The following is a 225,730-nucleotide window of genomic DNA, read 5'->3' as shown; positions in this document are numbered from 1 at the left end:
AGCCGAGCCGCGTATTGTTGTCATTGATGAGCCCACCCGCGGCATCGACGTGGGCACCAAACAGCAAATCTACCATTTCATCGCAGCACTCGCCGCAGAGGGGATTTCCGTTGTGGTGATCTCCTCCGAGATGCCGGAGATCATCGGGATCTGTCACCGTGTTCTGGTCATGCGCTCTGGCCGGATCACCGGTGAACTGACCGGCGAGGCAATCAATGAAAACGAAATCGTGCGCTATGCCGCAGGCTTGAAAGAGGAGACCTTCCGTGGCTGATACAATTGCGCCCCAACCCGCGGCACGCAGGGCGACATCGCTGGATATCAAGACGCTGGGTCCGGCAATCGCCCTGATCCTGTTATGTGTGATCGGCTTTCTCCTGAACCCCGCCTTCCTGAGCGAAGGCAACATCACCAACCTTCTCACGCGATCCGCATTCATCGGCATCATCGCCGTCGGGGCAACATTCGTGATTACAGCCGGCGGCATCGATCTGTCGGTCGGGTCGATGGCTGCGGTAATCGCCGGGGTGATGATCATCGTGATGAACAACACGATCGACACCTTTGGCACCGGGATTGCCACAGTGCTGATCGGTTGCTTCTGCAGCATCATCCTCGGGCTCGGGGCGGGGTGGGCCAACGGAATGCTGACCACCAAGGGGAAGATTGAAGCCTTTATCGTCACGCTCGGAACGATGGGGATCTTCCGCTCGCTGGTCACCTATTTCGCGGACGGCGGCACCCTGTCACTTGATTATGGTATCCGCGACACATACCGGCCGGTCTACTATGACAGTTTCATGGGATTGCCGATCCCGGTCTGGGTTTTCATCATGGTCGCCATTGCCGGCTGGGTCCTGCTCAACTGGACCGCGTTCGGCCGCTACTGCACCGCGATCGGATCGAACGAAGCGGTCGCGAGATACTCCGCCATCAAGGTCGACCGGATCAAGACGTGGACCTATGTGCTGCAGGGCCTTTGCGTGTCGCTGGCAACGATCATCTATGTGCCACGCCTTGGATCGGCCTCCTCGTCAACGGGCGTATTGTGGGAACTGGAAGCGATTGCGGCGGTGATCATCGGAGGAACCGTGCTCAAGGGCGGTTACGGCCGCATCGGCGGCACCATTTTGGGCGCTCTCATCCTGACGACGATCGGAAACATCCTCAATTTCACGGATGTGATCTCAAACTATCTCAATGGCACCATGCAGGGTCTGATCATCATTGTCGCCGTCTGGCTTCAGCGTGGCGATTGGGGCCGGAAGGGCCGGACAAAACTCTGATTTGAGAATTCGCACGTCACAGGCCAGCAGGCCGGCGTTGTGGAGAACCGGGTTTCCCGGAACGGGAAATCTCGCCCTAAAATTAAACAATGGAGGAAGAAATGAGAGGAAGAATAGCATTGATGGCCTTGGCACTTGGCGGTGCCCTGGGCCTGGCCGGCGCGGCCGTCGCCCAGGAAAAGATAAAGATCGGCGTGTCCTATCCGACACCAACCCACGCATGGGCAGCGGGCATGAACTGGCACGCCGAAAATGCCGAGAAGAGACTCGAAGCGCTCTATCCCGACATCGATCTCATTCTCGTCAATTCGCCGGACCCGGGTGCCCAGGCAAGTGCGCTGGAGGATCTTGTTTCGGTTCACCAGATCGATGCACTCGTCGTGCTTCCCTTTGAATCCGAGCCGCTGACCGATCCGGTTCTCAACGTCAAGAAATCCGGAGCGCTCATTACCGTTGTTGACCGCGGATTGAGCCAGCCCGGCATCGAAGACATCTACGTGGCAGGCAACAACCCGGAACTGGGTCGCGTGTCGGCGGTTTACATGAAGTCCCGGTTGAAGGAGGGCGACAACATTGTCGTGCTTCGCGGTATCCCGACACTGATCGACAATGAACGTTTTGATGCGTTCATGGCCGAGATCGAAGGTTCCGGCATCAACGTGCTGGATCACAAGCACGCCAACTGGAACCGTGACGACGGCTTCGATGTCATGCAGGACTTCCTGAGCCGGTTCCCGGACATCGACGCCGTCTGGGCGCAGGACGACGACATCGCCATTGGCGTGGTTGCCGCCCTCAAGCAGGCCGGCCGTGATGGCGACGGCATGTTTGTCGTCGGCGGCGCCGGAATGAAGGAGACGATCAAGGGCATCATGGATGGCAACGAACTGGTGCCGGTCGATGTTCTCTATCCGCCGGCAATGATCGCCACCGCGATGGATGTGACGGTTGCCGCCTTCAAGTCCAACGGTCCGGTCGCCGGCCGCTACATCCTGGGTGCGACCCTGATCACCCCGGAGAATGCCGAGCAGTTCTATTTCCCGGACTCGCCGTTCTGATCAGCCACCAAGCAATACGGGCGGGGGAAGTCCTTCACTTCTCCCGCCTCATATCCCGAGGAGGAAAGCTATGAGAACGATCAAGGGGCCGGCGTTGTTCCTGGCGCAGTTTGCCGGCGATGAAGCGCCGTTCAATTCGTGGGAGTCGATCACCAAGTGGGCGGCGGATTGCGGCTACAAGGGGGTCCAGGTGCCGAGCTGGGACGGGCGCCTGATCGATCTTCAGAAAGCCGCCGCGTCGAAAGACTACTGCGACGAATTCAAAGGTATTGCGCGCGACAACGGCATCGAGGTGACCGAGCTGTCGACCCATCTGCAGGGCCAGCTCGTCGCCGTGCATCCGGCCTATGACGAGGCCTTTGACGGCTTTGCGGCGCCTCAAGTGCGCGGCAATCCGAAGGCGCGGCAGCAATGGGCGGTCGAGCAGGTGAAGATGGCGCTCAAGGCCTCAAAACACCTGGGCATCAATGCGATGGCAAGCTTCTCGGGTGCGCTGGCCTGGCCCTATCTCTACCCCTGGCCGCAGCGGCCGGCAGGCCTGGTCGAGACCGCCTTTGACGAACTGGCCAGACGCTGGCGGCCGATCCTCGATCATGCCGAGGACTGCGGCGTCGACATCTGCTACGAGATCCATCCGGGCGAAGACCTGCATGACGGCGTCACCTTCGAGATGTTCCTCGAGCGCGTCGGCAACCATGCGCGCTGCAACATGCTCTACGATCCGTCGCACTACCTGCTGCAGTGCCTCGACTATCTCGACAATATCGACATCTACAAGGACCGGATCCGGATGTTCCACGTCAAGGACGCGGAGTTCAACCCGACCGGACGCCAGGGCGTCTATTCGGGCTACCAGTCCTGGGCCGACCGGGCCGGCCGGTTCCGCTCGCTCGGCGACGGACAGGTCGATTTCGGGGCGATCTTCTCGAAGATGGCGGCCAATGATTTCGATGGCTGGGCCGTGGTCGAATGGGAATGCTGCCTCAAGCATCCCGAAGACGGCGCGCGCGAGGGGGCGCAATTTGTGAGGGACCACATCATCCGGGTCACCGAGCGCGCCTTCGACGACTTTGCCGATGGCGGCACCGACGAGGCCGCCAACCGCCGCATGCTCGGCATTTCGTAAGCGGGAGATCAAACATGGCTATCGAAGGCTCCAGCACAACCGCATCGAGGCGGATCCGTCTCGGCATGGTCGGCGGCGGGCGTGACGCGTTCATCGGCGGCGTCCACCGCATCGCCTCGCGCATCGACGACCGCTACGAGCTGGTCGCGGGGGCATTCTCCTCGACGCCGGAGAAATCGAAGGCCTCGGCCGCCGATCTCGGCGTCGCGGAGGATCGCGCCTATGGCGATTACATCGAGATGGCAAAACGCGAGGCGCGGCTGAAATCAGGCATCGAGGCGGTGGCGATCGTCACGCCCAACCACATGCACTATCCGGTGGCGCGCGAATTCCTGAAACGCGGCATCCACGTGATCTGCGACAAGCCGCTGACCTCGACGCTGGCCGACGCGAAGAAGCTCGCCAAGGCGGCCGAGGCGTCCGGCGCGCTGTTCGTGCTGACCCACAACTACACCGGCTACCCGATGATCCGGCAGGCGCGCGAGATGATCGAAAGCGGCGAACTGGGCCGGATCCGGCTGGTGCAGGTCGAATATGCCCAGGACTGGCTGTCGGAGAACCTTGAGGAGACCGGGCAGAAACAGGCCGGCTGGCGCACCGATCCGGCGCGTTCCGGCCTTGGCGGCTCGACCGGCGACATCGGCACCCATGCCTTCAACCTGGCAAGCTTCGTCTCGGGGCTCGAGCTCGCCGAGCTCTGTGCCGATCTCGACAGTTTCGTCAAGGGCCGCAAGCTCGATGACAATGGCCACGTGCTGATGCGGTTTGCGGGCGGCGCCAAGGGCATGCTGTGGTGCTCCCAGGTGGCGCCGGGCAACGAAAACGCGCTGAAACTCAGGATCTACGGCGAAAAGGGCGGGCTCGAATGGGCGCAGGAAGACCCGAACTATTTGTGGCATTCACCGCTAGGTCAGCCGAAACGATTGCTCACCCGCAACGGCGCGGGCGCAACCGCTGCCGGCCAGCGCGTCAGCCGCATTCCGGGCGGTCACCCCGAAGGCTACCTCGAAGGCTTCGCCACCATCTACAACGAGGCGGCCGAAGCCATCATCGCGCACCGCAACGGCAAGCCTGCCCCCGAAGGCGTCATCTATCCCGGAATCGAAGAGGGCCTGGCAGGCGTCGCATTCGTCACCGCCTGCGTCGAATCTTCCAAACGCGGCGGCGCATGGGTCAAGTTCGGCAGCTATGTGAAGCGGTAGCAACACGCACGCAACAGCGAAGCGGGCGGCGATTCCATTCTTCCCGGGACCGGTCTTTGTCGGGATGTGCCGCGGCAAGCTCTAAACCGGATGCCACCGCAAGGATCATGTAAGACGGGTTTGAAGCCAATTGCCGCCCCGCTCGCTCGGGGCGGGATTCAGTCTGACGGCTTGCATGGCCCGGATGCGTAGGAGCGGATGGCCCGATTGAACTCCTATGTCGAGGCAATTCGAAGGGCTCCCACCGCCAGTCTTGCTCTCTGGCTTTATCCCCGCGGGTTCAAGGTGCCTGTTCCTTCATGAAACCGTCGAAGAAAGCCGCCATCTGGTCATGGGCATCGAGCGGCAGGACATGGGCGACATACTGGTCGGGGCGCACGATCACCAGGCATCCCTCGCTTCTGTCGATGCCGCGCAGATCGAAGATGTCCGGCCCGCGCTTGAGATCGGGGCAGAACATCTTCTCGTAATCGACAAGGTCGAGGTTGCCCTTTTGCGGCTTGAGAAAGGCCGGCAGGGCTTCAAGCGCAAGCTCGTGCGTGCCCTGCTGGAAGATCGCGCGGACGTCGAACACCGCATCGATATCCTGGTCCGGGCGGGTGAAGCGGCGCACCGGCGATGCGGGATCTTCAGACAGGAAACGGCACAGCCGGGCAATCGCCGAGCCTGCCGATGACGGATCCTCACTGGGGCAGAAGGCAAAAAGCCGCCAGCGGGCGTCGGCCTTGACCACGTGACCGAGCTCCAGCGGCTTTGCGTCGGCGAGGCGGACGACGGGGGCGGAATGGAACCGCGTGCCGATCTCGAAGCCCCGGGCAAGCGATTGCCACTGATCGCCGCCGGTCAGCCGCGATTCCCCGTACCTGACCGACATGCCGGCGGTGTAGCGGCCATGCTGGATAAAGTAGCGCTGGAACCGCGGCGCCTCGCCGTTATCGCCGTCGCCGGCTTCTGGTGGCTCGCTCATGATGCGCGACCACTCCCGGTCGAAGTCGATCAGGTCCTGCGCCACCGCCTGCCGCTCGGCGGAATAGCTGTGCAGGATGTCCGCGGGACAGAGACCCCGCAACACCGAGGCCAGTTTCCAGCCGAGATTGAACCCGTCGCCCATCGACACATTCATGCCCTGACCCGCCTTCGGGCTGTGGGTGTGGCAGGCGTCACCGCAGATGAAGACACGCGGCAGGCGGGAGCCAGCTTCGCTTTCGGGAACATCGTCAAACTTGTCGGTCAGGCGCTGGCCGATCTCGTAGACCGACCACCAGACCACTTGCTTCACGTCGATCGAATAGGGCCGGAAGATGCGTTGCGCCGCGGCGACCAGATGGTCGACGGTGAGGTTGCGGCTTGCCACGCGTTCATCGGATTTAAGCTTGTCGAGCTCGATGTAGAGCCGGATCAGATATCCACCCTCGCGGGGGATGATGATGATGTTGCCCTCGCTGGCTGACTGGATCAGCGTCTTGCAGCGGATATCGGGGAAGTCCGTGACGGCGAGCACATCCATGACCCCCCAGGCCTGGTTGGCCGAATCGCCTTCAAGTTTGCGGCCGATCGCCTTGCGCACGGCGCTGCGTGCGCCGTCGCAGCCCACGACGTAGCGCGCCTTGACATCAACCGTCTCGCCTTCACGGCCGGCATTGACCCTTTCGAGCGTCGCCGTCACCGGATAGTCCGTGGCTGCCGGGTCGACGGTCAGTCCGGCCAATTGGAGGGAATAATCGGGCTCGAGCCGGGAGGGGGAATTGCGCATCACTTCGAGATACATGTCGTGCACACGAGCCTGGTTGAGAATCATGTGCGGCATTTCCGACAGACCGTCCTCGACGTCCTGGATGCGGCCATTGCGGACGATCTGTTCCGGCGCCCGGGGATCGGGTTTCCAGAACGTCGTCTCGTTGACCCAGTAGCCCTGCTTGAGGATCTTTTCAGCAAAGCCGAAGGCATTGAACATTTCCATCGAGCGGCAGGAAATCCCGTCAGCCTGCCCTTTGTCCATTGGACCGGACCTGCGCTCGACGATGCGCGTCGTGATCTCCGGGAAGGCGGAAAGCTGGGCGGCAAGCGTCAGTCCTGCGGGTCCGGAGCCGACGATCAGGACATCGACAGGCGCGTCAAAATCCGGATCAGAAACCGGCCGGCCGGCGGCGGCTTCGGACACTTCGGGATCGCCGGGGCGAAATCCGTCGAGATGGTACTGCATGATCGCTCCTCCAAATTAATATGTTGACTTATTATTATCCTGAAATTGCCCGCAAGGCAAATAGTATGTGTAATTATCAATTTGGGGTAAGCTGGTGCCGGGCGCGCCTGTGCCGAAGCTGCGTCCCGATGACTGAGAAGAAACGGAGAGACCATGACACATGTATCGAGAATGCCCGGGCATCTGATCCGGCGGCTGCATCAGATCTCGACCCATGTCTTCATGACCCGCACCCGGGAGGCCGGGTTCGATCTTACGCCGGTGCAGTTTGCCGCCCTCGACGCGATACGCGAGAGCCCCGGGATCGACCAAGCCGGGCTGGCCGATGCGGTGGCCAAGGACCGGGCAACAATCGGCGCCGTGGCCGACCGTCTGGAACAGAAGGGACTGCTCAGCCGAAAGATCAATGCGCAGGACAAGCGCGCGCGTATACTGGCGTTGACGGACGAGGGAGAAGCCCTGGTCGCGGCGCTCAAGCCTTTGGTGGAGGAACTCCAGACCGACATACTTCCTGGCCTCGACGAGACCGAATACCAGCTGTTCGTCGAGCTTGCCGCCAAGGCGGCCAGAACCGCCGGCAGTGTCGGGTAGGGTGTTTCGCCAGCCTACCGGAACATCGCCGAGGGGATCGTCAGCGCGATCTGCGGAAAGACGATGACCGCCAGCAGGCAGACGGCCATTGCGATCCAGAACGGTATCACGCCGCGGAAGATCGTGGCCATCGGCACGTCCTGGGCGACGCTCTTGACCACGAAGACATTCAGCCCGACCGGGGGCGTGATCATGCCCATCTCGATAACGATGACCGCCACCACGCCGAACCAGATCGGATCGAAACCGAGGCCGGTGATGATCGGAAAGAAGATCGGGATCGTGACGACCAGCATGGCGAGGCCGTCCATGAACATGCCGAGCACCAGATAGGCGATGATGATCAGCAACAGAACACCGTAAGGGCCGAGACCCGCCGATGTCATGGCTTCACCCAGCATGGCCGGCACGTGGGTCAGTGCCAGGAACGGGTTGAGCACACTCGCGCCGATGACGATCAGATAGAGCATGGCCGTGGTGCCAACGGTGTCACTGACGGCCTGCTGGAGCATGCGCCAATCGAGCTTGCGCATGCCGATTGCCATCAGGATGACCAGCCCGGCACCGACGCCCGCAGCTTCGACGGGTGTGAAGACACCGAGATAGATGCCACCGATGGAAACGATGATCACCGTGACCAGCGGCAGGGCGCGCATCAGGGCACGCATCCGCTTTGATATCGACACCCATTCCCCGCGTGGACCGGCTTCAGGGTCTTTCAGCGTGACCAGCGCCACGGCTGCCATGAACAGCGCGGTCAGCAAGAGCCCGGGCAATATACCTGCCATGAAGAGCTGGCCGATGCTTTCCTCGGTCAGGATCGCGTAGAGCACGAAACCGGTGGATGGCGGGATGAGAAAGCCGAGAGTGCCGCCCGCGGCAATGGCGCCCGTCGCCAGCGCGTCGGAGTATCTGAAGCGCTTCATTTCGGGCAACGCAACCTTGCCGATGGTCACGGCTGTCGCCACGGACGAGCCGCTGACCGCCGCGAAAGCGGCACATCCGATGATCGATGCCGAGGCCAGTCCGCCGCGCAGAAAACCGACCCAGGCAAAGGCTGCCTCATACAGACGGCTGCTGAATCCGGCGACGGAGGCGATGTTTCCCATCAGGATGAACAGCGGAATCACCGTCAGACTGTAGTTTGAAGCGGCCGAGAAGGTTTCCGTAACGAGCAGCGCGTTGGCCGACCGGGCGCCGCTGATCAGGACGGTTCCGAAATAGCCGGCGGCCAGCATGGCCATTCCCACCGGCATGCGGAACACCATGAGGGCGAACATCATCGCAAGGCCACCGAGCCCGATCACCAAATCACTCACTGCGGGCCACTCCTGACCGGATGATGTCCACGAGCTGGATTGCCAGCACGAGGGCGTAGAGGGCCGCTCCGAGGACCAGCAGTCCGTAGAAGGGCCAAAGCGGGATGCTGAGCATGTTGGTGGCGTCGCCATATTCGGCGGCGTCGGCAAGCTTTCCCCAGGAGCGCCAGCCCAGCAGCGCCAGCAGGTAGATCGAGATGCCGCGCGCCAGGATGTCGCCGGCAAACCGGCCGAAGGCGCCGATCATGCCGTCAAACACATCGACGCGGATATGCAATTCCTTCTGTGCCGCGCTCGGCATCGCCAGCATCACCAGCACGACCGAAGCCATCTCGATGATTTCGTTGTTGCCGAGGATGGGAGCATTGAAGGCATAGCGCATGACGACACCGGCAAACGTCACCACCAGAAGCACGGCCAGCGCCAGCGACGATGCAAGGGTGAGCACGCGGACAGTCCATTCGACGGATGTCGAATGGACCAGGTCGGTTCGCGCGTTTTTCACGACTTGCTCACATGCTCTTCAGGGCGTCGACAAATGCCTTGGCCTTGATGCCCGCGGCCTCGGCCTCGCCGATCACCGTGTCGACAACCGGCGCCGATGCGGCGTTGAACTTCGCCGCCTCGTCGGCGGAAAGCGTGATCACTTCCTTGCCGTCTGCAGACGCGAAGCCGGCAAGCGCCTTGTCGGCGATGCCGAGCCAGGCCTGGTTGCCGTTTACGGAGGCTTCACGGCCGGCTTCCAGCACGACTTTCTGCTGGTCTTCGCTCAGATCGCCGAAGCTGTCGCGGTTCATGATCAGGAAGAAGCTCGAGATCGTGGTTTCCATGCCGGTGGTGATGAACTGCGTCACTTCGGCGAGCTTGAACGCGCCGAGCGTGGTGGCGTCGGTCATGGCGCCGTCGATGACGCCGGTCTGCATCGCGTTGTAGATGTCGGGAGCCGGCATCGATACCGGGGTTGCGCCCCAGCCTTCAACCACGAGGCCGGCATTGCGCGACGGGACCCTGATCTTGAGACCCTTGAGGTCTTCAAGCGTGCGGACCGGCTTTGATGCCGTGAAGATGACATTCGGCGCATTGTTCCAGATGCCCACCAGCGCCACGCGCTTGTACTCATCCGACAGCATGTCGATGTTCTTGAGGATCTGCGCCGTGCCCGTGTCTGCGGAAATCACGCCGGGAAGCTCCGTCAGCAGCGTCTGGGGGAAGTTCGATGCGGTGTAGCCGGGCAGGCCGAAGGCGATGTCGGTGACGCCGTCGACGGCACGATTGTACTGCTCTCTCGGGCCCGGGCCGAGTTCGCCGCCCATGAAGACGCTGACCGTCACTTCGCCATTGGTTTCCTTTGCGATCTTTTCCGCAAACGGCTTGTAGACCTTGTCGACGACGAAGTGGGTGGGCGGCTGAAAATCAGCCAGTTTCAACTCGGCCGCCGAGACGGCTCCGGTGATGATGCCCAGTACAGCGACGGCACCGGTGATGGTTCTGGAAACAGACATTGCATTCCTCCCTGAGAGACATCCAGCCATTGACCCGGCTGCTCGAAATGTCTCCGATTTCTACAAGTCCGCCGGGAGTGAAACCATTTCAAAGACGTGCGGAGGCCATAATTAATGGCTATAGCGAAGGTCTGTAGTTACTGACCAGATCGATCAGCGTGGCTTGCGAAGCCGTTGGTTTCCAGCCGCGGCGGGTGGTTATTCCGATCGCCCGCGCGGTGTCCGGCAATTCAAAATCGATCCGTGCAATTCTGCCGGCTTCTATCTCGGCCTCTGCCTGGAGGGCGGAAACGCAGCCGAGGTGGTCGCTGTTTAACAGCAATTCGCGAATGAGAATGTGCGACGCGGTTTCGACAATCCGATCGGGCACCGTGTGGCCGGTACCGGTGAACATGTCCTCAAAATGCTTGCGCGTCGGTGTGCCCGCGGCGGCCACAGCCCATGGATAGTCGAGCAGGTCGCCGACACCGATGGATGATCGCCCCACAAGCGGATGGGCGGGACCGGCAACGATTGCGAGCGTGTCGTCAAACAGTGGGGTCTGCTCGATGTCGCCAATCGGGGCCGGATCGCGCAAGGCGCCGATCAGGAAATCGACTTCGCCGTTGCGCAAGCCGGAAATCATTTCGTCGTAGGGCCCGTCAAGTATGCGCAGCGGCAGTCTCGGCCATGCCTGCCTGAACCGGGCGATGACCTTTGGCAGGAGATAGGCCCTGGACAGAGGCATGGCGCCGACCACGATGCGGCCGGTTTCACGGCCGAGCGCTTCGGCGATTTCCATGTCCGCCTGCATGAGTTCCGCATCCATCAACCGCGCTGCACTGGCAAGCAATTGCCCGGCCCGCGTAGCGACAATGCCTGTGGACGTTCGCTCGAAAAGCGGCCGCACCGCTTCTTTTTCGAGCTGGCTGACGGCCCGGTGAACGGTTGGCTGGGCGATCCCAAGCCGCCTGGCAGCAAGAGTGAAGTTGCCGGTTTCGCGAACCGCAATCAGCGCTTCGAGCTGCGACGCCGTCGCGGTGACCCGCAAGCGCGGCGCAACCGATGCGAACGCCTCGTCGATGATGGACAAGGCCCGGCCGATGCGTTCCGCGTGGAGCCTGCCCAAGGCGGTCGCGAAGACGCCCTGGGGCGTGCGGTCGAACAGCGCCGCATCGAGTTCCGCCTCGATCTTGTTGATCGCCTGGGTAACCGCCGGCTGGGACAGGCCGCAGTCCCGGGCGGCCTTGCTGATCGACGCGAGCTTCGAGACCGCCAGGAAAATCCGCAGGTGGCGAATATTGTGCTTCATGGCACAGGCTTGTCAGCGAGAATGGCACTCAGGATACGGTCAGCGCGCTCACCGACATCGGCGCTGCCACCGGCCAGCCCGAGTCCGGCTATCTGGGCCTGCCAATCGGTGATCGCGTCGGACATGCGCGACGGCAGACCCTGCTCGGTGACGGTGCGGGCAACTTCCCGCATCTCCGCGGCCCGGCGTTCGCCGTGAACCATCATGCGCTCGAGATTGTAGGCTGACCGTTTTGCCCAGTCGATGCCCGGATCGGACGCCTGCAGGGAGTGTAGCACTTCGGCTTCGACACCGGCCCGCCGCGCCGCAAGCAGGCATTCTGCTGTCAGGGCCTCAAACCCCTTGATCATGACGGAGCGAAACATCTTGATTGATGAGGCCTGTCCCACCGTGCCGCCGGCATATTGCGGCTGCATGTCCAGGGCCTCGAGCAACGGCATCGCCTCAAGCGTTCGGGGGCCGGAGACCAGCAGCGGCGTCCGGTGCCGTTTGGGATGAACCGGCGCCATCACTGCGACATCGATATAGATGCCCCCCGCTGCCTCGATCACCTCTGCTGCCTGCCGTTTGGTTCCCGGTGAGCAGGAATTGCAATCAAACCACAGGGTGCCGGCGGCGATGTGGGCCACGCAGTCTTGCGCCGCCACCAGGGCCTGGTCGGCGGTGACCAGGCTGAAAACCGCCCGCGCACCTGCGAGCGCTTCGGCTTGCGAGCCGCAGATCCTGACGCCCAGCCGGTCTCCCCGCAGCTGCAGGTCTTCCCGCTCTCCCGGCTTGCCGACTTTCAGGTCGTAGCAGGAGATCGCGCCATCATGGGTCTCGCGCCAGCCCGAGACAAAGGCTTCCCCAGCCTCTCCGAATCCGATGATCGCCAGTCCGTTGCCGAGATCCGCCATGCTCATTCTCTCTTGCCGTTCAGTCTCTTCAAGTCTGGCAGAACGCCGGCGGCCAATCCACCCACTATAGCAATTTCTTATACGATGCGCGCCGCATTGAAATTGCCCCGGACGCCATGAATGCGCAAAATTCGCGCAACCGGATTGGAGAAAACCCTATGTCAGAAAAGAAAACCGCGCTGGTCATCAGCGCTCATGCGGCTGATTTCGTCTGGCGCTGCGGCGGCGCCATCGCCGCGCATGCCGAGCTTGGATACGACGTCACCGTGCTCTGCCTGTCGTTTGGCGAACGCGGCGAGAGCGCCAAACTCTGGAAACAGCCGGGCATGACCCTGCAGGCGGTGAAGGACGCCCGCCGCAGGGAAGCCGAAGAAGCTGCGAAAGCGCTTGGCGTGCATGACCTGGTGTGCCTCGATCTCGGCGATTATCCGCTGGAGCTCTCCCGCGACGACAAGAACCGGGTGGTTGATGTCATCCGCAAGGTCCAGCCGGCCTTCATGTTGTCGCACTCGAAATACGACCCGTACAACACCGATCACAGCTACACGACACAGGTGGCGCTCGAGTGCCGGATGATCGCCCAGGCCTGGGGACACAATCCGGGCGAGAAGGTGCTTGGCGCGCCCCAGCTCTACCTGTTCGAGCCGCACCAGACCGAGCAGATGGGTTGGAAGCCGGACACGTTTCTGGACATCACGCCGGTGTGGGAGAAGAAGCGCGCGGCCATCGAGTGCATGCAGGGCCAGGAGCACCTCTGGGAGTACTACACCCGCGTGGCGCAGCAGCGCGCCAATCATTTCAAGCGCAATTCCGGCGGCCAGTCCGGTGGCCGCGACTGCAAATATGCCGAAGGGTTTGAATCGATCTTCCCGCGCACGGTGGACGAGCTTTGATGCCAGGATTTCGCGGCGGACCTGAAATCACTGGAGTATCCCATGTCTGAACCCTGCTTCGACATCGCACACCTGGCCCATGTCGAGATGTACACGGACAAGTTCGAGGAAAGCCTCGACTTCTTCACACGGGTCTACGGCCTGACCGTTTCGGGCCAGGACGAGACCTCGGCCTATCTGAGGGCCTGGGACGATTACGAATTCCACAGCCTGAAGCTGACACGGCATCACACCACCGGTGTCGGCCATATCGCCTACCGCGCCTCTTCGCCCGAAGCCCTGGAGCGGAGGGTCAAAGCCATAGAGGCGAGCCGCTTCAAGAGCCTCGGATGGGTGGATGGCGATCCCGGTCACGGCCGCGCCTACCGCTTCGAGGATCCGTTCGGCCATGTCTTCGAGATCTACTGGGACACCGTCAAATACCGGCCGGATGCCGCGCACACGCCGGCGCTGAAGAACATGGCGAGCCGGTTTCACGCCACCGGCGCCTGTCCGCGCCGGATCGACCATCTCAACCTGCTGGCGACCGATGTGACCGAATTCCGGGATTTCATGGAAACCTGCCTGGGTTCGCGTGTGACCGAGATCATCCAGCTCGACAATGGCCGCCTTGGCGGTTGCTGGTTCACGGTCAACAACAAGACCTATGACCTGGCCTGCACCGAGGAGCATGGCGGGGGCGACGGGCGCCTTCACCACGTCACCTACGCCACCGATACCCGCGAGGACATATTGCGCGCCGCCGACATCTTTCTCGAAAACGGCGTCCACATCGAAACGGGACCGCACAAGCATGCCATCCAGGGCACGTTCTTTCTCTATGTCTGGGAGCCGGCGGGCAACCGTGTCGAACTGGCCAACTCCGGCGCCCGGCTGATCCTGCAGCCGGATTGGGAACCGGTGGTCTGGACCGAGGCCGACCGCAAGAAGGGCCAGGCCTGGGGCCTGAAGACAATCGAGAGTTTCCACACCCACGGAACCCCTCCGGTCAAGAAGGATCATTGAAGTGCCAGTTGTCAGACAGACTATCGACCGCGCCGACGCGGTGATCATCAGGCGGCTGGGCGAAGCCGGCGTCGCCACCGTGCACGAGGCCCAGGGCCGGACCGGGCTGATGAAGCCGAACATGCGCCCGATCCAGCAGGATCTCGCCATCGCCGGATCGGCGGTGACAATCTCCGCGGCGCCGGGCGACAACTGGATGATCCACGTGGCCATCGAGCAGTTGCGGGAGGGCGACATCATGGTGCTGGCGCCGACCGCCCCCTGCGACATGGGCTATTTCGGCGACCTGCTGGCAACCTCCGCCACGGCCCGCGGCTGCAAGGCGCTCATCATCGATGCAGGCGTGCGCGACACGCGGGATCTTCGCAGGATGGGGTTTGGCGTCTGGTCGACTGCGGTCTCGGCGCAGGGCACGGTCAAGGAAACATTGGGCAGCGTGAATGTGCCGATCGTGTGCGCCGGAGCCCTGGTCAATCCGGGCGACATCATCATCGCGGACGATGACGGGGTCTGCGTTGTTCCGCGTGCCGATGCCGAATCCGTGATGGCCGCCACCGCGAAGCGGCTCGATGCCGAGGAGGCAAAACGGGCGCGGCTGGCCGCTGGCGAACTCGGGCTGGACATCTACGACATGCGTCCGCGTCTTGCCGAAAAGGGCCTGAAATATGTCTGACGGCATTGCCTGCCTGTGGATGCGCGGCGGCACCTCGAAAGGCGCCTATTTTCTCAAGCGCGACCTTCCCGACACTCCGGCCGAGCGGGACGCACTGCTGCTCAGGATCATGGGCTCGCCGGATCCGCGCCAGATCGACGGTATCGGCGGGGCTGATCCGCTGACCTCGAAGGTCGCCATTCTGTCGCCCTCCACGCGCGCGGATGCTGATGTCGACTACCTGTTTCTCCAGGTCTTTGTCGATCAGGCGCTGGTTTCCGATGCCCAGGGCTGCGGCAATATCCTCGCCGCCGTAGGGCCGGCGGCGATCGAGCGGGGGCTCGTCGCGGCTTCCGGCGAGACCACGCCGGTGCGCATCCACATGCTCAACACGGGTGAAGTCGCCACCGCCCAGATTTCGACGCCCGGCGGCAAGGTCAGCTACGAAGGGACTGCTGCCATCGACGGGGTTCCGGGCAGCCATGCGCCGGTTCCGCTGATGTTTGACAACATTGCCGGGTCGATGTGCGGGGCCCTGCTGCCGACCGGCAACAATGTCGATGTCATCGACGGCATCGAGTGCACGCTGATCGACAACGGCATGCCCTGCGTGATCATGCGGGCCTCCGATCTGGGTGTCACGGGCGGCGAGACCAGAGAGGAACTCGACGGCAATGCAACTCTGAAGGCCCGACTTGAGGCGATCCGGCTTGTCGCCGGCCCGTTGATGAACCTGGGGGACGTCAAGGACAAGTCCGTGCCGAAGATGACCCTGGTCTCTGAAGCCCGCTCCGGCGGTGCGATCAGCACCCGTAGTTTCATTCCGCATAGGTGCCATGCCACGATCGGCGTCTTCGCCGCCGTCAGCGTCGCAACCGCGTGCCTGCTCCACGGATCTCCGGCTCACGCGTGCGCGTCCATTCCGTCCGACGGGCGATACGCAATCGAACATCCGACAGGCGCGACAGAAGTCCTGATAGAGCAGGACGCAACGGGCGGCGTATCCGGTGCAGGCATATTGCGGACCGCGCGCAAGCTCATGGATGGTCGGGTCTACCAGACATGAGCATTTAACAGCTTGTGCTCATTCTGGCGGAGGCGCCTGATGCATTGCGCGGATGCGGACGCAAGGCTACGCGTCAACCGGGAATTTCTGGGGCAGGGGCGGGGACGGCTGTCTGCCAGGCACTGTCATCCTTGCGCCGAACAGGCCTTCTGGATGTAGCCGCGCAACCAGCGATGAGCCGGATCATGGGTGAAGCGTCGATGCCAGACGATCTCATGCGAGATCGGCGCGATTTCAAGCGGTATGGGGATCACTGCCAGATCGTAGTTCTCGGCAAAGTAATCCGCGGTTCGCTTGGTGAAGACACCCACTTGATTGCTGTCGCGCAGAAGATGCGGCACCAGTGTGAAATTGGTCAGTGCCGTTTGCACGTGCCGCGCATGGCCGAAACGGGACAGAATCGCATCAAAGGCCGCGTGACGTCCGCCGCCCGAGCGGACCACCAGATGCGGATAGGACAGAAGCGACTGGAAATCTGCGGCCCCTTCTGCGCGCAGGATCGGGTGTCCCTTTCGGCACAGGCAGACCAGGTCCTCGGAAAACGCAACCGAGCGCAACATGCTCGTCGGCAGATCATCGAACCAGCCCAGGGCAAGATCGATCTCGCCACTGGCCAGCAGGCGGATCGAAACATCCCGGTCGGACGTTCGCAGATCAAGCCGCATGTTCGGGGCGATTGCGTGCATCGTGCGCATGACCGGCAGGAAGATTGGCAGGCTCAGCCGATCAGGAGCGCCGATCACGAAATGCGAACTGTCGGTTGCCAGATCGATTTCTGTTTCCTGCCGGAGGCAAAGCTCGACCCGCCTGACGATCTGCTCGACTTCGGGTGCCATGGCTTCCGCCCGCGGGGTCGGTACAAGACCGGCGCCTTCACGCACAAACAGCGGATCGTCCAGCGCATCCCGCAGACGCTTGAGGGAATTCGAGATCGCCGACTGTGTGCGGCCAAGCCGCTCTCCGGTCCTTGTCACACTGCGCTCTTCCATCAGCGTGTTGAAGACCAGCAGCAGGTTCATGTCGAAGGTTCTCAGCATGGCATGCCACGTCCACTATCATTTGAAATGATGATAATAACATACAACAAAAATTTGCCAAATGTACACTTGAAACCTACGGTTCCATGATCCTTGCTGAGGAGGCAAGGCGTCGCCCACGGGTGACATTGAGGAGGAGTATAGATGATGCATTACCTGCACGGCCGGTTTGCATGAGTGTTTCTGATTTGGGGGCTGCAGGTTATCTGTCCTATTGCGCCACTCCAAAGCGTCCCGATTTCCGGGTGCCCGAGGGCGCGGTCGATGCGCATTGCCACGTCTTCGGACCGGCATCGCGCTTTCCCTTCGCGCCCGAGCGCAAGTATACACCGGTCGACGCTCCCAAGGAGCAACTGTTCCGGCTGCGCGATCATCTCGGTTTTTCACGCAACGTGATTGTTCAGGCCACATGCCACGGCCGCAACAATGATGCTCTCGTCGACGCGCTTGACGCCTCCGATGGACGGGCCCGCGGTGTCGCCGTTGTCGGCGCCGGCGTCACCGATCCGGAACTCGATGCCCTTGACCGGGCCGGCGTACGCGGCGTGCGGTTCAACTTCCTCAAGCGGCTGGTCGATGATACGCCGCACGCGGTGTTTGAACGGATCGCGCAAAGAGTTCAGCCGCTCGGCTGGCACATCGTCGTCTATTTCGAGGCGCAAGACCTGACAACCATCGCGCCGCTTCTGGGCCGGTTGCCGGGCAGGATTGTCGTCGACCACATGGGACGCCCCGATGTCACCAAGGGTGTCGACGGGCCTGAATTTGCCCGTTTCATTGAACTCATGGAGCGCAATCAGCAGATCTGGGTCAAGGTTTCCTGTCCAGAACGGCTTACCGTATCCGGTCCACCCTATGACGATGTCGTTCCCTTCGCCCATCGCCTGGTGACAACGTTCCCCGACCGCGTCCTCTGGGGCACCGACTGGCCTCATCCGAACATGGAAACGCACATGCCGGACGACGGGGTCCTGACCGATCTCATTCCGCGCATCGCTCCCACGGAGTCACTGCAACAGGCCCTGCTTGTCACCAACCCGATGCGGCTCTACTGGCCCGAGGAGATGCAGCCTTGACCCCCGGTGCACAGGCCTCTTCGTTGAACCGGGTTCTCGTCGCTGGCCTGGCGAGCACAATGATCGTCGCCTGCATCCTTTGGAACATCAAGGCGCCGACACGTCTGGGTCTGGCGATCCTGCCGCAGCAGTACATGGCCTTCCAGCTCGGCATTGCGCTGGCGGTCGCCTATCTGCGTTTCGGGTTCAATGGACAGGACAAGGCGCGGGTTGGCTGGGTCGACGGCACCATTGCCGCGATCGCCTTTGTCACGCTGATGTATGCCGCCTGGGACTTTGCCTGGCTGCTGCAGGAGCAGGCCTACCGGCCCTGGCAGATCACCGTGATCGGCACCGTCGTTACCCTTGCCGTTCTCGAAGGCGTACGCCGCCGTGCGGGACTGATGCTGTTTTCGATTGTCAGCCTTTTTCTTGTCTATGCGCTCGTTGCCGACAAGGTGCCGGGACGGCTGATCGGCAAGGAACTGAGCCCGGAGCGGCTTGTCCAGTATGCGGGCTTCGATCCCAACGCGGTTTTCTCCACACCGCTGGCGGTTGGCACGATCGTGGTGATGCTCTTTGTCTTCTTCGGCCAGTTGCTCTTCGCGGCGGGCGGCGGAAATTTTTTTACCGACCTGGCGATGGCTGCTACCGGGCGGACGCGCGGCGGAAGCGCCAAGATCTCGGTCGTCGGCTCGGCGCTGTTCGGCTCGATCTCAGGCTCGGCGGTCGCAAATGTCGTCACCACCGGCGTCGTCACCATCCCGCTGATGAACCGGGGCGGCTATTCCAAGCGCGATGCCGGTGCGATCGAGGCGGTCGCCTCCACCGGCGGTCAGCTGACCCCGCCGATCATGGGGGCGGCCGCGTTCCTGATGGCCGAGTTTCTCGACATCCCCTATCTGGCCGTGGCCGGCGCAGCCCTGCTGCCGGCCGCACTCTACTATCTCGCTGTTTTCACCCAGGTGGATCTGATAGCCGCGCGTGACAACATTGCCTCCGCGGATACTGATGGGCTCACACCCCGGCAGGTGCTGCGCGAGGGCTGGCATTTCATCCTGCCCTTCGCGGTCCTGTTGCTGGCATTGTTCGTCTGGCGAATGGATCCCCAGGAGTCCGCGCTGCTCTCCTCCGTCGCGATTGTCGGCGTGGGTTTCCTGCGGGGTTATCGCGGCGAACGGCTCACATTGCGCACGCTGGGTCAGGTATTTGTTGACACCGGTATCGCGATGATCAATCTGATCCTCGTTGTTGCCGCCGCGGGCTTCGTCATCGGGGTGCTCAACATCACCGGCCTCGGCTTTGCGCTGACCCTCGTCCTTGTGGATGCTGTGGGGTCGAATGTGAGCCTGCTTCTGCTTGTCTCGGCCGGTATCTGCATCATTCTTGGCATGGGCATGCCGACTTCGGGTGTCTACGTGCTTTTGGCCGCGCTGGTCGCACCTTCGCTGGTCCAGGCCGGAATCACGCCGATGGCCGCGCATCTGTTCATTCTGTATTTCGGGATGCTGTCGATGATCACGCCGCCGGTGGCGCTGGCTGCATTCGCGGCGGCGACGATTACCAGGGACGACCCGCTTCTGACCGGCGTTGCCTCGATGCGCATCGGTTGGGCGGCTTTCATCATCCCTTTCCTGTTCGTGGCCACGCCGGAACTGCTGATGGAGGGGGAGACGGCACGGATGGGGCTGATGATGGCGCTCTCCGTCATCGGCATCATCGCCGTCACCAGCGGGATCGTCGGCTACTGGAGCGGGCCATTGAACCTGCCGTTGCGCGGGCTTGTTGTGGTGCTCGGTCTCTGCACCCTGCCACTCGGCTTCCTGCCTGCCGGCGACATCTTTCACGAAATAGCAGCCGGGCTCTGTCTCGTCCTTGCCCTGCTGCTCGCCTTACGGGGCAGGTTCCATCATGAAAACACCAAGGGAGGAATTCAATCATGACCAAGTTCGTTAGCCTGATTGCCGCAGGCGCCATCAGCATCGGCCTCGCCAGTGCTGCCAGCGCACAGGTGGTGACCATCGCCTCGGGCGCACAGGGCACACTGGCCTACAACACCGGGCAGGCGGTCGCCAAGGTCGCCAACGATGCTGGAATTACCGGTCGTACCCAGCCTCTTGTCGGCTATCTGCCGCTGATCAGCAATGGCGAGGTCGACTTCGGCTTCTCAAACCTTATCGAAACGGAATACGCGGTGACCGGCACCGGGAACTACGACCGGGCCAGCCCCGACATTCAACTTGTCGGAACCATGTTCAACCTGGTGACCGGCATGATGGCGCCATGTGATCTTGGGCTCGCCACCATCGCCGATGTCAAGGCACGGGCCGCAGATCTGCGGATTGCGTCGGAATACACGTCCTCGACGATCATCAAGTTCTACATCGCCGGCGGGCTGGCCAATGGCGGGATGACCTATGACGACTTCCAGCAGGTTCCCGTGGCAAGTTTCGTCGCCGGCATCGACGCGCTGGGCGACGGGCTCGTCGACATCGCCCTTGTGTCGCTCAATGCGGGCGCGGGTCAGCAGGCTTCGGTCAAGCTGCAGGACCGGGGCGGGCTGTGCTACATCTCGCTTGATGCATCCGAAGCGGGTGCTGCGGCATTCAAGGAGTATCTCCCTGCCGGCAAGCTCGTGTCCCGCGAGCAGAACGAAAAGGTCAACGGTTTGCAGAACCACCCGGCCAACCTGATGAGCATTCCCTGGGTGCTGATGACAAACAACAAGGTGGACGAGGATCTCGTCTACCGTCTGACCAAGGCGATCGCCGAGAACAAGGAAGCCTTGAAGGCATCGTTCGGCGCCTTCGGGGGCTTTGACCCCAAGACGATGGCGCCGGCGTCTTCCGTGCCCTATCACGCAGGCGCCCTGCGCTATTTTGCGGAAGCCGGGATTTCTGTCGGCAAATGACACCGTGGTATGCGCCCTCTCTTGCGAGGGGGCGCAAATTCTTGAGAAGGACCGACTGATGATGACGCAAACAAAGGCTGCAGACGGCCATCTTTTCGATTGCTGGATCGAACCCGCAAAAGGCGAACGCAAGGGAGGAATCGTCATCCTCCAGGAGATCTTCGGCGTGACCGACCAGCTCAAGGGTGTGGCCGCCACTTATGCCGCGCTCGGCTATGAAGTGGCGATCCCGGCATTGTTCGACCGCCAGGAACGGAATGTCGTCGTGCCTTTTGACAAGGGCCCGAAGGGGCGCGACCTGATGCTGGCGGCCAAGCTCGACGAGACCATGGTGGACGTCGCCGCCGCCGTCGCCGCGCTGGCGGAAAACGGCGGCAAGGTCGGCGTGATCGGCTTTTGCTGGGGCGGCGGCCTGGCAATCCGAGCGGCCCAGACGCTGGATATCGCCGCTGCGGTCGCCTTCTATGGCACCCGGCTGCCGCAATACCTGGATCGTCCGCTCAAGGCGCCGATGCAGGGCCATTGGGGTACTCAAGACGATCATGTCCCCGCCGATATGCTGGCAGAGGCCCAGGCCTATCTGCCCCAGATGGAGGTCCATACCTACACCGCAGGGCATGCCTTCGCCAATGATGCGCGCCCATCCTACGTTCCTGACGTGGCGGCGAAAGCCCACGCCCGAACCCAGGCCTTCCTGCAGAAGCACCTCGGTTGAGCATGGTTTGAGGCATGTCTTCGCCAACCCGTTTGTTGAACGGTTGTCGAAGACTTAAACAAGATCCGCTGTGCCGGGTATTTAGACACCGGCACAGCGTACGCACCATTGACGTCTGTGTTTCCTCGCCACGAACCCGCGTGCCACACTTTTCATGACCGGCCTTGGGCCAGGAACACTCGAATCCGGCACCCTCCGTGCTGTATGGCTTGTCCTCGGTCACACAAAACCCAAAGCACTTTGCGCTGTCTTGGTCTGAATCATGAGAACACCCGCGTGATGACGGGAAGCCAACGCGGCTTGTCTCAAGATCCAGCCGACGCGAAAATGCTTTGTTTGCTATCCGGTGCGCATGCTGAGGATCCATAGATCTGGAATACAAGGAGGAGATCTCTGCAAGTGGGTGGCTGCGTGGAGGCGTTGCGACTTTCAAGCCGTAAGACATCAAGCTCACATTTCGTCGCTTTGGCCCAACAGGCATCTGCACCGCGAAAAGGTGGGCACAACGGATGCGGGTTATCTTTCTGAAAAGGAGCGTTTGGCCGAGGGACTGTGCGTTTTAAGCGTAGGCACTTGATGTGCCGTGATCTTTTCCCTGATTGTACCCACGCATAGGTAGCCCGACGCGGTCTGGCTCTTGTTCGGTCTGCCGCATCCAGCGGAGCACATCGGTGCGTGTTTGAAAGTGTTTGCAGCGGGGATCATGGCCAGTGCGTCGAACATGTGCCTGCCACTTGTCATTGCGTTTTCGTAGGAATGCCACGTCGGCAATTCCTGTCAGTGTGATCAGATTGTGACCGGTGACAAAACAGGACTGTTCCAGGGCTTGCTCGTCCGTGCAGAACCCATTGTGTTCGTTAGGTTATGAAATGGCGCACCCGACAGGATTCGAACCTGTGACCTCTGCCTTCGGAGGGCAGCACTCTATCCAGCTGAGCTACGGGTGCATCCGTGGCGCCTGGCGGGCCGGTTCAGCCCCGAGGGGCCCGAACATTGCGTCGCGAGGCAGCTGATATCCGGTCTTCTAGCCGATCACGCTCGGCGCATCAACGTCGAAAATGCGTTCCCGTCAGGGAAACGACGGTGGCGGGAAGAGGGCTGGCAAGCCGCTCGGCACGATATGGTCCGTGCTGCGGCTTTGCGCCGCCCACTGGGGCTGAAATCCTTTGCGCAATCCCGCGCCATGGCGCATCAGGCGACCTTGCGCCAGGGTTCCTCGCGCACGAATGCCATCAGCTGTTCCGAGGTCATGGGACGCGCCAGCGCATAGCCCTGCAGCGTGTCGCAGCCGATATCGCGCAGGATGCCGGCATGCTCCATGGTCTCCACACCTTCGGCCACCACCTTGATGCCGAGCGACTGGCCGATATCGATGATCGACGCCACCAGGTTGCGCTGGCTGGGCGATGAAACCAGCGGCGAGATCAGCTGCCGGTCAATCTTCAGCCGTGTCGGCTTGACCTGCACGAGGCTGACGATCGAAGCAAAGCCGGTGCCGAAATCATCGATCTCGATATCGATGCCCAGGGATTTGAGGTGGGCGATGTTGGCGACGATCGTTTCGTTCTTGTCATCGAGAAAGATCGATTCGAGCAGCTCGAACGACAGCGTGCCGCGCTCGAAGCTGAGCCCGTTGAGGCTTTCGATGAGATCGTCGTCATAAAGCCGGCCGGCGGAAACATTGACTGACATCTTGGGAATCGAGATGCCGGCGGCCTTCCAGCGCGTTGACTGCCACAAGGTTTGTTCCAGGATGGCGCGGTCGATCAGCGGCACCACGTTGAGTTCCCCCGCGGTCTTCAGGAATGCATCCGGCGAAAGCACGCCTTCGCTCGGATGGATCCAGCGGGCGAGCGCTTCCACGCCAATGATATCGAGTGTCCTGGCGTCGAATTGCGGCTGGAAAAAGGGCACGAACTCGCTGCGGTCCAGGCCGTTGAGAATGTCGTCGGCGACCCGCTTGTTGCGGATGATCTCGGCCTTGAGCGAACTGTTGAAGAACTCGCACCTGTTCCGGCCGTTGCTCTTGGCACGGTAGAGAGCGATGTCCGCGTCAATCAGCAATCTCTTGCCGCAATGCTTGTTGCCTGGTTCCGCCATGGCAACGCCGATGCTGACCCCGAAGCGGCATTCATGGCCCTCATAGGGAACCGGTTCGCGCATCTTGGTGATGATCCGGTTGGCGAGCGATTCGAGTTCCGCCTCGCCGGCCTCGGAAGTCGTGGCGATGATGAATTCGTCGCCGCCGATGCGGGCAACGAAATCGTCGGCGCGTGTGCTCGCCGACAGCACCGATGCGGCATGCACCAGCATCGCGTCACCGGCTGCATGTCCCAGCGTGTCGTTGATCTGCTTGAACCGGTCGAGATCGATATGCAGCAACGCGGTGACCCTGTTTCCGGCTGCGCCATCGTTCAGCATTTCATCGAGAAAGCGCCGGTTGGGCAGACCGGTCAGGCTGTCGTGAAGGGAGTTGCGCTCCATCTGGGCGCGTGCCTCTTCCAGTTCCTGGTTGCGCGCCTCGGCGCTTTGCTTGGCCGCCAGCAGGCTGGCGTTGAGTTCGACATCCGCGGACACGTCCCAGACCACACCGATCAGGAATCGTGATCCGTTTCCATCAGCGTGTACCGCTCCGATGGAGCGTACCCATCGGGTTGTGCCGTCAAGCGAACGGATCCGGAAATTCGAGTTGTAGTCGCCGCCTGTTGATACCGCGTCTTCAAACTCTTCAGTGGCCTTTGCAAGGTCATCGGGATGGACCGCATTGGCCCAGGTTTCCTTTGTAATCCGCTTGATGTCATCGGTGAGACCGAAAAGCTCCCGGATCCGTGTGTCCCAGTTGATTTCCCAGGTGTCGAGGTTGACTTCCAGAACGCCTATTTTCGATGTTTCCAGCGCAAGCTTGTGCCTCTGCGACAATCGCTGGAGCTGACCTTGCCGGCGGTTGATCTCCTGAATGTGCGTCTGGCGAATAGTATTGAGATAGCCCGCGATCAGGATGGGCAGTATGACCAGCAAGCCGGCAAGCAGGATCACCGACCGGATCTGCCAGGCATTGTCAGGGGTTGTCGACCATCCGCCAGCGGGGACGGCCGCGATCTGCCAGCTGCCGCTCGGCAGGGAGACCTGCGAAGTGACCGGCTCGTCGCCGAAAATGCCTGGGTCGCCGAAGAACACGGCTCCGGTCTCGCCCGTGGCGTCCTGACCGCGAATGGCTATCTTCAGAGGCAGGTTGAGGTCCGACAGGCCACTGGCCGCATAGAGCCGTTCAGTGTCAACCACCGCTGCAACCAGGCCCCAGAGATGCCGGTCACCGGATTGGTTCTCGACAAACACCGGAAAACGCCCGACAAATCCTTGGCCGCCCTGCAGCAGGTTGACCGGTCCGGCCAGCACCATCTGCTTGGATGCGACCGCGCGCAGCGCTGCTTCCCGTTGCATTTCGTTCCTGCGATAGTCGAGGCCGATGGCCTTCTCGTTGCCTTCGACCGGGTACATCAGGCTGATGACCATTCCCGGAGCACCGGCGATGTTGCGCAGTTGCGAATGTTCGCCCACAAGTCCGGCTGCGATCTTGCTGAACTGGACCTGGTCCATGGCCGGTTGCGTGGCGATAACCGAGACAAGCCCCCGGACCAGCTGGATATTGCTGGTGATGTTGCCTTCCAGCTTCGCCCGCACAAGGCCGAGTTGCTCGCTGACCTTTACCCTGGCACCTTGATGATGGACGATGCGGTTCTGGTACTCGGCGAACACGCCGGTTGCCACCGTGACCGCAAGCGCAATCCCGGCAGCAAGAACAGTTGGCCGTGACAGCAGGTGCGGGCGCCTGGGTTTGGGGGTTGAATTGCCTGGCATTGCTGTCTACTTGTCGCTGTTCTCGAGGTCTGTAAGTTCTGCGACGGCATGAGGCCGCCGCCGTGCTTCAAAAAGAATGCTAATTCAGAAGTGTGTAATAAATGCCTAAGGCCGTATTGCTTCCGATATCGGTTTGAAGTTTTGTTCTTGTTAAGCTTTCGTGGGAGCAACACTGGTTCTTGTCGACTGCGATGTCGGGCAAACAGGGCCGTAGAAGGTCATGTCCTGCGACAAACTTGCAGAGCTTGTTAATGGGTAACACCGCTGCTTGAGCTGACTGCGCCGGTTTTTCCCGAACGCGCATGACAAACCATTTCCCAGATGATTTAATGAGTTCGCCGGCGTGCAACCGATCAGGGAGAAGGATCGGAAGTGGAGGTCGTCGGCACCACGGGGCGCGCCGATGAAAGCGCTTCCATTTTGGAATTTTCGGGAGGAAAGAATGCTTAGATTGAAATCCGTAAAGACGTTGGTGATTGCTTCCGCGGTCTCGCTTGCCGCGGCGACTGGCGCTCTGGCGTTTCCGGACAAGGCGATCGAATACATCATCCCGTTCGGCCCGGGCGGTGAATCCGATATTTCCGCCCGCTTTCAGCAGCCCTTCTTCAAGGACAAGTTCGGCCAGGATCTGGTGGTTTCCTACAAGCCGGGCGGCGGCGGTGCCGTCGGCTGGGCACAGCTCAACTCGATGGCCGGCGATGGCTATACCATCATGGGCATCAACCTGCCGCATATTGTCATCCAGCCCGCCCAGAAGGATGTCGGCTACACGACGGAAGACATCAACGCCTTCTACATGTTTCACTACACACCCGATGCGATCGTCGTGACTGCTGACAGTCCTTACCAGACGCTTGAGGACCTGATCGCCGACGCCAAGGCCAATCCTGGCGCGCTGACCATGTCCGGCTCGGGCAAGGCCACCGCCAATCACCTGGCGCAAATCCGCTTTGACAAGATGGCCGGCATCAAGACCACCTATGTGCCTTTCAAGGGCACCGGCGCGTCGACCACCGCCAACCTCGGCAAGCAGGTCAAGGCGCAGTGGGGTTACACCACCGTTGGTGCGGCCCAGGGCGACGCGGTCCGGATGTTGGCGGTGGCCATGGAAGAACGCCATCCGCTGTTCCCCGATGTGCCGACCTTCAAGGAACTTGGCTTCGAGATGGTTGGCGGTGCCTATCGCGGCATGGCCGTCCCCAAGGACACGCCGGCTGATACTGTCAAGGCATTGTCCGACATGTTCGGCGAAATCAACGCCGACGAGGCATTCCGCAAGCAGATGCTCGACGGCGGGTTTGCCCTGCTCGATGTCGGTGCCGACCGCATGGCGGAGTTCATGAAGGCCCGCAAGGACGAATATGTCGAGGCGGCAACGGAAGCGGGCCTGCTCAACTGATCCATCGCCTTGCGCCCGGGCCGGGATGGCCCGGGTGTTTCTTGCGGGCAGTGTGACACGAGCCAAAGAGGCGACCGCTCGCCATAGGGCAGTATCCTTGGGCGCTCGCACTCGAGCTGAATGGACAATCCGACATGGATTTTGAACATCTGGCCAATGCGCTGACATTGACCAATCTGGCGCTTGCGCTGTTCGGCGTTGTCGCAGGCACGGTCATCGGATCGATCCCGGGCCTTTCTGCCACCATGGCGGTCGCGGTGCTGGTGCCGATCACCTTTGCCATGACACCGGCTTCGGCGCTGATCCTTCTCGGCGCGATCTACACCGGCGCAATCTATGGCGGCGCCTATTCCGCCATCCTGCTCAATACGCCCGGCACGCCATCGGCCATCGGCACCACCTTTGACGGCTATCCCATGGCCAAGCGCGGTGATGGTGACCTGGCCGTCGCCATCGCCTGCTATGCCAGTGTTTTCGGCGGCATGATCGGGGCACTGGCGCTGCTGCTGCTGGCGCCGCCGCTGTCCTCGGTCGCGCTTGCGTTCGGGCCGGTCGAGTATCTCTGGCTCTCGATCTTCGGCCTGTCGCTGATCGCTTCGCTGTCGACCGGCAATGTGCTCAAGGGGCTGGCGGGCGGCGCTTTCGGCCTGCTGCTGTCCTGCGTCGGGGTTGCCGAGATTTCCGCCGACATCCGGCTGACCTTTGGCAGTCCCACCATGATCGGCGGCATCGAAGTTGTCGGCGCGCTGATCGGACTTTACTGCATACCGGTGCTGATTGATCTTGTCGCAACGCCGGAGCGCCATCTCAAGGTCGACAAGGGCGGCCGGGCGGTCCGGTTCCGCGAAGGCGCGATCATAGCCTGGCGCTCGAGGTTCAACCTGTTGCGGTCCTCGATCATCGGAACGCTGATCGGGATTCTTCCGGGAGCGGGCGGTTCCGTCGCAGGCCTCGTTGCCTATTCCGAAGCCAAGCGTACCGCCAGACCCGACCAGAAATTTGGCGAGGGCGAACCTGATGGCATCATGGCGACGGAAGCCGCCAATAACGCCACCGTCGGCGGCGGTTTCATCCCCACGCTGGTGCTCGGCATTCCAGGCACGCCGCCGGATGCGGTCATCCTGGGCGCGCTTCTGGTGCAGGGGGTTCGGACCGGGCCGACACTGTTCGAGGGCGGCGGATCGATCGTCTACACCTTCATTTTCGGCCTGTTCATCGCCACCATCCTGATGCTGCCCACAGGTCTGCTGATCGGCCGCTATGCCTACAAGACGATCGTGACCATCCCCAAGACCATCCTGGTTCCGTCGGTTGGCTTCATGACCATCATCGGCACCTTCGCCATCCGCAATTCGATTTCCGATGTTATCATCATGATCGTGCTGGGGACGGTCGGCTGGGTTCTGTCGCGTTTTGGCTTTGCCGCGTCCCCGATCGTACTGGGGCTGATCCTTGGTCCGATCGCAGAGCAGGGCTTCGTCCAGGCCTGGATCATCGGCGAAGCCACCGGCAATCTCGCGGGCATGTTCTTTGGCCGGCCGATCTCGCTGGCGATCATCGCCTTCACCATCCTGTCGCTGCTCTACCCGGTCATTCAGGGCAGGCGGGCCAGGAAACTTATCGATATGCAGGCGGGTTCTAATGCCAAGACAGATGATTGAGTTATCATCCAGAACCGGCAGGAAAGACATCGGGACACTGATCGTCGCGAGTGTGTTCATCTGCCTGGGTCTGATAACGCTCTACGACGTGACGACCTATTCGGACACCGATTCCGTGGTATTCCCGACCTTTGTCGCCTATGCCCTGATCTTCTGTTCGGTGCTGGTGATCATCGCGTCCTGGCTCAGGCCGAGCCAAAGCAACGGGTTCGGAAGCGGCGACTGGTGGCGCAGGCTGCTGCTGGTGGCAACCATGCTGATTGCCTGCCTCATCATGCCGGTCAGCGGATTTCTGCCGGCAACGGCAATCGCTTTCGCCGGTGGGCTGTTCGCCGCGCGCCACGAGGGTTGGGATACCCGGAGCGCGGTGGTTTTCGCGGCCTCGGGCATCGCGATCATGGCTGGTTTCTATGCCCTCTTCCGCTTTGCACTGGGCGTGCCGCTGCCGTGATCCGGCGCGCGTGGCTTCTCGGCCTCACTTCACGTATCTGCGCCAGTCGTGCTTTTCCTTGAAGCCCAGCATCTCGCGGATCTTGCGGTTTGAATAAAGCGCTTCATGCTCGCCCATCTCGCGGGTCAGCGGCACGCCAGGGAAGAACCGCTCGGCGATCTCGGCGGTCGGCATGTCGACCGAATTGGTGTCGTTGCCGGCGTTGAACACCTGGTAGCCGAGGCCGTCGGTCTTCAGGCAGCGGTCGACGATCTGGCCGAGATCACGCGCGTCGATATAGCAGAAGATGTTGCGGCGGCGGACGCCCGGATCGGCGAAGAAACCGGGGAACCGGTCATACTCATGCGGCTCCATCACATTGCCGATCCTCAACGCATAGATATCGAAGCCTGAGCGGCGCTGGAAGCTGCGTGCCGTTTGTTCATTGACGACCTTGGACAGTCCATACGAGTCCATCGGGTTGACGTCCATGTCCTCTTCGACCGGCAACGACGCCGGGCTGACTTCGCCATCGGCGAAGCAGACGCCGTAAGTGGTTTCAGAGGAGGCGATGATGATCTTGCGGATGCCGAGCTTCACCGCAGCCTCGATGACGTTGTAGGTGCCGACCGTGTTGACGCGGAAGGTCTCATTGTCTGGACGGATGAGAATTCGCGGCACGGCGGCGAAGTGGACGACGGCGTCGAACTTCGGAACGCCTGTTCCGGGCTCCAGCTCATCGAAATTGGCGTAGCTGGTCAGGACGTTGAACATCTGCCCGGAATCGGTGATGTCGGCGGTGAGATTGTCGACGCCGGGATGGTTGAGAGGCGTCAGGTCGACATTGACCACCCGGTGCCCCTGGTCGAGAAGATAGGGAACCACGTGTTTGCCGGCCTTGCCGGATCCTCCGGTGAACAATATGCGCATCGCTGTCTCCTCCATCTTTCATGTTCTCGATGCAGCGCGTCAGACACTGCGTCCGGCCGCGGCCCCGGAAGACCACGCCCATTGAAAGTTGTGCCCGCCAAGATGGCCGGTCACATCCACCACTTCGCCGATGAAGTGCAGACCGGGAACCAGCCGGCTTTCCATGGTCTTCTGGTTTAGCTGGTTTGTATCGACCCCGCCAAGGGTGACCTCGGCTGTCCTGTAGCCCTCGGTGCCGCCGGGCACGATGCCGAAATTCCGGATGCCGGCGACGATCTCTTCTATCGCGCTGTTGCTCAGGTCCGCCAGCCGCGGCGGTGTTGTGTCGGCCTCGCTGCCCAGTTGCTGCGCCAGCCGCTTGGTCAGAACGTCGCCGAGAACCGTCCAGACCGATGCCTTGGGTCGCGTCGTCCGTTCGGCCTTGATATGGGACGCCAGGTCCAGACCGGGCGCAAGATCGATCGTGACCGTGTCACCCTCGCGCCAGTAGGAGGATACCTGCAGCATCGCAGGGCCCGAGAGCCCCCGATGGGTGAACAACATGGCTTCGTCAAACGCGGTGCCATTGCACGATGCATGGACATCAAGCGCGACGCCCGAAAGGCTGCCCCAGCTCTCATGCATGTTGGAGGCCCAGGTGAACGGCACCAGCCCGGCCCTGGTCTCCGTCACATCATGACCGAATTGCCGGGCAAATTCGTAGCCGATCCCGGTGGCGCCCATCTTGGGGATGGACTTGCCGCCAGTAGCGACCACCAGCGAACGCGAGTGCCATGTGCCGGCGCTGGTACATGTCTCAAAGCCGCCGTCCACCTGCGTGACCTTGGTGATGTCCGTCGCCAGTTCCAGCCGGGCCCCGGCCTCGCGCATGTCATTGGTCAGCATGGCGATGATCTCGCGCGCCGACCCGTCGCAGAACAATTGCCCCAGTGTCTTTTCGTGAAACGCGATGCCGCGAGTTTTCACCCGGTCGATGAAATCATGCTGGGTGAAGGATTTGAGCGCAGAGATGGCGAAATGCGGGTTGTTGGAAATGAAATTCTTCGGCGTGCAGTGCAGATTGGTGAAGTTGCAGCGTCCGCCGCCGGATATGCGGATCTTCTCGCCCGGCGCCTTGGCATGGTCGATCACCACGACCGAGCGGCCGCGTTGCCCGGCTTCGATGGCGCACATCATGCCCGCGGCACCCGCGCCCAGAACGACGACATCCGTTTTGGTGATGGCTGACATTGAGGCTCCGGATTGTGGCTGCCCGGCAAGACCGGCAGTCTGGGCATGAGATCGATCCCAATACCAGACCGTTCGGCCGCGACAAACCCCGCAGATCCGAGAATTCCGCCCCAGTCTCGGCAGTTGCCAGCAGCGCATCGCTGCCTGTAGGTAGAATCAGGACTTCAGCGGGATTGACCATGGCCACTTACTCCTTCGACCTCGATCCCGTTTCCGTGAGCATCGACCTGAGCGTCGGTCATATAGCCGAACTGAAGATCCGCGACGGAAACCGCATATTGTCCCCGCTTCACCGGGCCCCGTGGGTCGATGACCCGGAAGCGGACTTTCCGCCCGACACGCCGGCCAATGTCCGGCGCCTGTCGGGCGATTTCTTCTGCGCCCCCTTTGGCCGCAACGACATAGAGGAAGGGCCTTCGCACGGCTGGAGCGCCAACAGCGCCTGGGATCACATCGAAACCACCCGGCAGGAGAACCGGCTGACGGCTGTCTTCCGGCTGCAGCGGAAGGTCATGGGAGCGATCGTCGAAAAGCGGATTTCGCTGATCGCCGGGCATCCGTTCATCTATCAGGAGCACAGTCTCACTGGCGGAGAGGGTTCAGTCTCGGTTGCCCATCATGTGATGGTTCACATGGCAGGTGGAGGAGATCTGGCGATCTCGCCGAAACGGCTGGCGCAAACGCTGCCGGAACCTCTGGAGACAGATCCCGCACGCGGCCGCTCTCTCCTGGCAGCCGGGACCGAGACGGCCGACCTCGCATGTTTTCCGCTCGCCAATGGGGGGGTGGCGGACCTGACCGCGTACCCGTTGGGCGATGCGCATGAGGATTTTGCCGCGCTGGTTGAACGACCAGGTCATTCGCTGGGCTGGAGCGTTGTAAGCCGCAAGCTTGAGTGCGACCGGGTCATTGTGCTCAAGCGTCCCGACACGCTGCCGCTTACCATGCTCTGGATGAGCAATGGCGGACGCCACTATGCGCCGTGGTCCAGCCGTCATACCGGTGTCCTGGGCATCGAGGACGCCCGGGCGTCACCACTTGGTCACGCCGATTCGTGCCGGGAGAACAGCTTGAACCAGAGAGGCATTGCAACGGCATTTCAACTTGAAGAGGGAATGACGACAACAGTTCGCCAGATCATCGGAGCCTGCGCGTCCGGGAAGGATGGCGATTGGATTCGCGATGTAACGGTGGAGACAGACCGATTGTTTTTGAGGTCACAGGATGGTCGGGTCGGCACCCTGGCCTATGATCCGGCTTTCCTGTCTGCGTGAAAATGATCGGGATGAAGTTGATCCGGCATCTGTTCATCTGCGGTCGGGAATAATGGGCCGAACCAGTTTCCGGTGATTCGATCATGGCACCGGAGAGAAAACGCAGCCTCCCTCATCATAAAGGAGGCTGCGCGAGGTGTTACAAGCTTTGGCCTGATCAGCAGGGCGCTTCGTAGACGCGGCCATAGGCGTCGCGATAGCGGCACATGCCGGGAGTGGTTGCTGCACCGATGAGAGCCCCGGCGGCACCGCCAATCAGGGCGCCGCCTGCGACATTGTTGCCCGTCGCTGCGGCGATCAGGGCGCCGGTGCCGGCTCCGACAGCCGCGCCGCCTGCGGCACGCTTTTCGGTGGTGGTGCAGCCGGCGGCGGCCAGAAGGGATACCGCGGCGAGGGTGGAAAGAACGAGTCTGGTCATCAAAGGCTCCATCTTGATGCATGAACTACAAACGGACGCAAACTCACTCGAACGAGGATTGATGCTTCCGGGCCACGGTCTCATTGTACAGGATAACGATGGCTGACACCATCATGGCGATGCTCATCGCAAGTGCAAGCGTTGAAATCAACATGGTCAGTCCTTTCGGGTCATCTTTCATTCGTTTCGTCTAGTAAACGCTGATGAACCGGATTTGGTTGCATTGCTCCTCAAGATATTTTGCGCCGGGTCCTTTCTGGCGGAATCCGCGAGGGCAGGGGTCTGGTGGACCAGATCCCGGCAACACGCCCATCCATGATTTTGAGAGCCCACCACGCGTGATCCTTCGGGCTGCAGCCTGAAACGGATGATTGCCTTGGTGTATCGAGGCGGGCCTACTGGCGGTTCATGCCCGAGCGATGTGCCCATCCGGTCATGCGCATCTCCAGCCATGCCATAAGCGCGTACATGACGATGCCTTCGATGGCGAGCATCACCAGTCCGGCAAACACCAGCGGCACGTTGAACTGGCTCTGGGCTGCCAGCATCATGTGCCCGAGGCCGGAATTTGCCGCCACGGTCTCGGAAATCACCGAACCGACGAATGCGAGCGTGATGGCGATCTTCAGGGAGCCGAAGAAATAGGGCATCGACCGCGGGATGCCGACCTTGAGCATGATGTCGAGCTTCTTGGCGCCCAGCGCCCGCAGCACGTCTTCCATTTCCGGCTCGATGGTGGCAAGGCCGGTTGCGACATTGACCACGATCGGGAAGAAGGCGATCAGAAACGCGGTCAGGATGGCCGGCACCGTGCCGATGCCGAACCAGATCACCAGGATCGGCACGACCGCGACCTTGGGAACGGCGTTGAAGCCGATCATCAGCGGATAAAGCCCCTTGTAGATGAACCGCGACCAGCCGACGAGCAGCCCGAGCGCCAGCCCGCCGGCGACCGCCAGGGCAAACCCCACAAGTGTGGTGTAGAGCGTTTGCAGCGAATTCTTCCAGATTGCCGGCCAGTAGTCGACGATCGACTGGGCGACAACCGACGGCGCCGGGAGGATGTAGACCGGCAGGTTGAGCCCGCGCGATGCAGCTTCCCAGAGTGCAAACAGCGTGATGGTATAGATCCACGGCGCAAGGTCGGTGAAATCACGTTTGGGTCGGGCCTCGGCCATCAGACTGCCTCCGCCTGTTGCGCCCGTGCCGTGGCGATATGGCCGCGCAGATCGTGGACGACATCGGTAAACTCGGCTTCGAACATGATTTCCAGATCCCGGGGTCGCGGGAAATGCACCTCCCGCTCAGTGATGATCTTGCCCGGACGGGCGCTCATCACGAAGATCCGGTCCGCCAGGAACACCGCTTCGCGCAGATCGTGGGTGACAAGCACCACGGTGACATCGGTTGAAAAATGCAGGTCCCGGATCACGCACCAGAGTTCTTCGCGGGTAAAGGCGTCGAGCGCCCCGAACGGCTCGTCCAGCATCAAGAGGTCCGGCTCGTGGATCAGCGCCCGGCATAGGCTGGCGCGCTGCTGCATGCCGCCCGAAAGCTGCCAGGGATACTTCGAGCCGAAGCCCTTCAGCCCCACGGTCTCAAGCAGGTGCTCGGCCTTTTCGGCATATTCCTTGCGGTGGGTGCGGATCCGGCCGCGATGCTTTTCCACGATCTCGAGCGGCAGCAGTATGTTGTCGAGTGTCGTCCGCCACGGCAGCATTGTCGGGTTCTGAAACGCCATGCCGACGATCGAGACCGGCTCGGTGACCCGCTCTCCAGCCACGCTGACGGTGCCTGTCTGGGGAATGTAGAGACCGGTGACCAGTTTCATGAGAGTAGACTTGCCGCACCCTGACGGTCCGACGACGGCTGCGAATTCACCCTTTTTCACGGCCATTGTCAGGCCTGAAACCGCCAGCGTTCCCTCAGCGCCGCCGTAACGCATGTCGACATTTTCAATGCCGACCATCGGCACGGCAGAAGGATTGGTCATGGTCTGGTCCCGCCTGGCCCGCTGCTGTCAACGCGCCATTGTCCTGTGCAGCGGGTCCCGGTCACGGGACCCGCGGTTGAAAGCCCCGTGTCAGGGAAGCATACGCTCTTCTTTCGGCGCAAGGTAGGAGCTGTCGAACACCTTGTCCGCAGCCGGCGGGTTGGCAACGCCCATTGATGTCTTGAGGAACTCCATCGACTGCGTCAGCTTGGCAGGATCGATGCCGCCAAAGCCGTTGGCAACCACCGCGGGCGTCTTGATCGACTGGGCGATCGCCATGTTGAGGCGGTCAAGCTCGACGTCCTTGTTGAGCACTTCATTGCGGGGGATCACGAACCCGACGGCTGCTTCCGGGTCTGCGACCGTGTCCTGGAAGCCTTTGGTCAGCGCCTTGATGAAGCCCTTGACCGCATCGGGATTGGCTTCGGCGAAATCGGAATTGACCATCACCACGTTGCCGTAGAGATCAAGCCCGTTCTCGGCCATCATGATCAGCGCGATGTCGTCCGGATCGACCCCCTGGGCCTTCAGGTTGATCACCGAGGAGAAGGAGAAGCCGAAGATCGCGTCGACCTGGCCCTGCGCCAGCATCGGCTCGCGGACGGGGAAGCCAACGTTTTCGATGGTGATCGTGCCCGTGTCGATGCCTGCAACGGAAGCAAAGGCCGGCCACTGGCCGAACGCCGCGTCCGGTGGAGGCGCGCCGAGTTTCTTGCCTTCGAGCGATTTCGGATCCTCGCTCACACCGAGGCTCTTGCGTCCGATGACGGCAAACGGCGGGCGCTCATAGGCCATCATTACCGCCTTCACCTTGCCGTCCGGGTTTTCCTCGAGGAACTTGATCAGAGCATTAACGTCGCCAAAGCCCATGTCATAGGCGCCGGTCGCCACCCGCGGGATCGATTCGCGGCTGCCGGCGCCGCTGTCGATGGTGACGTCCAGGCCTTCATCCTTGAAGTAGCCCTTGTCGAGCGCGATGAAGAATGGCGCGGACGGCGCCTCGAATTTCCAGTCGAGTGTGAATTTGACGGCTGTTTCTGCCTGGGCCGCGCTGGCCGAGATTGCGAGCGCAGCGCAAACGCCGAGTATATGACGCATGATTTTCCCCTGTGGAGGTTTTTCGGTTCTTGTTGGTTGCATCCTGAAAAGCAAATGATGAAAAATCAAGCGGAAAAATCGAATGGCAAAAAAATAAGCAGTATGCCAAAATATTGATCATGAAATCGCGATATCTGATTGTTTAACAGACCGAATTTTGCAGATGCGGCCTTGCGTTACCTGTGGTCTTTTCAGATGATCGTGCTCGACACGATCAAAGGGCGCCGATGACTTCCCTGTACCCTCTTCCCACGGCCGAAGGCGGCATGGCCATGCAGCGGACCCGCGGCGCAGGGCGCCTGTCGGCCAAGCTGTCCGCCGGTCAAAGTCGCATCGACCGGCTTTTTCAGGAAGGTTCCGCCCGTATCCGTCTCCCGCGCGTAGCCCGAGGGGCCCCGCTTGAGGCCGTGCTGATCAACACCGCGGGCGGCCTGACCGGTGGCGATCGCATGGACTGGCATTTCGAGGCAGGCGAGGGGGCCTCGCTGCTGCTTGCCACCCAGGCCTGCGAAAAGACCTACAAGGCGCAGGGCGACAGTGAAGCCCGGGTCTCTGTGCAATTGAAGCTGAATGCCGGAAGTTCCCTGGTCTGGTTGCCGCAGGAAACCATCCTGTTTGACCGGGCGCGGCTGGCGCGAAGCATAGACGTGGATATGGCTCCCGGAGCCCGGCTGCTGATGGTGGAGCCGGTGGTCTACGGCCGCCTCGCCATGCGGGAGGCCGTTACCGAGGGCCAGTTCCATGACCGCTGGCGCATCCGCGAGGCAGGGCACCTGGTTCACGCCGAGGACATGAGGCTTGGGCCGATGATTGCCAAAGCCTTGAGCCGTCCTGCGGTGGCAAATGGCGGGCTGGCGATGGCGACCGTGCTGATGATCGCGCCGGATGCGGAGGCCAGGCTGGCCGACGCACGCCGGCTGATTGGCGGATCCGGCGGCGCCAGCCACATGATGATGCCTCCGGGTGCCGGCCAAGGCGCCGGAACTGGCAAGCTTCTTGCTCGCATTGTTGCAGGCGACAGCTATGAACTGCGCAAAGTGCTGGTACCATTGATCCGCCTGCTCAATCCTGCGGGCGGCATGCCGAAAGTCTGGTCGATATGAGAGAAACGCCATGAACCTGACACCGAGGGAAAAAGACAAGCTGCTCATCGCCATGGCCGCCATCGTGGCGCGCAAGCGGCTGGAGCGGGGCGTCAAGCTCAACCATCCCGAAGCCATCGCGCTGATCACCGATTTTGTCGTCGAAGGCGCACGCGACGGCCGCCCGGTGGCCGAGTTGATGGAGGCCGGCGCCCATGTGGTCACCCGCGACCAGGTGATGGATGGCATCGCCGAAATGATCCACGACATCCAGGTCGAGGCAACGTTCCCCGACGGCACCAAACTGGTGACCGTGCACGAACCGATCCGCTAGGAAAAGTCCAGTGAATCCGAAATCTCCCCTCGACGCCGCCCTTCTGCGGGAGCAGTATTTGCAATGCACGAAAGTGCTTCATCCTGACGGCGTGACCAATTGAGGGCGCCGCGTTGACCACAAGAGGAACTTCACGATGATCAAACGCTTTTTCATGACGACCGCGGCCCTTGTTGCCGCTACGGCTCCGGCCTTTGCGCACCTCGATCCTGCCGAGCATGGCTCGTTCGCGGCAGGTATTTCGCATCCGCTCTTCGGTCTCGACCATGTCTTGGTGATGCTGGCTGTTGGCCTCTGGGCGGCTTCGCTCGGTGGACGCGCCATGCTGGTCGTCCCCGCAAGCTTCGTTGGCGCGATGGGGCTCGGGTTTGCCGCCGCGATCTCTGGCGTGCCGCTTCCCTTCGTCGAACCGGTGATCTTGGCCTCGATCATTTTCATCGGCATCATGGTGGCCTTGGCGCTGCCTTTCTCGGTTGCCGGAATGGCGGTGTCGGTCGGCTTCTTTGCGGTATTTCATGGCCATGCGCACGGCGGTGAACTCGGCCAGGCCGGGGCGGCAAGCTTTGCCATCGGCTTCATGCTTGCAACCGCGGCGCTGCATGCCACCGGCATTGCGCTCGGCTTAGGTTTCTCGCGGCTTCAGGCATCTGCCGGGAAGGCCTATATGACCCGCTCGGCAGGTCTTGCAACAGCCGCTGCCGGGTTGGCGCTGGCATTCGCCGGCTGAACGGAACGGGCTACGGAGAAATGACAATGGTCCCAGGTGAAATCATCACGAAAGAAGGCGATATCGAACTCAACACGGGCGCGGCCACGGTCACGCTCAAGGTCGCCAACACCGGTGACCGGCCGGTGCAGGTGGGCAGCCATTATCATTTCTTCGAAACCAACGAGGCCCTGAGCTTCGACCGTGAAAGGGCGCGTGGCCAGAGGCTCGATATAGCCGCTGGCACCGCTGTCCGGTTTGAACCGGGTCAGGAACGCGATGTGACGCTTGTGCCGCTCTCGGGCGGCCGTGAGGTCTATGGATTTCAGCAGAAGGTGATGGGGAAGCTCTGAAGGTTTCGCTGCGCCTGAACAGGGGGAAGGAGAACCCGTATGTGCCATGTATGCGTGATCAACAACGTCAAATCCTCAATGCTGTCGCGCCGTGATTTCTTCCGCAAATCCGCGGCCGCCGGGCTCGCTGCCACGGCGGCGGGCGCTTTCTCCGCCCGCCCGGCCCTGGCCCAGGCAGCCGGCAAGGTGGTCGATCTCACCCACACGCTTGACGGCGATTTCCCGACATTCGATGGCAAGCCTGGAATTCTCTACACCGAGAACGTCAATTTCGATGCTTCCGGCTACCAGCTCTGGGAACTGACCATTTTCGAGCACTCCGGCACCCATATCGATGCGCCGCTGCACTTCTCTAAGGACGGCACATCGGTGGCCGAACTCGATCCGCAAAACCTGATCTGTCCACTCTGCATCATCGATATCAAGGCCAAGGCTGCCGACGAACCCAATTCGATGGTCGAGCCCGAAGACATCGAAGCCTTTGTCAGCGCTCACGGCGACATCCCCGAAGGCGCCTGCGTGGCCATGAATTCAGGCTGGCAGGACAAGGTCGGCGATGCCAGCTACCGCAACAACGCGGAAGGCAATTTCGCCTTTCCGGGCTTTTCCAAGGCTGCGACTGACATGCTGGCCGAGATGGGCGCGGCCTCGATCGCGGTTGACACGCTTTCGCTCGATCCGGGCAATTCGGCGGATTTCGCGGTGCATTACTCATGGCTCCCGGGTGGACGTTTTGGCATCGAGAACATCGCCAATCTCGATGCTCTGCCCGCGAGCGGAGCCACCCTGTTTGTCGGTGCTCCAAAGCACCGCAACGGCACCGGCGGTCCCGCCCGCATCATGGCCATGGTCTGATGCGCCGCAAACCCGCAAATTCCATCGAGATATGGCGAGCCTATGCCGGTCTCGGCATGCTCGCCCTGGAGGCGCAGGCCGTGGTGGGCATGCGGATGCTTGGGATGAGTGGCGCCTGGCCGGTCGGCAAGAACGAGAACCGGAAAATGCTGTCGGAAAAGCCGCCGGCGTTTTCCAAGGCGGCCACCGCGGCAGCCAGAAAGGCGGCGTCAGGCGCAAGGCCGGATCAGGTCCTCTCGGCTGCCGTCAAGCCGCTGGCGCAAACCGCACGGGCAAACCGCAAGCGTCTCGCCGCCAAGGCGGGGTTTCGCAGGACGAAAGCATGAGCCGATTGAAGAAGATCGTTCGAAAAGGGTTGGGATTTTGTCTGGCCGGCCTGCTGGCGACCTCCACGCTGGCCGATGACAAGCCCGATTGCATCGATCCGCAGACCCAGATGGAAATGACCTATTGCGCCGGTGTCGACTATGAGGATGCCGACGCCGATCTCAATGCGCTCTGGCCCGATGTAATCGCCGCTGCAAAACTCAACGACGAATATGTGGCCGACATGGCGCGTGAACGCGGCGTGCCGACAACGGTGGAAGCCCTGCGCGATGCCCAGCGCGCCTGGATCAGGTTCCGCGACGCTCAATGCGAATTCGAAGCCTATGAAGTCTTCGGCGGCACCATGCAGCCGATGGTCGGAAGCCTCTGTCTGACGCGGCTGACCCGAGAACGCATCACGTTGCTGTCCCAGGCACTTGAGAGCCGCTGATGGCCCGCTTTTTGCATGCTCGACTGACTGAGTGCTAAACCAACCGAGGATCACCGATGCCCGCCAAGATCTCCCGCTCATCCTACGCCGCGATGTATGGTCCGACCGTCGGTGACAAGGTCCGGCTTGCCGACACCGAGCTCTTCATCGAGGTCGAAAAGGACTTCACCACCTATGGCGAAGAGGTCAAGTTCGGCGGCGGCAAGGTGATCCGCGACGGCATGGGGCAGTCCCAGGTCACCCGTGCCGATGGCGCGGTGGATACTGTCATCACCAATGCGCTGGTGGTCGATCACACCGGCATCTTCAAGGCCGATATCGGCCTGAAGGATGGCCGCATCGCCTCCATAGGCAAGGCTGGCAATCCCGACACTCAGCCCGGCGTCGACATTATTGTCGGCCCCGGCACGGAGGTGATTGCAGGTGAAGGCAAGATCCTCACCGCTGGCGGTTTCGACAGCCATATCCACTTCATCTGCCCGCAGCAGATCGAGGAAGCCCTGATGAGCGGGCTGACAACCATGCTCGGCGGCGGCACCGGCCCCGCACACGGCACGCTGGCCACCACCTGCACGCCCGGCCCCTGGCACATCGGCCGCATGATCCAGGCCATGGACGCGTTCCCGATGAACATTGGCCTGTCGGGCAAGGGCAACGCCTCGAAACCGAGAGCGCTCGAGGAAATGATCCTCGGCGGCGCCTGCGCGCTCAAGCTGCACGAGGACTGGGGCACCACGCCGGCGGCCATCGACAATTGCCTCGCCGTGGCCGACCAGTATGACGTCCAGGTGATGATCCACACCGACACGCTCAATGAAAGCGGCTTTGTCGAGACCACTGTCGATGCCATCAAGGGCCGCACCATTCACGCCTTTCACACCGAAGGCGCCGGTGGCGGCCATGCACCCGATATCATCAAGGTCTGCGGACTGCCGAATGTCCTGCCGTCCTCGACCAACCCGACCAGGCCCTACACGGTCAACACCATCGCCGAGCATCTCGACATGCTGATGGTCTGCCATCATCTGGACAGCTCTATTCCCGAGGACATTGCCTTCGCCGAAAGCCGCATCCGCAAGGAGACGATTGCCGCCGAAGACATCCTTCATGACATCGGCGCCTTCTCGATCATTGCGTCGGACAGCCAGGCGATGGGCCGCGTCGGCGAGGTGATCATCCGCACCTGGCAGACTGCCGACAAGATGAAGCGCCAGCGCGGCGCCTTGCCCGAGGAAACCGGCGACAATGACAATTTCCGCGTCCGCCGCTACATCGCCAAATACACCATCAACCCGGCAATCGCCCAGGGGGTGTCGAAACACATAGGCTCGATCGAGGTCGGCAAACGCGCCGATCTGGTGCTGTGGAATCCGGCATTCTTTGGCGTCAAGCCCGACATGGTCTTGCTCGGTGGCATGATTGCCGCCGCCCCGATGGGCGATCCCAATGCCTCGATCCCGACCCCGCAGCCGGTGCACTACCGCCCCATGTTCGGCGCCTATGGCAAGGCGCGGACGGAATCCTCCGTCACCTTCGTCAGCCAGGCCGCGATCGAGGACGGGCTTGCCCACAAGCTCGGTACCGCCAAGCAGCTCTGCGCGGTTGAAAACACCCGCGGCGGGATTTCCAAGTCATCCATGCTGCTCAACGACGCGCTGCCCCATATCGAGGTCGACCCGGAAACCTACGAAGTCCGCGCCGATGGCCAACTGCTGACCTGCGAACCCGCGACCGTCGTGCCGATGGCGCAGCGCTATTTCATGTTTTAGATATGCCGCATGGCTGCGGACAAATACCTGCGGTCTCTTCAGTCCCGTTGATGCTCGTCAAGCCATGCAGCTTCATTTTTGGCTTATACTTGCCTTCTGAACGTCAGAAGGGAGAAGCCAATGTCCGGTATCAGGTTGAAGCACAAGGGTTGGGTTTTGATTGTAGACGGCGAGAAGGCATTGTTTCTGGAAAACACCGGCACTCCGGATCACCCGGAACTGCATGTGGTCACTGCGTTCGGGCAATCCAACCCCAGAACATCGGCACAGGGTGAGGATCGTCCCGGACGCCTGTCCGACGGGATGGGCAGCGCGCACCGAAGTGCGGTGCAGGAAACCGATTGGCACCGCTTGGCCAAACACGAATTCGCCCATAAGATCGCATCGCTGCTCGAGCAGGAAGCTCAGGTGGACCGCTTCGACCAACTCGTCATCGTGGCGCCGTCGGTGATCATGGGTGAATTGCGCAAGTCGTTGTCCGGCCATGTTTCAAAACGGATTGTTGCGGAAGTGGCAAAGGATCTGACCGGTCACCCGGTGCCTGAAATTGAAAAGCTGCTTTTCGGATAGGGATACGCATGAATCTGCTGACGGTCACATCAGTCACAAGGACGTTTGAGAATCCCGTCGCAACCATTACCCTGGATGAAACCGCACGGCATCGACGCCGCATGCGGATGGTCTCTGACCGCATGGATAACGGCGCCACCATCACCTTCCTGCTCGATCTGCCGCAGGCGCGGCTGTTGCGCCATGGTGACGGTCTGGTGCTCGACGATGGCCGGGTCATCGAGATTCGCGCGGAACCCGAAAGGCTGATGGAGGTGAGGGGCAGGGATGCCCGGCATCTGCTGTCGCTGGCTTGGCAGATCGGCAACCGGCACCTGGCCGCTGAAATCACTGAAACGGCGATCCGGCTGAGAACCGATCACGTGATCCGCGACATGCTGATCGGGCTTGGAGCTTCGGTTGAGGACATCGAAGCGCCGTTCGATCCCGAGGGCGGCGCCTATGGCGGGGCGCATGCCAGTCATCATCACGATCACGACCACGGCCATGAACATGCGCATGGTCATGAACACGGGCACACCCATGACTAGAAACCACGATTGGCATGGCGATCAGATCACCAGGGATACGGTCATTGATGCAGCCTACCGGAATACCCAGAATGTACGCCGGTTCTTCCTGTCCGAGATTGGTGAAAGGTTCAAGTTCGATCGCCCCTTCATGGAGTGGATGAGAACTCACCGGGGAGCCAGGATGTCAGACGCTGTTGCCGAATGGCTGCGCCGCGAGGCGGCGAAATGAGCGATGCAACAGCCCTTTTGCGGCTGATGAGCTGGCTCTCGCCGGTGTTTCCCATCGGTGGATTTGCCTATTCCGCCGGGCTGGAGCAGGCGGTGCACGCGGGCCATGTCGGCGACCGCGAGTCGCTCGCCGCCTGGGTCGAGGTTCAACTCACCCAGGGCGCACAATGGAATGACGCCGTCATGCTGGTGGAAGCCCATCGCGGCGCCGGTGACAGGGATGGACTTGCTGAACTGTCCGATCTTTGCCGGGCGCTCTGTGTCGGCCAGGAGCGTCTCAACGAAACGGTGGGGCAGGGGACGTCGTTTCTTCAGGCCGTGTCCCATTGGGTCAGTCGCGATCACTTCCCCGGACGGGAGACGCCCTTGCCGGTGGCTGTCGGAATCGCGGCAGGTGTCGACGGCATAGATCCCCGCCTGGCTGTCGGCGCCTATCTGCACGCCTTCGCGTCCAACCAGCTGCAATGCGCCATCAGGCTCTCCGTCCTGGGCCAGGATGGTGCCGCCGGAGCGCTGGCCGGCCTCGAGACGATCATCGGCGAAACAGCCGGGCGCGCCGCGAATTCGACACTGGAAGATCTTGGCGGCGCTGCCTTTGTTGCCGATATTGCCTCGATGAACCACGAGACCCTCGAACCGAGACTGTTCCTGTCATGATCATTGTATCGGCCCTGTTCATAGCGCTTGTGCTAGGACTGACCTCAGCCCTGCATTTTTACTGGGCCGCGGGCGGCATGTGGCCGGCCAGAGACGAGCAGAGCCTCGCTCGAACCGTCATCGGTGGCAACGGCATCGCCGGAATGCCCGACCGGCGGCTGACCATTGCGGTGGCAAGTTGCATAGCGCTTGCCGCGGTCTGGCCGATGCTGTGGCTCGGCTGGATCGTCACACCGGCACCGGATTGGCTGTTGACGGCCGGCATGGCAGTTCTGTCTATCGTGTTCATTGCCCGCGGCATCGCCGGATTTGTTCCTGCCGTAAAGAAAAGGAACAGTGAAGAGCCCTTCGCGACGCTGAACGCGCGCTATTTTTCGCCATTGATCGTGCTGCTTGGCTTGATTTTGACAGTACTCCTTCTGACAGATCCGAGGGTAACCCCATGACATCATCGAACGGCCCCCTGCGCATCGGCATCGGCGGCCCGGTTGGCTCCGGCAAGACTGCCCTGACCGACAAGCTCTGCAAGGCGATGCGCGACACCTACTCGGTCGCGGTGATCACCAATGACATCTACACCCGCGAGGACGCCGAGGCGTTGGTGCGGATGCAGGCACTGCCGTCCGACCGGGTGGTTGGCGTCGAGACCGGCGGCTGTCCGCACACGGCAATCCGCGAGGATGCCTCGCTCAACCTGCGTGCCATCGATGCGCTGAACGAGCGCCATCCCGGTCTCGACATCATCTTCATCGAGTCCGGCGGCGACAATCTCGCCGCCACCTTCTCGCCGGATCTCGCCGATCTGACGATCTATGTCATCTCAGTGTGCCAGGGCGAGGAGATCCCCCGCAAGGGAGGGCCGGCGATCACCAGGTCGGACCTGCTGGTGATCAACAAGATGGATCTCGCTCCCCATGTCGGTGCCGATCTTTCGGTCATGGAACGCGATGCATCGGCTGGCCGCAAGGGGCGGCCGCATTTGTTTACCGATATGCGCCGCGGCGCAGGGATCGAGGATGTGGTGGCATTCATCGAGGAGACCGGCGGGCTGCGCGCCGCCACGGCGGCGCAATAACCGGCCGGTAAGCGCCCCGGTTCAGTCCCGCTCGAAATCCGGCAGGCTGTTGAAGGCCGAGCGCAACGCATCGGACCACCCGTCGGAGATTTTCCGGTAGTAGGGATCGGTGGACTGGATGCGCTTCTCGTAGCCCTTGGTCAGGCTGTCGCGCTCATAATATTGAAGATCGAGCGGCAGACCCACCGACAGGTTCGATTTCAGCGTCGAATCGAACGAGACATAAAGCAGTTTGGTCGCCATCTCGAAGCTCATTTCCGGATCATACGCCCGCACCAGGATCGGCTTTCCGTACTTGTGCTCGCCGATCTGGAAAAACGGATTGTCGTCCGTCGCCTCGATGAAATTGCCTTCGGGGTAGATCAGGAACATCCGCATCGCGCCGCCGGCGACCTGGCCGCCGAGAATGAAGGTGGCGCTGAAGGTGGATTCACTCTGGTAGCCGCCGTCCGACGCTGTCTTGATCACGTCGCGTACGGTCTCGCCCACCAGGCGCGCAACGCCGAACATCGAGGGCACTTCCATGATGTCCGGGTGCCGGTCTTCGGCCGCCTTGGTATGTTCTTCCAGCATGCTGACAACCGTCTGTGTGGTTGCCAGATTGCCCGCCGACAAAAGCGTGATCAGACGCTCCCCGGGCTTGGACCAGGTGTACATCTTGCGGAAGGTGGAAATGTTGTCGACGCCTGCATTCGTCCGGGTGTCGGACATGAACACGAGGCCCCTGTTGAGGCGTAGCCCGACACAATAAGTCATGATTCGCGAATCAGCCCCGAAAATTAAGCAGGATTCTTATTGCTCCACTGTGATCCGGACTGCAAGCTGTTCTTCGCCGGTGCCGGTGCGCACACCTGATATCGGCGCGGCATCCTTGTAGTCGAGGCCATAGGCGATGTGGACATAGCGGTCATCGGGCGAGATATCGTTTGCCGGATCGAAGCCGACCCAACCGAGCCCGTCGACATGGGCTTCCGCCCATGCGTGGCTTGCGGCCTGGTCGGGCGTATCCTCCATCATCAGATAGCCCGACACGTATCGTGCCGGGAACCCCATCACGCGGGCGGCTGCGACAAAGGCCTGGGCGTGATCCTGGCAGACCCCTTTTCCGGAGGCCAGCGCATCTTCCGCCAGCGTCTGGGTCTGCGTCGCCCCCGGGACATAGGCCATGGCCTGATGCAGCTCGGTCTTGAGGCTGTGCAACTGGTCGAGCGGCTTGCCCTTCTCGATGCCGCGTGCCAGCTCGCGGATCAGTTTGCCCGGTTTCGTCAGCGCCGAATCCCGTTGGTAGAGCCACAATGGCATGTAGGCCTTGTGCGGGCCCGATACGCCAATCTTGTCGTAGGTCTCGACAATGCCGGAAGCCACGACCTTGATGGCTTCGGTGTCACGGCTCGCACTCACCAGTTCCACCATGTTTCCGAAATGGTCGACATAGCGTGCTTCCACCGTGCCGCCTTCAACCTCGGTGTTCCAGGAATGCACTGTCTGCAGTGGGCTGTTCTGCGGGGTCAGTCTGAGACGCTGCAGCGCATACCGGACCGGCTGCGCATAGGCATATTCTGTCACATGGGAAATCTTGAGCTGCATCAGGTCAGTCCTGGTAGAACCGGTAGGCTTCGGAGATTTCGGCAGCAACCCGGCTGTTCTGGCTGATGAAACCCTGAAGAAATTCGTGAAGACCGGTATCCATGATCGACTGGATTTCCCGCTCGCGCAGCATCCCCAATGTGGCTGCCGCGGTCTCATGGCAGCTTTCCCGTGCGCCATATTCCCGCTCGAGGTAGGAGAGGTTGGCGTTGATCTTGTCGTAGCAATAGGCAAGCGATCGCGGCATGCGGCCATTCAGGATCAGAAAATCCGCAATGTTGGACGGCTTGTAGTCGTCGTCATAGACCCATCCGTACGAGCGGTGTGCCGACACCGACCTCAGGATCGATTCCCACTGCACATTGTCGAGCGATGAGCCGACATAGGAAACCGCAGGCAACAGCACATAGTACTTCACATCAAGAATGCGCGAGGTGTTGTCGGCGCGCTCGATGAAGGTGCCAATGCGCGAGAAATTGTAAAGCTCGTTGCGCAGCATGGTGCCGTGAAAGGCGCCGCGTATCAGTCCCGTGCGCTGCTTGATGTTGTCGATGATCCCCGGCATGTCCGCACTTGAAGGCTTGCGCGCCAGCTGTGCCTTGATGTCGAGATAGCATTCGTTGGTTGCTTCCCAGGCCTCGCGGGTGAGCGCCGTTCTCACCATCCGCCCGTTGTTCCTTGCAGCTTCGATGGCGCAAAGAATGCTCGACGGGTTGGACTTGTCGCGCAGCAGGTAGGTCACGGCATCGGCGCTGGTGACTTCGGGATTGGTCTCGCAATAGGCGCTGTAGACCCCCGAACTGCGCAGCACCGATTCCCACTCCTCCTCGTGCCCATGCATGCGGGTGAGCGACATGCGCAAACCGGCATCGATCAGTCGTGCCGTGTTCTCCGCGCGCTCGATATAGCGGAACATCCAGAACAGGCCGTTTGCGGTTCTTCCCAGCATGTTCAGTCCTCCAGCACCCAGGTGTCCTTGGTGCCGCCTCCCTGACTGGAATTGACCACCAGCGAACCTTCCTTCAGCGCCACCCGCGTCAGTCCGCCCGGAATGATCTGGATCTTGTTGGAAACCAGCACGAATGGCCGCAGGTCGACATGCCGCGGCGCAAGCCCCTTCTTGACCAGGATCGGCACGGTGGACAGCGACAGCGTCGGCTGGGCGATGTAATTGCCGGGCTTGGCCTTCAGCTTGGCAGCGAACTCCGTCCGCTCGCGCTTGCTCGCGGCCGGACCCACCAGCATGCCGTAGCCGCCCGAGCCATGGACTTCCTTGACCACCAGCTCGGCGAGATTGTCGAGCACGTATTGAAGCGTGTCGGCTTCCGAGCAGCGATAGGTCGGAACGTTCTCGAGGATCGGCTTCTGGCCGGTGTAGAATTCAACGATCTCGGGCATGTAGGAATAGATCGCCTTGTCGTCTGCGATGCCGGTGCCCGGTGCATTGGCAATCGTGATGTTGCCCGCGCGGTAGACATCCATGATGCCGGGCACCCCGAGGGTTGAATCCGGACGGAAAGACAGCGGATCGAGATAGTCGTCGTCGACACGGCGGTAAAGCACGTCGATCGCCTGGTAACCGCGGGTGGTGCGCATGGCCACCTTGCCGTCGATCACCCGCAGGTCGGAGCCTTCGACCAGTTCCACGCCCATCTGGTCGGCGAGATAGGCGTGCTCATAGAATGCCGAATTGAAGATGCCGGGGGTGAGCACCGCAATCCGCGGCTTGCCCTTGCATCCGGGTGGCGCCACCGCCGCAAGGCTCTGACGCAGCAGTTTCGGGTAGTTCTCGACCGGGCGAACCTTGTTGAGATGAAACAGTTCGGGAAACATCTGCATCATGGTTTCGCGGTTTTCCAGCATGTAGGACACGCCCGATGGCGTCCGCGCATTGTCCTCCAGAACGTAAAACTGCCCCTCGCCGGTGCGGACGATGTCTGTGCCGATAATGTGCGTATAGACCCCGCCCGGCGGACGCATGCCGATCATTTCAGGCAGGAATGCGTCGTTCTTCTCGATCAGCGCCCGCGGCACGCGGCCCGCCTTGATGATTTCCTGCTTGTGGTAGATGTCGTCAAGAAAGGCGTTGAGCGCCATCACCCGCTGTTCGATGCCTTGCGCCAGCTTGCGCCATTCCGATCCGGAGATGATCCGCGGCACAATGTCGAAGGGGATCAGCCGTTCCGAAGAGTCTTCCTTGCCGTATACGGCAAAGGTAATGCCGGTCTTTCGAAAGATGGTTTCGGCATCGCGGGACTTCTTGATGAGATCGGAAGTCTTCTGTTCCGAATGCCAGTTGAAGTATCCCTTGTAGGGTGTTCGCGGAAGGCTGTCCGCAGTCAGCATTTCATCGAAAGGCACGTGTTTGGTGCTCCCCTTTTGAGATCATAAGATCGCATCACGGCTTAGAAAGCAAGAACCGTGCAGAATTTCTATTGTTCCGTAAGGACTGCGTTTTTTTTGCCTTGTGTTGCAATCCTGTCTCAATCCGGTTGGGCCTACCGCAGCGTGAGGACCGTTGATCTTGCTTCTCGCAAAGGCCGGGTTTAACGCTCCCCTGTCTCCTCAGTGCCGGTATCCTCATCATCGGTGCTAAACAGGTTTGGATCCGCTTCATGACCCTCGATCGCATCGCTCCGGCCCTGTTCGTCCTGCTCTGGTCAACCGGTTGGATCGTGGCCAAATACGCCAGTCCGCACGCCGATCCGCTTACTTTCCTGAGCCTGCGTTTCACGCTTGCCGCCGTGCTGTTCGCCGTCATCGCCTTCGTAAGCCGTGCCGCCTGGCCATCGTCCCGATCCGGCTACCGCCACGCCGTTGTTTCCGGGGTGTTTCTGCATGGCATCTATCTGGGTGGAGTCTGGTGGGCGATTTCCCAGGGTGTGCCTTCCTCGGTGTCGGGCCTGATTGCGGCCCTGCAGCCGCTGTTGACGGCACTTGCCGCTCCGCTGATCGTCGGTGAACGGCTCAGCGGCGCGCAAAAGCTCGGTGTTGTGCTTGGATTTGCCGGGCTGACGGTCGCCATCCTGCCACGCCTGATGGCGCTCGAATCCTCCATGCTGCAGATCGCCCTGCTGCCCTTGCTGGTCAATGTTTTTGCCATGGCATCAGTGACTGCGGGCACGCTCTACCAGAAGCGCTATCTGCAGGAGGGCGACCTGCGCTCCATCGCGTCGCTGCAGTATGTTGGCGGGTTTCTGGTGGTCATGCCGATGGCATTGCTGATCGAGCCTCTGCGGGTCGACTGGAACCTGGAATTCGCGCTCGCCATGGGCTGGTCCGTCCTTGGCCTTTCGCTGGTCTCGATCATGTTGCTGCTCTATCTCATCCGGCGTGGCCAGGTTTCGCGTGCCGCGTCGCTGACCTACCTGGTGCCGCCTGCCGTCGCGATCGAAAGCTGGATCCTCTTCGGTGAGGTGCTGACTGTCCCGATGATCATCGGGACACTGATCGTCGTCATTGGCGTCTGGCTGACCAATCGCAAGACACGGGTCATCGTCTAGGCGGACTCGCAAGCAAATTGGAGAGTGTCATGGTGCTCGAAAATCTGACGATCCGGCCAGCGACCATCGCCGACGAAGCCATGGTTTCGGGAGTTCTTGCTGAGAGCTATGCCAGTCTCTGGCAAGACCATTACTCCCGCTCAGATCTTGATGTGCTGTTGCCGTTGATAACCCGGGCCCAGCCGCAGCTGCTGGAGTCTGGCCGGTTTTTTGTCGCCATCAGCAACAGACAATGCGCCGGTTGCGGTGGCTGGAGTCTGGCCGTTCCCGGCAGGACGGATGAAATCGTTCCCGGCACCGGACATGTCCGCCATTTCGCGGTCCATCCGGATCATCTGCGCAAGGGTGTCGCCAGAGCGCTTTACAGCGTCTGCCTGGCGCAGGCCAGGAACCTCGGCCTGGTTCGCATGGAAGCCTGGTCTTCCCTGCAGGCTGTACCGTTCTATGCCGGTCTGGGCTTCCGCGAGATCGAGCCGTTGACGATCGATTTTCCCGACGGCATTGCCCTCCAGTCGGTCCGGATGATTGCCGATCCCGCGTGATCAGAAATCGGTCGGCACGCCGCCTTCCTGCTTGCGCCTGGCGACAAAGGCATCAAGCTCTTCCGCGATGGCTTCATCGAGTGCCGGGGCCTCGTAACCCGCGAGTGTTTCCTTCCACACCCGATTGGCATGGTCGTAGGTGGTGGGCTGGCCGGCAAGGCTCCAGCTTTCGAAATTGCGCCAGTCCGAAAGCATCGGCGAGTAAAACGCGGACTCGTAGCGCGACAAGGTGTGCGCGGTGCCAAAATAGTGACCGCCCGGGCCGACATCCGCAATCGCATCCATGGCCAGCGCTTCCGGGCTGGTGTCGAGCGGTGCCAGGAATTCGGCGACCATTTGCAGCATGTCGACATCCATCACGAATTTCTCGAAAGAGGCCGTCAGACCGCCCTCCATCCAGCCTGCGGCATGCATGATGAAGTTGCCGCCGCCCTGAACCAGTGCCCAAAGCGACATCATCGATTCGTAAGCTGACTGGGCGTCGAGCGTGTTGGCCGCGCAGGTGTTGGACGTCCGGTATGGCAGTCCATAGCGGCGGGCCAGCTGTCCCCCCGCCATGACCGCTTTCATGTATTCCGGGGTTCCGAAGGCCGGTGCCCCCGATTTCATATCGACATTCGAGGTAAAGCCTCCATAGATCACCGGCGCGCCCGGCCGGACCAGCTGGGTAAAAGCGATCCCGGCGAGAGCTTCGGCGTTCTGCTGCACCAGCGCCCCGGCTATGGTGACCGGCGCCATCGCGCCCGCCAGCGTGAACGGCGTGATCACCACGACCTGATTGCGCGATGACATCTCTATGATGCCCTGCAGCATCGGGGCGTCGTACCGCAGCGGCGAGGAGGCATTGATAATCGTGAACAGGGAAGGTTCCGCTTCGAGCTGTTCGGCTGACACACCGCGGCCGATGCGTACGATCTCCAGTGCATCAAGATTGCGCTCTTTGCCCAGGGAATAGGCATGGAATGGCTTGTCTGTGAGCTTGACCAGATCCGACAGGCAATCGAGGTGCCGCACCGAGGCGTGCAGGTCGGTCGGTTCCACCGGGTAGCCGCCGGTCATGTGGATGACGTCGAAGGATTGCGCCAGTCTTATGAGGTTACGGTAATCTTCCTGTGTTCCGGTCCTGCGGCCATTGTCCTTGTCGGAGCAATAGGGAGCCGATGCAACCTGAGCGAAGGCGAGATTGCGTCCGCCGATGTTGACATTCCGCTCGGGATTGCGCGCATGCAGGGTGAACGGGCCGGGGGCCTGCCTCACCAGGTCCAGCACCAGCCCGCGATCGAGCCGCACCCGCTCGGTGCCTGCAACGACATCAGCGCCCGCTGCGGCAAGCCGGTCCCGCGCCTCCTTGAGCATGAAATCCATCCCGATTTGCTCAAGCACGGCAAGCGATGCCTCGTGGATGGCTTCCAGTCCCTCCTCGGACAGAAGAAGCGATGGCTCCTGTGTATTGAGTATCGAGCGATAGCGCAGAGTGGCCGGGCCTTTCCTGCCCTTGCCCCGGTCTCCGCCGCGTCCCCCGCCTGCGCGCCTGCGCCTTTCCGGTGCTCCGGCGGTGTTTTCGATCGCCGTAGCGACAATGTCCTCAAGCTTGCTCATGGGAGTGCGCCTTGTGCGGTTTCATCCGACGCTCTGCCTGGCAGCGATGGATCGGCCGCAGGCTGGTCGGCAAAGACGCTATGCCGGACTTTGCCTTTCGGCAAGCGGCTTTGAGGTCGTTAAGTGGCTGCGTCCTGGCAGCAACCCCGGCGCGAAATACAGCTTCGCGAAAGCCGCCGGGTCTAAAGCGTAATTGATGGTTAACGCTTTATTCAAAGCCAGTGTGCAGACTGGGCATGCAGAATCGGGCGATTGCTTGCATCTATGGGGACTGCCGGGTGGATGAAGTGGAAAGTAACGAGGGCGACGACTCGCTCGCCAAAGCCTGTGCACAGGTCTCCCGCGATTCCAATCCGGCTTTCGTCAAGGATTCGGAGCTCCGCTATCTTGCGGTCAACACAGCCTATGCCGAATTGTGGGACTGCCAGCCCGCGGCCCTGATTGGCCAGCAAAGCCATCAGCATTTTGAATCCGCCGAACAGAACGACCGCGACGAGAAGGAGCGCCGTACCCTCGTGTTCGGCAAGGATCAGGTGGCCCTGTTCACCCATCCTCTCAAGGGTGGGCGCTACCGGATCCGAATCCAGCGCGAGCGGCGCGCCTCGGGCAAGACGTTTATCGTCGGGCATTTCGAGCCGATCGCGGGCGTGCGCTTTGAAACCGTTGAGGCGGAAAGAACCACGCCCTCAGCTTTGCATGGGTCGGCTCCGGGGCAGCCAGTATACGGCAATGGTGCGGAGGCTGCGTCCCCCAAGGACATGACGGTACCGGATCTGCGGATCTCTGTCAGCGACGAGAACGCCGACCAATCGCTTCTCGACCGCTTCAACGAGATATTCGACTGCATGGATGTTGGTATCGTGCTTTACGATCCCAATGACGTGCTGATCTACGTCAATCCGGCAATGGATGCCATGACATCGCCGGACTACACGCTCGATGTCGGAAAATCGCTTCGCGAGGTCCTCGAAGTCACCTGCAGTTTCAGCGAGGCCGAAGAGCCCGAAGCCCGCAAGGACTGGATCGAAAACCGCATTGCGGTGCATCGCGACTATGGAAAGGCAACGGTCGAGCGGCTCAAGAATGGCCGCTGGATCAGGATCATCAACCGTGGCCTCAAGGATGGCTACACCCTGGGTTTGCGCGTCGATGTGACCGCATTGAAGGAACGCGAGACCGCGCTGGAAACCAAGGTGGCGGAAAACCAGTTGTTCCGCGCGATCCTCGACGAGATGCCGATTTCGAGCTTCGTCAAGGACGAGGATTACCGCTACATCTATGTCAATCGCGCCCACGGCGAACTGACCGGCCTGTCCGGAAAGGATATGCTCGGCAAGGATGACTTCCAGGTCTTTGGCGAACAGGGCGGCCCGCTGCGGGAAGCAGATACGGAAGCGATGAACGGTCTCGGCCTGATGGAACGGGAAATCGAGCTGGACAGCGCAAGAGGCGAAACCCTCAAGCTGATCGATCGGAAAGTCGGCTTTACCGGCCCGGCCGGACGGCGCTACCTGCTCGGCACGACCATCAACGTTAGCGATATGAAACGCCGCGAGCGCGAGGTGTATGAGGCCCAGCGCCGTGCCGAACTCCACAAGGCCGACCTCGAAAGCGTGATCGAGGCCATGTACATGGGCATGGTTGTCGTTGACCGCGACACCAATGTCGAACTGATCAACGGAGCGTTCTTCCGCATCTGGAAAATCGCGTCCCGTGACGACTACATCGGCGCCCCCTTCCGTGCGCTCATCGATGTCAATCGCGAGAACGGTATCTATCAGGTCGCGGAGGAAGACTTCGAAGATTACGTCGAGGCGCGTCTGCAGGAAATCCGGGCGGGCTACGTTGAGCCGCGGGAATTCTCCCGCGCCGATGGGCGCACCATGATCTACTCTGTCCGCTCGCTCTCCGAAGGCAAGCGGATGATATCCTATTTCGATGTCTCCGAACTCAAGCAGCGTGAACAGGAACTCGATCTCGCCAGAGCCGAGATCGAGCGCGCCAGCGAGCTTCTGCGCGGAGCGGCCGGAGCCATGGCGCAGGGCTTGATGGTGACCCAGAATGCGGTCATCCAGTTCGCAAACGATGCCTTCTATGAAATGCTCGAGGTGCCGCGTGAGGTTGCCGCGGTCGGCAAGGACCTCAATAACTTCTTCGATTTCTGTCAGCAGCGCGGTGATTACGGCAGCGATGAAAAGGCCGAGGCCACCCGGACAAGTGTCAATGACTACCACAGGAAAATGGTGCCGCACACAATCGAGCGGCAGACCAGATCCGGTCGCTGGCTCCGGATAGACGGCAAGCCGACTGACAGTGCATCGATGATCATCACCTACACCGATGTCACCGACGCGAAACATCGCGAGGAAGAGCTGCAGCATCTGGTGGTCAAGGCAGAAATGGCCGATCGTGCGAAATCGGAGTTTCTGGCCAATATGAGCCACGAGATCCGCACCCCGATGAACGGTGTGCTGGGCATGGCCGAATTGCTCGCCCGGACCGAACTGGACACCCGCCAGCGCACCTTTACCGACATCATCGTCAAATCCGGCAATGCGCTCCTGACCATCATCAACGACATTCTCGATTTTTCAAAGATCGATGCCGGCCAGCTCGTTCTTGATCAGGCCCCGTTCGATCTCTCTGAGACCGTCGAGGACGTGGCGTCGCTGATTTCAAGCCGTGCGGTCGACAAGGACATCGAACTGATCGTCCGCATCGATCCTTCCCTGCCGTCGCGGGTGGTGGGCGATGTGGGCCGCCTCCGGCAGATCATCACCAATCTGGCCGGCAACGCCATCAAGTTTACCGAATCCGGGCACGTTCTCATCGAAGTCACTGGTGCGGTCAGCAGTTCGGACAAGCTCGATCTCGCAATTCATGTGCACGACACCGGAATGGGCATTCCGGCAGACAAGCTGGAAGCGGTCTTCGAGAAGTTCTCGCAGGTCGATACATCCTCGACCCGCCGGCACGAGGGGACCGGCCTCGGGCTGGCCATCACTTCCCGGCTGGTCGATCTGATGGAAGGCCGGATCCACGCTGAAAGCGAGGTCGGCAAAGGTTCGGTGTTCACGATCGAAGTGAGCCTGCCTGTCGATCACAGCACGGTCGAGCGCGTTCGCATTGCGCCGATCGATGTCTCCGGAGCAAGGGTCCTGGCGATCGACGACAACCCCGTCAACCGGTCCATCCTGATTGAGCAGTTGACCGCCTGGGGGTTTGATTCCTGTGCCGCTGTTTCCGGTCAGGAGGGGCTCGAGGTGCTTGCTGCAGCAAACAAGTTCGCAGTCCCGGTCGATGTCGTCATCCTCGATTATCACATGCCCGAGATGGATGGCGTGATGACGGCGCGGAAGATCCGCAACAGTTTCGGTCCGGACAAGCCTGCAATCATCATGCTGACCTCGATGGACCTCAGCGCATCCGATGCCGATATCCGCAAGGGTGCGGTGCAGGCTGCCTTGATGAAGCCGGCGCGCTCTTCGCTGCTGCTTGAGACCATCGTCGACGTGTTGCAGGCCGCAGCACATAACCAAAGGGCCAGCCATGTGGAAGCCTCGGCTGGGGCTGATACCGAGCCGGCGGGGCAGGTTCCGCTCGCTTCGCCGCGCACGCCCGTGATGTCCGCGCCGCCGCCGCATCGCTCCGCTCAAACGCCCTCGGCGGAAAAAGCACGGGGCGGCCAGCGTCTCGAACTGCTTGTCGCTGAGGACAACGAAGTCAACCAGATCGTCTTCACCCAGATCCTTGACGAGATGGGACTGAACTACCGGATCGTCGACAATGGTGGCAGCGCCTACGACACTTGGAAGAGCCATCGCCCGGCGATGATCCTGATGGATGTCTCCATGCCGGTCATGAACGGCCATCAGGCGACCCAGGCCATCCGCAAGGCGGAGGCGGAAGATGCGGACCTTGGCCATACCCCGATTGTCGGCGTAACCGCGCATGCCTTGACCGGTGACATGGAACGCTGTCTCGATGCGGGCATGGATGACTATCTCTCCAAGCCGATCAGCCCGGAAAAGCTGGAAGCCAAGATCAGGGAATGGTTGCCCGAGGAGATTGCGGCTCGCATCAAACACGGGTGACCGGTCTCCCATCGTCCGGACTTTGAAGCTTCACAAGAAAGCCTCAGTCCGCAAGCGGTCCTTCTGGGCTGCGGGGTTGGCCGGTTTCCAGAATGCCGATGCTCATGTCGCGCTTGCCGGCATGGCCCGGGCGTTTCTCCACGGTAAATCCTGCGGCCTGCAGGTTCCGCCGGACCCATCCGGCGGCCGAATAGGTGGCAAACGTCCCGCCTTCGCATGTACGGCTGGCGACAGCCTGCATGAGTTCCTCGGACCACATCTCCGGATTGCGGGCCGGTGAGAACCCGTCGAGATACCATGCGTCCGCATCAAACTTTGCCTCCCGCACCTCCGTCAGGGCGAGCCCCGCATGGATATGAAGGCTGATGGAGCTTTTCCCGTTTTCGATATCGAGCCTGATGTCTCCCTCGGGCTTATCTGGCCATCCGGCGGTGAGTCGCTCCGCTCTCGGGCCGAGATCCGGCCATGCGGCCAGCGCGCGGATCATGTCTTGTCTATCAAGCAGGCGCAGTTCGAAGGAGTGAAACTCAAGCCGCGCCCCAGGAGCGGCGGCACGCTCCCATGCAGACCATGTCTCGATGAAGTTCAGGCCCGTGCCAAAGCCCAGCTCAGCGATCACGAAGTGCTGCCTTCCGGCAAAGCGTTCGGGAAGCCCGTTGCCGCTCAAGAACACGTGGCGGCATTCCGCCCGGCCATCCGCGCGCGAATAATAGAAGTCGCCAAACTCCTCTGAATAAGGCATATCGCCCGCATGCCACGACAGCGGCGCGCGCTGGCGCGGAGTATCGTCATCTGGTTCAGGGGGATCGATCATGGCTGTTGCCGATAAAGCCGCATCGCCTGCCGGTCAAGCAACGCCTGATCTGCTGATCGCCGGGGCAGGGGTTTCGGGATTGTGGCTTGCGCTCAAGGCGACGCGCGCCGGCCTCTCCGTCACGCTGGTCGAGCGGGGAAACCCCGGCGGTGGTGCCAGCGGCGGCTTCCTCGGCGCACTGATGCCGCACAGTCCCGAACGCTGGAACGGCAAGAAGGAATTCCAGTTCCGCGCCCTCGTTGACCTCGAAGACGAGATTGCAAGGCTTGAGTCCGAAACAGGTGTCCCTTGTGGCTACCGAAGGGTCGGCCGGATCCTGCCATTGACCTCGGAACGCGGTCGCATCACTGCCATAGAACGGATCCCCGAAGCCCAGGCCAATTGGGGCGAAGTGTTCGGTTATACAGTGCACCATACCCCTGACAGGGGAGACTGGCCCAATATCCTGCGGGCTCCCCATGGTGTCGTGCACGAAACACTGTCGGCGCGGATATCCCCGCCCGGGTTGCTCGAGGCGCTCCTGACCGGTCTCGCCGTGATGCCGAACTTCGATTTCCGGCTCGGTGTCGAGCTGGTCGAGTTGTCCGCAACCGGCAAGTTGGCAAGACTGTCGGACGGATCGACCGTCGGCTTCGGCCATGCGGCGCTGGCAAACGGTATCGATGCATTCCCGATGATCGCCCGGCTGGCCGGGCTTCCGGCTCATTCGGTCGGGGGCGGCGTCAAGGGGCAGGCTGCGCTTATGGATGCCGGCGCGCCGCCGGATCTGCCTTTGGTCTATGATGACGGTGTCTACGTGATCGCCCATGAGAATGGCCGCGTCGCCGTGGGCTCGACCAGCGAAAACCGGTTCGATGATCCGCAGGCAACCGATGAGCGGCTCGATGAAATCATCAAGCGGGCCCGCAAGCTTTGCCCCTTGATCAAGGATGCGCCGGTGATCCGCCGTTGGGCCGGGGTGCGGCCCCGGGCTGTCGGTCGTGATCCCATGCTTGGACCTGTTCCTGGCGCGCCGGGCGTCCTGGCCATGGCGGGCGGGTTCAAGATCAGCTTCGGCATTGCCCACCGCATGGCCTACTGCCTGGTGGCTGAAATCACCGGGGAAGCCGGGCCGGAGACGCCGCAAAGCTTTGCGGTCACCAGCCATCTGGCCAAGGCGGCCGAACAACCGGCCAAGTCATAGATCACCAAACATCGCTAAAGGTCGTCAACCGGTTGGAATCGCCGCAACAGTTTGCGGTTTTTCTTCAAAGTCCGGGTATCGACATTTGCCGTCGTGCTGCTACCGTTCGGCCTCTATCAGGATGGACTGGACAATGAACACAATACCTTATCCCCGCGATCTTGTGGGCTACGGCCGTACCTCGCCTGACCCGAAATGGCCCGGGGGCGCCCACTGCGCCGTTCAGTTCGTGGTCAACTACGAGGAGGGGGGTGAAAGTTCGATCCTCGATGGTGATCCGGCGTCCGAAAGCCTGCTGTCGGAAATCGTCGGTGCGCAACCCTGGCCCGGCCAGCGCAACATGAACATGGAATCGCTTTACGAATACGGCTCTCGCGCCGGGTTCTGGCGGCTGTGGCGGATGTTCACCGAGCGCAACATGCCGGTAACGGTCTATGGAGTGGCCCTTGCTATGCAGCGCAACCCCGAAGCGGTGGCGGCGATGAAGGAAGCGGACTGGGAGATTGCCAGTCACGGTCTGCGCTGGCTTGAATACAAGGACTTCCCCGAGGAGGAGGAGCGACGCCACATCACTGAGTGCGTCCGCATCCATACCGAGGTGACCGGCTCGCGGCCGCTCGGCATCTACCAGGGCAAGCCGTCGGTCAACACCTTGCGCCTGGTGATGGAGGAGGGCGGTTTTGTCTACTCGGCCGATTCCTATGCCGATGAGCTTCCCTTCTGGGTGGATGGTCCGAACGGCCCCCACCTGATCGTGCCCTACACACTCGATGCCAACGACATGCGCTTCGCCACGCCGCAGGGTTTCAATTCGGGCGATCAGTTCTTCAGCTACCTCAAGGACACATTCGATGTGCTGATGGCAGAGGGTGCTGCCGGCAGCCCCAAGATGATGTCGATCGGCCTGCATTGCCGCCTGGTCGGCCGCCCCGGTCGGGCTGCGGCCCTTGCAAGGTTCCTCGATTACGTCGCGTCCCATGACAAGGCCTGGGTCACCCGCCGAATCGACATTGCCAACCACTGGCATCAGCACCACCATCCGGAGAAGGCGAAATGAGTGACCGCGACGAGTTTGTCGGCCGGTTCGGCGGTGTGTTCGAGCATTCGCCGTGGATCGCCGAGCGCGCCTGGGACCACGGCTGTATCGCGGCACCCTTGCGCGCTGGGCCGGTGCACGAGGCCTTGTGCGCAGAGTTCCGAACGGCCAGCCATGCCGAGCGGATGGGCGTGCTGCGCGCCCACCCGGATCTGGCAGGCAAACTGGCGATCGCCGGAGAGCTGACCGAGGAATCGAAATCAGAGCAGGCCGGCGCCGGTCTCGACCGGTTGAGCGCTGAGGAGCACGCAACGTTTACCGAGCTCAACTGCCGCTACATGGCCGATTTCGGCTTTCCGTTCATCATTGCGGTCAAGGGTCACGACAAGGACAGCATTCTTGCTGCATTCCAGTCCCGTGTCGCAAATGACCCCGAGACCGAGTTCGAGACCGCCTGTGCCCAGGTGGAAAGGATCGCCGGCTTCCGGATTGCCGCGATCCTTCCGGAAACGTGAGCAGATGACGCGCGAACTCAAACTCGAAACTCTGACGGCCGACGCCTTTGCGCCCTTCGGCACGATGATGGATATCGCGGCATCCGAATTGCGCCTGATCAATGGCGGCACCACCGAGCGCTTTCATGGGCTCGCCATGGCCGACACCGAGACCGGCGGCGGCCGCACGATCCTCTCGCTGTTTCGCGGTCAGCCGCGTGTGTTTCCTTACGCGGTCGACATGATGGAGCGGCATCCGCTCGGCAGCCAGACTTTCTTCCCGGTCACCGAAGCCGACTGGATTGCAGTTGTCGCTCCCGACGTCGATGGTCGCCCGGGCCAGCCAAGGGCGTTCCTTGTTCCCGGCCATATCGGTCTCCAGTACGACCGCAATGTCTGGCATCACCCGTTGATTGCCGTGGGCCGTGTCAGCGATTTTCTGGTGATGGATCGCGAGGGCGATGGCGTCAATCTCGAGGAAGCCAGCTATGATGAGCCCTATCTGATCGCCCGACCGGCCAACTGATCCAAGGAGACGCCAATGTCCGCCCAACCACTGCCCACCGGAACCGGTCGCTTGACCACGCACGTGCTCGACACCGCGCGCGGCAAGCCAGCTGCCGGAATGGTCATCGAGCTTGTCCGGATCGAGGGGATCGACCATCACCTCATCAAGACCGTCAGCACCAACAGTGATGGCCGGGTCGATGCCCCGCTGCTGTCAGGTGCCGACCTCACCCGGGGGGTCTACGAGCTTCGGTTCCATGCCGGGGATTACCTCCGCTCGACCGGAGACGATCTGCCAGATCCGGCATTCCTCGACGTGATCCCGATCCGCTTCGGGATCGCCGACACGTCCGCGCATTATCACGTGCCGCTGCTGATCTCGGCCTATGGCTATTCAACCTACCGCGGCAGCTGATTCCAGCCGCGTTTCAGCATTGCGTTCTTGCGCGCGCGTGTTGGCCGCGTACCGGCAACGCGCGCGGCATGGGGATGGACCCGAAAACCGGGACAGGAGCGGGGAGTTGTCCGGAAAAAGCAAAAGCCGCGTGGCAGTACATCCGTGCTCACGCGACTTTTTAAAGCGATCCTCTAAAGGACCACTGCTGATCCACAGCTTGCATTAAGGTCATTAATGAAGAGTTAAGACGGAAATATGACATCGGTGGAAAAAGTGGCGCCATGGCACGTACAACTACAGATGAACCGCCTCGCCAGCAACATAGACATGGCGGACTGACCGATCATCGCCCATTGTTTGCATCAGGAACAGTTCTTCTTCCAGGGTGGTGACCGTTTCCATCCGGATGGCCATCGCCGGGGTCGCGCAGGCGTCCAGCACGATGATGTCGGCATCGCTCCCTGGCTCTAGCGTGCCGATCCGGTCCACCAGACCCAACGCCTCTGCATTGCCGCGGGTGGCCTGCCAGTAGCTCTCGATCGGGGGCAGGCGGTGGCCACGCAATTGCTGGATCTTGTAGGCCTCGTCGAGTGTTCTGAGCAGTGAGTAACTCGACCCGCCGCCGATATCGGTGGCAATCGCGGTCCGGACGCCGTGCTGCTTCAGGCGCTTCAGATCAAACAGTCCCGAGCCGAGAAACAGGTTCGAGGTCGGGCAATGCACCGCCACGGATCCGGCTTCCGAGATGGCGTGCATTTCCCGGTCCGACAGATGAATGGCATGGCCGAGCAGCATCTTGTCGGTCAACAGCCCGCACCGGGCATAGACGTCGGTGTAGTCCTTGGCCTCCGGATAGAGCTCGAGCGTATAGGCAATTTCGGCATCGTTCTCGGACAAATGCGTCTGGATCAGAAGGCCGGGATGCTCGCGCGCGAGCGTACCGGCTGCTTCCAGCTGGGCCGGGGTCGAGGTGATGGCAAAGCGCGGCGTGATCGCCACGTGATTGCGCCCCTTGCCATGCCAGTCGGCAATCACGGCCTTGGTATCGTCATAGCTCGATTGCGCGGTGTCGGTCAGTGCTTCGGGCGCGTTGCGGTCCATCATCACCTTGCCGCCGACCATCAGCAGGTTACGGCGCTGCGCTTCAGTGAAATAGGCGTCGGCCGAGCCCTTGTGCACCGAGCAATAGGCTGCAGCGGTGGTGGTGCCGTGGCGCAGCAATTCATCGAAGAACAGTGTTGCGAAACGGGCGGAATGCGCCGCGTCGGCGAAGCGTTGTTCCTCGACGAAGGTGTAGGTGTTGAGCCATTCGAGAAGATTGGCGGCGTAGCTGGCAGTCACCTGCATCTGCGGGAAGTGAATATGCGGATCGATCAAGCCGGCCATCAAGAGAAGTGGCCGATGATCGATGACCTCAATACCTGCGGGCGCCTTCGATGCCACCTCCGCATAGGAGCCGGCCGCCGTGATCATCCCGTTTTCGACAAGCAACGCGCCGTCAGTCTCATAGATGTAGCTTGCCTCATCGTCGCGCGCCTGCGGCCGCGACTTGAAGCTCAGCGTCCTTCCCCGCAGCAGCCTGGCTGTCATTGCCCTGTCTCGCCCGCTGTGGGCGTGCCGGCGACAGCCGATTCATACCAGGCAACGATCAGCGCCCGCTCTTCCGGCTCCACATAGGTGATGTTGCCCGGCGGCATGGCATGGCTGCGGCCGGCCTGGATATAGATTTCGCGCGCATGACGGGCGATTTCTTCGGTGGTCTCGAGCTTCACGTTCTTGGGGGCGTGTGCCATGCCTTCCCACAATGGCTCAGCGGCGTGACACATCGAGCAGCGCACCATCACGGTCTCGCTGACCGCCTCGAAATGGGCGTTGGTGACAAAACGCTCGTGCACGGGTGCCAGCGACGCCTCTTCGATCACCTCGTCCGCCCGCGGAATGCTCGACAGCCACACGATGGCCAGGAACAGGGCCACAGTCGCAGCCCAGGTCCAGTGCGGCTTGCCCTTGCGGGCGTGTACCGTGTTGAACCAGTGCCGGATCGTCACGCCCATCAGGAACACCAAGGCTGCAATCAGCCAGTTCCACTGCGTGGCGAACGCCAGCGGGTAGTGGTTCGACAGCATCAGGAAGATCACCGGCAGGGTGAGATAGTTGTTGTGCAGCGAACGCTGCTTGGCGATGCGGCCATATTTTGGATCCGGCGTCCGCCCGGCCTTCAGGTCGGCAACGACGATCTTCTGGTTCGGAATGATGATCATCGCCACATTGGCGCTCATGATTGTCGCGGTGAATGCGCCCAGGTGCAAAAGCGCCGCCCGGCCGGAAAACACCTGTGTGTAGCCCCAGGCCATGGCCACCAGCACCGCGAACAGCACCAGCATCAGTCCCGTCGTGTTCTGCCCGATCGGCGACTTGCACAACAGGTCATAGATGATCCAGCCGAACACGATCGAAGCCAGCGAAATCGAGATCGCGATGACAGCCGAGACATCGAGCACCGTGGTGTCGATCAGGTAAAGTTCCGCGCCGGCGTAGTAGACCACGCACAGCATGGCGAAGCCTGACAGCCAGGTGACATAGCTCTCCCACTTGAACCAGGTCAGATGCTCGGGCAGCCGTTCGGGCGCTACCAGGTATTTCTGGACATGATAGAAGCCGCCGCCGTGAACCTGCCACTCTTCGCCATAGGCGCCCTCGGGCAAGCCCGGCCGCTGCACCAGGCCCAGATCGAGCGCGATGAAGTAGAACGACGAACCGATCCAGGCGATGGCCGTGATCACATGCAGCCAGCGCACGGCAAAGCTGAGCCACTCCCACAGGACTGGGTACTCGTAGAGAAAATCGGTCATCCGTGCCCCTCGCACTTCGGTTTGTTTTTGCAGTGCACATGATGCGCAATGCAGCACGGATTGGAAAGCCCGCTTTCATTTGCCGCGATACGAATCAGCTGCTGGTTTTTCCTGATAATGAAGGTCTGTTTCCAGAAAGCTCCACATAATGACATCTGGCCAATGTCCCGGCGGCAATTGCCGTGGTCCCGTGGGTCCGCCATGGCGCTGTGGATTGTCATCAAACTGAATCAAAATCGTCACGGGACTGAATCATGCTCGCTCTATCCCCGCCTCTCTAGGGACACATGAAATCCCGGAACGAACAATGGAGCAAACCAATGCTTAAAAAGAATCTACTTGCAGCCGCATCGATGGCGCTGGGCATGACCCTCAGCTCCGCGGCTTTCGCGGAAACCCAGATCACCTGGTGGCACGCAATGGGCGGCGCTCTGGGTGAAGCGGTCAACGAGATCGCCACGGACTTCAATGCAAGCCAAAACGAATTCAAGATCACGCCTGTGTTCAAGGGCACCTACGAAGAAACCCTGACCGCCGGCATCGCCGCATTCCGCGCAGGCGAGCAGCCCAATGTCATGCAGGTGTTCGACGCCGGCGCCGCAACCGTGATCGGCGCCAAGGGCGCAACCGTTCCGGTGCAGGATCTGCTGGCCTCCAACGGCATCGATTTCAACATCGAAGATTACATTCCAGGCGTGCGTTACTTCTATGCCGACGCAGACGGCAAGATGATCGGAATGCCCTTCAATTCCTCGACCCCGATCATGTATTACAATGTTGAGGCTTTTGAAAAGGCCGGCGTAACTCCGCCGAAGACTTGGGAAGAGTTTGCAAGCGTAACCGCGCCTGCCCTCAAGGAAGCCGGTTACATCCCGATGGCGCAGTCGCACCTGCCGTGGATCTTCACCGAGAACTTCTTCTCGCGCCACAACCTGCCTTTCGCCACCAATGAGAATGGCTACGGTGACGGCGAAACCAAGATCCTGGTCAACACGCCGGAAATCAAGGCCATGTTCACCGCGCTCAAGGACTGGAAAGACCAGGGTTTCTTTGAGTGGTACGGCACCGGCTGGAATGACAACCAGAAGCCTTTCGAAGAAGGCAAGATCGGCATGTGGTTCGGTTCGTCGGGCTCGTTCGGCGGCCTGCAGCAGACCGCGACCATGCCATTCTCTGCGACCCTGCTGCCCTATTGGGAAGCTGTGACCACCGAGCCGACACAGACCTTCATCGGCGGCGCCGCGCTGTTTGCAATGTCCGGCAAATCGGATGAGGAAAACAAGGCCACCGCCGAGTTCTTCCGCTTCCTCGCTTCCCCTGAGGTGCAGGTCAAGTGGCACAAGGACACCGGGTATGTTCCGATCACCAATGCTGCCTACGAGCTTGCAACGGCTCAGGGCTACTACCAGGAAAAGCCTGCCGCTGAAGTCGGCGTGCTCCAGCTGCTGCTGCCTGCCGGTGACAACACCAAGGGTTACCGCATGGGCTTCTACGTCCAGATCCGCGATGTGATGAACCGCGAATATGGCCGCATCCTGACCGGTGAAACCACCGTCGACGAAGCCTTCGCAACCATCGAGAAGGAAGCCAACGAGCTTCTCGAGCGCTTCAACAAGACCCAGGGCTAAGCCTAGCTATTCTTGTTGAACACGGGCAATTCAGCGGCCGTCATTTCTGGCGGCCGCTGGTTCGATCTTTAGGGGATGCCGCCATGAAGCGCGCCGGTTTCAATCAGCTTGGGTTGCCAGTAATGCTGCTGCTTCCACAGCTCATCATCATTGCCGTCTTTTTCTACTGGCCTGCCGTTTTTGCAATTTACTCGTCTTTTTATCTGCAGGATCCGTTCGGCTTTGGCTCGACCTTTGTTGCCCTCGAAAACTACACCGGGCTTCTGTCATCCGCCGAATACCGGAAGGTTGCCGTTTTCACTGTGGTTTTCTCGCTGCTCGTGACGTTCCTTTCACTGTCGATCGCGCTGCTGCTTGCCGTCAAGGCAGACAAGGTGATCCGCGGCGCCCGTACCTATCGCACGCTGCTGATGTGGGTCTACGCGGTTGCGCCGCCGGTGGCGGGATTCATGGGCGTGATGATGTTCAACCAGGGCACCGGGCCGATCACGGAGTTTCTTGCCCTGTTCGGCTGGGAGTTCAAGCTTGGCGTGAATTTCAACGACACTGCCCTGGCCATGGTCGTGGTCGCGGCTTGGAACCAGATCCCGGTCAATTTCATCTTTTTCCTCTCGGGGCTTCAATCCATCCCGCAGTCGGTCAAGGAGGCGGCGATGATCGACAACAGGTCTGGCGTTCGCCGGTTCTGGGACGTGACCTTTCCGCTGTTGGCGCCGACGGCATTCTTCCTTCTGGTCATCAACATCACCTATTCGTTGTTCGACACATTCGGCACCGTAGACACCCTGGTCAAAGGCGAGCCCGGCAACAATCCGATGACGCTGGTCTACAAGGTTTATGTCGATGGATTCCGAGGCAATGATCTCGGTGGCTCCTCGGCTCAATCGGTTATCCTGATGGTCCTTGTGCTTTTGCTGACCGTATTCCAGTTCCGGCTTATCGATCGCCGGATTCACTACACGTAGGATATCAACAATGGCTGTTATGACTGATACGGACAGAACAGTCGCTCGCACCGGAAGACCGGTGCGGTGGTCTGTGGTGATCGATCATGCGATCCTGATTGCCGGATCGCTGATGATGATACTTCCTGTCTTTGCTGTTTTCATCTCGACAAGCATCAGTGACGTGGAGATCTACCGGGAGGGACTTAACCTTTCGCTTGGCCCGCATATGGCCGAAAATTTTGACAAGGCCCTTTTCCTCAAGGGCGGGTTCACCGGAGAAATCACCGGTTCGAGCATGCTGATCAATTCGTTCATCCTCGGCATAGGGTTCGCTTTGGGCAAGATCCTGATCGGAATGACGGCGGCCTATGCGATCGTTTATTTCCGGCTCCGGTTTGCCACCTTCGCCTTCTGGATTATTTTTACCACGCTGCTGCTGCCGCTCGAGGTGCGGATCCTTCCCACTTACGAAGTGGTCCAGGGTCTGGGGCTCGCCAACACCTACACGGGCCTGATCCTGCCTCTGGTCGCCTCAGCCACGGCGACCTTCTTCTTCCGGCAGTTTTTTCTGTCGGTTCCCGAAGAGCTCGTCGAAGCCGCTCGGATAGATGGTGCAGGACCGGTGAAGTTCTTCATCGACATCCTGGTTCCGCTGTCGCGGACAATGGTTGCGGCGATCTTCATCATCATGTTCGTCTATGGCTGGAACCAGTATCTCTGGCCCACCTTGATCACCACCGATGAATCGCTTTTCACCCTCGTCCGCGGGATTAAGCAGATCATCCAGAATCTGGATGGCGCCAACGTTCCTGAATATGGGCGCGCCCTGGCTCTGGCCATCATCGCCATCCTGCCACCGGTCCTGGTGGTCGTCATTTTCCAGTCCTGGTTTGTCAAGGGACTGGTTGAATCAGACAAATAGAGGTTTCCCATGGTCCACGTTTCGCTCGAGAGCATTTCGAAAGTCTATCCGAACGGCGTCCGTGCGGTTCAGCCGACAAGCTTCAACATTGAAAAGGGCGAGTTCATTGTTCTCGTCGGTCCCTCGGGCTGTGGCAAGTCCACATTGCTGCGCATGATGGCAGGGCTGGAGGAGATCACCGAGGGCGACCTCTCGATCGCCGGGCGGGTGGTCAATGACATCGATCCCGCCGAACGCGACATCGCCATGGTGTTCCAGAACTATGCGCTCTACCCGCACATGACCGTCTACAACAACATGGCCTACGGCCTGCGCAATCGCGGCATGGGCAAGACCGAGATCGACAAGGCGGTGAAGGAGGCGGCAACCATGCTCAATCTCACCGAATATCTCGAGCGGCGTCCCAGCCAGCTCTCAGGCGGGCAACGCCAGCGCGTTGCCATGGGCCGTGCCATCGTGCGTAGCCCTTCGCTGTTCCTGTTCGATGAACCGCTATCGAACCTTGATGCCAAGCTTCGCGGACAGATGCGCATCGAGATCAAGGCTCTGCAGCGCCGGCTCGGGGTCACTTCGGTCTACGTGACCCATGACCAGGTCGAGGCCATGACAATGGCCGATCGCATCATCGTTCTCAATGGTGGTCGGATCGAGCAGATCGGCACCCCGGCGGAAGTCTATCACCAGCCCGCCAGCACCTTCGTCGCCAGCTTCATGGGCGCACCGCCGATGAACCTGTTGCCGGCCCGCTACAACGGCAATGGCCGGGTGCATCTTTCCGAAACCGTGCACATCGAGGCCCCAGGCCAGGCGAACTATTCGGGTGACATCAGGCTTGGCGTAAGGCCCGAGAATGTCGGCATCGTCGGCGCCTCCCACCCCGACGCCCTGCGGTTCGATCTCGAGTTCGTCGAGGAACTTGGCGCCGGGCGGCTGCTTCACGGCAAGGTCGGGGAAAGCGGACTGATCGTCCATATCCCCCATACCGACCCGATCCCTTCCGATGAGGTCTATGTCGATCTGCCGAAGTCGGCGCTTTTGATGTTTGATCCGGCAACCGGAGCCCGGTTGTGAACGCGCTCGGTGATCGGGCGGGCTTTCACACCAGCACGGTCGATGTGTTGCCCCGTGTCACGCCCGAGCAGCGCGAGGCGATCCTGACCGCGCCGCGCACCACCGACATGCATCGCGCCTTCATGGCCGACATTCCGGCGATGAGCATGGTCGAAACCGGCGGCGCCGCGACTGACGCCACCGTCCCGCAGGTCTTCACCGTTGCCGCCTGGAACCTGGAGCGGTGCCTGTTCCCAGAAAAGAGCGCCGCGCTGCTGGCCGGTCAGACTCCGGATGTCGTGCTGCTTACGGAAATGGATTGCGGCATGGCGCGCACCGGGCAGCGCCATCCCACCGCCGAACTGGCCGCTGCCCTGGGCATGCATTACTCCTATGGTGTGGAGTTCTTCGAGATCGGCCTCGGCGGTGAAACCGAACGCCCTTACTGCGTAGATTCAGGCAACCGGATCGGCTGGCACGGCAACGCTGTCCTGAGCCGGGCGGCGCCGGTCTCCTCGGTCCTGATCCGTCTGGATGACCACGGACATTGGTACATCGACGGCCCCTTCGCCTGGGACCGGAACCAGCCACGCATCGGCGGAAGAATGGCCATCGCCACCATTCTCCCGGCCGGCACCGGCAATCTTTGCGTCGTCTCCGTTCATCTGGAAAGCAATGCGGATTCCGCCCACCGCGGCGCGCAGATGGAACGGTTGATCGATGCCGTTGAAAAGTTTGCGCCCGACCACCCTGTGATCATTGGAGGCGACCTCAACACCGGCAACAGCAAGGACAGCCCTCACTGGCAAGATGAAAGCCTGTTCGATGTTGCCCGTGTGCATGGATTTTCCTGGGACAACAATGCCGAGGGCATGACCACCCGGCGCAGCTATCTGACGCCTCATCCGACGCGGTCGATGAAGCTTGACTGGTTCGCGTCACGCGGTTTGTCGATGGATGGCGCCCGGATTGTGCCGGCGCTTGATCCCAATGGTGAACCGCTGTCGGATCACGAACTGATCGTCGGCCATTTTGCCATCCCCTGATCGGTCGCCGCGGCGACAATCCTCAATCCATATGGGCGGCGGTCGGCGTCGTTCCTGCTTGGACGGCTCTGGGTTTGCGCAGGAGCAGTGCCAGCGGAATGGCAAACAATGTCACCATCATCATCAGCTTGAAATCATTGTTGTAGGAAATCATCAGGGCCTGCTGGTTGACCAGCCCATCAAGCGTTTGCAGCATCGCCGGATCGGTGACCGGCCCCGCGAGCAGGTCGCGCAGAACCGGATTGAACGGATTGATAAAGGCGCCGAGTTCCTGGTGATTGATCTGGACATTGCGCGTCAGGTACAGCGTCACCACCGAGATGCCGATCGAGGATCCCAGATTGCGCACCAGGCTGAACAGGCTGGCAGCATCGGTGCGGTAGTGAACCTCAAGCGTAGCGAAGGCCACGGTCGACAGCGGCACGAACACCAGGCCCAGCCCCAGCCCCTGAATGACCCCGGTGGAGATCACCGGCCAGCTGTCCATTTGCGGCGAAAAGCCGGTCATCAGGTAGAGTGAGCTCGAGGTCAGCAGCAGCCCGGCAATCACAAGGTAGCGCGCATCGACGACACGCAGCAGGCGCCCGACCAGGATCATCGAGATCATGGTGCCCACCCCACGCGGCGCCATCACCAGTCCGGTGGTGATCGTCGAGTAGCCGAAGACGTGCGACAGCATCGGTGGCAGCAGCGCCAGGCTCGCCAGCAGCACGATGCCGACGATGAAGATCAGCACCAGCCCGGTCACGAAGTTGCGGTCGGCGAAGATCTTCGGGTCAACGAAGGGATCGTGGGCCGTGGCCAGGTGCACCGTGAAGATCCAGATGCCGGTGATCGCCAACCCCAGCTCGATCCAGATTTCCCAGGCCGAGAACCAGTCCACTTCACCGCCGCGGTCGAGCATCAGCTGCAACGCACCGACGCCGAGCGACAGCATGGCGAAGCCGAAGAAATCGAACCGGCGCAGCCGCCGGGCGACTTCCGGCAGATGGGCGGCGCAGCCCATGAAGGCGATGATGCCGACCGGCAGGTTGATGAAGAACACCCAGCGCCAGTTCAACGCTTCGGTCAGCCAGCCGCCGAGCGTCGGGCCGATGATCGGGCCGACCATGATGCCCGCACCCCAGATCGCCATGGCCTGGCCGTGGCGCTCCTTCGGATTGATGTCGAGCAGGAATGTCTGAGACAGCGGTACGATGGCCGCGCCGAACAGCCCCTGGAGAATGCGGAACAACACCATCGTTTCGAGGCTCGGCGCCAGCCCGCAGGCCATCGAGGTGGCCGTGAAGCCGACAATCGTGGTCAGGAACAATTGTCGCCGGCCGAACCGGTCAGCCAGCCATCCGGTCACCGGAGTCATGATCGCAGCGGCCACGATATAGGACGTCAGCACCCAGGTGATGGTATCCTGCGACGCGTCGAGATCGCCGGTCATCGCCGGCAACGCCACATTGGCAATCGTCGTGTCGAGCACCTGCATGATTGTCGCGAGCATGATCGAAACCGTGATCAGGCCCCGATGCGGCACTCTGTGCCCGGGTTCGTCGGTCATGCTCATTGTCTCGGTTTCCCGGTGCCGGCCTACTCGGAAGCCCTTGCGCTGCTGAACAGGTCACCGAAACTGCGGCTTGCCCCGGTGTCCACGGTCACGGTGGCGCTCAAACCGGAACGCGCAAGGATCCTCGCTTCGGAATTGTCGAGCTTGATCCTGACAGGAATGCGTTGCGTGACCTTGACCCAGTTGCCGGTGGCGTTCTGTGCCGGCAACAGCGAGAATTCCGCTCCAGTGCCCGCGCCGATCGAATCCACCTTCGCCTTGAATGTCCGATTCGGGTAAAGGTCGAACACCACTTTCGCCGGCTGATCGGGCTTCATGTGCGCCAGCTGCGGTTCCTTGAAGTTTGCATCGATCCAGGGATCTGTCGTCTCGACAATGGTAAACAGCGATGCGCCGGGGGTGACATACTCGCCGGCCCTGAAGGACGAGGCCTGGTAAACCAGCCCGTCCGCCGGCGCCCGCACCGTGGCAACCGAAAGATTGTAGGCGGCCTTGTTGCGCGCGGCCTTTGCCGCCACCACCAACGGGTGATCATCGATTGCGCCATCCAGGCTGTCGGCCAGTGCGGCTTGTGCGGTCGCAACCGCCTGCTTTGCGGCAACGAGGCCCTGTGCGGCTTTCTGGGCGGTGTGGCGGGCGTCGTCCAGCGAAGAGTTCGTCGCCACGCCCTTGGCGGTCAGCGCCTTTTGCCGGTCGAATGTATCCTGATAGAAGGCGGCATCGTCGGCGGCGATCTGTTCCTGGGTCAGCGCCTGGCTGTAGCCGGCCTTGAGTTCGATGACTTGCAGCCGGGCGCTTTCAACCGCGGCATCGGCCTGGTCGAGTGCGATCTGCAATGGTTGGGGATCGACCTGGAAAAGCACGTCACCCTTTTGGACAGAGACATTTTCCGCGACGTTGACACTGACCACGCGCCCCGCGATCTCGCTGGCAATCGTGATCCGTGCCAGCCGCATGTTGGCGTTTTCGGTTTCCTCATAGCGTCCGCCGGTGATCCAGGCATACAGGCCGCCGGCGATGAGCAGGCAGGGCACCAGCAGCATCAGCACGTTGCGGCGAAGCCTGGAAGGTTTGTTTGCCTTTGCCAGTTGCGCAGGTGTTTCGGTCGGATTTGCCTGAGTGCTCATGATTCCGCCTGCTTCTCGACGTTGGAAGATGTCGTTGCTGTCTCGTCCGAGGAAAGATTGTTGACCATCACGACCAGTGCCGACATCAGCGCCTGGCGCTGGTCCTCGCCCACGCCGGTCAGGGCTTCTTCAAACACATCCGCCGCAACCGCCTTGATGGTCGAATAGGCGGCGAGGCTCTTGTCGGTGGGAACCACCCGGTTGATCCGTCGGTCGGTTTCATGCGCGCAGCGCTTCACCCATCCGCCCTGTTCCATCCGGTCGACCAGCCGCGAAACGCTGATCGGCTCGATTTCCATCAGTTCCGCCAGCCGGGCCTGGGTGGGGTTCTGTTCGCGCACCACCCGCACCAGCAGCCGCCACTGCGCCGAGGATAGGCCATGTTCCTGGCCGCGCTTCTCGAAATTTCTGCGCAAGAGCCGACCCACGTCGTGGATCAGGAATCCCAATTGATCGATTGCCGTTTTTTTCATAAGCTCAATATATTATAAGCATGCTTATTAAACAAGCGCATCGTCGCGGCAACTGTGTGAACACTGCGTCCATGGCTTGATCGAATGTCGCACCTCAGCCAGCCGGTGGCGTTGTAAATCCATTGAACGTCGCAGGCAAATGTGACAACGCTTGCGCATCAACCGGCCACCCCCGAAGCAATCCAAGAGCATCCCGAGAGCAATCCATGGACAACCCGGATTTTATCATCATCGGCGCCGGTTCATCCGGTTGTGTCATGGCCGAGCGTCTTTCCGCGTCGGGCCGTCACAAGGTCCTGGTTCTTGAGGCCGGAGGCGACGACCGCCGCTTTTTCGTGCAGATGCCGCTTGGCTATGGCAAGACCTTCTTCGATCCGAAGGTCAACTGGATGTACCGTGCCGAGCCCGATAAGGGGCTCGCCGGCAATGTTGATCACTGGCCGCGCGGCCGGGTGCTGGGCGGCTCCTCCTCCATCAACGCCATGGTCTGGGTGCGCGGGCACCGTGCTGATTTCGACGACTGGCGCGACGCCGGCAATCCCGGCTGGGGTGCTGACGAGATGTGTTCAGCCTTCCGCGATGTCGAATGCGCGATCGTCGGCGATGACAGCCTGCGCGGTCGCAAGGGCCCGCTCAATCTCTTCGTTCCCGGCAAGACGACCCATCACCTGACCCGCAAGTGGTTTGAATCGGCGCAGGCCCTCGGCCTGCCGCTCAATCCCGATTTCAACGGCGAAAGCCAGGAGGGTGTGGGCCTGTTCGAATTCACCATTCATGGCGGCCGCCGCCTGTCGGCGGCACGGGCCTTCCTGCGGCCGGCGATGAAGCGGCCCAATCTCAGGGTGATCACCGGCGCGCAGGTGACGGGCCTGACGTTTGACGGTGGCCGCGTGACCGGTGTCACCTACACTCGCAAGGGCAGGAAGCAGACGGTCAGCGCCGGTCGCGAGGTGATCCTCAGCGGCGGATCGGTCAACTCGCCGCAGCTCCTGCAGCTCGCAGGCATCGGGCCCGCCCGGCACTTGAAGGATCTCGGCATCAATGTCCGCATCGACAACCCGAATGTGGGGCGCAATCTTGAGGACCATATCGGTATCAACTACACCTATCGCGCCAACTGTCCGACCATCAACCAGCAGCTCGGTCCCTGGTGGGGCAAACTCTCGGCAGGCCTGCACTATTTGTTGCTCCGCGACGGCCCGCTGTCAGTCAGCCTCAACCAGGCCGGCGGCTTCATCCGCACATCGCCTGATCGCGTGCGGCCCAACATGCAACTCTATTTCCAGGCCTTCTCGACGGTCATTCCGCGACCGGGCGAGCGCCCGATCCTCAGCCCCGACCCGTGGCCGGGTTTCTCAATCGGCTGGTCCAACTGCCGGCCGAAGAGCAGGGGCGAGATCATGATCCGATCATCCGATCCGTCTGAGGCGCCGCGCATTACCCCCAACGCGCTTTCTCACGAAGAGGATGTCGCCGAGATGCTGGCGACCAGCAAGATCGTGCGCGCCATGGCAGCCGCCAGACCACTCGCCGATTGCATAGAGGCGGAATTGCTGCCGGGGCCGGACATCGCCTCCGACGAAGCGCTCATTGACGATATCCGCCACCGCTCCGGCACGGTCTATCATCCGGTCGCCACCTGCCGCATGGGCCCGGACCCGACGACATCGGTTGTCGACGCGAGACTGCGCGTCCACGGGCTTGAGGGCCTGCGCGTGGTCGATTGCTCGATCTTTCCCAACATCGTCACCGGCAACACAAATGCCGCCGCCATCGCCACGGGATGGCGGGCGTCGGAGATTGTGCTTCAGGACAATGCCTGAGACGTGTTCGCGCGCCAGTCCGCGAGCGCCATAATGATCTCCGCCGCAACCGTGGCGGCGATCACCTCGGGCCGCTTGTCGGCGATCTTGTAGCCGATCGGGCAGACCAGCTTCGAAAGCTGCGCGGTGTCGCCGCCCTCGCGGACATACTGATGCTCGAATGTCGCCCGCTTGGTGTCCGAGCCGATCATGCCGACCTGGGCCAGGTCATCCCGCTTGAGCGCCGCCGAGACGATCAGGAAATCCAGTGCGTGGTCATGGGTCAGCACGATCACCGCGCTTCCGGGCGCGATGCTCTTGACCAGGCTTTCGGGCAGGGCGGTGAGATGCCGTTCCGCGCCCTCTGGCGTGAGATCCAGCTCCTCCGTCCGTGTCTCCGCCACATGCACCTTGACCGGCAACAGCAGCAGCGCATTGGCCAGCGCCCGGCCGACATGGCCGCCGCCGAACAGCCAGACCTCGGGATCGCTTGCGTCCTCGGCCCTGGCCATGGCCTCGATCTCGCCGAACCGGGCAGGGGGGATCACTTCGAACGACAGCGTCACATGCCCGCCGCAGCATTGCCCGATCGCCGGTCCCAGCGGCAGCGCCATCGGCTGGGCCGCGGCGCCCGCCAGTACTTCGCGCGCCCGGTCGATGGCCTCGAGTTCGAGCCGGCCGCCGCCGATGGTGCCGAAACAGCTGCCGTGGGAAACCAGCATCCAGGCATCGGTATTGCGCGGTGTCGATCCCTTGGCTTCGACCACCCGGACCAGCACGAACCCGGCCTGCGTCAGTGTTGCGGCAAAATCCCGATAGGCCTCAAGCCGCGCCATCAGGCGTCCGCCCCGTCCTCTCCCGGCATCCCGGCATCCGCCACAAGCGCCTTCAGCCGCTCCACGGCCATCAGCACCCGCTCCGGCGTTGCCGGTGCATCGAGTTTTGGCGAAACCTGGTAGTCGGCGATAGAGGCAACCGCCATGCCGAGCGCTTCCAGCACCGAGATCGGCAGCATGAACGGCGGCTCGCCGACGGCCTTCGAACGCCTTATCGTCGGTTCGCGGTTCTCGGCCCAGTCGGCGAGCCTCACATTGAAGATCTTCGGCCGGTCGGAAGCGAGCGGGATCTTGTAGGTCGACGGCGCATGGGTGCGAAGCCGGCCCTTGTCGTCCCACCACAATTCTTCCGTCGTCAGCCAGCCCATGCCCTGCACGAAGGCGCCTTCGATCTGGCCGATATCCAGCGCCGGGTTGAGCGAGCGCCCGGTATCGTGCAGCACGTCGACCCGGTCGACCTGGTATTCGCCTGTCAGCGTGTCGACCGAGACTTCCGACACCGCAGCACCATAGGCGAAATAGTAGAACGGCCGGCCCTTGCCGCTGGCGCGGTCCCAGTGAATGTCTGGCGTCTTGTAAAAGCCCGCCGCCGAAAGCTGAATTCTTGCCTGGTAGGCGAGCTTGATGAAGTCGCCGAAGGCCATCAGCTCGTTGCCGATGCGCACATGGTTGGGGATGAACTCCACCTGCTCGGCCGAAATGCTGAATTTCTCCGATGCGAAGGCCACCAGCCGGGTCTTGATCTGCTGCGCCGCATTGGCCGCCGCCATGCCGTTGAGATCGGTGCCGGACGATGCCGCTGTCGCCGAGGTGTTGGGCACCTTGCCGGTGGTGGTGGCGGTGATCCGGATCGTGTCGAGATCGACCTGGAATTCCTCCGCCAGCACCTGCGCCACCTTGGTGTTGAGCCCCTGGCCCATCTCGGTGCCGCCGTGATTGAGATGGATCGATCCGTCCTGGTAGACATGCACCAGGGCGCCGGCCTGATTGTACCAGGTGGCGGTGAACGAGATCCCGAACTTCACCGGCGTCAGCGCGATGCCGCGGCGGATCACCGGGCTGTTCTCGTTGAAATCGATGATCTCGGCCCGCCGCGCCTGGTAGTCCGAGGAGGTTTCCAGCTCCTCGACGATCCGGCCGATGATGTTGTCTTCGACCGTCTGGTGGTAGGGCGTGACGTTGCGGCCTTCGCCGCCATAGAAATTGGCCTTGCGGATTTCGAGCGGGTCGCGGCCCAGCGCATAGGCGACGTCCTCGATCATCCGCTCGCCGCCGAGCATGCCCTGCGGTCCGCCGAAGCCGCGGAACGCGGTGTTGGAGACCGTGTTGGTCATCATCGGTTTCGAGACAAGCCGCACATCCTGGTAGAAATAGCAGTTGTCGGCATGAAACAGCGCCCGGTCGGTGACCGGCCCCGACAGGTCGGAGGAAAAGCCGCAACGCGCAGCAAATGTCGCGTCGACCGCATGGATGACGCCGGCCTCGTCATAGCCGACATCGTAGTCGACGACGAAATCGTGCCGCTTGCCGGTGATGATCATGTCGTCGTCGCGGTCCGGCCGGATCTTTACCGGACGGTTCTGTTTCTTGGCCGCGATCGCGGCGATGGCTGCGAACTGATTGGACTGGGTTTCCTTGCCGCCGAAGCCGCCGCCCATGCGCCGCACCTGCACGGTGACCGCGTTCGACACCGTGCCGAGCGCATGTGCCACCATGTGCTGCACCTCGCTCGGATGCTGCGTCGAAGACCAGACGGTGACCTCGTCATCCTCGCCGGGAATGGCGAAGGCTATGTGGCCTTCGAGATAGAAATGGTCCTGCCCGCCGATCCGCATCTCGCCCTTGAGCCGCTTGGGTGCTGCGGCAAGCCCCGCCTCGATATCGCCGCGCTCGAGCTTCAGCGGGTCGGTGACCAGCGGGTAGTCTGCTTCCATGGCCGCGCGCACGTCGGTGACATGTGGTAGGTCCCCGTAACCGATCACGGCCTTCTTGGCAGCACGGCGCGCCAGTTCCCGACTTTCGGCGATGACGGCAAACACGGGTTGACCGTGAAACAGCACCTTTCCTTCGGCAAGCACCGGCTCGTCGTTGCGGCCGCTGGGCGAAATGTCGTTGACGCCCGGCACATCGGCGCTGGTCAGAACGGCCACCACGCCTTCCGAGGCGCGGACCGCATCGAGATCGAGCGAGGTGATGGTTGCATGCGCCCGGTCGGTCAGGCCGAGATAGCCGTGTAGCGTGCCCGTGGGTTCGGCCATGTCGTCGATGTAATCGGCGCTGCCGGTGACATGCTTGTGGGCGGAATCATGTTTGCGCGACACATGCGCGCCGCCTGAAATTTCGGTCCGGCTGCGGGGAGTGGAAGTGTCCATTTTCATGCCTCCGCTAGTGCCGGATGGCGTTCGATGCGCGCCGGAGCGCCGCAGGTCTCGAGGAAAAACCGGATCATCAGGTTCTGCGCCGTCAGCATGCGGTAGTCCGCACTTGCCCGCCAGTCCGACAGCGGCTGGTAGTCATCGGCAAGCGCCAGCCGCGCCGCCTGGATCGTGTCCCAGCTCCATGGCTGGCCGGTCAGCGCCGCCTCTATCGCCGCCGCCCGCTTGGGCGTGCCTGCCATGCCGCCAAAGGCAATCCGTGCCGAGCCGACCACGCCCTCGGCGTCGGTGACGACGTGGAAAGCGCCGCACAGCGCCGAAATGTCCTCGTCGCGGCGCTTGGAGATCTTGTAGACCGCGAAAAAGGCGTCTTCCGCAAGCGCCGGCACGAAGATGCTCTCGACAAACTCGCCCGGCTGGCGGTCCTGCTTGCCATATTCGATGAAGAAATCGGCAAGCGGAAGCGTGCGGCGGCTTGAGCCCTTGCGCAGCGTCACCGAAGCACCAAGCGCGATCAAGGGCGGCGGCGTGTCGCCGATCGGCGAGCCGTTGGCGATGTTGCCGCCGACCGTGCCCATGTTGCGCACCTGCTCGCCGCCGATCCGGTCCCACAATTCGGCCATCTGCGGGAACAGCGACACAAGGGCGCCGCGCGCTGAAGTATAGGAGACCCCGGCACCCAGCGTGATGCCCGCGTCATTGATCGAGATCTGCTTGAGTTCCTCAAGGTGACCGATGTGGATCACCGGAGAAATGTCACGCATGTGCTTGGTCACCCATAGCCCGACATCGGTCGAACCCGCCACGATGGTTGCCTTTGGATGCGCTGCGTAAAGGGCAGCCAGATCGTCAAGATCGCCAGGCACGAAGCTCGTGCCCCGCTCGTGTTCGATGGTCACGCTCGCGCCATCGGCAAAGCCTGCAAGCGCTTCGGTGGTCGCGTCATAGGCCGCCACAAGCCGGTCATTGTCGGCATCGGGAATCGTGGCAGCGGCAGCGATCGCCGCCTTGACGATCGGCTCGTAGCCGGTGCACCGGCACAGGTTTCCCTGAAGCTGACGCTCGATGTCGGCCTCCGACGGATTGGGCTCGGCAAGCCACAGCGCATGCAGCGAGGCAACGATGCCCGGCGTGCAGAAGCCGCATTGCGAACCGTGATTGTCCACCATCGCCTGCTGCACGGCGCTCAACTCGCCATCGGGGCGGTTGAGATACTCCACCGTGACCACATGCGTGGCGTCGAGCGAACCGACCAGCCGGATGCAGGCATTCACCGTTTCATAGCTCAGCAGCCCGTTGTCGATCCGGCCGACGAGCACGGTGCAGGCACCGCAATCACCCTCGGCGCAGCCTTCCTTGGTGCCGGTCAGCCGCCGGTCGAGCCTGAGCCAGTCGAGCAGCGTCAGGTCGGGCGCAAACCCGGCAAGCTCGACCGTCTGGTCATTGAGCCGGAAGCGGATCGATGTGCGGTCGGTGTGAGCCATGTCACCTCTGTGATTTTGAACCAATTGGACAAAAACTAACCCAGTCCGGTGCTCTGCGAAAGAGCGATAAGCGCATGCAACAGTTTCAGGCAAAGCCGGTCAATCGCTGCCACTTTCAGCCAAGGCGGGGGCATCCCGCGTCTGACTGCCATCCTTCCTGCGCGGGCCGGGCAGCCCCAGATACTGGCTTTCGAGGTCGACGGTCGACTTCTTGCCAAGCGCGTCCCGGTTGGCTTCGAGCCATCTGTCCGCCTCGAGCCGCCCGCGATCGCGCAGATCGGTGAGGAACGACCAGCGGACGTCGAACTTCGAGGACACCGGAAGATCGAGCAGGGCCTCGTCGGCTCGCACCGAATGCACCAGGATGTGGCGCAGGCGGTTCTTGTACTCGTCCTTGAGCCAGTCCTGTTCGATCAGGCGGGTGACGAAGTTGATCGCGCGCATCTCGTCAAGCAGCGACGAATTGAACGAGATCTCGTTGATCCTGTTGAGAATGTCCGGTGCCGTCTTCGGCACCTCGTCGCGCTCCATCGGATTGATGTGAACAATCATCACATCCCGGCTTTCGCAATTGTAGAAGAACGGAAACAGCGCCGGATTGCCGACGTAACCGCCATCCCAGTAATGATCGCCGTCGATCTCGACTGCCTTGAACAGGAATGGCAGGCAGGCTGACGCCATCACAACGTCCGCGCTGACCTCCGGGGTTTCGAAGACCCGCACCCTACCGCTGCGCACATTGGTGGCGCTGATGAACAGCTTGGTATCACAGTGTTGGTGCATTGCATCGAAATCGACGCTCTCCGACAGAAGGTCATGCAGCGGGTTGACGTCGAAAGGGTTGAATTCATAGGGCGAGAAGGTGCGTGTCATGGTGTCGAACGCAGCGTAGGTCGCGGCCGAGAGAAACTCCATGCCGGGAATCACCCCTTGCGGCAGGGCGTTGACCGGCGACCAGACCGAGCCTCCGCGGCTGGACCGGCGCCAGAAATCCTCAAGCGCCGCCTGGCCGCCGATGCGTCCGCCTTCCATCAGCCCGTGCGCCAGCACAACTGCGTTCACAGCACCGGCGCTGGTGCCCGACAGCCCTTCGAACTCGATGTCGGGCTCATCCAGCAGCCGGTCGATCACGCCCCAGGTGAAGGCGCCATGCGCGCCCCCGCCCTGCAGCGCCAGATTGATCCGGCGAATGCCATTTGTCTTGGCTCCAGCTGCGTGAGCGGATTTCGCCCTCACGGCCGGTTTCCGGACGCTCATTGCGCTGTCCATCCGCCGTCCATCGGCAGTGCGGCGCCGGTGATCTGGGCGGCCTGGTCCGAAACGAGGTAATTGGCGAGCGCCGCAATCTGGCCCACCTGCACGAATTGCTTGGTTGGTTGCGCCTTCAGGATCACCTCGTTGATGACCTCCTCTTCGCTCATGTTGCGCGCCTTGGCGGTGTCGGCGATCTGGCCCGAAACAAGCGGTGTCTCGACATAGCCCGGGCAGATGGCGTTGGCGGTGATGCCGAACTCGGCGCCCTCGAGTGCCACGGTCTTGATCAGCCCCAGAACGCCGTGCTTGGCCGCCACATAGGCGCTCTTGTAGGGCGAGGCGACCAGCCCGTGCGCGGATGCGATGGCGATGATCCGGCCAAAGCCGTTCTTCTTCATGCCCGGCATCGCCGCACGGATCAGGTGGAAGGCGGAGCTCAGATTGATGCCGATGATCGCGTCCCATTTGGCGACCGGAAAGTCCTCTATCTTCTCGACATGCTGGATGCCCGCGTTCGGCACGATCACGTCGACAGACCCGAACGCCTTCTCCGTCGAGGCCACCAGGTCGGCGATTTCCTCGGGTTCGAGCATGTTGGCGCCGTGGAAAATGACCTCGCCTGCGCCAAGGGCAGCTAACCGCGCCCGGGTTGCCTCGATTTCCTCGGACTTGCCAAGCCCGTTGAGAATCACATTGTGTCCCGCCAGCGCAAAGCTTTCGGCGATTCCCAGGCCGATGCCGCTGGTGGAGCCGCTGATGATCACGGTTTTCATGGATCCGTCCTTTCAGATTGTTGCAATGCACAAATAAGCATGAAAGCCGGAAGTTCCAATCAAGTTTCGCTTACCGGAGCGGATAATCCGTTGATGGCATGGCCTGCGGGTTGTCTCTCGCGCCGTTCGGGTTCATGGAGAAGCCGTAACGCTTCAAACCTCACTTGCAGTCGCTGGCCCATGTCTCACTCAGCTCAGTCTTCCGCCACCGGATCGGGTCCGGATCGCCAGATCCTGACCACGGCCCTGGCCGGTGCGGTTGCCATGTCCGTGGCGATGGGACTGGGGCGATTCTTCTACACTCCGGTGCTGCCGGCCATGATGGCGGGGCTGGGGCTCGGGCCGACCGAGGCCGGGTGGATCGCCTCAGCCAATTATGCCGGCTATCTGCTCGGCGCCGTTCTGGCCGCCTATGGCTGGGCCGAAGGCATCGAGCGCAAGGTGGCCCTGGCCGGGCTGGTGTCCACGGCTCTGCTCCTGCTGGCGATGGGCATGTCGAGCGATTTCATCGTTCTCGCCGTCATCCGCTTTCTTGCCGGGCTCGCCAGCGCCTTCGTCATGGTGTTCACCTCCGCGATCGTCCTGTCCCACGGACTTGCCTCCGGCAGGCCCTGGGTCCAGTCGACGCATTTTGGCGGCGTCGGTTTCGGCATCTCCGTCTCCGCCGTCATGTTCGGCCTGATCATTCTTGCCGACAGCGGCTGGCGCATGGCATGGATCATGGCGGCACTGCTGGCTTTCGCGGGTCTGGCAGTGGTGAGCCGCTTCCTGCCGCGAGATGTCGTGCGCATCGGTGCGGCGAAGAAGGAGCCCCCCCTGGTCTGGACCCGGGAACTGCTTGCGCTGACCCTGGCCTACGGAATTTTCGGGTTCGGCTACATCGTCACGGCAACCTTCCTCGTTGCCATTGTCCGCGACGGCGGCGGTTCATCGCTGTTTGAAGCCGGTGTCTGGCTGGTCACCGGTCTGGCGGCCGCACCTTCGGTGGCCTACTGGATGCCTGCCGTCAGGCGCGTCGGCCTTGTCAATGTCTTCGCGCTTGGCTGCCTCGTCGAGGCGCTCGGCGTTGCGGCAAGTGTTCTTCTGCCGCTGCCTGCCGGTCCGGTGATCGGCGGCGTACTTCTTGGCGCTACCTTCATCATGGTCACCGCGTTCGGCCTGCAGGCCGGCCGGCAACTGGCCGCGCAAAGCCCGCGCCGGGCGCTGGCGCTGATGACCGCGGCCTTTGGAACCGGTCAGATCCTCGGCCCGGTTGTTGCCGGTTACCTGGCAGACTGGTCGGGCAGTTACACCTGGGCGAGCCTGGCCGCAGCCGCCGGATTGCTCGCCTCGGGTGCCATCGTGCTCGTCTTCTGCCGGCCGCGGACAGCTTGACGCCGGTCACGGACCCCGTTCGGCCGGTGAAAGCAAAAGCCATGGTTTCAGCACAATGGCGTGATCGCTAATGGGTCCGGATTGCCGTATTTCTCCCGGTGTCCTAGGTATCGCAACGACCCAAGACGAATCACGTCCCGCACCGCAGGACACAGTTCAGGATCCCGCCCGTGTTTGAATCCTTTTTCCCGAAACCGAAAGTCTTCTTCCCCTCGGTCCTGCTCTGGGCCGGTCTGGGAATTCTTCTCTGGTACGGGGCAGGTGATACGCTGGGCGCGGCGGTGGGCTTTGCCCTGCCCGAACCCGAAGGCGAGCCGATCGTCGGTCTGAGTTATTTCTACACCCAGTCCTTTCTCTGGTTTTATGTCTACTACACGGTCTGGTCGCTGGCCTTTGCAGCCTTCTGGTTTTTCTATTCGCCCCACAAATGGCAGCTCTGGTCGATCCTCGGCTCGGTCTTCATCCTGTTCACAACCTATTTCGGCGTGCAGGTCTCGGTCGCTCTCAACAACTGGCGCCGCCCGTTTTTCGACCAGTTCCAGCAGGCGCTGACCGGGGACGGATCGGTGTCGCAGGCAGATCTCTACGGCCTGATCCTGATTTTCGTCCAGATCGCCTTTATTTCGACCGCTGTCTTTGTCGTCACCCGTTTTTTCGTCAGCCACTACGTCTTTCGCTGGCGCACGGCGATGAACAATTTCTACATGGAGCGCTGGCCCCGGGTCCGCAACATCGAAGGCGCCTCGCAGCGTGTGCAGGAAGACACCATGCGCTTCGCCTCGATCATGGAGGGCCTCGGTGTGGCCTTTGTCGACGCGGTCATGACCCTGGTGGCGTTCCTGCCGATCCTCTGGGCGCTGTCGCAGTACGTGACCGAACTGCCGGTGGTCGGGGAGATCCCGCATGCGCTGTTCATCGCTCTGCTGTTCTGGGCGGCCTTCGGCACCGGCCTTTTGGCGCTGGTCGGCATCAAGCTGCCGGGGCTTGAATTCCGCAACCAGCGCGTCGAGGCCGCCTACCGCAAGGAACTGGTCTATGGCGAGGATGATGCGTCGCGCGCGCAGCCGCCGACAACGCGCGAGCTTTTCGAGAATGTCCGGAAAAACTATTTCCGGCTCTATTTCCACTACATGTACTTCAACATCGCCCGCGGCTTCTATCTCCAGGCCGACAACATCTACGTGCACATCCTCCTGGTGCCGACCATTGTGACCGGCAAGATCACGCTCGGCATCTGGCAGCAGATTCTGACCGCTTTCGGCCAGGTGTCGAACTCGTTCCAGTTCCTGATCAATTCCTGGACCACGATCGTCGAGCTGATTTCGATCTACAAGCGCCTGCACGCTTTCGAAGCCGTTTTCCGCGGTCAGGAACTCGATGAGATCGAACGCAACTATCTCGCCCGGCAGGGCGGTGGGTTTGCCCAGCCGATACCCAATCCGTCCCCTGGAGAAGGCGGCCCTGATGCGGTGCAGACGCTGGAAGATCCCAAGCGGCCCTAGAGCCGACCGCCTTCAGCTGGAAGCGGACTGATGGACGGGATTTTTCCTATCAGCGAGGAAAGATCGCAAGCGCGATGCAGCGCATCGTGCGAGGATTTTGACGACGCCGGTGCGGAAAAGGCATCCAGGCCTGGCGAAGACGAGCAGTTCGACCAGAACCAGTCCACCAAATCTGAAGATGATCGGCTCTAGCAGCTCAGCTTGCCGAGCCATCCGCAGGCTTCAGCCGCCTCATGGCTTCCTGATAGGTCACACAGGCGACCTCCGGCTGTCCGCAGACCTCATTGGCGAACCGTTCGAGAGCGTTCCAGTAGGCCCCGCCATTCATTTCGACGAAGTGAAAGCCCAGCTGCAGCGGCCGGCGTTCTCCGGTGTACTGCGCATTGAAGGCCGAGCGGAACGCATCGAGCGCCCGCGCCTCGAACTCTTCGGACTTCGACGGGGTTTCAATACCGGCGGAATGCCGAACGAAAAGGTTGTAATCCATTCCGATGATCGGCCGTTGCCGCGGCCCTTCCGGGATCAGGGGCAGCGCGAAGCGCGCCACCGGCCCCTCGAGCTCGGGCGGTACCGGCCCGTTCGAGACCGCGCTGGCATCATAGCTCAAGCCGTGAGCACGCATCGCCGCGTAAAGCCCTTCGCCAGTCGAAAGATAAGGTGCGCGAAACCCCTTGATGCCGGTGCGGGCAAACCGGGTCCAGCCGGCGGGTGGTTCAGCGCCGTTACCGGCCCAGGCGTTCTCCAGCGCGGCGTCGAACTGGTTGAACTCACTCATCCAGTCCGCCTTGCTCCAGGATTTCCCATCAAAATGCCCGCATCCATGATTGCCGATCTCATGGCCTGACTGGTAGGCGGACCAGATATGGCCAAGCCGGGTGAGCACATCTGCGGTGTCTTGGGCAAAACCGACATTCGAACGTCCGGCCGAATGACCGGGCGCCTTATAGGCCTTCCGTTCGTCCTTGCTCATCAGGAAGGTGCAGGACAGGAAATAGGTAAAGCGTGCGCCGCTGCGGTCGGCCATCTCCAGGCTTCGCCGCCACAGCCGGTTGTCGTGTGCGCCGTCAAACGAAATCAGCACCAGCTGTTCGGGCCGCTCGGACGCCTGGCCAACTGTGCCTGCCAGGACGCTCAGCCCCGCAGCCAAAGCGGCTGTCACGGCAACAGTCACCGACACGGCTCTTGTTGCTTGTGAAAGGGCAGGGCGGGAAACGGCTGATTTCATGATGCTTGCGATCCGGTGTTACGCATGACAGGCGACTTCGCGATCTGTGTCGCTCAAATGAGGCACTGGTATGAATGAGACCTAACCGGAGGCGCAGCGAACGCATTTCTCCGCCATCGGATCGATCTCCAGCCGCTTGTCGGGAATGGCTTCGCCGCAATCGCTGCACCAGCCATAGTCACCTTCTGCCAACCGCCGTTCCGCCATCTCGATGCGCACCAGATCGAGTTTGCGCGCCCGCTCCTGCGCCTCGGCCATGGCTTGCTGCTGCATGGCGTCCATGCGCGACAGCCTGCCGACCGACTGTTGATCCAGCGTGACCGGGGCACGCGCCGCCTGGCTCATCGCCGACATGCGCTCGAGATCGCGCCTCTTTTCATCAAGCCGCCTTCGCGCGGCATCAAGATCCGGTTCCATCTCGCCACCTTGGACCAGCCTGTGCCGCAAGACAAATACCCGCGACACAAATTCGCTTGTTCGCTGCTTCTCATGAAATGCCGTCCGGGCTATGGTCGCGGCCGCAGGGCTGATGAGAGCCTCAATGTGAAATTGGAGAAGAAGAATGATCTGGCTCATTGTCGGACTGGTCGTGTTTTTGGGTGTTCATTCGGTCCGGATCGTTGCTCCGGAGTTCCGCCAGTCGCAAATCGATCGGCGGGGTCTGAATGCCTGGAAAGCCATCTACGCGGTTGTCTCGATCCTGGGTTTCATTATCCTCGTATGGGGCTATGGCATCGCAAGGCAGGATCCGGTGGTGTTCTGGGTGGCGCCGGCCTGGATGAGCCACGTCGTCGCGCTTCTGATGCTGCCAGTCATGATTTTCCTTGTCGCCTCGCAAGTGCCGGCCGGACGGATCAAGGCCGCCGTCAAGCATCCGATGCTGCTCGCCGTCAAGATCTGGGCCGTGGCGCATCTTCTGGTCAATGGCGATCTGGCGTCGGTACTGTTGTTTGGAGGATTTCTCGCATGGGCCGTCGTCGACCGGATTTCGGAGAAGAAACGCCTGCGTGCGGGCCTGACCAGCAATCCCGTGGCCGGACCGGTGAAATGGGATATCATCTCCGTGGTCGGCGGCCTTGTGGTCTATGTGCTTTTCGTCGCGGTGCTGCACAAACTGCTGATCGGGGTGCCGCCGATCATCGGAATGTGACCTGACAGGACGGGTGGCGTGAAGCTTTCGGTGGCCTACCCCCTTACACAGGCCATAAAATCGGCTAGAAGGCCCCACATAACGCCGCACGCGGCAAGATTTTGAGAGGACCGGTTCCCACCGGTGACGCGATGACCGACGACAATTCAACATTCATCCGCGAGGTCAATGAGGATCTGCGTTCGGATTACATGAAAGCGCTGTGGAAGCGGTTCCGTTTCGTCGTGCTGGCCGTTGCGATCGGCATCGTCGCCGTGACGGCAGGTCTGCGTGGCTGGCAGTACTGGAAAGAGACCACGGCGGCCAGGTCCGGCGATGTTTTCCTGGCGGCGCTGGAGAAGGCCCGCAGCGGCGACACCGCCGCGGCTCTTGCCGAGTTCCAGGCGCTCGAGCAGACCGGTTACGGCTCCTATCCGGTGCTGGCGCAGATGCGCGCGGCAACGGTGCTTGCCGACAATGGCGACACCGCTGCGGCGATTGCGGCATTTTCAGCCATCGGCAAGAACGTCTCGCAGCCGGTAGCCATCAGAGATGCGGCGCGTTTGCGCGCAGCCTACCTTCTGATCGACAACGGCAGCTATTCGGACGTTTCGGCCGAGGTTGAGGTGCTTGCGGTTCCCGGAAACCCGGCCCGGCACTCTGCCCGTGAAGCGCTCGGCATCTCTGCCTACAAGGCCGGTGACATGAGCCAGGCCGCGCAGTGGTTTGGCGACATTGCCGCAGACAGTGAGACACCCAGGGGTGTGAGTAGCCGTGCGGCCCTCATGCTGGACATGATCGCCGCCCGGGGCGGCACGTCCTGACCGCGCGACCACCCCGGACCGAGACGATGCCTTCGGGCAAGGATCCATCATGACCATTACCCTTGCCATTGTCGGACGTCCCAATGTCGGCAAGTCGACATTGTTCAACCGGCTTGCCGGCCGCAAGCTGGCGCTTGTCGACGACACGCCCGGTGTGACCCGCGACCGCCGTCCAGGCGATGCCCGTCTGGTCGATCTCAGGTTCCGCATGATCGACACCGCCGGTCTCGAAGTCGCGGGGCCCGATACGCTGGAAGGCCGCATGCGCGCCCAGAGCGAGGCGGCCATGGACGAGGCCGACGGCGCACTGTTCCTGATCGACGCCAAAGCCGGGCTTACCCCGGCCGACGAATTGCTGGCCGATATCTTGAGAAAGCGCGGCAAACCGGTTGTTCTGGTTGCCAACAAGGCCGAATCCAAGGGCTCTGAATCGGGCATGTATGATGCCTTCCGGCTGGGCCTGGGCGAACCCTGTCCGATTTCGGCCGAGCATGGCGGCGGTATGCTTGACCTGCGCGATGCGATTGTCGAGGCCTTTGGCGAGGAACGCTGTTTCCCCCCCAAGCACGATCCGCTGGCTGAAGCCGTCACCGATGTCGACATCCCCATGCCCCTGGGCGCCGACGATGAGGACGAAGGTCCGGAATATGACGAGACCAAACCGCTCCGGGTTGCCATTGTCGGACGTCCCAATGCCGGCAAGTCGACCCTGATCAACCGGTTTTTGGGCGAGGAGCGGCTTTTGACCGGCCCCGAGGCCGGCATTACCCGCGATTCCATCGCCGTTGATTTCGAGTGGCAGGGCCGCAAGATCAAGCTGTTCGATACCGCCGGTCTGCGCCGCAAGGCCCGCGTTCAGGAAAAGCTCGAGAAACTCTCCGTCGCCGACGCGCTGCGCGCCATCCGTTTCGCCGAAGTGGTAGTAATCGTGTTTGATTCCACCATTCCCTTTGAAAAGCAGGATCTGCAGATCGCCGATCTGGTGGTCCGCGAGGGCAGGGCGCCCGTGATCGCCTTCAACAAGTGGGACCTGATCGACAACCGCCAGGAAAAGCTCGCCGAATTGCGGGAGATGACCGACCGGCTGCTGCCGCAGATCCGCGGCATTCGTGCCGTCACCGTGGCCGGGCAGACCGGCGACGGTCTTGACCGGCTGATGGAAAACATCGCCTTCGTCCACAAGGTCTGGAACAAGCGCATCTCGACCGCCAAGCTCAACCGCTGGCTCGATCACACCCAGGGGCACCATCCGCCGCCGGCTGTGTCGGGACGGCGGCTCAAGCTCAAATACATGACCCAGATAAAATCGCGCCCGCCGGGCTTCATGATTTCCTGCACCAGGCCCGAGGCCGTGCCCGAATCCTACACCCGGTATCTGGTCAACTCGCTCCGCGCCGATTTCGACATGCCGGGAATTCCGCTGAGGGTGGTCTATCGCAGCGGCGACAATCCCTACGCGCCCAAGGACGGCAAGCCCAAGCGGGCCTCGGTGATGCCGAAGAAATCGACCAGGCGCACCGTATCGGGCAAACTGGCGCCCAAGAAGCGCAGTGGATAGCTGTTTGCGCCGGCGGGCGTTGACAGGTGTCTGAACAGGCCTGTGCTGACCGGTTTTCAGAACCGTTGTAGGTCTCGCTCTTTTTCAGGGTCGCTCATTAACGCTCCATCAAGGTTAATGCTCCATTCTCGGGAACAGTTTCGTGTAAGTGTATCCTGAGTTCCGGAGTTGTGGTTTTGCGTCAGAAGCGTCGTTCGTCCGGCACCGGCCATTCGTGGTTTGCCAGCCTGTCCGCGCCCATGGTTTTTGGCCTTGCGGCATTCCTGTCAACACCGACGGTCACCTCTCATGCCGACATGGCGACCATGCTCGCCGGCAGTGATAGCGGCGATGCCCGCTGGAAGACATTCCTGACTGCTTCGCCGGCCGGGTCGATCCAGGCCGCGGAACTGGAATTTGCCGATCCCATCCTGACCGCCTCGATCGCTTCGGGCGCCGGTGTGACCCTTCCCAATGGTGACAAGATTGCCTTCCAGGGCAAGATCGGTGCACCCGATCCGCGCCCGGATGCCGAGCGAGTCACCCGCCATCTCAAGCAGGGGCGTGTCATCGCTGTTGCACCCGTCCAGCCACCCAAGGATTTCTCCGCCGGCACCGTGCTGGAACGCCAGTCGAGCCTGTTGCGTCCGGCTGCCGATCTCGAAAGCGCCATGGCGTTCCTGAAGCCTTCGATCAAGGGCAAGGAAATCGAGATTGCCAAGGCCTTTTACGCCTCCGGCAAGCGCGAGAGCGAACCCCAAGTCCCTGCGATTCTGGCAAGCCTGGTGACCAACGACAACCCCGACATTCTGGCCACCGCCTATGCGCCCCCGGCGCCCGATTATGCGAAGCAGTCGCCGTTCAGCTCTGTGCTGCGCGAAGTGCCGCAGCGTGGCCGCTTCATCCCGCCGGTCACCAAGGATGATCACGACTGGGCCGCGACCGCCCTTCCGGCAAAGACCTTCTCTGAGGCCGAACAGCGCTGCCTGGCGGCGGGCATCTATTTCGAAGCGCGCGGTGAGAGCGTCAAGGGGCAGGCTGCTGTCGCCCAGGTGATTCTCAACCGCGTGCGCAATCCCACCTATCCGAACACCGTCTGTGGCGTCGTCTACCAGAATGACAATTGGCGCAACCGGTGCCAGTTCTCCTTCGCCTGCGATGGTATCAAGGACCGGGTGCGTTCGCCCAAGCACTGGGACGTGGCCGAGGAAATCGCGCTGGCGACGACCGCCGGCAAGATCTGGCTCAAGGAAGTCGGGTCCTCCACCCATTATCACGCCACCTATGTGCGGCCGCCCTGGGCAAAGAGAATGCGCAAGGTCGGCAAGATCGGCCTGCATATCTTCTATGTCACCTACGGCGGCGGCTGGTCCTGATCTCTTGGCGAACGGCAGGTGATGCCAGACCGGCTCGCCGTCGGCAATTTCAGCCGCCCGGTGCGCCGCCGTCTGCGTGAGTCTGACGCAGATGGCCAAGTTTTTCTGATACTTCTGTAGCGGGTCCCGGCGACGTCGATCCAAGTGATTGAATTATTTGAAATAATCGGCGCCCCACGATGGGCTTTCCGCGCCTTGACTATGGTCAGCCCTAAAACTATGTTGCGCCCGACTTCGATACGGACTTTTTCCGGTCGTCGCTGGCGGGTCAGGGGAGCGCATCCATGGATGAAAAGCGCGGATCTGGCGCCCCGGGTTCACCCGGGAACAGCGAAGAGACGGACGGGGCCGGTTCGGAAAGCCTGGACGCCCGTCGAAAGCGCCTGGACACCGAACTTTCTGCCCGCCGCAAGGTGGCGCCTGAAGGTGGGTCCAGCAGGGAAGCTTCGAAGGGCTACGCGCTTGCGGTCAAGCTGTCGAGCGAGTTCATCGCCGGCGTGATCGTGGGAGTGCTGCTGGGCTACCTGTTTGATCGGTTTCTGGGCACATCGCCCTGGGGATTGATCGTGTTTCTGCTGCTTGGCTTTTGTGCCGGCGTGCTAAACGTGCTGCGCTCCACCGGGGCGGTCGCCCAGCCGAAACCGGCAACGGGCAGCCAGACGGGCCCGCGCGGCGAAGACGACGGAAAATAATGTCCGGCATGGCCGGGTAGCGAAAAAGAGGTTCTAGGTGGCAAACGATCCGATTAGTCAGTTTCAGATCAAGAATATCGTGCCGATCGAGATCGGCGGGCTGGACCTGTCGTTCACCAACTCTTCCCTGTTCATGGTGGCAACGGTTGCTGTTGCCGCGGGCTTCCTGTTTCTGACCACTGCCAATCGTGGGCTGGTGCCGTCGCGTTTGCAGTCGATATCGGAAATGTCTTATGAATTCGTGGCGTCTATGCTGCGGGATGGCGCCGGATCGCAGGGCATGCGCTTCTTCCCGATGGTGTTTTCGCTGTTCATGTTCGTTCTCGTGGCGAACCTTCTGGGCATGTTCCCCTACTTCTTCACCGTCACCAGTCATCTGATCGTCACCTTTGCGCTGGCCATGCTCGTCATCGGCACCGTGGTTGTGTACGGTTTCTGGAAGCACGGTCTGCATTTCCTCCAGCTCTTCGTGCCCTCGGGCGTTCCCGGCGTGCTGATGCCGCTTGTGGTCATGATCGAGGTGATCTCGTTCCTGTCGCGTCCGATCAGCCTGTCCGTACGTCTTTTCGCCAACATGCTGGCGGGTCACATCACGCTGAAAGTGTTCGCTGGCTTCGTCGTGTCGCTCGGCAGCCTGGGCGCGCTTGGCATCGGTACGGCAATTCTGCCGCTTATCATGACCGTGGCGCTGACCGGTCTCGAATTCCTCGTTGCCTTCCTTCAGGCCTACGTCTTTGCGGTGCTGACATGCATGTACCTCAACGACGCCCTGCATCCCGGCCACTAGGATCCACTCACCGGCGGTCCGCCGCCAACAAGTTCGCATCCATCCCATTCCAAAGGAGTTTTATCATGGAAGCAGAAGCAGCAAAGTACATCGGTGCCGGCATCGCTTGCCTCGGCATGGGCGGCGCAGGCATTGGCCTGGGCAACATCTTCGGCAGCTACCTTTCGGGCGCTCTGCGCAACCCGTCGGCAGCTGACGGCCAGTTCGGTCGTCTGATCTTCGGCTTTGCCGTGACCGAAGCTCTGGGCATCTTCTCGCTGCTCGTCGCTCTCCTTCTCCTCTTCGCCGTCTAATCGACGTCAAGAGAGTCAGGCTTGCCACGCCGGATGTCCGGCGTGGCATTTCATCTGGAGGTGACCATGTTTGTTGTGACCCCGGCCTATGCCGAGTCCAACCCCACCGAAGGGACCCATTCGGAAACCGGCGCACACGGTGGCGATGCCGCAGGTGGCGGCGTCTTCCCGCCCTTTGATTCATCGACCTTCGCATCGCAGCTGTTGTGGCTGGCGATCACCTTCGGCTTGTTCTATCTGCTCATGTCCAAGGTCATCGTTCCGCGCATCGGCGGTATCTTGGAGCACCGGCGTGACCGCATTGCCCAGGATCTCGATGAAGCCAATCGCCTCAAGGAAGAGGCCGACAACGCCATTGCTGCCTACGAGCAGGAACTGGCGGATGCACGCAAAAAGGCTTCGGCAATCGCCGAGACCGCGCGTGAGAAGGCCAAGGCCGCGGCGGAAGCCGAACGGGGTTCGACAGAGGCTGAACTCAACACCAAGATGGCCGATGCCGAAAAAAGCATCGCAGCCATCAAGACCAAGGCGTTGGCTGACGTTGACACCATTGCCGAAGACGCGGCGACCGATCTGGTCAAGCATCTTCTTGGCGGCGCCGTGACCAAGACCGAAGTTGCTGCGGCAATCCGGTCGGCGTCGGGCAAGTAAGCAGGGAAGACGATCATGGACGCTACATTCTGGGCATTAGTCGGTCTCCTCATTTTTATCGGTATCATTGCCTATGCAAAGGTACCGGGGATGATCAGCGGCGCGCTGGACAAGCGCGCCGACCAGATCCGCAATGAACTCGAGGAAGCCAAGAAACTGCGCGAAGAAGCTCAGCAGCTGCTTGCCGAGTATCAGCGCAAGCGCAAGGAAGCCGAATCCGAAGCCGAGAGCATTCTCAGCGCCGCCGAGCGGGAAGCCGCCGCTTTGCGTGAGGACGCCAAGGCCAAGACCGAGGAATATGTCAGCCGCCGCACCGCGATGGCCGAGCAGAAGATCCGGCAGGCCGAAGCCGATGCGATCAATGAGGTTCGCGCCTCTGCGGTCGACCTGGCGATTGTTGCAGCCGAAAAGCTGATCGCCTCCAAGGTTGACAGCAAGGCCTCGGGTGAGCTGTTCAAGGCTTCGCTCGGAGAACTCAAGGCACGTCTCAACTGAGACCCTGCTTCAGAGTATGAAATCAAGGGCCGGGAGCATCTCCCGGCCTTTTTCGTTGGCGGCAATAAAGTAAACCTGCGGGCTTGAACTGCCGCCTGAGTCCGGTTTCTTGAATCCGCAGAAAATTGTGGCCCCGAGCGTCAGGCCTTGCGCATCGGGCGGAATGTCATCCGGTGCAGCGGGCAGGGGCCGTGCTCGGCGATCGCCTGGAGATGGCGCTTTGCCCCGTAGCCCATATGCGTTTCAAATCCATACTGGGGATAGACCACCACGGCGCGGGTCATCATGCGATCGCGTGTCACCTTGGCGATGATCGAGGCCGCGGCAATGGAAAGCGAGCGTGCATCGCCCTTGACCAGCGCTCTCGCCGCGCAGCCGAGCCCGGGTGGAATGTCCCGGCCGTCAATAAGCGCATAGTGCGGTTTGACCGGCAGCGCACACAGCGCCCGCCGCATCGCTGTCAGGCTCGCAACCCTGATGTCCGTGGCTTCTATTTCGCGCGCCGAGGCACTTGCGACAGCCACCAGCGATGTAGCCAGAATGGTGTCGAACAGGAAATCACGTCGTGCCTTGCTCAGCGCCTTGGAATCGTCGAGGCCTTCGGGGATGCAATCAGGATCGAGAATGACTGCCGCGGCCACCACCGGCCCCGCGAGCGGGCCGCGTCCGGCTTCATCGACACCGGCGACAACGGGTAAACCGTTCTGCATGGCATGCTGCTCGAAGCGATAATCGGGTATCGCGGGATAGTCTGGAAACAGCGAATCGGGCGGGGTGCGAGCCATATTGCGGCGAAGCTCGCACACCCGCCCGATCCTCTGCAAGGCCCGGCGGCTGGGGACGGGATGCCGCACGAGCGCCGGACCGCGATATGGGGCGGGTCACGGTCCGGATTTCCGGCTGCGCCAAAGGCATGATCTGCCGGTGGCGCAGCGATACTTGCCAAGACACCCACTACTTGAGGTGCTTGAAGCCGTGGTTGCTTCCGCCCTACAGCAGGCTCAGCTGCACGCCCTCTCCATGAGGCGGCACGAAGTGATCGGTCCGCAACGGCGTTTTTCTCGCATTGAGCCCAAGCCGTTTGGCGGTCAGGTCGAAGCGGCGGGCGATCTGCCACGCATAGGGTCCGGTCCCGCGCATCCGCTTGCCGAACTCGGCGTCATAATCCTTGCCGCCGCGCATCGAGCGAACCAGCGACATCACATGCCGGTAGCGATCGGGGTAGTGCCTGAGCAGCCAGTCCCTGAACAAGGGACTCACCTCGATCGGCAGACGCAGCATGACGTAACCCGCAGCATCCGCGCCTGCAGCCTTTACCGAATCGAGTATCCGCTCGATCTCGTGATCATTGAGACCGGGAATGACCGGCGCCACCATCACCGAAACCGGGATGCCGGCACCCGAAAGGGCCCTGATGGCTTCAAGTCGCCGTTCCGGTGTGGCTGCCCGCGGTTCCATGGTGCGCGCCAGCTTGCGATCGAGCGTGGTGACCGAGAGCGCCACCCGGGCCAGTCCCTTCGAGGCCATGCGTGACAACACGTCAATATCGCGCATCACCAGCGCCGACTTGGTGACGATGCCGACCGGGTGCCCGGCTGCCTCCAGCACCTCGAGCAATTGCCGCATGATGCGCCATTTCTTTTCGACAGGCTGGTAGGGGTCGGTATTGGTGCCGATGGCGATCGGCTGGACCTTGTAGCCCGGGCGGGACAACTCGCGTTCAAGCAGCCGCGGCGCATCAGGCTTGGCAAACAGCCGGGCCTCGAAATCCACACCCGCCGACAGCCCCATATAGGCATGGGTCGGTCGGGCGAAGCAGTAGACACAGCCGTGTTCGCAGCCGCGATAGGGATTGATCGAGCGGTCGAATGACAGGTCGGGTGACTGGTTGCGGGTAATGATAGTGCGCGGTTTCTCGATCTGTACCTCGGTCTTGAACGGGGCCAGCTCCTCGATGCTGCTCCAGCCGTCGTCAAAGACTTCCCGTGTATTGATCTCGAAGCGGCCTGACATGTTCAGCCCGGCACCGCGGCCACGCACGCGGTCGTCGGCGACCCGAATGCCACTCGCAGCCATCAGCGCATCGGCCTCGGCCGATCCCAGGCCGGGTGCAAGGGCAGTCTGTTTCAGTGTTGCAAGGTTCGGCATGAAACCTCCATCAGCGCCGGGTTCGAGTTGGTCATCGGCCGCTGTTCATGATTATATTCCTAACGCATGGAGGGGAACGAAGCAAGAACAAAAAGGAGAAACACCTACGAATGTCCGGGAAAACCCGGGAGAGCCTCATCTGGCATATCCACCGCGCATGCAGTAAAAGGCGTCATGATCAGTGTTTTGATTGAATGCAAAGACCAGGAACAAGCACTTGCCGTGACCCTGGCGTCTCTGGTTCAAGGCGCGGTTGAGGGCATTGTTGCCGAGGTCGTGATTCTCGATCGCGGCTCCCGGGACGGCACAGCCTTGCTGGCCGATGCCGCCGGCTGCCGGTTTCTGGAAGATCCGGATCTGCGTGATGTCGTGCGATCCGCGCGCGGGGACTGGTTGTTGCTGATTGAGCCCGGCGCCAGGCCGCTTCTTGGCTGGGTCGATCATCTTGGCCAGCACATGGTTGCGGGCACCATGTCCGCCCGGATGCGGCCCTCGCGGGAATACCGGCTGCCGTTCTTTCAGCGGTTCCGCCGCCGCGTTTCGGCTCTCGAGCACGGCGTGCTGATCCCGAAGCGGCAGGCGATCGCCAATGCGAAATCAGGCCATTCGCTGGAAAGCCTTGGGCGCGGGCTGGCGATGACCCGTCTGAAATGCGAGATCGTTCCAGCCTCTGTCCTCGCCCTGCGCTGACCCGCGATATGGACTTATCGGGTCGCCGTGAGCGTCCTTGTGGCGGCGATGAACCAGTCCGGCTGGTCCTGCTTCAGTTTCTGCGCAGCCGCCAGTGCTTCCGCGGCATCGGCAAAGAGCCCGAAACAGCTCGCTCCCGAGCCTGACATGCGCGCCATCCGCGCACCTGCGGTCCCGAGCGCCGAAAGGCATTGGGAAATTTCCGGCACCATCCGTTGCGCTGCCGGCTGGAGGTCGTTTCTCGCCTGCCGCAACCAGGCGATGAACTGTTCCCTGTCGCCAAGCCCTTGCGGCTGCGGCAGCGGCGGGTTCTCCCGGCATTCAAGCGCCTGGAACACCTTGGGTGTCGACACACCGACGCGCGGATTGACGATCACCATGTCGAGCGGGAAGCCAAGCTCAACCGGCGTCAGTGCTTCACCGATGCCGCGGGCAATCAGCGGACGTCCGTCAAGGCACATGGGGACATCCGCACCCAGATCGAGCGCGATCCGCGAAAGGGTCTCAGCGCCGGGATGATAGTCCCAGTGCTGGCAGAGAAGCTTCAGGGCCGCGGCCGCATCGGCCGAGCCGCCTCCAATTCCGGAGGCGACCGGAAGCCGCTTGTCGAGACAGATTTGGACAGGAGAGAGGTCCCGCGCCGATCGCATCGCGTCAGCCCGCAACATGTCGCGGGCCCGTACAACCAGGTTGTTGCCGGCATCCTCGCCTGCAAGAACCTGTGACTCCTGGCCTTCGAGCCTGAAAACATCGCTGCTGGACGTTTCAATCGAAACTCGGTCGCCCAGTTCGGTAAACACCACAAGGCTTTCGATCAGATGGAAGCCGTCGGCGCGCCGTCCCGTGACATGAAGCGCCAGGTTGATCTTCGCCGGCGCGTCAATGCCGGTCATTGATCCTCTGGACCAAACCGTCTGCGCTGGCGGATTGATGGAATGACCTGTCGAGCAGGGCATGCTCGGAGCCTGGTGTGACGAGACGAAGACCGCTCTTCTTGTCGTCACCGGCGCCGCTTTCCGTTGCTGCCGGTGCCTTGCCCTTGTCCGCACCATTGGCTGTTGCCGGCACAACGCTTTCCGCCTCGGGCAAGCCTTCGCTCAGCTTCCGTTCGATTTCCGGCTTGAGGTCTTCCGGCGGATCATTACTGAGCGCCCGCTTCCACTGGAAGGTGGCTTCCAGTTCACGGCCCACCTGCCAGTAGGCGTCGCCGAGATGATCATTGATGGTCGGATCGGCGGGCCTGAGTTCAACTGCCCGCTCGAGTTCGCGGACCGCATCCTCATATTCGCCCAGCCGGTAATGCGCCCACCCCAGCGAATCGACGATGTAGCCGTCATTGGGCCTGAGATCGACCGCGGCACGAATCAGATCCATGCCCTCTTCGAGATTGATGTTCATGTCGATCCAGGAGTATCCCAGATAGTTCATCACCTGCGGCTGGTCGGGGAACAGCTCGAGCGCGCGCTTGAAAAACGCCTCCGCCTTCGGCCATTGCTTCAGCCGCTCGTTGGCAATGCCTGCCTGGAAGAACAGGTTCCAGTCGTTTCGTGTCGGCGCTGGTCCGATAACCGAGATGGCGGTCTCGTAGGTGAGCGCCATTTCGACATAGTCCTTGTCCTGCGACAGCACGCTGCCATAGGCGAGGTAACTGCGGATGTCCCTCGGATCCGACGCGATCAGCGCCTTGAGATGATCCTTGGCCTCGCCATTGCGGCCAAGATCGGCCAGAGCAAGCCCTAGCTGCAATTCCGACACCCGGCGCATCGGCGAATTCTCGGGCACGGCCTCGTAGATCTCGATGGCTTCCTCGGCGTTGCCAAGTCGTTCCGTCAGGCTGCCGAGGATCACCAGTGTTGCGGCGTCGTTGGGATCCAGCGTGCGTGCAAACTGGAGGTAAACCGCCACCGTTTCTTCCGCGCCCTCGCGGTTGAGCGCGCTGCCCAGCGTGAACAGCACCGCTGCCGATCCCTGTTGCGCGGTCATCACACCGGGATTGGGCTTGCCGTCTTCTTCGATGACCTGCCTGAGCGCGGCCAGGGGTGCGTAGCTCGGAGAAAAGTCCTCGCCAGCCGACAAGGCATCCAGTGCGGCGCGCCGGTTTCCCTCGCGCGCTTCCAGCCCCGCCAGCGCCATCACGGCGCGGATATAGGTGTCCGGCGCCGCGGACCCCGACTGGGGATCGGCAATCAGGTCGGTGAAATGTTTGCGGGCTTCGGCTTTCTTGCCCATGGCCTGCGCCATCGCACCGGCATGATAGCGGGTGAAAACCGGGTACCAGGGCGGCCCTTCGAGCGCTAGGATGTTGTTCAGCGCCGTTTCGCCCTTGCCATCGCCGAATTCCGCCCAGGCATTCATGAGCGTGTTGAGCAGGCGGTCGATCGGATTGCTTTCCTCGACGGAAAGCAGCTTGGCGGCCTTGCGGTACTCACGCTTGCTGGTCGCCTCCACCATCAGCGCCAGTCGTGAGATCTGCGCGACGGCGGGATCTTCCTTCAATTCGCGTGCCAGCACCACGCCTTCCGAAAACCGGCCGCCACTGAACAGGGCCACCATCAGGCGCTGTTTGACTTCGGTGTTGCCCGGATCGAACTCCAGCGCCTTGCTGTAGAATTCAATTGCCCGTTGGGTGTCGTTGTCGATATCGGCGGTGCGTCCGGCGAGATAGGCGCCCGCGAAGCCCATGAAATTCGGCTGGGCTGCCTGCTCCTGAGTGGTTGTTGCCTGAGCATTGCCGCTTGCGGGGCTGATCAGGGCGGTGCCCAACGAAAGGAACACACCCAGCGTTACGCTGGCCGCAAACCGGGCTTTCATATTTCGCCGCATCAAGTCTTGCCTCATGTTCGAACTGGCCATGCGCCGGCCACCTGCCGAAGCATATTTAACCCACACAATGGCTTTTTTGGCGCAGGGCGGCAAGGCTTCAGCATGCCGCAGCGATCGGGCGGGTTGCGCCGGTGATCAGCTTGCCCGGTTGACGCAAAATGCGATCACTTCCAGAAGGGCGGCCTTCTCGGGCGAATCGGGCAGCGGCGCCAGCGCGTCACGGGCAATCGAGGCATAGTGCTCGGCCCGCGCGGTGGTGTCCTTCAGGCTGCCATACTTGGTGATCAGTCCCATCGCCTTCTCGAGCGCCTGATCGTCGCTCTTGCCGCCCTCGATGGCCTCGCGCCAGAAAGCCCGCTCCGATTCGGACCCGCGCCGGTAGGCGAGCACCACCGGCAGGGTGATCTTGCCTTCCCGGAAATCGTCGCCGACATTCTTGCCGAGATCACGCGCCGATCCACCATAGTCGAGCACGTCGTCGATCAGCTGGAACGCCAGGCCGAGATTCATCCCGTAGGACCTCAGCGCATTGCGCTCTGCCTTGCTGACGCCGGCCACGATCGGACCGACTTCGCAGGCGGCGGAAAACAGTGCCGCTGTCTTGGCCCGGATCACCGAAAGATAGTCGTCTTCCGTGGTCTCCATGTTCTTGGCCACAGACAACTGCAGCACTTCACCTTCCGCGATCACCGAAGCCGCGGTGGACAGCACGTCCAGCGCATCCAGGGACCCAACCTCGACCATCATCTTGAAGGCCTGCCCGAGCAGGAAGTCACCGACCAGGACGCTGGCCTGGTTGCCCCAGATCATCCGTGCGGTGGAGCGCCCGCGTCTAAGATCACTCTCGTCCACCACATCGTCATGCAGCAGTGTCGCCGTGTGCATGAATTCCACCGCTGTGGCCAGCCTGATGTGGGATTCGCCCGCGTAGCCGAACATTGTGGCAGACGCCAGCGTCAGCATCGGCCTGAGCCGTTTGCCGCCCGACGAAATGAGATGGTTCGCCACTTCGGGAATCATCGCCACGTCGGAGCCCGCCTTGGACAGGATCAACTGGTTGACGCGTTCCATGTCTGCCTTGGTGTTTTCCACCAGCGGCTTGACCGACGCGTCTTTGTGTTTTCCATCGTCCAGTGAAATGACTACGCCCACGTGTACGGACTCCTGTTTGATCTTTGCTGGCACATTATTCAGCACGCCCTGCCACGGCAAGCTGCGATTTGACGCGGGTAAGGCTTGATAACTGATACATTCGCATCAAACTAAGGGCTTCAAGGAGAACTCATGCACGATCTTATCCGCACCAATGACCCGGTCCTCATATCCTTCGTGGAAAGCCTCATGCGTGACGCCGGAATCGGCTGCATGGTGGCTGACAGCGGCATGAGCATTCTGGAAGGGTCGGTGGGAGTGATCCCGCGCAGGATCCTTGTCGATCCGGCAATGGCCGCCCAGGCACGCCGTATCCTGATCGATGCCGGACTGGAAGAGGAACTCAGGCCCTGGAATGACCGTGACACGAGCGCCTGAAAACAGCAGACCGGACCCCGGGCGCGGTCGATCTGCGGCTGAACCTCCGGCGGCTTCGCAACCAGGCGCTCCATCGGGATACACTGTTGATGCGTTTCACAATGGCGCCTTCCATCTGGTCCAGCCCGTGGGAACAGGCCACCGGGTCGGCATGGATGCGATGCTGCTGGCTGCCACCGTGCCCGGCAGTGCTTCCGGCGTGCTCGCCGACCTTGGCGCCGGTGCAGGGGGCGCCGGTCTTGCGGCCATCAGCCGGCTGCCGCAGCTCAATGTGGTTCTCATCGAACGCTCGCCCATCATGGCGGATTGCGCCCGCCGCTCGCTGGCGCTTGACGAAAACGCCCGGCTTGCCCCCCGCGTCCGGGTGATCGAGGCGGACGTCACCCTTCAGGGCAGCCAGCGCCGTGCCGCGGGTCTTGCCGACCACGCCTTCGATTACGTCATCCTCAATCCGCCCTTCAATGCCGCGGCCGACCGCCAGGCACCCGACGCACTCAGGGCGCAGGCGCATGCCATGGACAGCGATGATTTGTTCGAGCGCTGGCTGCGTACGGCCGCAGCGATCCTCAAGCCCGGTGGTCAGGTGTCGATCATTGCCCGGCCGCACTCGACCGGCGAAATCCTTGCGGCATTGGGCAAGCGCTTTGGTGGCGCCGAAATCACCCCGGTGATCCCGCGTCCGGGCGATGACGCGATCCGCATTCTTCTCACCGCGATCAAGGGCAGCCGCGCGCGCCTGAGCATGCGCGACCGTATTCTCATTCACCAGGGGGCGGAACGGGCCTTTTCAGAACAGATGGATGATCTGGCAAATGGCCGGGCGGGCTGGCCCAGGCGAACGGCAATACAGCCTGCAAATTAGAGTAACCGGCGGTGTGCGCCATTGTACTGAAACAGAAAAGACATACATGGCTTGGAGCATCAGATGCCTTGGTTTGTCATGCCGCCGCCAGCCCGGCCGGCAACCGGGCCGACAACAGGAATGATCCGCCATGGTTTCTTTGAGCTCTTTCTACCCCGCCCGGTTCCGCAAGGATCTGACAGTCATTCCAGTGGTCAGGCTGCACGGCACGATCCAGGCCGGTGGAAACCAGTTTCGCCAGAACCTCAACATTGCAACCGCAGCACCGCTTCTCGCCAGGGCGTTTGCCGACAAGAAGGCACCGGCGGTGGCGATCATGGTCAACTCACCGGGGGGCTCTCCGGTGCAGTCTCGGCTGATCTACAAGCGCATCCGTGATCTGGCTGCCGAGAAGAACAAGAAGGTGCTGATCTTCGTCGAGGACGTGGCCGCATCCGGCGGCTACATGATTGCATGCGCGGGCGACGAGATCATTGCCGATCCTTCGTCGGTCGTTGGCTCTATCGGCGTCATTTCCGCGGGCTTCGGCTTTACCGGCCTGATCGACAAGATGGGCGTCGAACGCCGGGTCTACACCGCCGGTGAAAACAAGTCGGTGCTTGATCCGTTTCAGCCGGAAAATCCGGAAGACATCGCCCGTCTGAAGGACCTGCAGCTCGATATCCACAAGGTCTTCATCGATCTCGTCAAGGACAGCCGAGGCGCGCGGCTGAAAGACGATCCGGACCTGTTTACCGGTCGCTTCTGGACCGGCATTCGCGGCAAGGACCTCGGACTGGTCGATGAACTTGGCGATCTCCGTTCGGCCTTGCGCGCCCGTTTCGGCGACAAGGTGAAGATGCGTCTGATCACCGCGCAACGCGGTCTGTTCGGTCGTCGCGCGCCGGGCGTGAGCACGTCGCTGGCCTTGGAGGCGCTTGCCGGAATTGGCGAAGCAGGGTTGAATGCGCTTGATGAACGGGCGCTATGGGCGCGTTACGGCCTCTGATCCGGCGTGGACGGATCAGCTGGCTTTCGCCGCGACGGCCCGCGCAACAAGCGAGCGCAGGTGAGTGGCGGGAGTGCTCCCGCCTGGAGCATCCTGCGTTCAGGCGGAATCGCCTGACGCAGACAAGATGCTCCAGATTTAGGATGTTAGAGCGTCCTTTGCGCGTCCAAATGGACGCGCGGCGCTCTTGAGATGGGACGCCCGGTTCCGGGCTGAGGAAAGGACCGCTAGAATGCCGCAACTTCTTCTGCTCGTCGCCGTCGGCGCCGTAGCCTGGCTCGGCTACAAGCGCTTTCTGGCCGAGGCCGAACGCGTCAGCGCCAAGGTGAGGGACGCCGAAAAAGAATCGCGCACAGGTGCGCAGGGGACCCTGATCGAGGATCCCGAAACCGGCGAATACCGTCTGCGCAAGCCTGACGAGTAGAAGGGGGTGGCGGGCCGAAGCCCCGCGCGCTGCAGTCCCGCACTTGACCGTAAACATGAGAAGTGGCACCTGTCGCCGCACATTCAGGACCGTTGTGGAAACGGCCCGCGAACCAATGATGCGCCATCCGGATCCCAAGCCATGACCGAAGTTCTTCCCGATCACATGCAGCCCACCCGCTCGTTTCAGGGGCTCATCCTCGCCCTGCATCGCTACTGGGCCGATTACGGCTGCGTCGTGCTGCAGCCCTACGACATGGAAGTCGGCGCCGGCACCTTCCACCCGGCCACCACGCTGCGCGCGCTCGGGCCGAAGCCGTGGAACGCGGCCTATGTACAGCCATCGCGCCGCCCCAAGGATGGCCGCTATGGCGAAAACCCCAACCGGCTGCAGCACTATTACCAGTACCAGGTGATCCTCAAGCCCAACCCGTCCAACCTGCAGGAGCTCTATCTCGGCTCGCTCGCCGCCATCGGCGTCGATCCGCTGCTGCATGACATCCGCTTTGTCGAGGACGACTGGGAAAGCCCGACGCTGGGCGCCTGGGGGCTCGGCTGGGAATGCTGGTGCGACGGTATGGAAGTCAGCCAGTTCACCTATTTCCAGCAGGTCTGCGGCATCGAATGTGCCCCGGTGGCCGGTGAATTGACTTACGGGGTCGAGCGTCTGGCCATGTATGTCCAGGGCGTCGACAGTATCTATGATCTCAACTTCAATGGCCGCGAAGGCGCCGAGAAGGTGACCTATGGCGATGTCTTCCTGCAGTCCGAGCAGGAATACTCCCGTTACAATTTCGAGATCGCCGACACCGCGATGCTGCTCAAGCATTTCGAGGATGCCGAGAAGGAATGCGAAGCCATCCTCAAGGCTGGCGCCCCGCAGGAACCCGGTTCACTGCACAGATGCGTCCTGCCGGCTTATGATCAGTGCATCAAGGCAAGCCACGTCTTCAACCTGCTTGATGCGCGCGGCGTGATCTCGGTCACCGAGCGCCAGGGTTACATCCTCAGGGTGCGCAATCTCTCGCGCCAGTGCGGCGAGGCTTTCCTGCTCACCGATGCGGGCGGCTCGAATTACCGGCCGGCTGCGGAAGCGGCGGAATAAGGAGCACGCCGCTCAGGCAACCTTCAAAAGGGCCAGCGCCATTGCCTCGTCTGACCACGGCGGCTCGGGTGAGCCGTTGTCTGGTTGAATTTCCAGCGTGATGCACGTGCGGAGAGCCCTGCTGTCTGTTATCCTTCCGTGCGGGAGGATCACACAGGAGAAGCGAGATGACCGCATTCAGACTGCCTCTTTCCGGCAATGTATCGCAACTGATCAGCCCCTGGGCCGGATGGTTCGGCAACAGCCAGCTGGGCCTGATCAACATCAATCTCGGCCAGTCGAGCGCTCCCGAGGTGGAGCAGGAAATCCTCGAAGATGTCGGCAGCTACGGCCGGCAGTTGGGTCGCATCGGCGATGCTTTGGCAGTCTTGATCACCCACTTCCATCCTGAACGGCCGCTTGACCCAAAGGAAGAAAAAGCCATCCGCGCGCTGCGCGCGATGCTTGACCAGATCGGTGACATCAAGCAACGGCACGACCGGGTGGCAATTCGTCCCGGCACGGGCCGAGACCATTCCGAATAGGCCGCGCCAAGCCTGGTTCAGCCGGTTGAAGCGACCGTTACCGCAGCGGGTTTTTTGTTGCCGGGAGCGTTGGTGAACGAATGGCCTGAATAATAGGCCCGCTTGTCGTCATACATCGCCCGGTCTGCCCGCTTGACCATGTCTTCCATGGTTTCGCCATCCTGGCTGGAGGCGCAACCGATCGAAACGCTGATCGGCGCATTCGAATAGAACTGGTTGTTGATGTGCAATAGCTCGGTGATCGTCTCGACCATGGCATTGACCGCCTTCCTGTCGGCGCCCGGCATCAGGATGGCGAATTCGTCGCCGCCGATGCGCGCTGCATGGTTCGGGCGCGAGACCACGCTGTTCAGAACCTCGCCGAAACGGCGCAAAAGGGCGTCGCCGGCATCATGCCCAAGCTGGTCATTGGCCTCCTTGAGCCCGTTGAGGTCCATGATGATCGCCGAAACCGGCCTCAGCGGCTTGCGCTCGAGCCGGTTGAGCTCGTCCATGTAGAAGGCGCGGTTGTGCAGCTTGGTCAGCACATCGTGCTTGCCGAGATATTCGAGATAGGCTTCGGCCTTCTTGCGCGCGGTGATGTCGGTCAGCGCCACCTGCACCTGTGACCAGTCCTCTTCGTGGCCCGGCAGCACGGCGAAATGCAGGAGGATGTGCCGGATCGACCCGTCGAGCGCGTAGTTCACCACCTCGCGCTGATGAAACAGCTTGCCTTCCCACAGATCCATCAGCTGTTCCCGGAACGGCTTTTCCATCTCGTCGCGGAAAATCTCGACCTGACGCTGCAGCAATGTCTGCACATCGGACGCGCAGAACAGGTCGAGCGTTGCCTGGTTGACGTCGATGACCCGGATCTCGCTCATGCACTGGCGCACGAATTCGGGATGCACGTCCATGAACACTCGGAAGTCGACAATGCCGCGCTCACGCACGGTTTCGATCAGGTTCCTGATTTCGCTGAAATCCTCGACCCAGAGAGACACCGGCGAATACTCGAACAGCCCCTCGGCATGCCGGCGGCTTTGCGCCTCGTTGCGCCGTGCATCTTCCCGCTCGGTCACGTCTTCTGTCGTCAACAGGACCTGTCCGAGCGTCTCCTCGTGGCCCGGCAGCACCGATCCCTTGAGCTGGATGTCCATCCGCCGGCCCGAAAGCGAGTAATTGACCGCATTGCTCGAGAACTCGGTCTTGCCGTCCCACAATTCGGCCAGTTCGTTGACATGGCTTTCGAGCATGTCGTCGCGAAACACCACCGAGAGATTGCTGACCAGATGCTCAAGATCCGTGGCTTCGAACAGTTCGAGCGTCTTGCGGTTGACGTCGAGCACCCGGATCTTGCGCGAGCAGTCTGCGACACGCCTCGCGTCTTCCCTCAGGAAGGCTCGGATGTCCTCCACACCTTCCGCACGCCACTGGTCGAACTGCCGTTTCACCCCGGAAAAATCCTCGATCCACATGGCAACCGGCGCGAGATCGAAAATGGCGGCGTCAAAGGTCTTCATGTCGCAACGGTTCCTGTATCGGCAAAGCCCGCCTGGTACTCAAAAGAAAACATCGGGGGAAGGCGGCTCGGAGAAGTATGGGACGGGAATGGTAAACCATTGCTTGACAACTGCGGGATGAAGCATGATTTCGCGGCTTCGCCGATGCCTCGACGCAGCACGCTCTCGTTCAGATGCCACAACGGCCGGCAACGGGCCGGCATGGTCTGCTCCATGGATTTTTGTGGTGAGTATGCGTAAGGTCGCTCAGCCGCCCGGTCGGGCCTGTGCGCGGCAATGGACAACGGTTTTTGGTCGGGAGTGAACCCATGGGGACTTGGATTATTCTGGCGGTGCTGGCTGGCATCGTGATTTACGCGATTTCGCTTTACAACACGCTGGTCAAGAACCGCCAGATGGCCGGTGAGGGCTGGAGCGGAATTGACGTTCAGCTCAAGCGCCGCGCCGACCTGATTCCGAACCTGCTCGAATCGGTCAAGGGTTACATGACCCACGAACGCGAGCTCCTCGAAGAGGTCACCCGTCTGCGCGGCCAGGCCGTGGCCGGCGCGAGCGGTTCGCCGGAGCAGCGGGCCTCGCTCGAAGGTGCGCTCAGCGGCGCGCTCGGACGGCTGATGGCGGTGGCGGAAAGCTATCCCGACCTCAAGGCCAATGAGAACTTCAAGGAATTCCAGGACGCGCTGGAGGAAACCGAAAACGAGATCTCGATGTCGCGCCGCTATTACAATGGTGCGGTCCGCAATCTCAATGTATCGGTTGAGAGCTTCCCCTCGATGCTGGTCGCCAGACAGTTCGGTTTCGTCAAGGCGGAATACTTCGAGATCGAGGACGAGGCCGACCGCGCCGTTCCAAAAGTCAAATTCTGACCGCCGCAGGGCTGGTCTGTCGAGAATGAAGCATGACACTTGAAAAGCTTACAATCGTGCCTCCGGGGCAGGCCCTCTCGGGCGTCGTCGCACCTCCGGGATCCAAGTCGATCACCAACCGGGCGCTTCTGCTTGCTGGCCTCGCAAGGGGTACCAGCCGGCTGACCGGCGCGCTGAAGAGCGATGATACCCGCTACATGGCTGATGCCCTGCGCGCCATGGGCGTGGACATCGAAGAGCCCGATGCCACCAGTTTCGTGGTCACCGGCACCGGTACGCTCGAACCACCCGCCGGGCCACTGTTCCTCGGCAATGCAGGCACCGCCACGCGGTTTCTGACCGCCGCGGTGGCTCTCGGCAATGGCCGCTTTGTCGTCGACGGCGATGAACACATGCGCAAGCGGCCGATCACACCGCTGGTCGACGCGCTCAGGGCATTGGGTGTCGATGTGTCTGCCCCGACGGGATGTCCCCCGGTCACTGTGAAGGGTACGGGTGGCTTTACCTCCCACCACGTGATCATCGATGCCGGCCTGTCGAGCCAGTATGTCTCCGCGCTGCTGATGGCCGCGCCCTGCTCGGGCAAACCGTTCACTGTCGAGCTCGCCGGCGATGACATCGGCGCGCGCGGCTACATCGACCTGACGCTGGCGGCGATGCGCGCCTTTGGAGCCGAAGTCGAGCAGGTTACGCCATCGGTCTGGCGCGTTGAACCGACCGGATATCGCGCCGCCGATTTCCACGTCGAGCCCGATGCGTCCGCCGCAACCTATCTCTGGGGCGCACAAGCGCTCACCGGCGGCAGCATCGAAATCGGCACGGCCGCGTCCGATTTCACCCAGCCCGACGCCAGGGCCTTCGAGGTGATCTCGGCCTTTCCCCACATGCCCGCCGTCATCGACGGCTCGCAGATGCAGGACGCCATACCCACCATCGCCGTGCTGGCCGCCTACAACACCACGCCGGTGCGCTTTACCGGCATTTCAAACCTGCGCGTCAAGGAGTGCGACCGGGTGCGCGCGCTATCGCTCGGCCTGAACGCCATCCGCGAAGGCCTTGCGCGGGAGGAGGGCGATGACCTGATCGTCAACTCCGACCCCATGCTCGCCGGCCAGACCGTGACGGCTGAGATCGACACTTTCGCCGATCACCGCATCGCCATGAGTTTCGCGCTGGCCGGCCTGAAGACCTCGGGCATCACCATTCTCGATCCCAAATGTGTCGGCAAGACCTATCCCGGCTACTGGGACGCGCTGGCGTCGCTTGGTGTGACCTATAAGCAGGAGATCCCAAAATGAAATGGCTCCTTTCCTTCGTCTCCGCGGTGCTGTTCTCACTGATGCTGACCGGCGGTTCCTGGGCGAGGGAAGAGATCCGCAGCTACGTGGTCGACATCGAGGTGCGCACCGACGCGTCCATCGAAGTCACCGAGACCATCACCGTCAACGCCGAAGGCAACGACATCCGCCGCGGCATCTACCGCGACATCCCGCTGCGCGCGCTTGATGACTGGGGTCTGTGGTCGAGCAATGGCTTCGACCTCGTCGAGGTGCTGCACAATGGCCGGCCGTCACCCTACCATACCGAGTGGCAGGGGCGTTTCTTCCGCATCCTGATCGGCGACGCCGATGTGTTCATCCCGCGCGGCGAGCACACTTACACGATCCGCTATGTCACCACCCGGCAGTTGCGCTTCTTCGACGGATATGACGAACTCTACTGGAACGTCACGGGCAATTTCTGGAGCTTCCCGATCCTCAAGGCGGAAGCCCGCGTTTCCCTGCCCGACGGCGCCCGTGCGATCAGGGATCAGGTGACCGCCTACACCGGCCCGTTTGGCGCGACCGGCGGCAACTACACCGGCTCGGTTCTTGGTGACGGATCCGAAGTCCGCTTCGCCCTGACCCGGCCGCTTGGCCCCGAGGAAGGCATGACCATCGCAGTCGGGTTCACAAAAGGTGTGGTGACGCCTGACGCGGGCGGAGGCTTCTCTGGCCTTGCCGACAACATCGGGATCTTCCTCTTGATCCTGGGCTGGCTCGGTGTCCCCGCCTATTTCCTCTACGCCTGGAACAGGGTCGGCCGCGATCCGCCGTCGCCGCCGGTCATCCCGCTGTTCCATCCGCCGGAGAAGCTCTCGCCGGCAGCGCTTTCCTACGCCCATTTCAACGGCTTCCGTTCCGGCAAGAAAGGCATCGACCTGCCTTTCATCGCAGCGCTGCTGTCGCTCGGGGTAAAGCGTTTCCTGCAGATCGACGAGGATTCGCGCGGAACAGTGACGCTGCAGCGTGGCGACGCGGCCGGTTTGCCTGGTTCGCCGGTGCTGCCGAGAGGGGAAGAGGCACTCTATTCGACACTTCTCGCCAATCGCGAGGAGATCATCCTCGACAAGCACAACGGTCCGGTCCTGAAGAGTGCCGTGACGAAGCTGCGGATGGCCATATCCCGCGAATATGCGGGACGGTATTACAACGCCAATATCGGCTGGTTCATCCCCGGTGTCCTTCTCGCTATCGCCTCGTTCATCATCGGCCTGATCCTGCAGGATCCGCCGGAAGAAGGCATTCTCTACCTGATCCCCGTGCTGATGACCTCGCTGTTTGGCGGCGCCCTTTGGATTGCCGGTCGAAGCCTGTTCGCTCAAGGCGGCGCCGGCAACCGGATCTTCGGCGCCACCCTCTTTCTCGTGGGCGCGGCTGTTTTCATGATCGGCGTGCTTGTTGTCCTGGTGCCCGGTGACATGCCCGTCTACCAGCTGGCCGGAGTTCTTCTGATCGTCGGCAGCGTGACGATGATCTTGATGGTCTGGTTGCTTGGAGCACCGACCGCGGTTGGCGCCAAGGTGCTGACCGACATCAAGGGCTTCAAGCTCTATCTCGAGACCGCCGAAACCAACCGGCTCAACATGCGCGACGCGCCGGTCATGTCGGAAGAGCTGTTCGAGCGCTTCCTGCCCTATGCGGCGGGACTTGGTGTGGAAAAGCCCTGGTCGGAAGCCTGGGCCGCGCATCTGGCCCGCATCGCGCCGGAGCGCGAGCGTGAGTACCGGCCGGGCTGGTACCACGGCAGTTCCTGGTCGCCCGGCAACATCGGTGCCGCCGCTGCATCCTCCGTGGCCGCCGTTTCCGCGGCCATGGCCGCCTCCATGCCGCAACCCAAGAGCTCATCGGGGTCCTCCGGCGGCGGCTCGTCGGGCGGCGGCGGCGGTGGTGGCGGCGGCGGCGGCTGGTAAGCCGGCCAGCAGCAGCGTGCCGTACTCAGGCACCGAAGAACTGTTGAGTGAGGGTTGTCTTCCGGTGCAGCCGTTCTCGCTCGTGGCTGCGATCTGCCGCGTGGCTGGCGCGCCATTGGAATTGGATCACTTCCCGGGCCTGACAATTATGTGAAGACATCTCTCCGATCCGTATGGGTGGAGCTGCGTAAACCGTCTTGTCGTCAGATGAGGCGCCACGAACAGAGACCACATCCAAACCCGGAGATCCGTTATGAAGAAGACCATTCTTGCCGCCGCCATGGCGCTTACCCTTTCCGCACCTGCAGCCAACGCCGCCAACATCGTTGAAACCGCACAGGGCGCCGGCGTATTTGGCACGCTTCTGGCCGCCGCACAGGCCGCAGGCCTTGCCGACGCCCTTGCCACCGGTGACAACCTGACCGTCTTCGCCCCCACCGACGAGGCTTTTGCCAAGCTTCCGGCCGGCACGGTCGAAAACCTGCTCAAGCCTGAAAACAAGGATCAGCTCGTCGCCGTGTTGAGCTACCACGTGCTGCCGCGCGAACTTGTTTCCAACCAGCTTCCCGCTGGCCCGATCCACGTCCGCACCATAAAGTCGGGCGGAGATCGCACTCTGGCGGTTGCCAAGTCCGGCGCCACCGTGACCGTGGACAACGCGACCGTCGTTCAGGCCGACATCAAGGCCGACAATGGCGTCATCCACGTCATCGACACGGTGATGCTGCCGTCGAGCTGATCCGCGGCCGCAGGCCACGCAAATAGCAATCGATGGATGACATTTCGGGCGGGGCTTGCTAAGTCCCGCCCGAAATCTGTTTTCAGGACATCCCATGCCCGATCTGCTTATTGAACTCCGCTCCGAGGAAATTCCCGCTCGCATGCAGCGCAAGGCTGCGGGCGATCTGCGCAAATCTGTGACTGACGCGCTGGTCGATGCGGGCCTGACCTATGAGGCGGCGCGCGAATACTGGACGCCACGGCGGCTGACACTCGACATTCGCGGCCTGACGCCACGCTCGAAGGACGTGCACGAGGAGATCAAGGGACCCTCGACCAAGGCGCCGGAGCAGGCACTCGCCGGCTTCATGCGCAAGGCGGGTCTTTCCGACATTTCCGAAGCCCATGTGCACACCGATCCGAAGAAGGGCGATTTCTACGTCGCCCATATTTCAAATCCGGGACGTGATGCCGAGGAGATCATCGCCGATGTGATGCCCGGCATCATCCGCGGTTTCTCCTGGCCGAAATCGATGCGCTGGGGCCCCGCCTCGGCAAAGCCTGGCTCGCTCAGATGGGTGCGACCGCTGCAGTCGATCATCTGCACCTTTGGTCCGGAGACGGAAGAGCCGACGGTCATTTCCTTCGAAATCGACGGGCTGGTCGCCGGCAACACCACCTCGGGCCACCGCTTCCACGCGCCCGACAGCTTCACCGTGCGCCGCTTCGATGATTATTCCGAAAAGCTCGAGCGCGCCAGGGTCGTGCTCGATGCCGAGCGCCGCAAGGAGATCATTGCGTCGGACGCCCGCAATCTCGCCTTCGCCTCCGGACTGGAGTTGGTCGAGGATGAAGGCCTGCTTGATGAAGTCTCCGGTCTGGTCGAATGGCCGGTCGTGCTGATGGGCGAATTCGAGGAGGATTTCCTGCAAATCCCCGACGACATCATCCGGCTGACCATCAAGACCAACCAGAAATGCTTCGTGCTGCGCAAGCCCGGCAACGGGCTGTCGAACCGGTTCATCCTGGTTTCCAACATCGAAGCCAGTGACGGCGGCAGGGAAATCGCGCTCGGCAACGCCAAGGTGGTGCGCGCCCGTCTTTCCGACGCGCTCTATTTCTGGACCACCGACCAGGCAGCTCTGCCTGACCTTGCGGCATTGCAGCCGTCGGCGGAAAAATTCGGGCTCGATCTGGCCAAGCCGCTCGACCAGCGCATGGCCAAGCTCGATCATCTGGGCGTCACCTTCCACGCCAAGCTGGGCACGCAGGGCGAGCGCGTGCAACGCATCGCCAGGCTGGCCGCCGAACTCGCCCCTGTGGTCGGCGCCGACCCGAAACTCGCCACCCGCGCGGCGCTGCTCGCCAAGGCCGATCTGACCACTGAAGTGGTCGGCGAGTTCCCTGAACTGCAGGGCGTCATGGGCCGCATCTATTCAGGCCTTCAGGGCGAGGACGCGAGCGTCGCGCTGGCCGCCGAGGACCACTACAAGCCGCAAGGCCCGTCCGATCAGGTGCCGACCGATCCGGTGTCGATTTCGGTGGCGCTTGCCGACAAGCTCGACACCCTGCTCGGCTTCTGGACCATCAATGAGAAGCCCACCGGCTCCAAGGATCCCTATGCGCTGCGCCGCGCTGCGCTGGGCGTGATCCGGATCCTCATTGAGAATGAGGTGAGGCTTGGTTTGACCAAGCAGTTTGTTGATTGGTCGATGAACAATAGGGCCCTAGCTCTGAAGTCTGAAGACTTGGAGACGGTTGGTGAGCAACTCTATCAGTCCGACCTCCTCTCCTTCTTCCACGACCGCCTGAAAGTCTATCTCCGCGACCAGGGCGCGCGCCACGATCTGATCGACGCGGTGATCACACCGGCCTCCGACGACCTGCTCGACATCACCCGCCGGGTCTCGGCGCTTGGCGCCTTCCTCGACACCGAGGACGGCAGGAACCTGCTCGCCGGAACCAAGCGCGCCGCCAACATTCTGGCTGCCGAGGAGAGGAAGGGGACCGCAATCGCCGAGAGTGTCGAGCCTTCGCTGTTCGAGCTCGATGAGGAGAAAAACCTCTTCACGGCGGTGACTCAATCTGTCAGTCTCGCGACCGAAGCCATTGGGAATGAAGATTATTCCGCAGCCATGAGCGCACTTGCCACGTTGCGTGAACCTGTTGATTCATTTTTTGAAGCAGTGCTGGTAAACGCGGAAGTTGAAAATGTCCGGGCCAATCGCCTTGCGCTACTCGCCATGATCCGTCACGCCACCGGCGCGGTCGCCGATTTCTCCAAGATCGCTGGCTGATATCTGGTGCCTCGGAGTACAATACCCAAAGCCGGCAACCCCTGGAGGCGGGCGCCGGCTGGGTGCCCGTCGCGAGGGCCTCGGTAAGGCTTGCGGGGCAGGGACGGGGTTTGTGAGCCCGTCCTTTCAGGTCGGTCTCAGTTGAGACGCAGCTCGTATTTCGACGGATCGAAGCTGGCCTGAGCGTTATCTGTCAGAGCCGATGTCATCGTCTCTTCGTCAACGCCGGGAGCTGTGTTGGCAATCACCGGTTCGAACAGCTTCGGCGCGCCTGCGGCATCCGCGGTCAGCGGAGCCTCCCCGGTGTCAGCCGCATCGTCTTCCACAGCAGCCGTCTGGTTGCTTTCGTGCTCGACAACACCCAGCGCAATCAGGTCGGCCTGGCTCGCCTTGCGCACCATCGTCACCGGCGACCCGCCGAGCAGGTTCTCCGTCCGGTAGATCATCATCTCGCCGTCGACTTCGTGCACTTCGACGATCTGCTCGCCCGGCGCCAGCTTGATCTGGGCCTCCTGTTCGGCTTTCGCGGCCGCTTCACGGGCGCAGGACGGGCATCCGACCTCGACAATGCTGCTCTTCTTGCTGGCGGTCGGGGTGTAGGGCTCGATCGAGGAAGCGTTGGCCGTGCCTGCGCCAATGCACACCGCTGCGGCAATGATCAGTCTCTGCATCGTGTCTACTCCCGTCCTGGAGCGCCGCACATTCATCTTGAATGCGCGAAGGTCGCTCCAACATCTAGAATGCCCGGATTATCCGGTTCTGGAGAGTGCAATCTAGCAAGGGGCCGTTACGATCCGGTTTTTGGAAGCGGTAAACGGAACGTTAATTTTTTGCCTCGCGACCGACCGCCCGCCAGCCGATATCTCGGCGGCAAAAACCGCCCGGCCAGTTGATCGCGTCCACCGCTTCATAGGCCTTTGCCTGCGCCGCCGTGACATCCACGCCCTGCGCGGTGACATTGAGCACCCGGCCGCCATTGGCCACCAGCTGCTCGCCCTCAAGCTTCGTGCCGGCATGAAACACTTTCGCGCCGTTTGCTTCAGCGGCCGCCAGACCGGAAATGGCCGTGCCTTTCTTGGGTGTGCCGGGATAGCCTTCAGCCGCCATCACCACGGTCAGCGTCGCATCTTCCTTCCAGCGCGCCGAGACATGCGCCAGCTCGCCTTCCGCCGCGGCCTTGAGCAGCACCAGGATATCGTCCTTGAGCCGCATCATCAGCACCTGGCATTCCGGATCGCCGAAGCGCACATTGTACTCGATCAGTTTCGGTCCACTCTCGTCGATCATCAGCCCGGCATAGAGAACGCCGGTGAACGGTGCGCCGATCGCCGCCATGCCGCGCATGGTCGGCTCGATGATCTCGCGCATGGTCTGATCGATCAGTGCCTGTGTCATCACCGGCGCCGGCGAATAGGCGCCCATGCCGCCCGTGTTGGGGCCGGTGTCGCCGTCGCCCACCCGCTTGTGATCCTGCGCCGTGCCGAAGGGCAGGGCGGTCTTGCCGTCGCACAGGCAGAAGAAGCTCGCCTCCTCGCCATGCAGGAATTCCTCGACCACCACCTCGGCGCCGGCCTCGCCGAAGGCGCCTTCGAAACAATCCTCGATCGCCGCCAGCGCTTCATCCAGCGCCATGGCCACCGTCACGCCCTTGCCCGCCGCCAACCCATCGGCCTTGATGACGATCGGGGCTCCTTTTGCCCGCGCATAGGCCTTGGCCTTGGGCGCGTTGTTGAAGCGCTGGTAGGCTCCGGTCGGGATGTTTTCCCGCGCGCACAGATCCTTGGTAAAGCCTTTCGAGCCTTCCAGCTGTGCGGCCTCGGCCGACGGTCCGAACACCGAGATGTCCGCCGCGTTCAGCGCATCCGCCAGTCCCGCCACCAGCGGCGCCTCCGGGCCGACAACCACCAGGTCGATGGCCTTCTCCCTGCAAAAGCTGACGACGGCGTCGTGATCGGTAACATCGAGATCGCTGAGCGTTGCGTGCTCGGCAATGCCCGGATTGCCGGGCGCTACGTAAAGCGTCGAAAGCATCGGAGACTGGGCGATCTTCCAGGCCAGCGCATGTTCGCGACCACCCGAACCGATCAGCAGCACATTCATCATCTGAAACTCCATCGGCCGGCTCTGTCCAGACCGCCATGTTTGAATTCGCCTTGGGTTAGGAAATCGACGGCATCTGGTCAAGCGAACATGCTCTCTTGGAGCTGTCCCTTGTCATTTGCTGGTATATCTGGGGGTGCCGGATTCAGGTTTCCGCAATGGTTGGCGATCTATGCTGCTTCATGTATCGGGCCCGTTGGCTTTCGTCAGTCGGGATCAAATGACGGAGCGAATTCCATGTTGCAGATGCTGTATGTCAGCGGTGCGTCACGACCATTGTCCACAGACGAGATCGAGAAGATTCTTGCGGTCTCGCGGCGCAACAATTTGCGCGACGGCGTTACGGGAATGCTGCTGTGGGCGGATGGCGTTTTCATCCAGATCCTGGAAGGCGAGGCCAAGACAGTTCGCTCTGTCTTCCAGCGGATTGAGGCGGATGACCGGCATAAGAATGTCATGGTTGTGCTTGAGCAGGCCGCCGGGAAGAGATTGTTCACCCAGTGGAGCATGGGCTTCAAGCGGCTTGATGAAGAGATGGCCGCCGACCGCAAGATCTTCCAGATATCCAGGGCAGCACTCAAGGACCGGATCGGCAACGACGATGGCGGGCTGTTCCTCGAAACCGTACTTGCCTTCAGCCGGGATTTCGTGAGTGAACTCGATCAATCGCTGAAAACCGGACTGAACTGACACCTCCCGACTTTCCGGCCATCGTGTTGTCTTGACCTGCCATCTGAGCGGTGGCAACAGTCGAGGCATGTCCAACCGACCACACACGCCCTCAGACATGAATTCCCGCGTTGCCGACGCGCCGTCGGGCAACTGGGTGTACCGGGTCCTGCCGCGCGCCTTGTGGCCGCATGCCCAGCTTGCCCGCTGGGACAGGCCGATCGGCTGGCAATTGCTGATGTGGCCCTGTTTCTGGTCCGCAGCCCTTGCCGCCAATGTTGCGAGTTCCGCGACCAACATCGATACGGTCTGGTCGCCGCAACTTCTGCTCTGGCACCTTTTCCTGTTCATGGCCGGGGCGATTGCCATGCGCGGCGCCGGCTGCACCTGGAATGATCTCGTCGATTACAAGATCGACGCAAAGGTGGCACGCACCCGGTCGAGGCCGCTTCCGTCGGGCCGGATCACGCGGTTCGCAGCCACGGTGTTTCTCGTCGTCCAGGCGCTTGTCGGGCTTCTGGTGCTGGTCCAGTTCAACGGGTTCTCGATCCTGCTGGGCATTGCCTCGCTTGGCGTGGTCGCCATCTATCCCTTTGCCAAGCGGTTCACCGATTGGCCGCAGTTCTTTCTCGGTCTTGCCTTTTCCTGGGGCGCGCTGATGGGATGGGCCGCGGTGTTTGCCGAACTGGCGCTGCCGCCGCTGCTGCTCTACATCGGAGCGATTGCCTGGACCATCGGCTACGACACCATCTACGCCCACCAGGACAAGGAGGATGACGCCCTTGTCGGCGTGCGCTCCACCGCGCGATTGTTCGCGGAAAACACCAAGATCTGGCTTGTGCTGTTCTACGGCCTGTTTGCCGGCATGGCGCTGGCGGCTTTCTGGCTCACCGGCGTGGCGTGGCCTGCCTATGCCGGGCTCGCCATTGCCGTTGTGCTGCTTGGCTGGCAGATCAGAGTGATCGATATCGACGACGCCGATCAGTGCCTCGCGCTGTTCAAGGCCAACAGCCGGGTCGGCCTGATCGTTTTTGCCGGACTGATTGCAGCCTTGTTCGCATGAGAGAAAGCCCGGCCGCCCGTGTGGGGCAGGCGACCGGGCTGGTATCAGCTCTGTGGGGGGCTGATGGGTAGTGTTAACGGCGCGCGATGATCTCGCGGCCTTCGATCCTCATCCGGATCCCCAGCTTGCCGGTCGACCGGCGGACCAGGAACCGCGGACGGCGCTCGGCAATCTGGCTGTGGCGGCGGCGGCGCGTCGGTGTGCCTGCGGCCGGCTGTGCCGAGCCGTCATCCAGCGGACGGGCGACGCCGTCGGCTTCCACCATCAGCATCGGCAGGCCGTAAAGCTCCGACCAGGCGCGCCAGTCGGCGGCGATGTCATCGAGATTGTGAGCCACCAGCAGCGGCACGCACAGGGCCGTGTCGGTATGGTGCAGCTCCAGCGTAACCGTCACGGTGCCGTCGCCATGGTCGATCGCGCGTGCCGCCACACCCTTGAAGGCGCGCGCTGGCAGGGCGATGGACAAGGGCAGGCCTGATTTCGACAGCCGTTTCCTGACGACAGCGCCACGGCTGTCGAGCGTCACGGTGACTTCGTCCCGCTCGTCGCGTGCGGCATAGGAAACCCGCTGTGGGAAGTCGCCTGGATTGAGCCGCAATTCGAACCCGGCCCATACGGGCTTCAATACGGTATTGGTCATGTCAGTCGCCTCTGTAACTCTTGAGAGCCGGTTATCCGGTCTTCTCATCCGGGGCTTTTCGCCCTCTCACACGAAGCAAAATGACCCACAGGCCGTTCCAGTCGGCTTAAGGTTTTGGGTTAAGAAAACCTATGTTCTGGAAATGGTTAGCGAAAGACCACCGTCCCATTTCCGATTTGGAAAGGTTACCGGGAGGCAAGCACCTTGCCCGGATTCATGATCCCGTTTGGATCGAAAGCGTGCTTGATGCGGTGCATCAGCGCCATTTCCACCGGCGAACGGATCGCCGCGAGTTCATCCCGTTTGAGCTGGCCGATTCCATGTTCGGCGGAGATCGATCCGTTCAATTTTAGAACAATCGCATGAACGATCTCGTTCATTTCTTTCCAGCGGGCAAGAAAGGCGTGGGTATCCGCACCCAGCGGCTGCGATATGTTGTAGTGGATGTTGCCGTCGCCCATATGGCCGAACGCAACGATCCGCGCGTCGGGCATGGCCTTCATCACCGCTGCATCCGCCAGGGCGAGGAACTCCGGCACCTGCGCCACCGGTACCGACACGTCATGCTTGATGGATCCGCCTTCGGGCTTCTGCGCCCAGGACATGGATTCCCTGAGCTTCCAGAAGTCCTTGCGCTGGCCTTCGGTCTCCGCCGCCGCGGCATCACGGATGTATCCTTTTTCGTCAGCGGCAATGAACAGCCCCTCGAGCATCTCGCGGGCAGCCTCCTGGGACTGGCCCGAACTGATGTCGATGAGCACGTACCACGGATGCGGCTCGGCCAACGGATCACGCACACCTTCTATATGCCGCGTAGTGAATTCGACGCCGATGCGCGGCATCAATTCGAAGCCGGTCAGCGACGGACCGCAATAATCCTGTGCCATCCGGAACAGCTTCAGGGCCGTCTCCGGGCTGTCGACGCCGGCATAGATCGTCTCGTGTCCGGCCGGCGCCGGAAACAGTTTCAGGACAGCCGCGGTAATGATCCCGAGCGTGCCCTCCGCTCCGATGAAGAGATCGCGCAGATCGTAACCGGTGTTGTCCTTCTTGAGTGCGCGCAAGCCATGCCAGATCTCGCCGTCCGGCAGCACGGCTTCGATGCCGAGACAAAGCTGGCGCATGTTGCCATAGGCCAGCACTGCCGTGCCTCCGGCGTTGGAGGAAAGATTGCCGCCGATCTGGCAGGAACCCTCCGATCCAAGCGAGAGCGGAAACAAGAGCCCTGCCTCGCTGGCCGCCTGCTGCGCACGTTCGAGCACCACCCCGGCCTCGGCGATCATGGTTTGGCCGACGGTATCAATTGAACGGATCTTGTTGAGGCGCGTGAGCGACAGGACGATCTCGCCCTTGCCCGGCAATGGCGATTGCCCGCCCACCAGCCCGGTGTTGCCGCCCTGTGGCACCACGGCCGTGTTTGTCTCGTTGGCAAGCCGCAGGATCGCCGCGACTTCTTCGGTGTTCGCCGGGCGCAGCACCAGCGGGCTTTCGCCCTTGTAGAGGCCGCGCTGCTCGATCAGATGCGGAGCAATGTCGGATTGTGCGGTGAGGGCGTTCTGAACGCCGGTAATGGCGGCAAAACGATCAATAAGTGCGGGATCGGTCAAAGGTACAGGCATGACCAAGCATTTATCTTTGCACGTCCGGCAAGTCGAGAGCCGCTGTGTCGTTTTGCCCGGTTTCAGAACCCCGTTCTGCCGCGCGGGAACCTTCGTGCATAAAGGCCCCGCCCAAGCCTTCTTGTGTGAGATCGTTCAAAAGCAAAATATCTGATTCAAGCATCCTTAGCGTCTTTGCATCATAGTCGCGCGAAACAACGGATTTTCAGTATGCGCTCCTTTTTCAAGAACACTTCCGGCAACTTCGGAATACTCGCAGCCCTCATGATGGTGCCGGTTATCGGTGCAGCGGGGCTGGCGCTGGACTATTCCAACGCTCTGACCGTCAAGACCCGGATCCAGGGTGCGGCAGATGCCGCTGCCTTGGCGGCGGTCGCGGAAAGCTCGATTGGTGTCAAGCAGGCCATGGCCATGTCCGGTGACGGCGAAGTCCCCTTCGCCGCTGATGAAGCGATCAAATTCTTCAAGGCGCAGAACGAGGGCGACACCGATTTCAAGCTCGATGAGGTATCCGCGAAGATCATCAAGAAGAACGGCCGGCTCTACTCGATCGTTGACTACAAGGTCACCGTGCCGACAACCTTGTCGAAGGTGATGGGCCAGAACCTGATCCAGGTCGCAGGCCAGGCCGTTGTCGAATACCAGACCGAGATCTATCGCGACTTTTTCCTGCTGCTCGACAATACCCCGTCCATGGGTGTGGGGGCAACGCCTTCCGATGTCGATACGATGGTGGCAAACACCTCGGACAAGTGCGCATTTGCCTGCCACATCGTCAAGAATGGCAAGGAAGACAAGAAAAGCTATTACAATCTCGCAAAGACGTTGGGCGTCACAACCCGCATCAATGTGGTGGCGCAGGCAACGGCTGCGCTGATGGATACGGCCACCGAGTCGCGCAAGAGCGCCAATCAGTACCGCATGGCGGTCTACACATTTGGCGAGAAGGCCGAAGACACCAAGCTTCTGGAAGTGGTCCAGTCGACCACCGATCTGAAAAACGCCAAGAAAGAGGCTGGCAAGATCGAACTCATGTCCATCCCCTATCAGGGCTATGACAACGATCAGCAGACGGATTTCGACCGTGCCTTCACGCAGATTGCCGACAAGATGGGAACGGCGGGGTCCGGTCTGACGGCCAATTCTCCCGAGAAGATCCTGTTCTTTGTCTCCGATGGCGTGGGCGACAGCTACAAGCCCACCGACTGCACGAAGAAGCTGACGGGAGGCCGTTGTCAGGAGCCGATTGATGTCAAGTATTGCAAGGGTTTGAAGGACAAGGGCTACAAGATTGCCGTCCTGTACACGACCTATCTGCCGCTGCCGACCAATGGCTGGTACAACAGCTGGATCAAGCCGTTCCAGAGCCAGATTCCGCAGAAAATGAAAGACTGTGCCTCTCCAGGCCTGTTCTTCGAGGTGAGCCCGTCGGAAGGCATCAGTGACGCGATGACAACCCTGTTCAAGAAGATCGTCAACACGCCCTTGCTGACCGGCTGATCGGGATCGCGGCTTGGTGGACCAGGACTAGTCCCTGGGAGCCGCAGCCCGGCGCAGTCGATCATTGATGGCCTCGCCAAGTCCATGTCCGGGGACCGGCGCCACGGCGATGCCGCGTGCACCTGCGGCATCGGCCTTCTTGAGCAGGTCGAACAGGTTCGCCGCAGCCTCCCGCAGATCTCCGGATGGCGAAAGGTCCAGCACCACCTTTGCCTCGACCTCGCCGTTCAGGGCAACCCCGCCAAACCGGATGATCGCCTCGCCGGGCCAGACCTCGGTGGCATTGAGCCTCAGCTGTGTATCGGGGGCATAATGCGAGGCCAGCATGCCCGGTGCCACGACAGGACCGTCTTCCGGCTGGAGTCCGGGCCGTTCGACCACTGAGCCCGCAGCCTCTTCAATCAGGTCCACCGGAATGCCGCCGGGCCGGAGCAGCCGGAGCCTCGTTCCGTCGATCGACAGGATTGTCGATTCCAGACCTACCGGGCAACGACCGCCGTCAAGGATCAGGTCGATCCTGTCGCCCAGATCTTCAGCCACGTGCTGTGCCGTTGTTGGACTGATCCGTCCTGAGCGGTTGGCGCTTGGTGCCGCGAGAGGACGGCCGAACCGTGCAATCAGCTCGCGGGCCGGCCCCTGGGGCATGCGCACGGCTGCTGTGGCCAGACCGGCAGTGGCGAGCGGGTGGATGCGGCTTTCAGCACTCAGCGGCAGCACGAGCGTCAGCGGCCCTGGCCAGAAGGCCGCAGCAAGCCGCTCGGCGACCGGTGAGAAGACGACATGCGCCCTGGCCATCTCGAGATCTGCCACATGGGAAATCAGCGGGTTGAAGCGCGGGCGCCCCTTGGCCTCGTAGATCGCTGTGATTGCTTCAGGGTTGGTTGCGTCAGCGGCCAAGCCGTAGACGGTTTCGGTAGGGATCGCCACGGGTTCGCCGCGCCGCAACACCTCAATGGCCGCATCAAGCGTGCCGGGATCTGAAATCGGGAGAACGCGCACCATGACCAATCCAATTAACCAGCGCCCCTCTATCAGGCAGTCCGTTGGTGCGCAATCAAGCGGCTTTACATATCGGTTTTCTAATAAACTGCAGGAAAGATCAAATTGCAGGGATCTGTTTAGTCCGGAGATAAGCTTTTTACTGCACAAGGGATCATATGCATTTTTTGCGATGAGTGAGCGTTATGGACAAACAGATTTCAGCCGCATCTTCCATTGGACTTCGCGTTGCCACCGCGATGTACCAGATGGGTATCGATGGATTGCCGCGCAATTATGAGCTTGTCTATGAAGCCTATTCCGGCGCGAACCCGGAACTGACGAAGGAATTCGTCGGCATTGGCAAGAACAAGACCCAGCGCGCGCTCGATGAACTGGGCCGTAAGTATCTGCCGCATCACCATGAAGAAACCCAGGTCGCCAAGACCAATGACCGGATGCGCTCGCAGATGACCACGTTCAGGTCGCTCCTGGAAGAAGAGAAATCCTCGCTCAGCGATTATGGCAAGATCATCAGTGAAGCCTCGCGGACCTTCGCGAAAGAGGGAGATCTCGACAAGGAAACCCTCAATCGGTCGATCCAGCAGCTCAGCGAGGCGACCGAACGCCAGGCCTCCAGGAGTGAGGCGATGGTGGCGGAGGCTTCGGAGCAGGCTGCCCAGCTCGACGGTGTAAAGGCTGATATCGAGAATTTCGAGCGTATGAAGTTCATCGATTCCTTGACTGGCCTTGCCAATCGCCGCTCCTTCAACAAGGCGGCGGCGCGGATCTTTGCAAACCCGGAACTGCCCATGATGTGCGGTCTCGCCTATGTCGAAATCGACGATTTCAAGCGGATCTGCGAAGCGGACAGCAAGGGCACCGGAGATTTCGCCGTCCGGCAGGTGGGACAGCTTTTCCAGAAGGCCATGCAGTCGGGTGACCTGGTCGCCCGCCTTGACGGCAACCGCTTTGCCTTTCTCATCAATTCCTCCGACGAGCAGGAAATCATGCGGGCGGTCGAGCGGCTTCGCGGGGCGGCCACGTCCAAGCCGCTGGTGCACCCCAAGACCGGCCGCGCCATCGGAAACCCCACTTTGTCGATCGGCATCGTCATGTCGATACTTGCAGAGGGCGCCGGTGAACTCATGGCGGATGCTGAAAAGGCGATGGCCGCGTCCTCCAGGGAGGGCGGCGACCGGGTCACGTTTTACTCGGACACCGAGCATGCGGCCACGACATCCGGCTGGATGATCTACAGGCCCTGATAAAAGCCGCTTTGCCGCCTCTCAATGCCGCCAGGCCTGATCGGGAGATCACGACCGGCGGCAATGCTGCGTCCGCACCTGTGTCATTTCACGTGTTTGAAACTCCTCGAATCCACGCTAAGTTCCACGTCTCAAATTGACGTTTACGTAAAAACAACTTAGCCATGAGCGTGGGCAGGATCCCGCCCTGACGGTCTGGCGGGGAGTAACGAGGAGATCACATGTATCGTGCGCCGGTAGACGAAATCGCTCACACCCTCAAATCGGTCGCGGGGTTGCGCAAGGCTTTGGAAACGGAGCGGTTCGGAGATCTGGGCGAAGACCTGGTGGATGCGATTCTTGCCGAGGCCGGGCGTTTCTCCTCCGACGAGATCGCCCCTCTCAACGAGATCGGCGACAAGCATGGCGCCGTGCTCAAGGACGGCGCGGTCACCACGCCTCCCGGCTGGAAGGATCTCTACAAGAACTGGATCGACGGCGGCTGGAACGGTCTGACCGGGCCTGAGGAATTCGGCGGGCAGGGGCTTCCTATGCTCCTGTCGGTGGCGGCGCTGGAGATGTGGAATTCCGGCTCGCTTGCCTTCGGCATAGGCCCGACACTGACCATGGGTGCGGTCGAGGCGCTGGAAAAGCATGCCTCCGATGAACTCAAGGCCAGGTATCTCGAAAAGCTCGTCACCGGCGAGTGGATGGGGACGATGAACCTGACCGAACCGCAGGCGGGCTCCGACCTCAACGCGCTGAAAGCCCGCGCCGAGCCCAATGGCGACGGAACCTACCGGATCTACGGACAGAAAATCTACATCACCTATGGCGAGCACGATTTCACCGACAACATCGTCCACTTGGTGCTGGCGCGCCTGCCGGATGCGCCGGCTGGAACCCGCGGAATCTCGCTGTTCCTGGTGCCAAAATTCTTTGTCGGCGATGACGGATCGCTCGGCGAGCGCAATGACGTGTTCTGCTCGGGCCTGGAGCACAAGCTCGGCATTCACGCCTCTCCCACCTGCACTATGATCTACGGCGACGGCAAGTTCGGCGACAGCCCGGGCGCCATCGGCTGGCTGATCGGCGAGGAGAACAAGGGCCTGGCCTGCATGTTCACCATGATGAACAATGCCCGCCTGGCCGTCGGCATGCAGGGCGTGGCGATTGCCGAGACCGCCTATCAGAAGGCGCTCGCCTATGCCCGGGAGCGCACCCAGGGCCGCGCACCGGGTCACAAGGGCGAGGGCATGAGCCCGATCATCGAACACCCCGATGTCGCCCGCATGCTGATGACCATGAAGGCGTTGACGCAAGGTGCGCGCGCCATCTGCTATTCCTGCGCCGAGGCGCTGGATATGGCCCGCGTCAGTGAAGGTGAGGAGGCAAAGGCCTGGTCCGAACGCGCCAGCCTGATCACCCCCATCGCCAAGGCCTTCTCGACCGACATCGGCCTTGAGGTCGCCTCGCTTGGCGTCCAAGTCCATGGCGGCATGGGCTTCATCGAGGAGACGGGTGCCGCCCGGCTGCTGCGCGATGCACGGATTGCCCCGATCTACGAAGGCACCAACGGCATCCAGGCAATCGATCTGGTCATGCGCAAGCTGCCCTTGTCCGGCGGTGCGACCGTTGCCGCGTTCATCGCCGATTTCAAGGCTGATGCGGAGGCCGCGCGCGCTTCCAACGCACCGGCGCTTGAAGGTGTGGCAGAAAAGCTCGACCAGGCCATCGCCAATCTCGAATCGGTCACCGCCTACATGCAGTCGGCTCTTTCGGAAGGCCGGCAGACCGACGCGCTGACCGGGGCAACGCCCTATCTCAGGCTGTTCGGTCTGACCGCGACGACCGCCATGCTGGTGCGTGGCGCGCTTGCTGATACCGACGCTCCGGAAGCGCAGGGCCGGGCGGCGCTCGCCCGGTTTGCCGCCGCCAGCCTGGCGCCCGAGACCAACGGCCTTGCAGTCAGCGCCACGGCGGGGGCCACAGCCCTTGAGGACGCTGCCGCAGCACTCGCCTGACCTGACCGTGCGGGCAGGTCAGGCGCCATTTCCAGAGGGACATTCATGACTGATCACATCCTCATCGAGCGCGCCGGCGACACCGGCGCCATCAATCTCATCCGCTTCAACCGGCCTGAGAAGAAGAACGCCATCACCCGCGACATGTACTCGGCCATGGCAAGAGCCCTGATCGAGGGCGAGCGCGATGATGCCGTGCGCGTGCACGTGATGCTCGGCACGCCAGGCGTCTTTACTTCCGGCAATGACATGCAGGATTTCATGGCAGTTGCCATGGGCGGCGCCGGCGGTACCGAAGTGTTTGATTTCCTCGGCAGCCTGGCCAACACCGCCAAGCCGGTGATCTCTGGCGTCGACGGGCTGGCGATCGGCATCGGCACCACGGTCCACATGCACTGCGACATGACCTTCGCCACGCCGGAGTCCCGCTTTCACACGCCGTTCACCGATCTGGCGCTGGTTCCCGAAGCGGCTTCGAGCCTTCTCGCGCCTGCCGCGATGGGACACCAGAAGGCCTTTGCCCTGCTCGCTGCCGGGATCCCGTTCTCCGGCGAGGAGGCCGAGCGCGCCGGCCTCATCTACAAGACCGTGAGTGCCGAAGAGCTCGAACCGGCGGTGTTTGCCGCAGCCAGCCATCTGGCGCAGAAACCGCCGCAGGCGCTCGCCATTTCCCGCCGCCTGGTCAGGCAGGACTCCGCTCCTGTGATCGCCCGGATGCGCGAGGAAGCCGAGCATTTCTCCAATCAGCTCAAGAGCGCGGAAGCGCTGGCCGCCTTCCAGGCCTTCATGGCACGGAAAAAGTAACCCACTTTCGCCGGATCTCTATCTGGTGCCGTTCGACGCCCTGCGTTAGCGTCGCACAATCGTTAGGAGGGCCTGCTAGTGAAGCAATTGCAGCAGGTTCGGGAACGTAAACATGAAAGGTATACCATGCTCCGATTTTCACCACTTATTGCGGCTTCGGCCATGACCATTGCAGCCTTTACAGGCTCCGCACTCGCGGCCAGCCATGAGGGCGCTCCCGCGCCGGCCACCAACCGCATCGACACCCAGCGCCACGATGCGCCGGAACTGTCGGCCTATGGCGATTACAAGATCGGCGTGCGCACGCTGGAAATGGTCAATCCCGGCCAGATCGATATTCTGGCCATCGACCCGGCCGCGGAAAAGCCGGCCGAATGGCCCCGCTACGACCGGCCGCTGACCGTTGAGGTCTGGTATCCGGCGGACAATGGTGCCGAGGGCTCGAACGAGCTCAAGGCCTATCTGCGCGACGGCAAGACCGAAGTCACGCTCGTCGGCCAGGCCATGCGCGACGCGGCCCCCGTGGCGGGCGCCGAAGCCTTCCCGCTGGTCATCATCTCGCACGGTTATCCGGGCAACCGCTTCCTGCTGTCGCACCTGGCCGAAAACCTCGCCTCCAAGGGCTATGTTGTGGCCTCGATCGACCACACCGATTCGACCTATCGGACCCGCGCCGCCTTCGGCTCGACCCTGGTCAATCGCTCGATCGACCAGAAATTCGTGCTCGACGAACTGGCCCGTCTTTCGGGCGAGGATGGCAATTTCCTCAATGGTCTCGCCAACACCGACAACGCCGCCATCATCGGCTATTCGATGGGCGGCTACGGTGCGATCATCAGCGCCGGCGGCGGCGTCACCCAGACCGCCGTTGACTATGGCTGGGGCGGTCCGCACGGCACGCTCGGCGTTCACCTGAGCGGCAGCGAAACCCACAACGCACTGCCCGATGAGCGCGTCAAGACCATCATCGCCATCGGCCCCTGGGGCAAGGTGCTGAACTTCTGGGACGAGGAAACCCTCAAGGGCATTTCCAAGCCGTCGCTGTTCATCGCCGGCTCCGTCGATGATGTCTCGGGCTACGAGAAGGGCGTCCGCGCCATCTGGCAGGCAGCCACCGGCGTTGACCGCGCGCTGCTGACCTTCGACAACGCCAACCACAATGCCGCAGCGCCGATGCCCGCACCTGCCGAGGCCGACAAGGTTGACGAGGACCTCGGCTTCAACATCGCCGAGCACTACAATGATGCGGTCTGGAACACGGTGCGGATGAACAACATCGCGCAGCATTTCAGCACCGCCTGGCTCGACCAGCACCTCAAGGGCGACGAGGCCAAGGCCGCCTATCTCGACCTGGTCCCCAACTCCAATGACGGCGTCTGGGCCAAGGAAGACGACGGCACCAACAAGCCCGAACACACCCACTGGCACGGTTTCCAGAACCGCACCGCCAAGGGCCTGCGCTACGAAGTGCTGAAAGCCGGCGAATAAGGTTTACGCCTGACGACAATTGAAAGGCGGCGCACCCGGTGCGCCGCCTTTTTTATGGCCGCAGGACAGCGGTCGTTCGAACAACGCGCACCCATTCGTTTCGTCATCCTTGGCCTCCGAGCCGAGGATGACGATGGAGAAGTGTGAGAATGACAAGTCCAGCGAATGCAATCCAGATGAACGCTCGTCTCTCTACCGCTTCGGCCGCTCCAAGAGCGCCACCACCTCGACATGGGCAGACCATAGGAACTGGTCGATCGGCGTCACCGAGATAAGCCGGTAGCCGCCCTTGATCAGGATCTCGAGGTCGCGCGCCAGTGTCACCGGATTGCAGGAGATGGCGGCGATGCGAGGGATGGCCGAGCGGGCGATGTCGGCCACCTGCACTTCCGCGCCTGCGCGCGGCGGGTCGAACACCAGCCCCTGGTAGCTCTTCAGCTCCGATACCATCAGCGGCCGGCGGAACAGGTCGCGCTTTTCCACCGTGACAGGCTTCAGCCCCTGCGTCCGCCGTGCGGCCTTGTCGAGTGCTGCGAGCGACGGCCCGTCGGCTTCCAAAGCATGCACATGGCTGGTCTCGGCCAGCCTCAGCGCGAAGGTGCCGGAGCCGGAGAACAGGTCCGCCACGCGCTTGGACTTCTTCAGGTGGCCGGTGACGAGATCGCCCATCACTTGCTCCGCGTCCTTGCTTGCCTGCACGAAGCCGCCCGGCGGCGGATTGACGATCACCCGGCCGAATTCGAGCTCCGGCGGCTGTTTCTCGATCAGGATCTCGCCGTTGAAGGTGAGACGGGCAACATCAGGCTCGGCCCGCACTGCGGAAATGATCCGCAGCCGGTCCGGCTCGGCAAGCTTGAACGGCGCCTCGGCGGCCAGGTCGAGGCCGGGGGCGGCGTCGAGCACCGAGAGCCGGAACGCCTCCTTGCCGACCGCCACCGCCGTGGCCAGCCGCCTCAGCGCCGGCAGCGCCTGGTTGATCCGCTCAGAGGCGACCACGCAGGTCTCGACGTGAACAATGTGATGGCTCTGCGCCCGGTTGAAGCCGAGGATCGCGCCCTTGTCGGTGCGACGTGCGGCAAACACCACCCGCCGCCGCGTGTGCGGTTCACAGGACACCAGCGGCGCAACCTCGGCCGCAATGTTGCGGCTTTCCAGCGCCGCCACCACCAGCCCGCGCTTCCAGTCCTGATAAACGGTATCAGCCACATGCTGCAGCGCGCAGCCGCCGCAGCCGGCGTTTTCTTCGTCGGGGCCGAAATGTGGGCACGGTGGCGTCACCCGGTCGGGCGAGGGGGTGAGCACCGCGATCAGCGAGGCGCGGCTCTTCTCGACTCCGGCATTGATCACGTCGCCCGGCACCGTGAAGGGGACGAAGATCTGGCCCTCGGGCGTTTCGGCAATGCCGTCGCCCTGTCCGCCAAGCCTTGTGATGTCGAGTTTGCGAGCGCTCATGTCTTGACGCCTCCGATGAGAAATTCGTGGTTGCCGTCTTGGCCCTCGATCGGCGAGGCGATGGGGCCGACGGCGCTCCAGCCGGGCTGCCCGCCCAGCCATCGGGCGAGATCCTCGGCGATGACCGGCCCCTGTGAAGGGTCCTTGAGCAAACCGCCCTTGCCGATGCCCGCGCGTCCCGCCTCGAACTGCGGCTTGACCAGCAGCACCGCAAAGGCCCCGGGCGCGGCAAGCGCGAGTGCGGGCGGCAGCGCCAGCTTCAGCGAGATGAAACTCACATCCGACACCACCGCGCCGACCGTGTGGCCGCCCAGATGCTCGCGGGCAAGATCGCGCGCGTTGAGACCTTCGAGATTGGTCAAGCGCGCATCGTCCGCAAGGCCCGCATGCAGCTGGTCATGGCCGACATCGACCGCAAGCACATGCTCAGCACCGCGCTCGAGGAGCACCTGCGTGAAGCCGCCGGTCGAGGCACCGATATCGAGCGCCACCCGGCCTGACGGATCGAAGCCGAAACGGTCGAGCCCGGCGATCAGTTTCAGCGCCGCCCGCGAGACATAGGCCCGCGCCGGATCGGTCAGCGTGATTTCCGCAGTCGCACTCACGGGCGCGCCGGGCTTGGTGATGACCTTGCCCTCGACCAGCACCGCGCCGCGCGCAATTGCGTCGCGCGCGCGTGACCGGCTGTCGTAAAGGCCGCGCCGGACCAGGATCTGGTCGAGCCGGTCCCTGCTGGGCGGAGTGGTGAGAGATGGGTCTGCCATGAAAGCCGTCTTGGCCCGGAAGGGCGGCGAGGGCAAGGGCTTTGTGCGGCCCGGATCCCTCGCGGCAACGTTTCAGAAGAACAGGAAGCTGCCTTTGCGTCGCCGCTCATCCGACGGCGCAGCCTGCTCCGGCGGTTTGTCTTCAGACGCTTGCGGTGCCTGTGTGACGTACAGCTCGTTGTCCGCCGTCGGCGCTCTTTGCGCAGCCTGCGGGCCCTGCATCGCTTTCGGGCTTTCCGGGAAGGGCGGGTTCTCGAACGGCTGTGGGGGCGAGACTGCCGGTCGCCTGTCGACAACCTGCTCGTTGATCATCGGCGCCAGGTAGTCGTCGGCTCCTATGCCCAGCGATCCGCGTATCTCGCCAAGCTTGGGAACAAGCATGCGGATCGCGGCTTCCTCGATGCGTTTGTCGTAGGTGGGCTTGGTGTCGGCATTCGCCGGCAAGGCCAGTCCCGCAACGGCAAGCATGGCTGTTGCGATCCGGCGCGCATGGCATTTTCCCGCCTGTTTCATCGACATTCTCAAAACGTCCCGAAGTCCCGTGCTGTTTCAAACAGACTAGCAGCGGGATGTTTCAGAACGCCCAAGGGACGTGGTTAGGATCGGGCAAACATCTATGGTTTCAGAACTGTAACCTGGGCGCCACCGCGGTTTTCGGCGTTGAGCGCGCGAAACACCGTGTCGACGATGCCCTTCCGGTCGAGCCCGGCGCGCGCATACATCGCGTCCGGCGAGGCATGGTCCATGAACATGTCGGGCATCACCAGCGAGCGCACCCTGAGACCGCCGTCGAGCAGGCCCTCGGTGGACAGGAACTGCAGCACGTGGCTGCCGAAACCGCCGACCGAGCCTTCCTCGATCGTAACCAGCACCTCGTGGTGCCGCGCCAGCTGGCGGATCAGGTCATGGTCGAGCGGCTTGGCGAAACGGGCGTCGGCAACGGTGGTCGACAGCCCGGCGGCATTGAGATCCTCGGCCGCGACCAGACATTCAGCCAGCCGTGTGCCGAACGACAACAGTGCCACCTTGGAGCCTTCACGCACGACACGGCCCTTGCCGATTTCTAGGATCTGGCCGCGTTCTGGCATCTCGACGCCGACGCCTTCGCCGCGCGGGTAGCGGAATGAGATCGGGCCTTCGTCGTATGCGGCCGCGGTGCGCACCATGTGCTTGAGCTCGGCTTCGTCGGAAGCCGCCATCACCACGAAGCCGGGCAGGCAGGCCAGGTAGGTCGTATCAAACGTCCCGGCATGGGTGGCGCCGTCGGCGCCGACGAAACCCGCCCGGTCGATCGGGAACCTGACGGGCAGCTTCTGGATCGCCACGTCGTGGACGACCTGGTCGTAGCCCCGCTGCAGGAAGGTGGAATAGATCGCGCAGAACGGCTTCATGCCCTCTGTCGCCATGCCGGCGGCAAAGGTCACCGCATGCTGTTCGGCGATGCCGACATCGAAGGTGCGGGTCGGGTGCACCTTGGCGAACTTGTCAACGCCGGTGCCGCCGGGCATCGCAGCGGTGATCGCCACGATCCTGTCGTCATGCGTCGCTTCCTGCGCCAGCGCTTCGCCGAACACGGTGGTGTAGCTCGGCGCATTCGGCTTGGCCTTGGCCTGGGTGCCGGTGACCACGTCGAACTTGGAAACGCCGTGATACTTGTCCGACGCGGCTTCCGCGGGCGCGTAGCCCTTGCCCTTCTGCGTGACCACGTGGATCAGCACCGGACCGTCGCCATTGTCGCGCACATTGCGCAACACCGGCAGCAAATGGTCGAGATTGTGCCCGTCGATCGGCCCGATGTGGTAGAAGCCGAGCTCCTCGAACATGGTGCCGCCGGTGACGTAGCCGCGGGCGTGCTCAACCGCGCGGGTGATCGCCCGGTCGATGTTCTTGCCCAGATAGGCGGTCAGTTTCTTGCCGGCTTCGCGGATGCCCATATAGGTGCGGCCCGAGGCCATCCGCGCCAGGTAGGCGCTCATCGCGCCGGTCGGCGGCGCGATCGACATGTCGTTGTCGTTGAGGATCACGATCAGCCGCGCATCCAGCGCTCCGGCATTGTTGAGTGCCTCGAACGCCATGCCCGCAGACATCGCGCCATCGCCGATCACCGAGATCACATTGCGCTTCATGCCCTGCAGTTCGCTCGCAACCGCCATGCCGAGCCCGGCGGAAATCGAGGTCGAGGAATGGCCCGCGCCGAAATCGTCATACTCGCTTTCCGCGCGCTTGGTAAAACCGGAAAGCCCGCCTTCCTGCCTCAGCGTCCGGATACGGTCGCGGCGGCCGGTCAGGATCTTGTGCGGATAGCACTGGTGGCCAACGTCGAAGATTACCCGGTCATGCGGGGTTTCGAACACCTTGTGAATGGCGATCGTCAGTTCGACCACGCCGAGACCGGCGCCCAGGTGTCCGCCGGTGCGCGACACCGCGTCGATCATCTCGGCACGCAGTTCCTCGGCCAGCTGCGGCAACAGCTTGTCGTCGATGGCTTTAAGGTCGGATGGGAACCGGACGGTGTCCAGGAGCGGTGTTACGGGCGGGTTTGTCACGTCATGCCTCACAGTCTCTCAGGGCCTAGCCCGGAAACGCTGATGTGTAAACCCGGATTAACGTCTGAAATAAGGTCTGGGCGGACTTGCCACAGTTTGTTCTGCAGCGAATTCCGGCCGGCTTGGGCTCATTGTTCCGGTAGCGGGATGAACTCCTCAGCGTCGCCTGGTACGATGTCGAACCGTCCTGAGCGCCATTCCGCCTTGGCCTGTTCGATCCGTTCCTTCGACGAAGAGACGAAGTTCCACCAGATGTGCCGCTTGGTTGGAATGCTGTCGCCGCCAAACAGCATCATCCGCGCACCCGCCGCTCCGGCGGTCAGGGTGATCGCATCGCCGGGGCGGAACACCAGAAGCTGGTTCGGGCCGAAGCGGTCACCAGCGATCTCGATCTCGCCCTCAAGCAGGTAGAGCGCCCGCTCTTCCCACTCGGCGTCAAACGGCGCCGAGGTCGACGGCGATAGCGCCAGGTCGACATAGAGCGTACCGGTGTGCTGCGGCACCGGCGACGTGAGCCCGCCAAAACCGCCCATCACCACCCGCGCGCGGATACCTGCATCACGGATCTCCGGCAATTCGCTGGTGGCGATATGGGAAAAGGCCGGATCGATCTCTTCGAGATGGTCGGGCAGGGCAAGCCAGGTCTGCAGCCCGGACATCGGCATCTCGCCGCCGCGCATTTCTTCGGGCGAACGCTCGGAATGCACGATGCCGCGACCGGCGGTCATCAGGTTCACGTCACCGGGCTTGATTACCATTTCGGTGCCCAGGCTGTCGCGGTGGCGGATGGCGCCGTCAAAAAGGTAGGTCACTGTCGAAAGACCGATATGCGGGTGAGGGCGCACGTCCATGGCCTCGCCGCCCTTGAGGATCGCGGGCCCCATCCGGTCGAAGAAGATGAACGGGCCGACCATGCGCCGTCGCGCGGTCGGCAAGGCCCGTTTGACCGAAAACCCGCCGATGTCGCGCGAGGACGGAATGATCATCTGTTCGATTGCATCGCAGGCCGGGGCATCGCCGGGGTTCGGGTCATCCAGTCCGCCGAAATAGCTCATGCCGTGCTCCTGCGATGTTTCCGATCTACTCGGCGTCGAGCGGTTCGGTCCCTGCCGGCTGGCCCTGCCGGTCAAGCCGGATCTTCTCGATCCGCTTTTCAGCCGCTGAAAGTAGCTTTTCGCAATGGGCTTTCAAGGCTTCGCCGCGCTCGTAGATCTCGATCGACTTGTCCAGCGCCACGTCACCGCGTTCGAGCTGTTCGACGATGTTTTCGAGTTGCGCCACGGCATCTTCGAAGCTCATTGCGGAAATGTCATTGGCTTCGCTCATGGCTCACCCCTCCTGCAGCCGGATCACGTGGGCCGCGGCCGATTCGGCCAGACCCACCAGGTCATAGCCGCCTTCCAGCAGGCTGACGACCCGGTTGCCCGAATAGCGTCCGGCAATGTCCATCAGCTTGCCCGTCGCCCAGTCGAAATCGTCGGCCACCAGGTTGATCTCGGCCAGCGGATCGCGGTGGTGGGCGTCAAATCCTGCGGAGATGATGATCAGATCGGGCCGAGTTTCCTCCAGCGCCGGCAGGATCCGTGTCTTGAAGGCTTCGCGGAAATGGTCGCTGCCGTCATTGGCCGACAGCGGCGCATTGAAGATGTTGCCCTTGCCGGTTTCGCGCAGCGCGCCGGTTCCCGGATAGAGCGGCATCTGGTGCGTCGAACAGTAGATCACGCTCGGATCGTCGTAGAAGATGTCCTGCGTGCCGTTGCCGTGGTGCACGTCCCAGTCGATGATCGCCACCCGTTCCGCGCCATAGGCTTTCTGCGCGTGGCGCGCCGCAATCGCCGCCTGGTTGAACAGGCAGAACCCCATGGAGGTGTTTTTCTCAGCATGGTGACCGGGTGGCCGGGTTGCAACGAAAGCGTTGTCGGCTTCCTTCCGGAACACCGCATCCACCGCGGCCATCGCGCCGCCCACCGAAATCAGCGCCGCTTCCATCGAGCGCGGGCTTGCCGTGGTGTCAGAATCGATCCGCGAGAACCCGGTCTCGGGAATAGCCGCGCGGATCTTGGCGAGGTAGCTTTCCGGATGTGCCAGAAGCACCGACTCGGCCGCAGCCTCGGGCGCAAGGTGGCGCACCAGCGTGTTGAAATGCTCGTGTTCAAAGACAGCCTCGAGTGCTTTCATCCGGTCGGGCCGCTCGGGATGGCCGGCCGGTACCAGATGTTCGAGGCAGATGGGATTGGAATAGTAAAACGTGGTCATCCGTTACATCTAGCGATGAACCGCGCTCGATGCCAGAGGGCAGCGCCACAGGAATTCACGGTGACACGACAATCAGCGTCCCATCCGCCGTCGCCGTGACCAGCCGTCCATCGACCGCGATGATCGGCTTGTCGATGGAACCGGGCAGGACGATATCGGCGCGGCCGGTCAGCGGAAATCTCAAGCGCCTGCGATCCTGCGAGGGCAGCACAAGCTCGATCCTGCCATCGAACTCGCCCACGGCCGACATGCCAAGTTCGCGTGAGCCGATGATGTGGTTGGACAGGTCGATGGCGATGTCATTGCGTTCGGAGAGCGCGCCATTCCGCAGGTCCAGCGAGAACAACCGACCGCCGATATGCGGCGTGCGAACGCCGTAGAGCGTCAGACCGCCATCGTCCCGTGGAAGGAAACCCGCGATGTTGAGCCAGCGGTTGGTCTGGCCGTTCTCGGATCCTGCACTGCGCAAGGCAAGTTTGCCGTCTGCCAGTCCGAAAATCGCAACCGCCGCGCCGCCGGTTTTCGAAGCGCGGATGGTAATGACCTCGTTTGTTCCGTCCCCGTCCAGATCTGCAATGCGGGGAGTGATGTCCTCGAACACCTGCTCCGCCGGCAGCACGATTTCAAGTTGTTCGCCCGATGCGGTAACGGCAACCAGCGAGCCTGCTTCGATGGCGTCGCCAAGCACGCCATGGGCGTAGCGGGTGGTTGGCCGCCCATACCAGGCCTGCCGTATGTCGCCCGTCGTGGCCGGCGCAATGCGCCCGTCGGGAAGTGCGCCCTCAGGTGCGGCTTGCGCTTCGGCAGGTCTGGCAGAGGGTGTCAGGCACAATCTCGAGCCTGTATCGCATGCCGCCAGCGCAAACAGGTCCCCGCCGGCCTCGACAAGGGCGCCATCCGCTGTCGCTATGATCCGTTCGACTGGCGCGCCGGTTTCAACTGTATTGACGGACTGGCCAAACGCACCTGTCGCAAGACCGCAAACAAGAACAGGCAGAACTGGAAGGATACCGCGAAGCCGCATGATGTCACTCACCTTATTGCTGTCATTTCGGGTGGCCGGCAGGCCGCCGCTGGTTCAAAAGCCTTTCAGGAGCAATCGAAGCAGGCGAGACAATTGTCCAGACACAAAAGCCCTACGAGCCCATCACGGTCGCGTGAACCTTGCAGCCGCGATCTGCGACTGTGGTCGTGTCACTGTGCTTGGCGCTTTGAACAAAACACGAACGCATGTAGGCTCAACCCATGGTGATTCCCGTCTCGAACAAGGCTGCGCGCCGCATCTTCCTGGCCAGGCAAGGGCTGTCGGCTCCGCCGGGAAGGGCCTTGTCCAATGCCGGCCTGCTGCAGCTCATCCACGATCTTGGCTTTGTCCAGGTCGACAGCATTTCCACCGTCGAGCGCGCTCACAACCAGATCCTGTTTTCCCGCAACCAGACTTTCAGGCCCGATCAGCTCAGGCAGTTGCTCGAGGATGAAAGGGCCCTGTTCGAGCACTGGACCCATGATGCGGCGATCGTGCCGTGCGATTTCTATCCTTACTGGAAGCACAAGTTCCGCCGCAGCGAGGCGCCGATGCGAAAACGCTGGGCCAAGTGGCACGGTAAGGATTTCGATCACGCCTTCGGAGAGACCTATGACCGGATTGCCGAGGGCGGCGCGGTGCTCGCCCGGGAGGTCAAGCAGGCCGATCACAAGTCCGGCGGCTGGTGGCAGTGGCACCCGTCCAAGAAGGCGCTCGAGTTTTACTGGCACACCGGCAAGCTGGCGATCAGCCGCCGGCAGAATTTTCAGAAGGTCTATGATCTCACCGAACGCGTCATACCCGGCCATCATCTGGCCAGGGAGGTTACTCATGCGGAATTCATCGACTGGGCCTGCTTGAGCGCGCTCGAACGGCTCGGCTTCGCCACCCATGGCGAGATTTCGGCGTTCTGGGATCTGGTCTCGCCGGAGGAAGCGAAAGACTGGGTCGGCGCCAATCGCGACCTGTTGCACGAAGTCGAGATCGAATGCGAAGGCGGCGGCAAGCCGCGTGCGTCATTTGCCCTTCAAGGCTTCTCCGCGGACCCGGAGGACTGGCCCGAGCCACCGGGCCGGATCCGGGTCTTGAGCCCGTTTGATCCGCTGTTGCGCGACCGCAACCGCGCCGAACGCCTGTTCGGATTCCGGTATCGCATCGAGGTCTTTGTGCCGGAGCCGAAGCGGGAGTACGGATACTATGTCTTCCCGCTGCTCGAAGGCGACCGTCTGATCGGCCGCATCGACATGAAGGCTGATCGCAAGTCAGGCACTCTGAATGTTGCCCGGCTGTGGCTCGAGCCGAAGGTTCGCGCGTCGGCAGGTCGCATGGCAAGGCTCGACGCGGAACTCGCCCGCGTCGCCCGCTTCGCCGGGGTCGGCGAAGTCATCCGCGCCGAGGGCTGGGACAGGGGGCTGTAGCTTCGGCGGTACCTGCTTCCATGGCAGTGTATCCCGTGGGATTTACCGGTTTTTTGCGTGTCCGGAGTTGTTGATGGCCCCGGCATGTGAAAAATACATTCGCAACGGGTCCGGGATCGGGCCTCAGGAAATCGAGTGCGAGACCAATTCATGGCCAAGCCTGTCATCGGCGTTATCGGCAACTACCACAACCTGGAAAGCAGGTTTGCTGTTCAACTGGCAGGGCAAAACAACCTTCAGGCTGTTGCCGACGTGGCGGGTGCCTTGCCGCTGATCTTCGCCGGCAATCCCGATATCACCGACATCGCGGACCTGCTGGAGGCAGTGGACGGCATTCTGCTGACCGGGGCCAGGGCCAATGTTCATCCCCGCCGGTTCGGTTTTGACCCCGATCCGAAACATGAACCCTATGACGAGGGGCGGGACGCGCTGGCCTTGCCGCTGATCGAGGCTTGCCTTGAGAGAGCCGTTCCTCTGTTCGGCATTTGCCGCGGCTTTCAGGAAATGAACGTTGCCGGCGGTGGCTCGCTGCATCCGGAAATCCGGGAATTGCCGGGACGCATGAACCACCGCATGCCACGGCTTGAGACCGGCGAGATCCATCCCGACCCCACCGTCGTCTTTGCCGACCGGCACGAGGTTCGGCTGACCCCGGACGGCGTGTTTGCCCGCATCCTGGGACGCGACCTGATCCGGGTGAACTCGCTTCACGGGCAGGGGATTCTCGACGTGGGCGACCGGATTGTGGCGGAAGGCACTGCCGAAGACGGAACCATCGAGGCCATCCGCGTCAGGGATGCGAAAGGCTTCGCGCTCGGCGTTCAGTGGCACGCCGAATACGATCCGCAAACCAATCCGGTCAACAGGTCGATGTTTGAAGCCTTCGGCGAGGCGGTAAGGACCTACAAGCGTTCTAAATGATCTCGGTCGACGAGATCTGGATGCCAAAACCTTCGAGCCCGACATAGTGGCGTTCGCGCGACGCGTAGAGCTTGATCGAGCTGATGCCGAGATCCTTGAGGATCTGTGCGCCCAGACCGATTTCCAGCCACTCATCCTCGCGCGCCTGCGCTTCGGCATGTTCCTCGCGCTCATCCGCAACAACCCGCCTGGCCGCCCGCTGGCCGACACCGACCGAGCCCTCGCGCAGATAGACCACGACACCGCGGCCTTCCGATGCCATCCGGTTGATGATCGCGGTCATCGGGTCGTGCTTGGAAAACACGTCGTCGACCACTGATTCCAGGTGCAGCCGCACGGGAACGTCGACGCCGTCGCGGATGTCGCCGAACACAACGGCCAGATGATGCATCGGATCCCAGGGCAGCTTGTAGGTGAAGGCTTTCGCCTTGCCGGCCACGGTCTCGACGTCGAAGCTGTCGATGTGCTCGATCAGCGTTTCCTTGCGCTGCCGGTAGGCGATGAGATCTGCCACCGAAACCTGCTTCAGCCCGTGCTTGACCGAAAACGTGTCGACCTGCTCGCCGCGGGTCACCGTGCCGTCATCATTGACCAGTTCGCAGATCACCGCGATCGGCGGCAGGCTGGCGAGCTTGCACAGGTCAACCGCGGCTTCGGTATGGCCGGACCGCATCAGCACGCCGCCTTCGCGCGCGATCAGCGGAAAGATGTGGCCAGGACGCGTGAAGTCGCTGGCGCCGGCATTCGGATTGGCCAGGTTGCGCGCGGTCAGCGTCCGGTCATCGGCGGAAATTCCGGTGGTGGTGCCGTGCTTGTAGTCGACCGACACGGTGAATGCCGTGGTATGGGCCGAATCGTTCTCGGCCACCATGGCGTTCAGGTTCAGCCGCTTGGCTTCCTCGCGCGGCATCGGCGTGCAGACGATGCCCGATGTGTGGCGCACGATGAAGGCCATCTTCTCTGGCGTGCAGTGGACCGCGGCGACGATCAGGTCGCCTTCGTTCTCGCGTCCGCCGTCATCGGTAACAACAACGATTTCACCGGCCTCAAAGGCGCGGATGGCTTCAACGACGCGGGCTTGATCATAGCTCATAGGGCAGTCTCTCAATCGAGGCGGCCGGTCTGGCCGCGGTCTCTCAGGTAATGGTCGGCCAGTGCGCAGGCAACCATGGCTTCACCGATGGGAACGGCACGAATGCCGACGCAGGGGTCGTGCCGGCCCTTGGTCCTCACATCCACTTCATTGCCGTCGGAGTCAATCGAACGCCGGTCGTTCAGGATCGACGAGGTTGGTTTCACCGCAAACCGTGCCACCACCGGCTGCCCGGTCGAAATCCCGCCCAGGATGCCGCCGGCATTGTTGGACAGGAATACTGGCTTGCCGTCGGCGCCGATGCGCATTTCGTCGGCGTTCTGTTCTCCGCTGATACGCGCCGCTTCGAAACCGTTGCCAATCTCGACACCCTTGACCGCGTTGATCGACATCAGGTTGGAGCAGATGTCCTGGTCCAGCTTGGCATAGATCGGTGCACCCAACCCGGCGGGCACATTCTCGGCCACCACCTCTATGACGGCGCCAACCGAAGAGCCCGCCTTGCGGATCGCGTCGAGATATTCTTCCCAGACCGGAACCGTTTCGGGATCGGGGCAGAAGAACGGATTGCTGTCGACTTCGGCCCAGTCCCAGTTGTCGCGGTTGATTCGGTGTTCGCCGATCTGCACCAGTGCCGCGCGCACCGTCACGTCCGGAACCACCAGCCGCGCCAGCCCGCCGGCGGCAACGCGCGCGGCTGTTTCTCGAGCCGACGAGCGGCCGCCGCCGCGATAGTCGCGCACGCCATACTTGACGTCATACGTGTAGTCGGCATGGCCTGGCCGGTAGCGCTTGGCGATCTCTGAATAGTCCTTTGAGCGCTGGTCGGTGTTCTCGATCAGCATCGAGACCGGAGTGCCGGTTGTAACCAGTCCGCCATCATCCTCTCGCATGACGCCGGAGAGAACCTTGACCAGGTCGTCCTCGCGCCGCTGTGTGACAAAGCGCGACTGACCCGGCTTGCGCTTGTCCATCCAGTGCTGCAGCCCGGCCTCGGTGAACCGGATGCCGGGAGGGCAGCCGTCAACGATGCAGCCCAGCGCCGGCCCGTGGCTCTCGCCCCAGGTGGTCACGCGGAACAGGTGGCCGAAAGTGTTGTGCGACATGCGTTGCAACCATAAAACAGCGCGGACCGGGTCCGCATTTGAGGGTTCAGGGTGACTTCTAGATGATCGAGGCCCTCGGGGGGAAGCCTTTTTGTTGCCCGCGTTTTTGTTGGCATCCATTTCATTGACAAGGCAATTGTTTGCGGCTCAATTGGCGGCGTCAATTTTGCCACATTCTGCCTCTTGATAGGGGCAACTCAAAACCATTCTCAAGGACTGCCCGATGCGTATTGCAATCTCCGCCCTTTTGGCTGTTTCCGCCCTGCTAGCACCGATCGTTGCGATGGCGCAAAGCGCCGACGCCACCGGCAAGATCGCCGATGTTTCCACGGCAGATCAGACCATCAAGCTCAATGATGGCAAGGTTTATGTCACCCCCGCGGAGTTCAATTTCGAAGGTCTGGAAAAGAACGTTGAAGTCGTCATTTTCTACACGGTCGTCGATGGCAAGCGGATGATCAACGATCTCGAAGTGGTGCAGTAGTCACCGCGATTTCTCTATACCCAGCCGATTGATTCGCCGTCTGTCCTGAGGACCCGGTCCTGGGGAATGTCGATCACGGCGGCATCATCGCCGGCTATCTTGCCGATGCGGTTGAACAGAGTGCGGATTACGCCGCCATGGGCAACACAGATGGTCGGCCGGGCAAGTTTGGACAGAAACCTGTCCGTGCGCTCCGCCAGCATGGCGTAGCTTTCCGCCCGGTCACCCGGCGGCCGAAATTGCCATTTTCCCTTGTTGCGCTGCTCTATCAGTTGCGGCGAATGCGCCTCGACTTCGACCAGCGTCTGGCCTTCCCAGTCGCCGAAGGACAGCTCCACCAGAAGCGGATCGGTGCGATAGGCGAGGGGGTCGAGGCCTGCGGCGGTGCGGACCAGTTCCATGGTCTCGCGCGTCCGCCCCAACGGGCTTGCCACCCAGTCAAACTCATCAAGTGGAAGCTCGAGCGACGTCAGCTTTGCAAGGGCGAGGCCGTTGCCTGTCGCCTGGCCACGTCCGGTGTCGTTGAGCGGGATGTCCCGCGCCCCCTGCAGCCGCTCCTCCCTGTTGTAGTCCGTCTGCCCGTGGCGGATTACGTAGAGAAGCATGCATCATTCCTCATTGGAGAGAGTGGATTCCAACCGCGGCGCCCATTCGGACGCGCGCGAGTCGCTCATCACTGTGAATAGATGCAAAGCCGGTCCAAGTGAAGTGACCTGGACAGCAAAGGCCAAAGGCGTCAGACGACGCTGATGTCGGGCGCGTCTACGGCCTTCATGCCGACCGTGTGATAGCCCGAATCCACATGCAGGATCTCGCCGGTCACGCCGCGAGACAGATCGGACACCAGGTAAAGCGCGGAATCGCCGACCTCGTCGATGGTGACCGTGCGCTTGAGCGGCGAGTTGTACTCGTTCCACTTCAGGATATAGCGGAAATCGCCGATCCCCGAGGCGGCCAGCGTCTTGATCGGGCCTGCCGAGATTGCGTTAACGCGGATGTTGGAGGCACCCAGGTCAACCGCGAGGTAGCGTACACTGGCCTCCAGCGCTGCCTTGGCGACGCCCATCACGTTGTAGTGCGGCATCACCTTTTCGGCGCCGTAATAGGTCAGGGTAATGATCGAGCCGCCATCGGTCATCAGTGGCTCGGCCCGCTTGGCCACAGCCGTCAGCGAATAGACCGAGATGTCCATGGTACGGTTGAAATTCTCGCGGGTCGTCTCGACGTAGCGGCCGGTCAGCTCATCCTTGTCGGAGAATGCGATCGCGTGAACCACGAAATCCAGCTTGCCCCAGCGCGCTTCGAGGTCCGCGAAGACCGCGTCGATCGTGTCCAGGTCGGTGACATCGCAATGACCGGCCACGATGGCCCCCAGTTCCGTGGCCAGCGGCTCGACGCGCTTCTTGAGCGCCTCGCCCTGATAGGTCAGCGCGAGTTCGGCGCCAGCATCCGCGCAAGCCTTGGCAATGCCCCAGGCAATCGACCGATTGTTCGCCACGCCCATGATCAGGCCGCGCTTGCCCTTCATCAGGCCGGAAGTGTCAGCCATTGCATTCTCCCTCGAATTTGTCGCGATGGCTATGGCACACGGGGCGTGCCGCCGCAAGTCAGGCCAATCGATTGGGTTAACCGCCGGGCGCTCAGCTTCAGCAGCCCGCGCCGCCTACAGATACCAGGCTTTCTTGCTCGATCGCATCAGGTCCTTGAGGTTTGGATCTGGTTTTTCAGGCAGCATCACACGCAGATGCACGTGCATGGATCCCCGTTTGCCCTTGGGCTTGGGGAGCCCCTTCTCCTTGATCTCCAGCACCGTGTCAGAGCCCGACCATTCGGGCACGTCGATACGAAGTGGCCCGTCCAGCCCCTCGTAGACGAATGAACCGCCAAGCACCGCTTCCGCCAGTTCGATCGGGTGATCCCCGTGAAGATCGCTGCCCGAAGAGCGGAACCGGTCGTGGGGCTGATGGCGCACCGTCACCACGGCATCGCCGTAAAGCTGCGGGTTTGGCGAGGAAACAACGATTTCACCGCCATCGACGGTCCCGGCCGGCACCTCGTAGGTGATCGTTTCCGCATCGCCGAACATCAGTTCCTCTTCACAGCCGGAAAAGGCCGTTTCCAGGGTGATGTCGATCTGGTGGTAGGTCGATGGCAGGACGGTCTTGGGCTTGTGTCGCGATTTCCATTTCTTGAACAGGTTATCGAGCGTGGTAAGCGGATCCTCATCCATTCCCGGTGCATCGGTCTTGGTCCGTTGCCCTGTCTTGTCCTGAGCCTGTTCCCTGGTCTTCTTGGCGGCGGCGTCGCCGAAGATATGGACCACCATGTCCTCGAACTTCGCTTCGTCCAGCGCATCCGAGGATTGATTGGCAGCCGCTGGCTGCGGGCGCGGCCTGGGCGGTGAATCCTTGAAATTCTTGAAAGGATTGGCCGTGAAACCCCGCGAGGGTCGTGCCTGCCGGCGTCCGCGGGCGTCGATATGCCCATTGTCGAACTTCAGACGCAATTCGGGATCGATCAGCATCTTGTAGGCATGGGCTATCTCCGCAAACCGGCTTCCGGCCTGCGGATCATCCGGATTCTGGTCCGGATGCCAAATCTTTGCGAGCTGCCGGTAGGCGCTCTTAATATCGGCGGCTTTCGCCGTCGTATTGACGCCGAGCACCGTGTACGGACTACGCATGTTACATCCCCGTATGGGCTAATAGAGGAAGCCTAACGAAGATTTGCTAACCATCGGTGTATGAAAAAGACGATTGCGTCGCCAAAATCGGAAAATTTTTCTCAGCCTTCCGGACGGTCCAGGCTGACGAGATCCCATCCGCCGTCGGGCCGCTGGCAGACCCGTCCTTCAAGAAGCGACACGCCGTCGAAACTGTGGCGGGTGGTCTTGAACATCCGGCATGGCCTTGCGCCGTCATTCAGCGTTGCAAGGTTGGAAACAACGCCGGCCGATCCCGTGAGCGAATTCGACCAGGGTTGCGTGGTTGCGAAATCGGTCTGGCTCAGGCCGCCCACCAGATCGCGGATGACGATCTCGTCGGACATGATTTCGCTTTCGGCGGACAGCGGAGCGATGGCTGCGGTCGTTACGGGATCGACCGAGAGTACGGAGACGGCGGAGGAGCCGCCTCCCATGCAGGCCGACAGGGTCAGGCATGCCGGCAGTACCAGCGCCAAAACCGCGCGGTAAACCGTCACGCTCTTTTCCCTGTTGATTGCTTCTGTTAGGTCGGGTTCCAACGTACTGCCACTCCAGCTTGGAGGCATGAGGGAAGACTATGACAGAAACAGGGTTAACGACTGGTGACTTTACCGAGGAAGCCGAACCGTACCGTCTTTTTGCCAAATGGCTTGAAGATGCGACTGCCTCCGAACCCAACGATCCCAACGCCCTGGCGCTTGCGACGGTTGACAATGACGGATTGCCCGATGTCCGGATGGTCCTGCTCAAGGGTTTTGATGAGCGCGGCTTCGTTTTCTACACCAATTTCGAAAGTGCCAAGGGCCGGGAAATCCTCTCGTCGATGAAAGCCGCAATGTGCTTTCACTGGAAATCCCTGCGCCGCCAGGTCCGGATCCGCGGCCCTGTGGAACAGGTCAGCGATGCGGAAGCCGATGAGTATTATGCTTCCCGGCCGCGCGGCAGTCGCATCGGGGCCTGGGCCTCGAAACAGTCTCGTCCGCTCGAAAGCCGTTTCGCGCTGGAAAAGGCCGTCGCCGAATACACCGCCAAGCACGCCATCGGGGAGATCCCGCGTCCGCCGCACTGGTCCGGTTTTAGGATCATGCCGCAATCCATCGAGTTCTGGCATGACCGGCCGTTCCGGCTGCATGACCGTGTTGTCTTCACGCGGTCGCAGGATGCGTGGGACAAGACCCGGCTTTATCCCTGAGCGGAACGCGAAACCATGAAGGGAATGCCTGAGGCCAGCGCGCCGACATAGCGGCATTTCTGGTAGTAGCCGTTGAGCGAGATCCGGCGCAGCGAAAACAGGTTGTCGAGGCTGCCGGACCGCAGGGTACCCGGATTGGTGGTGACCGCGAGCCGGAAACCGGTCTCCTGCGCGGCCCGGTATTCGCGTGGACCGGATGCGCACAGGTCCCCATAGGGATAGGCGAAGGTGCCCGGCGCCTGTCCGGTGATAGCGGCCAACCGTTCGGCAGAGCCGCTGATCTCGGTGCGCATCCGCGCTTCGTCGAGATGCGCCAGGTTCGGGTGCGAGAGGGTGTGAGCGCCAAGGCTTGCCAGCGGGGTTTCGGCGAGCCGGCGGAGTTCGGTCTCGTCCATCACCTCCCGGTCGACGATTCCGGTCGGACAAATGCCGGCCGATCGCGCCTGTGCATCGAGCCGCTCGACGATCGGTTGTTGCTCGTTGCAGGCAAGGGCTTTGTGCAGCCGGTCGAATGCCGCGTATTTTTCGATGGTGCTGCGGGTCGGAAGTTTTTCCTCGCCATTGCCGAAGTCGAAGACGAATTCGTCAGCCTGACTGAGCAACTGCTCTCCGGTCTCCCACCAGATCGACTGGGTTCGATCAACGAAGCCGCCCGTGATGAAGATGGTGTAGGGAACACCGTGCTTCTCAAAAACCGGACGCGCAAACTGGTCATTGTCCCGGTATCCGTCGTCGAGCGTGAACACCATGGCAGGTCCCGGCCGGTCTGGATTGGCAAGAAACTCCGGCAGCTCTTCGAGGGCTACGGCAACATGCCCGTCGGCCTTCAGACGGGCAATGCTTGCGTCGAGAAATTCCGGAGTGACCGAGAGATGAGCTGCCGGATCGAAGCTCTTGTTCATTGCCGGCCGCACATGATGCAGCGTGAAGATCGCACCCAGGCCGCGGGCGCTCGCCATCAGCCCTGTTTTTGAGAACAGCGACACCGCCTCGAGCCCGCTCTGGATGGCAGCGCGCTTGAGTGTTCGACGGGCGGCGACTGTGTTTGGTCCGAACATGTTCCCGATCCGAAAGACGCTTGCGGCGCCAGGGTGAAGACCTGTCATAGCAGGTCCGGCTTAACCGATCTTGAACGGGTCCTGGAGCCGCGCATAAGTCAATTTATTCATAAGCTTAACAAGGTTTGAAATTGCTTTTCGTTTCAAGCCACCAGCATCGTTTGGATGAATCCCGTTGGCAATGCATCCAATAGTCGCAGGCTGAAACCGGTTCTGCGGTCAATGCGAAACCGGGCCGGAACACAACGCCGGGCCGTTTCACAGGATATGTGCGTTGACCACCCAAAGCACGGCGCTGAGCGTGAAGAAGGAAAGCACGGTCGCCATCAGCATGGCGACGACACTCGACCGCTCGCGCCCGAACCGCTGGGCAAGGATCGGGTAGATTCCCATCATAGGGACCGCTGCCAGGATCACCGCCGCTGCCTGCATTTCCGCCGAAAGCGGCGCCAGTCCGGCAAGCGGCAATGCCGCTGTTGCTGCAAACACGGCCAGCGGATGGAAGACCAGCTTGCCGGCGACGGTCGGAGCGATCTCGCCGCTGAGGCCGCGAACCGAGACACTTGCCAATGTGCCGCCGATGACCAGCAGCGATACCGCCGCACTTGAGGCGGCCAGCATGTCTATCGGCTTCATCAACGGCGCCGGGATGTTCAACCCGGAAAAAGAGGCGGCAAGTCCGGCCATCAGACCGATGATGATAGGATTGCGGGCAAGTCCCCTGAACGTTCTCGCCAGCATCTTGCCCACGGGGGAGGGACCTCCGTGACCGGCCTCTGCGATAGCCAGCAGCAGCGGAATGAGCACGATGTTTTCCACCATCATGTTCAGCGCCAGGCCCACGCCGGCAATGGACGGCAGCGTCAGGAGCAGGATCGGATAGCCGATGAACCCGGTGTTCGAGCAGACCATGCCCATGGCGCTGAAGGCCGCCGCCGTCGTCTCGGCCTTCTGGATGCGCCGCGCGTAGAAGTAACCGGCGGTCAGAACCAAGAGCGACCCGCAGAGATAGGCCGCCATGTAGCTCCAGTTGACCACTTCGGAAATCGGCCTCTCGGAAATCGCCTTGAACAGCAGTGCGGGCAGGGCAAGCACCACGACATAGTTTCCGAGAATTCGCATCGCTTCGGGCGCGAACACACGCCAGTGGACCGCCGCATATCCGATTGCGATCATGATGAAAATCGGGACTGTGATGGAAAGAATGTCGAACATGGCTGAAGATCGGTTGCACCTTCAGCCGCTTAGACACCGGCCCGGCCGGTTTGGCAACCAGCCGGTGGTTTCCAAGCCGGCGAGCGGTTAAGGCCGCCGTCATTCTGTTTGCCTAGATCTGTCGCTCTCGTCTGGTCTGCGGCCGCGGCGTCAGGCTCAGGCCTGGGTGCCGCCAACTGTCATGGCGTTCATCAGCAGGTGGGGCTGGCCGACGCCGACCGGAACGCTCTGTCCGGCCTTGCCGCACATGCCGATGCCGGTATCGAGCGCTGAATCGTTTCCGACCATCGAGATCCGTTGCATGGCTTCCGGGCCGTTGCCGATCAGCATTGCGCCGGTGACCGGCGCGCCGATCTTGCCGTCCTCGATCATGTAGGCCTCGGTGCAGCCGAAGACGAACTTGCCCGAGGTGATATCGACCTGGCCGCCGCCGAAGGAAACCGCGTAAAGCCCTTTCTTGACCGATGAGATCATCTCCTCCGGGCTCCGGTCACCCGACAGCATATAGGTGTTGGTCATCCGCGGCATCGGCTGGTGGGCATAGGACTGCCGGCGTCCGTTGCCTGTGGCCTTCATGCCCATCAGCCGGGCATTCTGCCTGTCCTGCATGTAGCCCACCAGGATGCCGTCCTCGATCAGCACGTTGTAGCCCGACGGCGTGCCCTCATCGTCCACCGACAACGAGCCACGCCGTCCCTCGATGGTGCCGTCATCGACCACCGTGACGCCCTTGGACGCCACACGCTCGCCCAGCAGCCCGGCAAAGGCGGAGGTCTTCTTGCGGTTGAAATCGCCTTCAAGCCCATGTCCGACAGCTTCGTGCAGCATGACCCCGGGCCAGCCGGCGCCGAGTACCACGTCCATCGTGCCTGCAGGCGCGGGTACGGCATCAAGGTTGACAAGCGCCTGCCGCAGAGCCTCGTCGGCACCGTGCCGCCAGCTTTCATCGGTCAGGAAGTCGCCGAACAGCTTGCGTCCGCCCATGCCGTAGGATCCGGTTTCCTGCCGGTCGCCGACACCTGCGACCACAGAAATATTGAGCCGGGCGAGGGGACGCACGTCGCGCACCCGGTGACCGTCGGCACGCATGATTTCCACGACTTGCCAGTTTGCGGCGATTGAAACCGAAACCTGGCGGACCCGTTCATCCTTGTTGCGCAGGTAGTGGTCGATGCTTTGCAGCAGCTTGACCTTGTCTTCGAAGCCCGGCGCCGCAAGCGGATTTTCGGCAGTGTAGAGCAGCTTGTTGGTGCGTTGCGGTGCCGCCGAATAGCTGCCGCTGGCGCCACGCGTGACCGCTGAAACCGCGTCTGCGGCCCTCATCAGCGCGGCTTCGGACAATTCACCCGCATGGGCATAGCCGGAAGTCTCGCCCAGCACCGAGCGCAGCCCGAATCCGCGATCCGTCGCATAGGCGCCGGATTTCAGTTTGCCGTTGTCAAAGACCAGGGATTCCGTTTCCTCGTACTCGAGATAGAGTTCGCCGTCGTCGGCATCCTTGAGCGCATCGGCGACGATCCTCTCGACCTTGGCTTCCGAGATGTCGAATTGGCTTGCGAGCGGGTCCTGCATGGTCTTGTCCATTCTGAAAAGCAGCGTTTCCGGTGTATATAGGTAGTCTGGCCTGGATTGAAACACGGAGGCAGGGCAGTGGACAAAATCACAGTCGAGAATGTCAATCACCCGGGCAAATCCGAGCGGGTGAACAGAGAGAAATATGTTGCCATGCGCGATGCCATGGTGGCGGTTTTGAGCCGCCAGGCGGAGGCTGTAGATTATACGACTATCAAGCAAGGCGTAAAACCGCTCCTGCCGCAGACCCTTTTCCCCGGCGGAGCCACCTCCGGCTGGTGGATCAAATGTGTGCAGCTCGATCTTGAGGCAAAGGGCAGTCTTGCGCGCACGAAGGACAAGCCGCTGCGGTTTTATCTGACGCAGGACCACGACAATGGCTGAGAACAAGACCCAGCCCACGTCGCTCGACCCCAACCGGGTCATGGCGGAGATCACGGACGGCAATCGCCGGTTTGATGTGGAAACACTCGACGCGCTGTTGCGCCGCCTTTCCGGTTCGCCCCCGGTCATGTGGGGACCGGCCATGTTCGGCTATGGCACGTATCGGTACAGCTATGCGTCAGGCCGCCAGGGCGAGTTCTTTCGCTGCGGATTTGCGTCGAGAAGCCGGGACCTGGTGGTCTATGTGATGTCCGGCTTCGGTGGCCTTGAGCAGGAACTCGACCGCCTCGGCCCGCACAGGACCGGCAAGTCCTGTCTTTATCTTAAGAAGCTCGACGCCATCGACATGGCCGTGCTCGAGCGTATCCTGGCCCGGTCGCTCGCGGTCATGGCTGAACGCTATCCGGTTTAAGGCAACGCTTTCCCGGGGGGCTGTCTTACGGCAGCGCGGCGTATCCGTCGGTGAAACCTGCCAGGTCGACCGGAATGCCGATGCCCTCTTCCGGCGTCTGGAAGACGATGAAGGTGGCCGTGGTGCCGCCGCGCAAGGTGGTCAGCAGCGTTTCGTCGAGAATGACCTCGGCGTAGCAGCCATCGGAAAAGCAGCGGACGAAATAGGCCCTGCCGATATCCTTGCCATCAACATTGAGGCCCAGTCCGGACGGCAACAGCACGCCAAGCGGCGCCAGAACGCGCAGGATGCGGGCCTGCTGGTCGGCGGTCTTCAGCACCACCACAGACAGGCCGACCTCCGGCCTGTCGTCGGCGATGACGTTCTGCATCAGAGCGCATTGCTCGCCGGGCGCGCCGGCAGGAGTGTCGCAGACAACCGACCATGCCCCGTGGGAGGATTTGACCTTGCCGGCCTGCTGGGCGTCCGCCTGTGTGGCAAGACCCAGGCCTCCGGCAAGTATCAGGCCGGTGAATGCAGCCCTGAAAACACGGTTCGATTTTGGTGCAAATGCCATTTCAACTCCATGGAACGGCCGAATCATCGCTCATTTTGTAAATGGGCGAGGCCAAATTGAAACCCTTCGTCGTCACTCTCAGTCGTTTTGTACGGCAAAAATGCGGCTTTGCGGCAACTTGGGTGCGTCAAAATCAGACACTGGCCGGTCTGGTGTTTCCCGATGCCATGCCGCTGCAGCACCAATTGTTGCAAAAAATGTGGCCTGAATAGTATTTGTGGGCCCATTCCGATGGTTTCGCGCGGCGCCGCGCAAAAATGCCGCATGATCAGCAGGTGACGACAGTTGCGGGCGATGTCATTCTGTGGTTTGAAGCGCCAATCTAATTGAGGGATTCCGTCTGGTCACGCAGGCGGCACGATACTCGAGGGAGACATAACGTGACCAACAAGCTTTCTGCAGGGCTTGCCGCGCTGGTTTCATTGGGCGCGAGCCCCGCTTTGGCAGCGCAGCCAGTTGACTGGCAGTTGGGCTTCCAGCCCGCCGCCACTGAAATCATGGCCCAGATCCGCGGCTTCGAGACCTACACACTCTGGTTCATCGTGCCGATCACACTCTTTGTGCTGGCCCTTCTGGTCTATGCAATGGTGAAGTTCCGCGCCGGAGCCAACCCGACTCCTTCCAAGACCAGCCACAATTCGCTGATCGAGGTGATCTGGACGCTGGGTCCGGTGGTCATCCTTCTGGCGATCGCCATTCCCTCCTTTAACCTGCTGACCGCGCAGTATTCTCCGCCGGAAGCCGATTACACGGTCAAGGCCACCGGATATCAGTGGTATTGGGGTTACGAGTATCAGACCGAAGGCGAAGTTTCCTTCGACTCGCTGATGCTGCAGGAAAGTGACCGCGCCGATTATGGCAAGGAAGACGTTGCTGCCTATCCCCGTCTCCTGGCTGTGGACAACGAGTTCGTGGTTCCCGTCGGCAAGACGGTCCGTCTCTTGGTGACCGCCGCGGACGTTCTTCACGCCTTCGCCATGCCGGCATTTGGCGTCAAGATGGATGCCGTTCCGGGCCGTCTGAACGAGACCTGGTTCAAGGCCGAGGCAGAAGGTCTCTATTACGGCCAGTGTTCCGAGCTTTGCGGCAAGGACCACGCCTACATGCCGATCGCGATCCGCGTCGTTTCCCAGGATCAGTTCGATGCATGGCTGACCGCTGCCGCCGACGATGTCGAAGCCGCCAATCGCAACCTTGTTGCAGCCATCGAAGCCGACGCGAAGTCGGTCGATGTTGCCGCCAATGATCAGAATTAAGAGAGGGGACTGAGACCAATGGCCGGTTCAACTGTCGCTCACGACGATCACGATCACAAGCCGCAAGGTTTTGTGCGTCGCTGGATGTACTCCACCAACCACAAGGATATCGGGACGCTCTACCTGATCTTCGCGATCATCGCGGGCATCATCGGTGGCGCGCTTTCCATTGCCATGCGCATGGAACTGCAAGAGCCCGGTATTCAGATCTTCCACGGCCTGGCCGCCATGGTCTATGGCTTCGAGGGTGACTCCGCCATTGACGGTGGCAAGCACATGTACAACGTGTTCACCACCGCCCATGGCCTGATCATGATCTTCTTCATGGTCATGCCGGCCCTGATCGGCGGTTTTGCCAACTGGATGGTTCCGATCATGATCGGCGCGCCGGACATGGCGTTCCCGCGGATGAACAACATCTCGTTCTGGCTTCTTCCGCCGGCCTTTATCCTGCTGCTCCTTTCGATGTTCGTCGAAGGTCCCGCGGGCGCCTACGGCACCGGTGGTGGCTGGACAATTTACCCGCCGCTTTCCACCAGCGGACAGCCTGGTCCAGCCATGGACTTCGCCATCTTGTCGCTGCACGTGGCTGGCGCCTCCTCGATCCTGGGTGCGATCAACTTCATCACCACCATCTTCAACATGCGCGCGCCGGGCATGACCCTGCACAAGATGCCGCTGTTTGCCTGGTCGGTGCTGATCACCGCATTCCTGCTGCTCCTGTCGCTTCCGGTTCTGGCTGGTGGCATCACCATGCTTCTGACCGACCGTAACTTCGGCACCGCGTTCTTTGCGCCCGAAGGCGGCGGCGACCCGATCCTGTTCCAGCACCTGTTCTGGTTCTTCGGTCACCCGGAAGTCTACATCCTGATCCTGCCGGCCTTCGGCATCATCAGCCACATCATCTCGACCTTCTCGCGCAAGCCGGTGTTCGGTTATCTCGGGATGGCCTATGCCATGGTCGCGATCGGTGCCGTCGGCTTCATCGTCTGGGCTCACCACATGTACACGGTTGGCCTGTCGCTCAACACGCAGCGTTACTTCGTCTTCGCCACCATGGTGATCGCGGTTCCGACAGGCGTGAAGATCTTCTCCTGGATCGCGACGATGTGGGGTGGTTCGATCACCTTCCGCACCCCGATGCTCTGGGCGATCGGGTTCATCTTCCTGTTCACCGTTGGCGGTGTGACGGGCGTGCAGCTCGCCAATGCCGGTCTCGACCGCGCCATGCACGACACTTACTACGTGGTTGCTCACTTCCACTACGTTCTGTCGCTGGGTGCCGTGTTCGCCATCTTCGCCGGCTGGTACTACTGGTTCCCGAAGATGACCGGCTACATGTACAACCCGACGGTTGCCCGCATCCACTTCTGGGTCACCTTTGTCGGCGTCAACTTGGTGTTCTTCCCGCAGCACTTCCTCGGTCTTGCCGGCATGCCGCGTCGTTACATCGACTATCCGGATGCCTTTGCCGGCTGGAACGCCATCTCGTCCTACGGTTCCTACATCTCGGGCGTGGGCGTGCTGATCTTCCTCTGGGGCGTCTGGGAAGCCTTCGCCAAGAAGCGCATCGCCGGTGACAATCCCTGGGGCGAGGGTGCGACCACGCTCGAATGGCAGCTGACTTCGCCGCCGCCATACCACCAGTGGGAACAGCTGCCGCGCATCAAGTAAGCGCCTGCGCAGCCGGTATGAGAAACAGACCGCCGGGCCAGCCGGCGGTCTGAGTTTGCAACCGGACGGAAGACATGTCCGGTCCCCGGACCTCGGGGAAACAGGGAAAGGCAAATTGCCCATGGCAATGACCAACGAACATGAAGCTCTGACCGATCCCGCATCGGTGGCCATTCACGATGGCGATGCGCGCGACTTCTTCGCGCTGCTCAAGCCGCGTGTCATGTCGCTGGTTGTCTTCACGGCACTGGTCGGCCTGCTGATGGCGCCCGGCCAGATCCATCCTGTGATCGGCTTCCTCGCGATCCTTGCGATTGCCGTCGGCGGTGGCGCATCAGGCGCACTCAACATGTGGTACGATGCCGATATCGACCAGATGATGGGCCGGACCGCCAAGCGTCCCATTCCCGCCGGCCGTATTTCTGCCGAGACCACATTGGCTTTCGGCCTGTTCCTGTCGGTGTTTTCGGTCGCCACACTGGGCCTGATGGTCAACTGGTTGTCGGCCGGGCTGCTGGCGTTCACGATTTTCTTTTACGCTGTCGTCTACACGATGTGGCTCAAGCGGCTGACGCCGCAGAACATCGTTATCGGCGGTGCCGCCGGTGCCTTCCCGCCGATTATCGGCTGGGCCTGCGTGACCAATTCGATCTCGCTTGAAAGCATCGCGCTGTTCGCGATCATCTTTTTGTGGACGCCTGCCCATTTCTGGGCCCTGGCGCTGTTCAAGTCCGAGGATTATGGCCGGGCAGGAGTTCCCATGCTCCCAAACGTCGCCGGTGAACGCACCACCAAGAACCAGATTGTCCTCTATGCGGTGCTGACCGCTCTCAGCGGCATAGTCCCGTCAGTCATGGGGTTTGCCGGGCTGGTTTACGGTGCCATCGCCGCAGTGCTGGGCGCTGGCTTTATCTGGTATTCGATCCAGGTCTGGCGCATGCCCGACGGCGACAAGAAAATGATCCCTGCCAAGAAGCTCTTCGGCTATTCGCTGCTGTACCTGTTCGCGATCTTCACCGCGCTCCTGGTTGATGCGCTGGTGACCAAGTTCTTCGGTCTGGTGGCGTGATCATGGAAAAAGTCGAACTGACCGAACAGCAGAAGAAGGCACGGCGCTCAAGGTCCGTCGCGCTTGGCATTGCGCTGGCTGTCCTGGCTGTCCTGTTTTACGTGGTGACCATCATCAAGATCGGCCCAGGCATCTTCGACCGGGCGATGTGAGGAGGAAACGATGAGCAGCGACCCGAATGAAGTAACCAAGACGCGAGCCAACAAGCGCGTTGTCGTGGCCTGTTCGGCGTTTGTAGCCTCGATGATCGGCGTCAGCTACGCTGCCGTGCCGCTCTATCAGCTGTTTTGCCAGGTGACCGGTTATGGTGGCACCACGCAGCGGGTCGAGCAGATGTCCGACACGGTTCTCGATCGTACCATCAAGGTGCGCTTCGATTCGAATGTCGCGGGCGGTCTGCCCTGGTACTTCAAGCCGGTGCAGCGGGAAGTTGAGCTCAGGATCGGCGAAACCGTTCAGGTGTCCTATACGGCCATGAACACGTCCGACGTGGCCACCACCGGCCAAGCGACCTTCAACGTCACGCCGATGGCGGCTGGTGCCTACTTCAACAAGATCCAGTGTTTCTGCTTTACCGAAAGCGAATTGAAGCCTGGCGAGACAATAGACATGCCCGTCGTCTTCTTCGTCGATCCGGCGATTGTCGACGACCTTGACGCCAAGGACATTTCCACAATCACGCTCTCTTACACTTTCTTCGCTCATGCATCGGAAAAACCCGTTGCAGCGGTGGCGGAGCCGGTGCAAGACAGGAACACCTTGTAAGACCAACACTGCGCCGGACGGGTGGTCCGGCACAGGAATGATGACCATCGGGGAAAAGCTGACATGGCCGACGCACATCAAAAACATCACGACTATCACATCATCGACCCGAGCCCGTGGCCTCTGGTCGGGTCGATCGGCGCGCTCGTCATGGCGCTCGGCGGCATCGGCTGGATGCAGGGAATGCGCGGCGCCGAATCATTGCTCGGCCTTCCGATCACCAACCCGGTCCTCTTCCTTGTTGGCTTTGCCATCGTTCTCTACACCATGATCGGCTGGTGGGGCGCGACCATCAAGGAAGCACACGAGGGGCATCACACCCGCGTGGTCGGCCTGCATCTTCGCTATGGCATGATCATGTTCATCGCGTCTGAAGTGATGTTCTTCGTCGCCTGGTTCTGGGCCTTCTTCGATGCAAGCCTGTTCCCCGATGAAGCCGCACAGGTTGCCCGCGCCGCCTTCACCGGTGGCCAGTGGCCGCCGGCCGGCATCGAGGTGCTCGATCCGCTGCACCTGCCGCTCTACAACACCATCATCCTGCTTCTGTCTGGAACCACCGTCACCTGGGCGCACCACGCGCTGCTGCACGGCGACCGCAAGGGCCTGATCTACGGTCTGACCCTGACCATCGTGCTCGGCATGATCTTCTCCGGCGTACAGGCCTACGAATATTCGGTTGCTCCGTTCGACTTCAAGGATTCGATCTACGGCGCCACCTTCTACATGGCCACCGGCTTCCACGGTTTCCACGTCCTGGTCGGAACCATCTTCCTGCTGGTCTGCCTGATCCGTGCGATGCGGGGGCATTTCACACCGAAACAGCATTTCGGCTTCGAAGCTGCAGCCTGGTACTGGCACTTCGTTGATGTCGTCTGGCTGTTCCTGTTCTTTGCGATCTACGTCTGGGCATCCTGGGGTGCGCCGATTTACCACCACTAGAACGCACTCGACTTCTTGTAGAAAGGGGCGGCGGGGAGACCTGCCGCCTCTTGCGTTTGAGTCCGGGGCGAGGCCCCGATGAGAAAGGAAAACAGACCATGTCAGATGACCAGGCGCATTATCCTCCAGTCGACGCGGTGTCTGTAGGCTTGCGCGGACGGTGTCCGCGTTGCGGGGAAGGGGCCTTGTTCAACGGCCTGCTCAGCGTCAAGCCGGAATGCGGTGTCTGCGGGCTTGACAATTCCTTTGCCGATGCAGGCGATGGCCCCGCCGTTTTTGTCATTCTCATCATCGGCTTTATCGTGGTTGGTCTCGCCCTCTGGCTTGAGGTCAATTACAGCCCGGCCCTGTGGGTGCATCTGATCATGTGGATCCCGCTGTCGACCATCCTCTCGCTGGTGCTGCTTCGCGCTCTCAAGGGCCTGATGATCGCGCTGCAGTTCCGCAACAAGGCAGCCGAGGGGCAGATCGACCGTGGCTGAAACCCAAGACCATGGTGCCTCCTCTGGCCGCACCTGGAAATTCTGGGCCGGAATGGTGCTCCTGCCGGGTGCCCTGGCTGTCCTGATCGCCCTCGGCACCTGGCAGGTCCAGCGCCTCTACTGGAAAGAGGACCTGCTGGCGGCAATCGAACAGCGCAGCACCGCCGAACCTGTCGGCCTCCAAGTGATCGAGGCATCGCTCGCCGCCGGCGAGCCGATCGATTATCAGGCAGCTCGCGCGTCCGGTCGATTCCTCAATGACAAGGAACGCCACTTCTTTGCAACATTCGAAGGGCAGTCCGGTTACTATGTCTACACGCCGCTTGAACTGGCGGACGGCCGCCTGCTCTTCGTCAATCGCGGTTTTGTGCCTTATGACCGCAAGGAGCCTTCGACACGGCCGCAGAGCCTGATCGAGGGGGAGCAGACGATCACCGGGCTCGCTCGCGCAAGGCTCGATGAAAAGCCCTCCTTCATGGTTCCCGACAACGATGAGCCGGGCAACATCTTCTACTGGAAAGACCTCGACAGGATGGCCGCTTCTGCTGGCCTGCAAACCGAGAAGGTGCTGCCGTTCTTCCTCGACGCGGACGCCACCCCGGTCGAAGGCGGGTTGCCCAGAGGTGGCGTGACGGTCATCAATCTGCCCAACAGCCACCTGCAATATGCCATCACCTGGTATGGGCTGGCGCTTGCCCTGCTGGGCGTCGCCTTGTTTGGCTGGCTGAAACGAAAATCCTGATCGCGGCTGGCGTGGCACCCTACAGGCATGCTAGCCCGGTATCGCAGATCAACAGGGGTAGGAATCTCCGGTGGCAATCCTTGCAATCATCCTGGTGGCGCTGATCGCGCTCGAGCATATCTACATACTCGTCCTCGAGATGTTTCTCTGGACCTCGCCGCGCGGCATGAAGGCGTTTGGCACCCGACCCGAGCAGGCCGCCCAGACCAGGGTGATGGCTGCCAATCAGGGGCTCTACAACGGGTTCCTCGCAGCCGGTCTGATCTGGTCGCTGCTCCATCCCGACGCCGGCTTTGCCTTCCAGCTCAAGCTGTTTTTCCTTGGCTGCGTTCTGGTCGCCGGTCTGTATGGTGGAGCAACCGCATCGCGCAAGATTTTCGTGATCCAGGCCCTTCCGGCCGCGATCGCCCTGATTGTTGTTGTGATTGCCGGCTGGTAGCGTGATGACCGTAACTGTTGATGAGCCAATGAACCGATCTCCCCTGACAATAAGGCTGTGCGGACCCCGCGGATTTTGCGCCGGTGTTGACCGCGCCATCCAGATCGTGGTTCTGGCGCTGAAGAAATACGGCGCGCCGGTCTATGTCCGCCATGAGATCGTCCACAACCGGTTCGTGGTCGAGGGGCTCGAGGCGCTTGGCGCGGTCTTCGTCGAGGAACTCGACGAGATCCCGCAGGAGCATCATGCCCAGCCGGTGATCTTTTCGGCCCACGGCGTTGCCAAGTCGGTGCCCGCCGACGCGGAAGCCCGCAACCTGTTCTATCTCGATGCCACCTGTCCGCTGGTCTCCAAGGTGCACAAGCAGGCAATGCGCCATGAGCGGCTCGGCCGGCATGTTGTGCTCATCGGCCACAAGGGCCATCCCGAGGTCATCGGCACCATGGGGCAACTGCCCCCCGGGGCAGTGACTCTCGTCGAGACCGTGGCGGATGTCGACGCCTTCGATCCCGCCGATCCCGCCGCCCTTGGCTTCGTCACGCAGACGACCCTGTCGGTGGATGACACTGCCGACGTGATCGAGCGGCTCAATCAGCGCTTCCCGGAGATCACCGCGCCGGCGGCGGAATCGATCTGCTACGCCACCACCAACCGCCAGGATGCGGTCAAGCAGGCTGCCCCCGGCTGCGACCTGTTCGTGGTTGTCGGTGCGCCCAATTCGTCCAATTCGAAGCGGTTGGTCGAGGTGGCGCTGAAGGCCGGGGCGAAGAAGTCCATCCTCTTGCAGCGTGCTCACGAGATCGACTGGGATGCCATCGGCGACATCCGGCTGCTCGGGCTTTCCGCAGGAGCCTCCGCGCCCGAGGTGGTGGTCGCCGAGATCATCGACGCCTTCAAGTCCCGCTTCGACGCCACAATCGAGCTCGCCGAGACGGTCCAGGAAACGGAAAACTTCCTGGTCAACCGTGAACTTCGCGATGTCGAACTCACCGCCGCCGACATGGCGTTTGTCAACGGAGCGCGCTGAGGATGGCTGTCTATACCGATGTAAACGAGGATCAGCTCAGGGCTTTTCTCGCGGAGTATGATGTCGGCACACTTTTGTCCTACAAGGGCATTGCCGAAGGGGTGGAGAACTCCAATTTCCTGCTGCGCACCAGCGGCGGCACTTTCATCCTCACGCTCTACGAGAAGCGGGTCAACCTTGACGATCTGCCGTTTTTTCTGGGGCTGATGGATCACCTCGCCCTCAAGGGCCTGAGCTGCCCGCTGCCCATCGAACGGAAGGACGGCGGACATCTGGGAGAACTGGCCGGTCGTCCGGCGGCGATGGTCTCGTTCCTTGACGGCGCCTGGCTGCGCAAGCCGCAGGCCGCTCATTGCCGCGAGGTCGGCAGGGCGCTGGCGGCCATGCACGTCGCCGGTAGTGATTTTCCGATCCGCCGCGCCAACGGGCTGACAGTGGCCAACTGGCGGCCCCTGTGGGACGGCTCGCGCGAACGCGCCGACGAGGTCCAGCCCGGCTTGCGCGAGGAGATCGATCTCGAACTGGCGGAGCTGGAAAAGAGTTGGCCCGCAGATCTGCCCGAGGGCGTGATCCATGCCGACCTGTTCCCCGACAATGTGTTCTTCATCGAAGACCGGCTGTCGGGCCTGATCGACTTCTATTTCGCCTGCAACGATTATCTCGCCTACGACGTTGCCATCTGCCTCAACGCCTGGTGCTTTGAAGCAGACGGGGCCTTTAACCACACCAAGGGCATGGCGCTGATCGACGGCTATGTCTCCGTGCGGCCGCTGGAGGGCAACGAGGCAGAGGCCTTGCCGCTACTGGCCCGCGGTGCGGCCCTGCGGTTCTTCCTCACCCGCCTGCACGACTGGCTGACCACGCCCGAAGGCGCACTGGTGGTCAAGAAGGATCCGCTCGAATATCTGCGCAAGCTGCGCTTCCATCGCCAGATCGGCTCAAGCTCGGAATACGGCCTTCGCACCAGGGATCTCATAAGTTGAAGCACGTGGAAATTTTCACCGACGGCGCCTGCTCGGGCAATCCCGGTCCGGGCGGCTGGGGCGCCATCCTGCGCCACGGCACCACGGTCAAGGAAATGTCGGGCGGCGAAGCCGAAACCACCAACAACCGAATGGAGCTGCTGGCTGCGATCACCGCGCTCAATGCATTGAAGAGCGCCTGCGAGGTCGATCTCCACACCGACAGCAAGTATGTCATGGATGGCATCTCGAAGTGGATTTTCGGCTGGAAGAAGAATGGCTGGAAGACCGCCGACAAGAAGCCGGTGAAGAACGCCGAGCTGTGGCAGGCGCTTGATCAGGCCAATCAGCGCCACAAGGTCAAGTGGCACTGGGTCAAGGGCCATGCCGGGCATCCCGAGAATGAACGCGCCGATGAGCTGGCGCGCGAAGGCATGGCACCCTTCAAAAGCAAAACGGCGTCCCGTTAGGACGCCGTCTGCAAGTCCGAATTTTCGTTCAGATCAGAGCTGGTCGAGAAGCGCTGCGGCGCCCGAGGCCACGGCTTGTCCAGGCGCATCCTCGATATTGAGCGCGGTGACGGTGCCGTCCTCGACAATCATCGAATAGCGCTTCGAGCGGATGCCGAGCGTGCCGGCCGACAGGTCGGCTTCCATGCCGATCGACTTGGTGAAGCCCGCGTCCCAGTCAGACAGGTAGCGCAGCTTGCCGGTGCCGTTGGTGGCCTTCTCCCAAGCACCCATGACAAAGGCGTCATTGACGGAGACGACGGCGATTTCGTCGACGCCCTTGGCCAGGATGGCGTCGCGGTTTTCGATGTAGCCCGGCAGGTGGTTGAGGTGGCAGGTCGGTGTAAACGCGCCTGGCACCGCGAACAGAACCACCTTTTTTCCGGCAAAAAGGTCGCTGACCTTGGTTTCCGCCATGCCGTCTGCGGTCTTTTCCTTGAAGGTGGCTTCAGGCAATTTGTCCCCAATAGCTATCGTCACGTCGGCGCTCCCTTGTGTGCCGTTGATGTCGTTTGCAATTTAGGCAATACCGTCCGGATTTCGAGTCTCAAGCATCGAGAAAATGTGGATGGTCCTCAATTCCCGGGAGCCGGAACCGCGGAAATGGATTGCCCAAGTGCACGTTGACCCAGAGTGACGACGACGTCGAGGGGCAGGGTGGCCGTGTCCAACCTACTCTTGGATGGCGGTTCGACCCGAACCGACCACTCTATCCTGCTGCCCTCATCGCGGATAAGTTCTGGCGGAGCGAAGGCAAAGCCCTCCGGCCCGGTGACAAACAGTTCCGGGGTAATCCCGGACGGGCGGAAGGCGGGCAATTTCGCCGAAATGGTAAGCTGTGTCGCATTGGTCTCCAGCTGTGCCGTTTCGACGCTGAAATCCGGGCCGGCGGTTTCCGGAAGGCGCGCGAACGCCGCATCCACAGCCTGTGCGGCGGCATCATGGCCCACGGTTTCCCCGGGAATGTCAACGACCAGTTCGGCCTGGAACGGAACGCAGATCTTTTCGCAAATGCCGATAAAGGCGGATGCGTGGATTTGAGCACCGCCCGATGCGGTCCGGCTGAAGGTCAGGGGAAACCGCACAGGTGCGGTGTATCCGGCCCAGATCGCGTAGCCGTCATCGACGCGCTCGGGTGGCGGATAGTGCATGGCCTCAAACGCAACGCCCCGGCTTTGCGAAAAGTCGATCATCGGGGGAATGCCGGCACCACCCGGGTCGCGCCAGTAGGTCTTCCAGCCGGGTTGCAGATCCACGTCCAGGAAACCGCCAATCAAGCCATCGTCGCGCGGTGCCGGATCGATCACCAGACGCATGCGCCCGCCCTCGGTCTCGGCCCATGCACTGTCAAGCGACCAGACCGGGGCAATGCCAACGCCAAGGCCGACCGCCAGACCCAGGAGGGCAGGCAGCATGGAGCGGACAGGTGATCTCAAGCGGAATATCGACATGGCCGCACCATAGCGGAGCCGGGGAGACGGAATCCAATCAATATGCGGCAGTCCCGGCTCATTTTTCCGTGACCGCGGAAGCAAGCCTGACGGAATGGACATCATGACAAGGTAGGTCTTTCCAAAATGCTGAAACTTGCTAGGCTTGAGCCATGATAGGGATCGAAAAACAGCTGTCCCGTGGCAGCCGCGGATGCCTCGACGGGCATTTCCTGATCGCCATGCCGGGGATGAACGACGAGCGCTTCGAGCGCACGGTGATCTTTGTTTGCGCTCACTCCGCCGATGGCGCCATGGGCTTCATTCTCAACCGGCCGCAGCCGCTGCAGTTCCATGAACTGCTCGCCAATCTTGATCTTGCCAGCCCCGAACCGCGGGGCGAGGAGCCGGTGGCTTCCGGGGAGGTCAGCGATAGTGCAATGGATTTTCCCATTCAGATCGGAGGGCCGGTCGAAGCAGGGCGAGGTTTCGTGCTGCACACTGACGATTACATGGGCGAATCCACCATGCCGGTGAATGATGATCTGTGCCTCACCGCGACCGTCGATATTCTTCGCGCCATCAAGCAGGGACGCGGCCCGAAACGCGGCATCATGCTTTTGGGTTATGCCGGCTGGGCGCCGGGGCAACTCGAAGAGGAAATTGCCGCCAACACCTGGCTGAGCTGCCCTGGGCGTGATGATATCGTCTTCGACAAGGACCATTCGGGAAAATATGACCGGGTGCTGGCTTCTATGGGCATCCAGCCGGCCATGTTGTCCAATCAGGCCGGTCACGCCTGACGCTCGTTACGCCTCAGGCTTTGCTGGGTTGCAGAGCACCTGTAAGCAGCCCGTCTCAGTTGGGCCGGCTTACCGGGAAGCGTTCCCTGAGCAGTTTCTGAACGGAGTCCGAACCGATCGGCGGACCGAACAGGAAACTCTGCCCGTAATCACACCCGATTTCCGAGAGCTTCATCGCGTCAGTCTCTGAAGCCACGCCCTCGGCAACCACCTGCATCTCGAGTTGCTTGGCGAGGTTGACGATGGAGCGGATCAGCACACCGCCCTTGTCCGAGGGGTCGACAACCAGCGACTTGTCGATCTTGATGGTCTTGAACGGGAACCGCGTCAGGTAGGACAGCGACGAGTGCCCCGTGCCGAAATCGTCAAGCGTCAGGCCAATGCCGACATCGGCGAGCCGCGACAGCGTCATCAGCGCCTGCTGCGGATTGTGCATCACCAGCGTCTCGGTCAGTTCGAGCCGGAAGTGCTTCGGGTCATTCTGTGTCGCCGAGATGATCTTGATCACGTCATTGCACAGGTCGCTCTTGAGCAACTGCGCGCTCGACAGGTTGACCGACATGAAGACCGGTATATCGCCGATGGCCATTTGCCATTGGGCGAGGTCTTCAGCCGCCTTCTTGAGCGAATACATGCCGAGTTCGAGGATCAGGTCGGATGCCTCGGCCACCGGAATGAACTCCGACGGCGGCACCGTGCCGCGTTTCGGGTCTTCCCATCGCAGCAGCGCTTCGAAGCCGGCGATTTCCGCATCCTTCAGCTCGACGATCGGCTGGTAGACCAGGGTCAGTTCATTGCGTTCCAGCGCCCGCCGCAGGTCGCTTTCCAGCCGCTGCCGGTCGGATCCGACAGTTCGGAATGCCGGACGGAACGGTTCGATCCGGTTGCCGCCGAAACGCTTGGCCTGGTACATGGCCAGTTCCGCATCCTTCATCAGGTCGTCGGGAACGGCATTGTTTTCCACCCATGTCACCAGGCCGATCGAAGCGGTCAGCCTGATATCCTGTCCGGCGAAATCGATCGGTGCGGAAATGGCCTTGGAGATCGCCTCGGCGAGGGCCGCGACCTTGACCGCTTCCTGCTCGGAGACCAGTACCAGCCCGAACTGGTCGCCGGAAATCCGCGCCAGTGTGTCCTGTGGCTTGAGCAGCCGTTTCAGCCGCCGCGTCAGCGCCAGCAGGATGGTATCGCCAACCGACATGCCGAGCCGATCATTGACCTGCTTGAAGCGGTCGAGATCGATCATGAAGACACTTGGCCGCACATTCGGGGTGGATTCGGCCAGGCTGATCATGCTTTGCAGCCGGTCAAGGAACAGCTGCCGGTTGGGCAGGCCGGTCAGGTTGTCGTGAACCGCGTTGTGCAGCAGCCGGTCTTCCGAGGTTTTCTGTTCGGTGACATCGATGATGGTCCCGACGCAGCGGATCACCTCGCTGTTGGAGCCGAGCACCGGCCGGGCCCTCAGCGCCATCCAGTGGTAATGGCCGTCCTCGGCGCGCATCCGGAACTGGTGATTGAGCCGGCCCTTGCGGTGTTCGAGCAGCACATCGAGCGTGGTGCGGAACCGGTCGCGGTCATCCGCATGGATGCGCGGCAACCAGTTGCGCGCAGGCCCTGCGAGCGCTCCCGGGGAAAGCCCCAGTTGCGGCGAAAGATCCGGTGAAGTGACCACCCGGTCGCGCACCACGTCCCAGTCCCAGACCGTGTCGCCCGATCCCGCCAGCGCCATGGCTTGCCGTTCCATGTCCGAGAACAGCCCCTGGTGATAGGCACCGCCCGCAAAGGCGTGCTGCATCACCGTGAAACCCATCAGCAGCACGATCAGCACCAGGCCGCCGCCGAGCGCCGGCTGCACGATGTCGTTGGCGAGCTGGCCCGTCACCGTCATCCAGGCGCCGAAAAGCCAGCACAATATTAGTGCCCAGGTGGGGATCAGCATCACCGCCCTGTCATAGCGGTTGAAACCGAGATAGGCGATCAGGGCCACGCCGGCCACGGCGGTTGCGGCGAAAGAGATGCGGGCGATCCCCGACGCCACCGGCGGGTCATAGATCGCCACCGCGAACAGTGCGCCCAGCCCGAGGATCCAGGCAACCGTCACATAGGAGAGATTGGTGTGCCACCGGTTGAGGTTGAGATAGGTGAACAGGAACACCACCAGCCCGGTGGCCAGCAGCACTTCCGTGCCCGACCGCCAGATCCGCTCATCGCCGGGTGTGACGCTGATGAGCTTGGAGAGAAAGCCGAAATCCACCGAGACATAAGCCAGCACCGCCCAGGCCAGCGCCGCCGTTGCTGGAAGCATCGAGGTGCCCTTGACCACGAACAGGATGGTCAGGAACACCGCCAGCAGACCTGCAATCCCCAGAACGATACCCCGGTACAGCGTGTAGGCGTTGACCGTATCCTTGTAGGCCTCGGGTTCCCACAGGTAGATTTGCGGCAGGTCGGGCGCGGCGAGTTCCGCCACGAAGGTGATGACGGTGCCCGGGTTCAGGGTGATCCGGAAGACATCGTCCTCGCTGCTTTCCACCTGGTCTAGCGCGAAACCCTCGCTCGGAGTAATACTGAGAATCCGCGTCGACCCGAGGTCCGGCCACAGAAGCCCCGATCCCACCAGCCGGAAATGGGGCGCGACGATCAGCCGGTCGATCTGCTCGTCGGTCACATTGGCGAGTGCGAAAACCGCCCAGTCACCGGAATGTTCCGTGGAGCTTGAACGGACCTCGATCCGGCGGACAATGCCGTCCGCTCCGGCCGCGGTCGACACCTGGAAGGCTTCGCCGCGCTGCTTGTAGATTTCGGTTGTGGCCGTAAGGTCGAGCGCGGTGTCATCACGGCTGATCTTGACCGGTTCGATCGCCTCCGCCACAGGCGCAAATCCTGCCACCATCAACAGGACGAGCGTGGCAAATGCCACAAGCGTGAAGTTGCCTGCCATGGCGCCTGAGCGCCTGAGCGGATTTGAACAGCCTTTGTATTTCATTATCCGGAACCGGATCCTTTCGCGCGTATCGACTGCCAGTCCTCGGCAATCAGCGCGTAAAGCAGGTGATCACGCCAGGCACCGTTTATCTTCAGGTAGCCGTTCAAGTATCCCTCACGCCGAAACCCGACCTTTTCAAGGAGGCGCTGGCTCCTTGCATTGTCCGGAATACAGGCCGCCTCTATCCGGTGCAACCGCATCCTGTCAAACACGTGGGGAAGGAGGGCTCTGAGCGCATCTGCCATCAGCCCCTGGCCTGCATGTTGTTCGCCCATCCAGTAGCCCAGGGTGCAGCTTTCCGCCACACCCCGCCTGATCGAACCCAGCGTTATTCCACCTGCAATGCGTCCATTGTGTTTCAGGCAGACAAAAAGCGGCAGCGCCGTACCGGCTTCCCGGTCGATGTCATAGCGGCGAATCCGGTAACGGAAGGCGCTGCGGGTCAGGTCGTCTTCCGCCCATTTCGGCTCCCAGGGTTCCAGAAAGCTCCGACTGGCCGCGCGCAGACGGCTCCATTCGGGGAAGTCTGCGATGACGGGATTGCGCAGAAAGGTTCGTTGCCCTTCGATCCGGAACTCTTCCTGGGTCCGGCTGCGGAATCGAAACACCGGAGGGGCCATGGCGGGGATAATCCTCAGCGCTTACTCGGCAGCGGCTGTTCGCCCGCCGTGCTGACCAAGAATGCCGGCCATGTCGGAAACCGAATGCAGCGCTTCCACCGGTCCGATCGCCGACACCGTGATCGGCGTGTCGAAGAACAGTTTTCCGGCAAGATCGGAAAGTCGTTGCGGCGTCAGGTTGGCAAGCCGTTCCATCAGCTCCTCGTTGCTCACCGGCCGGCCGAACAGCAGCATCTGCCGTGCGATCTGGCTTGCCCGGGCGGCGGGGCTTTCCTGGGCCATCAACAGGCCCGAACGGACCTGGGCCCTTGACCGGTTGATCTCCTGTTCCTCCACGCCGTCGGCGGTTTTGGCAAGTTCGGAAAGCACCACCGGGATGAGTTCGGCAAGATCTTCCGCACCGGTCGCGGCATGAACGCCGAACAGACCGGAATCCGAAAAGCCCCAGTGGAACGCGTAGACCGAATAGCAAAGGCCTCTTTTCTCGCGGACCTCCTGGAACAGCCGCGAGGACATTCCGCCGCCCAGGATGTTGGCCAGCAACTGCGAGCAGTAGAAGTCGCGAACCTGGTAGGCGCGGCCTTCGAACCCGATCAGCACCTGCGCATCCATCAGGTCGCGGCTCTCGCGGTAATCGCCGCCTGTGTAGCTCGCCGTCGGAATGGTGCGCAGCAGCGTGCCGGTCGGCTTGATGGTCTTGCCGAAGCTGTCGTCTATCAGCTTGACGAAGATGTCGTGATCCACAGCGCCTGCGGCCACCACAACGATACGGTCACCGGTGTAGTGGCGTGCCAGATAGGCACGGACCTGTTCCGGCGTGAACGCCTTGACGGTTTCGGGGGTGCCGAGGATCGGCCGGCCTATGGTCTGGTCGCGATAGGCCGCTTCGGTGAACTTGTCATAGACAACGTCATCGGGCGTGTCGTTGGCGGCCCCGATTTCCTGCAGAATGACGTGCTTCTCGCGCGTCAGCTCGCCTTCGTCGAAGACCGAGTTGGTCAGGATGTCATGCAGGATATCGACCGCCAGCGGCACATTGTCCTTGAGCACCCGGGCGTAATAGGCGGTTGTTTCGGTCGAGGTCGCCGCGTTGACTTCGCCACCGACATTCTCGATTTCCTCGGCGATCTGACGCGCGCTGCGCTTGTGCGTTCCCTTGAACGCCATGTGCTCGAGCAGGTGGGCGATACCGTGTTCCTGCGCGGTTTCGTCGCGGGATCCGGACTTCACCCAGACGCCGAGAGCCACGCTCTCGAGATGGGGCATTGTCTCGGTAACAACCGTGACGCCGTTGCTCAGGCGTGTTGTCTTGACTTTCATACTGTCACTTTCCCCGGCTCATCGCGTGGCCCGTGTAAGTGACTGGATATGGCTTTCCACGCCATCCTGGTCATTGGGCACTACGCTGAACCGTTCCTCCCGTTGCATCAGGTCAGAGAGCCACGACGGGAGCGCGGGGTCAATACCACAGGCTTGTTTTACGGCATCCGGGAACTTGGCCGGATGCGCGGTTGCGAGCGTGATCATCGGCGACGATGGCTTCTCCATCCGCCCCGCCACATGCACGCCGACGGCCGTGTGCGGATCGAGCACGTAGCCGGTTTGGCTCTGGACATCGCGGATCATCGCCTTGACCTGCCTCTCGCTGGCCCGGCCGGCACGGAATTCCTTGCGGATGGCCTTGAGAGCGGGTTCGGCGATGTCGAAGGCGCCCGATTGCTTGAGGCCGGACATCGCCCGGCGCACGGCTTCGGGATCCCGTTCGTTCGCATCAAACAGCAAACGCTCGAAATTTGACGAAATCTGGATGTCCATCGACGGAGACGTGGTGGGCGTCACCCCGCGCATCTCATAGCGCCCGGTGCGCAGCGTCCGCGCCAGGATATCGTTTTCGTTGGTGGCGACCACCAGTTTCGCCACCGGCAGCCCCATTCGCTTGGCGCAGTAACCCGCGAAAATATCGCCGAAATTGCCGGTCGGAACCGTAAACGACACCTTCCGGTCAGGGGCGCCCAGGGACACGGCTGAGGTGAAGTAATAGACGATTTGGGCCATGATCCGGGCCCAGTTGATCGAATTGACGCCGGACAGCCGCACCTGGTCGCGGAAAGCTGCATGATTGAACATGGCTTTGACCATGTCCTGGCAATCGTCGAAATTGCCCTTCAGCGCCAGCGCGTGCACGTTTGATGCCTTGGAGGTGGTCATCTGGCGCTGCTGAACCGGGGAGACCCTGCCTTCGGGAAACAGGATGAAGATATCGGTCCGGTCGCGTCCGGCAAAGGCTTCGATCGCTGCACCTCCGGTGTCGCCCGATGTGGCGCCGACGATCGTTGCCCGTTCGCCGCGTTTGGCCAGCACATGGTCCATGAGCCGCGCAATCAGCTGCATCGCCACATCCTTGAAGGCCAGCGTAGGTCCGTGAAACAGCTCCAGCACGAAGGAATTTGCGCCGCTCTGCACAAGTGGCGCCACCGCCGGATGGCGGAAACCGGCATAGGCTTCGTCGATCATCGAGCGCAGCGCTTCGGGTTCGATTTCGCCGGCGGTGAACGGTTCGATCACCCTGAAGGCGATTTCCTGGTAGCTCTGGCCGCGCATCGCCCGGATATCCTTGCGCGAGAAGGCCGGCCACTCGCGCGGCACGTAAAGCCCGCCGTCACGGGCAAGGCCTGCCAGAAGCGCATCGCTGAACCTGAGTGCGGGTGCTTCGCCCCGTGTCGAAATATAGTCCACAGACATGTTCTCCGGTGGTGGACGCGGATCGCGCAAGATGAGATAACGCCGGTCGATTTTCCGCCGCGCGGCTGATATAGACCATGGGCGGTCGTCATGCAAAGGCCACACACCTGTCGCAGGAATGGTCTTTTGCATCGGGTGAATGAAGGTAGGATTGTCGTGTCACAAAGTCTGTTGCGTTTCGCCCCGGTTCTGATCAGCGCTGCGCTGATTGCCGGCTGCACTTCCGCCGACCCACGCGCCGTGCTCAGTCCCGGCGCCACCGGCCAGCAGGCGACTGATGTTGCCGTCGTCCAGGGCGCCTGTCCGGAAGTGCTGCTGCGCGAGGGCACCGCCTACTACACAACCTACGCCAAGGGCGGTGACGGCGATCCGGCCAAGGTCATTCATCAGGCATCGATCTCCGACACCACCCGTCAGTGCCGCATCAGCGGCGATCAGCTGGTGATCACGGTTGTTGTCACCGGACGCGTTGTGGGCGGGCCTCAGGCCAAGAGTGGTGAGGTCAATTTGCCACTGCGTGTGGTCGCACTTGATGGTGAGACTGTTCTCTATTCCGAGCTGCAGAAGCAGCCGGTGATGATGAGCGTCGGCGGCCCGGCGCAGCAGTTCATCTACACCAATGCCAGCGTCACGTTCCCGGCCGGCGCATCGCGCACTGCCAAGCTCTATGCCGGATTTGACCCGGGGCCTTACAACACGCCTTGATGTTTTTTGCGAACCTGAATTCCCGGGTTCAGTTCCCCGGCCTGCTCAGAGCAGTTCCGACCAGCCCGCCAACGCCTCTACAGTGGCCGGAAGGTCGGCCATCCGGCTGACGACGGTTTCCGCGCCCGCTTCGGTCAGCTTGTCGGCGTGACCGGGATAACTGTGCGAGCCGCCGGTAAAACCGACGACGCGCATGCCGGCGGCGGTTGCCGCATGTATGCCGTGCACCGAATCCTCGATCACCAGCACATTGCCCGGTTTCGCATCAAACTGCCTGGCGCCATGAAGAAACACGTCCGGCGCAGGCTTGGTGCGGCCTTCGCCCACATCCTTGGCCGAATAGACATGGTCGCCGAACAGCCGGTCGAGTCCGGTTCGCGCCAGCATCGCCTTCAGCCGGTGCGAGGATGAGTTCGAGCAGATGCAGCGCTGGCCGCCGATCCGTGCGATCGCCTGTGCAGCACCCTCAATGGCCCGCACTTCCGCACCGAGTTTCTTGTCGAGCAGCGTTTCCGAGGCATCTAGAAGCGTTGCCGAGAACGGAATGCTGGCTTCCCGTTCGACTTCGAACAGGATGTCCTTCCAGGTCAGGCCGGCAAAGCGCTCGGCCAGTTCCTCGGCGCTGATCGGGTATCCCGCGTCGGTCAGCAGTTTCGATTCCACCTGCGCCGCGATGATTTCGCTGTCGACCAGCACGCCGTCGCAATCAAAGATGATGAGGTCGAAACCAGCCATGGAAGTGTCCTGTGTCGAAAAATGCGGGGAGGGAGGGAAAGCGCCACCGACCTACAGCATGCCGGTGTCACAGGCAAGGTTCGGATGACTTTGAGCGTAATGGGGTCGGGCCGAAGTTGGTCCGGAGGCTTTGCCCCGCTGGACGCCTGCGAGAGCGCCGGGCAAGGGCGGAGAGTGACCGGACAGCCTGCGGGTCGCCGCAATAACAAGCTCGCCCAGCTTCACGCGAAGTAACGAAAGCACCGGTTTTTCTGAAGCGATCTGAGCGGTCCGGAATGGCACGCGGCTTATTCACCAGATGTTTACCCTGTTCGGTAACCATAAGGCTCAGTTGTTGCGTAAGTGTACTGTGAGTATCAAATGGCCCGACCTGTCTCGCTTTCCGGAATTTCCGCCGTCAATGCCACGCGCCAGTCCTGGCTCGACACCATCATCAAGGGTGATTGTGTTGCAGCGCTCGAAGCGCTTCCCGAAAACTCGGTCGATGTCATTTTTGCCGACCCACCCTACAATCTGCAGCTCGGTGGTGATCTTGCCCGTCCGGACCAGTCGATGGTCGATGCGGTCAATGATCACTGGGACCAGTTCGAGAGTTTCGCCGCCTATGATGCCTTCACCCGCGCCTGGCTGCTTGCCTGCCGCCGGGTATTGAAGCCCAACGGCACAATTTGGGTGATCGGCTCGTACCACAACATCTTCCGCGTCGGCACGCAGCTTCAGGACCTCGGCTTCTGGCTTTTGAACGACGTGGTCTGGCGCAAGACCAACCCGATGCCGAATTTCCGCGGCCGCCGCTTCCAGAACGCGCACGAGACCATGATCTGGGCCTCGCGCGACCAGAACGCCAAGAGCTACACCTTCAACTACGAAGCCATGAAAGCCGCCAATGACGACGTGCAGATGCGCTCGGACTGGCTGTTCCCTATCTGCACTGGTGCCGAACGCCTCAAGGGTGATGACGGCAAGAAGGTGCACCCGACCCAGAAGCCCGAGGCGCTGCTGGCCCGCGTGCTGATGGCCTCGTCGAAACCCGGCGACGTGGTGCTTGACCCGTTCTTCGGCTCCGGCACCACAGGTGCGGTGGCCCGCCGTCTCGGCCGCCATTTCGTCGGCATCGAGCGCGAGCAGGATTACATCGACGCCGCCCGCGCCCGCATCGACGCGGTCGAGCCGCTGGGCAAGAACGAACTCACCGTCATGACCGGCAAGCGCGCCGAGCCGCGCGTCGCCTTCAACGTCCTGATCGAGGCCGGTCACGTCAAACCCGGCGATGTGCTGTTTGACGCCAAGCGCAAGCACCAGGCGATCGTGCGCGCCGACGGTACGCTGGCAGCGGGCGGTCAGGCCGGCTCGATCCACAAGGTCGGCGCCCTGGTGCAGGGTTTCGACGCCTGCAACGGCTGGACCTTCTGGCATGTGGAAACGGCGGACGGTCTCAAGCTGATTGACGATTTCCGCGCCGCGATCCGCAAGGAGATGGCGCGGGCCGGGTGACCTCCGGCAACGGAATCCGGCGGGTGCCAAGTACCTTCAGTCACCGCCGGGGCATGCAGCGCCCGGGATGTGTCGCACATCCCGGGCGCTCGTTTTTCATTAGCATCGCATTTCACAAAGCCCGGGCGATGACCGGCAACGACTTCAGAGCACGTTCAGCGCCCTGAGGTCTTCGCGCAGTTTCTCCGCGCCGGTGAAATGCACGGCCTGCCAGCCTGCCGCGATCGCGCCCTCGACATTCTTCTCGCTGTCGTCAATGAACAGGCAGCCGGCCGGGTCGAGATCGAAGCTCGCCACATGGGTGTCGTAGATCTCGCGGTCGGGCTTGATCACGCCGATCTCGCCCGACACGGTGACGCCGCGTGGCACCTTCAGGAACGGAAACCGGTCCTGGGCTTCCTTGAACGTATCGGCGGCGAAATTGGTCAGCATCGTCACGTCGCGCCCCTGCTGGATCAGGTCGAGCATGATGTCGACACTGTCGTCATAGGCGTGGCTGACCATCTCGTGCCAGTGGACCCGGAAGGCGCGGATAAGCTCTGCCTTCTCGGGGAAACGGTCAATCAGCAGCGCCTCGGCCTCGGTCCAGCTGCGGCCGCGGTCCTGTTCGAGGTTCCATTCATGGGTGCAGACGGTCTCGAAGAACGCGTTGCGCTCCGCCGCGTCGGGGATCAGCCGGCTGTAGGGAATGTTCGGATCGTAATGGATCAGCACCTTGCCGATATCGAACACGATGTGGCTGACTGGCCGCCCCACCGATTGGTTTGTCTCGCTCATGACTTGCCTTTTCTGAACAATGCGGGGTAGGCGGCGCCAAGCGCCTTTTTCATCACCGTGGGCAGCGCTTCGCCGGGCAGCGAATCGCTGTCACTCCACCAGCCTTCATGGTCGGGGATGGCGGTGACAACCGCATGAAAAACCTCAAGCCGCAATTCAAAATGTGTAAACACATGTGAAATGACGCCCTTGCTGCGCCATTCGGCCTGAAAAGGTGCCGACTTCGCCCCGGTCTCCCCGTCGGCGCGCACCGTCCAGTTGGTGGTCGGTAGTCCGGTCATGCCGCCGAGCAGGCCCTTGTCCGGACGCTTGACCAGGAGAACGGCGCCATCGCCGCGTTCCGCCACGAAGGCGGCGCCAAGGCGGACCGGCTTGGACTTTTTCGGAAGCTTGACCGGAAATTGCTCCTGCCGTCCGGACTTCCGCGCCTGGCAGTCCCCGGTCAGCGGGCACAGCGCGCAGGCCGGGCGCCGGGGCGTGCAAATCGTGGCGCCGAGATCCATCAGAGCCTGTGCGAAGTCGCCGGGCCGGTCGGCAGGCGCGGCGCCGGCCACAAGCTCGCGAATCTCGCTTTTGGCCGAGGGCAGCGGCGTTTCGATCTCGAACAGCCGGGTGAACACCCGCTCGATATTGCCGTCGACCACTGCAGCCGGCCGATCGAACGCGATCGCGGCGATCGCCGCCGCCGTATAGGGGCCGACGCCGGGCAGCGTCAGCAATCCTGCTTCGGTATCGGGAAACCGGCCGCCATGATCTTCGGTCACCACATCTGCACAGCGTTTCAGGTTGCGGGCGCGGGAATAGTAGCCGAGACCGGCCCAGGCCTTCATCACGTCTTCCGTTTCCGCCGCTGCCAGATCTTCCACGGTCGGCCATCGAGTGACGAAAGCGGCAAAATAGGGTTTGACCGCCTGAACCGTGGTTTGCTGCAGCATGATTTCCGAGAGCCACACCCGGTAAGGATCGGCCACCACGCCATGCGCGCGCTCATCCGGGCTGATCCGCCAGGGCAGCACCCGGGCGTGCCGGTCATACCAGGCAAGCAGCGGCGATGCGGTGCCGGGCACGGTCTTGGAGGGCTTTGCGGATGACATTGAACTCGTGCGGCGGTAGGAATAGGAGGTGCACCCGGAGATAGTGCGCTTCCGGGCGAACACAATACCGGATCATGCCGCCTCGGGCCGCGCGGCGCAATCGGCCATCACGGGTTTTCCCGTCATCGGTCCGGTGCCGCATCCGCCGATAGCCAGAACCAGGGAGAACCGACTGTTGGCAAAGCCGTTCACCCGCAAGGGCAGCATTCAGATCGCCGAGATCGCCAACGGCCTGATCGATCCGATCCTGGCCAGGCGCGCCGGCATCAACACGCTGCTGCTGGGGTCATGGGACGAGATTGCCGGAGAGCAGTTCGCCGACTGTTCGAGACCTGAGCGCATCCGCTGGCCGCGCCAGGACGGACCGGACGAGACCGGCGGTGGTTTCGCCCCGGGTGTGCTGACCGTTGCATGCGAGGGCGCGCGCGCTCTGTTTCTCATGCACCAGGAGGCCGAGCTGATCTCGCGGGTCAACAGCTTCTTCGGGTTTCAGGCGATCTCGCAGGTCCGGATCGTCCAGAAGGCAATCCATGTCCCGACCCGCAAGCCAAAGGCGCGGCCGCTGGATCAGGCGGAAAAGTCGCGGCTTGCCTCAATGCTTGGCGAGATCGAGGATCCGAAGCTGCGCCAGGCGCTGGAGCGGCTTGGCACCGGTGTCATCGGACGCGCGCCAAAGCAACGGCGGTGAGACCCGCGCTCGAGCGCGGGTCACGGATCACGCGTGCGTGAACATGTTGCACTTGTTTGGCCACATTTCACGTTATAGGACTTGAGACAACAGTGGCGCCTTGTCTGGATGGGCTTGGCGCCGGACGTTTGCAGGACCTGATGACCGTCTTGCGGGCGTTTATAGCCATAATTTCCAGAGAATGGGTGACCTGCATGTTCCGACTGACCTCCCGACTGACCGCTGCCGCCGGCGTTTCGCTGCTTGCCCTGACCCTTACGGCCTGCTCGGATTCCTCGGATCAGACACCGCAGGCCTCCACCGACACGCCGGCCGCCGCTGTTTCGACCGAAACCGCCGCGGCAGGCGTTTCGCCGCAAACCACGGCCTCGATCGCCCAGGCGGCCGAAGCGCCCCCGGCTGACGGCGAGGTTGATATCACCAAGCTGATGGAACCCGGCCCGCTCAAGGAAATGACATTGGGCGATGAAAACGCTCCCGTCACCATCGTCGAATACATGTCGATGACCTGCCCGCATTGTGCCGATTTCCATACTGAAAACTTCAAGCCGTTGGTCGAGAAATACGTCGACACTGGCAAGGTCCGCTTCGTCCTGCGCGAATTCCCGTTCGATCCGCGCGCTGCGGCAGCCATCATGCTGGCCCGTTGTGCCCCTGAAAACCAGTTTTTCCCCATGGTCGATGTGCTGTTCAAGCAGCAACGCAACTGGGCAACCGCGTCTGATGGTCGCGAAGCACTGCTGCAAATCGCCCGTTTGGCGGGTTTTACACAGGAGTCCTTTGAAGCTTGCTTGACGAACCAGAAACTTCTGGACGATGTGAATGCTGTAAGAACCAAGGCGGGAAACGAATTCGGGGTGCAGTCCACGCCAACGTTCTTCATCAATGGCAAGCGGTACCCGGGGAATATGTCGGTTGACATCATGTCGGCGATCATCGACCCGCTGCTCTGAGCGGGCACTATGCAGCAATCCCTTGCGAATGGATCGCAAGGGAGGCTTTGCTGCGTCGATGAGCCGCCCTGACCGGGAGATCCGGTCATGAAGTTCACCAAGCTGCGTGTCCTGGGCTTCAAGTCCTTCGTCGAACCGACCGAATTTGTCATCGAGCGCGGCCTGACCGGAGTGGTCGGGCCCAATGGCTGCGGCAAGTCCAATCTTGTCGAGGCGATGCGCTGGGTGATGGGCGAGAACTCCTACAAGAACATGCGCGCCTCGGGCATGGACGACGTGATCTTTTCGGGGTCCGGCAATCGCCCGGCCCGCAACACCGCGGAAGTCGGCCTCTATCTCGACAATTCAGACCGCACCGCGCCCGCGGCCTTCAACAATTCCGACGAGATACAGGTCACCCGCCGCATCGAGCGCGAGTCCGGCTCGGTCTACCGCATCAACGGCAAGGAAGCCCGTGCCAAGGATGTGCAGCTTCTGTTTGCCGATGCCTCCACCGGCGCCCGTTCGCCCTCGATGGTCGGTCAGGGCCGTATCGGCGAACTGATCCAGGCCAAGCCGCAGGCACGCAGGCAACTGCTTGAAGAAGCCGCCGGCATTTCCGGCCTGCATTCGCGCCGCCATGAGGCCGAACTGAGGCTGCGCGCCGCCGAGACCAATCTCGAGCGTCTCGATGACGTCACCTCCGAGCTTGAATCCCAGGTTGAAAGCCTCAAGCGCCAGGCCCGTCAGGCCAACCGGTTCAAGATCCTCTCGGCCGAAGTGCGGCAGGCCGAAGCGACGCTGCTGCACCTGAGGTGGTCGCTGGCCAAGGGCCAGGAGGGGGAGGCCGAAAGCGCGCTCGCCCAGGCCACGTCGCAAGTCGCGGAACTGGCCCAGGCGCAGATGGAGGCTGCCAAGAACCAGGCCATCGCCGCACACAAATTGCCAGATTTGCGTGATGCCGAGGCGGCAGCCGCTGCCGCCCTGCAACGCCTGCAGATTGCCCGCACCCAGATCGATGAGGAAGCCGAGCGCATCACCCGCCGCCGCGAGGAACTCGACCGCCGTATGACGCAGCTCAAGGCTGACATCGAACGCGAAGAACGCCTGATCGCCGACAATGCCGGGGTCATGCAGCGGCTCTCCGAGGAAGAAGCCGAACTCAAGACGGCGCTGGAAGGCAGTGGTGAGCGATCTGCGGCCCTGAAGACAGCCTTCGACGCAGCCCAGGCAAAGCTCACTGAGAGCGAAACCTCGCTTGGTGTGGTCACCGCCGAACGCGCTGAAGCAGCCGCCGAACGCACCCAGCTCGAGCGGCTGATCCGCGAAGCGGGCGAACGCAAGGCCCGGCTTGACCGGCAGATCGCCAGCCAGGATGCCGATCTTGCCGGGATCGCCGAACGCATTGCCGGCCTTCCCGATCCCGCCGCCAAGCGCCGCGACAGCGAGAGTGCCGAGAAGGCTCTCGTCGATGCCGAAAAGGCGCTGGCCGGGATCGAGACGGCACTCGAGGCCGCGCGCGAGACTGAGGCCGCCGAGCGCCAGCCTGTCACCGAGGCCAAGGCCCGGCTCAACGCCATCGAGACCGAGGCCAAGACCATTGCCCGCATGCTCAATGCCGGCCAGGGGTCGGACCTGTTTCCGCCGGTGGTCGAGCAGATCAAGGTCGACCGCGGCTACGAGACCGCACTTGGCGCTGCTCTTGGCGACGATCTCGACCTGCCGCTCGATCCCGCGGCTCCGGCCCATTGGGCCAAGATCCAGCCGGCCGCTTCAGATGCGCCGCTGCCTGATGGCGTCACGCCGCTGTCGACCCATGTACGGGCGCCCGAAGAACTCGCCCGCCGCCTCGCCCATATCGGGCTGGTTGCCGATGCCGACCACGGCAAGGCCCTGCACGCATCACTCAAGCCCGGCCAGCGGCTGGTCACCCGCGATGGCGCTGTCTTCCGCTGGGACGGCTATGTCGCCTCCGCCGATGCGCCGACGCCGGCAGCACTCAGGCTCGAGCAGAAGAACCGTCTGGCCGAGCTCAACGAGGAAGCTGTCGAGGCGACCAAAACTTTGCGCCAGGTCGAAGAAGTGCTCACGCAAAGTGAGGCCGCGGTCGTCGCCCGGGTCAACGAAAGCCGTGCCGCGCGCGATTTGATCCGTGACGCCAGCAAGAATGTCAGCCGCGCCCGCGATGAGCTTGCGAGTGCCGAACGGGCATCGGGCGAACTCTCCAACCGCCGGGCGGTGCTGGGCGAATCCCGCGCCCAGGTCGGCGCGCAACTGTCCGAGACGGTGGAGGCGCTGGAGCAGGCCCAGCTTTCGCTCAAGGCCTGTCCGGATCTGGCCGGGCTTGACGCCGCGCTGACCCAGATCAACGCCCAGGTCGCCACCGATCGCGGCGGCCTTGCCGAAGCCCGCGCCGCCCATGAAGGTCTGGAACGGGAAAACGCCGCCCGTGCCCGCAGGCTTGAGGCGATCGCTTCCGAACGGGCCAGCTGGCTTGAGCGCGCCGCGAACGCTGAAAACCATCTCGCAGCCCTCGCCGCCCGCTCGACGGAGGCCGCTGCCGAAGTCGCCGGCATCGCCGACGCACCCGAGGAAATCGCTGCCCGCCGGCGGCAACTGATGCATCAGCTCACCGAAGCCGACAAGCGCCGCCAGGACGCGGCCGACACGCTGGCGCTCGCCGAGACCAAATCCCGCGAGGCCGACAAACTCGCCACCGAGGCGATCGGCGCCCTGTCGCAGGGTCGCGAGGGACGCGGTCGCGCCGAGGAACGGCTGATGGCCGCCAGGGAACGGCGCGAGGAGGGCGAGGCCCGCATTCGCGAGGCGCTCAATTGCGAACCTCACCTCGCTCTGCGCCAGACCGGGCTTGCTGCCGACGCACCGATGCCCGATCCGGCTCAGGTCGAGCGCAATCTCGAGCGCCTCAAGATCGAGCGTGAACGGCTTGGGGCGGTCAACCTGCGCGCCGAGGAAGAGCAGACAGAACTCTCCGAGCGCCTCGACCTGATCATCACCGAGCGTGAGGACATCATCGACGCGATCAAGAAGCTGCGCGCCGGAATCCAGAGCCTCAACAAGGAAGGCCGCGACCGTCTGCTGGTGGCCTTTGACATCGTCAACGCCCAGTTCCAGCGGCTGTTCACCCACCTCTTTGGCGGCGGTACGGCGGAGCTGCAATTGATCGAATCCGACGATCCGCTCGAGGCCGGGCTCGAAATCCTCGCCCGGCCGCCCGGCAAGAAGCCGCAAACCATGACGCTGCTCTCGGGCGGTGAACAGGCACTGACGGCGATGGCGCTGATCTTTGCGGTATTCCTGACCAACCCGGCGCCGATCTGCGTGCTCGACGAGGTCGACGCGCCGCTCGACGACCACAATGTCGAGCGCTACTGCAATCTCATGGACGAGATGGCCGCCTCCACCGAGACCCGCTTCGTCATCATCACCCACAACCCGATCACCATGGCCCGCATGAACCGCCTGTTCGGCGTCACCATGGCCGAGCAGGGGGTGAGCCAGCTGGTCTCGGTCGATTTGCAGACCGCGGAGCAGCTGCGCGACGCAGGTTGATCAGGGAAACCTTGTCAGCGCAGCTTTGCGGAGCATTGTTCTCGATCGCCACAGATCAAATCGCCAAGCGTAAGCAGATTGACCGCCTTCTCCTCAATGTCGATACTTCGCGTTGCCGGCCCAGGGGCATTTCTGCCCTGAAGAGCCGTGTCGGGGGAGTTTGATGTCTGTCATTTTCTGGTTGCTGATTGGTCTGCTTGCGCTCGGCTGGCTCTGGACACAAAAGCTGGCGACTGACGCCGAAAGGGCTGTTCCTCCGGCGGGGCAGCGCATGCCGGTAGCGGGCGGCATGATCCACTACACCGACCAGGGCCCACGAGATGGCCAGCCAGTGGTGCTGATCCACGGCCTTGCCGGCAACATGCACAATTTCAGCTATGCTCTGGCTGATCGGCTTGCTGGCGGTTTCAGGGTGATCACCATCGACCGCCCCGGCTCGGGATACTCGACCCGCGATCGCGACGAACTGGCGGAACTGCCGGCCCAGGCAGCAATGATCGGCGAATTCCTCGACAAGCTCGGCGTCGACAAGCCGGTCCTGGTCGGCCACTCGCTCGGCGGTGCGCTGTCGCTTGCAATGGCTCTTGATCGCGGCGACAGGATCGGCGCGCTGGCCTTGCTGAGCCCGCTCACCGCGGTCATGCCCGGACCTCCTGCGGTGTTCAAGTCTCTGGCGATCCGGTCGGTGGCCTTGCGCAGGTTGATCGGAAACACGCTCGCTGCTCCCATCACCAGACTGACAAGCGAAAGGGTGGTGTCTCAGGTCTTTGCGCCGGAAAAGGCACCTGCGGATTTTCTCGTCAGGGGAGGCGGCATTCTCGGCATGCGGCCTTCAGCCTTCATCGGCGCCTCGACCGATCTGCAGGGTGTAACCCTTTCGATGCCCGCCCAGGTCGGGCGGTATGCGGCCGAGCTGAAGGTCCCCGGCGGCATTCTGTTCGGGTCGGAGGACGCCTTGCTCTCGTCGGAGCAGCATGGACGGCCAATGCAGGCCCATGGGCTGCAGTTCGAAGAGTTGCCGGGGCTCGGCCACATGATCCTCGTCACCGCACCCGATGCCTGCGCCGATTTCATCAGGCGCATGGCTGCCCTGGCTCGCTAGTTTGGCGCCGGCATGCCGCCGGACCAGACGCGTTACAAAGATGAAATCAGGGCCTCGACGACACGGTCTTGGGTATCATCCTCGAGATAGGGGTGCATCGGCAGGCTGAGGACGCAACCAGACAGCATGTCGGTGACGGGCAGTTCGCCGCCGGCTACTCCGTGGTGGCTGTAGGCATCCTGGCGGTGCAGCGGCTTGGCGTAGTAGACCGCGCTCGGCACACCCTTGTCCTTCATCCGTGCCTGGATTGCGGCGCGGTCGGCTGCCTCGGGCAGCTTGACGGTGTATTGTGCCCAGACAGACTGCAGCCCTTCCGGAACCACAGGCGTTGCGACATGGCCTGAAAGCAGCGATGTATAGCGCGCCGCGATCCGGTTCCGCGCGTCGATCTCGTCATCGAAAATAGCGAGCTTCTCGATCAGGATTGCCGCCTGCACGGTGTCGATCCGGCCGGTCATGCCGATGCGCACATTGTCGTACTGGTTGGCGCCCTTGCCGTGAAACAGGATCGAGCGCAGCGTCTCGGCAAGTTCGGCGTCATCGGTGAAGACCGCGCCGCCATCGCCATAGGCGCCTAGCGGCTTGGCCGGGAAGAAGCTGGTGGCTGTCGCCATCGCCAGCGTGCCGACACGGCGGTTATGATAGCGCGCGCCATAGGATTGTGCGCCGTCGCCAAGCACCCAGAGCCCCTCGCGCGCTGCGATCTTCGATACCGCGTCATAATCGGCGGGAACACCGAACAGGTCGACCGGGATCACGCCCACCGGCGCATGGCCCGCGGCCCTGGCGCTTGCAATCGCGGTTTCGAGCGAAGCGGGGTCCATGTTGAAGGTTTCCGCGTCGACATCGACGAACCAGATATGGGCGCCGAGCCAGGCCACCACTTCAGCGGTGGCGACAAATGTGAAGGCCGGGCAGAAGATCGCCTGGCCGGGCCGCACGTTCTTGGCCATCAGCACCATTGCCAGCGCATCGGTGCCCGAGGAGCAGGCAACGGAATGCGCCGCGCCGCAGTGGGCCGACAGCTTTGCCTCGAACTCGGCGACTTCCGGTCCCATGATGTATTGTCCATGGTCGAAAACCCGCGCGACGGCCGCGTCCACTCGGTCACGGATACGGGCCTGCTGGGCGGCAAGGTCGACAAAACGAACGGGTTCCGGGCTGCTGGATGTCATGAGGCGGTGAGTCCTTGGCGAAACAGGCTGGGTTGGTTCCGGGCACTGGCGGAAGTGCCGGGCGGGCTTTCAGTTCCTGTTACTTCTCCACGACGGCAGGGTCCATAACAAAGAGGCCTCTGCGGCATTCTGGACCGCGCTGTCCCCATCACTTTGCGTTGCCTTCGGTGACGGGCCGTGACACCGTTCTTCTTGGCCGGGCACGTGTAACGGGCCCCGATCGCTGGCTGGCAGGTCAAATCTGTGGATGCCGGAGGGAGCGTTTGTGGCCGCGGCACCTGGCTGTCTTGATTCTCCGAAACAGGGGCTGCCGGGCCCAACCGCCTGAAAAGTCAGCACATGCGCGTTTTTCCGCCTTGGTTTCAACACGTAACCTGTTTCAATCGATATAGAGGGAACTTGCTGCCAAGGGCGGGGTTGACCTGGCAACCGCGCACCGCATAAGCCTTGCGCCAAGGCCGGTCACGGGCAGTCTTGCTGACGGGCGACGTGGAGAATGAGCACATGACCAAATGGGTCTACACTTTTGGCGACGGGCAGGCCGAAGGATCGGCGGCTGATCGCAATCTTCTGGGCGGCAAGGGCGCCAACCTTGCCGAAATGTGCAATCTCGGACTGCCGGTTCCTCCGGGCCTGACGATTACCACCGATGCTTGCGTCTGGTACTATGACAATGGCCGCAAGATGCCCGACGGACTTGAAGCTGCCGTCACGGATGCGCTGGTCAATGTCGGCAAGATAGCCGGCCGCGCCTTTGGCGATCCTGAAAAGCCGTTGCTGCTGTCGGTCCGCTCCGGCGCCCGCGCCTCGATGCCGGGCATGATGGACACTGTGCTCAACCTCGGACTCAACGACGACACCGTTCTCGCCGTCGCCCGCGATTCCGGCGACGAGCGCTTCGCCTTCGACAGCTACCGCCGCTTCATCCAGATGTATGCCGACGTGGTCATGGGGCTCGACCACGAAGTCTTCGAGGAAATCCTCGAGGACGAGAAGGCCCGCCTCGGCCATGAACTCGACACCGATGTCAGTGCCGACGAATGGCGCGTGATCATCGCCCGCTACATGGCGACCATCGAGGAAGAACTCGGCATTCCCTTTCCGCAGGACCCGCACCAGCAGCTCTGGGGCGCGATCGGCGCGGTCTTTGCCAGCTGGATGAACGCCCGCGCCATCACCTACCGGCAGCTCCACGATATCCCGGCCTCATGGGGCACCGCCGTCAATGTCCAGGCTATGGTGTTCGGCAATCTTGGCGACCAGTCCGCCACCGGCGTGGCGTTTACCCGCAATCCCTCGACAGGCGCGAAGGAGCTCTACGGCGAGTTTCTCGTCAACGCCCAGGGCGAGGACGTGGTTGCGGGCATCCGCACCCCGCAATCGATCACCGAGGCCGCGCGGATCGAGGCGGGCTCCGACCGGCCTTCGCTCGAAAAGCTGATGCCCGGAGCCTTTGCCGAGTTCCTCGCCATCTGCGACCGGCTTGAGAACCACTACCGTGACATGCAGGATCTGGAATTCACCATCCAGGCCGGCAAGCTGTGGATGCTGCAGACGCGCTCCGGCAAGCGCACGGCCAAGGCGGCACTCAAGATTGCCGTCGACATGGCTGGCGAAGGTCTGATTTCCCGCGAGGAAGCGGTCATGCGCATTGACCCGGCTTCGCTTGACCAGCTGCTGCATCCGACCATCGATCCGCATGCGGCGCGCGACATCATCGGCTCCGGACTTCCGGCCTCGCCCGGTGCCGCCACAGGCGAGATCGTGTTTACCTCCGAGGAAGCCGTCGAAGCCGCCAAGGCTGGCCGCAAGGTCATCCTGGTGCGGGTGGAAACCAGCCCCGAGGACATCCACGGCATGCATGCGGCCGAGGGCATTCTCACCTCGCGCGGCGGCATGACCAGCCACGCAGCCGTTGTCGCCCGCGGCATGGGCACGCCTTGCGTCTCCGGCGCCGGGGGCCTGCGCATTGATGCGCGCAACGGCACGCTGGTCTCTCTCGGTGCAACGCTCAAGGCCGGCGATGTCATCACGCTTGACGGCTCCACCGGCCAGGTGCTCAAGGGCGCAGTCGCCATGCTGCAGCCGGAACTTTCCGGCGATTTCGGCCTGATCATGGAATGGGCCGACGCCACGAGGCGCATGAAGGTGCGCACCAACGCCGAAACCCCTGCCGATGCCCGCGCCGCGCGCTCCTTTGGCGCCGAAGGCATCGGCCTGTGCCGCACCGAGCACATGTTCTTTGACGGCGACCGCATCACCGCCATGCGCGAGATGATCCTAGCCGGCTCCGAAGGCGGCCGCCGCACGGCGCTTGCCAAGCTGCTGCCGATGCAGCGCTCGGACTTCATCGAACTGTTCGAGATCATGAAGGGCCTGCCGGTCACCATCCGCCTGCTCGATCCGCCGCTGCACGAGTTCCTGCCCAAGACCGACGAGGAGATCGCCGAAGTCGCCGGCGTCATCGGGGTCTCGGTGGAAAAGCTCAGCCAGCGCGTTGACGAGCTGCACGAATTCAACCCGATGCTCGGCCATCGCGGCTGCCGGCTGGCGATCTCCTACCCCGAGATTGCCGAGATGCAGGCCCGCGCGATCTTCGAGGCCGCCGTCGAGGCAGCCAAGTCGACCGGCGCGCCGGTTGTGCCGGAAATCATGGTGCCGCTCGTCGGCCTTCGCGAGGAACTCGATTTCGTCAAGGCGCGGATCGATGCTGTCGCCCGCGAAGTCATCGGCGAGGCGGGTGTCGATATCGCCTATCTCGTCGGTACCATGATCGAGCTGCCGCGCGCCGCCATTCGCGCCCATGCGATTGCGGAAGTGGCCGAGTTCTTCTCCTTCGGCACCAACGACCTGACCCAGACCACTTTCGGCATTTCGCGCGACGATGCCTCCTCCTTCCTGATGACCTATCAGCAGAAGGGAATCATCGAGCAGGATCCGTTCGTCACGCTCGACATCGACGGCGTCGGCGAACTGGTCCGCATCGCGTCCGACAAGGGCAGGGCGACCCGGCCCGACATCAAGCTCGGCATCTGCGGCGAACACGGCGGCGACCCGGCTTCGGTCCGCTTCTGCGAGTCCATAGACCTGGATTATGTCAGCTGCTCGCCGTTCCGCGTGCCGATCGCCCGCCTCGCCGCGGCGCAGGCAGCGATCGAGAAAACCCGCACGGCCTGAGCCAGGCCAGGACAGGGCCGGGGCGAGCGAAATCTGCTTCGGGAGATTCCGGTTCCAAGATTCCGGGGTTTCGGAGAAGAATAAACCAATCATGGCATCCGGGCTGTAAGTCCGGACCCTCTCATCGGTCTCGATGGATTGTATTTTGCAGATACATTTCATGGAGACTGAAGCAATGGACCTCGTCCCTCTGATCGACCTTATCGGCGAGCCGCAGACCGCGCTCGTGGGCGGCCTCGTGCTCGGGCTGGCTTTCGGCGTCTTCGCCCAGCGCAGCCGCTATTGCACCCGCTCGGCTGTTCTCTCCGCAATGGGCGACAGCGATCTCAAGCCGTTCGCCACCTGGGTGGCCGGTTTTGCCGCCGCAATCCTCGCGGTGCAGGCTTTGCTTGGCGCCGACATGATCGACGTGTCGGAAACCCGGTTCTTCTCCACCGCCCAGAGCCTGTCCGGAGCGATCATTGGCGGCCTGCTGTTTGGCACAGGCATGGTGCTGGCGCGCGGCTGCGTGTCACGCCTCCTGGTGCTCGGCGCGTCGGGCAACCTGCGCGGCGTCTTTTCCATCGCCGTCATCGCCGTGACCGCCCTTGCGACCTACAGCGGCGTGCTGGTGCCGCTGCGCGATGGCATCGGCGGGATTTGGAACACCGCTGCCATCGGCGGCAATGACCTGCTTGTCCACGCGGGCCTCGAACGCTGGGCGGGTATTGCGCTTGGCGCGGTTCTGGCGCTGGTCGCACTCGGCTTTGCGGTCAAGGCGCGCCTGTCGGTCTGGCGGCTCTCCGGCGGCATCATGATCGGCCTCACGGTCGCTGCCGGCTGGTACTTCACCTGGCAGCTTTCCACCCAGGTCTTCGAGCCGATCCAGGCTGAAAGCCTGTCCTTCATCCGCCCGCTCGCCACCACCGGCGAACTGGCGCTTGCGAGCGGCTTTGCCGGGCTTGATCAGGGTGTCCTCATCGGCGCGATCCTTGGTGCATTCGTCGCGGCTTTGCTCTCGGGCGAGTTCCGCATCTCGACCTTCTCCGAGCCTGGCACGCCGCCGGTCTGGCGCTATGCCGCCGGTTCGGTGCTGATGGGCTTCGGCGGCATTCTCGCTGTCGGCTGCACCATCGGCGCCGGTCTCACCGGCGGTTCGGTACTGGCGGTCTCCTCGCTTCTCGGCCTGGCATCGATGATGGCCGGTGCCGCGCTCACACAATTGCTGCTGCGCTCGCTATCCCGCGAACAGCCTGCCTCTGCCGCAGTCGCTCCGGCAGAGTAGTCAAAACCGTCTCTGCCCCGGGCTCAATGCAAATGCCGGGGCAGGGCGGAATCTCTGCAGGCTCGCCGTCAGAACCCGTTATCCCGACAATCAGAGCTTTTCGAGCACCGCCACGAAGGCTCTTGCGAATTGAACCAGGCCGGCTGTTGCTGCGTCGGCCTCAGCAGTCTCGACGCGGTCGCCGCCGGCGCTGAGCAGCACCAATCCGAACCGCCCGCCATTCTGCCGTGACAGGCAGACAACGGCGATCCGCTGAGCATCCTCAACAAGCCCGGAAGCGGGAAGATCAAAAAGAAACTCGCCGCCGATCACCTTGGCGGCATCGCCGACAGCATCGGCAAATCCGCGATCGGCGATGTCGCTGAGATCGAGCGCAAGATCGAGTTCGACCAGATCCAGCGCCAATGGGGCAGGGCTGCCAGGCTTTCGCGCCAGTTCGTGTGAGTCTGGAACGGAGGCAGGCATTTCGCCTGCGGAAAGCATGGATGCCGGCCGTGTCGGGCCGTAAACGGGCATTGTCCGGGCGTCTGCCGCCATGGTGGATCTCCTTCGGAACCTCAAAACCTGTCCGGTCTGATCTGCCCCCCGGATGAATAGTCCGCAGCAAGCATGGCTGAAGTGAGGCGCTTGCCGCGGCAGCCATGAACGGCTAATGAATTCAATCACAACCAGTCGCGCATCCCGCGCTCCATCTGCCGGAGACCCTGGCCGCGCCATGCCCTTCCGTCCCGTCCGCCCGCACTCCATTGCCGCCGCCTGGTCGCGCAAACTCGGCCGCTTCGCCGTGCTTCTGGCGTTGATGGCGCTGGTGCTGCACCGTGTCGGAACGCTGGAAATGCCCAATGCGGTTGCCGCCATCCTGCTTTCGGCAGTGATCGCGGTGTTCGTGCTGGGGCTTTCGATGATCGGCTTCTTCATGCTCTGGCATATCGGCGCGAAAGGTGGCCACGCCTCGTTCAGCGGCATGGTCATGGCATTGATCATCCTGATTCCGGTCGGGCTTGCGGCCAGCCGTTTCGTGCTTTTGCCGCGGATTCATGACGTAACCACCGACATTTCAGATCCGCCGCAATGGCTTGAGCCCCCCGCGGTTTCCAGCTCTTGGATGCCGCGCTCCGATGCTGAAGACCCTGCCAAGCGCCGCCTGCAGGCGGGAGCCTACGCACAGGTCACCGGTCGGCGTTACGAGGGAGCGATCGACCGTGTGCTGCTTGCCGTTCAGGCTGTGGCCCAGGAGAAAAAGTGGACGCCGGTGGCCAATGTCGGGGTTGAGGCGCTGGTCGATGGTCTCGAGCCGAACCCTGCGGGCAACGTACAGCCCGACGAGGCAGGGACCTCGAACGGTGAGGCGGACCCGGCGCGGGCGCCATTGCCTGCGCCACGCCCGGACATTGAGAACGAGCCCCTGGCGCCGCTTCCAACTTTCGCCGTCATCCAGTACCGCGCCCGCACGCTGGTACTCGGCATCCCACAGGATGTTCTGGTCCGCCTGTCGGAAGAGGAAGAGACCACCTTCGTCGACATGCGCGCGGCGACGCGGGACGGGGATCACGACCTCGGACTGAACGCCGAACTGATCCGCGCATTCCTGCAGGATCTTGATGTGCGACTGCTGGGGATTGCCGGCGGCTGACTGTCAGGTCAGGCGGGCCGGTACTCGCCGTGAATGGCCGGAGGACCGTCGGTCACCACTTCCCCGCGACCGACCAGGTCTTCCAGATGCGCCAGCACCGACAGCGCCGCTGCGCCATGCAGCCGCGGATCGGTGTCGCGGTAGATCGCCTTGACCATGTCGGCAATCAGCCGGTCGCCTTTCTCTACGCGGCCGAACACGGCACGTTCACGCATGCGCCGGTGCGTCTTGAGCGCCCGGACGAACTGCCGCGGCTCCTTCACCGGTCCGCCATGCCCGGGCAGATAGAAACGGTCGTCACGCTCGAGCAGCATGTCGAGCGAGGCCATGAAATCGCTCATCGCCCCGTCCGGCGGTGCAATGATCGATGTCGCCCAGGCCATCACGTGATCGCCTGAAAAAACCAGGTCGGTGTCGCCGCCGGTCAGTGCGAAGGCCGCGTGGTTGGCGGTGTGTCCCGGCGTGTGCAGAGTTTCCATCGCCCACCCGTCTCCAGAGATCACGTGGCCGTGGCCGGCGGCGATATCCGGAACGAAATCCATGTCCGCGCTTTCCTTCAGTGGATTGACCTCGCCCGTGTAAAGCGGCCGCGCCGCCCGGTGCGGTCCCTCTGCCACCACCGTGGCGCCGGTCTTTTCTTTCAGGCGCGCGGTCAGCGGTGAATGATCCCGGTGGGTGTGGGTGACGAAGATGTGGCTGACCGGCCGGCCCGCGATCGCCGCTTCAAGCGTGCGCCAATGGCTCTCGTCCTCCGGGCCCGGATCAATCACCGCAAGTGTATCGCCGCCGACAATGAAGCTGTTGGTGCCGTGAAACGTCAGCGGCCCGGCATTGGGCGCGGTGACCCGCAAGATGTCCGTGGCAACGGGCACGGCCTCGCCATGGGCGGGCTCGAAGGTCTTGTCAAACTGCGGTTCGGTCACGCATCTCTCCGGTCTGTGGCTCGATCCGGCCTGTCGTGCCGGGGTCGGCGGTCCTTTGTGGACGGCCCTGGATTTGGGCCGGACTGTCTTGCTGTCGGACGGCTAAGTCAATATACCGCTTTCAATGAGCGGTCGCATTGGCGCGCTCTTCTGAAAATTCCGGAGATTGATCCATGGCCACAGTTCCCGCCCGTTCGTTCGCACAATCCCTTGCCCCTGAAGGCGTTGCCGCACGTTATGCCACCTACGGCGCGCTCGTCCTCTTCGGCAGCCTTCTGATTGCGCTTGCCGGCAAGATCACCGTTCCCTTCTGGCCGGTTCCGGCAACGCTGCAGACGCTGGCGATCTTCGTCATTGCCGCTGCCTTCGGCCGCAAGCTGGCGCTGGCGACACTGGCCGCCTATCTCATCGAGGGTGCTGCCGGCCTGCCGGTGTTCACCAATGGCGGCGGTCTGGCCTATTTCGCCGGCCCCACCACCGGTTACCTTGCAGGCTTCGTCATCGCCGCCGGCCTCACCGGCTGGGCTGCAGACCGCGGACTTGACCGTAACGCCTTCAAGCTCTTCGCCGTCAACCTTCTCGGCACCGCGATCATCCTTTTGCTCGGTGCTGCCTGGATTGCCATCGCCTTCGGCCCCGAAAAGGCGCTTGCCTGGGGTGTCGGCCCGTTCATTGCAACCGACGTGATCAAGGCCGCGCTCGCCGCAGCCGTGGTTCCCGCCGGCTGGCAGATCGCCAACCTGTTCCGCCGCTAACGGTCGAAACAGACCGCCGGGCCGCTTGAGGCCTGGAGACCGAAAACCTGAAACCCGCGCGGCAGACCGGCCGCGCGGGTTTTTTCATGGTGGAAAATCCTGGTTCGCGGGCGGTATCCGCGCTTGTGATCGGACGCGTCATTTGCTATCCCCCCGGATGCTTCCGGGCGTTACCGGTTTGCGCCGGGCGGAAGATCCGCGGCCCGGAGAAGCGTTGGGGTATAGCCAAGCGGTAAGGCAGCGGTTTTTGGTATCGCCATCCCTGGTTCGAATCCAGGTACCCCAGCCACCTTTCGTTTCAATCACCCGATCCCTGCCGGAACCGCGATCGTCACCTTCCAGCTCCAAGATCAATCGAGCGACGGGTGCCTTGCCCCGGAGCTGCCGAGGATGGCCTCGGCCTCGGCCAGTTCCTCGGGCGTATTGGCATTGAAGAACGGATCAGGCGCGCGGTCGTGCTCCGGTTCGAAATCGCAATAGGCAATCTCATGCCGGGCGGCCCAAGCCTGCACTTTCATCGTTTCGCTGGTCACCAGCCATCGTGCGAGGTCCTCGCGCAACGCCACCGGCCACAATCCGACGACCGGATGCGCGTTGCCCTGCGAACGCGCCATGACAATGCGCTCCGGACCAGACATGGCACCAAAGCGTGTAACCAGATCAAGCGGCAGGAACGGTGTATCGGTTGCGGTGCTGATCAGATGGGTCACGCCGGGAAGTTCCGCGGCCCATTCCATCCCGGTCAGTACGCCGGCAAGCGGGCCGAGATGGCCTCCGATCCTATCGGGCAGAACCGGCAGGCCATAGTCAAGATAGGGCGCGGGTTCGGAATTGGCGTTGATTGCCAACTGTTCGACCTGCGGTGCGATCCGGCCGATTACCCGTGAAATCATCGTTTCGCCAGCCAGCAGTTGCAACGCCTTTTCGCCACCCATCCGCCGCGAAAGACCGCCGGCCAGGATCAGTCCCGCTATTGTGCTGCTCAAACTTCTTCCCCCTTGGCATGTCTTGCGATGCTACGCCGATATCGCTCAAACACCAATCCGGACGGATCCGTGTCCGCGACTTCATTCTTGACTGCTCCATTGGGGTGTCCTACCCCGATGGCAACTGAAGTTTATTTCAAAACAAGGCTTTGGGAAGGCACTCTCGGAATGCCACCCGCATGGCCTTGCTCAGGTTTTCAGTTGCAGCCTGCCACGGGCAAGCGCGGTCGGCGCTTCCTGCAGCCCCGTACTTTCAAGGAATGACGATGATTGATCTCAAGAGCTTCGGCGACCTTTCGAACCTGGATCTGGGCCCCTTCGCACCCAAGCCGACAAGCTTCACCGATGGCCAGGTCGAGGCGGCAAAACAGCTCTGGGCTTCTGACGACGGCGTGAGCCAGGTCGGCGTCTGGGAATGCACGCCGGGGCGTTTTTCCGCCGACCGGACCAAGTCCTCCGAAATCTGTCACATTCTCTCGGGTTCCGCCACGGTTGTGGGCAAAGAGGGCGGCGACGAACGCAGGATCGGTCCGGGAGACATCCTCGTTCTGCCGCTTGGCTGGGAAGGCGAATGGACCATCCACGAGCAGGTCCGAAAGACCTACGTGCTGACCCGCAAGCCCTGATCGCAGCCCTGCCTCTGTTCCGTTTCGTTGACGCACATCAATGCTCCTCCTTCCTGCCGCCGCAATACTGGCGGGCAGGGAGGATTGCTGATGTGGGATACCATCAAGAAACCCGAGGCGCTTCGTGCCCAGGCGCAATTGACGTCCGGTGTTCGCGCCGGGTTTTCCTGGGCGAAGATCGAGGATGAACTGCTCGACGGCCTCCCGGACGGTGGCCTCAACATAGCTTATGAAGCAGTCGACAGGCATGTCGCCAACGGCTTCGGCGCTGACACGGCGCTCCGGTGGCTGGGCAAGTCCGGTGATCGCCGGGATCTCAACTATGCCGATCTGGGCGCTGCGTCGTCCCGCTTTGCATCAGTGCTTGCCGGGCACGGTCTCGGCCGCGGGGCCCGGGTGTTCTCGCTGCTGGGGCGCCAGCCCGAGGTTTTCTACGCCGCACTCGGCACACTCAAGGCCGGCATGACCTTCACGCCCCTGTTTTCCGCCTTCGGGCCCGAACCGATCCAGACCCGCATGGAGATCGGCGAGGCTAACGCGCTGGTGACCACCGAAGCCATCTACCGGCGCAAGATCGAGCCCTGGATCAAGGACATCCCCTCGATGCGGCTGGTGCTGATTGTCGGCGATGACGCGCCGGAAGGCTGCGTCGCGCTTGGTCCAGCCATGGAACAGGCATCCCCAGAGTTCGACACGGTGCACACGCAGCCCGAAGACGAGGCGCTGATTCACTTCACCTCGGGCACCACCGGCCGCCCCAAGGGCGCCGTCCACGTCCACAAGGCGGTGGTCAACCACGCTTCCACCGGCCGCTACGCGCTGGAGCTGAAGCCCGGCACGGTCTACTGGTGCACCGCCGATCCGGGCTGGGTCACCGGCACGTCCTACGGCATCATCGCGCCGCTTGTGAACCGCGCCACCCTGGTCATCGACGAGGCCGAGTTCGACCTCGAGCGCTGGTACGCCACGCTTGAGCGCGAGAAGGTCGAGGTCTGGTACACCGCACCCACTGCCATCCGCATGATGATGCGGGCAGGCAGGGACGCCGCCAAGGGCCACGACTTCTCGGCTCTGAGGTTTCTTGCCAGCGTCGGCGAGCCGCTCAATCCCGAGGCCGTGGTCTGGGGCAACGAGGTCTTTGGCCTGCCGTTTCACGACAACTGGTGGCAGACCGAGACCGGCGGCATCATGATCGCCAACACCATGGAAATGGATATCAGGCCCGGCTCGATGGGAATGCCCCTGCCGGGGATCGAGGCGGCGGTGGTCACCGTCGAAGGCGGCAATGTGAAGCCCTGCAAACCCGGCCAAATCGGCGACCTCGCATTGAAGGCTGGCTGGCCGTCGATGATGCGGGCCTACCTGCATGAGGAGGCGCGCTATAAAAAGACCTTTGCCGGCGACTGGTACATCTCCGGCGACCTCGCGATGCAGGACCAGGACGGCTATTTCTGGTTCGTCGGCCGGGCCGACGACCTGATCAAGTCGTCGGGGCACCTGATCGGGCCGTTCGAGGTCGAAAGCGCCCTGATCGAGCACGAGGCGGTGGCCGAGGCCGGCGTCATCGGCCTGCCGGACGAAACCGCCGGCGAGGTGGTCAAGGCCTATGTCTCGCTCAATCCGGGCTTTGAACCGTCTGAGGAGCTCGAGAAATCGATCCGCGGCCATGCCCGCAAGACGCTTGGCCCTGCGGTCGCCCCGCGCACCATCGAGTTCCGCAAGACCCTGCCGAAGACACGATCGGGCAAGATCATGCGCCGCCTGCTCAAGGCGCGCGAACTGGGCCTGCCCGAAGGCGACATTTCCACGCTGGAGACGGACGAGTCATGACCAAGGCCGAAAAGACCCACCTGACGCATGCCCATGTCACCGAGCTGCTCAAGGGCATGATCCGCATTCGCCGTTTCGAGGACAAATGCGCAGAGCTTTACACGCAGCAGAAAATCCGCGGCTTCCTGCATCTCTATGATGGCGAGGAGGCGATCGCCATGGGGTTGATCTCCGTTCTCGGCGAAAACGACCGCATCGTCGCCACCTACCGCGAACATGGCCATGCCCTGGCCCGCGGCGTGCCGATGCCGCAAGTGATGGCCGAGATGTACGGCAAGGCCGAGGGCTGCTCCGGCGGTCGCGGTGGCTCCATGCATCTGTTTCATGCGCCTAGCAACTTCTTCGGCGGCAACGCCATTGTGGGTGGCGGCTTGCCCCTGGCGGGCGGGCTGGCGCTCGGCGACAAGCTTGCGGGCGCCGATGGTGTGACCGTCTGTTTCTTCGGCGAAGGTGCGGTCGCCGAAGGTGAGTTCCACGAAACCATGAACCTCGCCGAACTCTGGGATGTTCCGGCGCTGTTTGTCTGCGAGAACAATGGCTACGCCATGGGAAGCGCGCTGGCGCGCACGGAATCCGAGACCGATATCCACGCCAAGGCAGCCGCCTACGGCATTGCCTCGGAAGCGGTCGACGGCCAGGACGTGGTCGCGGTCGAAGCCGCCGCCCGCCGTGCCATCGCCAGCATTCGCGAGACCGGCAGACCCTATTTCCTTGAGTGCCGCACCTATCGCTTCCGCGCCCATTCGATGTTCGACGCCCAGCTCTACCGCGACAAGGACGAGATCGCCAGCTTCCGCGCCAAAGGGCCGATCGTCCGGTTCCAGAGTTGGCTGCTGGAAAACCACCTGCTTCAGGACAGCGACATCGCTCGCATCGAGGCCGAAGTTGACGCTGAAATCACGGAGGCCGTGGCCTTCGCCGAAGCCGGAACCTGGGAGCCGGTGGAAACGCTGACCCGCCATGTCATCGCCGACGATGCGCCGCCGCCGCCGGTTCCGGCTGCGCCATCGGGAAAATCCCAGGAGATCACCTACCGCGAGGCGGTCAAGCAGGCGATCCGCGACGCCATCATCCGCGACGAGCGGGTTTTCCTGATGGGCGAGGATGTCGGTGCCTATGGCGGCTGCTACGCGGTAACCAAGGGGCTGATGACCGAGTTCGGCGAGACCCGCATCCGCGACACGCCCTTGTCCGAATCCGGGTTCACCGGCTTCGGCATCGGCGCCGCGGCAGCGGGCTTGCTACCCATCGTCGAACTGATGACGGTCAATTTCTCCCTGCTGGCGCTTGACCAGATCATGAACACCGCCGCCACCATCCGCCACATGTCCGGCGGGCAGTTCGGCGTGCCCCTGGTGATCCGCATGGCGACCGGTGCGGGCAAGCAGCTCGCGGCCCAGCACTCGCACAGCCTCGAGGGCTGGTACGCCCACATTCCCGGCCTTCGGGTGCTGGCACCGGCCACGGTCGAGGATGCGCGCGGCATGTTGTGGACGGCGCTGCAGGACCCGGACCCGGTGCTGATTTTCGAAAACGTCATGCTCTACAACATGACCGGCACGCTGGATGACGCGGCGGGTGCGGTGGACATCGACCGCGCCGCGGTCCGGCGCGAGGGCAGGGATGTGAGCCTGATCACCTACGGCGGCTCGCTGTGGAAGACGCTGGAAGCGGCCGAGGCGCTGAGCACCGAGGGCATCGAGGCCGAAGTGATCGACCTGCGCAGCCTCAGGCCGCTGGACGACGCCACCATCATGGCCTCGATTGCCCGCACCCGCAGGGCGGTGATAGTCGACGAGGGATGGCGCAGCGGCTCGATCTCCGCCGAGATCATCGCCCGGATCAACGAACAGGCCTTCTGGCATCTCGACGCGCCGCTGGGACGGGTCTGCGCCAAGGAAGTGCCGATCCCCTATCCGAGCCACCTCGAAGCCGCCTCGATCCCGCAGGTTGCCGACATTGTCGCCGCGGCCCGTGCCGCGATGGGCAGGGGCAAGAGCTGATGAGCGTCTTCGTCATGCCCTCCCTCGGCGCCGACATGGAGGACGGCAAGCTGGTCGAATGGCTGGTCAAGCCCGGCGACGCGGTCCATCGCGGCGACGTGGTCGCCGTGGTCGAAACCCAGAAAGGTGCCATCGAGATCGAGATCTTCGAGGACGGGATCGTTCAGTCGCTCGAGGCCGAACTCGGCGCCACGCTCCCCGTCGGCGCGACGCTCGCCTTGATCGGTGACGCAACCGCTGCAGCCGCGCCGGAGCTAAGACCGGAGCCGAAGCCCGCGGCACCGCCGGTCGCCGCCCGGCAGGCCGCGCCGGCTAAGCCGCAACCCGCCGAAGCCGAATCCGAACCCCAATCCGAACCCCAATCCGAACCCAGGGCCGCGGAAACCGAGGCGGCGGCGCCCGCCATGCCTCTCGCCGCCGCGCCTGAACCGCCGACCGCACCGGCCCCGCCCGCGCCAGCCGTCAAGGCTGCCCCCGTCGTTGCCTCGGGCCAGGTGGCCGCATCGCCCGCCGCGCGCGCCCTGGCGGCGGAGAAGCGGATCGATCTCGCCCGCGTCGCCGGCTCCTGGCCGGGCGGGGCGATTGTCCTCGCCGATGTCGAGCGCGCTGCCGCCGGCACGGCTGAAGCACCCGCACCGCGCACGCCGCCGGCCAAGCCCGCCAGAGGCTTTGATGTCGAGGCCATGCGGCAGGGCATCGCAGCGGCAATGACCCGGTCCAAGCGGGAAATCCCGCACTACTACATGACCCACGAAGTGGATCTGCAGCAGGCAACGGATTGGCTGGTGCAGAAGAACGCCGATGTCGGCCCCGCAGACCGGCTCTTGATGGGCGCGCTTTTCGTCAAGGCCACGGCCCTGGCGGCAAAACAGGTCGATGGCCTCAACGGTCATTTCGACAAGGACGGTTTCACCCGGTCCGAAACCGTCAATGCCGGCGTTGCTGTTGCCCTGCGCGGCGGCGGACTGGTCGCGCCGGCAATCCCGGATGCCGATGAACTGAGCCTCGCCCAACTGATGGACGCGATGCGCGGCGTGGTGGCGCGGGCGCGCGCAGGCCGTCTGCGCTCGTCCGAGATGACCAGCGGCACCATCACCATTTCCAGCCTTGGCGATCGCGGCGTCGACCAGATGACCGGCGTCATCTATCCGCCGCAGGTAGCCCTTGTCACCTTCGGAACGCCGCGCGCGGTGGCCCGGGTGCTGGGTGACAGCATCCAGATCCGGCAGGCGGTAGCTGTCACGCTTGCCGCGGACCACCGGGCCAGCGATGGCCGGCGCGGCGCCCGTTTCCTCACAGAGATAGACAAACTTCTGCAATCCCCGGAGGCCCTATGAACCGCGACACGCTCTACGCCGTTTTCATTGAAGAACTGGTCAACGTGGCCCCCGACCTCGATGCCGGCTCGATCAATGGGGATGACCAGCTGCAAGACGATCTCGAGCTCGATTCCATGGACGTGCTCAACCTCGTGGCGGCACTTCACGACAGGCTGGGGATCGATATCCCGGAGGATGATTACGTCCAGATCGAGACGCCGGCCAAGGCCGCGGACTATCTCGCTGCCAGGTGTAAATAACGTCGCTCATGGTTCAGATGAATGACGCTGGCGCGCAGGGCTTTTCCTGCAGTCCGGCGCCGGCGGTTGGCATTTCCGTCTTTACATTGAATATCGTTTATATTAAATATAAAAGAGTGTTGATGTTGGAAGGAAAGGTTTCGCCATGCGTTATGCCCGCGCCGAAGGGGCGCCCTACACCCCGATCTATTTTCTCTCGAGTCTAGGGGCTGGCGGCCTCGCGATCTCGTTCTTCATGTATCTGATGTGGATGACTCCGCACAAAGGTCAGCCGATTCCCTCATTCACCACCTTGCAGGCCGCTCTTGCCGGCGGCGATCTGGCTACTCAGGCATTGATCATTGCCGCGGCGCTCGGGATCATCGTTTTTGCCTATCTGCACGTGCGTACACTGCTTTGGAACGTGCGGGAGTACTTCGCCTGGAAGCAGACTACGGGATATGAGGCCTTCCTGAAATCCAACAACCAGAGCCAGCTCACCGCCATTCCGCTGGCGTTCGCCATGTCGATCAATGTCGGCTTCATCATCGGTGCCGTGTTCGTGCCCGGTCTCTGGGAGATTGCCGAATACCTGTTTCCTGCAGCTCTGGCGGCTTTTGCCGTGACCGGATACTTCGCGCTCAAGTTCTTCGGTGGCTTCTTTACCCGGGTTCTCACCGAGGGCGGCTTTGACTGTGCGCGCAACAATTCCTTCGGCCAGCTGCTGTCCGCCTTCTCGCTGGCAATGGTTGGCGTCGGCTTCTCCTCGGCGGCGGCCATGAGCCACGTCAAGCTCACGTCGGCGATCGCCTTCATGGGTTCGGTCTTCTTCCTTGTTGCGGCCATTCTGCTTGGCGCGATCTTCCTGGTGATGGGCTTCCGCGCCATGATGGAGCACTCTGCCGAGCGTGAGACCACACCGACGCTGTGGATCATCATTCCTTTCATCACCGTCATCGGCATCGCGTTCTATCGTCTCAACAAGGGGCTTGATCACAATTTCGGCGTCGAGTTTTCGGCCGGATCGGCGTTCTCGCTGCTGACCGTCCTGTTCTCGATACAGCTGGTCTTTGGCTTGCTTGGCTACATGGTGATGCGGCGGTTCGGCTATTTCGAGCATTTCGTCTCCGGTGAAGGCCGTTCACCCGGTGCCTATGCGCTGATCTGCCCGGGCGTGGCCCTGTTCGTGTTCGGCAATTTCGTCATCAATGCGGGCCTGGTGCAGATCGGGATCCTCGAAACCTATTCGATCGCCTGGTTCGTGCTCTACGCACCGCTGCTCTACCTTCAGGTGAAGACCATTGCCGTCTATTTCCGCCTCAACGGCAAGATGCTCGGCAATCACCCGGCTCATCCGGCATCCCCTTTGCCGGCCGAGTGAACCTGCAGCAATGAGGCCGCCGCTCCGTGTGATGGACCAGCGGTCTCGGCGCATGTTGACGCAGAAGCTTTGAAACACTTGCGAGTGCCAGATCGGGGGTATATTCCTCCGGGAAGCCAATCATCGGGTGAGGACATGATCGGGAAACGCGGGTTGACACGCAGATCGGGACTGGTGCGCATGCTCTGCGCGCTGTCGCTGCTGCTTGTCGCCTTCGCTCACAAGCCGCTCGTGATACCTGCCGCTGCCTATGACGGCGTCGAGATCTCCGACTATGTCCTGCCGGACGGCACGCTCCCCGATCTGTGCCTGACCGGTGCGGCGGATGACACCCATCATTCCGCATCCAACAAATGCGAAGCCTGCCGCATTGTCTCTTCGGTTGATTTGCCGTTTCCCCTTGACGGCTATGTGGTCAACCGGCTGAGATCGGCTGCCGAGCGGACGGTCCCCCAGGACGTCCGCTTCACACAGCCTGTCCTGCGCGCCAGCGCTTCCCCGCGCGGCCCGCCTCAATTCTCCTCCTGAATCCCGCAAGGCTCGCCTGAACCTGCACCTTTTGCAGCCTCTGTGCGCAGTCCTGCACGCTTGGCCGTCGAACCGGCGTCGCTATGACCGGTCGCAACCAGGACCAGGCTCTTTCAAACCTCAATCCGTTTGACCAAACCCCGCCCGCTCCGGGCACAATCAGAAAGCAAAAATCATGAATCGCATTGCCCTTCTTTTCTCCGCCGCTGTGCTTGGCCTGTCCTCCAGCTTTGTCGCTGCCGGTGACTACACGCTCGGCTCGCTCGAAATCGAGCAGCCCTTTGCCCGTGCCACACCGCCCAACGCCCCGGTCTCCGGTGGTTACATGACCATCCGCAACTCCGGTGCCGAAGCCGACCGGCTGATCTCGGGCGAGGCAGCTTTCGCTGACCGCGTCGAGATCCATGAAATGGCCATGGAAGGTGATGTCATGAAGATGCGTCAGCTCGCCGACGGTCTGGAAATCCCGGCCGGTGGCGAAGTCGTGCTCAAGCCCGGCGGATACCACGTCATGTTCATCGGCATCGACAGCCAGTTCAAGGACGGCGAGACCCGCAACGTCAAGCTCACCTTCGAAAAGGCCGGCAGCATCGATCTCGAGTTCGAGGTCAAGGACATCAAGGCGATGCAGGGTCATATGAAGAAAGACGGCCATGGCAACATGGACCACGGCAAGATGAAGCAGGGCGGCTAGGCGATGAAGGATGGCTCCGCCACGCAATCAGGCGCTGGCGACCGCAGTCCGCGCCTGAAGATCGGGCTCTGGGCGGCTTCGGCCGCCCTGTTCCTGCTGTCCCTGGCATTCCTCGGCTGGCAGTATGCCGTCCGGGGAACCGACCAGTCCCTGACCTCGGGCATGAGGCTCGGAACCGAATTCGAGCTTGTCGATCACAATGGTGCATCAATCACTGAGGCCGCGTTCGCCGACAGGCCGACACTGCTTTACTTTGGCTTTACCCGCTGCCCCGAAGTCTGCCCGACCACGCTTTACGAGATGGCGGGCTGGCTCGACGTGCTTGGCGAGGAGGGCAGGGACATCCAGGCCTTTTTCATCTCAGTTGATCCCGGGCGCGACACACCCGAGATCATGAAGGGCTATTCGGAAGCCTTCACCGATCGTGTCATGGGCATTACCGGCGATCCCGCCGAAATCGACAAGGTGGTCGCCGCCTGGCATGTCTATGCGGCGAAGATTCCGACCGATGATGGCGACTACACCATGGATCACACGGCGTCGGTGTTTCTCGTTGACCGGAACGGCGTCTTCAAGGGCACCATCGCCTATGGCGAGGATCCGGAGACGGCCATTGCCAAGCTCCGACGGCTGGCGGCGGGCTAGAGCAATTCCACAGAAACCGGGAACCGGTTCCGCTGAAGCTGCGTGAAAAACCAGAGCATTTCCGGTGAAAACGGCACCACCGAAAATGCCCTGGGCCGGATCAGTTTGCAGCCGACCTGTCGGAGATCAGGCTTCCGTCTTCCAGGGCATCACCGGGATAGAGCAGCACCTGGTCGCCGTCGCTCAGGCCCGAAAGGATTTCTGCGCGCCGGTCGGTCATGTGTCCGATTTCAACCGGCGTCACCCGCGCACGCCCGTCTTCCATTCTGAACACGGCCCAGTCGCCGCCCTCCCGGTAGAGTGAACTCACTGGAACCTGCATGACCGCGTCGGAGGACCAGATGATCAGGTTGGCAATCACCCGGAAGCCATGACCGAGATCGGCCGGCGGCTGCTGCTTCAGGGCGATGATGGCATTGACCCGTTGCTCGGCAATACCGAGTGCTGACACCTTGGTGAAGCCGGAGGGTTCGACGCGTTCGACCTCCGCCTCAAGCGCCGAGGGTCCGCCCCAGTCCGTGATCAGTGCCTTACTGCCCGGTCGGATCTTCACCGCGTCCGCCGAAAGCACATCGACCGTGATCTCCAGATCGGACGGATCGCCGATCTCGGCGATCAGCTGGCCGACCGAGGCTGCCTGCTCGCTCTTGGCGTTGAGCGAGAGAATGATCCCGTCGATCGGCGAGACGATGTTGACGCAGCACTGGTCGTTGCCGGCCGCGATGGGCGTTTGTCCGGGCTGGGCCAGCCGGGCCTGGGCGCTCGCCAGCTCAGCCCGCCTGAGCGCGATCATCGCTTCGGCGGAGCGCACCTGCGCGTCGGCAAGCTCGACTTCTCCGACCAGCCGCTCCAGTTCGCTTTCCGAAACGATGTTCGTTTCCGCCAGCTTCCGTGCCCGTTCCTGGCTGGCGTGGGCGAGCGCGCGCGATGTGCGGGCGCGGGTGAGCTCCACTTCGGCCACCGCAATGCTCGACCGCGCCGCATCGATCGCCGCCATCAGCTCGGTCCGCGTCCTGGTGTCGAGGAACGGCGGGTCGAGCGGATGGATCGAGGTGATGCTCTCTCCCGCGGATACCGGGTCGCCGACCGAGTACTTAACGCGGTCGAGATGTCCTGCAATCGGCGAGGAGACCGCGTAGACATTGCGGATCCGCGTGATCCCGTCTTCCGCCACGCTCACCTGCATCGGTCCGGTTTCCACACTCGCAAGGTCGACAAGGATCGGCTTTTCGCTGAAGGCGATGTAGAGCCCGCCGCCGATGGCGGCTGCGACAACCAGTCCCGCAAGGCTTCGGGCAACAACAGAGGTCATTGTTTCAGTCCCTTGTTTTCAAAACACGAATGAGATCAAGCCGGTCGATGCGGCGGCGCACGATCAGCGCGGACAGCAGCGCGCCGCCAAGCACAATAAGGCTCGATATGGCGTAGGTGGGCGGATTGATGATGAGTGGTATCCGGAACAGGTCGCTTTCAAAACCCTTGGCAACCAGCACCGAGAAACTGCGGCCGATCAGCCAGCCCAGCGGTTGCGCCAGAATAACCATCACGCCCAGCTCTGTCAGAAGCACACTCGACACTTCCCGGTTGGTGAAGCCGAAGACCCTGAGGCTGGCCAGTTCCCGGGCGCGCTCGGACAGCTGGATCCGGGCGGAATTGTAGATCACGCCGAAGGTAATGATGATCGCCAGCGTTACATAAATAGTTATGCTTATGCCGATATTTTCCTCGATCACCGCGCGGAAGCGCTTCAGCGAAATCCCCTGAAGGGCCACAGAGGCGATTGCCGGGGTTTGCTTGACCTCGTCATAGAGATCCTGAAGCCGCGACTCGTCCACGATCACCCGCGCGCCCGATATCCGCCTGCCCTGACCTGACAGCCGGTCGAGCGCCTCTCGGCTCATGTTTGCCGTCAGTCCGACATAGCTGTTGGTCACCCCGACCAGGGGTACAAGCACCTTGCGGCCCTGTCCGTCATTGAGCTCGACCTCGACCTTGTCTCCGGCCACGAGACCAAGATGACCGGCCAGGCGTTCCGACAGCAGGATACCCGCCGGCGACAACCTGATCGGCGCGAAATCCCGGTCCAGCACCCGGCTGATATCGGTGTCGGGGTTGGACGCGATGATCTGCACATTGCGCGACCGGTGGCCGTTTCTGAGCGTGGCGGCTTCCGCGCGGAACGGTTCCGCCGCCATCACGCCGGGCAACCGGGCGACGTCCCGGATTGCATCCTCCGGGCGGTCCATTGCAAAGGTCAGCGTCGCGTCCTGGCGGTCTGCCCTGAACCAGATGGTGTCGATCATGTGTTCGACCGAATCGAAGGCGAACAGCGAGGTGATCAGCAACGCCACGGGAAGGGCGGTCCCGAGTGTCGTCAACGCCGTGCGCAACGGCCAGCGTACCAGGTGCCGCAGCGCCATCACGGTGAGTTGCGAGAACGGCAGCCGGAAACCGCCGGAGGACCCGCTGAACAGGCTGCGGTAGCGGGTCGGAGCCGGAGGCCGCATGGCCACCGCCGGTGCCAGGCGCACCGCGCCGGATATAGCATTGGTCGCTCCCACAAGGGCAGCGGCAAAGGTGACCAGTGTCGAGATCACGTAGAGATCGGGCTTCTGCGAGAACACCAGGAATGGAAACGAGTAGAACTCGCCGTAAAGCGAGGCCATGCCGTGCCCCAGCCGTGTCCCGGCAATGCCCCCGATGGTCACCCCGACAAGCGAAATCACCAGTGTCAGCTTGGCATAGTGCCAGGCAATTGCGGTGTTGGCATAACCAACCGCCTTGAGCAGGCCGATCTGTTCCCGTTCGAGTGCAATCAGCCTGGAGAGGATCATGTTGACCAGGAAAGCCGCGATGAACAGGAAGATCGGCGGGATCACCTGCGCCATGGCCCTGAGCTGGGTCAGTTCGGAATCGAGAAACGCATCGGACATGTGATCCTTGCGGTCATGGGCGCCGGTCCCGCCATGCGGTTTGAGAATGGTGTCGAGCCGGGCGATGACATTTTTCGCATCGGCGTTGCGCGACAGCGTGAGCGAGACGTCGTTGAACGCTCCCTTCATGTCATAGGCCGCTTCAAGCACCGATCGGTGCATGTGAATGACGCCGAAGCGCTTCTGGTCGGGCACCATGTCGCCGGGCCCGATGGCATAGACATACTCCGGAGACAGGGTGATCCCGGTGATCGAAAGCGGCCGTTTGCGCCCGTTGATCAGGACATCGAATGTGTCGCCCGGGCGAAACCCGTGCGCCTCGGCAAACGCTTCGATGATTGTGGCTTCATTGTCGCGCCCCGGTTCGGGAAGCCGGCCGGAACGCAGATAGAGCCGGTTGACCGCCGGTTCGCCGTGGTCGGGCATCGAGATCACCATGCCCGTCGCCGGCTCGGCCATGCCGGTGATGTCGACGATCACCGGATTGACGATGCGCGTCGACACCGCCGAAACGCCGTCGATCGCTGCGATCTCGGCTTTCAGGCTTTCCGGCGCCCGCGTGGCAGCCGCAAAGATGTCTCCGAAGCGGGTGCGGTCGTAGAAGGCGGCACGGGTATCCTCCAGCGCCCGGGTGGCGCCGAGTGCCAGGATCAGGGTCATGACCCCGCAGGCCATGACCAGAGCGACGGCAAGCGATTGCGCCCACAGCCGGCCGAGATCGCGCACAAGCTTGCGATCGAGCATGCTCAAGCGGTTCACCAGCTCACCTCCGATGGCTTGATGCGCTCGGTATTGAGTTCGCACGAGGCGATCTGGCCGTCCAGGAACGAGTAGACACGGTGAGCGATCTTCCGGATGCCGGCATTGTGGGTGATGATCGCGGTGGTGGCACCGGTTTCCTCGTTGACCCGCGCCAGAGCCTCGAGCACGATGATGCCGGTGGCCGAATCAAGCGCTCCCGTCGGCTCGTCGCACAGCAGCACTTCGGGACGTTTGGCGATTGCCCGGGCGATGGCCACGCGCTGCTGCTCGCCGCCGGAAAGCTGGGCTGGAAAATGGCTCATCCGGTTCTCCAGGCCAACCAGTTCCAGCGCTTCCGATGGCGACATCGGGTTGGATGCCACTTCGGTGATCAGCGCGACATTCTCCCAGGCGGTCAGGCTCGGGATCAGGTTGTAGAACTGAAACACGAAACCGACATGGTCACGCCTGTAGGCCGTCAGTTGCCGGTCGCTGGCGCCTGCCAGCTCCTCGCCCTTGAACCGGACAGATCCCGAGGTTGGCCGGTCGAGCCCCCCGACGATGTTGAGCAGGGTTGATTTTCCACTGCCCGATGGCCCGAGCAGTACGGCCATTTCCCCCGTTTCCAAGGTCAGGTCGACACCGTTGAGTGCCCGCACCTCGACCTCGCCCGTGGTGTAGACTTTTGTCAGCCCCGAAATCTCGAACACCGGGGCCGGGACTGGATCTGGTTCCTGCATCATGCGCGGGATACTAGCCCACCCGCCGGGACAGTCCTTGATTCCTGTCAATTGGCTTGCTCGCCCGGGGAATGACCGAAAGCCGTCACAAATCAGTGGTATCCGCTCAGGCCGTCGTGCAATTCGCGATAAAATGCGACATCTTGCATCTTTAGAAGCGATGCGCGGTGGAGTAGTATGAACCTGATCGGGGGACGCCATGGATATTCAACGCAAGGACGTACACAATTCGGACACGCCATTGCTGTGCCAGGCTTGTGAAAGCCGTCACCGCGGTGTCTGCGGAGCCTTGACCAGCGAGCAGCTTCTCCAGCTCAGCAAGCATTCGAGCCGGCGCACGGTCGAGCCCGAAACCGAACTGGTTGGCGAAAGTCTGCAGACAAAGAGCTACTCCAACATCATTTCCGGCGTGGTCAAACTGTCCAAGATGATGGCCGATGGGCGCCAGCAGATCGTCGGTCTGCAGTTTGCTCCCGATTTTCTCGGTCGTCCCTTCCGGCAGGAAAATGGCGTCAGCGCGCAGGCCGCCACCGAGGTCAAGGTCTGTTCCTTCCCGAAGGCGGCAATCGAGCGGATGATTCGCGAAATGCCGGAACTCGAGCACAAGCTGCTGGAACAGACGCTGACAGAACTCGACGAGGCGCGTGACTGGATGCTGACCCTCGGCCGCAAGACCGCGGGCGAAAAGGTCGCGAGCTTCCTGTTGCTGATTGCCACTCATGCCTTCCCGGACAATGAGAGCGACACGGTGACGTTCGATCTGCCGATGAGCCGCACCGACATTGCCGATTTCCTTGGCCTGACCATGGAAACCGTCAGCCGCCAGCTGACCAAGCTGCGCAAGGACGATGTGATCCGCATCGTCAACAATCGCCATGTCACCATTCCGGACCTGACACGGCTGTCCGACCGTGCCGGCTTCTAGCAACCACGATTTTCCGGCCGAAAGCACCGCGCCGGGTTACCTTCTGCCGTTCCGCGTCAATTCCTGCTTGAAACCTCCCTTTTCTGGTCTACGCTCGGCCTCCTGACGGTCTTTGGGAGGAGGCTTGCATGGAGTTTGACTATGTCATTGTCGGCGGCGGGTCCGCCGGCTCGGTGCTTGCTGCCCGGTTGAGCGAGGATCCGAAGGTCTCGGTCTGCCTGCTGGAAGCCGGTGGCGACGGCAAGGGCATTCTGGTGAGGGCGCCGATCGGCGTCGTGGCGATGCTTCCCGGCAGGCCGAAAATCAACAACTGGGCATTCGAAACGGTGCCGCAGCCGGGGCTTGGTGGCCGGCGAGGTTACCAGCCGCGGGGTCGGGCGCTGGGCGGATCCAGCGCCATCAACGCCATGCTCTATGTGCGCGGTCACCCCAGCGACTACGATGACTGGGCAAAGGCCGGATGTGATGGCTGGAGCTGGTCGGATGTGCTGCCGGTGTTCCGCCGCTCCGAGCGCAATGTCCGGGGAAGCGACGGCCTGCACGGGGATGAGGGCCCCCTGCAGGTGGCCGAGCAGCGGACTCCGCGTTCAATCAGCCACGCTTTTGTCGACGCGGCCGCAGAAGTGCAGATCCGTCGCAATGATGATTTCAACGGTCCGGAGCAGGAGGGCGCGGGCCTGTTTCAGGTCACCCAGTTCTGGCAGGATGGCAAGCAGGGCGAGCGCTGCTCGGCCGCCGCGGCCTATCTGCACCCGGTGATGAACAGGCCCAATCTGACGGTGATCACCGGCGCCCACGCCACCAGGGTGTTGATCGAAGGTTCTCGTGCCACCGGCGTGGCCTACCGCAAGGCCGGGGCCGAGCAGCAGGTCAGGGCGCGCGCCGAGGTCATCCTCAGCGGCGGGGCCTTCAACTCGCCGCAACTCCTGATGCTGTCGGGCATCGGACCCGGAGAGCATCTGCGCTCGCGCGGCATCGAAGTGTTTCGGCACATGCCGGGCGTCGGCCGGAACCTGCAGGATCATCTCGATTTCATTTACACCGCCAAGACCCGTGACACCGACGTTCTGGGCCTGGGCGCGGTTGGAACATACAAGCTGATCCGCGACATCCTGCGCTGGCGGCGCGATGGCTCGGGCATTGTCGCCACGCCGGGAGCTGAAGCCGGTGCCTTCATCAAATCGGATCCGGAACTGGCAAGGCCCGACCTGCAGCTGCATTTCGTCGGCGCGCTGGTGGATGATCATTCGCGCAAGCTGCATTGGGGCTATGGCTATTCGTGTCATGTCTGTGTGCTCAGGCCTCACTCCCGCGGTGAAGTCGGGCTGAGCAATCCTGATCCGCTCAGCGCCCCGCGCATCGATCCGAAATATCTTTCCGACGAGCGCGACGCGGAACTGATGCTCAAGGGGGCAAAGATCACCCGCAAGATCATGGACGCGCCGTCGCTGCGCAAATACCGGCTCAGGGAAGTCTATACCCGCGAAGGCATGGATGATGCGGAGCTGATGCAGCATATCCGGGCGCGCGCCGATACGATCTATCACCCGGTCGGCACCTGCAGGATGGGTCGCGACGATATGGCGGTGACAGACCCTCAGCTCAAGGTTCACGGATTGAAAGGGCTGCGTGTCGTCGATGCCTCGGTGATGCCCTCGTTGATCGGCGGCAACACAAATGCGCCGACAATCATGATTGCCGAGAAGGCTGCGGACATGATCCGGGCAGAGGCGCGCGCCTGACCCGTCCTCGAGACCGTGCAGCTCTCGACCAAACCAGACCGCTACAGCCCTCTACATCCGCTGCGCGCCAAGAGTCAGAATTCGCTCCAGTTCTCCGCCTTCACGGTCGTGGCGGCGGAACCGAAACCGGCGCTCACCCTTACTGCAAGCTGGGACTGCGCCAGGGTGGGTTTGGCGCGGGAGGTTGCGGCCGCCACCGGTGCGGTGGCGCGCGCTGCTGTTGTTGAGCCAAGCTTGAAACGGCTGACCAGCTCGAACAGAGCATCGGCTTCCTTGGCCAGCGCGTGACTGGACGCCGTGGTCTGTTCCACCATAGCCGCGTTTTGCTGGGTACCCTGGTCGATCACGGTCACCGCCTCGTTGATCTCCCTCAGGCCCACCGACTGTTCCTTCACGCTTCCGGCGATCGCTTTGATGTTGAGGTCGATGCTCTGGATCTTGCCGACAATCTCACCCAGCGAGTGGCCGGCCTTGTCGACCAGCGAGACACCGAACTTGACCTGCTCGCTCGACGATGTGATCAGGCCCTTGATGTCCTTTGCCGCACTGGCCGAGCGCTGTGCCAGCTCACGCACTTCCTGGGCCACAACCGCAAAGCCCTTGCCGGCCTCGCCGGCGCGCGCGGCCTCTATGCCCGCGTTGAGCGCCAGGAGATTGGTCTGAAAGGCGATTTCATCGATGACGCCGATGATCTTGGACATTTCCTGCGAGGAGGATTCGATCGCGCCCATCGCCGTCACGGCTTCGGTCACGATCTCGCCCGAACGCTCGACGTCCGTACGGGTCTCGGCCACAAGGGCTGCAGATTCGGCTGCGTTCTGCGTTGCCTCGCCCACATTCGTGGTGATTTCCTCGAGTGCCGCCGCTGTTTCCTCGACCGAGGCAGCCTGCCGCTCGGTCCGTTGTGCCATGTCGTCGGTGGCCGAACGGATTTCCGCCGAGCCCGATGAAATGCTGCGTGCATTGGCTTCCACCGCGCTCATCGTCGACCGAAGCTCGGCGAGCACGTCGTTGAAGTCCGCGCGGATCTTTTCCATGGTCGGCACGAAAGGCGTGTCAAGCGTCTGCGTGAGGTCGCCGCTTGCCAGAGCCCTGAGCGAGCCGGCAAGATGCGATATCGCGGTCATGCGGGCGGTCACGTCGGTGGCGAATTTGACCACCTTGACCACGTCACCCCTGTCATCGACGATGGGGTTGTAGGCGGCCTGGATCCAGATCTGCTTGCCGGACTTGCTGACCCGCATGAATTCGTTGGATGAGAAACGGCCCGCGGCAAGGTCACTCCAGAAGGTTTGGTAGTCTTCACTGGTCGTGTAGGCGGGGTCGCAGAAAATCCGGTGATGCTGGCCGATGATCTCGGAGAGCTCATAACCAAGCGCAGAACAGAAGTTTTCGTTTGCCGTGATGATCGTTCCGTCCGGTTGAAACTCGATAACGGCCTGCGAGCGCGAGATCGCCGAGAGTTTTGCGGCATCCTCGATCGCCTTGAGCTTGGTATGGGTGATATCCGTGGCGAACTTGACGACTTTGACCGGTTTGCCGCCCTTGAGAACCGGATTGTAGGAGGCCTCGATCCAGATCGCACGACCGTTCTTGGCGAAGCGCTTGTATTGGCGCCGTTCGAATTTGCCCGAGGCGAGTTGCCGCCAGAATTCCTGGTAATCAGCGCTCGTGGCTTCTTCCGGATCAACGAACATACTGTGATGCTTGCCGACGATTTCCTTCAATTCGTAACCCAGGGCCTGGCAGAAATTCTTGTTCGCCGTCAGGATCTTGCCTGTCAGGTCAAACTGGATGATGGCTTGTGCTTTTGACAGGGCTTCCATGATGCTGGTGCAGTCATTGTTCAGGCCGAAATACGAACCCATTGTCTTCCCTTTCGTCACAAATCAAGAGCCCCTAAATATTAGGGGAAAGTATAAATTGCATTGGACTTTAGTGCTTCTTGATGGAGAGGGCTTGCAACAAGTATGACTGCCGTCCACCGCGAGACTTTTCTTGGAGAATATCTTTTTCACCAAATTTTTAACGAACGAATAAGGGTTTAAGGCGAGATCTTTAGGTCTGTCTAATTCGCGCATCGTTGGTAGGCGCGTTCTGATGCAACCTCACAAGGTCGGTCGTGATTGGGATTGGTGGTTGCCATTTTGACCCATGTGATGATTGTTGCGCGAAGCACAGCCTTTTTGACGCCAGCCGGGAGCCATTCATATGACCGTTCGCATTGCCGTTCTCACCGTGTCCGACCGCGCCAGCCGCGGTGAGTATGAGGATCTGGGCGGCCCGGCGGTCAAGGCATGGCTCGAGCGGGTGATGTCATCGCCTGCAGAGATCATTGTTCATGTCATACCCGACGGCCTGGAAAGTGTCCGCGACACGCTGATCCGCCTGTGCGACGAGGAGCGTGTCGACATGGTGTTGACCACCGGCGGCACCGGTCCGAGCCCGCGTGACCTGACGCCCGAAGCCATGAAGCAGGTGATGGAGAAGGAACTGCCCGGCTTTGGCGAGCTGATGCGCAAGGTGAGCCTGGAGCAGGTGCCCACCGCCATCCTGTCGCGCCAGACCGCGGGTACGCGCGGCAAGACGCTCATCGTCAATCTGCCCGGCAAGCCCGGCTCGATCGACACCTGCCTGACGGCCGTCTTCCCGGCCATTCCGTTCTGTCTCGATCTGATCGGGGCAGGGCGCATCGAGACCCGTGACGAGATCCTGAAAGCATTCCGCCCGTCGAAGTGACGGGCGGAAGCGGTTTTGACAATGACCCGGAAGCCTCGGATCAGGTCCGGAGCACCCGGTAGATCGCCGGGATCACCAGAACGGTCAGTGCCGTCGACGAAGCCAGCCCGAACAGGAGCGAGATCGCCAGACCCTGGAAGATCGGGTCGGTCAGGATCACCGCAGCCCCGATCATCGCCGCAAGTGCTGTCAGGATGATCGGCTTGAACCGGATCGCGCCGGCCTCGATCAGCACCGGTGTCAGCGGCGTGCCCGGAACATGGGCATGGCGGATGAAATCCACCAGCAGGATCGAGTTGCGCACGATGATGCCGGCAAGCGCGATGAAGCCGATCATCGATGTCGCCGAAAACGGCGCGCCGAACAGCCAGTGGCCGATCAGGATGCCGATGAAGGTCAGCGGCACCGGCGTCAGGATCACCAACGGCGCCTTGAATGAGCCGAACTGGGCAACCACGAGGATATAGATGCCGAGCAGGGCCACGCCGAAGGCCGCGCCCATGTCGCGGAACGTCACCCAGGTGACTTCCCATTCGCCGTCCCACAGCACCGTGGAGACCTGCTCGTCGGCGGGCTGGCCGTTGAGCGCGATCACCGGCTTTTCAAGCCCGGTCCAGTCCATCGCGTCGAGCGCTTCCTGAACGGCGATCATGCCGTAAAGCGGGGCTTCGTAGGCGCCGGCCATTTCGGCCATCACCATTTCGGCCGCCCGGCCATTGTGTCGGAACACCGGAAACGACGACCGCTCGGTAGACACGTCCACCACATCTCCCAGTTCCACGATCGACCGGTCGCCCGGCAGAACGTTGGCCGGGATCGGCGTGGTGAGAAAAGCCTCGTCGACCATGCGTTCCGACCGCGGGCGTTCGAGCCTTATGGCGATCGGCGTGCGTCCGCCGCCCCGGTGCGAATAGCCCACCGTCTGGCCGGTGTTGAGGATGCCGATGGTGTCGAACACGTCCTGTTCCTGGACCTTGAAGAATTCCAGGTCGTCGGTGGAGATCTTCACCCGCGCCCGTTCGGCCGGCTGTCCCCAGGAATTGTCGATGTCGACGATGAAGTCGGCGGAGCGGAAGGCCTCTTCCACCCGCGCCGCGACAGCGCGGCGGGTTTCGGCATCCGGACCGTAGATTTCGGCCAGCAGCGTCGCCATGACAGGCGGGCCCGGTGGCGGCTCGACCACCTTCAGGCTGGCGCCCTCGGGCAGCGGAATGCCGGCGATGCGCGAGCGGATGTCGAGCGCGATCTCGTGGCTGGACCGGTCCCGTTCGGTCTTGGCGGTCAGGTTGAGCGCCACATCGCCCATCTGTGGTTCCGAGCGCAGGAAGGAGTGCCGCACCAGCCCGTTGAAGTTGAACGGAGCGGCGGTTCCGGCATGGGTCTGGGCCGATTTGACTTCCTCGAGCTTGAGCACTTCCCGGGCCACGGCCTGGGCAACGGCATCGGTGGCTTCCACCGAAGTGCCTTCCGGCATGTCGATGACCACTGACAGTTCCGACTTGTTGTCGAACGGCAGCAGCTTGACCGTCACGTCCTTGGTGTAGAACAGGGTCAGCGAGCCAAGCGTCATCACGCCCACAACCAGCAGGAAGATCCAGGAGCTTGTCTTGCTTGCCAGCACCGGGCGCGCCGCGGCGCGGTACATCCTGCCCAGCACGCCGCCACTCTCTTCGCTTTCTCCGTGGCCATGATGCATCGGCGCGCGGCCCGCGATCTTCAGCATCAGCCAGGGCGTCACCATGACTGCGACGAAGAACGAGAACACCATCGCCGCCGAGGCGTTGGACGGGATCGGGCTCATGTAGGGGCCCATCATGCCCGACACGAACAGCATCGGCAGCAGGGCGGCGACCACGGTCAGCGTGGCGACGATGGTCGGGTTTCCGACTTCGGCGACGGCTTCGATCGCCGCCTGCTTGCGGTCGCGGCCATCGCCCATGCCCCAGTGCCGGGCGATGTTCTCGATCACCACGATGGCGTCGTCGACGAGAATACCGATCGAGAAGATCAGCGCGAACAGCGACACGCGGTTGAGCGTGTAGCCCATCACCCGCGAGGCAAACAGCGTCAAGAGGATGGTGACCGGAATGACGATCGCCACAACAAGCGCCTCGCGCCAGCCGATTGCCAGCCAGACCAGCACGATGATCGACACCGTGGCCAGACCCAGATGGTAGAGCAGCTCGTTGGCCTTCTCGTTGGCGGTTTCGCCATAGTCGCGGGTCACTTCGACCGCCATCGAATGCGGGATCAGCGAGCCTTCCAGCGCCTCGGTGCGTTCGAGGATCTGCTCGGCCACCAGCACCGCATTGGCGCCGGCGCGCTTGGCAATCGCCAGCGTGACGGCAGGCTTGCGGTCAATTCCGCCTTCGACCCCGTCTTCAGTCCCGTTCTCGGAACGCGTCACCGTGCCGACGATGCGCGCGGTGCTCTCGGTGGCGAACGAGATGTCGGCGAGATCGCGCACATAGACCGGCCGCCCGTCACGCGTGGTGATCAGCAAATTGCCGATCTCGGCAGGAGCATAGAGCGTCTCGCCCACCATCAGTTCGGCCGATTTTCCATCGATCGTCACCTGGCCCGCCGGGAAGGCCCGGTTGGCGCCGCTGACCTTGCCGGCAAGCTGCTGCAACGTCACGCCGTTGAGCGCCAGCCGCTTCGGATCGGGCGCAATGCGGATGATCTCGTCGGTGTCGCCGACCAGGTAGGTCAGCCCGACATTGTCGATCTTCGAAAGCTCGGTCCTGAGTTCGCGGGCCACCCGCGTCAGGTCGTTGGCCGAAACCGCGTTCCCGGCTTCTTCCGAGGGTGTCAGGGTCAGTGAAACAATGGCGACATCGTCGATGCCGCGTCCGACGATCATCGGTTCGGGAATGCCGACCGGAATCCGGTCAAGATTGGCGCGCACCTTGTCATGCACCCGCAGGATGGCCGAATCCGTCTGCGTGCCGACGATGAAGCGGGCCGTGACCAGCACCTTGTTGTCTGATGTCTGCGAGTAGACATGCTCGACCCCGTCGATGCTCTTGACGATGGTTTCGAGCGGCTCGGTGACGAGCTTTACGGCGTCGTCGGCCTTGAGGCCGGGGGCGCCGAGCATGATGTCGACCATCGGAACCGAGATCTGCGGCTCTTCCTCGCGCGGCAGTGTCAGAAGCGCCACGATCCCGAAGGCAAAGGCCGCGAGCAGAAACAGGGGAGTGAGGGGGGAGACGATGAAGCCACTCGTCAGCTGGCCGGCAATCCCCAATCCGGAGGTCTTCATGGCCGCACCACCTTGTCGCCGGCCACGACGCCACTGATGACTTCAACCAGACCGGCATTCTTACCGTCCTGGACCGCGCCGAGAATGACCGTGCGCTCGACCACGTCTCCGTTGTGGTCCTCGACAGACATGAAATCGACGCCGTGGCGGTTGACCACAGCCTCCAGAGGCGCCAGCAGCGCCATGCGGCTGCCGATCGGCACCTCGACCAGAATACGGGCATTGACGAAGGCCGTGTCGAGCTTGTCGACCTCGACATCGGCGATCACCCTTCCATTGTCGATCTGCGGATAGACCTTGGCGAGCCGCCCGGCGGCTTCCTCGCCGCCGGTGGCAAGACGGATTTCCGCGCCGGCCTCGAGTTCGCCGGCAAACCGCTCAGGCACCGCAAGGCGGAGGAAAAAGCCGCCGGAGCCGATGGTTGCCACCGGTTCGCCCGGCATGATCACGGAGCCGCGGCTGGCGGGCACGGTCAGCACCCGGCCGTCCGCGGGCGCAACAACCGCGCCTTCGGTTTCCTGCTGGGTCAGTACGGCGCGTTGGGCTTCAGTTGCGGCGATCTGGTTGCGCGTGACCTCGACATCGGTCGACAGCTGCGCCAGCCGCTGCCGTGTCACCACGCCCTGGCTGACCAGGGTCTCGCCGCGCGCAAACTCCGCTTCCGCCGTCTTGAGCTGTGCTGCGAAGGCTGCGAGCTGGGCGTCAAGTGCGGCGATCTGGAAGGCGATCTTGTCGTCCTTGACCAGGCCAAGCTGCTGTCCGGCGGTCACCAGATCGCCCTCGCTGATGGTCAGTTCCTGGATCACGCCACCAATACGGGCACGCGCCGGCACGATGTCGCGCGATTCGACACGCGCCTGTACGGCTTTCCATTCGGTGATTTCGGTGGGCGACAGCGTCAGCGTCTCGGCCTGCACAACGCTGGCGGAGAGGGAGACAAGAAGCGCAAAGCTGAGCATTTTCATGGGTTGCCTCATTTCGATCGGTCCGGATGGATGGCGGCAAGCATGATGACCGAACGACACATTGTCATTGCGCCAAATCAATCGCCGCCATCCTGTTGGTGACCTATATAGGCGCTTATATATAAGATCGCAAATATTAAATAAATCGAGCAGCAGGGAGAGGACCCGTGGGGGGGAGAGAGCGGGGTGTGGGCTCGGGATAGGAGGCTTTTCGCGCGACGCCCGGGTCACGTCCGGAGCGGCGGTGGATTGCTAGGCAAGCTTGTCATCAAGCAGGTGCACCGGAAACAGCATGGCGTTGATCAGCCGGTAGAACTCCGCGGCTGAGCCGGTCCGGTCCATCTCCATGTCGAAATGGAGGTGCTTGTCCTTGAGTCCCTGGAAGCGGGGCAGTTTGGGATTGCGCCTGAATTCCGGCTTGAAGCCGGCCAGCCCTTTCTTGCCACGCCATTGCGTGATCGCCTGGGCATAGGCGGCCTTTCTGGTGTGGAATTCCTCGCCCGACGTCGCGGTCTCACAGTCACGGGCGCAGGCCTTGATAAAGCCTGCTTCCCATCCTTCGAGCTCAATGCCGTAACGCTGCTTGAACCGTTCCATGCTCAAGGCAATGGCTGCGGCGTTGCCCATCCCGGCGGTGAAGGGAAAGCCCTCAAGCCGAGCCTCTGCCTCGGGCAATGCGTGTTCCGGTGTTCCCGCAAGGCCCTGTACTGAAAGGGGCCGTTCCCAGTAAACCATGCATTGCGCCATCAGCACGGTCTTGCACAGGCTGTCGGTTTCGGGCGCCTCCTGCTCGAAATAGACATTCGAGAACGCTGCCCGTATTCGCTCCAGCAACTCTCGCCTGACGGCGCCGTGCCAGGCACCGAAGAAGCAGTCCGGCCGTGCGCCTGCATCTGCCCAGTAGAACAGCTTCTGCATCATGTCCTTCTGCTGGGGCAGGTTAAGACTGCTGCCGGTGCCGATCCGGGCGATCTCGCGTCCCGCGCGCGCTGCCGGCCAGACATAGCCGGCCCGGCTCCATGACAGCGCATCGGCCTGCGGCACGCGCTTGAGCGTGGCTTCCAGCACCGCGCAGATGTCAGGGTCGGCGTAGTCCGACGCCTCGATCAGACAGATCCATTCGCCGCGTGTATGCGGGATCATCCAGTTCCAGCAGGCAGCCTTGCTGGCAGCTGCTCCAATCTCGCCACTCGCGAGCCCGGGCGACATGACGGTCAGGCGGGGATCAGACTGTTGGGATGCAAAGCGGGACAGCGGTTCGGTGTCGCTGGAAAAGTCGCCGATCAGGATCTGGAAATCATCACGCGCATTGCCCAGCATCTGCCGCACGGAATCAATGACTGCGGCCTGCGATCCGGGACTGTGTCCAAACACGGGAATGCAGATCGAAAGCAGGGTCACAGGGCAAACACCTTTGTGCCTGCCAGCAGGTTGTCCATCGGCATGATGACATGTTCGGCAAAGCGGTAGAACTCTTCCGGCGTGGTGGGTCCGAGCTCTGCCTCGCGCACATGCAGCGTCTCGTCGCTGACCCCGGAAAGCTGATTGATGGTCTTGGGCGGTGCAAAAGCCGGCGGCTTGAACATCGCGGCCCACCTGCCGCCCTCCCACGCCGCAAAGCCGCGGGCAAAGCAATCAACCTTGGCGTCATATTCCTCGCGGGTATGCGAATAGCGGCATTCATCCATCGCGGCATGGGCGAAGTTGGCGCCAAAGCCCGCAAGATCAATCCCGTAGGTGTGGCAGAACCAGGTGGTGGTGGTGGCGATGCTCAGGCACAACGATGCGCCTGCACCGGCCAGCCGGAACGGGAAGAAGGGCTGGTTCAGGCTGATGCCGCCGGTCGTTTCCGTCTCGAAAGTGGCGAGCCTGGTCCCCATCGTCTCGCGCGACACTGTTGCCGCTGAATTGGATGCGGCGCAGGCCCCCAGTACCGACAAGGGTCGCTGCGAATGGACGATGGCCCTGGCAGTGGAAACGACCTTGCAGCTGCTTTCCCAGTCGACATTGGGGTGTTCGAAATAGCGGCCGCCATAGCTTTGTTTGATTCGCTCCATCAGTGAGCGCTTGATAGCTCCGTGATAGATGCCGACCCCGACACCCGGATGCCGCTTGCGCTCGCTCCAGCGGTACAGCTGATCAGCCAAGGCCTGTTTTGACAGGATGCTCGCACCGCTTGCCAACGGAATGCGGGCCAGTGTGGGCGCCGGACGGTTGTCAGGCCACTGGAAGGTCATGCACTCCCAACTGATGGCATCGGCATCGCGGTACTTCACCTCGAAAAGGCGGGTCAGCTCGGCAAGCCGCGGATCAACAAAATCATCATCGCCGATCACCGTGATCCAGCGGCCCTCTGTCTGCTCCACCGCCCGTTCCCAGTTGTCCACCATCGGCAGCACCGCCGGGGCAGGGGGGATCAGCCGGAAACGCCCATCCTTGAGTTGCTTGTTGAGGAACGCGTCCAGCGGGCCCGGATCATCGGAGTTGTCGGCAACGATCACCTCGAAACCGCGGCTTTCACTCGCCGCGAGCGCCTTGATGGTCTCGATGCAATAGCTCTGGCGGTTTCGCGTCGGCAGGCAGATTGACAATTGTACCATGAAGAGCCTTCGTCGACGGTCGGTTCCCCTGAACCACTAGCCGATGAAACTTGCGTTATGCTTGCCCGAACCGATCTCCGGCGACGGCATCAGAATGCCTTGCCCCGTGCCGAGACCGGCCAGAGGCATTCAACCTTGCCATTGCGCAGCCCGACATACCAGTCATGAAGATTGCAGGTCGGGTCGCAATGGCCCGGCACCAGCCAAAGCCTGTCGCCGACCTTGAGTGCGCCGGCAGGATCGGTGATCTGGCCGTGCTCGTCCGAACACTGGACATAGCGCACGTCGCCGCGCCCGAACACCACCGGCAGGCCGCTGTCGACGGAGAGCACCTTCAGCCCTGCGTCACACACCGCCAAGTCGGTTTTGACATGGCTCATCACCGATGTGAGAACAAACAGCGCGTTCTCGAATTCGCCGTGGTCCAGGCGCTTGCCGTCCTGATCGAGAATGCGGCCGTAGTCCGCGTCCATGAAGGCATAGGACCCGCACTGCAGTTCGGTGTAGACGCCCGAATTGCCTTCGAACGCAAAACTGCCCGTGCCGCCACCCGTGACGCTGTCGCACTTAATGCCGGCAGCATGCAGCGCCGCCAAGACGTCTTTGACGAGAGCAATCGCCGCATCGGCCTTGGCCTTTCGGTCCCGGTGATCTTGCAGGTGCTGCATGGCGCCCTGATAGGCCTGGATACCCGCAAATGTCAGGCCCGGTGCGGCGATGATCGCTTCCGCCAGAGCCACAACCTCCGCTGGCTCCGTCACACCGCAGCGCCCCGCACCGCAATCGATCTCGACGAGGCATTCAAGCGTGGTGCCGTGCCGGCTGGCCGCTTCCGAGAGTTCGGCGACATTGACCGGGTCATCGATGCAGCAGCTGACCCGCGCGCCGAGCTTGGGCAGTTGCGCCAGCCGGTCGATCTTCATACAGCCCCGCACCTGGTTGGAGACCAGTACATCCCCAATGCCGCCGCGCACGAATGCTTCCGCCTCCGAGACCTTCTGGCAGCAGATCCCGGTCGAGCCTCCGATTGTCTGCTGCAGCTTCGCCAGGTCCACGGACTTGTGCATCTTCCCATGGGCGCGCAGGCGCACGCCCATCTCCCGGGCGCGCTCGGCCATCCTGACGAGGTTGCGCTCCAGTGCATCGAGATCCAGCACCAGGCAGGGCGTCTGCACATCGGCCGCGTCCATCCCGGGCAGGGCAGGGATGTCATAGCCAACCGTCAGTCCGGCGAGATGGGGTTTGGTGTTCACGGTGTGGCCTTTCTTTCCCCTCTCAGGGGGGATTCATCGCGATCTGTTCTGCGCGGAGTATGACGTCGCTTTGAAGTGACTGGAAGATGCATGGTCCGCTTTTGAGCGGCGCGTGTTGACCCCGCACAACCGATCGGCTCTTGTACCGGCAGATTGTTTCAGGAGGCACAGGCAAGCATGACACATCAGCACAGCGGTTACGGTGGAACGCTGACCGGAAGGTTCAATCCATGAGATGGGCACTGGTGGATTTCGGGCATCCGTTTTACCGGCCGCTCACGCGGCGCATAATCATTTTCGCTCTGGTCCTGGCCTGGACCGTGGTCGAATTCTTCGCAGGCTCCACCGGCTGGCTGCTGTTGTTCCTGGCGCTCTCCGCCTATGTCGGCTGGGGGTTCTTTCTTTCCGGCCAGCCCGATCAAGCCGCTGACGACCAGGGCGGCACGCCACCGCCGCCGGGTACCGACAAGGACGGCTGACCCCGCGCAAGCTCCTGATGCCTTTCTGTGTGGCGCAACCGCGATACTGATCCGGATTGGCCACCGATTTCATCAAGAAGGGGCTTGTGGCCACGCCTGCGTCGGTCTATAAGCCAGCCCGCTGGTCACGGAGTGTAGCGCAGCCTGGTAGCGCACGTCGTTCGGGACGACGGGGTCGGAGGTTCGAATCCTCTCACTCCGACCAGATTTCCCCCGATTTTGCTGGTCCTATGATTTTCCGCCACCTCGTCGGTGTGTTCATGTCACGGTTGCCAAAGCGTCTGACACTCTCTCTTAACGGCTTTTGCTTATGGTCTCCGGACCAAGCGAGCGAGAGACCACAATGACTGACCGGAAGACGTGCGAAGGGTGCCGAAACGGAGCCAAATTCGCGACTGACATCACCATGGCTTTCCAGCCGATTCTGGATGTCCGGAACAAGCGCATGTTCGCCTACGAGGCGCTCCTGCGCGGCGCGGAAGGCGAGGGGGCGGGTGTTATCCTGTCCCAGGTCACCGATGCCAACCGCTATGCCTTCGACCAGAAATGCAGGGTGACGGCGATCGAGCTCGCGACCGCGCTCGATCTCGCTGAGCATAATGCCTACCTCTCCATCAATTTCCTGCCTAACGCGGTCTATGAACCCAAGGCCTGCATCAAGCTGACCCTGGAAACCGCGATGCGGACGGGATTTCCGGTCGAACGGATCATGTTCGAATTTACCGAATCCGAGCGCGTCGACACGGCGCATCTGCTCAACATTCTTCACGCCTACCGCAATCTGGGCTTCAAGACGGCCATCGATGATTTCGGTGCCGGCTATGCGGGCCTCGATCTTCTCTCCAGGTTTCAACCCGACGTGGTCAAGCTCGACATGGGTCTGATCCGGGATATCGACGGATCTCCGGTCAAGGCCACCATGCTTCGCCACAACGTGCGCATGCTGCATGATCTCGGTATCGAAGTGGTGTGTGAAGGTGTTGAAACGCAGGCCGAGTTTGACGTGCTGCATGATCTCGGCGTCGACCTCATGCAGGGCTACTTCTTTGCCAAGCCCGCCATAGCTTCCCTGCCGGAGCCACACTGGCCAGCTCGCTCCTCATTGCCCGTTTCTGAAGCGCAGCGGTCGGACCTCGACCTCGCGGTCTAGCCATCTCCGCTCGCCGGTCATCTGCGGCTGGACAGGCTTTTACGCCGCGTGCTCGACCAGAAAGTCGATGAATGCCCGCACCCGTGGCAGGTGCTGCCGCCCCGGGGGCATCAGCGCGGTAATTGGCACCGGTTCGGAGACATGGCAATCGACCAGCAAGGGCTTCAGCCGACCATCGGCGATGGCGTCCTCGATGACGAAACTCGCCAGCCGCACGATTCCAAGCCCCGCCAAAGCCATTTCCGCCAGGATGTCGGCATTGTCGCAGGTGACCGCCGGTTTGACAGCCACCGGGACAACCTTGCCGTCGACCTTGATCGGCCATTCCGCGAGACGCGCGAATCCGGTGATCGCCAGGCAGGCGTGGTCCTTGAGATCGGCGGCCGATTGTGGTTCGCCGTGGCGCTCGAGATAGGCCGGACTGGCCGCAATAATCCGTCTTGATTGGCCAAGCTGCCGCGCAATCAGGCTTGAATCCGTCAGCGCTCCGGTCCTGATCGCCATGTCGAGCTGTTCGCCGATCACATCGACGCGGCGGTCGGCCACCGAGACCACGAGGTCGATGTCCGGATAACGGGCCCTGAAATCCGGCAGCACGGGCGCCAGCCGGTGCTTGGCGAAGGCCGTGCCCATATTGACCCGGATGGTGCCTTGCGGCCTGCCGCGGGCGGACATCACCTCCGCTTCGGTCGCTTCGATCGCAGCGAGGATCTCGCGGCCGCGATTGAGCAGGGTTTCTCCCTCTGCCGTCATCATCAGCCGCCGGGTCGTGCGCTGCAGAAGCTTCACACCCAGCCGGTCCTCGAGCCGCGTGACTGCCTTGGAAACGCCCGAAGGCGTCAGTCCTGTCTCCTCGGCGGCCGCGGCAAAACCGCCGCGTTCCACCACCCGGACAAATATCCCGATCTCGTCGGATGCTGCGGTTCTATTCATGACTGAAAGTCCGGAGTGATCCTCAATAATGGCAGATTATAAATCCTGAAAACAATAATACAACTCTGTCAACGCCACGACATCACCGAAGGAGACTGACATGTCGATACAGAGCAACCGGCCACCACATCATGATCTGCATGCAATCGATCATCTGCCGGATTTTGACCGGTACCGCGAACGGGCCCACCAGGAGCGCACGAGAGCCATCAACCATGCCATGTCGCTGATCTGGAGCCGGATGACGGGTCGGCGGACACGCCGGCAGAAGGATGCCGCATTCTGGGTGGCCTGACCGGCTCCACTGCCTTTGAACGGATCCGTTCGCACCTGCTGCGCCGGTCCGGCCTTGTTGTCAAAAAGGGAGACGACCATGCCCCTGGTCAAGTTCAATGTGCCGCAATCGCTTGCCGATGACCGGGTTGCCGGTTTGCGCGACGCCGTTCACGAAGCGCTGGTGGCGACGGCCAATGTACCGGAAGATGATCTGTTTCACGTCGTCCACCGACTGGATCCGTCGAGTCTGGTTCTGAACCCGAGCTTCCCCGGTCTTGAGCGCAGTCCGGAGGCGGTTATCGTCGAGATCACCTTCCGGATGGGGCGGACGGAAACCCAGAAACAGGCGCTCTACCGCGACATTGCCCGCCTGGCGCAGGCCAGGGCCGCGATACGGCCTGAGGATGTCATGGTCGTACTCTTTGAAAACACTTCGCTCGACTGGAGCTTTGGTTCAGGTATCGCGCATTATGCGCTGGCTCCGGTTCCCGTGTGAGTTTTGGTCTTGCCGGCAAAAGGTGGCCAGCAATTCGGTCTCGCCCCGCTCGGTGAAATGCACAACGCGAGAAGCTGCTTCACGGCGAGCCCAACCCAGGCTTTCAAACCGGGAGAGCAGGGTCTGGCCGAGTGATCCGGCCAGGTGCGTGCGCCGCGCACTCCAGTCAAGACAGGACCGGCACAAGGGCCGCCGCTGGGTTTCAAGCGCCGCCAGGTCGATACCGAACTGTACCATCCGTTCACGACCGGCATCTGTCAAAACCGGTTCGCCGTCCACCTCTTCCAGCGTCCCCGACGCCAGAAGTCCACCATAGAGCTCAACCCCGAGCTCGCCCGCCAGATGGTTGTAGCAGACCCGCGCCTTCCTGAGCGCCGGATCCTTCGGCCCGGTGCGGGTGCGCGTCAGTCCGCGCCGGGCCGCGAGCCCCATCATGGTTTCCAGAAGCGCGCCGACATCATCATCGGCGAGCGCGAAATAGCGATGCCTTCCCTGCTTGCGCTGGATCAGCAGATCGGCGCTCTCGAGCTTCTTGAGATGGGAACTCGCCGTTTGCACGGTCACCCCGGCCTCAGCGGCCAGTTCGCTCGCGGTCAGCGCGCCACCGGCCATCAGCGCGGTCAGCATGTTGGCGCGCGCCGGATCGCCGATCAACGCGCCCAGCTGGGCTATGTCTGGGCCTTCTTTCATACTTCGATGTTAGTCGAAGCATAAGCGACCGTCAACGTGGCATAGAAAGCGTCCCACAACGGAGGCATTGATGATCACCTGTTTCATTCGCTATCACATCGACCCGACGAAGAAAGCCGAGTTCGAACGCTACGCCCGCAACTGGGGCCAGGCGATACCGCGTTGCGGCGCCGACCTGATCGGCTACTTCAGTCCGCACGAGGGCTCATCGACGCTCGCCTACGGCGTCTACTCCCTCGACAGCCTGGCCGCCTATGAGGCCTATCGGCAACGCCTGAGCGAGGACCCGCTGGGGCGCGAGAACTATGAGTTCGCCCAGCGCGAAAAGTTTCTGCTGCGCGAGGATCGCACTTTTCTCAGGCTGGCCTCTGGCCCGCATGCCGCGGTGGTGAGGCCATGATTGCTGTCATCTTCGAGGTCGAACTTGCCGATGGCCGTCGCCAGCAGTATCTCGATATTGCTGCCTCGATGCGTCCGTTGTTCGACGAGGTCGACGGCTTCATCTCGGTTGAACGCTTCGAAAGCCTCACCACGCCGGGCAAGCTGCTGTCGCTTTCATTCTTTCGGGACGAGGATGCCGTCAAGCGTTGGCGGACCCTGAGCGCGCACCGCAATGCCCAGGCGCGGGGCAGGGCGGGTGTGTTCGCCGGTTACCGGTTGCGGGTTGCTGAGGTGCTGCGCGATTACGGACTGCATGACCGGGATCAGGCCCCGGCCGATAGCAAGGAGGCCCACCCTCACGGATTGGCGGGTGAAGACCGGCATGGGAGCAATTCCAGCGAAAGTGGAAACCGGCTTCGCGATCGGAATGACGTAAAAACAATAAGGTAGAGCATTTCCGGTGACTTGGTTTTCATCGGAAATGCTCCAGCCCATGGCGCAATTCATCGGCATGGACTAAAGCTCGGTCGGTGATTTGTGATTGGTCCCGTTTTTCTTGTCCTGGCTGCTGCACGGGTCACGCCCCACTTCTATCGCTGAAGGCCTGTCCCCGATGTCAAAGCCGGAATTTGCGGCGACCCGCTACTATGCCGTGGCATTCTGGGCGCCGGCGGTCACCGTCACCTATTTGCCGATCTGGCTTAACGAACGCGGCATTACCGATGCACAGATCGGGCTGATCAACACCCTTCCGATGCTTGGAATGCTGCTGTTCAGCGTCTTCGTCGGACGCCTTGCCGACCGGGCCGCCGATTGGAAGCAGGCCATCACGATCGGCACCGGCCTGGCCGCGGCCTGCTCTCTGCTGCTCGGCTTTGCCGAAGGCTTCTGGATGATCCTGCTCATCTGGACACTTGCCACGCTTCCCGCTGGTCTGGTCAGTCCGGTGGCCGATGCCGCGACCATGCGGCTGTCACTACGTCTTGGCTTCTCCTTTGGCGTGACCAGGGCCTGGGGCACGGTGGGCTTTCTTGCGATGTGCTACGCCACCGGTTTCCTCGTGCTCTGGTTCGGGCCCGAGACCTTTGTCTGGCTTTTGGCATTCGCCTGCTTTGCGCGTTTCCTCGCCGCGATCGGTTTGCCGCGCCTGCGCGATGCCGAACAGCCGCGCACCCGGTCCGAGGGTGCCTTCCTGTCGCGCGATGTCATTGCCGCATTCCGGCCCTGGGTGCTGCTGCCGGTGATCGCCGGCGCCATCCTGTTTGCCAACCACATGGTCATGAATGCCTTTTCGTCGCTGGTCTGGAAACAGCAGGGCCTGAATGAATCCACCATTGGACTTCTCATTGCGCTCGGAGCGGCAGCGGAAGCCGCCACCATGTTTGCCTGGAAGCGGATCAATTTTCGCTTTCCGGCCCGCATCCTCATCTTGATCGCCGGCGCGGTCTCGGTCCTCAGGTGGGCCGGCATGAGCATGTCCCCGCCGCTGTGGCTGATCGTGCTGATGCAGCTTGGCCAGGCGGTTACCTTCACATTCTCCTATCTCGGATGCCTCTACTTCATCGCCAAGCGCACCGGCGAAGACATCTCGGCCGAGGCTCAAAGTCTCTTCGGCGTCATGATGCAGGGGTTTTCGATTCTGGTCGTCGCCAGTTTCGGTGTCGCTTTCGGCCTGATCGGCGTCAACGCCTTCTGGATTTGCGTCGCGCTTTCGGCGGTTGCCATGGCGATGGTTCAGGTGTCGCTGAAAATGCGCGGACCCGATCCATCTGATTGAGATGGTCGCGTATGGCGCTTCCTGGTCGCGTTGTCAGGCCATTGCCCAGCAGCTTGGGCGCGTCAGCCTCTACTCTTCAGGAGCGTGTTTGCCTGCTCGATGGCCTGACGCACATCCAGCGCCACGATGTCGGCGCCCGCGGCCTTGAGCTCTGGCGCCCGGTCACTGAGGGAGGCGCCGCCGAGCAGGATCGACATGGATGGATCCGGGCAGGCTTTGCGGATTTTGTTGATGATGGCGCTGATTTCGTCGACGGAGGAACCGACTGCGACGGAAACTCCGATCATCCGATAGCCGCCCTCACGGGCCATCCCGTAGGCGCGGTTGCCGGCCTGCAGGCTTGGCCCGCCCTCCACCGACCAGCCTTCCTCATGAAAGACCGAGGAAATCACGCTCAGTCCGAGCGTGTGGTCGTTGCTGGGCATGCGCATCAGCAGGATTCGTGGGCGCTCCTCGTCGTGAAAGGAAGGGCCTTCGACATCGGCGAGGCTGTTGAGCAGCAGCTGCAGTCGCGCGGTTGCGGCGGTGATGCTTGCGAAACTCTGCTGGTCCTCGCACCACATTCGGCCAAGTTCCTCGGCCACCGGAACGATCAGCGTTTCGCAAATGACCAGAAGCGGCGCGCGTTCGCTGCGAAGCCGGTCGAGTGCTGCGCGAAAGTGCTTGGGATCCTTTTCCAGCAGCGTGCTGAGAAACTGGCGGAAGTGAACCGTCCCATCCATGAGTTGGCGTTCAGCCGCCCCGGTGTCGGCGGCGGTTTCATGGTGGTGGAAGTGTTGCCGGATCGCGCCCTCGAGCCTGCTGCGGTCGGCAGTTCCCATCTGGGATTGCGACCCACTGCCTCGAATGCCCCTTAGCGCACGCGCAGACGATCCCCTCGTTCCCTCGGTCATGTGTATTCTGTCCGGGATGAACGGCTGGTGTCCACCTCCCTCTTCATTGCCGGACATTGATCCTCCCCATCACACGGAATTGATCCCGCATGAGGAAAAGGTATGACGGATTTGGCAAAGAAACGAGTGCCAGATAGGTGATACTGCAATGCGGTTATTGCCGAAACGGATAAAAAGCCCATCCCTCGTGCAAGAATTCCAGTGGAATTTCAGGGCGCAACTCACCCGTTCATCATATGGCGGCCAGTTGCACCTTCTTGTTCGGCGGCTTCTGTTGTTTCCTGACCAGGCTTTCCAAGGCTGTGGCCATGAGGTGAGGGGCTGTCAGACCCGATCGGTCATACATCGTCTGAGGAGCCGCGTGCTGCTCGAACCGGTCGGGCAGGCACAGGCTGCGAATGGCGAAGGATCCGTCAAGCTGACCGGTTTCCGCCAGGTGCTGCAGCACACAGGCTCCAAAACCGCCGCTGGCGCCTTCTTCCACCGTGATCAGCAGGTCGTGACGCTTGGCCAGTTGCGCGATCATCGCGGTATCGAGGGGCTTGGCGAAGCGGGCATCGGCCACGGTGGCAGTCAGCCCATGCGCTTCAAGCATGTCGGCAGCCTCAAGGCATTCGCCGAGCCGGGCGCCGAAGGACAGGAATGCTATGTCATCGCCCTGCCGGACAATGCGGCCCTTGCCGATCTCGAGCGGTTCGCCCCGTTCGGGCAGCGCCACACCGGTTCCCTCTCCGCGCGGATATCTGAACGCAATCGGCCCGCTGTCATGCGCGGCGGCGGTGGCCACCATGTGGACAAGTTCGGCCTCGTCGGCGGCCGCCATCACCGTGAAGCCGGGGAGGTTGGACAGATAGGCGATATCGAAGGCCCCGGCATGGGTCGGCCCGTCGGCGCCAACCAGGCCGGCGCGGTCAATGGCAAAACGCACCGGCAGCCCCTGCAGGGCGACATCGTGGACGATCTGGTCATAGGCGCGCTGCAGAAAGGTCGAATAGATCGCGCAGAACGGTTTCATTCCCGCCGCCGCCAGCCCCGCGGCAAAGGTCACGCCGTGCTGCTCGGCAATGCCCACATCGAACATCCGCTCGGGATGGGCCTTTGCAAACACATCGAGGCCGGTTCCCGATGCCATCGCCGCGGTGATTGCAACAATGCCCCTGTCGCGGCCGGCTTCGTCGGTCAATGCGTTGGCAAACACCTTAGTATAGCTCGGCGCGCCCGGTTTGGACTTGGCAAGCATGCCTGTTTCGGCGTCGAAGCTTCCGACGCCATGATACTTGTCGGCGCTGTTTTCCGCCGGCGCATATCCCGCGCCCTTGCGGGTGATTGCGTGAATGAGAACCGGTCCATCGGCGATGCCCTTGAGGGTACGAAGAACTGACAGCAGCTGCGGCAGGTCATGTCCGTCGACCGGGCCGACATAGGTAAAGCCCATGTGTTCGAACAGGCTTGAAGTGCCGGTCAGCGCACCCATGGCGTGGCGCGCCCGTGCGGCCCCGGTCCTGAACGGTTCGGGCAGCATCGAAGCCGCCTTCTTCATGACGGCGTCCATGCCGATGGCCGGAGCCTGGGCGCAAAGCGCTGACAGGTGTGTGGAAAAGGCACCGACCGAGGGCGAGATCGACATTTCATTGTCGTTGAGAATGACAAACATCCGCTTGCCCAGCGCGCCGGCATTGTTCATCGCCTCATAGGCCATGCCCGCCGACATCGCGCCGTCACCGATGACCGCCACGACGTCGCCCGTGCCAAAACCGAGCGATCGGGCGGCGGTGAAGCCGAGGCCGGCCGAGATCGATGTCGAGGAATGCGCCGCGCCGAACGGGTCGTATTCGCTTTCCGACCGCTTGGTGAAGCCGGATAGTCCGCCATCCTGTCGCAGGCCGGCCATGGCCTGGCGCCGGCCGGTCAGGATCTTGTGGGCATAGGCCTGGTGGCCGACGTCCCAGATCAGCTTGTCGCGGGGGGTGTCGAACACGGCGTGGATCGCGACAGTCAGTTCGATAACGCCGAGAGTGGAACCGAGATGGCCACCGGTTGCGGCCACTTTCGCGATGGTGTCGCGCCGGAGTTCGTCGGCCAGGCGAACCAGATCCGCATCCTCAAGCCGGCGAATTTCCTCGGGGCCGTTGATGCCGTCCAGTATCGGTGTCGCGTTCTCCGGTTTCGAAACGATCCCCATTGCCTGCCTCCATCTTCGCCGGGTCTCCTGCCCGCCAGACACCGCCCTTCATTCAGGCCGGTCCTGCGCATACTCTGCTCAATACCGGCAAATGTAAACTATAATTTACACCACAAATGTAATCCAAAATATACAGACGGTGCAGGCTCGAAGAAAATTTGTGAATGAATTCAACACTTCGCCCTCCAGCGTCTGCTGGCGCCCCCCAGCGTCACACCAAGGCGGGAGACATTATCCAGATTGCAAATGGTGCGGGAGTGTATATTCTGGTTTACGTTGAAGTGTCCAATCGAATGGACATTCTCGGTTTGAAGTCCGGTCCTCATCCATAGCCTGAGCGCGTGGCCGGGAGCGGATAGAATGGAATGAGAGGTCACCACCCATGGCAAAGCCTTATCCCTTCAGCGCCATTGTCGGACAGGATGAAATGAAGGATGCCCTGCTCATGGCCGCGGTCGAGCCATCTCTGGGCGGTGTTCTGGTGTTCGGTGATCGCGGAACCGGGAAATCCACGGCGGTGCGGGCTCTGGCGGAACTGGTGCCCGAACTGGCCGGGACCAGAGGCTGCCGCTACAATTGCGATCCGGCTCACCCGGCTGACCCGTGCCCGGTCTGCGCCACGGCGCCGAAGTCGGCGCGAATCAAGACCAGGGCGCCGATGGTCGATCTTCCGCTCGGTGCCACGGAAGACCGCGTCTGCGGCGCGCTCGATATCGAGAAGGCGCTGGTTTCTGGCGAACGCGCATTCGAGCCGGGCCTGCTTGCCAAGGCCCATCGCGGCTTTCTCTATGTCGACGAGGTCAATCTTCTCGAGGACCATCTTGTGGACCTGCTGCTCGATGTTGCCGCTTCCGGCGTCAATGTTGTCGAGCGCGAGGGCCTGAGCGTGCGCCATCCCGCCCGTTTCGTTCTGGTTGGCAGCGGCAATCCCGAAGAGGGCGAGTTACGACCGCAATTGCTTGATCGTTTCGGCCTGTCGGTCGACGTCTCTTCCCCGCGTGACATCGCCTCGCGCATCGAGGTGCTCAAGCGCCGCGATGCCTATGAGCAGGACGCCGAGGCTTTCCACGCAAAATGGGCCAA

General features: G+C 62.2%; 213 protein-coding genes, 3 tRNA genes and 1 pseudogene (2 of these 217 cut by a window edge). 128 read left to right on the top strand and 89 right to left on the bottom strand.

Translation table 11 applies throughout. From position 1 onward, the window contains the following. From SPHINGO391_RS15855 to SPHINGO391_RS15835, 5 genes are all read left to right on the top strand, one after another. Positions 1-274, top strand: the final stretch of a protein-coding gene (locus tag SPHINGO391_RS15855; RefSeq protein WP_152009734.1) for a sugar ABC transporter ATP-binding protein. Its footprint begins 1,253 nt before the window's first position; only the last 274 of its 1,527 coding nucleotides appear in the window; the start codon falls outside the window, past its left edge; the stop codon is at positions 272-274. A gap of 4 nt (positions 275-278) precedes the next feature. Next, a complete protein-coding gene (locus SPHINGO391_RS15850; protein ID WP_244615436.1) occupies positions 279-1,286 on the top strand; it encodes an ABC transporter permease in 1,008 nt (335 codons plus the stop codon). A gap of 101 nt (positions 1,287-1,387) precedes the next feature. Further along, positions 1,388-2,344 carry a substrate-binding domain-containing protein gene (locus tag SPHINGO391_RS15845; RefSeq protein ID WP_152009732.1) on the top strand — a complete coding sequence of 319 codons (957 nt, stop codon included), beginning with the start codon at positions 1,388-1,390 and terminating at the stop codon, positions 2,342-2,344. Between the two features lie 70 nt (positions 2,345-2,414). Continuing rightward, positions 2,415-3,470 (top strand): sugar phosphate isomerase/epimerase, encoded by a 1,056-nt coding sequence (locus SPHINGO391_RS15840; protein WP_152009731.1) that lies wholly within the window; start codon positions 2,415-2,417, stop codon positions 3,468-3,470. Between the two features lie 14 nt (positions 3,471-3,484). Then, positions 3,485-4,672: a Gfo/Idh/MocA family oxidoreductase gene (locus SPHINGO391_RS15835; RefSeq protein WP_152009730.1), complete on the top strand. Its 1,188-nt coding sequence runs from the start codon at positions 3,485-3,487 to the stop codon at positions 4,670-4,672. A gap of 280 nt (positions 4,673-4,952) precedes the next feature. Here the strand turns inward: SPHINGO391_RS15835 and SPHINGO391_RS15830 are convergent, their stop codons facing one another. Next, positions 4,953-6,875 carry an FAD-binding monooxygenase gene (locus tag SPHINGO391_RS15830; protein ID WP_152009729.1) on the bottom strand — a complete coding sequence of 641 codons (1,923 nt, stop codon included), beginning with the start codon at positions 6,873-6,875 and terminating at the stop codon, positions 4,953-4,955. Positions 6,876-7,028: 153 nt separating this feature from the next. Here SPHINGO391_RS15830 and SPHINGO391_RS15825 point away from each other — a divergent pair, with 153 nt between their 5' ends. After that, complete coding sequence (locus tag SPHINGO391_RS15825) at positions 7,029-7,466, top strand: MarR family transcriptional regulator (protein ID WP_152009728.1); 438 nt, start codon at positions 7,029-7,031, stop codon at positions 7,464-7,466. A 14-nt stretch (positions 7,467-7,480) separates the two neighbouring features. Here SPHINGO391_RS15825 and SPHINGO391_RS15820 read toward each other — a convergent pair whose 3' ends face one another. The 5 genes from SPHINGO391_RS15820 to SPHINGO391_RS15800 form a co-directional block, all read right to left on the bottom strand. Then, positions 7,481-8,785 carry a TRAP transporter large permease gene (locus SPHINGO391_RS15820; protein ID WP_152009727.1) on the bottom strand — a complete coding sequence of 435 codons (1,305 nt, stop codon included), beginning with the start codon at positions 8,783-8,785 and terminating at the stop codon, positions 7,481-7,483. Beyond that, the gene (locus tag SPHINGO391_RS15815; RefSeq protein WP_210385786.1) at positions 8,778-9,290 is read right to left on the bottom strand and encodes a TRAP transporter small permease; all 513 of its coding nucleotides are present in this window, start codon (positions 9,288-9,290) and stop codon (positions 8,778-8,780) included. Before SPHINGO391_RS15815 ends, SPHINGO391_RS15820 begins: the two co-directional genes overlap by 8 nt. A gap of 7 nt (positions 9,291-9,297) precedes the next feature. Next, complete coding sequence (locus SPHINGO391_RS15810) at positions 9,298-10,287, bottom strand: TRAP transporter substrate-binding protein (RefSeq protein WP_152009726.1); 990 nt, start codon at positions 10,285-10,287, stop codon at positions 9,298-9,300. Positions 10,288-10,405: 118 nt separating this feature from the next. Next, positions 10,406-11,578, bottom strand: coding sequence for a LysR family transcriptional regulator (locus tag SPHINGO391_RS15805; RefSeq protein WP_152009725.1), 1,173 nt, complete (start codon positions 11,576-11,578; stop codon positions 10,406-10,408). Next, a complete protein-coding gene (locus SPHINGO391_RS15800; RefSeq protein ID WP_152009724.1) occupies positions 11,575-12,474 on the bottom strand; it encodes an NAD(P)-dependent oxidoreductase in 900 nt (299 codons plus the stop codon). Before SPHINGO391_RS15800 ends, SPHINGO391_RS15805 begins: the two co-directional genes overlap by 4 nt. Positions 12,475-12,632: 158 nt before the next feature. Between SPHINGO391_RS15800 and SPHINGO391_RS15795 the strand changes: the two genes are divergently transcribed. From SPHINGO391_RS15795 to SPHINGO391_RS15780, 4 genes are read left to right on the top strand one after another with little or no spacing between them, the layout of a single operon-like run. Next, positions 12,633-13,367, top strand: a complete 735-nt coding sequence (locus SPHINGO391_RS15795; RefSeq protein ID WP_152009723.1) for a PIG-L deacetylase family protein — start codon at positions 12,633-12,635, stop codon at positions 13,365-13,367. Positions 13,368-13,409: 42 nt separating this feature from the next. Then, complete coding sequence (locus SPHINGO391_RS15790; RefSeq protein WP_152009722.1) at positions 13,410-14,372, top strand: VOC family protein; 963 nt, start codon at positions 13,410-13,412, stop codon at positions 14,370-14,372. Between the two features lies 1 nt (position 14,373). After that, on the top strand, positions 14,374-15,045 hold the full coding sequence (locus tag SPHINGO391_RS15785) for a 4-carboxy-4-hydroxy-2-oxoadipate aldolase/oxaloacetate decarboxylase (RefSeq protein ID WP_152009721.1): 672 nt from the start codon (positions 14,374-14,376) through the stop codon (positions 15,043-15,045). Next, positions 15,038-16,090, top strand: coding sequence for a 4-oxalomesaconate tautomerase (locus SPHINGO391_RS15780; protein ID WP_152009720.1), 1,053 nt, complete (start codon positions 15,038-15,040; stop codon positions 16,088-16,090). The genes SPHINGO391_RS15785 and SPHINGO391_RS15780 overlap by 8 nt, the downstream gene beginning before the upstream one ends. A gap of 125 nt (positions 16,091-16,215) precedes the next feature. Here SPHINGO391_RS15780 and SPHINGO391_RS15775 read toward each other — a convergent pair whose 3' ends face one another. Continuing rightward, complete coding sequence (locus SPHINGO391_RS15775; protein ID WP_152009719.1) at positions 16,216-17,127, bottom strand: LysR family transcriptional regulator; 912 nt, start codon at positions 17,125-17,127, stop codon at positions 16,216-16,218. A 173-nt stretch (positions 17,128-17,300) separates the two neighbouring features. Between SPHINGO391_RS15775 and SPHINGO391_RS15770 the strand changes: the two genes are divergently transcribed. Genes SPHINGO391_RS15770 through SPHINGO391_RS15755 form a run of 4 tightly spaced genes read left to right on the top strand, consistent with a single transcriptional unit; the run spans position 17,301 to position 21,808 of the window. Beyond that, positions 17,301-18,203, top strand: a complete 903-nt coding sequence (locus SPHINGO391_RS15770) for an amidohydrolase family protein (RefSeq protein ID WP_152009718.1) — start codon at positions 17,301-17,303, stop codon at positions 18,201-18,203. Beyond that, on the top strand, positions 18,200-20,125 hold the full coding sequence (locus SPHINGO391_RS15765) for a TRAP transporter fused permease subunit (protein ID WP_152009717.1): 1,926 nt from the start codon (positions 18,200-18,202) through the stop codon (positions 20,123-20,125). The genes SPHINGO391_RS15770 and SPHINGO391_RS15765 overlap by 4 nt, the downstream gene beginning before the upstream one ends. Next, the gene (locus SPHINGO391_RS15760; protein WP_152009716.1) at positions 20,122-21,093 is read left to right on the top strand and encodes a TAXI family TRAP transporter solute-binding subunit; all 972 of its coding nucleotides are present in this window, start codon (positions 20,122-20,124) and stop codon (positions 21,091-21,093) included. The genes SPHINGO391_RS15765 and SPHINGO391_RS15760 overlap by 4 nt, the downstream gene beginning before the upstream one ends. Positions 21,094-21,151: 58 nt before the next feature. After that, complete coding sequence (locus SPHINGO391_RS15755) at positions 21,152-21,808, top strand: dienelactone hydrolase family protein (RefSeq protein WP_152009715.1); 657 nt, start codon at positions 21,152-21,154, stop codon at positions 21,806-21,808. An 870-nt stretch (positions 21,809-22,678) separates the two neighbouring features. Here the strand turns inward: SPHINGO391_RS15755 and SPHINGO391_RS15750 are convergent. Then, positions 22,679-22,755: transfer RNA gene (locus tag SPHINGO391_RS15750), tRNA-Arg, on the bottom strand. Positions 22,756-22,999: 244 nt separating this feature from the next. Continuing rightward, positions 23,000-25,666 (bottom strand): EAL domain-containing protein, encoded by a 2,667-nt coding sequence (locus tag SPHINGO391_RS15745; RefSeq protein WP_193217316.1) that lies wholly within the window; start codon positions 25,664-25,666, stop codon positions 23,000-23,002. Positions 25,667-26,108: 442 nt separating this feature from the next. Between SPHINGO391_RS15745 and SPHINGO391_RS15740 the strand changes: the two genes are divergently transcribed. The 3 genes from SPHINGO391_RS15740 (at position 26,109) to SPHINGO391_RS15730 (ending at position 29,177) form a co-directional block, all read left to right on the top strand. Further along, positions 26,109-27,065, top strand: coding sequence for a tripartite tricarboxylate transporter substrate binding protein (locus SPHINGO391_RS15740; RefSeq protein ID WP_152009714.1), 957 nt, complete (start codon positions 26,109-26,111; stop codon positions 27,063-27,065). A 134-nt stretch (positions 27,066-27,199) separates the two neighbouring features. After that, positions 27,200-28,726 (top strand): tripartite tricarboxylate transporter permease, encoded by a 1,527-nt coding sequence (locus SPHINGO391_RS15735; RefSeq protein ID WP_152009713.1) that lies wholly within the window; start codon positions 27,200-27,202, stop codon positions 28,724-28,726. After that, the gene (locus SPHINGO391_RS15730) at positions 28,719-29,177 is read left to right on the top strand and encodes a tripartite tricarboxylate transporter TctB family protein (RefSeq protein WP_152009712.1); all 459 of its coding nucleotides are present in this window, start codon (positions 28,719-28,721) and stop codon (positions 29,175-29,177) included. Before SPHINGO391_RS15735 ends, SPHINGO391_RS15730 begins: the two co-directional genes overlap by 8 nt. Before the next feature lie 24 nt (positions 29,178-29,201). Here the strand turns inward: SPHINGO391_RS15730 and SPHINGO391_RS15725 are convergent, their stop codons facing one another. After that, positions 29,202-30,086 carry an NAD(P)-dependent oxidoreductase gene (locus SPHINGO391_RS15725; protein WP_152009711.1) on the bottom strand — a complete coding sequence of 295 codons (885 nt, stop codon included), beginning with the start codon at positions 30,084-30,086 and terminating at the stop codon, positions 29,202-29,204. Positions 30,087-30,125: 39 nt separating this feature from the next. After that, a complete protein-coding gene (locus tag SPHINGO391_RS15720) occupies positions 30,126-31,316 on the bottom strand; it encodes an NAD(P)/FAD-dependent oxidoreductase (protein WP_152009710.1) in 1,191 nt (396 codons plus the stop codon). Between the two features lie 179 nt (positions 31,317-31,495). On the opposite strand from SPHINGO391_RS15720, the gene SPHINGO391_RS15715 reads away from it, so the two are divergent. Then, positions 31,496-32,590: a hypothetical protein gene (locus tag SPHINGO391_RS15715; RefSeq protein ID WP_152009709.1), complete on the top strand. Its 1,095-nt coding sequence runs from the start codon at positions 31,496-31,498 to the stop codon at positions 32,588-32,590. Positions 32,591-32,747: 157 nt separating this feature from the next. On the opposite strand, the gene SPHINGO391_RS15710 is transcribed toward SPHINGO391_RS15715, so the two are convergent. From SPHINGO391_RS15710 to SPHINGO391_RS15695, 4 genes are all read right to left on the bottom strand, one after another. After that, entirely contained in the window at positions 32,748-33,011 is a 264-nt protein-coding gene (locus SPHINGO391_RS15710; protein ID WP_193217315.1) for a hypothetical protein, read from the bottom strand. Positions 33,012-33,403: 392 nt separating this feature from the next. After that, positions 33,404-34,186, bottom strand: a complete 783-nt coding sequence (locus tag SPHINGO391_RS15705; RefSeq protein WP_152009707.1) for an ABC transporter permease — start codon at positions 34,184-34,186, stop codon at positions 33,404-33,406. After that, complete coding sequence (locus SPHINGO391_RS15700; protein WP_244615217.1) at positions 34,186-35,001, bottom strand: ABC transporter ATP-binding protein; 816 nt, start codon at positions 34,999-35,001, stop codon at positions 34,186-34,188. The genes SPHINGO391_RS15705 and SPHINGO391_RS15700 overlap by 1 nt, the downstream gene beginning before the upstream one ends. Positions 35,002-35,091: 90 nt before the next feature. After that, positions 35,092-36,099, bottom strand: a complete 1,008-nt coding sequence (locus SPHINGO391_RS15695; RefSeq protein WP_152009706.1) for an ABC transporter substrate-binding protein — start codon at positions 36,097-36,099, stop codon at positions 35,092-35,094. Between the two features lie 272 nt (positions 36,100-36,371). On the opposite strand from SPHINGO391_RS15695, the gene SPHINGO391_RS15690 reads away from it, so the two are divergent. From SPHINGO391_RS15690 to ureG, 14 genes are all read left to right on the top strand, one after another. After that, entirely contained in the window at positions 36,372-37,202 is an 831-nt protein-coding gene (locus tag SPHINGO391_RS15690) for an urease accessory protein UreD (protein ID WP_193217314.1), read from the top strand. Positions 37,203-37,212: 10 nt separating this feature from the next. Then, positions 37,213-37,515: an urease subunit gamma gene (locus SPHINGO391_RS15685; RefSeq protein WP_152009704.1), complete on the top strand. Its 303-nt coding sequence runs from the start codon at positions 37,213-37,215 to the stop codon at positions 37,513-37,515. A 136-nt stretch (positions 37,516-37,651) separates the two neighbouring features. Further along, positions 37,652-38,242: a HupE/UreJ family protein gene (locus tag SPHINGO391_RS15680; RefSeq protein WP_152009703.1), complete on the top strand. Its 591-nt coding sequence runs from the start codon at positions 37,652-37,654 to the stop codon at positions 38,240-38,242. 26 nt (positions 38,243-38,268) lie between these two features. Further along, positions 38,269-38,574, top strand: coding sequence for an urease subunit beta (locus SPHINGO391_RS15675; RefSeq protein ID WP_152009702.1), 306 nt, complete (start codon positions 38,269-38,271; stop codon positions 38,572-38,574). 39 nt (positions 38,575-38,613) lie between these two features. Continuing rightward, positions 38,614-39,429, top strand: a complete 816-nt coding sequence (locus SPHINGO391_RS15670) for a cyclase family protein (protein WP_152009701.1) — start codon at positions 38,614-38,616, stop codon at positions 39,427-39,429. Further along, positions 39,429-39,755, top strand: coding sequence for an antifreeze protein (locus tag SPHINGO391_RS15665; protein WP_193217313.1), 327 nt, complete (start codon positions 39,429-39,431; stop codon positions 39,753-39,755). Before SPHINGO391_RS15670 ends, SPHINGO391_RS15665 begins: the two co-directional genes overlap by 1 nt. Beyond that, complete coding sequence (locus tag SPHINGO391_RS15660) at positions 39,752-40,186, top strand: lysozyme inhibitor LprI family protein (RefSeq protein ID WP_193217312.1); 435 nt, start codon at positions 39,752-39,754, stop codon at positions 40,184-40,186. The genes SPHINGO391_RS15665 and SPHINGO391_RS15660 overlap by 4 nt, the downstream gene beginning before the upstream one ends. A gap of 56 nt (positions 40,187-40,242) precedes the next feature. Next, on the top strand, positions 40,243-41,955 hold the full coding sequence (gene ureC / locus SPHINGO391_RS15655) for an urease subunit alpha (RefSeq protein WP_152009699.1): 1,713 nt from the start codon (positions 40,243-40,245) through the stop codon (positions 41,953-41,955). 120 nt (positions 41,956-42,075) lie between these two features. Continuing rightward, on the top strand, positions 42,076-42,525 hold the full coding sequence (locus SPHINGO391_RS15650) for a host attachment family protein (protein WP_152009698.1): 450 nt from the start codon (positions 42,076-42,078) through the stop codon (positions 42,523-42,525). 8 nt (positions 42,526-42,533) lie between these two features. Then, positions 42,534-43,055: an urease accessory protein UreE gene (locus SPHINGO391_RS15645; protein ID WP_152009697.1), complete on the top strand. Its 522-nt coding sequence runs from the start codon at positions 42,534-42,536 to the stop codon at positions 43,053-43,055. Further along, positions 43,048-43,266: a DUF6434 domain-containing protein gene (locus tag SPHINGO391_RS15640; protein ID WP_152011590.1), complete on the top strand. Its 219-nt coding sequence runs from the start codon at positions 43,048-43,050 to the stop codon at positions 43,264-43,266. The genes SPHINGO391_RS15645 and SPHINGO391_RS15640 overlap by 8 nt, the downstream gene beginning before the upstream one ends. After that, positions 43,263-43,922: an urease accessory protein UreF gene (locus SPHINGO391_RS15635; protein ID WP_244615216.1), complete on the top strand. Its 660-nt coding sequence runs from the start codon at positions 43,263-43,265 to the stop codon at positions 43,920-43,922. The genes SPHINGO391_RS15640 and SPHINGO391_RS15635 overlap by 4 nt, the downstream gene beginning before the upstream one ends. Next, complete coding sequence (locus SPHINGO391_RS15630) at positions 43,919-44,368, top strand: DUF3995 domain-containing protein (protein ID WP_152009695.1); 450 nt, start codon at positions 43,919-43,921, stop codon at positions 44,366-44,368. The genes SPHINGO391_RS15635 and SPHINGO391_RS15630 overlap by 4 nt, the downstream gene beginning before the upstream one ends. Beyond that, entirely contained in the window at positions 44,365-44,997 is a 633-nt protein-coding gene (ureG, locus tag SPHINGO391_RS15625) for an urease accessory protein UreG (RefSeq protein WP_152009694.1), read from the top strand. The genes SPHINGO391_RS15630 and ureG overlap by 4 nt, the downstream gene beginning before the upstream one ends. Before the next feature lie 21 nt (positions 44,998-45,018). Here the strand turns inward: ureG and SPHINGO391_RS15620 are convergent, their stop codons facing one another. The 4 genes from SPHINGO391_RS15620 to SPHINGO391_RS15605 are packed head-to-tail and all read right to left on the bottom strand — an operon-like array spanning position 45,019 to position 48,930. After that, on the bottom strand, positions 45,019-45,753 hold the full coding sequence (locus tag SPHINGO391_RS15620; protein WP_152009693.1) for a proteasome-type protease: 735 nt from the start codon (positions 45,751-45,753) through the stop codon (positions 45,019-45,021). A 36-nt stretch (positions 45,754-45,789) separates the two neighbouring features. After that, a complete protein-coding gene (locus SPHINGO391_RS15615) occupies positions 45,790-46,584 on the bottom strand; it encodes a transglutaminase family protein (protein WP_152009692.1) in 795 nt (264 codons plus the stop codon). A gap of 4 nt (positions 46,585-46,588) precedes the next feature. Beyond that, a complete protein-coding gene (locus SPHINGO391_RS15610; protein ID WP_152009691.1) occupies positions 46,589-47,533 on the bottom strand; it encodes an alpha-E domain-containing protein in 945 nt (314 codons plus the stop codon). Positions 47,534-47,535: 2 nt separating this feature from the next. Beyond that, the gene (locus tag SPHINGO391_RS15605; RefSeq protein ID WP_193217435.1) at positions 47,536-48,930 is read right to left on the bottom strand and encodes a circularly permuted type 2 ATP-grasp protein; all 1,395 of its coding nucleotides are present in this window, start codon (positions 48,928-48,930) and stop codon (positions 47,536-47,538) included. A 269-nt stretch (positions 48,931-49,199) separates the two neighbouring features. Between SPHINGO391_RS15605 and SPHINGO391_RS15600 the strand changes: the two genes are divergently transcribed. Then, a complete protein-coding gene (locus SPHINGO391_RS15600) occupies positions 49,200-50,087 on the top strand; it encodes a DMT family transporter (protein ID WP_152009689.1) in 888 nt (295 codons plus the stop codon). Positions 50,088-50,116: 29 nt separating this feature from the next. After that, positions 50,117-50,629, top strand: a complete 513-nt coding sequence (locus tag SPHINGO391_RS15595) for a GNAT family N-acetyltransferase (RefSeq protein WP_152009688.1) — start codon at positions 50,117-50,119, stop codon at positions 50,627-50,629. Here the strand turns inward: SPHINGO391_RS15595 and SPHINGO391_RS15590 are convergent, their stop codons facing one another. Beyond that, positions 50,630-52,228, bottom strand: coding sequence for a trimethylamine methyltransferase family protein (locus SPHINGO391_RS15590; protein ID WP_152009687.1), 1,599 nt, complete (start codon positions 52,226-52,228; stop codon positions 50,630-50,632). Between the two features lie 278 nt (positions 52,229-52,506). On the opposite strand from SPHINGO391_RS15590, the gene SPHINGO391_RS15585 reads away from it, so the two are divergent. Then, positions 52,507-56,322: a PAS-domain containing protein gene (locus SPHINGO391_RS15585; protein WP_210385785.1), complete on the top strand. Its 3,816-nt coding sequence runs from the start codon at positions 52,507-52,509 to the stop codon at positions 56,320-56,322. Positions 56,323-56,365: 43 nt separating this feature from the next. On the opposite strand, the gene mnmD is transcribed toward SPHINGO391_RS15585, so the two are convergent. Further along, positions 56,366-57,136 carry a tRNA (5-methylaminomethyl-2-thiouridine)(34)-methyltransferase MnmD gene (gene mnmD / locus SPHINGO391_RS15580; protein ID WP_152009685.1) on the bottom strand — a complete coding sequence of 257 codons (771 nt, stop codon included), beginning with the start codon at positions 57,134-57,136 and terminating at the stop codon, positions 56,366-56,368. Here mnmD and SPHINGO391_RS15575 point away from each other — a divergent pair. The 4 genes and pseudogenes from SPHINGO391_RS15575 (at position 57,135) to uraH (ending at position 60,771) form a co-directional block, all read left to right on the top strand. After that, complete coding sequence (locus tag SPHINGO391_RS15575) at positions 57,135-58,319, top strand: FAD-dependent oxidoreductase (RefSeq protein WP_152009684.1); 1,185 nt, start codon at positions 57,135-57,137, stop codon at positions 58,317-58,319. The two genes, mnmD and SPHINGO391_RS15575, sit on opposite strands and share 2 nt — an antisense overlap. Before the next feature lie 142 nt (positions 58,320-58,461). Beyond that, positions 58,462-59,870: pseudogene (gene puuE, locus SPHINGO391_RS25360) on the top strand (allantoinase PuuE). Positions 59,871-59,874: 4 nt separating this feature from the next. Then, positions 59,875-60,375 (top strand): ureidoglycolate lyase, encoded by a 501-nt coding sequence (locus SPHINGO391_RS15560; protein ID WP_152009681.1) that lies wholly within the window; start codon positions 59,875-59,877, stop codon positions 60,373-60,375. A gap of 15 nt (positions 60,376-60,390) precedes the next feature. Next, the gene (gene uraH / locus SPHINGO391_RS15555) at positions 60,391-60,771 is read left to right on the top strand and encodes a hydroxyisourate hydrolase (protein WP_152009680.1); all 381 of its coding nucleotides are present in this window, start codon (positions 60,391-60,393) and stop codon (positions 60,769-60,771) included. Positions 60,772-61,047: 276 nt separating this feature from the next. Here uraH and guaD read toward each other — a convergent pair whose 3' ends face one another. From guaD to SPHINGO391_RS15540, 3 genes are all read right to left on the bottom strand, one after another. Beyond that, the gene (guaD, locus tag SPHINGO391_RS15550; RefSeq protein ID WP_152009679.1) at positions 61,048-62,343 is read right to left on the bottom strand and encodes a guanine deaminase; all 1,296 of its coding nucleotides are present in this window, start codon (positions 62,341-62,343) and stop codon (positions 61,048-61,050) included. Beyond that, on the bottom strand, positions 62,340-63,605 hold the full coding sequence (locus tag SPHINGO391_RS15545; protein ID WP_152009678.1) for a urate hydroxylase PuuD: 1,266 nt from the start codon (positions 63,603-63,605) through the stop codon (positions 62,340-62,342). Before SPHINGO391_RS15545 ends, guaD begins: the two co-directional genes overlap by 4 nt. Before the next feature lie 75 nt (positions 63,606-63,680). Next, complete coding sequence (locus SPHINGO391_RS15540) at positions 63,681-63,848, bottom strand: hypothetical protein (protein WP_193217310.1); 168 nt, start codon at positions 63,846-63,848, stop codon at positions 63,681-63,683. A gap of 77 nt (positions 63,849-63,925) precedes the next feature. Between SPHINGO391_RS15540 and SPHINGO391_RS15535 the strand changes: the two genes are divergently transcribed. The 5 genes from SPHINGO391_RS15535 (at position 63,926) to SPHINGO391_RS15515 (ending at position 69,198) form a co-directional block, all read left to right on the top strand. Continuing rightward, positions 63,926-65,233, top strand: a complete 1,308-nt coding sequence (locus SPHINGO391_RS15535) for an extracellular solute-binding protein (protein ID WP_152009677.1) — start codon at positions 63,926-63,928, stop codon at positions 65,231-65,233. Positions 65,234-65,316: 83 nt separating this feature from the next. Next, positions 65,317-66,198, top strand: a complete 882-nt coding sequence (locus tag SPHINGO391_RS15530) for an ABC transporter permease subunit (RefSeq protein ID WP_152009676.1) — start codon at positions 65,317-65,319, stop codon at positions 66,196-66,198. Positions 66,199-66,217: 19 nt separating this feature from the next. Then, positions 66,218-67,102, top strand: a complete 885-nt coding sequence (gene ugpE, locus SPHINGO391_RS15525) for a sn-glycerol-3-phosphate ABC transporter permease UgpE (RefSeq protein WP_152011589.1) — start codon at positions 66,218-66,220, stop codon at positions 67,100-67,102. Positions 67,103-67,111: 9 nt separating this feature from the next. After that, entirely contained in the window at positions 67,112-68,173 is a 1,062-nt protein-coding gene (ugpC, locus tag SPHINGO391_RS15520) for a sn-glycerol-3-phosphate ABC transporter ATP-binding protein UgpC (protein ID WP_152009675.1), read from the top strand. Further along, entirely contained in the window at positions 68,170-69,198 is a 1,029-nt protein-coding gene (locus SPHINGO391_RS15515) for an endonuclease/exonuclease/phosphatase family protein (protein WP_152009674.1), read from the top strand. The genes ugpC and SPHINGO391_RS15515 overlap by 4 nt, the downstream gene beginning before the upstream one ends. Before the next feature lie 22 nt (positions 69,199-69,220). On the opposite strand, the gene SPHINGO391_RS15510 is transcribed toward SPHINGO391_RS15515, so the two are convergent. From SPHINGO391_RS15510 to SPHINGO391_RS15500, 3 genes are read right to left on the bottom strand one after another with little or no spacing between them, the layout of a single operon-like run. Further along, positions 69,221-70,756, bottom strand: a complete 1,536-nt coding sequence (locus SPHINGO391_RS15510) for a DHA2 family efflux MFS transporter permease subunit (RefSeq protein ID WP_152009673.1) — start codon at positions 70,754-70,756, stop codon at positions 69,221-69,223. Positions 70,757-70,779: 23 nt separating this feature from the next. Continuing rightward, positions 70,780-71,883 (bottom strand): HlyD family secretion protein, encoded by a 1,104-nt coding sequence (locus tag SPHINGO391_RS15505; RefSeq protein ID WP_152009672.1) that lies wholly within the window; start codon positions 71,881-71,883, stop codon positions 70,780-70,782. Beyond that, complete coding sequence (locus SPHINGO391_RS15500; RefSeq protein ID WP_152009671.1) at positions 71,880-72,356, bottom strand: MarR family winged helix-turn-helix transcriptional regulator; 477 nt, start codon at positions 72,354-72,356, stop codon at positions 71,880-71,882. The genes SPHINGO391_RS15505 and SPHINGO391_RS15500 overlap by 4 nt, the downstream gene beginning before the upstream one ends. Before the next feature lie 206 nt (positions 72,357-72,562). Here SPHINGO391_RS15500 and SPHINGO391_RS15495 point away from each other — a divergent pair, with 206 nt between their 5' ends. Continuing rightward, a complete protein-coding gene (locus SPHINGO391_RS15495) occupies positions 72,563-74,179 on the top strand; it encodes a GMC family oxidoreductase N-terminal domain-containing protein (protein WP_152009670.1) in 1,617 nt (538 codons plus the stop codon). On the opposite strand, the gene xdhC is transcribed toward SPHINGO391_RS15495, so the two are convergent. The 5 genes from xdhC to SPHINGO391_RS15470 form a co-directional block, all read right to left on the bottom strand. Then, positions 74,164-74,994 carry a xanthine dehydrogenase accessory protein XdhC gene (xdhC, locus tag SPHINGO391_RS15490; RefSeq protein WP_152009669.1) on the bottom strand — a complete coding sequence of 277 codons (831 nt, stop codon included), beginning with the start codon at positions 74,992-74,994 and terminating at the stop codon, positions 74,164-74,166. The two genes, SPHINGO391_RS15495 and xdhC, sit on opposite strands and share 16 nt — an antisense overlap. Next, the gene (gene xdhB / locus SPHINGO391_RS15485; RefSeq protein WP_152009668.1) at positions 74,994-77,366 is read right to left on the bottom strand and encodes a xanthine dehydrogenase molybdopterin binding subunit; all 2,373 of its coding nucleotides are present in this window, start codon (positions 77,364-77,366) and stop codon (positions 74,994-74,996) included. Before xdhB ends, xdhC begins: the two co-directional genes overlap by 1 nt. A gap of 2 nt (positions 77,367-77,368) precedes the next feature. Then, positions 77,369-78,853: a xanthine dehydrogenase small subunit gene (gene xdhA, locus SPHINGO391_RS15480; RefSeq protein WP_152009667.1), complete on the bottom strand. Its 1,485-nt coding sequence runs from the start codon at positions 78,851-78,853 to the stop codon at positions 77,369-77,371. A gap of 99 nt (positions 78,854-78,952) precedes the next feature. Then, entirely contained in the window at positions 78,953-80,110 is a 1,158-nt protein-coding gene (locus SPHINGO391_RS15475) for a patatin-like phospholipase family protein (protein ID WP_244615215.1), read from the bottom strand. Continuing rightward, positions 80,107-80,880, bottom strand: coding sequence for a 3-hydroxybutyrate dehydrogenase (locus SPHINGO391_RS15470; RefSeq protein ID WP_152009665.1), 774 nt, complete (start codon positions 80,878-80,880; stop codon positions 80,107-80,109). The genes SPHINGO391_RS15475 and SPHINGO391_RS15470 overlap by 4 nt, the downstream gene beginning before the upstream one ends. Before the next feature lie 180 nt (positions 80,881-81,060). Here SPHINGO391_RS15470 and SPHINGO391_RS15465 point away from each other — a divergent pair, with 180 nt between their 5' ends. The 3 genes from SPHINGO391_RS15465 to SPHINGO391_RS15455 all read left to right on the top strand — a co-directional run bounded on the left by SPHINGO391_RS15465 (position 81,061) and on the right by SPHINGO391_RS15455 (position 83,948). After that, positions 81,061-82,254 carry a YbfB/YjiJ family MFS transporter gene (locus SPHINGO391_RS15465; protein ID WP_152009664.1) on the top strand — a complete coding sequence of 398 codons (1,194 nt, stop codon included), beginning with the start codon at positions 81,061-81,063 and terminating at the stop codon, positions 82,252-82,254. A gap of 170 nt (positions 82,255-82,424) precedes the next feature. After that, positions 82,425-83,756, top strand: coding sequence for a peptide antibiotic transporter SbmA (sbmA, locus tag SPHINGO391_RS15460; protein ID WP_152009663.1), 1,332 nt, complete (start codon positions 82,425-82,427; stop codon positions 83,754-83,756). Positions 83,757-83,786: 30 nt separating this feature from the next. Then, positions 83,787-83,948: a hypothetical protein gene (locus SPHINGO391_RS15455; RefSeq protein ID WP_193217309.1), complete on the top strand. Its 162-nt coding sequence runs from the start codon at positions 83,787-83,789 to the stop codon at positions 83,946-83,948. A 4-nt stretch (positions 83,949-83,952) separates the two neighbouring features. Here SPHINGO391_RS15455 and SPHINGO391_RS15450 read toward each other — a convergent pair whose 3' ends face one another. Beyond that, the gene (locus SPHINGO391_RS15450; RefSeq protein ID WP_152009662.1) at positions 83,953-84,981 is read right to left on the bottom strand and encodes a polysaccharide deacetylase family protein; all 1,029 of its coding nucleotides are present in this window, start codon (positions 84,979-84,981) and stop codon (positions 83,953-83,955) included. An 81-nt stretch (positions 84,982-85,062) separates the two neighbouring features. Then, positions 85,063-85,398 (bottom strand): TraR/DksA C4-type zinc finger protein, encoded by a 336-nt coding sequence (locus SPHINGO391_RS15445; protein ID WP_152009661.1) that lies wholly within the window; start codon positions 85,396-85,398, stop codon positions 85,063-85,065. Positions 85,399-85,543: 145 nt separating this feature from the next. On the opposite strand from SPHINGO391_RS15445, the gene SPHINGO391_RS15440 reads away from it, so the two are divergent. From SPHINGO391_RS15440 to SPHINGO391_RS15400, 9 genes are all read left to right on the top strand, one after another. Continuing rightward, complete coding sequence (locus tag SPHINGO391_RS15440; protein ID WP_152009660.1) at positions 85,544-86,131, top strand: NnrU family protein; 588 nt, start codon at positions 85,544-85,546, stop codon at positions 86,129-86,131. A 131-nt stretch (positions 86,132-86,262) separates the two neighbouring features. Continuing rightward, positions 86,263-86,934 carry a tetratricopeptide repeat protein gene (locus SPHINGO391_RS15435; RefSeq protein WP_152009659.1) on the top strand — a complete coding sequence of 224 codons (672 nt, stop codon included), beginning with the start codon at positions 86,263-86,265 and terminating at the stop codon, positions 86,932-86,934. Positions 86,935-86,983: 49 nt separating this feature from the next. Next, complete coding sequence (gene der, locus SPHINGO391_RS15430; RefSeq protein WP_152009658.1) at positions 86,984-88,492, top strand: ribosome biogenesis GTPase Der; 1,509 nt, start codon at positions 86,984-86,986, stop codon at positions 88,490-88,492. Between the two features lie 239 nt (positions 88,493-88,731). Next, the gene (locus tag SPHINGO391_RS15425; protein WP_152011588.1) at positions 88,732-89,847 is read left to right on the top strand and encodes a cell wall hydrolase; all 1,116 of its coding nucleotides are present in this window, start codon (positions 88,732-88,734) and stop codon (positions 89,845-89,847) included. Between the two features lie 284 nt (positions 89,848-90,131). After that, positions 90,132-90,539 carry an AtpZ/AtpI family protein gene (locus SPHINGO391_RS15420; protein WP_152009657.1) on the top strand — a complete coding sequence of 136 codons (408 nt, stop codon included), beginning with the start codon at positions 90,132-90,134 and terminating at the stop codon, positions 90,537-90,539. A 37-nt stretch (positions 90,540-90,576) separates the two neighbouring features. After that, positions 90,577-91,326 (top strand): F0F1 ATP synthase subunit A, encoded by a 750-nt coding sequence (locus tag SPHINGO391_RS15415; RefSeq protein ID WP_152009656.1) that lies wholly within the window; start codon positions 90,577-90,579, stop codon positions 91,324-91,326. Positions 91,327-91,391: 65 nt separating this feature from the next. After that, positions 91,392-91,619 carry a F0F1 ATP synthase subunit C gene (locus SPHINGO391_RS15410; protein ID WP_007196430.1) on the top strand — a complete coding sequence of 76 codons (228 nt, stop codon included), beginning with the start codon at positions 91,392-91,394 and terminating at the stop codon, positions 91,617-91,619. 66 nt (positions 91,620-91,685) lie between these two features. Then, a complete protein-coding gene (locus SPHINGO391_RS15405) occupies positions 91,686-92,270 on the top strand; it encodes a F0F1 ATP synthase subunit B (RefSeq protein WP_152009655.1) in 585 nt (194 codons plus the stop codon). Between the two features lie 15 nt (positions 92,271-92,285). Next, a complete protein-coding gene (locus SPHINGO391_RS15400; RefSeq protein ID WP_152009654.1) occupies positions 92,286-92,765 on the top strand; it encodes a F0F1 ATP synthase subunit B in 480 nt (159 codons plus the stop codon). A gap of 140 nt (positions 92,766-92,905) precedes the next feature. Here SPHINGO391_RS15400 and SPHINGO391_RS15395 read toward each other — a convergent pair whose 3' ends face one another. Next, positions 92,906-93,550, bottom strand: a complete 645-nt coding sequence (locus tag SPHINGO391_RS15395) for a ribonuclease HII (RefSeq protein WP_152011587.1) — start codon at positions 93,548-93,550, stop codon at positions 92,906-92,908. A gap of 205 nt (positions 93,551-93,755) precedes the next feature. After that, complete coding sequence (locus SPHINGO391_RS15390) at positions 93,756-94,913, bottom strand: PA0069 family radical SAM protein (protein WP_152009653.1); 1,158 nt, start codon at positions 94,911-94,913, stop codon at positions 93,756-93,758. A 222-nt stretch (positions 94,914-95,135) separates the two neighbouring features. Here SPHINGO391_RS15390 and SPHINGO391_RS15385 point away from each other — a divergent pair, with 222 nt between their 5' ends. Beyond that, positions 95,136-95,603: a glycosyl transferase gene (locus tag SPHINGO391_RS15385; RefSeq protein ID WP_244615214.1), complete on the top strand. Its 468-nt coding sequence runs from the start codon at positions 95,136-95,138 to the stop codon at positions 95,601-95,603. Between the two features lie 14 nt (positions 95,604-95,617). Here the strand turns inward: SPHINGO391_RS15385 and SPHINGO391_RS15380 are convergent, their stop codons facing one another. The 3 genes from SPHINGO391_RS15380 to SPHINGO391_RS15370 form a co-directional block, all read right to left on the bottom strand. After that, positions 95,618-96,496, bottom strand: coding sequence for a 4-(cytidine 5'-diphospho)-2-C-methyl-D-erythritol kinase (locus SPHINGO391_RS15380; RefSeq protein WP_152009651.1), 879 nt, complete (start codon positions 96,494-96,496; stop codon positions 95,618-95,620). After that, positions 96,483-98,426, bottom strand: a complete 1,944-nt coding sequence (locus tag SPHINGO391_RS15375; RefSeq protein ID WP_152009650.1) for a tetratricopeptide repeat protein — start codon at positions 98,424-98,426, stop codon at positions 96,483-96,485. Before SPHINGO391_RS15375 ends, SPHINGO391_RS15380 begins: the two co-directional genes overlap by 14 nt. 135 nt (positions 98,427-98,561) lie before the next feature. Then, a complete protein-coding gene (locus SPHINGO391_RS15370) occupies positions 98,562-99,578 on the bottom strand; it encodes a polyprenyl synthetase family protein (RefSeq protein WP_152009649.1) in 1,017 nt (338 codons plus the stop codon). 132 nt (positions 99,579-99,710) lie between these two features. On the opposite strand from SPHINGO391_RS15370, the gene SPHINGO391_RS15365 reads away from it, so the two are divergent. From SPHINGO391_RS15365 to SPHINGO391_RS15340, 6 genes are all read left to right on the top strand, one after another. After that, positions 99,711-99,956 (top strand): DUF2007 domain-containing protein, encoded by a 246-nt coding sequence (locus tag SPHINGO391_RS15365; RefSeq protein ID WP_152009648.1) that lies wholly within the window; start codon positions 99,711-99,713, stop codon positions 99,954-99,956. Between the two features lie 115 nt (positions 99,957-100,071). After that, positions 100,072-100,818, top strand: coding sequence for a methyltransferase (locus SPHINGO391_RS15360; protein ID WP_244615435.1), 747 nt, complete (start codon positions 100,072-100,074; stop codon positions 100,816-100,818). 130 nt (positions 100,819-100,948) lie between these two features. Next, positions 100,949-101,806 carry a S49 family peptidase gene (locus tag SPHINGO391_RS15355; RefSeq protein ID WP_152009646.1) on the top strand — a complete coding sequence of 286 codons (858 nt, stop codon included), beginning with the start codon at positions 100,949-100,951 and terminating at the stop codon, positions 101,804-101,806. Between the two features lie 232 nt (positions 101,807-102,038). Next, positions 102,039-102,230, top strand: a complete 192-nt coding sequence (locus SPHINGO391_RS15350; protein WP_152009645.1) for a hypothetical protein — start codon at positions 102,039-102,041, stop codon at positions 102,228-102,230. A gap of 141 nt (positions 102,231-102,371) precedes the next feature. Continuing rightward, a complete protein-coding gene (locus tag SPHINGO391_RS15345; protein ID WP_152009644.1) occupies positions 102,372-103,334 on the top strand; it encodes a glycine--tRNA ligase subunit alpha in 963 nt (320 codons plus the stop codon). 167 nt (positions 103,335-103,501) lie between these two features. Further along, a complete protein-coding gene (locus SPHINGO391_RS15340; RefSeq protein WP_152009643.1) occupies positions 103,502-103,858 on the top strand; it encodes a hypothetical protein in 357 nt (118 codons plus the stop codon). A gap of 17 nt (positions 103,859-103,875) precedes the next feature. On the opposite strand, the gene SPHINGO391_RS15335 is transcribed toward SPHINGO391_RS15340, so the two are convergent. Beyond that, a complete protein-coding gene (locus tag SPHINGO391_RS15335) occupies positions 103,876-105,360 on the bottom strand; it encodes a sensor domain-containing diguanylate cyclase (protein ID WP_152009642.1) in 1,485 nt (494 codons plus the stop codon). A gap of 308 nt (positions 105,361-105,668) precedes the next feature. On the opposite strand from SPHINGO391_RS15335, the gene SPHINGO391_RS15330 reads away from it, so the two are divergent. From SPHINGO391_RS15330 to glyS, 5 genes are all read left to right on the top strand, one after another. Then, positions 105,669-106,226 (top strand): LemA family protein, encoded by a 558-nt coding sequence (locus SPHINGO391_RS15330; protein ID WP_152009641.1) that lies wholly within the window; start codon positions 105,669-105,671, stop codon positions 106,224-106,226. A 32-nt stretch (positions 106,227-106,258) separates the two neighbouring features. Further along, positions 106,259-107,524: a 3-phosphoshikimate 1-carboxyvinyltransferase gene (locus SPHINGO391_RS15325; protein ID WP_152009640.1), complete on the top strand. Its 1,266-nt coding sequence runs from the start codon at positions 106,259-106,261 to the stop codon at positions 107,522-107,524. Further along, the gene (locus SPHINGO391_RS15320) at positions 107,521-109,458 is read left to right on the top strand and encodes a DUF2207 domain-containing protein (protein ID WP_152009639.1); all 1,938 of its coding nucleotides are present in this window, start codon (positions 107,521-107,523) and stop codon (positions 109,456-109,458) included. The genes SPHINGO391_RS15325 and SPHINGO391_RS15320 overlap by 4 nt, the downstream gene beginning before the upstream one ends. Positions 109,459-109,711: 253 nt before the next feature. Further along, positions 109,712-110,197 carry a fasciclin domain-containing protein gene (locus SPHINGO391_RS15315; RefSeq protein WP_152009638.1) on the top strand — a complete coding sequence of 162 codons (486 nt, stop codon included), beginning with the start codon at positions 109,712-109,714 and terminating at the stop codon, positions 110,195-110,197. Between the two features lie 94 nt (positions 110,198-110,291). Continuing rightward, positions 110,292-112,475 carry a glycine--tRNA ligase subunit beta gene (gene glyS / locus SPHINGO391_RS15310; protein ID WP_152009637.1) on the top strand — a complete coding sequence of 728 codons (2,184 nt, stop codon included), beginning with the start codon at positions 110,292-110,294 and terminating at the stop codon, positions 112,473-112,475. Between the two features lie 137 nt (positions 112,476-112,612). On the opposite strand, the gene SPHINGO391_RS15305 is transcribed toward glyS, so the two are convergent. Both SPHINGO391_RS15305 and purD read right to left on the bottom strand, forming a co-directional pair. Next, a complete protein-coding gene (locus tag SPHINGO391_RS15305; RefSeq protein ID WP_152009636.1) occupies positions 112,613-113,146 on the bottom strand; it encodes a plant virulence effector HPE1-like domain-containing protein in 534 nt (177 codons plus the stop codon). 151 nt (positions 113,147-113,297) lie between these two features. Further along, complete coding sequence (purD, locus tag SPHINGO391_RS15300) at positions 113,298-114,575, bottom strand: phosphoribosylamine--glycine ligase (RefSeq protein ID WP_152011586.1); 1,278 nt, start codon at positions 114,573-114,575, stop codon at positions 113,298-113,300. 237 nt (positions 114,576-114,812) lie between these two features. Between purD and SPHINGO391_RS15295 the strand changes: the two genes are divergently transcribed. Next, positions 114,813-115,265, top strand: a complete 453-nt coding sequence (locus tag SPHINGO391_RS15295) for a BLUF domain-containing protein (protein ID WP_193217308.1) — start codon at positions 114,813-114,815, stop codon at positions 115,263-115,265. Between the two features lie 67 nt (positions 115,266-115,332). Further along, on the top strand, positions 115,333-116,307 hold the full coding sequence (ubiA, locus tag SPHINGO391_RS15290) for a 4-hydroxybenzoate octaprenyltransferase (RefSeq protein ID WP_152009634.1): 975 nt from the start codon (positions 115,333-115,335) through the stop codon (positions 116,305-116,307). A 73-nt stretch (positions 116,308-116,380) separates the two neighbouring features. Here the strand turns inward: ubiA and SPHINGO391_RS15285 are convergent, their stop codons facing one another. Together SPHINGO391_RS15285 and SPHINGO391_RS15280 are read right to left on the bottom strand one after the other, a co-directional pair. Next, positions 116,381-116,947, bottom strand: coding sequence for a DUF6101 family protein (locus SPHINGO391_RS15285; RefSeq protein ID WP_152009633.1), 567 nt, complete (start codon positions 116,945-116,947; stop codon positions 116,381-116,383). Positions 116,948-117,132: 185 nt separating this feature from the next. After that, the gene (locus SPHINGO391_RS15280; RefSeq protein WP_152009632.1) at positions 117,133-118,566 is read right to left on the bottom strand and encodes an FAD-binding oxidoreductase; all 1,434 of its coding nucleotides are present in this window, start codon (positions 118,564-118,566) and stop codon (positions 117,133-117,135) included. Between the two features lie 210 nt (positions 118,567-118,776). Here SPHINGO391_RS15280 and SPHINGO391_RS15275 point away from each other — a divergent pair, with 210 nt between their 5' ends. Then, complete coding sequence (locus tag SPHINGO391_RS15275) at positions 118,777-120,066, top strand: pilus assembly protein TadG-related protein (RefSeq protein ID WP_152009631.1); 1,290 nt, start codon at positions 118,777-118,779, stop codon at positions 120,064-120,066. A gap of 27 nt (positions 120,067-120,093) precedes the next feature. Here the strand turns inward: SPHINGO391_RS15275 and SPHINGO391_RS15270 are convergent, their stop codons facing one another. Next, complete coding sequence (locus SPHINGO391_RS15270) at positions 120,094-121,068, bottom strand: L-threonylcarbamoyladenylate synthase (protein WP_152009630.1); 975 nt, start codon at positions 121,066-121,068, stop codon at positions 120,094-120,096. A gap of 182 nt (positions 121,069-121,250) precedes the next feature. On the opposite strand from SPHINGO391_RS15270, the gene SPHINGO391_RS15265 reads away from it, so the two are divergent. The 4 genes from SPHINGO391_RS15265 to SPHINGO391_RS15250 all read left to right on the top strand — a co-directional run bounded on the left by SPHINGO391_RS15265 (position 121,251) and on the right by SPHINGO391_RS15250 (position 126,607). Further along, the gene (locus SPHINGO391_RS15265; RefSeq protein WP_152009629.1) at positions 121,251-122,312 is read left to right on the top strand and encodes a diguanylate cyclase; all 1,062 of its coding nucleotides are present in this window, start codon (positions 121,251-121,253) and stop codon (positions 122,310-122,312) included. A gap of 221 nt (positions 122,313-122,533) precedes the next feature. After that, complete coding sequence (locus SPHINGO391_RS15260; protein WP_152009628.1) at positions 122,534-124,315, top strand: acyl-CoA dehydrogenase; 1,782 nt, start codon at positions 122,534-122,536, stop codon at positions 124,313-124,315. Between the two features lie 45 nt (positions 124,316-124,360). Further along, on the top strand, positions 124,361-125,119 hold the full coding sequence (locus tag SPHINGO391_RS15255; protein ID WP_152009627.1) for a crotonase/enoyl-CoA hydratase family protein: 759 nt from the start codon (positions 124,361-124,363) through the stop codon (positions 125,117-125,119). 126 nt (positions 125,120-125,245) lie between these two features. Further along, positions 125,246-126,607 carry a dienelactone hydrolase gene (locus SPHINGO391_RS15250; RefSeq protein WP_244615213.1) on the top strand — a complete coding sequence of 454 codons (1,362 nt, stop codon included), beginning with the start codon at positions 125,246-125,248 and terminating at the stop codon, positions 126,605-126,607. 192 nt (positions 126,608-126,799) lie between these two features. Here the strand turns inward: SPHINGO391_RS15250 and SPHINGO391_RS15245 are convergent, their stop codons facing one another. The 8 genes from SPHINGO391_RS15245 to SPHINGO391_RS15210 form a co-directional block, all read right to left on the bottom strand. Then, positions 126,800-128,059 carry a class I SAM-dependent RNA methyltransferase gene (locus tag SPHINGO391_RS15245; protein WP_152009626.1) on the bottom strand — a complete coding sequence of 420 codons (1,260 nt, stop codon included), beginning with the start codon at positions 128,057-128,059 and terminating at the stop codon, positions 126,800-126,802. Further along, positions 128,056-128,823, bottom strand: coding sequence for a TlyA family RNA methyltransferase (locus SPHINGO391_RS15240; protein WP_152009625.1), 768 nt, complete (start codon positions 128,821-128,823; stop codon positions 128,056-128,058). Before SPHINGO391_RS15240 ends, SPHINGO391_RS15245 begins: the two co-directional genes overlap by 4 nt. A 72-nt stretch (positions 128,824-128,895) precedes the next feature. Continuing rightward, positions 128,896-129,342: a hypothetical protein gene (locus SPHINGO391_RS15235; protein ID WP_152009624.1), complete on the bottom strand. Its 447-nt coding sequence runs from the start codon at positions 129,340-129,342 to the stop codon at positions 128,896-128,898. 95 nt (positions 129,343-129,437) lie between these two features. Continuing rightward, positions 129,438-131,369, bottom strand: a complete 1,932-nt coding sequence (gene dxs / locus SPHINGO391_RS15230; protein ID WP_193217307.1) for a 1-deoxy-D-xylulose-5-phosphate synthase — start codon at positions 131,367-131,369, stop codon at positions 129,438-129,440. A gap of 128 nt (positions 131,370-131,497) precedes the next feature. Further along, the gene (locus tag SPHINGO391_RS15225) at positions 131,498-132,424 is read right to left on the bottom strand and encodes a pirin family protein (RefSeq protein WP_152009622.1); all 927 of its coding nucleotides are present in this window, start codon (positions 132,422-132,424) and stop codon (positions 131,498-131,500) included. Positions 132,425-132,449: 25 nt separating this feature from the next. Further along, positions 132,450-132,695 (bottom strand): exodeoxyribonuclease VII small subunit, encoded by a 246-nt coding sequence (locus SPHINGO391_RS15220; RefSeq protein WP_152009621.1) that lies wholly within the window; start codon positions 132,693-132,695, stop codon positions 132,450-132,452. A gap of 3 nt (positions 132,696-132,698) precedes the next feature. Continuing rightward, entirely contained in the window at positions 132,699-133,625 is a 927-nt protein-coding gene (locus SPHINGO391_RS15215; protein WP_152009620.1) for a histone deacetylase family protein, read from the bottom strand. Between the two features lie 55 nt (positions 133,626-133,680). Then, positions 133,681-134,661, bottom strand: a complete 981-nt coding sequence (locus SPHINGO391_RS15210) for a hypothetical protein (protein ID WP_152009619.1) — start codon at positions 134,659-134,661, stop codon at positions 133,681-133,683. Between the two features lie 209 nt (positions 134,662-134,870). Here SPHINGO391_RS15210 and SPHINGO391_RS15205 point away from each other — a divergent pair, with 209 nt between their 5' ends. Beyond that, a complete protein-coding gene (locus SPHINGO391_RS15205; protein ID WP_152009618.1) occupies positions 134,871-136,067 on the top strand; it encodes a winged helix-turn-helix domain-containing protein in 1,197 nt (398 codons plus the stop codon). A gap of 150 nt (positions 136,068-136,217) precedes the next feature. After that, on the top strand, positions 136,218-136,988 hold the full coding sequence (locus tag SPHINGO391_RS15200) for a gamma-glutamyl-gamma-aminobutyrate hydrolase family protein (RefSeq protein WP_152011584.1): 771 nt from the start codon (positions 136,218-136,220) through the stop codon (positions 136,986-136,988). Here SPHINGO391_RS15200 and ribB read toward each other — a convergent pair. Next, positions 136,981-138,081, bottom strand: a complete 1,101-nt coding sequence (ribB, locus tag SPHINGO391_RS15195; RefSeq protein WP_152009617.1) for a 3,4-dihydroxy-2-butanone-4-phosphate synthase — start codon at positions 138,079-138,081, stop codon at positions 136,981-136,983. The genes SPHINGO391_RS15200 and ribB overlap by 8 nt on opposite strands. 11 nt (positions 138,082-138,092) lie before the next feature. Next, a complete protein-coding gene (aroC, locus tag SPHINGO391_RS15190) occupies positions 138,093-139,187 on the bottom strand; it encodes a chorismate synthase (RefSeq protein WP_152009616.1) in 1,095 nt (364 codons plus the stop codon). Positions 139,188-139,410: 223 nt separating this feature from the next. Here aroC and SPHINGO391_RS15185 point away from each other — a divergent pair, with 223 nt between their 5' ends. Beyond that, positions 139,411-139,671, top strand: a complete 261-nt coding sequence (locus tag SPHINGO391_RS15185; protein WP_152009615.1) for a DUF1344 domain-containing protein — start codon at positions 139,411-139,413, stop codon at positions 139,669-139,671. Positions 139,672-139,685: 14 nt separating this feature from the next. Here SPHINGO391_RS15185 and SPHINGO391_RS15180 read toward each other — a convergent pair whose 3' ends face one another. The 4 genes from SPHINGO391_RS15180 to SPHINGO391_RS15165 form a co-directional block, all read right to left on the bottom strand. Beyond that, a complete protein-coding gene (locus SPHINGO391_RS15180) occupies positions 139,686-140,276 on the bottom strand; it encodes a histidine phosphatase family protein (protein ID WP_152009614.1) in 591 nt (196 codons plus the stop codon). Between the two features lie 131 nt (positions 140,277-140,407). Then, positions 140,408-141,220 (bottom strand): enoyl-ACP reductase FabI, encoded by an 813-nt coding sequence (gene fabI / locus SPHINGO391_RS15175; protein WP_152009613.1) that lies wholly within the window; start codon positions 141,218-141,220, stop codon positions 140,408-140,410. A gap of 114 nt (positions 141,221-141,334) precedes the next feature. Further along, entirely contained in the window at positions 141,335-142,354 is a 1,020-nt protein-coding gene (locus SPHINGO391_RS15170; protein ID WP_152009612.1) for a DnaJ C-terminal domain-containing protein, read from the bottom strand. A 101-nt stretch (positions 142,355-142,455) separates the two neighbouring features. Beyond that, on the bottom strand, positions 142,456-142,872 hold the full coding sequence (locus SPHINGO391_RS15165; protein ID WP_193217306.1) for an RT0821/Lpp0805 family surface protein: 417 nt from the start codon (positions 142,870-142,872) through the stop codon (positions 142,456-142,458). Positions 142,873-142,952: 80 nt separating this feature from the next. Between SPHINGO391_RS15165 and pdxH the strand changes: the two genes are divergently transcribed. Then, a complete protein-coding gene (gene pdxH, locus SPHINGO391_RS15160) occupies positions 142,953-143,567 on the top strand; it encodes a pyridoxamine 5'-phosphate oxidase (RefSeq protein WP_152009610.1) in 615 nt (204 codons plus the stop codon). Here pdxH and SPHINGO391_RS15155 read toward each other — a convergent pair. The 3 genes from SPHINGO391_RS15155 to tldD form a co-directional block, all read right to left on the bottom strand. Then, positions 143,558-144,625 carry a polysaccharide deacetylase family protein gene (locus tag SPHINGO391_RS15155; RefSeq protein WP_152009609.1) on the bottom strand — a complete coding sequence of 356 codons (1,068 nt, stop codon included), beginning with the start codon at positions 144,623-144,625 and terminating at the stop codon, positions 143,558-143,560. The genes pdxH and SPHINGO391_RS15155 overlap by 10 nt on opposite strands. Before the next feature lie 258 nt (positions 144,626-144,883). Beyond that, positions 144,884-145,840 carry an AEC family transporter gene (locus tag SPHINGO391_RS15150; RefSeq protein ID WP_152009608.1) on the bottom strand — a complete coding sequence of 319 codons (957 nt, stop codon included), beginning with the start codon at positions 145,838-145,840 and terminating at the stop codon, positions 144,884-144,886. Between the two features lie 156 nt (positions 145,841-145,996). Beyond that, the gene (tldD, locus tag SPHINGO391_RS15145; protein ID WP_152009607.1) at positions 145,997-147,412 is read right to left on the bottom strand and encodes a metalloprotease TldD; all 1,416 of its coding nucleotides are present in this window, start codon (positions 147,410-147,412) and stop codon (positions 145,997-145,999) included. Positions 147,413-147,490: 78 nt separating this feature from the next. On the opposite strand from tldD, the gene SPHINGO391_RS15140 reads away from it, so the two are divergent. Both SPHINGO391_RS15140 and SPHINGO391_RS15135 read left to right on the top strand, forming a co-directional pair. Next, positions 147,491-147,796, top strand: a complete 306-nt coding sequence (locus SPHINGO391_RS15140) for a hypothetical protein (RefSeq protein WP_152009606.1) — start codon at positions 147,491-147,493, stop codon at positions 147,794-147,796. Next, positions 147,789-148,208: a DUF1801 domain-containing protein gene (locus SPHINGO391_RS15135; protein WP_152009605.1), complete on the top strand. Its 420-nt coding sequence runs from the start codon at positions 147,789-147,791 to the stop codon at positions 148,206-148,208. Before SPHINGO391_RS15140 ends, SPHINGO391_RS15135 begins: the two co-directional genes overlap by 8 nt. A 25-nt stretch (positions 148,209-148,233) precedes the next feature. Here SPHINGO391_RS15135 and SPHINGO391_RS15130 read toward each other — a convergent pair whose 3' ends face one another. Then, positions 148,234-148,764 (bottom strand): invasion associated locus B family protein, encoded by a 531-nt coding sequence (locus SPHINGO391_RS15130; protein ID WP_152009604.1) that lies wholly within the window; start codon positions 148,762-148,764, stop codon positions 148,234-148,236. A gap of 56 nt (positions 148,765-148,820) precedes the next feature. On the opposite strand from SPHINGO391_RS15130, the gene SPHINGO391_RS15125 reads away from it, so the two are divergent. The 13 genes from SPHINGO391_RS15125 to rnhA all read left to right on the top strand — a co-directional run bounded on the left by SPHINGO391_RS15125 (position 148,821) and on the right by rnhA (position 158,589). Continuing rightward, positions 148,821-148,976 carry a hypothetical protein gene (locus SPHINGO391_RS15125; RefSeq protein ID WP_193217304.1) on the top strand — a complete coding sequence of 52 codons (156 nt, stop codon included), beginning with the start codon at positions 148,821-148,823 and terminating at the stop codon, positions 148,974-148,976. A gap of 168 nt (positions 148,977-149,144) precedes the next feature. Then, positions 149,145-150,020 carry a cytochrome c oxidase subunit II gene (coxB, locus tag SPHINGO391_RS15120; protein ID WP_152009603.1) on the top strand — a complete coding sequence of 292 codons (876 nt, stop codon included), beginning with the start codon at positions 149,145-149,147 and terminating at the stop codon, positions 150,018-150,020. 18 nt (positions 150,021-150,038) lie between these two features. After that, positions 150,039-151,694 (top strand): cytochrome c oxidase subunit I, encoded by a 1,656-nt coding sequence (ctaD, locus tag SPHINGO391_RS15115; protein WP_152009602.1) that lies wholly within the window; start codon positions 150,039-150,041, stop codon positions 151,692-151,694. Positions 151,695-151,821: 127 nt separating this feature from the next. Further along, complete coding sequence (locus SPHINGO391_RS15110; protein WP_244615434.1) at positions 151,822-152,763, top strand: heme o synthase; 942 nt, start codon at positions 151,822-151,824, stop codon at positions 152,761-152,763. Positions 152,764-152,765: 2 nt separating this feature from the next. Continuing rightward, complete coding sequence (locus SPHINGO391_RS15105; RefSeq protein ID WP_193217303.1) at positions 152,766-152,915, top strand: hypothetical protein; 150 nt, start codon at positions 152,766-152,768, stop codon at positions 152,913-152,915. Positions 152,916-152,925: 10 nt separating this feature from the next. After that, the gene (locus SPHINGO391_RS15100; RefSeq protein ID WP_152009600.1) at positions 152,926-153,528 is read left to right on the top strand and encodes a cytochrome c oxidase assembly protein; all 603 of its coding nucleotides are present in this window, start codon (positions 152,926-152,928) and stop codon (positions 153,526-153,528) included. Positions 153,529-153,591: 63 nt separating this feature from the next. Then, positions 153,592-154,467 (top strand): cytochrome c oxidase subunit 3, encoded by an 876-nt coding sequence (locus SPHINGO391_RS15095; protein ID WP_152009599.1) that lies wholly within the window; start codon positions 153,592-153,594, stop codon positions 154,465-154,467. 98 nt (positions 154,468-154,565) lie between these two features. Beyond that, a complete protein-coding gene (locus SPHINGO391_RS15090) occupies positions 154,566-154,949 on the top strand; it encodes a DUF983 domain-containing protein (protein ID WP_152009598.1) in 384 nt (127 codons plus the stop codon). Positions 154,950-155,001: 52 nt separating this feature from the next. Further along, a complete protein-coding gene (locus SPHINGO391_RS15085) occupies positions 155,002-155,691 on the top strand; it encodes an SURF1 family protein (protein ID WP_152011583.1) in 690 nt (229 codons plus the stop codon). 70 nt (positions 155,692-155,761) lie between these two features. Then, complete coding sequence (locus SPHINGO391_RS15080; protein WP_152009597.1) at positions 155,762-156,130, top strand: DUF1304 domain-containing protein; 369 nt, start codon at positions 155,762-155,764, stop codon at positions 156,128-156,130. A 28-nt stretch (positions 156,131-156,158) separates the two neighbouring features. Further along, positions 156,159-157,157 carry a 4-hydroxy-3-methylbut-2-enyl diphosphate reductase gene (ispH, locus tag SPHINGO391_RS15075; protein WP_152009596.1) on the top strand — a complete coding sequence of 333 codons (999 nt, stop codon included), beginning with the start codon at positions 156,159-156,161 and terminating at the stop codon, positions 157,155-157,157. Between the two features lie 2 nt (positions 157,158-157,159). Next, positions 157,160-158,140 (top strand): homoserine kinase, encoded by a 981-nt coding sequence (locus SPHINGO391_RS15070; RefSeq protein WP_152009595.1) that lies wholly within the window; start codon positions 157,160-157,162, stop codon positions 158,138-158,140. Then, on the top strand, positions 158,137-158,589 hold the full coding sequence (gene rnhA / locus SPHINGO391_RS15065; RefSeq protein ID WP_152009594.1) for a ribonuclease HI: 453 nt from the start codon (positions 158,137-158,139) through the stop codon (positions 158,587-158,589). Before SPHINGO391_RS15070 ends, rnhA begins: the two co-directional genes overlap by 4 nt. Before the next feature lie 33 nt (positions 158,590-158,622). On the opposite strand, the gene SPHINGO391_RS15060 is transcribed toward rnhA, so the two are convergent. Together SPHINGO391_RS15060 and SPHINGO391_RS15055 are read right to left on the bottom strand one after the other, a co-directional pair. Then, positions 158,623-159,108, bottom strand: coding sequence for a peroxiredoxin (locus SPHINGO391_RS15060; protein ID WP_152009593.1), 486 nt, complete (start codon positions 159,106-159,108; stop codon positions 158,623-158,625). 95 nt (positions 159,109-159,203) lie between these two features. After that, positions 159,204-160,043, bottom strand: coding sequence for a protein-disulfide reductase DsbD domain-containing protein (locus SPHINGO391_RS15055; protein WP_193217302.1), 840 nt, complete (start codon positions 160,041-160,043; stop codon positions 159,204-159,206). A 188-nt stretch (positions 160,044-160,231) separates the two neighbouring features. On the opposite strand from SPHINGO391_RS15055, the gene SPHINGO391_RS15050 reads away from it, so the two are divergent. Further along, positions 160,232-160,861: a YqgE/AlgH family protein gene (locus SPHINGO391_RS15050; RefSeq protein ID WP_152009591.1), complete on the top strand. Its 630-nt coding sequence runs from the start codon at positions 160,232-160,234 to the stop codon at positions 160,859-160,861. Between the two features lie 55 nt (positions 160,862-160,916). Here SPHINGO391_RS15050 and SPHINGO391_RS15045 read toward each other — a convergent pair whose 3' ends face one another. From SPHINGO391_RS15045 to thrC, 4 genes are read right to left on the bottom strand one after another with little or no spacing between them, the layout of a single operon-like run. After that, a complete protein-coding gene (locus SPHINGO391_RS15045; protein WP_152009590.1) occupies positions 160,917-163,802 on the bottom strand; it encodes an EAL domain-containing protein in 2,886 nt (961 codons plus the stop codon). A 44-nt stretch (positions 163,803-163,846) separates the two neighbouring features. Beyond that, positions 163,847-164,467: a GNAT family protein gene (locus SPHINGO391_RS15040; RefSeq protein ID WP_152009589.1), complete on the bottom strand. Its 621-nt coding sequence runs from the start codon at positions 164,465-164,467 to the stop codon at positions 163,847-163,849. A gap of 21 nt (positions 164,468-164,488) precedes the next feature. After that, positions 164,489-165,787: a pitrilysin family protein gene (locus tag SPHINGO391_RS15035; RefSeq protein ID WP_152009588.1), complete on the bottom strand. Its 1,299-nt coding sequence runs from the start codon at positions 165,785-165,787 to the stop codon at positions 164,489-164,491. An 18-nt stretch (positions 165,788-165,805) separates the two neighbouring features. Continuing rightward, complete coding sequence (gene thrC / locus SPHINGO391_RS15030; RefSeq protein ID WP_152009587.1) at positions 165,806-167,209, bottom strand: threonine synthase; 1,404 nt, start codon at positions 167,207-167,209, stop codon at positions 165,806-165,808. A gap of 156 nt (positions 167,210-167,365) precedes the next feature. Here thrC and SPHINGO391_RS15025 point away from each other — a divergent pair, with 156 nt between their 5' ends. Further along, positions 167,366-167,914, top strand: a complete 549-nt coding sequence (locus SPHINGO391_RS15025; RefSeq protein WP_244615211.1) for a hypothetical protein — start codon at positions 167,366-167,368, stop codon at positions 167,912-167,914. Between the two features lie 45 nt (positions 167,915-167,959). Here SPHINGO391_RS15025 and SPHINGO391_RS15020 read toward each other — a convergent pair whose 3' ends face one another. Beyond that, a complete protein-coding gene (locus SPHINGO391_RS15020; protein ID WP_152009586.1) occupies positions 167,960-168,649 on the bottom strand; it encodes an HAD family phosphatase in 690 nt (229 codons plus the stop codon). A 360-nt stretch (positions 168,650-169,009) separates the two neighbouring features. Here SPHINGO391_RS15020 and SPHINGO391_RS15015 point away from each other — a divergent pair, with 360 nt between their 5' ends. Further along, on the top strand, positions 169,010-170,143 hold the full coding sequence (locus tag SPHINGO391_RS15015; RefSeq protein WP_152009585.1) for a site-specific DNA-methyltransferase: 1,134 nt from the start codon (positions 169,010-169,012) through the stop codon (positions 170,141-170,143). Between the two features lie 144 nt (positions 170,144-170,287). Here SPHINGO391_RS15015 and SPHINGO391_RS15010 read toward each other — a convergent pair whose 3' ends face one another. Beyond that, positions 170,288-170,920, bottom strand: a complete 633-nt coding sequence (locus tag SPHINGO391_RS15010) for an HAD family phosphatase (protein ID WP_152009584.1) — start codon at positions 170,918-170,920, stop codon at positions 170,288-170,290. Continuing rightward, the gene (gene mutY / locus SPHINGO391_RS15005) at positions 170,917-172,014 is read right to left on the bottom strand and encodes an A/G-specific adenine glycosylase (protein WP_152009583.1); all 1,098 of its coding nucleotides are present in this window, start codon (positions 172,012-172,014) and stop codon (positions 170,917-170,919) included. The genes SPHINGO391_RS15010 and mutY overlap by 4 nt, the downstream gene beginning before the upstream one ends. Positions 172,015-172,189: 175 nt before the next feature. Between mutY and SPHINGO391_RS15000 the strand changes: the two genes are divergently transcribed. The 4 genes from SPHINGO391_RS15000 (at position 172,190) to SPHINGO391_RS14985 (ending at position 178,309) form a co-directional block, all read left to right on the top strand. Then, entirely contained in the window at positions 172,190-172,702 is a 513-nt protein-coding gene (locus SPHINGO391_RS15000) for a DciA family protein (RefSeq protein WP_152011581.1), read from the top strand. 194 nt (positions 172,703-172,896) lie between these two features. Next, positions 172,897-173,655 (top strand): DsbA family protein, encoded by a 759-nt coding sequence (locus SPHINGO391_RS14995; protein ID WP_152011580.1) that lies wholly within the window; start codon positions 172,897-172,899, stop codon positions 173,653-173,655. Positions 173,656-173,742: 87 nt separating this feature from the next. After that, complete coding sequence (gene smc, locus SPHINGO391_RS14990; protein ID WP_152009582.1) at positions 173,743-177,207, top strand: chromosome segregation protein SMC; 3,465 nt, start codon at positions 173,743-173,745, stop codon at positions 177,205-177,207. Positions 177,208-177,370: 163 nt separating this feature from the next. Further along, positions 177,371-178,309: an alpha/beta hydrolase gene (locus SPHINGO391_RS14985; protein ID WP_152009581.1), complete on the top strand. Its 939-nt coding sequence runs from the start codon at positions 177,371-177,373 to the stop codon at positions 178,307-178,309. 32 nt (positions 178,310-178,341) lie between these two features. Here SPHINGO391_RS14985 and SPHINGO391_RS14980 read toward each other — a convergent pair whose 3' ends face one another. Beyond that, positions 178,342-179,484, bottom strand: a complete 1,143-nt coding sequence (locus SPHINGO391_RS14980) for a DegT/DnrJ/EryC1/StrS family aminotransferase (protein ID WP_152009580.1) — start codon at positions 179,482-179,484, stop codon at positions 178,342-178,344. A 504-nt stretch (positions 179,485-179,988) separates the two neighbouring features. On the opposite strand from SPHINGO391_RS14980, the gene ppdK reads away from it, so the two are divergent. After that, on the top strand, positions 179,989-182,661 hold the full coding sequence (ppdK, locus tag SPHINGO391_RS14975; RefSeq protein ID WP_152009579.1) for a pyruvate, phosphate dikinase: 2,673 nt from the start codon (positions 179,989-179,991) through the stop codon (positions 182,659-182,661). 175 nt (positions 182,662-182,836) lie between these two features. Continuing rightward, positions 182,837-183,925 carry a YeeE/YedE family protein gene (locus SPHINGO391_RS14970; RefSeq protein ID WP_152009578.1) on the top strand — a complete coding sequence of 363 codons (1,089 nt, stop codon included), beginning with the start codon at positions 182,837-182,839 and terminating at the stop codon, positions 183,923-183,925. A 90-nt stretch (positions 183,926-184,015) separates the two neighbouring features. Here SPHINGO391_RS14970 and SPHINGO391_RS14965 read toward each other — a convergent pair whose 3' ends face one another. Next, positions 184,016-184,462 carry a hypothetical protein gene (locus SPHINGO391_RS14965; RefSeq protein WP_152009577.1) on the bottom strand — a complete coding sequence of 149 codons (447 nt, stop codon included), beginning with the start codon at positions 184,460-184,462 and terminating at the stop codon, positions 184,016-184,018. A 178-nt stretch (positions 184,463-184,640) separates the two neighbouring features. Here SPHINGO391_RS14965 and SPHINGO391_RS14960 point away from each other — a divergent pair, with 178 nt between their 5' ends. Beyond that, the gene (locus tag SPHINGO391_RS14960; protein WP_193217301.1) at positions 184,641-185,558 is read left to right on the top strand and encodes a DUF1499 domain-containing protein; all 918 of its coding nucleotides are present in this window, start codon (positions 184,641-184,643) and stop codon (positions 185,556-185,558) included. A gap of 8 nt (positions 185,559-185,566) precedes the next feature. Here SPHINGO391_RS14960 and SPHINGO391_RS14955 read toward each other — a convergent pair whose 3' ends face one another. Continuing rightward, positions 185,567-186,481: an MBL fold metallo-hydrolase gene (locus SPHINGO391_RS14955; protein ID WP_152009575.1), complete on the bottom strand. Its 915-nt coding sequence runs from the start codon at positions 186,479-186,481 to the stop codon at positions 185,567-185,569. Positions 186,482-186,654: 173 nt separating this feature from the next. Between SPHINGO391_RS14955 and SPHINGO391_RS14950 the strand changes: the two genes are divergently transcribed. Continuing rightward, a complete protein-coding gene (locus tag SPHINGO391_RS14950) occupies positions 186,655-187,236 on the top strand; it encodes a biotin transporter BioY (protein WP_152009574.1) in 582 nt (193 codons plus the stop codon). A gap of 215 nt (positions 187,237-187,451) precedes the next feature. Further along, positions 187,452-187,525 (top strand) — tRNA-Gln (locus tag SPHINGO391_RS14945). Between the two features lie 61 nt (positions 187,526-187,586). Here SPHINGO391_RS14945 and mobA read toward each other — a convergent pair. Continuing rightward, on the bottom strand, positions 187,587-188,222 hold the full coding sequence (gene mobA, locus SPHINGO391_RS14940) for a molybdenum cofactor guanylyltransferase MobA (RefSeq protein ID WP_152009573.1): 636 nt from the start codon (positions 188,220-188,222) through the stop codon (positions 187,587-187,589). A 266-nt stretch (positions 188,223-188,488) separates the two neighbouring features. Between mobA and SPHINGO391_RS14935 the strand changes: the two genes are divergently transcribed. From SPHINGO391_RS14935 to SPHINGO391_RS14895, 9 genes are all read left to right on the top strand, one after another. Continuing rightward, the gene (locus tag SPHINGO391_RS14935; RefSeq protein ID WP_152009572.1) at positions 188,489-188,848 is read left to right on the top strand and encodes a cupin domain-containing protein; all 360 of its coding nucleotides are present in this window, start codon (positions 188,489-188,491) and stop codon (positions 188,846-188,848) included. A gap of 90 nt (positions 188,849-188,938) precedes the next feature. Beyond that, positions 188,939-190,678 (top strand): acetate--CoA ligase, encoded by a 1,740-nt coding sequence (gene acsA, locus SPHINGO391_RS14930; RefSeq protein WP_152009571.1) that lies wholly within the window; start codon positions 188,939-188,941, stop codon positions 190,676-190,678. Beyond that, on the top strand, positions 190,675-192,681 hold the full coding sequence (gene pdhA / locus SPHINGO391_RS25280; protein ID WP_152009570.1) for a pyruvate dehydrogenase (acetyl-transferring) E1 component subunit alpha: 2,007 nt from the start codon (positions 190,675-190,677) through the stop codon (positions 192,679-192,681). Before acsA ends, pdhA begins: the two co-directional genes overlap by 4 nt. Then, entirely contained in the window at positions 192,681-194,018 is a 1,338-nt protein-coding gene (locus SPHINGO391_RS14920; protein ID WP_152009569.1) for a dihydrolipoamide acetyltransferase family protein, read from the top strand. Before pdhA ends, SPHINGO391_RS14920 begins: the two co-directional genes overlap by 1 nt. Beyond that, the gene (locus tag SPHINGO391_RS14915; RefSeq protein WP_152009568.1) at positions 194,015-194,260 is read left to right on the top strand and encodes an acyl carrier protein; all 246 of its coding nucleotides are present in this window, start codon (positions 194,015-194,017) and stop codon (positions 194,258-194,260) included. The genes SPHINGO391_RS14920 and SPHINGO391_RS14915 overlap by 4 nt, the downstream gene beginning before the upstream one ends. 145 nt (positions 194,261-194,405) lie before the next feature. Then, positions 194,406-195,620: a hypothetical protein gene (locus SPHINGO391_RS14910; RefSeq protein ID WP_152009567.1), complete on the top strand. Its 1,215-nt coding sequence runs from the start codon at positions 194,406-194,408 to the stop codon at positions 195,618-195,620. A 153-nt stretch (positions 195,621-195,773) separates the two neighbouring features. Further along, positions 195,774-196,148, top strand: coding sequence for a DUF2946 family protein (locus SPHINGO391_RS14905; protein WP_152009566.1), 375 nt, complete (start codon positions 195,774-195,776; stop codon positions 196,146-196,148). A gap of 175 nt (positions 196,149-196,323) precedes the next feature. Then, positions 196,324-196,842: a copper chaperone PCu(A)C gene (locus SPHINGO391_RS14900; RefSeq protein WP_152009565.1), complete on the top strand. Its 519-nt coding sequence runs from the start codon at positions 196,324-196,326 to the stop codon at positions 196,840-196,842. Between the two features lie 3 nt (positions 196,843-196,845). Continuing rightward, the gene (locus tag SPHINGO391_RS14895) at positions 196,846-197,487 is read left to right on the top strand and encodes an SCO family protein (RefSeq protein ID WP_244615210.1); all 642 of its coding nucleotides are present in this window, start codon (positions 196,846-196,848) and stop codon (positions 197,485-197,487) included. Between the two features lie 100 nt (positions 197,488-197,587). Here the strand turns inward: SPHINGO391_RS14895 and SPHINGO391_RS14890 are convergent, their stop codons facing one another. The 3 genes from SPHINGO391_RS14890 to SPHINGO391_RS14880 are packed head-to-tail and all read right to left on the bottom strand — an operon-like array spanning position 197,588 to position 201,904. Then, entirely contained in the window at positions 197,588-198,799 is a 1,212-nt protein-coding gene (locus SPHINGO391_RS14890; RefSeq protein WP_152009564.1) for an HlyD family efflux transporter periplasmic adaptor subunit, read from the bottom strand. 4 nt (positions 198,800-198,803) lie between these two features. Beyond that, positions 198,804-201,179 carry an ABC transporter permease gene (locus tag SPHINGO391_RS14885; RefSeq protein WP_343200311.1) on the bottom strand — a complete coding sequence of 792 codons (2,376 nt, stop codon included), beginning with the start codon at positions 201,177-201,179 and terminating at the stop codon, positions 198,804-198,806. Beyond that, complete coding sequence (locus SPHINGO391_RS14880) at positions 201,176-201,904, bottom strand: ABC transporter ATP-binding protein (RefSeq protein ID WP_244615207.1); 729 nt, start codon at positions 201,902-201,904, stop codon at positions 201,176-201,178. Before SPHINGO391_RS14880 ends, SPHINGO391_RS14885 begins: the two co-directional genes overlap by 4 nt. 196 nt (positions 201,905-202,100) lie before the next feature. Here SPHINGO391_RS14880 and SPHINGO391_RS14875 point away from each other — a divergent pair, with 196 nt between their 5' ends. Then, positions 202,101-202,826, top strand: a complete 726-nt coding sequence (locus SPHINGO391_RS14875; RefSeq protein ID WP_152009563.1) for a Crp/Fnr family transcriptional regulator — start codon at positions 202,101-202,103, stop codon at positions 202,824-202,826. Positions 202,827-202,954: 128 nt separating this feature from the next. After that, entirely contained in the window at positions 202,955-204,568 is a 1,614-nt protein-coding gene (locus SPHINGO391_RS14870; protein WP_152009562.1) for a GMC family oxidoreductase N-terminal domain-containing protein, read from the top strand. Positions 204,569-204,642: 74 nt separating this feature from the next. Here SPHINGO391_RS14870 and SPHINGO391_RS14865 read toward each other — a convergent pair whose 3' ends face one another. Then, the gene (locus SPHINGO391_RS14865; protein WP_152009561.1) at positions 204,643-206,436 is read right to left on the bottom strand and encodes a PAS domain-containing methyl-accepting chemotaxis protein; all 1,794 of its coding nucleotides are present in this window, start codon (positions 206,434-206,436) and stop codon (positions 204,643-204,645) included. Between the two features lie 343 nt (positions 206,437-206,779). On the opposite strand from SPHINGO391_RS14865, the gene mog reads away from it, so the two are divergent. After that, a complete protein-coding gene (gene mog / locus SPHINGO391_RS14860; RefSeq protein WP_152009560.1) occupies positions 206,780-207,307 on the top strand; it encodes a molybdopterin adenylyltransferase in 528 nt (175 codons plus the stop codon). Positions 207,308-207,347: 40 nt separating this feature from the next. Here the strand turns inward: mog and SPHINGO391_RS14855 are convergent, their stop codons facing one another. The 5 genes from SPHINGO391_RS14855 to bhcC form a co-directional block, all read right to left on the bottom strand. Continuing rightward, positions 207,348-210,572: an efflux RND transporter permease subunit gene (locus SPHINGO391_RS14855; protein WP_152009559.1), complete on the bottom strand. Its 3,225-nt coding sequence runs from the start codon at positions 210,570-210,572 to the stop codon at positions 207,348-207,350. After that, complete coding sequence (locus SPHINGO391_RS14850; protein ID WP_244615205.1) at positions 210,569-211,537, bottom strand: efflux RND transporter periplasmic adaptor subunit; 969 nt, start codon at positions 211,535-211,537, stop codon at positions 210,569-210,571. Before SPHINGO391_RS14850 ends, SPHINGO391_RS14855 begins: the two co-directional genes overlap by 4 nt. A 252-nt stretch (positions 211,538-211,789) precedes the next feature. Next, complete coding sequence (locus SPHINGO391_RS14845; protein WP_152009558.1) at positions 211,790-212,938, bottom strand: hypothetical protein; 1,149 nt, start codon at positions 212,936-212,938, stop codon at positions 211,790-211,792. Then, entirely contained in the window at positions 212,935-214,137 is a 1,203-nt protein-coding gene (locus SPHINGO391_RS14840; protein ID WP_152009557.1) for a glycosyltransferase, read from the bottom strand. The genes SPHINGO391_RS14845 and SPHINGO391_RS14840 overlap by 4 nt, the downstream gene beginning before the upstream one ends. An 89-nt stretch (positions 214,138-214,226) precedes the next feature. After that, positions 214,227-215,390: a DSD1 family PLP-dependent enzyme gene (gene bhcC / locus SPHINGO391_RS14835; protein ID WP_343200310.1), complete on the bottom strand. Its 1,164-nt coding sequence runs from the start codon at positions 215,388-215,390 to the stop codon at positions 214,227-214,229. A gap of 230 nt (positions 215,391-215,620) precedes the next feature. On the opposite strand from bhcC, the gene SPHINGO391_RS14830 reads away from it, so the two are divergent. From SPHINGO391_RS14830 to SPHINGO391_RS14820, 3 genes are all read left to right on the top strand, one after another. Then, entirely contained in the window at positions 215,621-215,869 is a 249-nt protein-coding gene (locus tag SPHINGO391_RS14830; RefSeq protein WP_152009556.1) for a hypothetical protein, read from the top strand. A 128-nt stretch (positions 215,870-215,997) separates the two neighbouring features. Next, positions 215,998-216,074: transfer RNA gene (locus SPHINGO391_RS14825), tRNA-Pro, on the top strand. Positions 216,075-216,275: 201 nt separating this feature from the next. Further along, positions 216,276-217,019 (top strand): EAL domain-containing protein, encoded by a 744-nt coding sequence (locus SPHINGO391_RS14820; RefSeq protein WP_244615204.1) that lies wholly within the window; start codon positions 216,276-216,278, stop codon positions 217,017-217,019. Positions 217,020-217,058: 39 nt separating this feature from the next. Here the strand turns inward: SPHINGO391_RS14820 and SPHINGO391_RS14815 are convergent, their stop codons facing one another. Further along, entirely contained in the window at positions 217,059-217,952 is an 894-nt protein-coding gene (locus SPHINGO391_RS14815; RefSeq protein ID WP_152009554.1) for a LysR family transcriptional regulator, read from the bottom strand. Between the two features lie 100 nt (positions 217,953-218,052). Here SPHINGO391_RS14815 and SPHINGO391_RS14810 point away from each other — a divergent pair, with 100 nt between their 5' ends. Then, positions 218,053-218,247 (top strand): hypothetical protein, encoded by a 195-nt coding sequence (locus tag SPHINGO391_RS14810; protein ID WP_152009553.1) that lies wholly within the window; start codon positions 218,053-218,055, stop codon positions 218,245-218,247. Between the two features lie 78 nt (positions 218,248-218,325). Further along, complete coding sequence (locus SPHINGO391_RS14805; RefSeq protein WP_152009552.1) at positions 218,326-218,724, top strand: tautomerase family protein; 399 nt, start codon at positions 218,326-218,328, stop codon at positions 218,722-218,724. Here the strand turns inward: SPHINGO391_RS14805 and SPHINGO391_RS14800 are convergent. Then, complete coding sequence (locus SPHINGO391_RS14800; RefSeq protein WP_152009551.1) at positions 218,683-219,414, bottom strand: winged helix-turn-helix domain-containing protein; 732 nt, start codon at positions 219,412-219,414, stop codon at positions 218,683-218,685. The genes SPHINGO391_RS14805 and SPHINGO391_RS14800 overlap by 42 nt on opposite strands. A 70-nt stretch (positions 219,415-219,484) precedes the next feature. Between SPHINGO391_RS14800 and SPHINGO391_RS14795 the strand changes: the two genes are divergently transcribed. From SPHINGO391_RS14795 to SPHINGO391_RS14785, 3 genes are all read left to right on the top strand, one after another. Next, positions 219,485-219,814, top strand: a complete 330-nt coding sequence (locus SPHINGO391_RS14795; protein ID WP_152009550.1) for an NIPSNAP family protein — start codon at positions 219,485-219,487, stop codon at positions 219,812-219,814. After that, a complete protein-coding gene (locus SPHINGO391_RS14790) occupies positions 219,811-220,245 on the top strand; it encodes an antibiotic biosynthesis monooxygenase (protein ID WP_152009549.1) in 435 nt (144 codons plus the stop codon). Before SPHINGO391_RS14795 ends, SPHINGO391_RS14790 begins: the two co-directional genes overlap by 4 nt. 163 nt (positions 220,246-220,408) lie before the next feature. Beyond that, a complete protein-coding gene (locus SPHINGO391_RS14785; protein ID WP_152009548.1) occupies positions 220,409-221,572 on the top strand; it encodes an MFS transporter in 1,164 nt (387 codons plus the stop codon). A gap of 62 nt (positions 221,573-221,634) precedes the next feature. Here the strand turns inward: SPHINGO391_RS14785 and SPHINGO391_RS14780 are convergent, their stop codons facing one another. Both SPHINGO391_RS14780 and dxs (SPHINGO391_RS14775) read right to left on the bottom strand, forming a co-directional pair. Then, positions 221,635-222,393: a cobalamin-dependent protein gene (locus SPHINGO391_RS14780; protein ID WP_193217300.1), complete on the bottom strand. Its 759-nt coding sequence runs from the start codon at positions 222,391-222,393 to the stop codon at positions 221,635-221,637. A 304-nt stretch (positions 222,394-222,697) separates the two neighbouring features. Continuing rightward, positions 222,698-224,647, bottom strand: coding sequence for a 1-deoxy-D-xylulose-5-phosphate synthase (dxs, locus tag SPHINGO391_RS14775; RefSeq protein ID WP_152009546.1), 1,950 nt, complete (start codon positions 224,645-224,647; stop codon positions 222,698-222,700). Positions 224,648-225,029: 382 nt separating this feature from the next. Between dxs (SPHINGO391_RS14775) and bchI the strand changes: the two genes are divergently transcribed. Next, positions 225,030-225,730, top strand: partial view of a magnesium chelatase ATPase subunit I gene (bchI, locus tag SPHINGO391_RS14770; protein ID WP_152009545.1) — the 5' portion only. 331 nt of this gene lie beyond the right edge of the window; 701 of the gene's 1,032 nt are visible here — the first part of the coding sequence; the start codon lies at positions 225,030-225,032; its stop codon lies beyond the right edge, outside the window.

Origin of the sequence: Hoeflea sp. EC-HK425 (genome assembly GCF_902498795.1) — a bacterium.
GTDB lineage: Bacteria > Pseudomonadota > Alphaproteobacteria > Rhizobiales > Rhizobiaceae > Hoeflea > Hoeflea alexandrii.
The sequence above is the reverse complement of the archived record's forward strand: the minus strand, read 5'-3'. Positions and strand labels throughout refer to the sequence as shown.

Excerpts from the sequence above, each read along its gene's own strand:
- SPHINGO391_RS15665 (WP_193217313.1), top strand. The coding sequence starts at position 39,429 with ATGCGCCGCAAACCCGCAAATTCCATCGAGATATGGCGAGCCTATGCC.
- SPHINGO391_RS15265 (WP_152009629.1), top strand. The coding sequence starts at position 121,251 with ATGGACAAACAGATTTCAGCCGCATCTTCCATTGGACTTCGCGTTGCC.
- pdxH (WP_152009610.1), top strand. The coding sequence starts at position 142,953 with ATGACAGAAACAGGGTTAACGACTGGTGACTTTACCGAGGAAGCCGAA.
- SPHINGO391_RS15395 (WP_152011587.1), bottom strand. The coding sequence starts at position 93,550 with ATGGCTCGCACCCCGCCCGATTCGCTGTTTCCAGACTATCCCGCGATA.
- SPHINGO391_RS14850 (WP_244615205.1), bottom strand. The coding sequence starts at position 211,537 with ATGAAAATGCTCAGCTTTGCGCTTCTTGTCTCCCTCTCCGCCAGCGTT.
- SPHINGO391_RS15285 (WP_152009633.1), bottom strand. The coding sequence starts at position 116,947 with ATGACCAATACCGTATTGAAGCCCGTATGGGCCGGGTTCGAATTGCGG.
- SPHINGO391_RS15730 (WP_152009712.1), top strand. The coding sequence starts at position 28,719 with ATGATTGAGTTATCATCCAGAACCGGCAGGAAAGACATCGGGACACTG.
- xdhA (WP_152009667.1), bottom strand. The coding sequence starts at position 78,853 with ATGGCTCACACCGACCGCACATCGATCCGCTTCCGGCTCAATGACCAG.
- xdhC (WP_152009669.1), bottom strand. The coding sequence starts at position 74,994 with ATGGCGCGGCTTGAGGCCTATCGGGATTTTGCCGCAACACTGACGCAG.
- SPHINGO391_RS14895 (WP_244615210.1), top strand. The coding sequence starts at position 196,846 with ATGAAGGATGGCTCCGCCACGCAATCAGGCGCTGGCGACCGCAGTCCG.
- SPHINGO391_RS15660 (WP_193217312.1), top strand. The coding sequence starts at position 39,752 with ATGAGCCGATTGAAGAAGATCGTTCGAAAAGGGTTGGGATTTTGTCTG.
- SPHINGO391_RS14800 (WP_152009551.1), bottom strand. The coding sequence starts at position 219,414 with ATGAAAGAAGGCCCAGACATAGCCCAGCTGGGCGCGTTGATCGGCGAT.
- SPHINGO391_RS15735 (WP_152009713.1), top strand. The coding sequence starts at position 27,200 with ATGGATTTTGAACATCTGGCCAATGCGCTGACATTGACCAATCTGGCG.
- SPHINGO391_RS15150 (WP_152009608.1), bottom strand. The coding sequence starts at position 145,840 with ATGTTCGACATTCTTTCCATCACAGTCCCGATTTTCATCATGATCGCA.
- ugpC (WP_152009675.1), top strand. The coding sequence starts at position 67,112 with ATGGTCCACGTTTCGCTCGAGAGCATTTCGAAAGTCTATCCGAACGGC.
- SPHINGO391_RS15775 (WP_152009719.1), bottom strand. The coding sequence starts at position 17,127 with ATGCTGAGAACCTTCGACATGAACCTGCTGCTGGTCTTCAACACGCTG.
- ppdK (WP_152009579.1), top strand. The coding sequence starts at position 179,989 with ATGACCAAATGGGTCTACACTTTTGGCGACGGGCAGGCCGAAGGATCG.
- SPHINGO391_RS15295 (WP_193217308.1), top strand. The coding sequence starts at position 114,813 with ATGTTGCAGATGCTGTATGTCAGCGGTGCGTCACGACCATTGTCCACA.
- SPHINGO391_RS15200 (WP_152011584.1), top strand. The coding sequence starts at position 136,218 with ATGGCCAAGCCTGTCATCGGCGTTATCGGCAACTACCACAACCTGGAA.
- SPHINGO391_RS15240 (WP_152009625.1), bottom strand. The coding sequence starts at position 128,823 with ATGGCAGACCCATCTCTCACCACTCCGCCCAGCAGGGACCGGCTCGAC.
- mutY (WP_152009583.1), bottom strand. The coding sequence starts at position 172,014 with ATGTCATCCGCAAAGCCCTCCAAGACCGTGCCCGGCACCGCATCGCCG.
- SPHINGO391_RS15055 (WP_193217302.1), bottom strand. The coding sequence starts at position 160,043 with ATGCTGCCTGCCCTCCTGGGTCTGGCGGTCGGCCTTGGCGTTGGCATT.
- SPHINGO391_RS15795 (WP_152009723.1), top strand. The coding sequence starts at position 12,633 with ATGTCAGAAAAGAAAACCGCGCTGGTCATCAGCGCTCATGCGGCTGAT.
- SPHINGO391_RS14880 (WP_244615207.1), bottom strand. The coding sequence starts at position 201,904 with ATGATGCAGGAACCAGATCCAGTCCCGGCCCCGGTGTTCGAGATTTCG.
- SPHINGO391_RS14985 (WP_152009581.1), top strand. The coding sequence starts at position 177,371 with ATGTCTGTCATTTTCTGGTTGCTGATTGGTCTGCTTGCGCTCGGCTGG.
- fabI (WP_152009613.1), bottom strand. The coding sequence starts at position 141,220 with ATGGCTGACACTTCCGGCCTGATGAAGGGCAAGCGCGGCCTGATCATG.
- SPHINGO391_RS14780 (WP_193217300.1), bottom strand. The coding sequence starts at position 222,393 with ATGGGAACTGCCGACCGCAGCAGGCTCGAGGGCGCGATCCGGCAACAC.
- SPHINGO391_RS15225 (WP_152009622.1), bottom strand. The coding sequence starts at position 132,424 with ATGAGCTATTTCGGCGGACTGGATGACCCGAACCCCGGCGATGCCCCG.
- SPHINGO391_RS14855 (WP_152009559.1), bottom strand. The coding sequence starts at position 210,572 with ATGAAGACCTCCGGATTGGGGATTGCCGGCCAGCTGACGAGTGGCTTC.
- SPHINGO391_RS15530 (WP_152009676.1), top strand. The coding sequence starts at position 65,317 with ATGAAGCGCGCCGGTTTCAATCAGCTTGGGTTGCCAGTAATGCTGCTG.
- SPHINGO391_RS15630 (WP_152009695.1), top strand. The coding sequence starts at position 43,919 with ATGATCATTGTATCGGCCCTGTTCATAGCGCTTGTGCTAGGACTGACC.
- SPHINGO391_RS15050 (WP_152009591.1), top strand. The coding sequence starts at position 160,232 with ATGATAGGGATCGAAAAACAGCTGTCCCGTGGCAGCCGCGGATGCCTC.
- ugpE (WP_152011589.1), top strand. The coding sequence starts at position 66,218 with ATGACTGATACGGACAGAACAGTCGCTCGCACCGGAAGACCGGTGCGG.
- SPHINGO391_RS15605 (WP_193217435.1), bottom strand. The coding sequence starts at position 48,930 with ATGCTGACTGCGGACAGCCTTCCGCGAACACCCTACAAGGGATACTTC.
- SPHINGO391_RS15470 (WP_152009665.1), bottom strand. The coding sequence starts at position 80,880 with ATGAAAACCGTGATCATCAGCGGCTCCACCAGCGGCATCGGCCTGGGA.
- SPHINGO391_RS15315 (WP_152009638.1), top strand. The coding sequence starts at position 109,712 with ATGAAGAAGACCATTCTTGCCGCCGCCATGGCGCTTACCCTTTCCGCA.
- SPHINGO391_RS15535 (WP_152009677.1), top strand. The coding sequence starts at position 63,926 with ATGCTTAAAAAGAATCTACTTGCAGCCGCATCGATGGCGCTGGGCATG.
- SPHINGO391_RS15740 (WP_152009714.1), top strand. The coding sequence starts at position 26,109 with ATGCTTAGATTGAAATCCGTAAAGACGTTGGTGATTGCTTCCGCGGTC.
- SPHINGO391_RS15720 (WP_152009710.1), bottom strand. The coding sequence starts at position 31,316 with ATGTCAGCCATCACCAAAACGGATGTCGTCGTTCTGGGCGCGGGTGCC.
- SPHINGO391_RS15615 (WP_152009692.1), bottom strand. The coding sequence starts at position 46,584 with ATGCAGCTCAAGATTTCCCATGTGACAGAATATGCCTATGCGCAGCCG.
- SPHINGO391_RS15235 (WP_152009624.1), bottom strand. The coding sequence starts at position 129,342 with ATGTCGATGAAACAGGCGGGAAAATGCCATGCGCGCCGGATCGCAACA.
- SPHINGO391_RS14805 (WP_152009552.1), top strand. The coding sequence starts at position 218,326 with ATGCCCCTGGTCAAGTTCAATGTGCCGCAATCGCTTGCCGATGACCGG.
- SPHINGO391_RS15250 (WP_244615213.1), top strand. The coding sequence starts at position 125,246 with ATGCTCCGATTTTCACCACTTATTGCGGCTTCGGCCATGACCATTGCA.
- pdhA (WP_152009570.1), top strand. The coding sequence starts at position 190,675 with ATGACCAAGGCCGAAAAGACCCACCTGACGCATGCCCATGTCACCGAG.
- SPHINGO391_RS15640 (WP_152011590.1), top strand. The coding sequence starts at position 43,048 with ATGACTAGAAACCACGATTGGCATGGCGATCAGATCACCAGGGATACG.
- SPHINGO391_RS14910 (WP_152009567.1), top strand. The coding sequence starts at position 194,406 with ATGCGTTATGCCCGCGCCGAAGGGGCGCCCTACACCCCGATCTATTTT.
- SPHINGO391_RS15040 (WP_152009589.1), bottom strand. The coding sequence starts at position 164,467 with ATGGCCCCTCCGGTGTTTCGATTCCGCAGCCGGACCCAGGAAGAGTTC.
- purD (WP_152011586.1), bottom strand. The coding sequence starts at position 114,575 with ATGAATGTGCTGCTGATCGGTTCGGGTGGTCGCGAACATGCGCTGGCC.
- SPHINGO391_RS14865 (WP_152009561.1), bottom strand. The coding sequence starts at position 206,436 with ATGGGTTCGTATTTCGGCCTGAACAATGACTGCACCAGCATCATGGAA.
- SPHINGO391_RS15185 (WP_152009615.1), top strand. The coding sequence starts at position 139,411 with ATGCGTATTGCAATCTCCGCCCTTTTGGCTGTTTCCGCCCTGCTAGCA.
- SPHINGO391_RS15695 (WP_152009706.1), bottom strand. The coding sequence starts at position 36,099 with ATGCGTCATATACTCGGCGTTTGCGCTGCGCTCGCAATCTCGGCCAGC.
- SPHINGO391_RS15015 (WP_152009585.1), top strand. The coding sequence starts at position 169,010 with ATGGCCCGACCTGTCTCGCTTTCCGGAATTTCCGCCGTCAATGCCACG.
- SPHINGO391_RS15685 (WP_152009704.1), top strand. The coding sequence starts at position 37,213 with ATGAACCTGACACCGAGGGAAAAAGACAAGCTGCTCATCGCCATGGCC.
- SPHINGO391_RS15090 (WP_152009598.1), top strand. The coding sequence starts at position 154,566 with ATGTCAGATGACCAGGCGCATTATCCTCCAGTCGACGCGGTGTCTGTA.
- SPHINGO391_RS14915 (WP_152009568.1), top strand. The coding sequence starts at position 194,015 with ATGAACCGCGACACGCTCTACGCCGTTTTCATTGAAGAACTGGTCAAC.
- SPHINGO391_RS15675 (WP_152009702.1), top strand. The coding sequence starts at position 38,269 with ATGGTCCCAGGTGAAATCATCACGAAAGAAGGCGATATCGAACTCAAC.
- SPHINGO391_RS15760 (WP_152009716.1), top strand. The coding sequence starts at position 20,122 with ATGACCAAGTTCGTTAGCCTGATTGCCGCAGGCGCCATCAGCATCGGC.
- SPHINGO391_RS15270 (WP_152009630.1), bottom strand. The coding sequence starts at position 121,068 with ATGGTGCGCGTTCTCCCGATTTCAGATCCCGGCACGCTTGATGCGGCC.
- SPHINGO391_RS14950 (WP_152009574.1), top strand. The coding sequence starts at position 186,655 with ATGGCCACAGTTCCCGCCCGTTCGTTCGCACAATCCCTTGCCCCTGAA.
- SPHINGO391_RS15105 (WP_193217303.1), top strand. The coding sequence starts at position 152,766 with ATGGAAAAAGTCGAACTGACCGAACAGCAGAAGAAGGCACGGCGCTCA.
- uraH (WP_152009680.1), top strand. The coding sequence starts at position 60,391 with ATGTCCGCCCAACCACTGCCCACCGGAACCGGTCGCTTGACCACGCAC.
- SPHINGO391_RS15305 (WP_152009636.1), bottom strand. The coding sequence starts at position 113,146 with ATGCAGAGACTGATCATTGCCGCAGCGGTGTGCATTGGCGCAGGCACG.
- SPHINGO391_RS15155 (WP_152009609.1), bottom strand. The coding sequence starts at position 144,625 with ATGTTCGGACCAAACACAGTCGCCGCCCGTCGAACACTCAAGCGCGCT.
- SPHINGO391_RS15280 (WP_152009632.1), bottom strand. The coding sequence starts at position 118,566 with ATGCCTGTACCTTTGACCGATCCCGCACTTATTGATCGTTTTGCCGCC.
- SPHINGO391_RS15390 (WP_152009653.1), bottom strand. The coding sequence starts at position 94,913 with ATGCCGAACCTTGCAACACTGAAACAGACTGCCCTTGCACCCGGCCTG.
- SPHINGO391_RS15575 (WP_152009684.1), top strand. The coding sequence starts at position 57,135 with ATGGCTGTTGCCGATAAAGCCGCATCGCCTGCCGGTCAAGCAACGCCT.
- SPHINGO391_RS14810 (WP_152009553.1), top strand. The coding sequence starts at position 218,053 with ATGTCGATACAGAGCAACCGGCCACCACATCATGATCTGCATGCAATC.
- SPHINGO391_RS15010 (WP_152009584.1), bottom strand. The coding sequence starts at position 170,920 with ATGAGCGAGACAAACCAATCGGTGGGGCGGCCAGTCAGCCACATCGTG.
- SPHINGO391_RS15450 (WP_152009662.1), bottom strand. The coding sequence starts at position 84,981 with ATGAAATCAGCCGTTTCCCGCCCTGCCCTTTCACAAGCAACAAGAGCC.
- SPHINGO391_RS14935 (WP_152009572.1), top strand. The coding sequence starts at position 188,489 with ATGATTGATCTCAAGAGCTTCGGCGACCTTTCGAACCTGGATCTGGGC.
- SPHINGO391_RS15560 (WP_152009681.1), top strand. The coding sequence starts at position 59,875 with ATGACGCGCGAACTCAAACTCGAAACTCTGACGGCCGACGCCTTTGCG.
- SPHINGO391_RS14795 (WP_152009550.1), top strand. The coding sequence starts at position 219,485 with ATGATCACCTGTTTCATTCGCTATCACATCGACCCGACGAAGAAAGCC.
- SPHINGO391_RS15645 (WP_152009697.1), top strand. The coding sequence starts at position 42,534 with ATGAATCTGCTGACGGTCACATCAGTCACAAGGACGTTTGAGAATCCC.
- guaD (WP_152009679.1), bottom strand. The coding sequence starts at position 62,343 with ATGACAGCCAGGCTGCTGCGGGGAAGGACGCTGAGCTTCAAGTCGCGG.
- tldD (WP_152009607.1), bottom strand. The coding sequence starts at position 147,412 with ATGCAGGACCCGCTCGCAAGCCAATTCGACATCTCGGAAGCCAAGGTC.
- SPHINGO391_RS15425 (WP_152011588.1), top strand. The coding sequence starts at position 88,732 with ATGGTTTTTGGCCTTGCGGCATTCCTGTCAACACCGACGGTCACCTCT.
- SPHINGO391_RS15465 (WP_152009664.1), top strand. The coding sequence starts at position 81,061 with ATGTCTCACTCAGCTCAGTCTTCCGCCACCGGATCGGGTCCGGATCGC.
- SPHINGO391_RS15825 (WP_152009728.1), top strand. The coding sequence starts at position 7,029 with ATGACACATGTATCGAGAATGCCCGGGCATCTGATCCGGCGGCTGCAT.
- SPHINGO391_RS14900 (WP_152009565.1), top strand. The coding sequence starts at position 196,324 with ATGAATCGCATTGCCCTTCTTTTCTCCGCCGCTGTGCTTGGCCTGTCC.
- SPHINGO391_RS15380 (WP_152009651.1), bottom strand. The coding sequence starts at position 96,496 with ATGACCGGCATTGACGCGCCGGCGAAGATCAACCTGGCGCTTCATGTC.
- SPHINGO391_RS15355 (WP_152009646.1), top strand. The coding sequence starts at position 100,949 with ATGGTTTCTTTGAGCTCTTTCTACCCCGCCCGGTTCCGCAAGGATCTG.
- SPHINGO391_RS15070 (WP_152009595.1), top strand. The coding sequence starts at position 157,160 with ATGGCTGTCTATACCGATGTAAACGAGGATCAGCTCAGGGCTTTTCTC.
- SPHINGO391_RS15095 (WP_152009599.1), top strand. The coding sequence starts at position 153,592 with ATGGCCGACGCACATCAAAAACATCACGACTATCACATCATCGACCCG.
- SPHINGO391_RS15840 (WP_152009731.1), top strand. The coding sequence starts at position 2,415 with ATGAGAACGATCAAGGGGCCGGCGTTGTTCCTGGCGCAGTTTGCCGGC.
- SPHINGO391_RS14785 (WP_152009548.1), top strand. The coding sequence starts at position 220,409 with ATGTCAAAGCCGGAATTTGCGGCGACCCGCTACTATGCCGTGGCATTC.
- ureG (WP_152009694.1), top strand. The coding sequence starts at position 44,365 with ATGACATCATCGAACGGCCCCCTGCGCATCGGCATCGGCGGCCCGGTT.
- SPHINGO391_RS15510 (WP_152009673.1), bottom strand. The coding sequence starts at position 70,756 with ATGAGCATGACCGACGAACCCGGGCACAGAGTGCCGCATCGGGGCCTG.
- SPHINGO391_RS15170 (WP_152009612.1), bottom strand. The coding sequence starts at position 142,354 with ATGCGTAGTCCGTACACGGTGCTCGGCGTCAATACGACGGCGAAAGCC.
- SPHINGO391_RS15635 (WP_244615216.1), top strand. The coding sequence starts at position 43,263 with ATGAGCGATGCAACAGCCCTTTTGCGGCTGATGAGCTGGCTCTCGCCG.
- SPHINGO391_RS15275 (WP_152009631.1), top strand. The coding sequence starts at position 118,777 with ATGCGCTCCTTTTTCAAGAACACTTCCGGCAACTTCGGAATACTCGCA.
- SPHINGO391_RS15610 (WP_152009691.1), bottom strand. The coding sequence starts at position 47,533 with ATGCTGGGAAGAACCGCAAACGGCCTGTTCTGGATGTTCCGCTATATC.
- mog (WP_152009560.1), top strand. The coding sequence starts at position 206,780 with ATGACCGTTCGCATTGCCGTTCTCACCGTGTCCGACCGCGCCAGCCGC.
- xdhB (WP_152009668.1), bottom strand. The coding sequence starts at position 77,366 with ATGGACACTTCCACTCCCCGCAGCCGGACCGAAATTTCAGGCGGCGCG.
- SPHINGO391_RS15770 (WP_152009718.1), top strand. The coding sequence starts at position 17,301 with ATGAGTGTTTCTGATTTGGGGGCTGCAGGTTATCTGTCCTATTGCGCC.
- SPHINGO391_RS15100 (WP_152009600.1), top strand. The coding sequence starts at position 152,926 with ATGAGCAGCGACCCGAATGAAGTAACCAAGACGCGAGCCAACAAGCGC.
- SPHINGO391_RS15245 (WP_152009626.1), bottom strand. The coding sequence starts at position 128,059 with ATGAGCGCTCGCAAACTCGACATCACAAGGCTTGGCGGACAGGGCGAC.
- SPHINGO391_RS15220 (WP_152009621.1), bottom strand. The coding sequence starts at position 132,695 with ATGAGCGAAGCCAATGACATTTCCGCAATGAGCTTCGAAGATGCCGTG.
- SPHINGO391_RS14815 (WP_152009554.1), bottom strand. The coding sequence starts at position 217,952 with ATGAATAGAACCGCAGCATCCGACGAGATCGGGATATTTGTCCGGGTG.
- acsA (WP_152009571.1), top strand. The coding sequence starts at position 188,939 with ATGTGGGATACCATCAAGAAACCCGAGGCGCTTCGTGCCCAGGCGCAA.
- SPHINGO391_RS15830 (WP_152009729.1), bottom strand. The coding sequence starts at position 6,875 with ATGCAGTACCATCTCGACGGATTTCGCCCCGGCGATCCCGAAGTGTCC.
- SPHINGO391_RS15180 (WP_152009614.1), bottom strand. The coding sequence starts at position 140,276 with ATGCTTCTCTACGTAATCCGCCACGGGCAGACGGACTACAACAGGGAG.
- SPHINGO391_RS15595 (WP_152009688.1), top strand. The coding sequence starts at position 50,117 with ATGGTGCTCGAAAATCTGACGATCCGGCCAGCGACCATCGCCGACGAA.
- SPHINGO391_RS15335 (WP_152009642.1), bottom strand. The coding sequence starts at position 105,360 with ATGAAGACCTTTGACGCCGCCATTTTCGATCTCGCGCCGGTTGCCATG.
- SPHINGO391_RS14995 (WP_152011580.1), top strand. The coding sequence starts at position 172,897 with ATGTTCCGACTGACCTCCCGACTGACCGCTGCCGCCGGCGTTTCGCTG.
- SPHINGO391_RS14830 (WP_152009556.1), top strand. The coding sequence starts at position 215,621 with ATGAGATGGGCACTGGTGGATTTCGGGCATCCGTTTTACCGGCCGCTC.
- smc (WP_152009582.1), top strand. The coding sequence starts at position 173,743 with ATGAAGTTCACCAAGCTGCGTGTCCTGGGCTTCAAGTCCTTCGTCGAA.
- glyS (WP_152009637.1), top strand. The coding sequence starts at position 110,292 with ATGCCCGATCTGCTTATTGAACTCCGCTCCGAGGAAATTCCCGCTCGC.
- SPHINGO391_RS14840 (WP_152009557.1), bottom strand. The coding sequence starts at position 214,137 with ATGGTACAATTGTCAATCTGCCTGCCGACGCGAAACCGCCAGAGCTAT.
- SPHINGO391_RS15545 (WP_152009678.1), bottom strand. The coding sequence starts at position 63,605 with ATGACCGATTTTCTCTACGAGTACCCAGTCCTGTGGGAGTGGCTCAGC.
- SPHINGO391_RS15705 (WP_152009707.1), bottom strand. The coding sequence starts at position 34,186 with ATGGCCGAGGCCCGACCCAAACGTGATTTCACCGACCTTGCGCCGTGG.
- SPHINGO391_RS15325 (WP_152009640.1), top strand. The coding sequence starts at position 106,259 with ATGACACTTGAAAAGCTTACAATCGTGCCTCCGGGGCAGGCCCTCTCG.
- SPHINGO391_RS15590 (WP_152009687.1), bottom strand. The coding sequence starts at position 52,228 with ATGAGCAAGCTTGAGGACATTGTCGCTACGGCGATCGAAAACACCGCC.
- SPHINGO391_RS15475 (WP_244615215.1), bottom strand. The coding sequence starts at position 80,110 with ATGAGCGTCCGGAAACCGGCCGTGAGGGCGAAATCCGCTCACGCAGCT.
- SPHINGO391_RS15135 (WP_152009605.1), top strand. The coding sequence starts at position 147,789 with ATGGCTGAGAACAAGACCCAGCCCACGTCGCTCGACCCCAACCGGGTC.
- SPHINGO391_RS15420 (WP_152009657.1), top strand. The coding sequence starts at position 90,132 with ATGGATGAAAAGCGCGGATCTGGCGCCCCGGGTTCACCCGGGAACAGC.
- SPHINGO391_RS15835 (WP_152009730.1), top strand. The coding sequence starts at position 3,485 with ATGGCTATCGAAGGCTCCAGCACAACCGCATCGAGGCGGATCCGTCTC.
- SPHINGO391_RS14870 (WP_152009562.1), top strand. The coding sequence starts at position 202,955 with ATGGAGTTTGACTATGTCATTGTCGGCGGCGGGTCCGCCGGCTCGGTG.
- ubiA (WP_152009634.1), top strand. The coding sequence starts at position 115,333 with ATGTCCAACCGACCACACACGCCCTCAGACATGAATTCCCGCGTTGCC.
- mnmD (WP_152009685.1), bottom strand. The coding sequence starts at position 57,136 with ATGATCGATCCCCCTGAACCAGATGACGATACTCCGCGCCAGCGCGCG.
- SPHINGO391_RS15690 (WP_193217314.1), top strand. The coding sequence starts at position 36,372 with ATGCAGCGGACCCGCGGCGCAGGGCGCCTGTCGGCCAAGCTGTCCGCC.
- SPHINGO391_RS15405 (WP_152009655.1), top strand. The coding sequence starts at position 91,686 with ATGTTTGTTGTGACCCCGGCCTATGCCGAGTCCAACCCCACCGAAGGG.
- SPHINGO391_RS15350 (WP_152009645.1), top strand. The coding sequence starts at position 102,039 with ATGCCGCAACTTCTTCTGCTCGTCGCCGTCGGCGCCGTAGCCTGGCTC.
- SPHINGO391_RS15260 (WP_152009628.1), top strand. The coding sequence starts at position 122,534 with ATGTATCGTGCGCCGGTAGACGAAATCGCTCACACCCTCAAATCGGTC.
- SPHINGO391_RS14875 (WP_152009563.1), top strand. The coding sequence starts at position 202,101 with ATGGATATTCAACGCAAGGACGTACACAATTCGGACACGCCATTGCTG.
- SPHINGO391_RS15215 (WP_152009620.1), bottom strand. The coding sequence starts at position 133,625 with ATGACCACGTTTTACTATTCCAATCCCATCTGCCTCGAACATCTGGTA.
- SPHINGO391_RS15445 (WP_152009661.1), bottom strand. The coding sequence starts at position 85,398 with ATGGAACCGGATCTTGATGCCGCGCGAAGGCGGCTTGATGAAAAGAGG.
- SPHINGO391_RS15780 (WP_152009720.1), top strand. The coding sequence starts at position 15,038 with ATGTCTGACGGCATTGCCTGCCTGTGGATGCGCGGCGGCACCTCGAAA.
- SPHINGO391_RS15715 (WP_152009709.1), top strand. The coding sequence starts at position 31,496 with ATGGCCACTTACTCCTTCGACCTCGATCCCGTTTCCGTGAGCATCGAC.
- SPHINGO391_RS14890 (WP_152009564.1), bottom strand. The coding sequence starts at position 198,799 with ATGACCTCTGTTGTTGCCCGAAGCCTTGCGGGACTGGTTGTCGCAGCC.
- SPHINGO391_RS15790 (WP_152009722.1), top strand. The coding sequence starts at position 13,410 with ATGTCTGAACCCTGCTTCGACATCGCACACCTGGCCCATGTCGAGATG.
- SPHINGO391_RS15805 (WP_152009725.1), bottom strand. The coding sequence starts at position 11,578 with ATGAAGCACAATATTCGCCACCTGCGGATTTTCCTGGCGGTCTCGAAG.
- SPHINGO391_RS15845 (WP_152009732.1), top strand. The coding sequence starts at position 1,388 with ATGAGAGGAAGAATAGCATTGATGGCCTTGGCACTTGGCGGTGCCCTG.
- SPHINGO391_RS15670 (WP_152009701.1), top strand. The coding sequence starts at position 38,614 with ATGTGCCATGTATGCGTGATCAACAACGTCAAATCCTCAATGCTGTCG.
- SPHINGO391_RS15600 (WP_152009689.1), top strand. The coding sequence starts at position 49,200 with ATGACCCTCGATCGCATCGCTCCGGCCCTGTTCGTCCTGCTCTGGTCA.
- SPHINGO391_RS15020 (WP_152009586.1), bottom strand. The coding sequence starts at position 168,649 with ATGGCTGGTTTCGACCTCATCATCTTTGATTGCGACGGCGTGCTGGTC.
- SPHINGO391_RS14920 (WP_152009569.1), top strand. The coding sequence starts at position 192,681 with ATGAGCGTCTTCGTCATGCCCTCCCTCGGCGCCGACATGGAGGACGGC.
- SPHINGO391_RS15725 (WP_152009711.1), bottom strand. The coding sequence starts at position 30,086 with ATGCGCATATTGTTCACCGGAGGATCCGGCAAGGCCGGCAAACACGTG.
- SPHINGO391_RS15410 (WP_007196430.1), top strand. The coding sequence starts at position 91,392 with ATGGAAGCAGAAGCAGCAAAGTACATCGGTGCCGGCATCGCTTGCCTC.
- SPHINGO391_RS15045 (WP_152009590.1), bottom strand. The coding sequence starts at position 163,802 with ATGGCAGGCAACTTCACGCTTGTGGCATTTGCCACGCTCGTCCTGTTG.
- SPHINGO391_RS15435 (WP_152009659.1), top strand. The coding sequence starts at position 86,263 with ATGACCGACGACAATTCAACATTCATCCGCGAGGTCAATGAGGATCTG.
- SPHINGO391_RS15375 (WP_152009650.1), bottom strand. The coding sequence starts at position 98,426 with ATGCGGCGAAATATGAAAGCCCGGTTTGCGGCCAGCGTAACGCTGGGT.
- SPHINGO391_RS15320 (WP_152009639.1), top strand. The coding sequence starts at position 107,521 with ATGAAATGGCTCCTTTCCTTCGTCTCCGCGGTGCTGTTCTCACTGATG.
- SPHINGO391_RS15440 (WP_152009660.1), top strand. The coding sequence starts at position 85,544 with ATGATCTGGCTCATTGTCGGACTGGTCGTGTTTTTGGGTGTTCATTCG.
- ribB (WP_152009617.1), bottom strand. The coding sequence starts at position 138,081 with ATGAGCTATGATCAAGCCCGCGTCGTTGAAGCCATCCGCGCCTTTGAG.
- SPHINGO391_RS15455 (WP_193217309.1), top strand. The coding sequence starts at position 83,787 with ATGGACGGGATTTTTCCTATCAGCGAGGAAAGATCGCAAGCGCGATGC.
- SPHINGO391_RS14790 (WP_152009549.1), top strand. The coding sequence starts at position 219,811 with ATGATTGCTGTCATCTTCGAGGTCGAACTTGCCGATGGCCGTCGCCAG.
- SPHINGO391_RS15745 (WP_193217316.1), bottom strand. The coding sequence starts at position 25,666 with ATGCCAGGCAATTCAACCCCCAAACCCAGGCGCCCGCACCTGCTGTCA.
- SPHINGO391_RS15800 (WP_152009724.1), bottom strand. The coding sequence starts at position 12,474 with ATGGCGGATCTCGGCAACGGACTGGCGATCATCGGATTCGGAGAGGCT.
- SPHINGO391_RS15755 (WP_152009715.1), top strand. The coding sequence starts at position 21,152 with ATGATGACGCAAACAAAGGCTGCAGACGGCCATCTTTTCGATTGCTGG.
- SPHINGO391_RS15345 (WP_152009644.1), top strand. The coding sequence starts at position 102,372 with ATGACCGAAGTTCTTCCCGATCACATGCAGCCCACCCGCTCGTTTCAG.
- der (WP_152009658.1), top strand. The coding sequence starts at position 86,984 with ATGACCATTACCCTTGCCATTGTCGGACGTCCCAATGTCGGCAAGTCG.
- SPHINGO391_RS15205 (WP_152009618.1), top strand. The coding sequence starts at position 134,871 with ATGGTGATTCCCGTCTCGAACAAGGCTGCGCGCCGCATCTTCCTGGCC.
- SPHINGO391_RS15650 (WP_152009698.1), top strand. The coding sequence starts at position 42,076 with ATGTCCGGTATCAGGTTGAAGCACAAGGGTTGGGTTTTGATTGTAGAC.
- SPHINGO391_RS15620 (WP_152009693.1), bottom strand. The coding sequence starts at position 45,753 with ATGACTTATTGTGTCGGGCTACGCCTCAACAGGGGCCTCGTGTTCATG.
- thrC (WP_152009587.1), bottom strand. The coding sequence starts at position 167,209 with ATGTCTGTGGACTATATTTCGACACGGGGCGAAGCACCCGCACTCAGG.
- SPHINGO391_RS15255 (WP_152009627.1), top strand. The coding sequence starts at position 124,361 with ATGACTGATCACATCCTCATCGAGCGCGCCGGCGACACCGGCGCCATC.
- SPHINGO391_RS15130 (WP_152009604.1), bottom strand. The coding sequence starts at position 148,764 with ATGGCATTTGCACCAAAATCGAACCGTGTTTTCAGGGCTGCATTCACC.
- SPHINGO391_RS15340 (WP_152009643.1), top strand. The coding sequence starts at position 103,502 with ATGACCGCATTCAGACTGCCTCTTTCCGGCAATGTATCGCAACTGATC.
- SPHINGO391_RS15500 (WP_152009671.1), bottom strand. The coding sequence starts at position 72,356 with ATGAAAAAAACGGCAATCGATCAATTGGGATTCCTGATCCACGACGTG.
- SPHINGO391_RS14965 (WP_152009577.1), bottom strand. The coding sequence starts at position 184,462 with ATGGCGGCAGACGCCCGGACAATGCCCGTTTACGGCCCGACACGGCCG.
- SPHINGO391_RS15110 (WP_244615434.1), top strand. The coding sequence starts at position 151,822 with ATGACCAACGAACATGAAGCTCTGACCGATCCCGCATCGGTGGCCATT.
- SPHINGO391_RS15085 (WP_152011583.1), top strand. The coding sequence starts at position 155,002 with ATGGTGCTCCTGCCGGGTGCCCTGGCTGTCCTGATCGCCCTCGGCACC.
- ispH (WP_152009596.1), top strand. The coding sequence starts at position 156,159 with ATGAACCGATCTCCCCTGACAATAAGGCTGTGCGGACCCCGCGGATTT.
- SPHINGO391_RS14960 (WP_193217301.1), top strand. The coding sequence starts at position 184,641 with ATGCCCTTCCGTCCCGTCCGCCCGCACTCCATTGCCGCCGCCTGGTCG.
- SPHINGO391_RS15505 (WP_152009672.1), bottom strand. The coding sequence starts at position 71,883 with ATGAGCACTCAGGCAAATCCGACCGAAACACCTGCGCAACTGGCAAAG.
- SPHINGO391_RS15400 (WP_152009654.1), top strand. The coding sequence starts at position 92,286 with ATGGACGCTACATTCTGGGCATTAGTCGGTCTCCTCATTTTTATCGGT.
- SPHINGO391_RS14970 (WP_152009578.1), top strand. The coding sequence starts at position 182,837 with ATGGACCTCGTCCCTCTGATCGACCTTATCGGCGAGCCGCAGACCGCG.
- SPHINGO391_RS15680 (WP_152009703.1), top strand. The coding sequence starts at position 37,652 with ATGATCAAACGCTTTTTCATGACGACCGCGGCCCTTGTTGCCGCTACG.
- SPHINGO391_RS15035 (WP_152009588.1), bottom strand. The coding sequence starts at position 165,787 with ATGAAAGTCAAGACAACACGCCTGAGCAACGGCGTCACGGTTGTTACC.
- SPHINGO391_RS15365 (WP_152009648.1), top strand. The coding sequence starts at position 99,711 with ATGCACGATCTTATCCGCACCAATGACCCGGTCCTCATATCCTTCGTG.
- SPHINGO391_RS15330 (WP_152009641.1), top strand. The coding sequence starts at position 105,669 with ATGGGGACTTGGATTATTCTGGCGGTGCTGGCTGGCATCGTGATTTAC.
- dxs (WP_152009546.1), bottom strand. The coding sequence starts at position 224,647 with ATGGGGATCGTTTCGAAACCGGAGAACGCGACACCGATACTGGACGGC.
- SPHINGO391_RS15700 (WP_244615217.1), bottom strand. The coding sequence starts at position 35,001 with ATGACCAATCCTTCTGCCGTGCCGATGGTCGGCATTGAAAATGTCGAC.
- ureC (WP_152009699.1), top strand. The coding sequence starts at position 40,243 with ATGCCCGCCAAGATCTCCCGCTCATCCTACGCCGCGATGTATGGTCCG.
- SPHINGO391_RS15810 (WP_152009726.1), bottom strand. The coding sequence starts at position 10,287 with ATGTCTGTTTCCAGAACCATCACCGGTGCCGTCGCTGTACTGGGCATC.
- SPHINGO391_RS15495 (WP_152009670.1), top strand. The coding sequence starts at position 72,563 with ATGGACAACCCGGATTTTATCATCATCGGCGCCGGTTCATCCGGTTGT.
- SPHINGO391_RS14820 (WP_244615204.1), top strand. The coding sequence starts at position 216,276 with ATGGCTTTCCAGCCGATTCTGGATGTCCGGAACAAGCGCATGTTCGCC.
- aroC (WP_152009616.1), bottom strand. The coding sequence starts at position 139,187 with ATGTCGCACAACACTTTCGGCCACCTGTTCCGCGTGACCACCTGGGGC.
- ctaD (WP_152009602.1), top strand. The coding sequence starts at position 150,039 with ATGGCCGGTTCAACTGTCGCTCACGACGATCACGATCACAAGCCGCAA.
- SPHINGO391_RS14980 (WP_152009580.1), bottom strand. The coding sequence starts at position 179,484 with ATGACATCCAGCAGCCCGGAACCCGTTCGTTTTGTCGACCTTGCCGCC.